This window comes from Sorangium sp. So ce1335 (assembly GCF_051521615.1).
In the GTDB taxonomy this organism is placed as follows: domain Bacteria; phylum Myxococcota_A; class Polyangia; order Polyangiales; family Polyangiaceae; genus Sorangium.
The window spans coordinates 3,597,843-3,828,528 of record NZ_CP150363.1 but is presented as its reverse complement, the minus strand read 5'-3'; the positions used below and the strand labels follow the sequence as shown (position 1 = coordinate 3,828,528).

The 230,686-nt window shown below is 72.8% G+C and carries 158 protein-coding genes, 2 tRNA genes and 1 pseudogene (2 of these 161 only partly in view); 73 read left to right on the top strand and 88 right to left on the bottom strand.

Features of this window, described 5'->3' with window-relative positions; all coding sequences use genetic code 11:
- Positions 1–230, bottom strand: the 5' portion of a protein-coding gene (groL, locus tag WMF24_RS14255; RefSeq protein WP_437736940.1) for a chaperonin GroEL. 1,459 nt of this gene lie to the left of the window's left edge; the window shows 230 of its 1,689 coding nt (coding positions 1–230); the start codon lies at positions 228–230; its stop codon lies off the left edge, out of view.
- A 66-nt stretch (positions 231–296) separates the two neighbouring features.
- Positions 297–590 carry a co-chaperone GroES gene (gene groES, locus WMF24_RS14250; protein ID WP_436610686.1) on the bottom strand — a complete coding sequence of 98 codons (294 nt, stop codon included), beginning with the start codon at positions 588–590 and terminating at the stop codon, positions 297–299.
- A gap of 554 nt (positions 591–1,144) precedes the next feature.
- Between groES and WMF24_RS14245 the strand changes: the two genes are divergently transcribed.
- The 3 genes from WMF24_RS14245 to WMF24_RS14235 all read left to right on the top strand — a co-directional run bounded on the left by WMF24_RS14245 (position 1,145) and on the right by WMF24_RS14235 (position 2,473).
- A tRNA-Gln gene (locus tag WMF24_RS14245) sits at positions 1,145–1,218 on the top strand.
- A gap of 40 nt (positions 1,219–1,258) precedes the next feature.
- A tRNA-Glu gene (locus WMF24_RS14240) sits at positions 1,259–1,333 on the top strand.
- Positions 1,334–1,777: 444 nt separating this feature from the next.
- Positions 1,778–2,473: an NUDIX hydrolase gene (locus tag WMF24_RS14235; RefSeq protein ID WP_437736939.1), complete on the top strand. Its 696-nt coding sequence runs from the start codon at positions 1,778–1,780 to the stop codon at positions 2,471–2,473.
- 112 nt (positions 2,474–2,585) lie between these two features.
- On the opposite strand, the gene WMF24_RS14230 is transcribed toward WMF24_RS14235, so the two are convergent.
- Positions 2,586–3,554, bottom strand: a complete 969-nt coding sequence (locus WMF24_RS14230; RefSeq protein WP_437736938.1) for a hypothetical protein — start codon at positions 3,552–3,554, stop codon at positions 2,586–2,588.
- Positions 3,555–4,118: 564 nt separating this feature from the next.
- Here WMF24_RS14230 and WMF24_RS14225 point away from each other — a divergent pair.
- Complete coding sequence (locus tag WMF24_RS14225) at positions 4,119–5,006, top strand: DNA adenine methylase (RefSeq protein ID WP_437736937.1); 888 nt, start codon at positions 4,119–4,121, stop codon at positions 5,004–5,006.
- 33 nt (positions 5,007–5,039) lie between these two features.
- On the opposite strand, the gene WMF24_RS14220 is transcribed toward WMF24_RS14225, so the two are convergent.
- Positions 5,040–5,306, bottom strand: coding sequence for a hypothetical protein (locus WMF24_RS14220; RefSeq protein ID WP_437736936.1), 267 nt, complete (start codon positions 5,304–5,306; stop codon positions 5,040–5,042).
- Between the two features lie 293 nt (positions 5,307–5,599).
- On the opposite strand from WMF24_RS14220, the gene WMF24_RS14215 reads away from it, so the two are divergent.
- The 3 genes from WMF24_RS14215 (at position 5,600) to WMF24_RS14205 (ending at position 13,028) form a co-directional block, all read left to right on the top strand.
- Entirely contained in the window at positions 5,600–10,312 is a 4,713-nt protein-coding gene (locus WMF24_RS14215; protein ID WP_437736935.1) for a DUF2339 domain-containing protein, read from the top strand.
- Positions 10,313–10,399: 87 nt separating this feature from the next.
- On the top strand, positions 10,400–11,293 hold the full coding sequence (locus tag WMF24_RS14210; protein ID WP_437736934.1) for a LysR family transcriptional regulator: 894 nt from the start codon (positions 10,400–10,402) through the stop codon (positions 11,291–11,293).
- 43 nt (positions 11,294–11,336) lie between these two features.
- The gene (locus WMF24_RS14205) at positions 11,337–13,028 is read left to right on the top strand and encodes a right-handed parallel beta-helix repeat-containing protein (protein ID WP_437736933.1); all 1,692 of its coding nucleotides are present in this window, start codon (positions 11,337–11,339) and stop codon (positions 13,026–13,028) included.
- 3 nt (positions 13,029–13,031) lie between these two features.
- Here WMF24_RS14205 and WMF24_RS14200 read toward each other — a convergent pair whose 3' ends face one another.
- From WMF24_RS14200 to WMF24_RS14190, 3 genes are all read right to left on the bottom strand, one after another.
- On the bottom strand, positions 13,032–13,709 hold the full coding sequence (locus WMF24_RS14200; RefSeq protein ID WP_437736932.1) for a type II toxin-antitoxin system RatA family toxin: 678 nt from the start codon (positions 13,707–13,709) through the stop codon (positions 13,032–13,034).
- A gap of 477 nt (positions 13,710–14,186) precedes the next feature.
- A complete protein-coding gene (locus tag WMF24_RS14195) occupies positions 14,187–15,731 on the bottom strand; it encodes an aminopeptidase (protein ID WP_437736931.1) in 1,545 nt (514 codons plus the stop codon).
- Between the two features lie 228 nt (positions 15,732–15,959).
- The gene (locus WMF24_RS14190; RefSeq protein WP_437736930.1) at positions 15,960–17,072 is read right to left on the bottom strand and encodes an S-(hydroxymethyl)glutathione dehydrogenase/class III alcohol dehydrogenase; all 1,113 of its coding nucleotides are present in this window, start codon (positions 17,070–17,072) and stop codon (positions 15,960–15,962) included.
- A 419-nt stretch (positions 17,073–17,491) separates the two neighbouring features.
- Here WMF24_RS14190 and WMF24_RS14185 point away from each other — a divergent pair, with 419 nt between their 5' ends.
- On the top strand, positions 17,492–18,736 hold the full coding sequence (locus WMF24_RS14185; RefSeq protein ID WP_437736929.1) for a hypothetical protein: 1,245 nt from the start codon (positions 17,492–17,494) through the stop codon (positions 18,734–18,736).
- A 34-nt stretch (positions 18,737–18,770) separates the two neighbouring features.
- On the opposite strand, the gene WMF24_RS14180 is transcribed toward WMF24_RS14185, so the two are convergent.
- From WMF24_RS14180 to WMF24_RS14170, 3 genes are all read right to left on the bottom strand, one after another.
- The gene (locus WMF24_RS14180) at positions 18,771–19,907 is read right to left on the bottom strand and encodes a serine/threonine-protein kinase (RefSeq protein WP_437736928.1); all 1,137 of its coding nucleotides are present in this window, start codon (positions 19,905–19,907) and stop codon (positions 18,771–18,773) included.
- A 399-nt stretch (positions 19,908–20,306) separates the two neighbouring features.
- Positions 20,307–21,230 carry a diacylglycerol/lipid kinase family protein gene (locus WMF24_RS14175; protein ID WP_437736927.1) on the bottom strand — a complete coding sequence of 308 codons (924 nt, stop codon included), beginning with the start codon at positions 21,228–21,230 and terminating at the stop codon, positions 20,307–20,309.
- A gap of 132 nt (positions 21,231–21,362) precedes the next feature.
- The gene (locus WMF24_RS14170) at positions 21,363–21,785 is read right to left on the bottom strand and encodes a TerB family tellurite resistance protein (RefSeq protein ID WP_437736926.1); all 423 of its coding nucleotides are present in this window, start codon (positions 21,783–21,785) and stop codon (positions 21,363–21,365) included.
- Between the two features lie 309 nt (positions 21,786–22,094).
- On the opposite strand from WMF24_RS14170, the gene WMF24_RS14165 reads away from it, so the two are divergent.
- Positions 22,095–23,138 carry a serine/threonine protein kinase gene (locus WMF24_RS14165; RefSeq protein WP_437736925.1) on the top strand — a complete coding sequence of 348 codons (1,044 nt, stop codon included), beginning with the start codon at positions 22,095–22,097 and terminating at the stop codon, positions 23,136–23,138.
- A gap of 98 nt (positions 23,139–23,236) precedes the next feature.
- Here the strand turns inward: WMF24_RS14165 and WMF24_RS14160 are convergent, their stop codons facing one another.
- From WMF24_RS14160 to WMF24_RS14110, 11 genes are all read right to left on the bottom strand, one after another.
- The gene (locus tag WMF24_RS14160; RefSeq protein WP_437736924.1) at positions 23,237–24,628 is read right to left on the bottom strand and encodes a GNAT family N-acetyltransferase; all 1,392 of its coding nucleotides are present in this window, start codon (positions 24,626–24,628) and stop codon (positions 23,237–23,239) included.
- Positions 24,625–25,764: a D-alanine--D-alanine ligase family protein gene (locus WMF24_RS14155; RefSeq protein WP_437736923.1), complete on the bottom strand. Its 1,140-nt coding sequence runs from the start codon at positions 25,762–25,764 to the stop codon at positions 24,625–24,627. Before WMF24_RS14155 ends, WMF24_RS14160 begins: the two co-directional genes overlap by 4 nt.
- Positions 25,765–26,288: 524 nt before the next feature.
- Complete coding sequence (gene ftsH / locus WMF24_RS14150; protein ID WP_437736922.1) at positions 26,289–28,016, bottom strand: ATP-dependent zinc metalloprotease FtsH; 1,728 nt, start codon at positions 28,014–28,016, stop codon at positions 26,289–26,291.
- Between the two features lie 403 nt (positions 28,017–28,419).
- The gene (locus WMF24_RS14145; protein WP_437738804.1) at positions 28,420–30,846 is read right to left on the bottom strand and encodes a PAS domain-containing sensor histidine kinase; all 2,427 of its coding nucleotides are present in this window, start codon (positions 30,844–30,846) and stop codon (positions 28,420–28,422) included.
- Positions 30,847–31,026: 180 nt separating this feature from the next.
- Positions 31,027–31,452: a DoxX family protein gene (locus WMF24_RS14140; protein WP_437736921.1), complete on the bottom strand. Its 426-nt coding sequence runs from the start codon at positions 31,450–31,452 to the stop codon at positions 31,027–31,029.
- A 148-nt stretch (positions 31,453–31,600) separates the two neighbouring features.
- The gene (locus WMF24_RS14135) at positions 31,601–32,455 is read right to left on the bottom strand and encodes an ABC transporter ATP-binding protein (RefSeq protein ID WP_437736920.1); all 855 of its coding nucleotides are present in this window, start codon (positions 32,453–32,455) and stop codon (positions 31,601–31,603) included.
- Positions 32,452–33,354, bottom strand: coding sequence for an ABC transporter permease (locus WMF24_RS14130; protein WP_437738803.1), 903 nt, complete (start codon positions 33,352–33,354; stop codon positions 32,452–32,454). The genes WMF24_RS14135 and WMF24_RS14130 overlap by 4 nt, the downstream gene beginning before the upstream one ends.
- A gap of 2 nt (positions 33,355–33,356) precedes the next feature.
- The gene (locus tag WMF24_RS14125) at positions 33,357–34,787 is read right to left on the bottom strand and encodes an ABC transporter substrate-binding protein (RefSeq protein ID WP_437736919.1); all 1,431 of its coding nucleotides are present in this window, start codon (positions 34,785–34,787) and stop codon (positions 33,357–33,359) included.
- A gap of 4 nt (positions 34,788–34,791) precedes the next feature.
- Positions 34,792–35,775: a HEAT repeat domain-containing protein gene (locus WMF24_RS14120; RefSeq protein WP_437736918.1), complete on the bottom strand. Its 984-nt coding sequence runs from the start codon at positions 35,773–35,775 to the stop codon at positions 34,792–34,794.
- Between the two features lie 20 nt (positions 35,776–35,795).
- A complete protein-coding gene (locus tag WMF24_RS14115) occupies positions 35,796–36,080 on the bottom strand; it encodes a 4Fe-4S dicluster domain-containing protein (RefSeq protein WP_437736917.1) in 285 nt (94 codons plus the stop codon).
- A 22-nt stretch (positions 36,081–36,102) separates the two neighbouring features.
- The gene (locus WMF24_RS14110; RefSeq protein WP_437736916.1) at positions 36,103–37,836 is read right to left on the bottom strand and encodes a fumarate reductase/succinate dehydrogenase flavoprotein subunit; all 1,734 of its coding nucleotides are present in this window, start codon (positions 37,834–37,836) and stop codon (positions 36,103–36,105) included.
- Positions 37,837–38,487: 651 nt separating this feature from the next.
- On the opposite strand from WMF24_RS14110, the gene WMF24_RS14105 reads away from it, so the two are divergent.
- From WMF24_RS14105 to WMF24_RS14095, 3 genes are all read left to right on the top strand, one after another.
- Positions 38,488–42,951, top strand: coding sequence for a serine/threonine-protein kinase (locus tag WMF24_RS14105; protein WP_437736915.1), 4,464 nt, complete (start codon positions 38,488–38,490; stop codon positions 42,949–42,951).
- The gene (locus WMF24_RS14100; RefSeq protein WP_437736914.1) at positions 42,948–44,234 is read left to right on the top strand and encodes a patatin-like phospholipase family protein; all 1,287 of its coding nucleotides are present in this window, start codon (positions 42,948–42,950) and stop codon (positions 44,232–44,234) included. Before WMF24_RS14105 ends, WMF24_RS14100 begins: the two co-directional genes overlap by 4 nt.
- Positions 44,235–44,457: 223 nt before the next feature.
- The gene (locus tag WMF24_RS14095; protein WP_437736913.1) at positions 44,458–45,852 is read left to right on the top strand and encodes a PAS domain-containing protein; all 1,395 of its coding nucleotides are present in this window, start codon (positions 44,458–44,460) and stop codon (positions 45,850–45,852) included.
- A gap of 36 nt (positions 45,853–45,888) precedes the next feature.
- On the opposite strand, the gene WMF24_RS14090 is transcribed toward WMF24_RS14095, so the two are convergent.
- The 3 genes from WMF24_RS14090 to WMF24_RS14080 form a co-directional block, all read right to left on the bottom strand.
- Positions 45,889–47,247, bottom strand: coding sequence for a hypothetical protein (locus WMF24_RS14090; protein WP_437736912.1), 1,359 nt, complete (start codon positions 47,245–47,247; stop codon positions 45,889–45,891).
- Positions 47,248–47,249: 2 nt separating this feature from the next.
- Positions 47,250–48,266: a hypothetical protein gene (locus WMF24_RS14085; protein ID WP_437736911.1), complete on the bottom strand. Its 1,017-nt coding sequence runs from the start codon at positions 48,264–48,266 to the stop codon at positions 47,250–47,252.
- Positions 48,267–48,935: 669 nt separating this feature from the next.
- Positions 48,936–51,107, bottom strand: coding sequence for a PilZ domain-containing protein (locus tag WMF24_RS14080; protein WP_437736910.1), 2,172 nt, complete (start codon positions 51,105–51,107; stop codon positions 48,936–48,938).
- A 409-nt stretch (positions 51,108–51,516) separates the two neighbouring features.
- Between WMF24_RS14080 and WMF24_RS14075 the strand changes: the two genes are divergently transcribed.
- Positions 51,517–51,879, top strand: a complete 363-nt coding sequence (locus WMF24_RS14075) for a hypothetical protein (RefSeq protein ID WP_437736909.1) — start codon at positions 51,517–51,519, stop codon at positions 51,877–51,879.
- Between the two features lie 71 nt (positions 51,880–51,950).
- On the opposite strand, the gene WMF24_RS14070 is transcribed toward WMF24_RS14075, so the two are convergent.
- On the bottom strand, positions 51,951–57,095 hold the full coding sequence (locus WMF24_RS14070) for an AAA family ATPase (protein ID WP_437736908.1): 5,145 nt from the start codon (positions 57,093–57,095) through the stop codon (positions 51,951–51,953).
- A 188-nt stretch (positions 57,096–57,283) separates the two neighbouring features.
- Here WMF24_RS14070 and WMF24_RS14065 point away from each other — a divergent pair, with 188 nt between their 5' ends.
- From WMF24_RS14065 to WMF24_RS14055, 3 genes are all read left to right on the top strand, one after another.
- Positions 57,284–57,994, top strand: a complete 711-nt coding sequence (locus tag WMF24_RS14065; protein ID WP_437736907.1) for an RNA polymerase sigma factor — start codon at positions 57,284–57,286, stop codon at positions 57,992–57,994.
- The gene (locus WMF24_RS14060; RefSeq protein WP_437736906.1) at positions 57,987–59,450 is read left to right on the top strand and encodes a FecR domain-containing protein; all 1,464 of its coding nucleotides are present in this window, start codon (positions 57,987–57,989) and stop codon (positions 59,448–59,450) included. Before WMF24_RS14065 ends, WMF24_RS14060 begins: the two co-directional genes overlap by 8 nt.
- A gap of 411 nt (positions 59,451–59,861) precedes the next feature.
- On the top strand, positions 59,862–60,446 hold the full coding sequence (locus WMF24_RS14055) for a hypothetical protein (protein ID WP_437736905.1): 585 nt from the start codon (positions 59,862–59,864) through the stop codon (positions 60,444–60,446).
- Between the two features lie 194 nt (positions 60,447–60,640).
- Here WMF24_RS14055 and WMF24_RS14050 read toward each other — a convergent pair whose 3' ends face one another.
- The 3 genes from WMF24_RS14050 to WMF24_RS14040 form a co-directional block, all read right to left on the bottom strand.
- Positions 60,641–62,032 carry a serpin family protein gene (locus tag WMF24_RS14050; protein WP_437736904.1) on the bottom strand — a complete coding sequence of 464 codons (1,392 nt, stop codon included), beginning with the start codon at positions 62,030–62,032 and terminating at the stop codon, positions 60,641–60,643.
- A 172-nt stretch (positions 62,033–62,204) separates the two neighbouring features.
- Positions 62,205–63,986 carry a hypothetical protein gene (locus WMF24_RS14045; RefSeq protein ID WP_437736903.1) on the bottom strand — a complete coding sequence of 594 codons (1,782 nt, stop codon included), beginning with the start codon at positions 63,984–63,986 and terminating at the stop codon, positions 62,205–62,207.
- A gap of 296 nt (positions 63,987–64,282) precedes the next feature.
- Positions 64,283–66,199, bottom strand: coding sequence for a hypothetical protein (locus tag WMF24_RS14040; RefSeq protein ID WP_437736902.1), 1,917 nt, complete (start codon positions 66,197–66,199; stop codon positions 64,283–64,285).
- Between the two features lie 582 nt (positions 66,200–66,781).
- On the opposite strand from WMF24_RS14040, the gene WMF24_RS14035 reads away from it, so the two are divergent.
- Both WMF24_RS14035 and WMF24_RS14030 read left to right on the top strand, forming a co-directional pair.
- Entirely contained in the window at positions 66,782–67,444 is a 663-nt protein-coding gene (locus tag WMF24_RS14035; protein ID WP_437736901.1) for a glutathione S-transferase family protein, read from the top strand.
- 177 nt (positions 67,445–67,621) lie between these two features.
- On the top strand, positions 67,622–69,247 hold the full coding sequence (locus WMF24_RS14030) for an alpha-amylase family glycosyl hydrolase (RefSeq protein WP_437736900.1): 1,626 nt from the start codon (positions 67,622–67,624) through the stop codon (positions 69,245–69,247).
- 119 nt (positions 69,248–69,366) lie between these two features.
- Here the strand turns inward: WMF24_RS14030 and WMF24_RS14025 are convergent, their stop codons facing one another.
- Positions 69,367–69,756 (bottom strand): VOC family protein, encoded by a 390-nt coding sequence (locus tag WMF24_RS14025; protein WP_437736899.1) that lies wholly within the window; start codon positions 69,754–69,756, stop codon positions 69,367–69,369.
- 157 nt (positions 69,757–69,913) lie between these two features.
- On the opposite strand from WMF24_RS14025, the gene WMF24_RS14020 reads away from it, so the two are divergent.
- From WMF24_RS14020 to WMF24_RS14010, 3 genes are all read left to right on the top strand, one after another.
- Positions 69,914–70,414 carry a cellulase family glycosylhydrolase gene (locus WMF24_RS14020; protein WP_437736898.1) on the top strand — a complete coding sequence of 167 codons (501 nt, stop codon included), beginning with the start codon at positions 69,914–69,916 and terminating at the stop codon, positions 70,412–70,414.
- Between the two features lie 177 nt (positions 70,415–70,591).
- Positions 70,592–71,824, top strand: a complete 1,233-nt coding sequence (locus tag WMF24_RS14015) for a hypothetical protein (RefSeq protein ID WP_437736897.1) — start codon at positions 70,592–70,594, stop codon at positions 71,822–71,824.
- A 231-nt stretch (positions 71,825–72,055) separates the two neighbouring features.
- Positions 72,056–73,549: a hypothetical protein gene (locus tag WMF24_RS14010; RefSeq protein WP_437736896.1), complete on the top strand. Its 1,494-nt coding sequence runs from the start codon at positions 72,056–72,058 to the stop codon at positions 73,547–73,549.
- 317 nt (positions 73,550–73,866) lie between these two features.
- Here the strand turns inward: WMF24_RS14010 and WMF24_RS14005 are convergent, their stop codons facing one another.
- Both WMF24_RS14005 and WMF24_RS14000 read right to left on the bottom strand, forming a co-directional pair.
- Positions 73,867–74,154: a hypothetical protein gene (locus WMF24_RS14005; RefSeq protein ID WP_437736895.1), complete on the bottom strand. Its 288-nt coding sequence runs from the start codon at positions 74,152–74,154 to the stop codon at positions 73,867–73,869.
- Between the two features lie 165 nt (positions 74,155–74,319).
- Positions 74,320–75,597 (bottom strand): expansin EXLX1 family cellulose-binding protein, encoded by a 1,278-nt coding sequence (locus WMF24_RS14000; protein WP_437736894.1) that lies wholly within the window; start codon positions 75,595–75,597, stop codon positions 74,320–74,322.
- Positions 75,598–76,247: 650 nt separating this feature from the next.
- Here WMF24_RS14000 and WMF24_RS13995 point away from each other — a divergent pair.
- The 3 genes from WMF24_RS13995 (at position 76,248) to WMF24_RS13985 (ending at position 80,979) form a co-directional block, all read left to right on the top strand.
- On the top strand, positions 76,248–77,780 hold the full coding sequence (locus tag WMF24_RS13995; RefSeq protein WP_437736893.1) for a 3' terminal RNA ribose 2'-O-methyltransferase Hen1: 1,533 nt from the start codon (positions 76,248–76,250) through the stop codon (positions 77,778–77,780).
- Between the two features lie 17 nt (positions 77,781–77,797).
- Positions 77,798–80,365, top strand: a complete 2,568-nt coding sequence (locus WMF24_RS13990; protein ID WP_437736892.1) for a polynucleotide kinase-phosphatase — start codon at positions 77,798–77,800, stop codon at positions 80,363–80,365.
- Between the two features lie 80 nt (positions 80,366–80,445).
- Complete coding sequence (locus tag WMF24_RS13985; protein WP_437736891.1) at positions 80,446–80,979, top strand: hypothetical protein; 534 nt, start codon at positions 80,446–80,448, stop codon at positions 80,977–80,979.
- 141 nt (positions 80,980–81,120) lie between these two features.
- Here WMF24_RS13985 and WMF24_RS13980 read toward each other — a convergent pair whose 3' ends face one another.
- The 14 genes from WMF24_RS13980 to WMF24_RS13915 form a co-directional block, all read right to left on the bottom strand.
- Positions 81,121–81,750, bottom strand: a complete 630-nt coding sequence (locus WMF24_RS13980) for a hypothetical protein (protein ID WP_437736890.1) — start codon at positions 81,748–81,750, stop codon at positions 81,121–81,123.
- 104 nt (positions 81,751–81,854) lie between these two features.
- Positions 81,855–82,868 (bottom strand): phosphotransferase family protein, encoded by a 1,014-nt coding sequence (locus WMF24_RS13975; RefSeq protein ID WP_437736889.1) that lies wholly within the window; start codon positions 82,866–82,868, stop codon positions 81,855–81,857.
- A 91-nt stretch (positions 82,869–82,959) separates the two neighbouring features.
- Positions 82,960–84,810 (bottom strand): cellulose binding domain-containing protein, encoded by a 1,851-nt coding sequence (locus WMF24_RS13970; RefSeq protein WP_437736888.1) that lies wholly within the window; start codon positions 84,808–84,810, stop codon positions 82,960–82,962.
- Positions 84,811–85,210: 400 nt separating this feature from the next.
- Positions 85,211–86,599 (bottom strand): MFS transporter, encoded by a 1,389-nt coding sequence (locus WMF24_RS13965; RefSeq protein ID WP_437736887.1) that lies wholly within the window; start codon positions 86,597–86,599, stop codon positions 85,211–85,213.
- 260 nt (positions 86,600–86,859) lie between these two features.
- Entirely contained in the window at positions 86,860–88,278 is a 1,419-nt protein-coding gene (locus tag WMF24_RS13960) for a sigma-54-dependent transcriptional regulator (RefSeq protein ID WP_437736886.1), read from the bottom strand.
- The gene (locus WMF24_RS13955) at positions 88,275–91,310 is read right to left on the bottom strand and encodes an ATP-binding protein (RefSeq protein WP_437736885.1); all 3,036 of its coding nucleotides are present in this window, start codon (positions 91,308–91,310) and stop codon (positions 88,275–88,277) included. The genes WMF24_RS13960 and WMF24_RS13955 overlap by 4 nt, the downstream gene beginning before the upstream one ends.
- Positions 91,307–91,648: a hypothetical protein gene (locus WMF24_RS13950; RefSeq protein ID WP_437736884.1), complete on the bottom strand. Its 342-nt coding sequence runs from the start codon at positions 91,646–91,648 to the stop codon at positions 91,307–91,309. The genes WMF24_RS13955 and WMF24_RS13950 overlap by 4 nt, the downstream gene beginning before the upstream one ends.
- Before the next feature lie 136 nt (positions 91,649–91,784).
- On the bottom strand, positions 91,785–92,738 hold the full coding sequence (locus tag WMF24_RS13945) for a TolB family protein (RefSeq protein WP_437736883.1): 954 nt from the start codon (positions 92,736–92,738) through the stop codon (positions 91,785–91,787).
- 181 nt (positions 92,739–92,919) lie between these two features.
- Positions 92,920–93,906 (bottom strand): macrolide 2'-phosphotransferase, encoded by a 987-nt coding sequence (locus WMF24_RS13940; protein WP_437736882.1) that lies wholly within the window; start codon positions 93,904–93,906, stop codon positions 92,920–92,922.
- Positions 93,907–94,281: 375 nt separating this feature from the next.
- Positions 94,282–94,635: a hypothetical protein gene (locus WMF24_RS13935; protein WP_437736881.1), complete on the bottom strand. Its 354-nt coding sequence runs from the start codon at positions 94,633–94,635 to the stop codon at positions 94,282–94,284.
- The gene (locus WMF24_RS13930; protein WP_437736880.1) at positions 94,626–95,690 is read right to left on the bottom strand and encodes a hypothetical protein; all 1,065 of its coding nucleotides are present in this window, start codon (positions 95,688–95,690) and stop codon (positions 94,626–94,628) included. Before WMF24_RS13930 ends, WMF24_RS13935 begins: the two co-directional genes overlap by 10 nt.
- Positions 95,691–95,709: 19 nt before the next feature.
- Positions 95,710–95,934, bottom strand: coding sequence for a hypothetical protein (locus tag WMF24_RS13925; RefSeq protein WP_437736879.1), 225 nt, complete (start codon positions 95,932–95,934; stop codon positions 95,710–95,712).
- A gap of 363 nt (positions 95,935–96,297) precedes the next feature.
- Positions 96,298–97,467: a DTW domain-containing protein gene (locus tag WMF24_RS13920; RefSeq protein WP_437736878.1), complete on the bottom strand. Its 1,170-nt coding sequence runs from the start codon at positions 97,465–97,467 to the stop codon at positions 96,298–96,300.
- 516 nt (positions 97,468–97,983) lie between these two features.
- Positions 97,984–98,937 carry a hypothetical protein gene (locus WMF24_RS13915; protein WP_437736877.1) on the bottom strand — a complete coding sequence of 318 codons (954 nt, stop codon included), beginning with the start codon at positions 98,935–98,937 and terminating at the stop codon, positions 97,984–97,986.
- A 466-nt stretch (positions 98,938–99,403) separates the two neighbouring features.
- Between WMF24_RS13915 and WMF24_RS13910 the strand changes: the two genes are divergently transcribed.
- The 6 genes from WMF24_RS13910 to WMF24_RS13885 are packed head-to-tail and all read left to right on the top strand — an operon-like array spanning position 99,404 to position 110,711.
- The gene (locus tag WMF24_RS13910) at positions 99,404–102,328 is read left to right on the top strand and encodes a type VI secretion system Vgr family protein (protein WP_437736876.1); all 2,925 of its coding nucleotides are present in this window, start codon (positions 99,404–99,406) and stop codon (positions 102,326–102,328) included.
- 22 nt (positions 102,329–102,350) lie between these two features.
- On the top strand, positions 102,351–103,598 hold the full coding sequence (locus WMF24_RS13905; protein WP_437736875.1) for a hypothetical protein: 1,248 nt from the start codon (positions 102,351–102,353) through the stop codon (positions 103,596–103,598).
- A gap of 20 nt (positions 103,599–103,618) precedes the next feature.
- Positions 103,619–104,605 carry a PAAR domain-containing protein gene (locus WMF24_RS13900; protein ID WP_437738802.1) on the top strand — a complete coding sequence of 329 codons (987 nt, stop codon included), beginning with the start codon at positions 103,619–103,621 and terminating at the stop codon, positions 104,603–104,605.
- An 8-nt stretch (positions 104,606–104,613) separates the two neighbouring features.
- Complete coding sequence (locus WMF24_RS13895; RefSeq protein ID WP_437736874.1) at positions 104,614–108,501, top strand: RHS repeat-associated core domain-containing protein; 3,888 nt, start codon at positions 104,614–104,616, stop codon at positions 108,499–108,501.
- Positions 108,488–109,198: a hypothetical protein gene (locus tag WMF24_RS13890; RefSeq protein WP_437736873.1), complete on the top strand. Its 711-nt coding sequence runs from the start codon at positions 108,488–108,490 to the stop codon at positions 109,196–109,198. The genes WMF24_RS13895 and WMF24_RS13890 overlap by 14 nt, the downstream gene beginning before the upstream one ends.
- A 52-nt stretch (positions 109,199–109,250) precedes the next feature.
- Positions 109,251–110,711: a methyltransferase regulatory domain-containing protein gene (locus WMF24_RS13885; protein WP_437736872.1), complete on the top strand. Its 1,461-nt coding sequence runs from the start codon at positions 109,251–109,253 to the stop codon at positions 110,709–110,711.
- Between the two features lie 4 nt (positions 110,712–110,715).
- Here the strand turns inward: WMF24_RS13885 and WMF24_RS13880 are convergent, their stop codons facing one another.
- The 5 genes from WMF24_RS13880 to WMF24_RS13860 form a co-directional block, all read right to left on the bottom strand.
- Positions 110,716–112,476 (bottom strand): DUF2169 family type VI secretion system accessory protein, encoded by a 1,761-nt coding sequence (locus tag WMF24_RS13880; protein WP_437736871.1) that lies wholly within the window; start codon positions 112,474–112,476, stop codon positions 110,716–110,718.
- A gap of 442 nt (positions 112,477–112,918) precedes the next feature.
- Positions 112,919–113,935: a methylmalonyl Co-A mutase-associated GTPase MeaB gene (gene meaB / locus WMF24_RS13875; RefSeq protein WP_437736870.1), complete on the bottom strand. Its 1,017-nt coding sequence runs from the start codon at positions 113,933–113,935 to the stop codon at positions 112,919–112,921.
- The gene (gene scpA / locus WMF24_RS13870; protein WP_437736869.1) at positions 113,932–116,601 is read right to left on the bottom strand and encodes a methylmalonyl-CoA mutase; all 2,670 of its coding nucleotides are present in this window, start codon (positions 116,599–116,601) and stop codon (positions 113,932–113,934) included. Before scpA ends, meaB begins: the two co-directional genes overlap by 4 nt.
- Positions 116,594–117,046 carry a VOC family protein gene (locus tag WMF24_RS13865; RefSeq protein ID WP_437736868.1) on the bottom strand — a complete coding sequence of 151 codons (453 nt, stop codon included), beginning with the start codon at positions 117,044–117,046 and terminating at the stop codon, positions 116,594–116,596. Before WMF24_RS13865 ends, scpA begins: the two co-directional genes overlap by 8 nt.
- Positions 117,047–117,122: 76 nt before the next feature.
- Positions 117,123–118,625: a M14 family metallopeptidase gene (locus WMF24_RS13860; protein ID WP_437736867.1), complete on the bottom strand. Its 1,503-nt coding sequence runs from the start codon at positions 118,623–118,625 to the stop codon at positions 117,123–117,125.
- Positions 118,626–118,891: 266 nt separating this feature from the next.
- Between WMF24_RS13860 and WMF24_RS13855 the strand changes: the two genes are divergently transcribed.
- From WMF24_RS13855 to WMF24_RS13840, 4 genes are all read left to right on the top strand, one after another.
- Positions 118,892–119,530 (top strand): rhomboid family intramembrane serine protease, encoded by a 639-nt coding sequence (locus WMF24_RS13855; RefSeq protein WP_437736866.1) that lies wholly within the window; start codon positions 118,892–118,894, stop codon positions 119,528–119,530.
- 86 nt (positions 119,531–119,616) lie between these two features.
- Positions 119,617–120,261 carry a uracil-DNA glycosylase family protein gene (locus WMF24_RS13850; RefSeq protein WP_437736865.1) on the top strand — a complete coding sequence of 215 codons (645 nt, stop codon included), beginning with the start codon at positions 119,617–119,619 and terminating at the stop codon, positions 120,259–120,261.
- Between the two features lie 281 nt (positions 120,262–120,542).
- Positions 120,543–120,866, top strand: a complete 324-nt coding sequence (locus WMF24_RS13845; RefSeq protein ID WP_437736864.1) for a hypothetical protein — start codon at positions 120,543–120,545, stop codon at positions 120,864–120,866.
- A 708-nt stretch (positions 120,867–121,574) separates the two neighbouring features.
- Positions 121,575–121,931, top strand: coding sequence for a hypothetical protein (locus WMF24_RS13840; RefSeq protein ID WP_437736863.1), 357 nt, complete (start codon positions 121,575–121,577; stop codon positions 121,929–121,931).
- Between the two features lie 126 nt (positions 121,932–122,057).
- On the opposite strand, the gene WMF24_RS13835 is transcribed toward WMF24_RS13840, so the two are convergent.
- A complete protein-coding gene (locus WMF24_RS13835; protein WP_437736862.1) occupies positions 122,058–123,152 on the bottom strand; it encodes an NADH:flavin oxidoreductase in 1,095 nt (364 codons plus the stop codon).
- A 397-nt stretch (positions 123,153–123,549) separates the two neighbouring features.
- Here WMF24_RS13835 and WMF24_RS13830 point away from each other — a divergent pair, with 397 nt between their 5' ends.
- Positions 123,550–124,962, top strand: coding sequence for an RICIN domain-containing protein (locus tag WMF24_RS13830; protein ID WP_437736861.1), 1,413 nt, complete (start codon positions 123,550–123,552; stop codon positions 124,960–124,962).
- A 17-nt stretch (positions 124,963–124,979) separates the two neighbouring features.
- Here the strand turns inward: WMF24_RS13830 and WMF24_RS13825 are convergent, their stop codons facing one another.
- From WMF24_RS13825 to WMF24_RS13815, 3 genes are read right to left on the bottom strand one after another with little or no spacing between them, the layout of a single operon-like run.
- Positions 124,980–125,663 carry a glycine-rich domain-containing protein gene (locus WMF24_RS13825; RefSeq protein WP_437736860.1) on the bottom strand — a complete coding sequence of 228 codons (684 nt, stop codon included), beginning with the start codon at positions 125,661–125,663 and terminating at the stop codon, positions 124,980–124,982.
- Positions 125,664–125,666: 3 nt separating this feature from the next.
- Entirely contained in the window at positions 125,667–126,692 is a 1,026-nt protein-coding gene (locus WMF24_RS13820; RefSeq protein WP_437736859.1) for a hypothetical protein, read from the bottom strand.
- Positions 126,689–127,333: a hypothetical protein gene (locus tag WMF24_RS13815; RefSeq protein WP_437736858.1), complete on the bottom strand. Its 645-nt coding sequence runs from the start codon at positions 127,331–127,333 to the stop codon at positions 126,689–126,691. Before WMF24_RS13815 ends, WMF24_RS13820 begins: the two co-directional genes overlap by 4 nt.
- A 290-nt stretch (positions 127,334–127,623) precedes the next feature.
- Here WMF24_RS13815 and WMF24_RS13810 point away from each other — a divergent pair, with 290 nt between their 5' ends.
- Positions 127,624–127,779 carry a hypothetical protein gene (locus tag WMF24_RS13810; RefSeq protein WP_437736857.1) on the top strand — a complete coding sequence of 52 codons (156 nt, stop codon included), beginning with the start codon at positions 127,624–127,626 and terminating at the stop codon, positions 127,777–127,779.
- A gap of 351 nt (positions 127,780–128,130) precedes the next feature.
- Here the strand turns inward: WMF24_RS13810 and WMF24_RS13805 are convergent, their stop codons facing one another.
- The 7 genes from WMF24_RS13805 to WMF24_RS13775 form a co-directional block, all read right to left on the bottom strand.
- Positions 128,131–130,245 (bottom strand): ATP-binding cassette domain-containing protein, encoded by a 2,115-nt coding sequence (locus WMF24_RS13805; RefSeq protein ID WP_437736856.1) that lies wholly within the window; start codon positions 130,243–130,245, stop codon positions 128,131–128,133.
- Positions 130,242–133,010: an ATP-binding cassette domain-containing protein gene (locus tag WMF24_RS13800; RefSeq protein WP_437736855.1), complete on the bottom strand. Its 2,769-nt coding sequence runs from the start codon at positions 133,008–133,010 to the stop codon at positions 130,242–130,244. Before WMF24_RS13800 ends, WMF24_RS13805 begins: the two co-directional genes overlap by 4 nt.
- Complete coding sequence (locus tag WMF24_RS13795) at positions 133,007–134,158, bottom strand: HlyD family secretion protein (RefSeq protein WP_437736854.1); 1,152 nt, start codon at positions 134,156–134,158, stop codon at positions 133,007–133,009. The genes WMF24_RS13800 and WMF24_RS13795 overlap by 4 nt, the downstream gene beginning before the upstream one ends.
- A gap of 1 nt (position 134,159) precedes the next feature.
- On the bottom strand, positions 134,160–135,125 hold the full coding sequence (locus WMF24_RS13790; RefSeq protein ID WP_437736853.1) for a sigma-54 interaction domain-containing protein: 966 nt from the start codon (positions 135,123–135,125) through the stop codon (positions 134,160–134,162).
- A gap of 771 nt (positions 135,126–135,896) precedes the next feature.
- Complete coding sequence (locus WMF24_RS13785) at positions 135,897–136,430, bottom strand: LEA type 2 family protein (RefSeq protein ID WP_437736852.1); 534 nt, start codon at positions 136,428–136,430, stop codon at positions 135,897–135,899.
- Between the two features lie 387 nt (positions 136,431–136,817).
- Positions 136,818–137,375 (bottom strand): dihydrofolate reductase family protein, encoded by a 558-nt coding sequence (locus WMF24_RS13780; RefSeq protein ID WP_437736851.1) that lies wholly within the window; start codon positions 137,373–137,375, stop codon positions 136,818–136,820.
- A 306-nt stretch (positions 137,376–137,681) separates the two neighbouring features.
- The gene (locus tag WMF24_RS13775) at positions 137,682–137,822 is read right to left on the bottom strand and encodes a hypothetical protein (RefSeq protein ID WP_437736850.1); all 141 of its coding nucleotides are present in this window, start codon (positions 137,820–137,822) and stop codon (positions 137,682–137,684) included.
- A 534-nt stretch (positions 137,823–138,356) separates the two neighbouring features.
- Here WMF24_RS13775 and WMF24_RS13770 point away from each other — a divergent pair.
- The 3 genes from WMF24_RS13770 (at position 138,357) to WMF24_RS13760 (ending at position 148,267) form a co-directional block, all read left to right on the top strand.
- Positions 138,357–139,070: a hypothetical protein gene (locus tag WMF24_RS13770; protein ID WP_437736849.1), complete on the top strand. Its 714-nt coding sequence runs from the start codon at positions 138,357–138,359 to the stop codon at positions 139,068–139,070.
- An 84-nt stretch (positions 139,071–139,154) separates the two neighbouring features.
- Positions 139,155–146,312 carry a pentapeptide repeat-containing protein gene (locus tag WMF24_RS13765; protein ID WP_437736848.1) on the top strand — a complete coding sequence of 2,386 codons (7,158 nt, stop codon included), beginning with the start codon at positions 139,155–139,157 and terminating at the stop codon, positions 146,310–146,312.
- A complete protein-coding gene (locus tag WMF24_RS13760) occupies positions 146,309–148,267 on the top strand; it encodes a metallophosphoesterase family protein (protein ID WP_437736847.1) in 1,959 nt (652 codons plus the stop codon). Before WMF24_RS13765 ends, WMF24_RS13760 begins: the two co-directional genes overlap by 4 nt.
- Positions 148,268–148,410: 143 nt before the next feature.
- Here WMF24_RS13760 and WMF24_RS13755 read toward each other — a convergent pair whose 3' ends face one another.
- Both WMF24_RS13755 and WMF24_RS13750 read right to left on the bottom strand, forming a co-directional pair.
- A complete protein-coding gene (locus tag WMF24_RS13755) occupies positions 148,411–149,283 on the bottom strand; it encodes a hypothetical protein (RefSeq protein ID WP_437736846.1) in 873 nt (290 codons plus the stop codon).
- 201 nt (positions 149,284–149,484) lie between these two features.
- Positions 149,485–149,682 (bottom strand): annotated as a pseudogene (locus WMF24_RS13750) (IS1 family transposase); the annotation flags it as partial.
- Between the two features lie 114 nt (positions 149,683–149,796).
- Between WMF24_RS13750 and WMF24_RS13745 the strand changes: the two are divergent.
- The 7 genes from WMF24_RS13745 (at position 149,797) to WMF24_RS13715 (ending at position 155,520) form a co-directional block, all read left to right on the top strand.
- A complete protein-coding gene (locus WMF24_RS13745; RefSeq protein WP_437736845.1) occupies positions 149,797–150,105 on the top strand; it encodes a phosphatase domain-containing putative toxin in 309 nt (102 codons plus the stop codon).
- Positions 150,106–150,277: 172 nt separating this feature from the next.
- A complete protein-coding gene (locus WMF24_RS13740) occupies positions 150,278–150,937 on the top strand; it encodes a histidine phosphatase family protein (RefSeq protein ID WP_437736844.1) in 660 nt (219 codons plus the stop codon).
- 11 nt (positions 150,938–150,948) lie between these two features.
- Positions 150,949–151,077 (top strand): hypothetical protein, encoded by a 129-nt coding sequence (locus tag WMF24_RS13735; RefSeq protein ID WP_437736843.1) that lies wholly within the window; start codon positions 150,949–150,951, stop codon positions 151,075–151,077.
- Positions 151,074–151,214, top strand: a complete 141-nt coding sequence (locus tag WMF24_RS13730; protein WP_437736842.1) for a hypothetical protein — start codon at positions 151,074–151,076, stop codon at positions 151,212–151,214. Before WMF24_RS13735 ends, WMF24_RS13730 begins: the two co-directional genes overlap by 4 nt.
- 396 nt (positions 151,215–151,610) lie before the next feature.
- A complete protein-coding gene (locus WMF24_RS13725; protein ID WP_437736841.1) occupies positions 151,611–152,519 on the top strand; it encodes a hypothetical protein in 909 nt (302 codons plus the stop codon).
- An 858-nt stretch (positions 152,520–153,377) separates the two neighbouring features.
- Complete coding sequence (locus WMF24_RS13720; protein ID WP_437736840.1) at positions 153,378–154,151, top strand: S1 family peptidase; 774 nt, start codon at positions 153,378–153,380, stop codon at positions 154,149–154,151.
- Between the two features lie 142 nt (positions 154,152–154,293).
- The gene (locus tag WMF24_RS13715; RefSeq protein WP_437736839.1) at positions 154,294–155,520 is read left to right on the top strand and encodes an IS701 family transposase; all 1,227 of its coding nucleotides are present in this window, start codon (positions 154,294–154,296) and stop codon (positions 155,518–155,520) included.
- A gap of 362 nt (positions 155,521–155,882) precedes the next feature.
- Here the strand turns inward: WMF24_RS13715 and WMF24_RS13710 are convergent, their stop codons facing one another.
- Together WMF24_RS13710 and WMF24_RS13705 are read right to left on the bottom strand one after the other, a co-directional pair.
- A complete protein-coding gene (locus tag WMF24_RS13710; RefSeq protein ID WP_437736838.1) occupies positions 155,883–156,242 on the bottom strand; it encodes a hypothetical protein in 360 nt (119 codons plus the stop codon).
- Between the two features lie 217 nt (positions 156,243–156,459).
- The gene (locus WMF24_RS13705) at positions 156,460–158,598 is read right to left on the bottom strand and encodes a hypothetical protein (protein ID WP_437736837.1); all 2,139 of its coding nucleotides are present in this window, start codon (positions 158,596–158,598) and stop codon (positions 156,460–156,462) included.
- 294 nt (positions 158,599–158,892) lie between these two features.
- On the opposite strand from WMF24_RS13705, the gene WMF24_RS13700 reads away from it, so the two are divergent.
- The 4 genes from WMF24_RS13700 (at position 158,893) to WMF24_RS13685 (ending at position 161,140) form a co-directional block, all read left to right on the top strand.
- A complete protein-coding gene (locus tag WMF24_RS13700; protein WP_437736836.1) occupies positions 158,893–159,018 on the top strand; it encodes a hypothetical protein in 126 nt (41 codons plus the stop codon).
- A gap of 204 nt (positions 159,019–159,222) precedes the next feature.
- A complete protein-coding gene (locus tag WMF24_RS13695) occupies positions 159,223–159,582 on the top strand; it encodes a hypothetical protein (RefSeq protein WP_437736835.1) in 360 nt (119 codons plus the stop codon).
- Between the two features lie 50 nt (positions 159,583–159,632).
- Complete coding sequence (locus tag WMF24_RS13690) at positions 159,633–160,505, top strand: hypothetical protein (protein WP_437736834.1); 873 nt, start codon at positions 159,633–159,635, stop codon at positions 160,503–160,505.
- Between the two features lie 194 nt (positions 160,506–160,699).
- Complete coding sequence (locus WMF24_RS13685) at positions 160,700–161,140, top strand: NADAR family protein (RefSeq protein WP_437736833.1); 441 nt, start codon at positions 160,700–160,702, stop codon at positions 161,138–161,140.
- A gap of 21 nt (positions 161,141–161,161) precedes the next feature.
- Here the strand turns inward: WMF24_RS13685 and WMF24_RS13680 are convergent, their stop codons facing one another.
- The 4 genes from WMF24_RS13680 to WMF24_RS13665 all read right to left on the bottom strand — a co-directional run bounded on the left by WMF24_RS13680 (position 161,162) and on the right by WMF24_RS13665 (position 166,888).
- A complete protein-coding gene (locus WMF24_RS13680) occupies positions 161,162–161,899 on the bottom strand; it encodes a hypothetical protein (protein WP_437736832.1) in 738 nt (245 codons plus the stop codon).
- A gap of 307 nt (positions 161,900–162,206) precedes the next feature.
- Entirely contained in the window at positions 162,207–163,637 is a 1,431-nt protein-coding gene (locus WMF24_RS13675) for a sigma-54-dependent transcriptional regulator (protein WP_437736831.1), read from the bottom strand.
- Between the two features lie 262 nt (positions 163,638–163,899).
- Positions 163,900–165,309, bottom strand: coding sequence for an SGNH/GDSL hydrolase family protein (locus WMF24_RS13670; protein WP_437736830.1), 1,410 nt, complete (start codon positions 165,307–165,309; stop codon positions 163,900–163,902).
- Positions 165,310–165,988: 679 nt separating this feature from the next.
- The gene (locus WMF24_RS13665; protein ID WP_437736829.1) at positions 165,989–166,888 is read right to left on the bottom strand and encodes a LysR family transcriptional regulator; all 900 of its coding nucleotides are present in this window, start codon (positions 166,886–166,888) and stop codon (positions 165,989–165,991) included.
- 141 nt (positions 166,889–167,029) lie between these two features.
- On the opposite strand from WMF24_RS13665, the gene WMF24_RS13660 reads away from it, so the two are divergent.
- A complete protein-coding gene (locus WMF24_RS13660; RefSeq protein WP_437736828.1) occupies positions 167,030–168,277 on the top strand; it encodes an Acg family FMN-binding oxidoreductase in 1,248 nt (415 codons plus the stop codon).
- 132 nt (positions 168,278–168,409) lie between these two features.
- On the opposite strand, the gene WMF24_RS13655 is transcribed toward WMF24_RS13660, so the two are convergent.
- The 3 genes from WMF24_RS13655 to WMF24_RS13645 all read right to left on the bottom strand — a co-directional run bounded on the left by WMF24_RS13655 (position 168,410) and on the right by WMF24_RS13645 (position 171,892).
- Complete coding sequence (locus WMF24_RS13655; RefSeq protein ID WP_437736827.1) at positions 168,410–169,567, bottom strand: MFS transporter; 1,158 nt, start codon at positions 169,565–169,567, stop codon at positions 168,410–168,412.
- 344 nt (positions 169,568–169,911) lie between these two features.
- The gene (locus WMF24_RS13650) at positions 169,912–171,030 is read right to left on the bottom strand and encodes a Kazal-type serine protease inhibitor family protein (RefSeq protein WP_437736826.1); all 1,119 of its coding nucleotides are present in this window, start codon (positions 171,028–171,030) and stop codon (positions 169,912–169,914) included.
- A gap of 139 nt (positions 171,031–171,169) precedes the next feature.
- Positions 171,170–171,892 carry a hypothetical protein gene (locus WMF24_RS13645; RefSeq protein ID WP_437736825.1) on the bottom strand — a complete coding sequence of 241 codons (723 nt, stop codon included), beginning with the start codon at positions 171,890–171,892 and terminating at the stop codon, positions 171,170–171,172.
- A 125-nt stretch (positions 171,893–172,017) separates the two neighbouring features.
- On the opposite strand from WMF24_RS13645, the gene WMF24_RS13640 reads away from it, so the two are divergent.
- From WMF24_RS13640 to WMF24_RS13630, 3 genes are all read left to right on the top strand, one after another.
- Positions 172,018–177,294: a sigma 54-interacting transcriptional regulator gene (locus tag WMF24_RS13640; protein WP_437736824.1), complete on the top strand. Its 5,277-nt coding sequence runs from the start codon at positions 172,018–172,020 to the stop codon at positions 177,292–177,294.
- 253 nt (positions 177,295–177,547) lie between these two features.
- Positions 177,548–178,057, top strand: coding sequence for a BON domain-containing protein (locus tag WMF24_RS13635; protein ID WP_437736823.1), 510 nt, complete (start codon positions 177,548–177,550; stop codon positions 178,055–178,057).
- A gap of 35 nt (positions 178,058–178,092) precedes the next feature.
- On the top strand, positions 178,093–178,638 hold the full coding sequence (locus tag WMF24_RS13630) for a DUF3341 domain-containing protein (protein WP_437736822.1): 546 nt from the start codon (positions 178,093–178,095) through the stop codon (positions 178,636–178,638).
- A gap of 62 nt (positions 178,639–178,700) precedes the next feature.
- Here the strand turns inward: WMF24_RS13630 and WMF24_RS13625 are convergent, their stop codons facing one another.
- The gene (locus WMF24_RS13625; protein ID WP_437736821.1) at positions 178,701–179,300 is read right to left on the bottom strand and encodes a cysteine hydrolase family protein; all 600 of its coding nucleotides are present in this window, start codon (positions 179,298–179,300) and stop codon (positions 178,701–178,703) included.
- A 224-nt stretch (positions 179,301–179,524) separates the two neighbouring features.
- On the opposite strand from WMF24_RS13625, the gene WMF24_RS13620 reads away from it, so the two are divergent.
- Together WMF24_RS13620 and WMF24_RS13615 are read left to right on the top strand one after the other, a co-directional pair.
- Positions 179,525–180,478: a Ku protein gene (locus WMF24_RS13620; protein ID WP_437736820.1), complete on the top strand. Its 954-nt coding sequence runs from the start codon at positions 179,525–179,527 to the stop codon at positions 180,476–180,478.
- Between the two features lie 71 nt (positions 180,479–180,549).
- Positions 180,550–181,746, top strand: coding sequence for a putative sensor domain DACNV-containing protein (locus tag WMF24_RS13615; RefSeq protein ID WP_437736819.1), 1,197 nt, complete (start codon positions 180,550–180,552; stop codon positions 181,744–181,746).
- A gap of 28 nt (positions 181,747–181,774) precedes the next feature.
- On the opposite strand, the gene cheB is transcribed toward WMF24_RS13615, so the two are convergent.
- Genes cheB through WMF24_RS13580 form a run of 7 tightly spaced genes read right to left on the bottom strand, consistent with a single transcriptional unit; the run spans position 181,775 to position 191,486 of the window.
- Positions 181,775–182,812, bottom strand: coding sequence for a chemotaxis-specific protein-glutamate methyltransferase CheB (cheB, locus tag WMF24_RS13610; protein ID WP_437736818.1), 1,038 nt, complete (start codon positions 182,810–182,812; stop codon positions 181,775–181,777).
- Complete coding sequence (locus tag WMF24_RS13605; RefSeq protein WP_437736817.1) at positions 182,809–183,639, bottom strand: CheR family methyltransferase; 831 nt, start codon at positions 183,637–183,639, stop codon at positions 182,809–182,811. The genes cheB and WMF24_RS13605 overlap by 4 nt, the downstream gene beginning before the upstream one ends.
- A 10-nt stretch (positions 183,640–183,649) precedes the next feature.
- The gene (locus WMF24_RS13600; RefSeq protein ID WP_437736816.1) at positions 183,650–186,007 is read right to left on the bottom strand and encodes a HEAT repeat domain-containing protein; all 2,358 of its coding nucleotides are present in this window, start codon (positions 186,005–186,007) and stop codon (positions 183,650–183,652) included.
- Positions 186,004–188,544, bottom strand: a complete 2,541-nt coding sequence (locus WMF24_RS13595; protein WP_437736815.1) for a methyl-accepting chemotaxis protein — start codon at positions 188,542–188,544, stop codon at positions 186,004–186,006. Before WMF24_RS13595 ends, WMF24_RS13600 begins: the two co-directional genes overlap by 4 nt.
- Positions 188,534–188,971, bottom strand: coding sequence for a chemotaxis protein CheW (locus tag WMF24_RS13590; protein ID WP_437736814.1), 438 nt, complete (start codon positions 188,969–188,971; stop codon positions 188,534–188,536). The genes WMF24_RS13595 and WMF24_RS13590 overlap by 11 nt, the downstream gene beginning before the upstream one ends.
- Positions 188,968–191,106 carry a chemotaxis protein CheA gene (locus WMF24_RS13585; protein ID WP_437736813.1) on the bottom strand — a complete coding sequence of 713 codons (2,139 nt, stop codon included), beginning with the start codon at positions 191,104–191,106 and terminating at the stop codon, positions 188,968–188,970. The genes WMF24_RS13590 and WMF24_RS13585 overlap by 4 nt, the downstream gene beginning before the upstream one ends.
- On the bottom strand, positions 191,103–191,486 hold the full coding sequence (locus tag WMF24_RS13580; protein WP_437736812.1) for a response regulator: 384 nt from the start codon (positions 191,484–191,486) through the stop codon (positions 191,103–191,105). Before WMF24_RS13580 ends, WMF24_RS13585 begins: the two co-directional genes overlap by 4 nt.
- Before the next feature lie 348 nt (positions 191,487–191,834).
- Here WMF24_RS13580 and WMF24_RS13575 point away from each other — a divergent pair, with 348 nt between their 5' ends.
- Positions 191,835–194,375, top strand: coding sequence for a hybrid sensor histidine kinase/response regulator (locus WMF24_RS13575; RefSeq protein WP_437736811.1), 2,541 nt, complete (start codon positions 191,835–191,837; stop codon positions 194,373–194,375).
- Positions 194,376–194,677: 302 nt separating this feature from the next.
- The gene (locus tag WMF24_RS13570) at positions 194,678–195,082 is read left to right on the top strand and encodes a hypothetical protein (protein ID WP_437736810.1); all 405 of its coding nucleotides are present in this window, start codon (positions 194,678–194,680) and stop codon (positions 195,080–195,082) included.
- Between the two features lie 189 nt (positions 195,083–195,271).
- Here WMF24_RS13570 and WMF24_RS13565 read toward each other — a convergent pair whose 3' ends face one another.
- The 4 genes from WMF24_RS13565 to WMF24_RS13550 all read right to left on the bottom strand — a co-directional run bounded on the left by WMF24_RS13565 (position 195,272) and on the right by WMF24_RS13550 (position 201,978).
- A complete protein-coding gene (locus WMF24_RS13565; RefSeq protein WP_437736809.1) occupies positions 195,272–196,300 on the bottom strand; it encodes a hypothetical protein in 1,029 nt (342 codons plus the stop codon).
- 541 nt (positions 196,301–196,841) lie between these two features.
- Complete coding sequence (locus tag WMF24_RS13560) at positions 196,842–197,375, bottom strand: hypothetical protein (RefSeq protein ID WP_437736808.1); 534 nt, start codon at positions 197,373–197,375, stop codon at positions 196,842–196,844.
- Positions 197,376–197,707: 332 nt separating this feature from the next.
- Positions 197,708–200,884 carry an ATP-binding protein gene (locus WMF24_RS13555; protein WP_437736807.1) on the bottom strand — a complete coding sequence of 1,059 codons (3,177 nt, stop codon included), beginning with the start codon at positions 200,882–200,884 and terminating at the stop codon, positions 197,708–197,710.
- 527 nt (positions 200,885–201,411) lie between these two features.
- Positions 201,412–201,978: a hypothetical protein gene (locus WMF24_RS13550; RefSeq protein ID WP_437736806.1), complete on the bottom strand. Its 567-nt coding sequence runs from the start codon at positions 201,976–201,978 to the stop codon at positions 201,412–201,414.
- A gap of 297 nt (positions 201,979–202,275) precedes the next feature.
- Between WMF24_RS13550 and WMF24_RS13545 the strand changes: the two genes are divergently transcribed.
- The 5 genes from WMF24_RS13545 (at position 202,276) to WMF24_RS13525 (ending at position 208,590) form a co-directional block, all read left to right on the top strand.
- Positions 202,276–203,406, top strand: coding sequence for a hypothetical protein (locus tag WMF24_RS13545; protein WP_437736805.1), 1,131 nt, complete (start codon positions 202,276–202,278; stop codon positions 203,404–203,406).
- Positions 203,407–203,781: 375 nt separating this feature from the next.
- A complete protein-coding gene (locus tag WMF24_RS13540) occupies positions 203,782–204,444 on the top strand; it encodes a hypothetical protein (RefSeq protein ID WP_437736804.1) in 663 nt (220 codons plus the stop codon).
- 204 nt (positions 204,445–204,648) lie between these two features.
- Positions 204,649–206,271 (top strand): FAD-dependent oxidoreductase, encoded by a 1,623-nt coding sequence (locus WMF24_RS13535; RefSeq protein ID WP_437736803.1) that lies wholly within the window; start codon positions 204,649–204,651, stop codon positions 206,269–206,271.
- Positions 206,268–206,603: a 4Fe-4S binding protein gene (locus WMF24_RS13530; protein WP_437736802.1), complete on the top strand. Its 336-nt coding sequence runs from the start codon at positions 206,268–206,270 to the stop codon at positions 206,601–206,603. Before WMF24_RS13535 ends, WMF24_RS13530 begins: the two co-directional genes overlap by 4 nt.
- A gap of 220 nt (positions 206,604–206,823) precedes the next feature.
- Positions 206,824–208,590, top strand: coding sequence for an ABC transporter ATP-binding protein (locus WMF24_RS13525; RefSeq protein WP_437738801.1), 1,767 nt, complete (start codon positions 206,824–206,826; stop codon positions 208,588–208,590).
- Here the strand turns inward: WMF24_RS13525 and WMF24_RS13520 are convergent.
- Entirely contained in the window at positions 208,546–209,571 is a 1,026-nt protein-coding gene (locus WMF24_RS13520; protein WP_437736801.1) for a phosphatase PAP2 family protein, read from the bottom strand. The two genes, WMF24_RS13525 and WMF24_RS13520, sit on opposite strands and share 45 nt — an antisense overlap.
- 1,183 nt (positions 209,572–210,754) lie before the next feature.
- Here WMF24_RS13520 and WMF24_RS13515 point away from each other — a divergent pair.
- Positions 210,755–211,138: a KGG domain-containing protein gene (locus WMF24_RS13515; protein WP_437736800.1), complete on the top strand. Its 384-nt coding sequence runs from the start codon at positions 210,755–210,757 to the stop codon at positions 211,136–211,138.
- A 239-nt stretch (positions 211,139–211,377) separates the two neighbouring features.
- On the opposite strand, the gene WMF24_RS13510 is transcribed toward WMF24_RS13515, so the two are convergent.
- A complete protein-coding gene (locus WMF24_RS13510; protein WP_437736799.1) occupies positions 211,378–213,324 on the bottom strand; it encodes a PE-PGRS family protein in 1,947 nt (648 codons plus the stop codon).
- 502 nt (positions 213,325–213,826) lie between these two features.
- On the opposite strand from WMF24_RS13510, the gene WMF24_RS13505 reads away from it, so the two are divergent.
- The 7 genes from WMF24_RS13505 (at position 213,827) to WMF24_RS13475 (ending at position 224,228) form a co-directional block, all read left to right on the top strand.
- Positions 213,827–215,107 carry an endonuclease/exonuclease/phosphatase family protein gene (locus tag WMF24_RS13505; RefSeq protein WP_437736798.1) on the top strand — a complete coding sequence of 427 codons (1,281 nt, stop codon included), beginning with the start codon at positions 213,827–213,829 and terminating at the stop codon, positions 215,105–215,107.
- A gap of 161 nt (positions 215,108–215,268) precedes the next feature.
- A complete protein-coding gene (locus tag WMF24_RS13500; protein ID WP_437736797.1) occupies positions 215,269–216,921 on the top strand; it encodes an FAD-dependent oxidoreductase in 1,653 nt (550 codons plus the stop codon).
- Between the two features lie 83 nt (positions 216,922–217,004).
- A complete protein-coding gene (locus WMF24_RS13495) occupies positions 217,005–218,042 on the top strand; it encodes a hypothetical protein (RefSeq protein ID WP_437736796.1) in 1,038 nt (345 codons plus the stop codon).
- Positions 218,042–219,553 carry a hypothetical protein gene (locus WMF24_RS13490; RefSeq protein WP_437736795.1) on the top strand — a complete coding sequence of 504 codons (1,512 nt, stop codon included), beginning with the start codon at positions 218,042–218,044 and terminating at the stop codon, positions 219,551–219,553. The genes WMF24_RS13495 and WMF24_RS13490 overlap by 1 nt, the downstream gene beginning before the upstream one ends.
- A gap of 14 nt (positions 219,554–219,567) precedes the next feature.
- Entirely contained in the window at positions 219,568–221,127 is a 1,560-nt protein-coding gene (locus WMF24_RS13485) for a thrombospondin type 3 repeat-containing protein (RefSeq protein ID WP_437736794.1), read from the top strand.
- A gap of 397 nt (positions 221,128–221,524) precedes the next feature.
- On the top strand, positions 221,525–222,640 hold the full coding sequence (locus WMF24_RS13480) for a hypothetical protein (RefSeq protein ID WP_437736793.1): 1,116 nt from the start codon (positions 221,525–221,527) through the stop codon (positions 222,638–222,640).
- 226 nt (positions 222,641–222,866) lie between these two features.
- The gene (locus WMF24_RS13475) at positions 222,867–224,228 is read left to right on the top strand and encodes a hypothetical protein (RefSeq protein WP_437736792.1); all 1,362 of its coding nucleotides are present in this window, start codon (positions 222,867–222,869) and stop codon (positions 224,226–224,228) included.
- An 86-nt stretch (positions 224,229–224,314) separates the two neighbouring features.
- Here the strand turns inward: WMF24_RS13475 and WMF24_RS13470 are convergent, their stop codons facing one another.
- On the bottom strand, positions 224,315–228,592 hold the full coding sequence (locus WMF24_RS13470) for a CARDB domain-containing protein (protein ID WP_437736791.1): 4,278 nt from the start codon (positions 228,590–228,592) through the stop codon (positions 224,315–224,317).
- Between the two features lie 319 nt (positions 228,593–228,911).
- On the bottom strand, positions 228,912–229,538 hold the full coding sequence (locus WMF24_RS13465) for a TetR/AcrR family transcriptional regulator (RefSeq protein WP_437736790.1): 627 nt from the start codon (positions 229,536–229,538) through the stop codon (positions 228,912–228,914).
- 70 nt (positions 229,539–229,608) lie between these two features.
- Here WMF24_RS13465 and WMF24_RS13460 point away from each other — a divergent pair, with 70 nt between their 5' ends.
- Together WMF24_RS13460 and WMF24_RS13455 are read left to right on the top strand one after the other, a co-directional pair.
- Positions 229,609–230,136, top strand: coding sequence for a hypothetical protein (locus WMF24_RS13460; RefSeq protein ID WP_437736789.1), 528 nt, complete (start codon positions 229,609–229,611; stop codon positions 230,134–230,136).
- Positions 230,136–230,686: the 5' portion of a hypothetical protein gene (locus tag WMF24_RS13455; RefSeq protein WP_437736788.1), read on the top strand. 55 nt of this gene lie beyond the right edge of the window; 551 of the gene's 606 nt are visible here — the first part of the coding sequence; its start codon is at positions 230,136–230,138; the stop codon falls past the right edge of the window. Before WMF24_RS13460 ends, WMF24_RS13455 begins: the two co-directional genes overlap by 1 nt.

The following is a 230,686-nucleotide window of genomic DNA, read 5'->3' as shown; positions in this document are numbered from 1 at the left end:
ACCTCGCGCACCATCTGGGCGCCCATGTTCTCGAGCTTCCCGGCGAGCTCGACCTCCTTGGCCACCGTCACGCCGTCCTTCGTGACGACCGGCGCGCCCCAGCTCTTCTCGATGACGACGTTCCGCCCCTTGGGGCCGAGGGTCACCTTGACCGCATCGGCGAGCGTGTTGACGCCCTTCAGGATCGCGGCACGCGCGCCGCGGCTAAAAACGATCTGCTTCGCAGCCATCTCTCAATCCCTTCGCGGCCGCGCGGCCGCATCTGCAACGCTTGCGTTCGGTTGCCCGGATCCGGATCAGGCGGACTCGGTCACGGCGAGCACGTCGTCCTCGCGGATGAGCACGTGCTCCTCGCCGTCGAGCTTCACCTCGGTGCCGCTGTACTTGCCGAACAGCACCTTGTCGCCGACCTTCACCTCGAGCGGGCGGACCTTGCCGTCCTTCAGGACCTTGCCGTTGCCCACGGCGACGACGCGGCCCTCGATCGGCTTCTCCTTCGCGGTGTCGGGGATGATGATGCCCCCCTTGGTCTTCGTCTCGCTCTCGACGCGCTTGACGACAATCCGATCCTGCAGCGGCCTGATTTTCATGGTGGCTCCTCGTCCTCGGCTGGGTTGACTGACCATCGGCTCACCGGAGGTCGCGCTCGCCCCCCACCGCTGGGGCCTTCCGCCCACGCGGCGAGAGCTAAGTGCCCGGGATCACAGTTGCTTGGCACTCTCCTAGGCCGGTGGCTAAAACCGCGCCGAAAGTAAATCAGGCTCCCGGCGCGTCAAGGGTGCGCGGCAGACGGTCACGACTTTTCGGCCGACACGGCACCCGGGGCGGGAAAACGGCATTTCGTGGAGGATCCCGGAGCTCGCGGGAACGACGTCGCGATCCGGGCGGCCGGCCGAGCGCGACGTCGGTGGCCAGCCGGGAGGATCCGCCGGGGGGATCCCCGGGACGGAACGCGCCGGGGCGGGCCGGCGCAAACCACAACGGGGTGGACGGCGCGGCGGTCGGTCGACGAAGGAGCGCAAAAATCTGCGGATTTTCGGCCCCCGAGAGCTTTCTTCGCCGCGTCCGATTTTGATCGCTTGACATGCCGGGCAGCCCGAGTAGATTCCGCGGCCCGTGGCGCTGATGCAGAGCGCTCACCCCTTGGGGGATCGTCTAACGGCAGGACGCAAGATTCTGGCTCTTGCTATCAAGGTTCGAATCCTTGTCCCCCAGCCAGGCCAATCAGCTATGCTGTAGGCCGTTCTCGACAGAACAAGGTCCCATCGTCTAGCGGTTAGGACATCGGCCTCTCACGCCGGTAACGCGGGTTCGATTCCCGCTGGGATCGCCACTCTTCTCTCCTCACCAGCCCTCCACCGTGCCGGTCGAACGAGGTTCGTCGGATCGAAAGATCCGATGAGCTCGGTCGGTTCGTCGGCGTCCCAGGCTGGTTCCATCGGCATCGCGGCGCGCCGTGTCGCCCCTTCGCGACAACCAGCGCCGCTGCCTCGTCCGACCAGCCGATCGCCAGTGCGGCGCGCCGAGCGCCGTGGGCGCATGGCGCCGGGCGCTTCAACGACGAGGCGAGCTCGCCGAGGAGGCGCGGCGCGCCCCGGAGCCGCGGCGGACCTGGCGGTGCTGACGAAGGGCGCGCGCGGCCCCGCGGCGCGGGCCGTCGTCGCACGGCACGTGCTCTTCCTGATGAAGTACGGCTTCGTCGAGGAGCGGACGGGATAGCCGGCATCGTTGGAGCCGCAAAGGCGCCGCTTTGCGGGAGCTGCGTTACCCTCGGCGCATGGCGGCGCAGGACGGGGACGAGCCCTTCGATGTCTTCGATCGCAATGGCAAGCCGCTCGGCTTCCGCAAGGCGCGCAGGCTCGTCCACCGCGACGGCGACTGGCACCGGAGCGTCCACGTGTGGGTGCTCCTCGAGCGGGAGGCCGACGCGCGGCGGGGCGACGCGGAGCCGTGGGTGCTCTTCCAGCAGCGCAGCCCGGAGAAGGACACGTGGCCCGGGGCCTTCGAGGTCGCCGTGTCGGGGCACTACCGCGCCGGCGAGGACCTCGCGGAGGCGCTGCGCGAGGCGGAGGAGGAGATCGGGCTGCCGCTCGCGCCGGGCGACGTGATCCGGCTCGGCATGCGCCGCAGCGTGGACGACCACGCGCCGGGCATCGTCGATCGCGAGCTGCAGGACGTGCTGCTCGCGACGACCCGCCGCACGCTCGCGGCGTTCCGTCCCCATCCGGAGGAGGTCACCGCGCTGCTGTCGCTCCCGCTCGGCGCGGCGCTGCGCCTCGTCCGGGGCGAGGCAGCGAGCGTGACCGGCCTCTTGCGGGACGCGCCGGACGCCGCGGGCGCGGTGAAGATCGCGCCGCGCGACGTGCGGCTCGACGAGTTCGTTGCCGCGCGCGACGGCTATCACGAGCGCGCGCTCGAGAGCATCCGCCGGCGCCTCGCGGGCGAGGCGCCGGCGCTGTGGTCGATCGGCTAGCGCCGCGGATCGGGCCTCCGCGACCGGATCGCCGGCGCGCGGAGCCGGGACATCGCTCGGCGGGCCGGCCGCCGATTCCGCGGAGCTCGGCAGGCGCCTCGCGCCCGTGCTGTCAGCCTGAGCCGCGGCGCGCCTCGGCGTGCCGCCGCGGCCGCTCCGGAGGGCCCGCCGTGGCGAGGAGGAACCCCTCGGCCCGGTGCGGGGCGAGGCCGCAGCGCGCGTTCATGCGCTTCGCGATCTCGTCGCCGGCCCTGACGAGCGCGTAGAACCACCGGATCCCGAAGCGCTCGTGCCCCTCCCGGAGCGCCGCGGCCTGGAGCGGCGCCCCGAGCCCGCGGCCGCGGAGGTCCTCGCGCAGGCAGGTGCAGATCGGCATGCCCGTCCACGAGGGCGCCTCGCCGACGTCGGAGATCCAGAGCGGCGGGGCGCCGAGCAGCCCGAGCTGCGAGAGCGCGTCGCGCCCGCCCTCGGCGGCGTCGGGCCGCGTCAGGACGAGCAGCGTCGTGCAGCCGACCAGCGCGCCCTGGCCGTCGCGCAGCGCCAGGGTCAACGAGCGCCCCTCGCCGCCGCGCAAGGTCCAGCCCGGGAGGGGCGCGTGGCCGCTCTCGGCCTGGAGCTCCTGGATCGCGCGGATCGCGTCGTCGTCCTCGTCCGGCGTCACCCGGGACAGGCGGAGGCCCGCCGGGAACGAGCGGAAGCGGCCGAGGCCCTGGACGGCGGCGCGCACCTCGCCGGCCGGGGCGCCCATCACCGAGAGCCCCTCGTCGACGGAGAGCCCCGCCTGGCGGAGCGCCGCGGCGAGCGCCGGGAGCTCCGGCCGCGGGGCGTGGAGGAGCACGCGCTCGAAGCAGCGCACGAGCGCCTCGCGCCGGTCCGGGGGCGTCCGCTGGGCGTGCAGCAAGAGGAGCGACCGACCGTCGGTCGTCATGCCGTCCTGCTCCGCGATCCAGCCGCGCGCGGCGTAGAGGATCCGCTGGGCCCGGTAATCCGCAGCCTCGCCGAAGCAGCCCGGTCCGTCCGCCGGAGCGGGGCTGCGCTGCTGCGGGGCGTCGTCGCGATCGAGGTCGAAGGCAAGCATCATGGCGGCATTCCTCCTGTCGAGAGGGAACGGCGGCTTCGACAAAAGCCACCACCCGGCGCGGGGCGCCCGCGCGCTGCGCCCGGGCGAACCCCTGCCGCGCCGCCCAGGGCCGCCGGCGAGACGGCCCGAGGCGGCGGTGCGTGAATGCGGGAGAGCTCCGCTCAGCAAGCGGCTGCTCGGCCCGCGTGACGAGACTTCAACTTATCCCTGCTCCGCTGCCGCGCAAGCGACGACATGCGATGATCCGGGCGGTGGACAGACGGTGGCAGCCGCGCTCACGCCTGCTTATAACTATCGATAATTATTATAAAATTTGACCAACACCCACCCTCGACGACAAGACACATCGCCGCGTGTCGGGGCCGGGATGTGGACATAGAACGTCCTAGCCTGGAGCGATGCGTGGAGCGACGCGTGGCCGCCCGGGGGTCGCGCGCGCCGGGGGCGGACCGGCGAGGCGCTCTGGACGGTGAGCTCCCTCGCGGTGAGCCTCGGCGGCTGCGGCGAGCCTCGGCGGTTGAGGACGATCGCGCGCCCTGGTAGGTTGGCGTCCAGTATTGCGCGATGACCACCGCACTTGTCACCGAACCCGACAGCGCCGCGCCCCCCACGCCACGGCCGTTCCTGAAGTGGGCCGGCGGCAAGGGCCAGCTCCTCCGGCAGTTCCAGCCGCTCCTGCCCACCTCGTTCGGGCGCTACTTCGAGCCGTTCGTGGGGGGAGCCGCGCTGTTCTTCTGCCTCCAGCCGAAGCGCGCGACGCTGACGGACGTCAACGCCGAGCTCATCGACTGCTACCGGGCGGTGCGCGACAGGGTCGAGGACGTCATCGCCGCGCTGGGCAGCCACGCCTATGACGAGGCGCACTATTACAGGGTTCGCGATCTCGACCCGAGAGCGCTCTCGCTGCCGGAGCGCGCGGCGCGGACCATCTTCTTGAACCGGACCGGCTTCAACGGGCTCTACCGCGTGAACAGCGCCGGCCGCTTCAACGTGCCTTTCGGCCGCTACGTGAACCCGTCGATCTGCAACCCGCCCCAGCTCCGGGCCTGCTCGGCGGCGCTGCAGGGCGTCGAGCTCGAGGTCCGCGACTTCGAGCGCGTGCTCGACCACGCCGAGGAGGGCGACTTCGTCTACCTGGACCCGCCGTACTCGCCCGTCTCGTCGACGGCGAACTTCACGTCCTACAGCGCGGGCGGCTTCAGCTTCCGCGACCAGGAGCGCCTCGCGGCGCTGTTCGCGGCGCTCGACGAGCGCGGCGTCAAGGTGATGCTCTCGAACTCCGATGTTCCCGAGATCCCGCCGCTCTACAAGCGGTTCAAGATCGACCGCGTCGCGGCGCTCCGGAGCATCAACGCGAAGAGCGACGCCAGGGGCCGCGTGGGAGAGATCGTGATCCGGAATTACGGGACCAGGCGGGGCCGCAGGGCCGCGCAGGCGGACAAGGCGGGCTGAGGCCCGCGCGCCCTCGGCAGCGGAGCGCGCCGCTCAGTCGACCGTCTTCGACTCGTGCTTCTCGGGATCGGGGGCCACGCACTCCTCGGCGTGGGCCATCGCGACCTCGATCTCCTCGTGGCTCTCGCGCGAGGTGAGCTTCTTTCCCGACGGATCGACGGCCTCCCACACGAAGCCGCGTTGCTCGCCGGGACGCTCCGGTATCCAGCGCACGCGCAGGGTCCAGCCGCGCATTTCGGCCTTGTAGCCGCCTTCCTCGTGATCTCGCTCCCATGCGGAGACGGTCGGGTGCTTCAGCATCGCGAGGTCTCCTGATCGGCGGGTCGCGAGGACAAAAGAACTGTTCCCGAATGGCCGCGCTCCCCCCCCGAGCAACGCCGCCGTCCGGGAACACGGGGAAGATAGCAGGCGCCTGGCGCGGGGCGATCAGGCAGGCGTGTGTTCCTCATGAGGATGCACCTTACTCCAGTCCCAGCGCGCGCCGAAAGGTCCTCGCCGCTCCGCTGGGCCGTCGGTGAGAGCGGCATGAACAGCGCTGGCGTCATCGCGGACGGGCGGCGCCGTCGGCGTGGGCCCTATGCTACGAAGTCCGCATGGGGGCAGGGATCCTCGTCTTTTTCGGGCTCGCGCTCGTCGCCTATCTCCTGGTCGCCCCCCTCGTGGCGTTCGTGTTCGCCGTCCGGGCCAACCGGCGCAATGAGGATCTCCTGCTCCGGATCCACGCCCTCGAGCACCGCGTGGCCGAGCTCTCCGGGCAGCGCGGCCGCGCCGGGCTGACCGCGCCGGCGCAGGGCCCGCGCAGCGCGGGCGCTCCGGAGCCGACGCTGGCAGCCAGGGCCGCGGTCACGCCCACAGCGGTCGCGCCCGCGGCGATGGCGCCAGCGGCGATGGCGCCAGCGGCGTTCGCGCCAGCGGCGTTCGCGCCTCCCCCGGCCGCCGTCGAGGCAGCCGTCGCGAGGCCCGCGAGCGCCGGCGACGCGCCGGGCGCGACCCCCATGCGGACCGCCAGCGTTGCGGACGCGCCGCCGGAGATCGCGCCCCCCGCGGCCGCCGGCGTCGCCGTTGCGCCGATGACGGTCCCGCCGACGGCGTCTGGGGCCGGCGAGACAGGCGCGCCTCCAGCCGCAGCGCCGGCCGCGTTCGCAGCCGGCGAGGGCGGCGTGCCCGCGGCGATCGCGCCGGCGGTGCTCTCCGCCCCGACGGGACCTCTCCCGGCGGGGGCGCTTCGCGAGGGCGCCCCCGGCGCCGGCGCCCCCGCGCGCCACGGCGCCCCGGAGAGCCCCTCCATCGAGGAGAGGCTCGGCCTCACGTGGCTCACGCGCGCGGGCGCGGCCACCTTCCTGCTCGGCGCGCTCTTCTTCTTCAAGTACGCCTCGGACAACGCCTGGATCGGCCCCACCGGGCGCGTCGCGATCGGCGCGGCGACGGGCGTCGCGCTCCTCGCGATCGCCGAGGCGATCCGCGGGCGAACGCAGCGCCGCTTCGTCCACGCGCTCCTCGGCCTCGGGCTCGCCGTGCTCGTCGCGTCGGTGTGGGCGAGCGCGGTGCTGTACGAGCTCATCCCGTTCTCGGCAGCGTTCGCGGCGGAGACGGTGCTGCTCCTTCTCGGCGCCGCGCTCGCGCTCCGCCACCGCGGCGAGGCGATCCTCACCCTGTCCCTGGTCGCGGGCTTCCTCAACCCCGTCGTGCTGTCGACCGGGCAGGACCGGCCGCTGCTGCTGTTCGGCTACCTCTTGCTCACGACGAGCGTCGTCCACGCGGTGGCGGCGAAGCTCGGCTTCCGCGTCGCGCCCTGGGTCGCGCTCGCGGGCCACGCGGCGCTGTTCTCGGGCTGGTACGACCGGTACTTCGACGCGAGCGCCGCCCCGGCCCTCGGCGGCGACGCGGGCGCGGCGCCCTGGCCCGACCCGCCGGCCGAGGCGCTGTCGGGCCCGTACTATCCGCTCGCCGCGCGCGCGGTGCCGCTCGCGTTCGTCGCGCTCGCCGCGTCGCAGGGCGTCCTGCGCGCGCTGTGGGCGCGCCGCGCGCTCGCCCGCAGCGCGGGCGCTGCCTCACCAGGCGGCGCCCGTGCTGCGGGCGCTGCCCCGCCCGGGGGCGCGGCGCCCGCAGGCGCCGCGACGGTCGGCAGCACCCCCGGCGCCGCGCCAGCGGACGCCGCCGCGCTCGGCGTCGCCGCGCTCGTGCTCGCGCACGCGGGCGCGGGCGCGCTGCTCCTCGACGCCCCGCGCGCGCTCGCCGCCGCCGCGATCGCGCTCGCCGTCGCGGCGACCGCCGCGCTGCGCGCGCTCGGCGCCGCCGCCTGGCTCCTCGGGCCGATGGGCGCCGGCTTCCTCGCCTTCGCCGCGGCGTTCGCGGACGCGCAGGCGCCGCACCGGACGACGCTGGTCGCCCTCGTCGCGGTCTGGACGATCGTCTACCTCGCGGGCTGGCTGCGCGGCGCCGGGCTCGAGCGCCGCCTCGACCGGAGGACGGCCGTCGAGTGCTCCGCGGGCGCGGCGCTCTTCACCTGCGCCGCGGGCATGCTGCTGGTCGGGGCCGAGCCGGCGCTCTTCGCGCTCGCCGTGGCAGGCGCCGCCGCCTTCGTGGCGTGGATGGCCGCGCGCGCCGAGCTCCCCGCCCTGCTCCTCGCCGGGGCGCTCGTCTCGGCCGGCGCGCTCGCGGCCGCGGCGCCCGGCGCGCTCGGGCCGGCCGAGGCGGACGCGGCGACAGCGGCGGCCGCGACGGCGACCGTGGACGCCGGCTTTCTCGGCGCCTCCGCGCTCGTCATGCTGGTGTTCCTCGGCGCCGCTGGCGCCTCGGCGCGGCGCCAGCTCGAGCCCGGCGCGCCGGCGCGCTTCTCCTGGTCTGCCGCGCTCGCCGCGAGCGTGGCGACGCTCGGGTTCGTCGCGGCCGCGCTCGCCGCGACGCCGGAGGACATGCCGACCCTCCGCGCGCTGCTCACCGCGACGGCCGGCGCCCTCGATCTCGCGCTCGGCGCGGCGCTCCTGCGCGCCGGCGCCGCGCCCGCCCGCGCCGGAGCGCCCCCCGCGGATCGCATCGCCCTGCTCCTCGGGCAGGCGCTCGCCCTCTTCGCCGCGGCCGTCGCCTTCGGGCTCGGCGGGGCGACGGTCACCGTGGTCTGGGGCATCCTCGCGGCGGTCGCGGCCGCGATCGCGGCGCGCACCGGCGAGCGCGCCTGGCTCGCCGTCACCCTGCTGCTCTTCCTCGCCGCCCTCACGCGGGCGTTCGCCGTCGATCGGGCCGCGACCGCGGCGCTCGTGACGACCTGGTTCGAGACGCGCGGGCGCGACGGCGCCATGGCCGCCCCCGTCCTGCTCAACGCGAGGACCTGGGCCTTCGCGGGCGTGAGCGCGGCCCTGCTCGCCGCGGGGCGGATGCTGTCGCGCGCGGCGCCCTCGCCCCGCGCGGCGACCGCGGGCGCGGCGCCCCAGGGGCCCGCGCTGCGCGCCGCGGGGCTCGCTGCGCTCGGCGCCGGCCATGCCCTGCTCCTCGCGACCGCGATCGTCGAGGTGCGGGGCGCGATCATCGAGCTCCCCCCCGCCCCCCCCGTCCCGCTCGACGAGGCGGAGTTCACCGAGCTCGTCGTGCAGCACCGCGCCGCCCTCGAGGCGCAGCAGGGCAGCCTCGCGATGGCGACGACCCTCGTGCTCGCCCTCGCGGCGATCGCGCTGCTCACGGCGGGGTTCGCCGCGCGCGACGCCTTCCACCGCTACGCCGGCCTCGCCCTGTTCGCCGTCACGATCGCGAAGCTCGTGGCCTGGGACGTCTGGCACGTCGAGCGCATCTACCAGATCGCGCTCTTCACCGGCGTGGGCGCGCTGCTCGTCGGCGGGGGCTTCCTCTACGCCCGCTTCGGCCGGCGGCTCGTGACGCTGCTGCGCGCCGGCCCGAGGGGCGCGGCCGGGCTGCTCGCGCTGCTCGCGGCGACGGGCCTCGCCCAGACCGCCGCGGCGCTGCCGCCCGCCGCCGCGCAGACCGCCCCGACGCCGCCGCCCGCCGCCGCGCAGACCGCCCCGGCGCTGCCGATCGAGGAGCTCGCGCTCGTCCGGCCCATCGAGGGCGTCGACGCCGCCGGCGACCACCGCGTCGACGTCGATCTCGATCTCTACCGCGAGAGCCGCGCCGAGGAGCTGCTCGCCGACGTCCGCATCGCCGGGCCCGACGGCGCCGAGGTGCCGTACGTGATCCGCGAGGCTGGCGCCGCGCCGTCCTCCGGGCGGATCGCCGCCACGATGCTCGACCCGGGCGTCGACGCCGCCGGCGTGGCGCACGCGACCTGGGCCCTCGACGCGCCCGGAACGCGCCACTGCCGGCTCGAGCTCAGCGTGCTCGGCAGCAGCTTCCTCCGCGAGGCGCGGGTCGACACCGGCGCGGACACGAGATCGCTCACCGAGGTGGCGCGCGGCGCCCACGTGTACCGGATCCCGCAGGGGTCGGAGACCGTCGAGCACCTCGCGGTCGCCTACCCCCTCTCCCGCGCCGCCCTGGTCCGCGTGCGCCTCGTCCCCGAGGGCGCCCCGGCGCGCGGCGCGGCCGGGGACGTCCGGATCACGGGCGGCGCCGTCTCGTGCGATCCGCCGGACAGCGCCGCGAGGACGGCGCTCGTGCCGCTCGCGATCGTCGAGACGCTGCGGGACAGCGACGCGAAGATCAGCCTCGTCACCCTCGACGCGGGCGCCGACGGCGCGCCGCTGGAGGCCGTGCTCCTCGACGTCGCCACGCCGGAGTTCAGCCGCCGGATCGAGGTCGCCTCCACCACCTACCGCGCGGTCTGGCCCACCGTGGGCAGCGGCCTCGTCTATCGCATCCGTCCCCGGGGCGAGGCCGGGGTGGCGCTCGCGCGGACGACGATCCCGCTGAGCCCCACCCGCAAGCGGTTCCTCCGCCTCACGATCCGCGACGGCGACTCGGCGCCGCTCTCCCTCTCGGGCGCGCAAGGCGAAGTGCGGGCCCGCGAGATCGTGTTCCGCGCCGCCCAGCCGGGTCCGCACCGGCTCTACGTCGGCGACGCGCTCGGCGCGCGCCCCCGCTACGACCTCTCGGACATCCTCGAGCGCGGCGAGCGCGAGCACCCCCCGACCCCTGCGCGGCTCGGCGCCGCGCAGGCAAACCCCGCGTTCGGCGCCGCCCGGGGCGCGCGCGACCTGCCGTTCACCGAGCGGCACCGCGCGCCCATCGGGGCCGCGCTGGCCGTCGGGCTGGTGGCGCTCTCGCTGTGGGCCGCGCGGCTCCTGCGGGGCGCGGCGCCGCCCGACGGATCTGCGCCGCCGCCGGGGGGACCGACAGGCACGGCGCCGCGCGCCTGATCGCCCCGCGGCGACGCCCGCGACTCCGGTGCTCACGATTCCGGATTTCATGGCAAGGAGTGTATTGCCGCACGATACAATGCGGCCATGCTGCTCCCTTCCCTGGAGAACCTCGCCTGCTTCGAGGCCGCGGCGCGGACGCTGAACTTCCGGACGGCGGCGCGCGCCGTCGCGCTCAGCCCCGCGGCGTTCGGCCAGCGGATCAAGCAGATCGAGGAGCAGGTGGGCGCGCCGCTGTTCGAGCGAACGACCCGCCGGGTGCAGCTCACGCCGCTCGGGCTCGCCATGCTGCCGCGCGCCCGGCAGTGCCTGGCGATGGCCGAGGACTGCCTCCGCAGCGCGATGAGCCCGGCGCCCGCGCCCGTCGAGCTGACGCTCGGCACGCGCTTCGAGCTCGGGATGTCCTGGCTCGTCCCGCAGCTCGGCAAGCTGACGCGGCGGCGCCCGGAGGTGACGCTCCACCTCTACTTCGGCGCCTCGGACGATCTGCTGCGGCGCCTCCACGACCGCAGCGTCGATTGCGTCGTCACGAGCGCCCGCTGGAGCGCGGCGAGCCTCGCCGCGGAGACGCTGCACGAGGAGCGCTACGCGTTCGTGGCCTCCCCGAAGCTGCTCCAGCGCGAGGAGTTCTCCCGCCCGGAGCACGCCGCGCGGCACTGCCTGCTCGACATCGACGCGACGATGCCGCTGTTCCGGTACCTCGCCGACCCGATGGGCGGCGTCGGCCGCTTCGCGTTCGCCCGCCACCGCTGGGTGGGGCTCGGCGCCGCCATGAAGACGCTTGTGCTCGCCGGGGAGGGGGTGGCCGTGCTGCCGCTCCACATGGTCGCGGCCGACCTCCGCAGCGGCAAGCTGAAGCGGCTGCTCCGGTCCGCGGTCCTCGCGCGCGACAGCTTCCGCCTCGTCTACCGGCGCGACGACCCGCGGGGCGCGCTCTACGCGAAGCTCGCCGAGTCGCTGCGCGCCGCGCCGATCCAGTGACGCGCGCCGGGCTTCGCGTGGCGTAGACTCGCGGCGAGGACCCATGAGCGAGCTCCCCCACGGCGACGCGTGCTGCCGCAGGACGCCGATCACGGCGCAGGACATCAACGGCGGAGCGGACCCGGGCCGCCGCGCTCCGTTCGTCATCACGGCGCCCGGCCAGTACGCCCTCGTGGAGGACGTCGACTGGGTGGCGAGCGACGCGGACGCGCGGGCGATCACGATCGCGAGCGACGACGTGACGCTCGACCTGTGCGGGAGGACGCTGCGGCAGGTCAACCACCCGGCGCCGAGGACCGTGGCCGCGCCGGGCGCGAGGCCGTGCCGGGGCGAGGTCGTCTCCGGGAACGTCGGCGTCTACGCCGAGGGGCGGCGGCGGATCGCCATCAAGAACGGCAGCGTGCTCGGGATCCAGGGGGTCGGGATCGTCGCCAGGGACTGCCGCCAGGTGGACCTGCGCGATCTCTCGGTGATGCGGTGCGGCGGCGACGGGGTGATCGACACGAGCTTCCTGTGCCGCAACGGCGGGATCTTCGTGATGGGCACGCAGGACGCGAGCAACAACGTCGCGTTCGCGTCCGACATCCGGATGACCAACTGCGTGTGCTCGGAGAACACGAGCCAGCTCGACGCGGTGGTGACGCTGGGGGCGCTCGTCCTGTTCTGCGACAACGTGGAGGTGAAGCGCTGCGTGTTCAACCACAACGCGAACACGAGCGCCCAGCCGAGCGGCGTGCAGTTCAACGTCGTCGGCGTCGACTTCGTCATCTGCCGCAACGTGCTCGTCGAGGACTGCGAGGCGCACGACAACACGTCGGGCGGGGAGCCGGCCGGCTTCTTCGCGTGGGGGGAGAACTACAAGTTCCTGCGCTGCCGGGCGAACCGGAATTACACGCTCACGGGCAACCGCGCGTGCGGATTCAACATCTCGACGACGAACAACCTCGAGATGATCGCGTGCGAGGCGGACGGGAACTACAACGCGAACCCGGCCGCTTCCGCCGATGGGGTCAGGGATTTCTCCGCGCTCGGGTTCCGCGTCGGTCGGGCGGTCGTTCGGGCCGTGATCGAGGACTGCCGCGCGATCGGCAACCACAGCGTGGGCGCGAACGCGCCGGCCGGCGGCTTCGCGCTGCACTCGACCCGCCAGGTGGTGCTGCGGCGGTGCGCGGCGGTCGGGAACAGGAACGCGAGCGGGACCGCCGAGGACGACGGGCTCGCGGCCGGCTTCGTCGCGTCGGCGCCGCTCGCGGATCCGGAGGGCGGCGCGGTGGGGGGCGAGGAAAACGCGTTCATCGAGTGCATCGCCGACGGCAACACGGTCCACCGGGCCCCCCTGTTCGTGCAGCCGCCGGCCCCGTCGGTCGACGCCGGCCCGTCGCGCGGCGATCCGCGCAAGGGCGCGGGGTTCTTGCTCGATGGCCAGAGGGACGCGCGGATCATCGGGTGCCAGGCCGCGAACAACGACGGAAAAGGCATCTGGCTGAGGGGCTGCGCGCGCGCGCTCGTCGAGGGCAACACGCTGTCGAGGAACACGCTGTACGGCGTCCAGAACGAGGCCCCCGCCGGGCTGAGCGCCTTCGTGGGGAACCGGGCGCACCTGAACGGCACGCGCCACCGCCACAACTACGTCGGCCTGCCGCCCGGGACGCCGGTGCGCAAGTGGACGCTGGGCGCCCGTCCCCTCCGCGGCTCGTCGGAGGGGATCGACAACCTCAGCATCCGGCTGCCCTGACCGTCAGCGGCCGCTGTCCTGTCCCTGCTCGATGCGCGCCCGGACGGCGACGATGGCGCGCGCCGAGCCGTCGAGGTTCTCCGCGTTGAGCAGGCTCTTCGGCAGCGGCAGCTTCGGCCGGAGGAAGATGTCGAGCGACAGGCGCGTCGTGTCGTCGTCGATCTTCTCCAGCCGCCAGGTGGCCTGGAGGTCCTGCACGTTGCCGGAGACGAAGCGGGACGAGTAGGTCTCCACGCCGTCCGCCGCCGCTGCCGCCTTCTGGATCTCGAGGCGCGCCCACAGGGTGACCGCGCCGTGCAGGGCCGAGACTTCCATGTACACGTCCCACCCGCCCGACGGCGTACGCCCGAGCACGCGGCACTTCTTGTAGTGCGGCATGAACTCCGGATAGCGCTCGAACGAGAGCACCGTGGCGCGCACGCGCTCGATGGGGGCCTTGACGACGGCCGTCGACCGCCCGCGCGAGAAGCCGGTGCTGCCGATCGGGACTGCCACGCTCGTGACCCCTGCCCTGTCGGCCGCCGGCTGCGCGCGCTCGGCCCCGAGGTCGTCGCCCGCCGCGGCCAGGACGACATCCTGGCCATCGCGCTGCGGCGCCGCGAGGCGCGGTGAGTCCAGGTGGTTCCCCCATTCCCCCGCGCTGCACCCGAGGCCCGCGACAGCGAGCCATCCGGAGATCACGGGCCGAATCAGGGTGCGAGGAGCGATTGCGGTCGAGCGAGGTGTCCCCATGGCCGCCGAGCTTGCCAGCAACGTGCCGGCCGCAACCGCGCCCCCCTGATCCCGCGCAACACATCCCCGCTCAGGCCGCGCCCCACCCCATCACCGCGGACGGATCAACCGCCCCGCGCATACGCACACACCCGAGCGATGACCCATGAACTCCAGGGCCCCTGTGTTCCCCCGGTCCGTCGACCCGTCCCCCGATTCTCCCCTCTTCTCGCGCCCATCTCCCGATTCCGGCCAACCCCCGCCGGGGCGCACCCGTATCCGAAGCGGGTGAGCCCCTGAAACACCGATCACGTTGAGCGAGCGAGGAATGAACCGCCAAGACGCCAAGGACGCCAAGAAGAAGAGAGAGATGATTTCTTGGCGTCCTTGGCGCCTTGGCGGTTCGAAATTCTGCTCGTTTCGGGCGGGTTCAACCCGTTGATGGCTCTAAGAGGGCTCTCCGGAGAGATAGGCTGTCAGGCTGGGGATCGGGACGCCCGTGGGGCGGCCGAACTGCCAGTCCACCGACTCGACCCCGACGCCGCCGATGTCGAGGTGGATGAACGGCAGCGTGCCCCCCTTGAGCCCCGAGGCGATGTCCAGGAACGCGAAGGGGAACTGGTGGCCGCGCGGCGTGTTCACCGAGGCGAGGCGGTTCGAGGAGACAACATCCTCGGCGCACGATCGGGGCGCGACGAACGCGTAGTCCTCGCGCCGCGGCCGCACGCGCTCCATCGGCTCGCCCCAGCGCTCCGCCAGGACGTCGAGCCGGTCGAGCTCGGGCCGGGCGGCGGCGTTGCAGATCGCGCCCGTGTAGGGCCCGTGGGCGCGGTAGACGTGCCCCGTCAGCGTCGCGACCGAGAACAGGATCGGATCGGCGGCGCCGCTCATCGCGAGCTCCCGCGCGAGCGCGAGCAGGTCGGCCTGGATGAGGCGCCCCTCGGCGTCGGTGTTGCCGATCCGCACGCGCACGCCGGCGCGGCTGCGGATGATCTCGTCGCTCACGTACGACTCCTCGCCGATGCTGTTGCGCACGAGGCCGAGCAGCCCGACGATGCGCACGCCCTCCAGGCCGAGCGCCGCGGCCGCGCGCACGAGCCCGGCGACCGCGCCGGCGCCGCCCTTGTCGCGCGACATCCCGGCCATGTTGCCGTCCGTCTTCAGATCGACGCCGCCGGTGTCGTACGTGACGCCCTTGCCCGCGAGCAGCACCGTGCGCCGGATCTCCCCGCGAGGCCGGTAGTCGAGCCGCACGACGCACGGCCGGTGGCGCTCGACGACCCGCGACGCCCGCGAGACCGCGCTGATGAGCGGGTAGTCGTCGACGTTGCGCTCGATCTTCACGAGCACGCCCGTCCTGGCGAACGCCGCCTCGCACATCTCGGCGACGCGGCGGGGCGCCATCCGCTCCGGCTCGGTGCCCGTGATGTCGCGGCAGAGCGCGCGGCCGACCTCGATGGCCGCGAGCTCGCGGGCGCGCGCCTCCGGCAGCCCGAGCACCGCGACCGACTCGGCCGTGCGCGGCGCCATCTCCGCCTCGCGCGCCTCGAGCGGCGTCCACTGGCTCCCGAGCGCAGCGAGCGCCCCCACCTCGATCGCCCGCGCGAACCGCGGCCCCGACGGCGCGCGCACGACGAGCAGCGGCCGGCTCGCCCCCGCCTCCACCGCCCGCGCGAAGCCGGCCGAGGCCGCCTCCGCCACGGAGCGGACGTCATCGACGTCCTCCGAGAGCGCCCCCATCGGCGCGAGCACGAGCCGCCCGCCGGGCACCCCGGGCGCCGGCAGGACGAGGGGAGCGCACCTGCCCTCCAGCGCGCAGTCCGCCCGCACGGCCGCCTCGACGAGCGAGCCCACCGCGGGCCCGAGCCCGCCCGCGTGCTTCGCGATCGGCGAGGGCGCGACGAGGACGACAGCATCGCAGGCCGCGGTCGCCGAGTTCGCCTCGGCCAGGGCGTTGGCGGGCAGCCCCGCCAGGGAGGTGACATGGACCATGGCAGCGGATGATGTCACAGGGGGCCGCATTTTTGCAGCATCCGTCGCCGCGGCCGCCGCACCGACATCTCCCCCGGTGAGCGGCCCGGCGGCGCCGCCGGACGCCGCGCGCCGCCTCGCACGATGCGACGAGGGCCGCGCCCGCGCGCGTCCGCCCCGGCGGTCACCGCGCCGCGCGCGGGCGAGCTGGGCGGCGCGGGCGGCGCGGCGATCGAGAAAGAGGGCGCCTCAGGAGAACAGCACGACGCTGCGGATCGACTCGCCCGCGTGCATGAGGTCGAGGGAACGGTTGATGTCGTCGAGCGGCATCGTGTGGGTGATGAGCTCGTCGATCTTGATCTTCCCCTCCATGTACCAGTCGACGATCCTGGGGACGTCCGTGCGCCCGCGGGCGCCGCCGAACGCGGTGCCCTTCCAGACGCGCCCGGTGACGAGCTGGAAGGGGCGCGTGGAGATCTCCTCGCCCGCCCCGGCGACGCCGATGATGATGCTCGTCCCCCAGCCCTTGTGGCAGCACTCGAGCGCCTGGCGCATCACCTTGACGCTGCCGATGCACTCGAAGCTGAAGTCGGCGCCGCCGCGGGTGAGATCGACGAGGTAAGGCACGAGATCCCCCTCCACCTCGTTCGGATTGACGAAGTGGGTCATCCCGAATTTCTCGGCCAGCTCGCGGCGCTTCGGGTTGATGTCGACGCCGACGATGAGATCGGCGCCCGCCATCCGCGCGCCCTGGATCACGTTCAGCCCGATGCCGCCGAGGCCGAAGACAACCACGTTGTCCCCCGGCCTCACCTGCGCGGTGTTGATCACCGCGCCGATACCCGTCGTCACGCCGCAGCCGATATAGCAGACCTTGTCGAACGGCGCGTCCTCGCGGATCTTCGCGACGGCGATCTCGGGCAGGACGGTGAAGCTCGAGAACGTCGAGGTGCCCATGTAATGGTGAATTCGCTCCTTGCCGATCGAGAAGCGGCTCGTTCCGTCCGGCATGAGCCCGCGCCCCTGCGTGGTGCGGATCGCCTGGCAGAGGTTTGTCTTTCCGCTCGTGCAGTAAGAGCACTGCCGGCACTCGGGCGTGTAGAGGGGGATGACGTGATCGCCTTTCTTGAGGCTCCTCACGGACGGACCGACATCGACGACGACGCCGGCGCCCTCGTGCCCGAGGATCGCGGGGAACAGGCCCTCCGGGTCCTTGCCCGAGAGGGTGTAAGCGTCGGTGTGACAGACGCCGGTGGCCTTGATCTCGATGAGCACCTCGCCTTCGCGAGGGCCCTCCACCTCGACGTCCTCGACCGTGAGCTTCTCGCCGGCCTTGTGGGCCACGGCTGCGCGCGCTTTCATGATCGGTGGTTCTCCTCCCGCGAGCGGGCGTTCGGGGGCCTGAGCGGCCCGAGCACCTCCCATAGCCGGCCGGGGAAGCAGGTTTCAAGGGGAACACGGGCAGCGCCGGCGCGCGCGTGGCGCGGTCAGCCCGGGCCGCCCGCGCGGCGACGCCACGCTCCGACGGCGCCCGCCCGGCGGCCGCTGGCGGCCGCCCCGGCTGCGCCGTGCGCGGGTCGCTCCCACTCCACCACACAGACAGCGTGCGCTCGTCGTGGGGCAGATAACCTGTATTGCGCAATGCCATTGCGATCGGCCCGCGCGCGGGGCGCCACGCCGCGAGCGGCGCGCCACGTCGCAAAAGGTGCTCCCGGTCAGCGCGGTAATGAATCCGGATGGCGCCCGTGAACGGGCGCGCGTACCATCGCACCATTCTCATCATGAACACGCCTCGACATGCACGCGCGCTCGGTCGCAGCCTTCTCCTCACAGCAGCCTTCCTGGCGCTCGGCGCCTGCCGCGTGACCGGCTCGATCGACGGCGCGGCGGCCGGCGATCAGGGCGGCGGCGGAGGCGGCGCGTCGCCAAAGGACGAGCACGGAGTCCAGGGCAGCGATGAAGGCGACCAGGCCGGCCAGGGCGGCGGCGATGAGGAGGCCGGCACCGTCGCGTGTGTCGATGAGTGCCCCGCGAACGGCGGGGGCATCACGGTCGGCTGCAAGAAGCGCTTCCTCTTCGGAATGAACTATGCGTGGCACAACTTCGCCGGTGATTTCGGCGGCATCGCGGCGTGGGACAAGCGCGGCGTCACGGCCGAGGCGGACACGCACGCGAGGAACCTCGCCGACATGCGGGCGCACGGCGCGAGCGTCGCGCGGTGGTGGATGCTGCCGGAGATCCGGGGCGAGAGCGTCGTCTTCGACGCGAACGGCGACCCGGCGGGCCTCGGCGAGACGACGCGGAGCGACGTCCAGAAGGCCCTCGAGCTCGCCGATCAGGCGGACATCAACCTCATGTTCTGCCTCTTCTCGTTCGACAACTTCCACCCGGGCCGGGTCGACGGGGACGTGAAGACCGTGGGCCTCACCCCCCTCGTGACGGACGCGGCGCGGCGCGCCGCGCTGATAGAGAACGTCGTCAGGCCGATCGCCCAGGCGGTCGAGCAGAGCCCGTACCGGCACCGGATGGTCGCCTGGGACGTGATCAACGAGCCCGAGCTGGCCATCACCGGCCAGAGCCCGTACGGAGACCCCGAGTACACGCCGGACCCCTCCGTGGAGCCGATCGCGCACGAGCAGATGGAGGCCTTCCTCCGCGACACGATCCAGGCGCTGCGCGCGGAGAGCCAGGCGCTCATCACGATCGGCTCGGCCTCGATGAAGTGGAAGAAGGCGTGGTCGACCACGGACATCGATTTTTACACGTTCCACATGAACGACCGGGTCAACCGGTACTGGCCTTACAACCAGTCGCCCAGGGACTACGGCATCACCGACAAGCCGGTCGTCATGAGCGATTTTCCCACCGCCGGCCTGGCGACGGCCGATGTCTCGAAGCTCCTGGAGAGCTGGTACAGCCAGGGATACGCCGGCGCGATCAGCTGGGCCTACACGGACGCGGTGCCGGGCGAGCTCGCGTCGATGAAGGCCTTCGTCGACGGGAAGGGCTGCGACGTGCGCTACTGATCCGCCGGCCGCCGGCGGGCCACGGCACGACCGCTCAGGGCAGCCAGTAGTCGACGAGCGACGCGCCGGTCACGTCGTGGGAGACGCCGCTCGCGATCGCCCACTGCGCCAGGGCGCGGCCGAGCGCCGCCATCGTGGGGAATCGATCCTCGGGGGCCTTCGACAGGCCCCGCGCCACGATCTCCCAGAGCCGCGGGTGCGCCTCGAAGGCGTCCGGGCGCGGCGGATCTGCGCGCAGCACGTCGTGCACGATGGAGATGCTGCCCGGCCCGCCGAACGGGCGCCGGCCGCTCACGAGCTCGTAGAGCACCACGCAGACGCTCCACACGTCGGAGCGCGCGCCTTCCTCCTGCCCGCCGCGCACCTGCTCGGGCGCCATGTAGGCCGGGCTCCCCACGAGCGCCTCCCGCCCGCCGCCCACCGCGCGCGTCGCCGTGAAGGCGATGCCGAAGTCGATCAGCTTGGGGACGGTCCTGCGGCCGTCGCGCACGAGCACGATGTTCGCCGGCTTCACGTCCCGGTGGACGACCCCCGCGGTGTGCGCGGCGCTGAGCGCGCCGATCACGGGCAGGAGCATCTGGACGCTGGAGATGGGCGACATCGGCCCCGCCTCGGCGAGCACCTGCGCGAGCGACCGGCCGTGGAGGAGCTCCATCACCACGAACGGCTCGCCCTCCTCCGTGGCGCTGAGGTCATAGATCCGCACCGCGGCGCGGTGCGACACCCGCGCCGTGGCCTGCGCCTCCCGGAGCAGCCGCGCGGCGGCCTCCGGGACAGGGCAGTCGCGACGGATGAGCTTCAGCGCGACGTCGAGGTCGAGGGCGAGATTCCGGGCCTTCCACACGGCGCCCATGCTCCCCTCTCCAATGAGCTCCATGAGGCGATAGCGCCCCGCCAGCACGTCGCCTGGGGCGTAGCGCCGCAGCGCAACGCTCGCCTCGTCCGCCACAGGAGGCGGCGCGTCGACGGCGGCCGGAAAGGCCGCGACCTGCGACAGGCCGGCCAGGCCGGCGCGCAGCGTGGCCGGCGGCGCGCTCGCCGGGGTCGGCAGGGTGTCCGCCGCCTCGAGGGGCGCGACATCGGCGCCATGACACCAGACCGAGCCAGACGGCCTCGACAGCTTGCCGGAAGTCCGGATGTCGACTGGCTCGAACGGAGGACGGTGCGCCACCGACAAGCGCGGAGACCGCGGTGAGCGGTACGCGCGCGGTGAAGCTCTGCCCCCACTTGCGGGGCGGGATCGATTCGACGCGGGTTCCATCGATGCGCCACGTGGCGTCGTGGAGCTGTCAGTTCGTCGGCTGTCCATGACCTTGTGCAGAAGGTATTAGCAAGGAACAGGCCGACAGAAACCGTCGCAAAACCGCCTCTTTCGCGCCCGCCGGGGCGCCGGGTGCGGGCTGGAGACCTCAGATCCCGCGCCGTTGACGGCTCTCCCCCTCAGATCAGCGGCGCGCCGCCCCGCGGGAGCGGCCCAGGACGTCGCGCCGCGGGCTCCGCAGGCGCAACGAGTCGACAGCGGCGCATTCCCTGCGCGCTGGCACACGGGCGGGCACAGCGGCGCCCGGTGTCAGCTCCCCTCGCCCCCGGCGGCGTACCCGGGGCCGGCCAGCACGCGAAGGGCGCGGTGCTCGACCGAGAACGAGATGGGCGCATTGCTCAGGAGCTCACCATCCACATTGAACCACATGCCCGGCTTCGCGGCGATCCGCACGCGGGAGGCGCGCCGGTGCATCACCTCGTCGCTCTCGAGGTAGTCGCCCGTGAGGAGGCGCGCCGCCACCGCGGCGAGATCGAGCAGCGAGGCATACCGGACGATCACCACGTCGAGCAGCCCGTCCTCCATGCTCGCCCCGGAGGCCACCTTGATCCCGCCCGCGCACGTTCTGCCGTTGGCGACGATCACGTTGAGCGCCTCGACGCGCTCGAACTCCTGATCATCCCAGGCGATCGTCGTCTCGTAGCCGGTGAGATCCGGCAGCACCTTCATGGCGCCGCGCACGTACGCGAGGGGCCCCCACGCGGACTTCATCTCGTCGGTCAGCGCCTCGTCCACCTGGCCGCTGAAGCCGCCGGCCGCGACGTTGAGGCAATACCGCGTCTGCCCCGCGCTCTCGACGTGGACGAGGTCCACCGCGCGCGTGAGCGCCTCGACGCGGCCCTCGTCGAGCAGCGCGAAGGCCTCGACCGGGTCGAACGGGACGCCGAGCGTGCGCGCCAGATCGTTGCCCGTGCCGAGCGGCACGAGGCCGAGCCGCGCGCGGTCGCGGTACGGGCCGAGCCCCTGGACGACCTCGTTGATCGTGCCGTCGCCCCCCGCCGCGACGACGATGTCCGCGCCCTCCTCGACAGCGGCCCCGGCGAGCTCGCGGGCGTGGCCCGGGCCCTCGGTCTGGATCAGCCGGACGTCGGGGCGCGCGGCGACGAGCTCGCGGAGCCGCGCCGACTGGGCGGCGTTGCCGGCGGCCGGATTGACGATGATCGAGGTGCGCACGATACTGCGATGCTAGCGCCCGGGACGCAGGCTGTCCCGCGCCAACGTCGTGGCCGCGCGGCCGCTTGTCGCCCGGGCCGCGGCCTCGCGGCCGCTTGTCGCCCGGGCCGCGGCCTGCGGCCGCTTCGGTCCTCAGCGGGCTGAGCCGGACGCGACGCGCCCCTTGAACGCGATCGGCACCTCGAGCGCCTCGGCCGCCTCGACGAGCAGGGCGTGCTCGCTCTCGTGGATCACGCCGTCGGCGGCGACGAGCCGCACCGCGAGCTCGATCGCGGCCTCGCGCATGCGCACGTCCGGCAGCTGGGCGCGGAGCGCCTCGAAGCGGCCGCGCCTGCCCTCCTCGCGCACCGAGCGCTCGATGACCGTGATGAGCGACTCGACGAAGTCCGCCCCGACGCGGCCCGCGCTCATCGCCGTCGCGTGCGCCGCGAGCTCCGCGCGCTCAGCCTCGTTGATGGATCCGTCGGCGTACGCGGCGAGAAACATGATCTCGACCATCGCGTGGAGCTTGCTGATCTCGAGGTGAGGGAAGGAAAGCTGCGTCTCGTCCATCATGAGATCCCGAGGCTAGCGTATCCCGGCCCCGCCGGACACGGCGCCCATGCCCGGCCGCTCGCTGGACCTGCTGGACGCGTGGGACGCGCTGGACGCGCGGCGCGCGTCGGACGCCAGATTGCACGGACCCGGCATCGGGCCGGCGCCCTGCCCGGCTTGCCCGCCTCGACGCGCTGCGCCCGCGAGCGCGCGGCGAAACTTCTCATCGAGCGCGGCGCCGGTTGGTGCTCAACTCCTCCCCGGGTCGATCCCTCCACCTCCGTCCTTCCACCCGAACCTCGGCCCTCCCCCCACCTCGACGCCCCGACCATGAGCTCCACCACCCCGACCGACCTCTTCCTCTCGCTGACCCCGCACAAGGTGATCGAGGCCGTCGAGGCCGCAGGCCTCTTCTGCAATCGCGTCTGCTATCCGCTGAACTCGTTCGAGAACCGCGTCTACGAGGTCGAGCTCGAGGACCGCACCCGCATCATCGCGAAGTTCTACAGGCCGGGGCGCTGGACGCGCGGCCAGATCCTGGAAGAGCACCGGTTCCTCGCCGAGCTCGCGGACGCCGAGATCCCCGTCTGCCCGACGCGCCCCTTCCCCGACGGCGAGACGCTGAAGCAGATCGATCACATCCAGTACTGCCTCTTCGAGCGCATGGGCGGCCGCGCCCCCGACGAGCTCGACGACGACCTGTTCACGCGCCTCGGCCGGCTCGCCGCCCGCATCCACAACGTGGGCGCGCAGAGGACCGCCGAGCACCGCGTCCGGCTCTCCGCCGACTCGTACGCGCGCGAGGACATCGGCTGGCTCGCCGAGCGAAAGGTCATCCCCGCCGCCGTCGCGCCGCGGTACCTTGCGGCCGCGCGCGCCGTCGCCGACGCGGCCGAGGAGCGCCTGCGCGGCGTCGACGTGCACCGCATCCACGGCGACCTCCACCCGGGCAACCTGCTGCTGCGCGACGGCGCGCTCCGCGTCCTCGACTTCGACGACATGGTCGTCGGCCCCGCCGTGCAGGACCTCTGGCTCCTCCTCCCCGGCCGCGACGCGACCGCCCGGCGGCAGCGCGAGCTCTTCGTCGACGCCTACGAGGAGCTCCGCCGCTTCGATCGCTCGACCCTCGGGCTGATCGAGCCGCTGCGCGGCCTGCGCCTGATCCACTACGCCGCCTGGATCGCACGGCGGTGGCACGACCCCATTTTCCCGAGGACTTTCCCGCACTTCGGGACCGAATCGTACTGGCGCGACGAGGCGAGCGCCCTCGAAGAAGTGATTCAGCTTACAAATTCAGGAGACGGCGGCGGCGCCGAGGGGGGCGCCGACGATCCGCCGCCGAGCGGCGGCAAGTACTTCTGGGACCTGAACTGATCGGCGCGCAGCCCGGGAGCCGCGCCCGGGAGCCGCCCGCGACCCGTGCGCGGCGCGCGGCGGTCGGGCGGCGTGCGCCTCTGAGCGCCCGCGGGCGCTCAGAGGCGCTTCAGCACCAGGATCAGCCGCCACGCGGCGGCGTGCTCGAACGGCACGTCGACGTTGAAGTCGCCGAGCGTCGCGACGAGCGAGAGCTCCGGCACCCGCTCCACGACGAGCCGCCAGCCGGCCAGATCCGGGATGTACCAGGCCGACTCCTGCCGGATCGACGAGAGCTCCCGCGGCGCGCCGCCGTTGCGCCGGGCCGAGCACACGACCTCGAGGCTCACGGGCACGACGCGATCGGGCGTCGCCCGCTCGATGTGGATGCGGAGCCGCGCGTCGATCGACTGCTCGCCGCGCACCTCGGTCCACTCGGTCCGGTTCACGCCCGACGGCGTGAGATCGGCCGGGTGGGTCGCCTCGATGACGTGGACGCCGCCCGGCAACAGCAGCGAGGCCGCGAGCCGGAGGTGGCGCTCGATCGCCGCCGGCGTGGCGAGCTGGTGGATCGCCGAGAGCGGCACGAACGAGAGATCGACCGGCGCGACGTCGGGGCGCTCGTCGAGGTCCGCGCGGCAGAAGCGGATGGCCGCGCCGGCGCCGCAGCCGCCCACGCCGGGCGCGCCGCGGGCGGCCGCCGTGCGCTCGGCGTAGGCGATCATCGCGGCGGAGCCGTCGGCGCCGGCGCAGCCGACGCCGAGCTCCGCGAACGCCCCGAGGTGCCGCGCGGGGCCGCAGGCCCACGAGAGAACGCGCTGCACCGGGCGGGCGCCGAAGCGGCGCGCGCACGCGAGCAGGAAATCGCGCTCCGCGGCGTAGTCGCGGAAGCCGAAGGCCGCGTCGTACAGCGCGGGCTCGCACGGCGCGGGCGCGGCGTCCGGCGACGGCGGCGCGGCCGGCGCTGCGGCGCGCGCCGCGCCGGCGGCCGGGGGCTCGGCCGCGGCGCGCGCCGGGGCGACCCGCCTCGTGTAGATGATGAGATCGTCGCCCGGCGCGTAGAAGTCGGCGATGACCGCCGCCCGCGTGAACTGCACGGCGTCGTAGAAGCGCACCGCCGCGCCGTGGCCCTCCCGGCTGCCCGTCTCCACGCGCACGAGGCCGCCGCCCTCGCGCGCGATCTCGGCCTCCATCGTGGAGACGAGCCCGCGCGCCACGCCCGAGCGCGCGAAATCGGGCGACGTCGCGATCCAGTAGAGGTCGTACGTGGACTGCGTCATCGGCGTGCGGCCGTAGCAGAGGTACCCCGCCAGCCGCGGGGCCTCGCCGCCGCGCGGCGCGCCGTGGAAGCTCAGCACGAAGCGATAACCGTCCGACGAGGGCTGGGCCAGCGTCGCGTCGACGAGCTCCAGCGCCACCGCGCGCTCGTCAGCGGTGAACGCCGGGAGCGCCTCGAGCAGCTCCGCGATGAGCGGCCGGTCTTCGGGGCGGAGTCCGCGCTGCGTGATCACGGCGCCTCGGGCGCGGCGGCGAGGGCGCCGCGGGCAGCGGATCGCACGGCGGCGGCGCGGCCGCGCGCCGGGGCGCGGCCCCGGGCGCGGAGCAGGTCGCCCTGGCGCGGGGCCCTGGCGAGCGCGGCGCGGAGGATCTCGCCGACGACGTCGGTATAGGAGAGGCCGGCGCGGGCCGCCGCGCGCGCGAAGCCGGCGTCCGGGGCGAGATCGCAGTTCGGGTTGACGTCGATGACGTAGGGCGTGCCGCGCTCGTCGAGCCGCACGTCGACGCGGCCGTAGTCGCGCAGCCCGAGGACCTCGAAGGCGCGGCGGCCGGCGGCGACGACCCGGCGCAGCTCGATCGGCCGCAGCACCGCCGCCGTGGAGGGCGTGCCGATCGACGCGGCCGTGTCGGGGCGCCACTTCGACTCGTACGTGACGACGTGCGGGTGCCCCTCGGGCAAGCCCTGGAAGGTGATCTCGCCGAGCGGCAGCACGCGCGGCGCGGGCCACCCGAGCAGCGAGACCGAGATCTCCCGCCCGCGCACGTAGCGCTGCACGACGACCGGCTGGCGGCACCGCGCGACGACAGCGGCGACCTGGTCTCGGAGCGCGGCGCGATCGTGGACGACCGAGCCGCGATCGATCCCGGTCGAGCCGTCCTCGCGCTCGGGCTTGACGATGGCCGGGAACGCGACGTCCGGGATGCGATCCGGGCCGTCGACGAGCACCGTCTCCGGCGTGCGCACGCCGGCGCGCGCGAGGATCCGGTTCGCCTCGGACTTGTGAAGGCAGCTGCGGAGCGCGACGTGGTCGCTGCCCGTGAAGCGGAGATCGAGCCCCGCGAGCAGCCACGCGCACATCACCTCGTGGCGGCTGTCGCCGTCGAGCGCCTCGCACAGGTTGAAGACAACGTCGGGGCGATGATCGCCGACGGCCGCGAGCACCTCGCTCGGCCGGAGCACGGGCCGGTGCGCCACGCGGACGCCGGGGGTCGCGGCGAGCGCCGCGAGGACGCTCTCTGCGACGGCCGCGCTGCCGTCCTCCCGGCCGAGCCGGAGCCGACCGCTCCCCACGCGCTCTGCCAGTGGCGGCTCGTCGAGCGCTTCCTCCGGGTCTCTGTTGGACAGGACAAGTATCCGGGGCTCAGGCACCGCGCGCCTCCGGGCCACAGCGCCGCGCGTCCGCGCGGGGGGAAAGAGCGCTCGACAGCGCCGAGCTCGGGGAGCGAGCCGCGACGCAGCTGTCCGAGCCGGATTGTGGAGAGGGCGCCTCGTCGGGGGACACGCGAAGGCGACGGAATCCGTCCATGCAAGTGGCGTCACTTCACCAGCTTGCCTGGCAATCGCAAGGGAGATTTGCGCTGTACGGGACGGAATTGGCACGACGGTGCGTCGTTGTCGCCACCGCGCCGCGTCGCATCCAGTCCGGCGCGAAATGCCCGCAGGCGAGCTCTTCTGCGCAACGGCGCCCAACGGCGCCCAAAGGAGCTTCCGACAGCGGACATCCGGTGGGCCAGCCGCCAATCCGGGCTTCCGTCGCGAGGGGATAGGCTGATTTGGAGGGGGTAAGGAGGGCGCCCGGCAGGGCGCGGGAGCGATCGTGAGGGGGTGGATCGCTGGAGAGGGCCGGGGCGCCAGAAAGGGCTTTCCTTTCCGGCGCCCTCGAGCCTTCGCGGTCAGGCGGCTTGCTGAGCGGCGCGCGGCCGTCGATCGGCCGGGAAGCAGGCCTCGATCTCGTCGCTGCCGAGCGTCTCCTTCCCGAGGAGCGCCTGGACGAGCGCCTCGATCTCGGCGCGCCGGGACTTCACGATGTCGACGGCGCGCGCGAGCTGCGCCTCGGTGAGCGCCCGCGCCGTCTCGTCGACGCGGTCGAGCAGCGCGGGGCTGCGCGAGGGGTGCCCGTCACCGACGCAGATCGGGCCGAGGTGGCTCATGCCGAGCTCCGCGACCATCTTCCACGCGATCGTCGCGGCGCGCTGGATGTCGTCCGAGGCGCCGGCCGTCATCGTCCCGAGGATGACCATCTCGGCGGCGCGGCCGCCCATCAGCATGCAGATCTGATCTTCGAGGTACTCCTTCCGGTACATCAGCCGATCCTTCTCGGGGAGCGCCTGGGTCACGCCGAGCGCGCGGCCGCGCGGGAGGATCGACACCTTGTGCACCGGATCGCAGTTCTTCGCGAGGAGCCCGACGGCGACGTGCCCGGCCTCGTGAACGGCCGTCGCGTAGCGCTCGTCCTCGTCGACGAGCACGCCCTTGCGCTCCAGGCCCATGAGCACCCGGTCGCGCGCGCGGTCGATGTGCGTCCCGTCGACCGCCTCGGCGCCCTCGCGGGCCGCGAGGATGGCCGCCTCGTTCAGCAGGTTCGCCAGGTCGGCGCCCGAGAAGCCCGGGGTGCTGCGGGCGATGTAGCCGAGGTCGACCTCGCCCTCGAGCGGGATGGGCCCGGCGTGGACGTTGAGGATCTCCTCGCGGCCGCGCACGTCGGGGAGCGGGACGGTGATCTTGCGATCGAACCGGCCCGGCCGGAGCAGCGCCGGATCGAGCATGTCGACGCGGTTCGTCGACGCGATGACGACGATGCCCGTCGCGTGATCGAACCCGTCCATCTCGACGAGGAGCTGGTTCAGCGTCTGGTCGTGCTCCGCGGAGGCGGAGTCGCCTTGCCCCTTGGCGCGGGCGCGGCCCACGGCGTCGATCTCGTCGATGAACACGATGCACGGGGCGGCCTTGCGCGCCTCGGCGAAGAGCGCGCGGACGCGGGAGGCGCCCACGCCGACGAACATCTCCTGGAAGCTCGAGCCCGACGCCGAGAGGAACCGCACGCCGGCCTCGCAGGCGACGGCGCGCGCGAGCAGCGTCTTGCCCGTCCCGGGCTCGCCCGTGAGCAGCACGCCGCGCGGGGGGCGGCCGCCGAGGCGCGCGAAGCGCTCGGGGCTCTTCAGGAACTCGACCGTCTCGGCGAGCTCCTGCTTGACCTCCTGCATGCCAGCGACGTCGGCGAAGCGGATCGGCGACCGCGAGACCCCCGCCTTGGCGTCGGAGAACATCTTCGGGCTGCGGCGCCGGCTCACCGAGTAGAGCGCGAACCCGACGGCGGCGAGGACCACCACCGGGAGCACCGCGGCCGCCGCGCGCGACTTCTCCTCGCGGGAGGCGAAGTCGACCGAGGCGCCGGCGCCCGCGAACCGGGAGACGAGCTCCTGCCTGAGCGTCGGCTCGTCGACGACGGCCGTCACGGCCACGCCGCCCGCCTGGCGCACGTAGAAGCGGTCACCGCTCACCTCGACCGAGGTCGCCTGCCCCGCCTGCGCGATCTGGAGGAGCTCGGTGTACGTGGCCGTTCGCTCCTGGGGGGCTGCGCGGACCGCGAGCCCGATCACCACCGCGAGCACCACCCCCATGATCCCGAGTACCCAAAGCCGGCGCCCTGAGGGCCCCAGCCGCTTACCCACCTGCAACAACCAGGAATTCACTGCTGCGCCACCTCACTACCCCGACGTCGGGCCGGAGCGGATCTCAGGTGTAGCAAGGATACGAACCTCAGGAAGTTCCTTCTGCGATCATTCTGAGCGGCCTGAGCACAGAATACTGCGAAAGGATGGTGGTGCCGCAAAACCGAGGTCGGAACGAAGCCGGAGAATGAGCATCGGTGTAACAAAAGTCGCCGGAACATCGATGAGCTCGCTGCGCCATGGGGCAACTGACGAGCTCGTCCCGTGATTGACGAGCTCGCCAAGCGGGCTGTCGGCCGCACGCGACCTCTCTGCAAACGCGCCGTCGCGGGGGAGCGCCGTCGGGGGACGGCTACGTGCCGGCGGGACGCGCGGCCGGCGCCGCGAGCGGCAGCGTGAAGCGGAATGTCGTCGTGGCCCCGGGGCAGCTCTCGACGGAGATGCTCCCGCCGTGGGCCTCGACGAGGCCCCGCGTGATGTAGAGGCCGAGGCCGACCCCGCGGGCGCGGCCCGGCCCGTTCCCGGGCGCGCGCCAGAAGCGCTTGAACAGGTGCGGGAGCATCGCCTCCGGGATGCCTTCGCCCCAGTTCGTGACGGCGATGTGCGCGCGGTCCGCCTCGGCGTGGACGGCGACGACGATGTCGCGCCCCGGCTCACCGTACCTGGCGGCGTTCGAGAGAAGGTTGGTGACGATCTGCTCGAGCCGCCCCGGGTCCGCCAGGACGGCGGGCACGTCGCCGCGCACCTCCAGGCGCACGCGGTGGCCCTCCGTCGCCGCGGCCGACCGCTCGAGGATCTCCCCGAGCTGCGCGCGGAGATCGACCGGGCGGGGCTCCAGCGTGAGCTGCTGCGCCTCGATGCGCGAGGCGTCGAGGAGGTCGTCGATCATGCGCCGCAGCCGGTCGACCGAGTCGTAGATCCTGCCGAGCTGCTTCTCGCCGTCCCCGGTGGGCAGCGCGCCGAGCCGGCGGCGCAGGAGGTGGCCCGCCGTCGCGATGACCTGGATCGGCTGGCGGAGGTCGTGCGCGACGACGCCGGTCCACTCCTGGCGCTGCCGCTCCAGCTCCTTGAGCGCCGAGATGTCCTGGAAGACGGCGACCGCCCCCTGGATCTCGCCGTCGTCCGAGCGCACCGGCGCGGCGTTGACGAGCACCGGGACGAAGGCGCGCTCGGCCTCGCACCAGAGCTGCCCCTCGACGCCCGTCACGACCTCGCCGCGGCAGAGCGCCCGGGTCATCGGGCGGTCGTGCCAGCCCACGGGCTCTCCCGACGGCGCTCGGTGGTCGAAGAGCGCCGCGTTGCCCCAGGGATCGCGCTCGCCCTCGCGGTGGATCGCGAAGCTCAGCGCGAGCCGGTTGCACGTGACGAGCCGCCCCTCCGCGTCGACGAGGAGCGCCGCCTCGGGCATCTGATCGAGGACCGCCTGGAGCCGCCGGCGCTCGCTCGCCTCGGAGCGGTAGACGGCCTCGATCTGCGCTCGGACCCGCCGCTCCGCCGCGTGGGCGCGCTCGAGCGCGGCCTCCATGGCCTTGCGGCGCCCGATGTCGCGGCAGATCGTGGAGAAGCCGATGACGCGCCCCGCGTCGTCCACGACGGTCGACACCGTGATCTCGACGTCGATGGTCTTCCCGTCCCTCGTCAGGCCCACGGTCTCGAAGTGCTCGAGGCGCTCGCCTCGGCGCAGGCGCTCGAGATTTTCCTCGACCTCGCCGGCGCGCTCGGGCGGGTACAGGACGGACACCTTGCGCCCGATCACCTCCCCGGCGCTGTGGCCGTGGAGGCGCTCGGCGGCCGGGTTCCAGCTCACGATCATCCCGTCGAGGTCGGTGCCGACGACGACGTCCTCCGAGGAGTGCGCGAGGGTCGCGAGGAAGGCGCGCGCCTCCTCGGCCCGGCGCCGCGCCTCGTCGAGGGCGTTCAGGTGCGCCGCGCTGCTCCAGAGCACGCTCGCGAGGAAGAGCGTCGTGGCGGCCGAGGCGAGCGAGAACGACGCGGCGATCGGGTAAGCGCCGAGATCCGCGCCGATCAAGAAGAGGCGGCCGAGGGCGATCGGGACGAGGACGACGAGGGGCAGCAGGCGCCGCAGCAGGACGCCTCCGGGCGCGCTGGCCGTCAGCGTGGCGAACGCGCCGCAGTCCGGCCGCGCCGTTAGGAGCCCGACCGCCAGCGCGAGCAGGGCGATCGCGGCGTGGAGCGGCATGCCGGTGAACGGGAACAGCGGCGGGAGCCCGTAGAAATAGCCGACGCCGAGCAGGTAGCCGGTCAGCACGGTCAGCGCGAGCGCCACGACGGCCAGCGCGCACGCGACCATGCGCCGGCAGGCGCGCGGCGTCTTCACGGGCAGCGAGAGGAGCGCCGCGCCGATCAGGGCGAGGCCGAGCGCCGTGTTCGGCGACGGCCTGCCGGGGAACCTGCTCGGAAAGTCGACCCGCGCGGGGAACAGCAGGAGATCGACGCCGAGATCCCACCCGGAGACGTACTGCACGAGGGGGACGAGGCCGAGCACCGCGACGGCGACGGCGCTCGCGTGCCCGAGCCGGCGGAGCGGCGCCCGGCGCCCCTCGCGGCCGAGCAGCCCGAGCGACAGGCCGGCGAGGACGAGGCCGAGCGCGGTGGTCGGCACCATGCTCGGCCAGCTGCGTGCGATCGAGATGAGCGCGGTCCTCCGCGTCGACCAGCCCAGCAGGCCCGCACCCCCCACGAGGATCGAGCAGGCCGCCCCGACGATGACGCCGAGCGGCGCGCGGCTCGACTGCCCGGTCGGCCCATCGTCCCCCATCACGGCCTCCCCCCTAGATAAGACGTATAGTAGCGAGTCAGGTCCCCTGCTGGTCGCGCGACGAGAAACGGGACCGCGCCGTCGAGCCCGGCCCGCTGCGATGAGAGCGCGATGAGAGGCGCGCTCAGCGGGGCGGCGCCCCGCGCGCCCCTGGCTCGCCGGGCGGGCGCGGGCGGACGTTCAGCCCTTGCGCCCGAAGATGGCCGCGTCGGCGGAGAACCGCCCGGGGCCGACGAGGAGCAGCGTGAGGGCGATGGAGAGGTAGACCGCCGCCGCCTCGTACGAGGCGGCGCCCATCGCGAAGAACGGATCGCCGCGCCCCACGTGCGTGAGGACCGCGACGGCCATGGTGGCGGCGATGCCGAGCGACGCGAGCGGCGTCAGGAGGCCGAGGATCCAGGCGAGGCCGCCGCCGACCTCGGCGAGCGCGGCGAGCGCCTGCAAGAAGCCCGGGACGGGCGCGGTGGGCCCCATCCAGCCGAAGGGGTTCTGGATCTTCCCCCAGCCGTGAAAGATGAACGCGATGCCGGTGACCACGCGAAGCGCGAGCAGCGCGGCCGACGCCGGGGCCGGCAAGTCGGTCACCCGCAGGAATCTCTTGAGCATGGGGATCACTCCTCTCGGCTCGGTAATTAAGGAAATACGTCTGGAGAAGCAATCGGGTACGTGGGAGGCCTCACGCCGGGCCGCGCGGCGCCGCTCCCGTCCCGCCGGGCGGCGCCTGCGCGGGCGCGCCGCCGCGGCGATCCGCGCCTCAGGCGCCGGCCGCCCGATCGTGGCCGCGCGCGGGGGCCGCGGGCATCGCGGGCGTCGCGGAGATCGCGCGCTCGTCGCTCAGGGCCTCGAGGCACCGCCGCTTGATCGCGGCAAACTCGCTCGATCCGACGATCGCGGCGCTCCGCGGCCTCCCGAAGGGCACCGCGATCTCGGCGCCGACGCGGCAGGGGCGGCGGGTCATGAGCGCGATGCGATCGGACAGGAAGATGGCCTCGTCGATGTCGTGGGTGACGAACAGCACGGTGGCGCGGACCTGGCGGAACACGTCGAGCAGCAGCTCGTGCATCGACAGCCTGGTCTGGGCGTCCAGCGCGCTGAACGGCTCGTCCATCAGCACGACCCGCGGCTCGTTGATCAGCACGCGCGCGATCTCGACCCGCTGCTGCATGCCGCCCGAGAGCTGCGCCGGATACGCGTCCTCGAACCCCGAGAGCCCCACGAGCCCGAGCAGGCGCCGGGACGCCTCGGCGCGCTCGCGCGCCCGGACGCCGCGCATCTTCAGGCCGAAGCCTATGTTGTCGAGCACCGTCTTCCAGGGGAGCAGGGAGCACTGCTGGAAGACCATGCCGCGCTCCGGCCCGGGCCCGTCGACCCGCGCGCCGCCGACGACGATGCTGCCGCGCTCCGGCGCCACGTACCCGGCGACGGCGTTCAGGATCGTCGACTTGCCGCACCCGGAGGGGCCGAGCAGGCTCACGAGCTCGCCGCTCCCGACGGTCAGGTCGAGATCCCGCACCGCCTCGACGCGGCGGGGGCCCGCCCCCAGCGCCACGGAGAGCCCGCGGATCTCCACGGTCCCTCCCGGGATGGCCGGGCGATCTGCGGGCGTCATCGGGCGTTCTCCTCGGGCCGGTGCCACGGGGTGAGCCACGCGCCGATCCGCTGGACCAGCGCGCTGCTCAGCATGCCGAGGAGGCCGATGAGCAGCATGCCGAGGACGATGTCCGGGTAGCGCTGCAGGTTGTACGACTCCCAGGTGAAGTAGCCGACGCCGTACTGGCCGCCGATCATCTCGGCGGTCACGAGGCAGAACCAGGACGTGCCCATGCCGATGCTCATGCCGGTGACGATGCTGGGCAGCGCGCCCGGCAGGACGACCTCGAGGAACAGGCGGAACGGGCGCGCGCCGAGGCTGCGGGAGCTCGCGATGAGCCGCGGGTCGACGGCGCCCACGCCGTGGATCGTCGCGAGCAGGATCGGGAACAGCGCGCCGATGGTCGTGATGAAGATCATGCTCAGCTCGGCCGACGGGAACATCAGGATCGCGAGCGGGAGCCAGGCGACGCCGGGGATGGGGCGCAGGACCTCGAGCGGCGGCAGGAGGGTGTCCTCGGCGAGCCGCGATCGGCCGATGACGAGCCCGAGCGCGACGCCGGCGACGCCCGCGGCGACGAAGCCGGCGAGCACGCGGAGCACGCTGCTCCAGAGGTGCATCCAGAGCTTCGGCGAGCCGAGGAGATCGCGCGCCGCGGCGAGGATCTCGGTCGGGGCGGGCACGTTGACGAACGTGACGACGCCGAGATCCGCGCGCGACGCCGACGCCCACTGCCAGAGGGCGACGCACGCGGCCACGGACAGCGCGCGCAGCCAGGGGCGGCGCAGGTGGGGCCGCGGGCGCTTCGCCTGCGCGAGCGCCCCGGCCCGCGCCGGCGCCGCGCTCCCCCGGGCCGGCGCGAGGCCTGGGCGGCCGAGGGGGCCCACCCCGGGCGGCGCGCTGCGCTCGGAGATCATCGTCATGGCGCCACCGCCGTGAGCTTCGCGGCGTCGCCCCGGAGCGTCGCGAAGTCGACGACCGCCGCGGCGTTCTGCGCGGCCCACCGCTCGGCGTCCTCCTTCGCGAGGAACGCGGAGGCGCTCCCGTCCGGGCGCCGCGCGTACCACGCGCGATCGGCCAGGAGCTTCACCCCGGTCTCGCGATCGTGGACGAAGGCGGCGCGGATCTGCTTGCCCTCGGCCTCGATCTGCTTCAGCGCGGCGAGCGCCGAGGCCGGGCTCCGGTACGCGCGCACCTTCGGCTCGCCGGCGACCCAGATCTGCGCGGCGAGCGTCGGCTCGTCGATCGGCGCGCCGGACAGCGCGTCGCCGCCGGAGAGCGGCAGCTTCGCGTGGCTCGCGAGCCGCGCCTCGTAGTCGAGCCCGAGCTCCTCGGCCGCGCGCCGGATGTACCTGTCGTCGACGAACTGGCCCACGTCGAGGGTCGTGTCCGTGCGCTTGAGCAGGGTGAGCGTGTCCACGGCGACCTGGAGGGCGCGGCGGACCTCGGGCTTGATCGTGAAGTCGCGCGTCTGGATGCCGAGCGGGCCGTGGAACATGTAGGCGACCTCGGCGTCCACGCCGGTCACCTTCTCGATGAGCTCGCTGTGCTCCTCGGGCTCCTCTGCGAAGAGGCGGTCCGCCTCGAGCGCCGCCTTGAGGAAGGCGACGACGATCTCCGGGTGCTCCTCGGCGTAGGCCGCGCGCACGAGGACGCCGTGCGCCGTCGGCACCTTGACGCTGGCGCCGTCGTAGATCTTCCGGGCGAAGCCGCGGAACGGGAACAGCTCCGCGAAGGGGACGAAATCGGCGTGCGCGTCGATCTTCCCCGCCTTCAGCGAGGAGCCGCCGACCTCGGGCGACTGCGAGACGAGCGTGACGTCCCTGTCCGGATCCCAGCCGAGATCGCGGATCGCCCGGAGCAGCATGCCGTGGGCGGAGGAGCCGAACGGGACGGAGATCTGCTTGCCCTTGAGGTCCTTCAGGCCCTGCGCCGGCGAGTCGATCGGCACGACGATGCCGTTGCCGCTGCCCAGCGCGCTGCCGGAGAGCGTGGCGATGTAGAGGCTGCGGCTGCCCGCCTTCTGGAACGCGACGCCGTTCAGCACGCCGGGGAAGTCGGCCATCGCGCCGATGTCGAGCTTCTCGGCCACCATCTCGGTCGTCAGCGGCGGGCCCGAGGTGAAGTCCTTCCACTCGATCTCGTAGGTGACGTCCTTGTACTTGCCGTCCCTCGGCAGGTGCTTCTCGAGCAGCTTGAGCTCGCGGATCAGGAGCCCGCCCGTGGCGCAGTTGATCGTCGTGTCCTGCGTCCCGATGGCGATGCGGATCGTCTGCTTCGCGTCCGGCTTGCACGACAGGCCGACGAGGACCGCCGCGAGGAGCAGGAGCGCGCGAATACCTTGAATCATGGACTCAGTCCCTCGCGAAGGTCTCGTGTCGTCCGGCGCCCGCCCGGAGGGCGTCGAGCGCGCGGCTCGCCGCCTTGCGCACCTCGACGTCGGTGTCGCCGAGCAGCCGGTGCAGCGGCGCCTCGGCGACCGCCGCCTTGAGCTCGCCGAGCGCCTGGGCGGCGGCGCGGCGGAGATCCGGGAGGTCGCTCCCGAGCAGCCGGACGAGGTCCGGCACGGCCGGCGCGGCCCGGAGCCGCCCGAGCGCGAGCGCCGCCTCCTTGCGGACCTGCCAGGCGCCGTCGTCGAGCGCGCCCCGGAGGTGCGGCGCGGCGAGCCCGTGCCCGGAGCGGCCGAGGACGATCGCGGCCTCGACGCGGACCCGCCAGTCGGGGTCCGAGAGCAGCGCGATGAAGTCCTGGACGAGCGCGGGGGCGCCGGCCGGGTCGAGCGCCTCGAGCGCGCCGACGGCGACCTGCCGCACCTGCGCGTCGGGGTCGCGCAGCCGCGCGCGGAGCGCGGGCGCCGCCTCGGGCCGCCGCAGGTAGGCCAGGGTGAGGACCGCCTCGCGGCGCACCTCGGGCGCGGGATCCTCGAGCGCGCCCTCGAGCGGCGCGAGCGCCCGCGGATCGCGGAGCTCGCGGAGCGCCACGATGACCGCAGCGCGCACGAACGGCCGACCATGACGCATTGCGTCAATCAGAGGGGTCGCGGCGTCGGTTCCGCGAAACTCACGGAGCGCCGCGGCCGCAGCCTCGCGCACGTGGGCCTCCTCGTCCTCGAGCGCCCCGATGACGGCCGGCACCGCGCTGGGGTCGCCGAGGTCCTCGAGGTGCCCTATCGCGAGCGCCCGCACCGTGGGGTCCTCGTCGCGGACGGCCTCGACGAGCGGGCGGACGATCTCCGGATCCGAGAGGTCGTCGAGCTGGGTCAGCGCGAGCTGGCGCGCGCCGGGGTCGGGATCGCGCAGGACGCTCTCCAGCTCCTGCGCAGGGGACGGGTGTGTCATGTCGTCTCCGCCTCCGGTCCCTAGCGAATGAGAAAGGGGATCTTCACGGTGATGGCCTCTTTGGGGCAATCGATCTCGCACGCGAGGCAATACCAGCACTCGTCGTAGGCCATGTGCGCCTTGCCCGTGTCGGGGCTCACGGCGAGGCAGTCGACAGGGCACGAGTCGATGCAGATGCGGCAGCCCTTGATGCACGACGCCTCGTCGACGACGACCGGCAGATCGAAGCGGGCGACGGCCTCGGCGTGGCCCGCTGTCCTCGCGCGCTGGGCCTTGACGGACTCTCGGTTAAGAAGGTGACCCATGGTTGATTGACCTCGTCGCGCGTCAGAGCGGCGCGCGCTGCTCCTCGGCGGGGATGCGCAGGCGGTGGTATGTCTTGAGCTCGCCGTCGTCGATCGGGAAGAGGTAGGGCTCCACCGGTCGCTTGAAGAGGACCATCTCGCCGCGCTCGTCCTTCTTCAGGTTCACGTGCGCGAACCAGCGGCGGTCGTCCATCTCGGGGTAATCGAGCCGATGATGGTAGAGGCCCCAGCGGCTCTCGGTCCTGAACAGCGACGCGCGCGCGGCCATCTCCGCGCAGTCGCGGATGAAGTGGCACTCCATCACCCGCATGAGCTCGTGGGGGCTCGCCGCGGTGACCTCCTCGAGCTCGTCCTTCGCCCGCAGGAAGTACTCGAGCCCGAGCGCCATCCGGTTGCCCGTCTTGGGCGGCTGGAGGTAATCGTTCACGAGGCGCCGCACCTTGTATTCGTACTGGTGCGGCGCGACCCCGCCCTTGCGCGACAGCGGGGCGAGGATGCGCTCGCGCTCGGCGTCGACGGCGGCCGGCGCAGGCTCGACCGCGGGCGCGCGATCGAGGTAATCGAGCGCGCTCTGCGCGCAGATCTTCCCGTACGTGAGCGCGCCGAGCAGGTAGTTGTGCGGCACGCACGCCATGTCGCCGGCGGCGTAGAGCCCGGGCACGGTGGTCTCGCCCTTCTCGTTGACCCACACCCCCGACGCGCTGTGCCCGCTGCACAGGCCGATCTCCGAGATGTGCATCTCGACGAGATCGTTCGCGTAGCTGTGCCCCCTGCCCTCGTGGAAGCGCCCGCGGCTCGGGCGCTCCGTCTGGTGGAGGACCCGCTCGACCTCGGTGATCGTCTCCGGGGCGAGGTGGGTGAGCTTCAGGTACACAGGGCCGTTCGCGGAGTGGAGCTCCCGGTAGAACTCGAGCATCATCTGCCCGCTCCAGTAATCGCTCTCGATGAAGCGGTGCCCCTTCGCGTTGACCGTGTGCCCGCCGAGCGGGCCTGTCACGTACGCGCACGCCGGACCGTTGTAGTCCTTGATGAGCGGGTTGATCTGGAAGCACTCGATGCCGGTGAGCTCGGCGCCCGCGTGGTACGCCATCGAGTAGCCGTCTCCGGCGTTCGAGGGGTTCTCGTACGTGCCGTGGAGATAGCCGGAGGCCGGCAGCCCGAGCCGCCCGGAGGCGCCGCAGCAGAGGATCACCGCCCTCGCCTTGATCACCTCGATGTGGCCCTCGCGCGTGTCGAAGCCCATCACCCCGGCGACCTGCCCGTCGGACACGAGGATCCGTGTCGCCATGACGCGGTTGACGACGCGCACCCCGGCGCGCTTGACCATGCGCGTGAGGATCTTCTTGAGATCGTAGCCCTCGGGCATCGGGAGCACGTAGCTCCCGTTGTGGTGGACCTTCTTGACGTCGAAATCGCCCGAGCGCGTCTTCTGGAACTTCACGCCCCAGGAGTCGAGCTCCTGGATCATCGCGAAGCTGTTCCGCGCGTATTCGTAGATGGCGCGCTGGTTCACGATGCCGTCGTTGGCCACCGTGATCTCCTTGACGTATTGCTCCGGCGTCGCGTGCCCGGGGATGATCGCGTTGTTCAGGCCGTCCATGCCTATCGCGATCGCCCCGCTCCGCTTGATATGCGCCTTCTCGAGGAGGACGACCCTCCCGCGAGGCAACCGCTGTTGCGCCTCCACCGCTGCAGTGGAGCCTGCGCTGCCGCCGCCGACGACGACGACGTCCGCCTCTGTCACGCGAATGTCCATTGAAAGCCCTCGATATTTCAGGCGCGCACGCAGACGACCCCGCCACCGAAGGTGCCAGTGGACAGGGGTCGGACGCCCGGCGTCTCCCATCACAGACGCGGCATCCGTTTTAACAGACGGCCCCATCCTGGGCAATCGCTTTGTGATTGCCGGGCAGCAGTTGTGTCTCGGGGGCAGCAGCGGCTGGCTCGTGGGCCGCAGCCGTGCCCCTCGGGCAGCACAGCCGTGCCCCTCGGGCAGCAACCGTGCCCCTCAGGCAGCAACCGTGCCCCTCGGAGGGCAGCGCGGGCAGCGCGGGCAGCGCGGGCAGCGCGGGCAGCGCGGGCAGCGCGGGCAGCCGACCAAGGTCAAGCGCAGCGCCGGTGCGCCTTGCAAGCGAAAACGCAGGGCCGGCGGTGGACGGGAGCGCGACCGCGGCGCCGCCGCGCCCAGACAGGCTCACCGCCGGTGCGGATCCCCGACCCGCCCAGAAAGATTCGCCTTTCCACCATGGTTGTCCCCCCGAAGACGCGGGCGGGACGCTACCATGCGGGGCAACCCGCAGTCCTCCCACGGATCGGGGGACCGCGCGCGGTCCTTCATGTCCTCTGTCACCCTGATCCACCGCGCCCGGCGCCCCCCAGCCCCGGCGCCCGCGCGCCGCTTCGCTGCATGGCCAAGCACCCGTCCCAGCTCGCCGACCTAGAGATCCAGCGCCGCCTCGGCGCTGGCGGCATGGCGGAGGTCTTCCTCGCCAAGAAGCGCGGCGCCGAGGGGACGTACAAGCTCCTCGTCGTCAAGCGGATCCTCCCCGCGCACGGGTCGTCGCGGCGCTTCCGCGCGATGTTCGTCGAGGAGGCCCACCTCGCGACCCGCCTCAACCACCCGAACATCGTCCAGGTCTACGAGTTCTCCGACCACGGCGAGGACGGGCTGCTCCTCTCGATGGAGTACGTCGAGGGCTTCGACCTCGGCAAGCTCATGCGCGCCGCCCAGCAGAAGGAGTCGCGCATCCCGCCGCTCGTGTCGGCGTTCATCGTCTCCGAGGCGGCCAAGGGGCTGCACTACGCCCACGAGCGCAAGGACGAGGGCGGCATGCCGCTCGCGATCGTCCACCGCGACGTCTCGCCGCAGAACATCCTGATCTCGTTCGAGGGCGTCGTGAAGATCGCCGACTTCGGCATCGCCAGCGCGAACCTCTTCCGCGAGGAGCCCGGCGTGCTGAAGGGCAAGTTCGGGTACATGTCGCCCGAGCAGGCGCGCGGCGAGCGCGTCGACCGGCGGAGCGACATCTACGCGCTCGGCGTCGTGCTCTACGAGCTGCTCGCCATGCGCTCGCCCTACGGCAAGCTCGACGACGACGCGCTCCTCCAGGCCGTCAAGGAGGGGCTCTTCGAGCCCCCGTCGGCGCACGCGCCCGACATCCCGACCGAGCTCGAGGCGATCGTGATGCGCGCCATGGCGGGCGACCCCGAGGACCGCTTCCAGACCGCGCGCGACCTGGCCGGGGCGATCGCGCGCGTGCTGCTCGCGAAGCAGGAGCTCGTCGACAACGCGTCGGTCGAGCAGACCGTGGCCCACCTGCTCGGCCGCGAGCGCGAGCAGGAGGCGCGCGCGCACGCCGAGGGGGGCGCGAAGCAGGAGGAGCAGGGCGAGAGCTCCGTGGCGCAGCCGCAGACGCTCGCGGCGGTGCCGGCCGCGCGCACGGGCGGCGACGTCGAGGGCACCGGCGCGCCGCGCGTCGTGCGCGAGGTGCGCCACGTGGCCGTCGTGACGCTGCGCATCGAGGGCGTCGACGCGCTGCTCGGGGCGCAGGGGCGGCTCGCGGGCAAGCGCAGCGGGCGCTCCATCCGCACGACGCTCGACGCGATCGCCTTCAAGCACGGGGCGATCTGGTCGTGGGAGTCGCACGCGAGCGCGCGCGCCGTCGTGGGGCTGCTCGCGAACCCGTCGCGCGCCGCCGCCGACGCCGCGTCGCTCGCGGTCGACGTGCACGAGGCGCTCGCCGGCGCGTCGGAGGACCTGCCCGTCGAGCTGCGCGCCGCGATCGGCATCGTCCGCGGCATCGCGTACGGCGAGCGCGACGAGCAGGGGCACCTCATCAACCACGTGCTCAAGGAGCCAGCGAACTACCTCGCCGAGCGCCTCGGCAGCCGCACCCCGTTCGGCAAGACGTGGGTCGCGGGCGGCGTCTACCGCCTCGTCCGGCGCGATTTCCGCTGGGGCGACGCGCCGTCGCTCGATCTCGACGACGCGCGCGGCTACCCCGTCCCGCACCAGATGCGGCTCTACGCGCTGCAGCGCCCGCTCACGCGCGAGGAGCGCATGGCCGAGATCGCGCTGTCGCCGAACGACCTCGTCGGGCGCGACGCCGAGCGGGCCGACCTGCACGCGGCCTACCACCGCGCCGTCTCGCCGCCGGTGAAGGCGGTCGTCGAACCCGCGCAGCCCGCGCAGCCCGCGCCCCGCTTCGGCGAGGGCGAGCCGCCGCAGAGCATGCCGGGCAAGCCGGAGAGCCCGCCGGGCGGCGCGCTGCGCGGCCAGTCGGTGGCGCGCGTCATCGTCGGCGAGATGGGCATCGGCAAGAGCGCGCTCATCTCGACGTTCCTCTCGGAGCTGCCGGGCGAGGCGCGCGTGCTCCACGTCGAGTGCTCGCCGGTGAAGAGCGAGCTGCCGCTCGCCACCGTCTGCGACGTGCTCCGCGACGTGACCGGGATGGGGCTCGACCACGCGATCGACGACGCCGCGCACGTCATCCGCGCGCTGCTCGGGCCGATCGCGCGCTCGCCGCTCGGGTCGCGCATCGTCACGCGCCTCGCCGAGCTCGTCACGGGCAAGCAGGTCGAGCACCCCGAGGACGACGCGGCGGCCTACGGCCGCGACATCGTGGCGCGCGGCGTGAAGTACCTGCTCGGGTCGCTCGCGCGCCACCAGCCGCTCGTCGTCGTCATCGACGGCCTCCAGTGGGCCGATCGCCCGAGCCTCGAGCTCATCTCGGAGCTCCTGAAGCAGCGCTCGGAGCGGCTCCCGATCCTCGTGCTGCTCCTCACCCGCCCCGAGGAGCGCGTGACCCCGTTCATCGAGGGGCTCGTGCGCATCGAGCTCCGCGGGCTGAGCGCCGAGGAGCAGATGCGCCTCGTGGAGGCGCGCCTCGGCGTGCGCGACGGCGTGGCCGCCGTCTGCGGCGAGCTCGTGCCGCGCGTCGCCGGCAACCCGTTCTTCCTCCTCGAGATGGTCGACGCGCTGCTCGAGCGGGGCACGCTCGAGATCGTCGAGCACCCGGGCGGCCGGCACGAGCTCGTCCGCCACGACAGGACCGGCGACCGCGGCGAGCCGCTCCCGTCGACGCTGGAGCAGCTCATCGGCGACCGCCTGCGCGAGCTGCCGCCGGCGGAGCACGACGTCGTGAACTGGCTGGCCGTCGCCGGGGGCCCGCTGCTCAAGGACGACATCCTGAACCTGACGCGGCTCGCGGACGACGAGGCGGTGACGCGCCTCTGCGCGCGCGGCCTGTGCGATCGCCGGGCCGGAGCGGTGGATTTCCGGCACCCGCTCGTGCGCGACGTCGCCTACCTCGCGCTCGACAGCGCGAGCCGCGTGCGCATGCACCGGCGGCTCGGCGAGCACCTGTCGACGACGCCGCTCGCGCAGGGGCTCTCGGCCGCGATCGTGGCGCAGCACCTCGCGCGCGGCGAGGCGCCCGGGCCGGCGGCGGAGCTCTACCTCGACGCGGCGCGGGCCGCGCGCGCCGGCCACCAGGCGCAGCTCTCGCGGCGGTACTACGAGCGCGCCCTGTCGCTGCTGCCGACCGGCGACAGCCGGCGGATGATCGCGCACGAGGCGCTGGAGGCGATCTTCCGCCACCTCGGCCGCCGGCGCGAGCGGCGCAAGCACCTCGCGGCGCTGCGGCAGCTCGCGAAGGAGAGCGGGCAGGCGCGCTGGGCGGCGCTCGCGCTCGTGCGCACCGCGCGGCTCGACCTCGACGAGGGCCACCTCGCCCGGGGCCTGCCGGTGGCCCAGCGCGCCGCCGAGATCGCCCGCATCGCGCGCCGCCCGGCGCTCGAGGTCGAGGCGCTGACGATCCTGTCGGAGGTGCTCCGCGAGCTCGGCGACGTCCAGGGCGCGATCAGCGCGGCCGACAGGGCGCTCCGGGTGACGCACACGGGCGGGCTCACGCCGCGGGCGCGCGCGGAGGTGCTGCGCGCGAAGGGCGTGCTGCTGCGCCGGGTCGGCCGCGTGCAGGAGGCGGTGGAGGCCTACGCCGAGGCGATCGCCGTCTTCCGCGCGGTGGGGGCGCGTCGCAGCGAGGCGCGCGCGAAGAACTCGCTCGCGGTGGCGATGTTCGTGCTGGAGCGCTTCGAGGACGCGATCGCCGTCGGGCTCTCGTCGATCTCCATCGATCTCGCGATCGGGGGGCGTTTCCAGATCGCGAAGACGCTGAGCAACATCGGCCACGCGTACGCCAAGCTCGGCGACATGCCGCGGAGCCTCGCGTACATGAAGCGGGCGCGCGAGGCGCACGAGCGCTATGACGACCAGGATGCGCGCGCCGACACGCTCCTCTGCTCGGCGGGGATCCTGCTCGAGGCGGGCGACGTCGACGCCGCGCACGCGCTCTGCGCCGACGCGAGCGCGCTCATCGCGGTGACCGGCAGCGTCTACGACATGATCCACGAGCGCAACGTGCGCGGCCTCCTCGCGAGGGCGCGGGGGGACATCCAGGGGGCGATCGCGAACGCCTCCGAGGCGCGGCAGCTCGCCGAGTCGCAGGGGCTGATGAGCTACCACGCGTACGCGACGGCGATCGAGGCGGCGTCGCGCGTGGACGCCGGCGAGGTGCACACGGGGGTGCTGCTCGCGCGGACGGCGCTCGGCGCGGTCGAGGCGAGCAGCTCCGAGTACGGCATCGAGGTGCGCGACCTCTGCTGCGCGGCGCTGCAGAAGGGCGCGCCGGCGAGCGCGGCGGACGCCTACCACCGCGCCGCGGCGCACGTCCGGATGGTGGCGGGCTACATCCGCGACGCGCGGCTCAAGGCGCTGTTCCTCGAGCGCACCGTGGTGCGGCGCATCCTCGCCGCGGAGGCCGAGGGTCCGGCGGCGGGGCACGACCCGCTCCGCCGCGGGGAGATGGCATGACGGGTACCGGCGGAAGGACAGGGACGAAGCCGCGGCGCAAGGTCGCCGTGATCCTCTCGGGCGGCGGGGCGCGGGGCGCCTACGAGGTCGGCGTGCTGTCGTACGTGCTCGACGCGTTCGCCCGCCTCCGCGGGGCGCCGCCGCGCATCGACATCCTGTGCGGGACGTCGGTCGGCGCGGTGAACGCGTGCTACCTCGCGGCGCACCTCGACGACGCGACGCTGGGCATCCGGCGGCTCGTCAACCTCTGGACGCAGCTCAGGCTGGAGACGGTGCTCGGCTTCGGGGTGCGGCAGGCGATCTCGCTGCCGAAGCTCCTGTTCGGCGGCGGGTCGCAGGGCGTGGGCCTGTTCGACGTCTCGCCGATGCAGCGGCTCGTGGAGCGCGAGATCCCGTGGCGGGCGATCGCGCGCACGCTGCGCCACGGGTACCTCTCGGCGGTGAGCGTGTCGGCGACGGAGATCGGGACGGGGCGCACGGTGATCTTCATGCAGACGGGGCCGGACGGCGCGCTGCCGACGACGGCGCCGCCGCGCACGATCATCCGCGGCGCGCTGATCGGCCCGCCGCACGCGCTCGCGTCGGCGGCGATCCCGATCCTGTTCCCGCCGGTGCGCATCGGCCGCGATCTGTACATGGACGGCGGCGTGCGGCAGAACACGCCGATCGCGCCGGCGCTGCGGCTGGGGGCGACGCACGTGCTGGCGATCGGGCTGTCGCGGGAGGTGCGCAGCATCGACGCGGGCGACAGCGGCAAGCCGCCCGGGATGGCGCTGGTCCTCGGCAAGGTGCTGAACGCGTTCCTCCTCGACCACATCCAGACCGACTTCGAGGTGCTCACGCGGGTGAACCACATGATCGAGGACGGCGAGCGGGCGTTCGGGCCGGATTTCCTTCCCTCGATCAACGCGGCGGCGGCGCAGCGCGGGGCGCTGCCGTACCGGCGGGTGGAGACGCTCGTGGTGCGGCCGAGCGTGGATCTCGGGCGGCTGGCGGCGGAGCACGTGAGGGCGGGCAAGCTGCAGGGCGGGCCGGCGATGATGCGGCGGCTCCTGTCGCTCGTCGACGTCGGGGCGGAGAACGACGCGGATCTCGCGAGCTACCTGCTGTTCGACGGGTCGTTCACGCGCAAGCTCATCGAGCTCGGGCGGGCGGACGCGGAGGCGCGGCGGCACGACGTGGCGGACTTCTTCGGGAGCGCGGCGGAGGAGGCGGAGCCCACGCTGTCGGACAGCGCGGAGTGGTCCATACCGCCGCCGGTGGGGCCCGGGGGGTCCATCTAGAGCTGCCCCGCCCACCGAGGGGTGTTCGCGGCGCGGGGTTCGCACGATATCGCACGATGCGACAGGGAGACGCACGCCGGAGATGAGGGCAATGACGCCCGCCTGGCTTCGATCTGTTGCCATCCCGTGCCCCGCACGGGCAAGATGCGGTGTGCTGGAGCCCCGGTGACCGCCGGACGTGTCATCGGAGGAGTGGGCAGCTCCAGCCCGAAAAGCAGGAGCCATGACCATGGAACAGGCGCTCGATCCATCTGCCATCTACCCGGACCGATCCCGCTGGGACGACGCGAAGCTGGCGATGATGGCCGAGGTGGCGCCCGTGGCCATGATCGTGTGCGACAGGGAGCGCGTCGTGCGCTTCTGGAACCGACAGGCGTCACGGCTGCTCGGGTGGGCCCAGAGCGAGGTGATCGGCAGAGAGCTGCCCTGCCTCGGCCGCGACGAGGTCGAGCCATGGTGGGTGTCGTCGGGCGCCCCCATGCCGGTGCGAGGCATCCGCAAGGACGGCTCCTCCATCGATCTGGAGATCACGGCGGAGGTCGTGGAGCGCGACGCGTCGGGCGCGGCCGCCGGGGTCGTGGCGATCGTCCGGGAGGCGCGCGACGAGAGGCGCCCGGACGGCGGCGCGACCGCGGCGGCGGAGGCGACCGAGGCGCTCCGCGAGAGCGAGGAGCGCTTCCGCATGGTCACGCTCGCCACCCAGGACGCCATCTACGATTACAACGTCACGACCGGCGCGGTCTGGCGCAGCGACTCCTTCGAGCGGATCTCGGGCGCCCCCAGGGAGCTCTACGCCGACGCGAGCTGGTGGCGCGAGCACATCCACCCGGAGGACGTGAACAACGTCACCGACGCGCTCGGGGGGGCGATGAGCTCCGGCGCCAGCACCTGGACCGCGGAGTACCGCCTGCGCCGCGCGAGCGGCGACTACGCCGTGCTCGTGGATCGCGGCGTCATCCTCCGCGACGCGAGCGGAACGCTGGTCAAGGTCGTCGGCGCGGTCTCGGACGTGACCGAGCAGCGCCGGCTCGAGGCGCAGGTGCAGGAGTCGATGATCCGCCTCAAGGCGGCCGCCGAGGAGCTCGAGGAGCAGAACCGGCGGCTCGAGGGCGAGATCATCGAACGCATGCGCAGCGAGGAGAGCCTGCGCGCCCGGAACGAGGCCATCCGGCTCATGTCCGCGCCCGTGGTGCAGGTCTGGGACAACGTCCTGGCCCTCCCGCTGATCGGGTCCATCGACGACGTCCGCGCGTCGCGCATCACCGAGACGCTCCTCAACGAGGTCGTGCGGACTCAGGCCAGGTTCGCGATCATGGACCTGACGGGCATCGAGAGCGTCGATACGGCGACGACAAAGCACCTGCTCGACATGATGCGGGCGATCAAGCTGCTCGGGACGCGCGGGGTGGTGTCGGGCATCTCGCCGCAGATCGCCGCGACGATGACGGAGCTCGGCGCCGAGACGCAAGGGCTCGTCACCTTCGGCACCCTGAAGGACGCGCTCCGCCACGCGATAGGCGCCGCCACGCGCGCGGCCACGCTCGCCGGCGCCGCGCCCCTGCCCCGCCCGGGCGCGCCCGGCGGGGCGCCGGCCGCCGCCCTGCCGGGCCGGCGGTGACCCGCCCGGGCCGCGCGCGGCGGCCCGGGCGCGACGTCAGAGGACCTTCAGGAACGCGATCAGGTCGGCGCGCTGGCCCGCCGTGAGGCGGATCGGGAACCGCCTGCCGTCCTTCGATTCGTTGTAGAGGTCGCTGTTGAAGTAATCGACGACCTCCTCGATCGACATCGCTGAATTGTCGTGGAAATACGGGGCGTTCCGCGCGAGGCGCCGGAGCTGCGGGACCTTGAAGCGGCCGACGTCCTCGAGCCGGCCGGTCGAGGCGGCGAGCCCGACGTCGATGGTGACCTCGAACGGGACGACGGTGCCGTCCTCGGCGACGAGCGGGAGGATGATCGGCTCGAAGACGCCGCCGCCGGCGTGGTGAGAGAACCTGAGACCGTGCCTGTTCCGCTCGGACACGCCGATGTTGAACGTCCGTGTCACGCTCGGGCCGAAGACGGGGTTCTTGACGTCCGTCTCGCCGTTGCCGAGCGCCTCGACGTTCGAGAGGTTGTTGAACACGTTGGGCACGTTGTGGCATGTCATGCAGGAGCGCTGGAACACCTTCTTTCCGCGCGCCTCCGCCTTCGTCCGGATCGAGACGGTGTAGAACGGGTCGCGCGCGAGCGTGCGGAACATCGGGTCCGACGGGTCGCGGAGCGCGGCGAGGCGCGGATCCGAGAGCTGGGAGAACTGGAACGCCTCGAGGTCGTTGCCGTCCTGGACCGTGAAGAGGTCGTCGAACCGCCTGTCCGACTCCTGCGTGTGGCTGAAGACGGCGCCGCGGTCCGTCTCGAACATGGTGCGCGCGCGCGCCTCGTGGAGGAACCCGTTCGAGAAGGCGAGGTTCACCAGCCGGATCGACTTGCGCCAGAAGAACACGCGGCGGAACGGGTCTTCCTCGGCGCGCTGGAGGTTGAAGCGGTTCGGGCGGTACTTGATGAGGGCCAGCTCGTCGAGGTTGCGCATGCCGTCGGGGTCGCCCTGCGCGTCGGCGTGGAGGCCCGTGAAGAGCGCGTCGTCGAGGGGCACGGACGCGGACAGCGGGGGGGACGGGAGCCCGAGCTCCACGACGAGCCCGCGGTGGCACGTGAAGCACGTGCGCTGGTTGCCGACGACCGTGCCGCCGAAGGCGACGGAGGGCCCCTCGAAGAGCGCCTGGCTCTTGTCCTCGGTGTCGCCGTCCGCGGCGAGGCCGAAGAGCGCGCGGCCCCGCGCGGGATCCGCGCCGGGCTGGATCGGGTTGAACCGCAGCGACTCCTCCAGGTGCAGGTTGTACGTGCCGCTGTTCGTGGCCCGGATCTCCGACCCGGCCTCGCCGAGCAGCTCCAGGTCGTCGCGAGCCGGGCTGCACGCCGGGAGGGACGCCGCGAAAAGGGCGGCGAAGAGCAGGCGCGAAGGTCTGTTCGCCATGGCTACTCCCCCTCCCCGTTGCAGAAATTGAGGCCCTTCGTGTGCACCCCGGTGAAGTAGTCCTCGCACGAGCCGGCGCCGCCGAACGGCCGGATCGGCGGGGCCACGTTGCCGAAGGTCGCGTCGATATCCCAGGCATACCCGCGCGGGATGACGCCGCCGAACTGGGTGCCATTGCTGTAGGTGGAGAACAGGTGGTCGAGCGGCGGGAACGTGTAGTATTCCGGCGGCTCGATCGTGATGCTCAGGAAGAAGCCGTTGCGGAGGTAGTCCGCGAAGCTGACCGCCTCGGACGCGGGCAGCGTCTTCGCGTAGCCCCGGATCGTCGACAGGTCGATCCTGTGCGGGTCGGAGAGGCACAGGTTCGGCGGCGGGAACCCCTCGACGACCTGCGCGTACTCGGGCAGGTCCGCGCGCACGGTCCTGTCGTACGCGAGGGTGAACTCGAGATCGACGTCGCCACGCTTGTTCGGCTGGAAGAACGGCGAGCCGACGGCCCTCACGGTCGGCAGCTCGATCGCGATCGCGCCCGGCGGGGGCGCCTCGAAATCGAGCTCGCTGCCGAGCAGATCCCTCGTCGTCGCGTCGTAGTAGAACTTGAGGAGCCCTGCCTGGCTGATGATCCAGAACTGGTATCGCCCCTTCACGATGTCCTCGATCTCGGGCCAGAAGGGGTTCGGGAAGAAGTTCACCCCAGGGGTCCTGTCGACGCTCGGGTAGGGCACCAGGACCCCCTTGCCGGTGACCTTGACCCGGACCTCGTTGTCCTCCTCGCTCCATCGCAGGGTGGCCTGCATCTCGCGCTCGCAGTTGTTGGGCAGCGCGATGACCGTCGCCTCCGGCGGGACGCCGGCGCCCCGGTAAAGAGGGACCTTCATGAAGCCTTCACGGTGATCACCCCCCGACTGCGCCTTCACAGGCGAGCCGGCGAGGCCCGACGAGCCTGCCGTCATCACGCCGGCGCACAGCGCGATGACGAGCCCGACGTGACGCGGTTTCAGGTGACGTGGTCTGGACATGGAATGGCTCCTATCTGCAGGGCCGCGCCGCGCGGGTTGGCGCTCGCCCTGCGCTCGATGGGCGGACGTGTGGTCGAGACAGGGCAGCGGCTCACCGGCAGCAGCCGAGATCCGGCCGCCGGCAACCGCGCACCCCCATGCGATGACCGATGCGATGACCGATGCGTTGGCGGGCGCGCTGACCGATGCGCCGCACGCGGGGGCGAGCGTCTCCTGCCCGGACGGCGAGGAGTCACGCCCTCAAGGAGCGTTTATATCCAAATTGGACATATTTTCCAGACCCAACCAAGAATTCTTTCTTTGCTGAAGGATAGCCACCCCGGAACGGTCACGTCTCGTCACCGGCCGTCACAACCTGCTGAAGTGGACGACGACGTCTCTCCCCGGCTGCGCGCGGCAGCGGGCGGTTTCGTCGTGGGTGGCGTGGCTGGATCTGCCGGTCGGCGGCGCCGCGGCGCGCGGCGCGCGTGGCGTGCGGGGCGCGGGGGGTGGCGTGCGGGGCGCGGGGCGCGGGGGGGGTGGCGTGCGGGGCGCGGGGGCGCGCGGCGCGGGGGGGCGGGCGGCGTCCGGGGCGCGGGGGGCGACCGCGCGGACATCGCGGAGCAGGACTGCCCGCGCAGGGAGGCGCCGCGGATCACGCGGCGCCTCGGTCTGCGGGGCGGGCGCGCCTCAGCGCTCCTTGTCCTTGCCCTTCTTGTCGCTCCCCTTGTCGCCCTTCTTCTTCTTGTCGTCGTCCTTCTTGGGCTTCGACTTCGCCGCGACCTTCTTCGGCTCGTCGCGGCCGATCGCGATCTCCAGGCGGTCGCCGCGCGCCTTCGCCCTGTAGGCGGGCACGCCGTCCTTGAACTGCAGGGTGATCTCCGCGCCGTGCGGCGTGTTGACGACGCGCACCGACGCCAGGCGCTTGTCCTTGCGGGCGAGGCCGCTGCCCGAGGACAGCGCGCGCCGGTCGGGCAGCGACACGGTGAAGCCCATCGCGCCGGCGGCGCCGTCCAGCTCCTCGATGGGGCCGTCCATCTTCAGCTTCAGCACGACGGGGTTCCTCACGGTCCCCTGGCCCCACTCCTTCGGGCCCTCCTGCTCGTCGTCGTCCTCGTCGTCGTCGTCCTCGTCGCCGGGACCGCCCGGGACCGCCGCGGCCCGCTGCGCGAGCGGGTCGCCGGCCAGCTCGGCCGGCGGCGTCGGCGGCACCGGCTCCGTCGTCGACAGCGGCGTCGCGCCGAACAGCGGGACGTTCGCCGTCAGCACGCCGCCCGGCGGCGCGGCCGCGGCGGCGGCGGCGGCCGGCAGGGCAGGCGCGCCCGCCGACGCCGACAGCGCCGGCGCGCTCTCCGCCGTCCCCGGGGACCCGGCCGACGGCGCGTCGCCGCCGGCCAGGCCGCCGATGAGGCGCGCCGCGCCGAACACGACGAGCACCGCCGCAAGCCCGAGGAAGCTGCCGAGGGCGGCGGCCTTCTTGTTGAAGCGCGGCGGCTCCGATGCCTCGTCTCCCGGCGCCTCGGCCTCCTCGCGCACGACGCGGCGCTTGCCCGCCTTCAGCGCGCCGGCCGGCGGCGGCGCCGTCGTGCGGCGCGGGCCGTCCTTCGACCCGTCCTCCTCGCCCGCCGCGCGCGCCGCGCGCCGCGCCTTGATCCTCGCCACCATGCCGGCCATCGCCGTGGCAGCGCGCGCCCCGGCGCCGGCGAGCGCGGGCGCGATCTTCCCCGCCATCGCCTTGCCCGCCTGCGCCGCCTTCTCGCCGGCGTCGCGCAGCCGGCTCGCCGCCGCGCCGGAAGCAGGCGCCGCGCCGGCCTCCTCCGACGGCTCCGACGCAGCGGCCGGCGCCGCTTCCTGCGCCGACGGCGGCGCCGCGTCCGCCGCGCGCGCCGAGGGCGCCGGCGAGAGGTCGCCGTCGTCATCGACCTCGGCCGCCCCGCCGCCGCCCGCGCTCGCCTGCGCGCCCTCGCCCTTGTCGCGCGACGGCGCAGGCGCCGACGACGCCCGCGCGCCCGCGCCCTCGCCCTTGTCGCGCGACGGCGCAGGCGCCGACGACGCCCGCGCGCCCGCGCCCTCGCCCTGCTCGCGCCCCTGGGGCGCAGGCGCCGACGACGCCCGCGCGGCGGCCTCGAGCGCCGCGGCGGGCTTCGCCGGCGGCAGGCTCTCGGACGACGTCGCCCGCGGCCGCGACGCCCTGGCGGCGCGCGGCGCCTCGTAGCGCAGCGTGACGACGAGTTGCGGGACGCTCGTCGCCGGGTCGACCTCGACCTTCACGTGGTCGATGTAGGCCTCGCGGCGCGTGCCCTGCTCGACCTCCTCCAGGTCGAGGGAGCGGCCCACCTTGAGGAACTCCAGGTTGGAGCCGACCTCGAGGTCGTCCGGGCCGCCCGCGCGCACGCGCGCCTTCATGGGCGAGCCGAGGCCGTCGATGTGGAGCCGCACGCGCGCGCCCCGCTGCGCCGTCTCCGGCGCGGCCGGCGCCGCGGCCGAGGCGGCGAGCGTCGGCGCGGCGCCCGGGGCGCCCACGTCCATCGACGAGCACATCGCGCGCACCGCCTCCTCCGTCTCGGCGTCGAGGCCGGTGAAGCGGAGGCCGAACTCGCCGCCGCGCGCCTGCTCGGCGCGCCAGCAGACCTCGCCCTCGACGGCGAGCTCCCTGCCGAGCCCATCGAACCGGCAGATGAGCGCGTCGCCGACCCGCGGCAGGTACGCCGTCCGCAGGCGCATCCCCTCCGGGGACATGTCGATCGACTCGGCCTCGAAGCCGCCGCCCGACGTCTCGCCGACGGCGACGAGCGCCTCGATGCGGACCCGCTGCCCGGCGCCGCTGCGCCGCTCCGCGCCGCCCTCGCGATCTCTTTCCAAGGATTCCGGCGCCTTGCGAACGCCATCTCCCTCTGCGCCTCGAACGTTCATACGCCCTTTCCTCCGCCTCCGCCGCGACGCCGCGTCCGCGATCGGGGACCTCCGCGGTGCAGAGGGCCCTCTGGCCGGCAGTACGGCCTAACCCCCGCGCTGGCCAAATTTTGGAGGCCGCGTGGGGCGAACGATGCAGGGGGGCGTGGCGAGCGGCGCGGCGCGGCGAGGCGTGCGATTGGGCGCGCGGCGAGCGGCGGGCGAGACGCGGGCGCGCGGCGCGGCGCGGCGTGCGATTGGGCGCGCGGCGAGCGGCGGGCGAGACGCGGGCGCGCGGCCCTTCGGGACGCGCGCGGACCTGGACCGACCGCTCGCTTCGCCTGGCGCGCCAGGGGGCAAACGTGGGAAGCTCCCGGGGATGGGCAAGGACGAGCCGCCGGAGAAGCACGACGAGCCCGCGCCGGCCGCGACGCAGGACGTCGTCTTCATCCACAGCCCCGTCGAGCAGGGTGAAGGCTTCCGGGTGATCCGGAGCCGCGAGGACCGGATCGAGATCGGCGAGCTGCGCCCCACCGAGCACGGGCGCCCCCTGGCCGGGGAGCTCGTGAAGCTGACGCCGCGCTCCGACCACGCCCGGCTCTTCGACGTGGAGGTGCTCCTGCCGGCGCCCCGCGCGGCCGAGCCGCCGCGCTCGGGCCCCGCGCAGGTCGCGACCGACGCCTACCGCGCGAACTGGGAGGCGATCTTCGGCCCGCGCGAGGAAAACAAGCTCGCCAACTGAACCGCCCCCGGCGACGGCCGCCGCGCTGGCGAGCCGCGGCGCGTCGCGCGAGCCCGCCAGCCGGGCCGCGCTCAGCGCGGCTTGTCGCGGGACCGCGCGCTCGTCAGCCGCGGCGCCTCGCCGGTCCTCCGGATCGCGTAGGCGATCCCGCGCTGGAGCGTCCCCTGGACGACGGTCCCGCCGAGATCGATGTCGAGGCCGACGAGCGTCTGCGACACGTGCGGGCCGATCCCGGTGATCACCGCCTCGGCGCCGAGCAGGCGCAGCGCGCTCGCGGTGCGCAGGAGCGTCGCCGCGACGCTGCTGTCCACGCCCCGCACGCCCGTGATGTCCAGGATGACGACCTGGGCCCCCGTCTCCGACACGCCGCGGAGCGCCGCGGCGAGCGCCTCGTCCGCGCGCTGCGCGTCCATGGTCCCGATGAGCGGCATCACCATGACGCGATCGGTGATCGGGATGAGCGGCGTCGACAGCTCCGCGAGCCGCTCGCGCTGCACGCGGATGAGGTCCTCCTGCAGGCCGGCGCGCTCCTGCTCGGCGCGCGCCCGCTCGGCGAGCTCCTCCTCGAGCCGCGCCTTCGCCGAGGAGAGCTCCGCGGTGCGGGCGGCGACGGCCGCCTCGAGCGCGTCGTTGGCGCGGCGGAGCTCGTCGCTCGCCGCCTGGACCCGCGCGTAGAGCAGCGCGTTGTTCACGGCGATGGCGGCCTGCGCGGCGACGAGCTCGAGCACGTCGAGGCGGGCGGGCGAGAACACGTCGGGCGCGGCGTTGTTCTCCAGATAGAGGACGCCCGAGACCTCCCCCTGGCTCACCATGGGCAGCGCGAGCACCGATCGCGGCCTGCGCGCCGCGACGTAGGGATCGCCATCGAGCCGCGCGTCCTGCGCGGCGTCCGCCACGACGACGGCGCCCCCGGTGCTCATCGCGAGCTCGATCACCCGGGCGGCCGCGGCGCCGCTCTCGCGCACGGGCGTGGACGGGCCGACGCGCACCTCGCCCTCGTCCTCGACGACGGCCTCCACGCGCGGCCCGCCCTCGTGGTCCAGGATCAGCGCGCCCCGCTGGGCGCCGACGCTCTCGATGGCGAGCCGGAGCAGCCGCGTCATCACGCGGCCGAGGTCGATCTCGCGCGCCACCGCCTGCGCGGCGCGGATGAGCGCCGCCGCGTCGAGCAGCGCCACGCGCCGCGCGACCATCTCCGTCGTCGACGAGGCGGCCGAGGTCAGGTTCGCCAGGGGCCTCACGGACGCGGGCTGGCCCGCCGCCGCGCGGGGGAGCAGCTCGACGTAGGCCTCCTCCATCTGCCGCAGCTTGGCCGTGGCGCCCCAGCGCGCGTAGGCCTGGTACGCCTCGACGAGGCACGACCGCGCGAGCCACGGCATGCGCCTCGAGGCGAGGAACCTGCCGCAGAGCTCGCTGACGAGGGCGCGGTAGCGCACGTACCCCGCCTGCTCCGCCGCCTCGCTCGCCTCCCTGTACAGCTCGAGGATCGGCTCCAGCGCCTCCCCGGCGACGCGCGCGCGCTCCGCCCGGACGAGCAGCTCCAGGTGCCGGAGCTCGGGGCAATTCCGCGCGAGGACGGCGAGCCTTTCGTGGCTCGACGCGAGCATCTCGGCCAGCGCGCCGCCCTCCTCCTCGCTCGCCCGAGGGCCTAGCGCCAGGATCGTGAGGCAGGTGTAGAGCGGCAGATCGACGATGCCGATGTACTGGCCCGTCAAGGCGCGGGCCCGCTCCTGCGCGCGGCGCGCCATCCGGAGCGCGCCCTCGTGATCGCCGTAGAGGTACGCGAGCGCGAGCTTGTTCGTGTAGTAGAAGCCGGCGACGATCGCGAAGCCCACCGCCTCGAGCTTCGGCACGAAGGCGTCCTCGTCGAAGCCGGCGTCGCTCAGCGTGCCGCGGTCCAGCGTGCGCCCCTCGAGGTTCTGGATCACCTGCCGCGCGACGGTCTGGACCGCCGTCGACAGCGCGTCCCTCGTGCGGCTGGTGAAGCGCAGGAACCCGCCGACGTCCTCGCGCACGCGCCGGAGCTCGCCTTCCAGGCTGAGCATCATCTGGGCGACGAGGTTGGAGGCCGCCGACGCGAACATGAAGTCGCCGGTCTCCATCCCGGCGATCCGCGCCCGCTGGAGGGCCTCGAGCGCCTCGCGCTGCGGCCTCGAGTGGCTCATGACGACGCCGTGGTTGAACTCGATCTTCGCCCTGATGGCGTCGACCCGGTACCTGTCGTTCAGGGCGACGCCCATCCGCACGATCCTGTGGCCCTCGTGCGGCTGGCCCCAGAACGCGGCCAGGTAGAAGCCGTGGTACGCGTACGCCACGCTGGCCATCGGCGAGCTCCCGTGCCGGAGCGACAGGTTCGCCATCCTGACGGCGAGGAGCTGGGCCAGCGGCGGGTTGAGGAAATACGCCGACGGCGAGCCGTAGCCGAGCATCTCCACCACGGCCCTGACGCGCGGATCGGTGAGCTCCGGGCCCGCGCCGACGTCCTCGCCCCGCCGGGCGGCGAAGCCGCGCTCGGCCTCGGCGAGCTCCGCGCCGAGCGCGGCGGCGAGCGCCTCGCCCTCGGTGGGCACCTCCATGCCGAAGAGGCGCAGGCCCTGGAGCGCCACCGCGAGCGTGTCCGCCCAGCGGTGCTGCGCGTTGTAGAGGACCATCCGCATGCGGTACACGCGCGCGCGCTCCACGTCCGAGGCGGCGCGCTCGAGGAGGGCGTCGAAGAGCGCCTCCGCCTCGTCGCAGCGGCCGCTCAGGTGCGCGCACTCGGCCTTGGCGGCATGGATGTCGAAGACGTCGAAGGCGAGGCCCGGCGCGCCGGCCCATGGATCCGGGCCGAGCGCCGACACCGCGGCGCTCAGGTAGCCGAACGCGGCGTCGTACGCGGTCGCCGCCTGCGCGCGCCGCCCCGCGGCCAGGTTGAGCCGCACGAACTCGCCGCGCTCCGCCGCGTCCTCGACGAGGGCCGCCGCGACGTTCAGGTGGCCGACGACGACGAACAGCTCCTCGTCGCTCGGGTCCTCGCCGAGGCGCGCCGCGAGCAGCCGGCCGATGCGGTGGTGCAGCCGCTTCCGCTCCGGCTCGTCGATGAGCGCGTACGCCGCCTGCTGGACGCGATCGTGAAGGAACCGGTACGAGACGCGGAACGAGGGGTCCTCGAGCAGCCTGCCCGCGACCGCCGCGTCGCCGGCGTGGACGAAGCGGTACTCGGGATCGAGGGGCACGACGAGGCCCGCCCGCAGGGCCCCCCAGAGGGCCGCGGCCACCTCGCCCGGGGGCTGCTCGGCGACGAGCGCGAGCGTCCGGAGGTCGAAGCGGTGGCCGACGCAGGCGGCGAGCCGGAGGGCGCGCTGCGCGCCGGGCGCGAGCCGCCGGATCTTCGCGGCCATCAGCTCGACGACGCCCTCGGCGCCCTCCGCGCTCCGGGCGCGCTCGAGGCTCCACGCCCACGCCCCCGCGGCCGGATCGAAGCGCACGATCCCCTCGCCGGCGAGGGCGTGCAGGAGCTGGTGGATGAAGAACGGGTTGCCCGCGGTCCTCTCCAGGATCAGCGCCGCGAAGGCGTCCGTGTCCTCGAGGCGGCAGCGCAGGGCGTCGGCGAGGAGCCGGCGGATGTCCTCGAGCTCGAGCGGCCCGAGCCACACCTCGGAGGCGGGCGCGCCCGCCGCCCGCAGGTCGCGGACGAGCCTCGCCAGCGGGTGGGCGCCGTCGACTTCCTGGTCGCGGTAGGCGCCGATCACGAGCATCCCGCGGCCGTCGGGATCGGTCATCAGGAGCTCGAGGAGCTTCAGCGAGGCCGGGTCGGCCCACTGGAGGTCGTCGATGAAGAGCACGAGGAGGTGCTCCTCCGTGACGGCGCGGACGAAGGTCTGGAACGCCAGGCTGAAGCGGTTCTTCGACTCGTTCGGCCCGAGCGGCTGCACGGGGGGCTGGGGTCCGACGACGCGCTCGAGCTCGGGGATCACGTCGACGACGACCTGCCCGATCGCGCCGAGCGCGGCGCTCAGCCGGGCCTTCCAGCGCGCCGCGGGCTCCTCGCCCTCGGACAGCATGCGCTCGCACAGCTCGCCGAACGCCTGCGCGATGGCCGCGTAGGGGGTGCGCTGCTTGAGCTGGCCGAACTTCCCCGAGACGAAGTACCCGGGCCGCCCCGCGAGCACCTTGTAGACCTCGCGAACGAGGGCGGACTTGCCGACGCCGGCGTGGCCGGAGATGAGGAACAGCTCGACGGCGCCGGCCGCCGCGCGCTCGCACGCGGCCACGACCGCCTGCGTCGCGGCCTCGCGCCCGTAGAGCTTCTCCGGCAGCCAGAGCCGGCCGCCCGCGTCGCGCTCGCCGAGCGGGAAAGGATCGACGCGGCCGTCGGCCTCGTACCTCCGGAGGCACTCCTCGAGGTCGGCGCGCAGCGCCTCGGCGCACGGATACCGATCCTCGGCGGCCTTGGAGAGGAGCTTCATGACGAGATCGGAGACGACGCGCGGGATCTCGGCCGACGCGGCGTGCGGCGGCGTCGGCGTCCTGGCCAGGTGGCAGTGCACGAGCTCCATGGCGCTCGGCGCCGTGAACGGGGGAGCGCCCGTGAGCATCTCGTAGAGGGTGGCGCCCAGGGAGTAGAGGTCCGTCCGGCAGTCGAGGCAGCGGTTCATCCAGCCCGTCTGCTCGGGTGACATGTACGCCAGGGTCCCCTCCGCGGCGCCCGGGTTCTCGGCCCTCGGCGCCTCCTGCGACAGGCGCGTCGCGATCCCGAAGTCGGAGAGCTTGACCACCAGCGGATCGAGGCGGACGAGGATGTTGTGCGGCTTGACGTCCTTGTGAAGGATGCCCGCGTGGTGCAGCGACGCGAGGGCGTCCGCGACGTGGATGCCGATCCGCAGGGTCGTGGCCAGGCTGAGCCTGTTGCTCCGCAGGACGATGTCGAGCGACGCGCCGCCGAAGTCCTCCAGGACGAGCACGGGCCCCCCGTCGCTCTCCTCGACGTCGAGGACGCGGAGGACGCCCGGATGCGCGATCTCGCGCGTGATCACCAGCTCGTGGCGGAGCCTCGCGATCGCGCGCGGCGACGCCCGTCCCGCGAGCGGCCCCTTCAGCACGACGGGCTGCCCGTCCGACGCGCGGCGCGCGCGGCGCACGGTGATCACGGGCCCCTCGTGGAGGATGGCGTCCGCGGCGTAGCCCTGCAGCGGGCTCGGCAATCCGGTGGCATGAACCCCGCCCTGTGTCGTCATGTGTACAGGTTACATCTGATGTCCGTGACGGCGTTCGACGTCGTATCGGGAGCTGCCGCGGCCGAAAGTTGTAGTCTCGCGCACATCCCATCGATGTTCGTCCCCGTTGTTCCCTGTCTCGAGCTCCTCCGGTGCGCGGGCGTGCCGAATCTTGAGCCGCGGCGGCCTCCTGGAGACCACTGCTGGGCGTGATCCGAGCGCGCCGGTCGACCGTCCCTCCCTTGACAGGGCTCGCGTCCGGCGCGCAGAGGGGGAGCGTGCAGGCGCTGCCGCTGTCCGCGACCGACGACGAGACGCTCGCGCGCGCCGCGGCGCAGGGGCACCCCGGCGCGGCGCCTGTCGTCTGGCAGCGGTTCGCGCCGCTCGTGCGCCGCATCCTGAAGCGCACCCTGGGGCCGGGCGACGAGGTGGACGACCACGTGCAGGACACGTTCCTTCGCTTCTTCCGTGTGGCGAAGGACCTTCGCGACCCGTCGCTGCTCTCGAGCTTCATCGTCGGCATCGCGGTGCGCGTTGCGCGCGCCGAGCTGCGGCGCCGGCGCCTGCGCCGCTGGCTCCAGCTCTCGCCGTCGGGCGAGCTGCCGGACGTCGGCGGCGCGCAGCAGGATCCGCAGGGGCGCGCGGCGCTCGGGCGGCTCTATCGCATCCTCGACCAGGTGGACGACAGGTCCCGGACGCTCTTCGTCCTCCGGTTCATCGAGGGCCTGGAGCTCACGGAGATCGCCGCCGCGCTCGGCTGTTCGCTGGCGACGACGAAGCGCCACCTGGCGCGCGCGTCGCACCGGATCCTCACCGCCGCGCAGCGCGATCCCGCGCTCTCGGCCTACCTCGCGAAGGCCCCGCAAGCGCTGGATCAGCCCGGGAGCCTCCTTGCCTGCGGAGGAGAGCACGATGAATGAAGCGGAGAAGTTGAGCCGTCTCGCCGACCTCGCGCGGGAGGGCGTCCCCGTCGACGTCGACGCGGCGCACGACGCCGCCGAGCGGGCCCGCTTCGTCGAGGCCGTGAGCCGCGGGGCCGCGCTGCGCCGCGGCGGCGCCCTGGGCCGCATCGCAGCCCTGAGCCGTGTCGAGGCGTGGCTGGGCGCTGTCGGGCTCTGGCCCGCGCCTTCGGGACGGCCGCGGTGGGGGCTCGCGCTCGCCGGCGCGGTGGCGCTCGCTGTCGCGCTCGTGGCGCTCTGGCCGGCGCGGCGGCTCGACTACGCTGTCGAGGGCGTGGCCGGCGCCGCGGGCGGGTACATCGCCGCGGCGGCGGGCGAGGAGGGTCGGCTCCGCTTCACGGACGGCACGACGGTCGCGCTCGCGCCGGGCAGCGCGCTGCGCGTGGCGGAGGTCGAGGCGACCGGGGCGCGCATGCTGCTCGAGGACGGCCGCGCGTCGCTGCGGGTCGTCCCGCGGCCGAAGGCGCGCTGGTCGGTCGAGGCGGGGCCGTTCGCCGTGCTCGTGACCGGCACGGCGTTCGACGTGGCCTGGACGCGCGGCGACGGCACGCTGCGCGTCGACCTGCACGAGGGGAGCGTGACGGTGCGCGGGCCGCTCGCGCCCGACGGGCTGCCGCTCCGCGCCGGGCAGCGGCTCGTGGCGCGGCTGCGCGAGGGGGCCGTGGAGATCTCGAGCCTCGACGGCGCGAGCGCGGCGGGGCCGGCGGAGCGCGGGGCGTCGTCCGCGCAGGCGGCGGCGCCGGGAGAGGACGGGGCGGCCGGAGCGGGCGACGCTGCGGGAGCCAAGGCGGGCGCGGAAGGGGGAGCGGGAGGGAAAGCGGACGCGGACACGGCGGAAGGCGGCGCCGGGGCCGCGCGGCTGGAGGGCGCGCGGGCCGAGGGGGCGGCGACGGGCGCAGCGGATGGCGCGGGCGCGGCGGCGGCCGACGGCGCGGCGGCGGCCGACGGCGCGGCGGCGCCGAGCTGGGCGAAGCGCGTGGCCGCGGGCGATTTCCGGTCGGTCCTTGCCGAGGCGGAGCAGCGCGGCCTCGGTGGGGTGCTCGAGCGGGGCTCGCTCGACGACCTCGCGGCGCTGGCGGACGCGGCGCGGTACGCGCGGCGCGGCGACGTCGCGCAGCGCGCGCTCACGGCGACGCGCAAGCGGTTCCCCGGGACGAGCCACGGGAAGGCGGCGGCCTTCCTGCTCGGCCGCATGGTCGACGACGGCGGCTCGCCCGGCGCGGCCGTGGCCTGGTACGACACGTATCTTACCGAGTCGCCCGGCGGCCCGTTCGCGGCCGAGGCGCTCGGCCGCAAGATGGTGGCTGTCGAGCGCACGGGCGGCCGGGCCGCGGCGCGGCCGATCGCCGAGCTCTATCTGAAGCGCCACCCGCGCGGCGCGCACGCGCCCGTGGCGCGGGATCTCCTGAAGCCGTGATGCAGGGCGAGCGACGCTGAGCTTACCGCAGACAGCGCCGCAGAGGGTCGAACCGCCAAGACGCCAAGGACGCCAAGGAATCTTGATCATGTGGCGTTCTTGGCGTCTTGGCATCTTTGCGGTTCCCAACGTCCCGCACTTTCGGCCAAGTACCGCACCACCCCCTCTGCAGCCATGGCAGGAGCGCGCCGGGGCGGCTCAGGAGGGGCGCCGGGGCTGCGCAGGAGCGCGCCGGGGCTGCGCAGGAGCGCGCCGGGGCTGCGCAGGACGGGCGCCGGGGCTGCGCAGGACGGGCGCCGGGGCTGCGCAGGCGGGCGGCGGGGCTGCGCAGGAAGGCGACCGGGCGGCAGGGTGCTTCAGACGCGGCGTCCCGCGCGGCGGCTGGCGTCGTGCCGTGCTCTACTGGCCCCGGTGATCGATCGCTCGCGGCCATCATCGAGGCAGCTCCGCGGGGCACGTCGCCTCTGTGTCGCTGTCGCGCTGGCCGCGTCGTCGACGGCCGGGGAGCGCCTCGCGCACGCCGCCGACCCTCCGCTGCGGATGGCCTTCGGCGCCGGCGCGGCCGGGAGGTCGGTCGAGGGGCAATGGCAGCCGGCGCTCCCGATCGAGCTGACGCTGCTGCCGCACCCGGTGCTGATGGCATCGCTCGGCGGGGTGTTCTCGGACGGGACCGTCGCCCACGGTTACCTCGAGCTCGGGGTGTACTTCGGCGTCAGCCTCGGCGCCGGCGCTGGCGTGGGCAGCTACACCACACCCGATGGCCGGGTGTCCTCCGACACGACGTTCCACATCTTCACGGGCCTGCCGATCCCTGTTTATCCCCCCGACTTCCTCAGGGATCCATTGGGTGCCCTCGACGAGCGCTGGTGGGGATACGCCCTGCCGTACTATCGCCCGTCGTGGGGGCCGTGGTCCGGCACGGCCCACGAGGTCGGCGTGATGCTGAAGGCGAGCTATCGCGTGTCGGGCACGTACGGCAAGCTCATCGGAGGCTAGTACCGTGTCGCCTGAGTTCGTCCCTGGTTCCATGTAAAAAAACCGCAGAGACACAGAGGACACAGAGTTTCTTTGTTCTCTCCTCTGTGTCCTCTGTGCCTCTGTGGTTCAAATTCTTCTCCATCACGGAACCCGGGAGGACTTGGGCGACGAGGTACTAGCGACTCGTCGCCCGCCCCGAGGGCCCAGGGCGCTCAGCGCGCCGTCGGGTCGTTGACGCGCCCCGCGAAGAGGAGCGTCCCCGTCGGCACATCGCTGATGAAGAAGAAGAACGGCCGGTCCAGGACGATCGCCGCGGGATCGTGGAACCCGCCCACACCCGACGAGGCGAGGACGACCGCCGTCGCCGCCGCCGCCTCCGTCCCCTCCTCGTCGACGTCGATGAAAGCCTGGTGGATGACGGCCTGGATGTAGATCCCCAGGCCCCCGGTGATCCCCGAGAAATCGGCGCCGGGCGTGAACGCGATCCCCATGCCGAGCTTGCTGAGCGGCGGCTCGAGATCGGGGGACGACCTGAACGAGAACTTCGGCATGGTGATGTCGACAGATCGCTGCTGCATCGAGGCGATGATCTCCTCGAGCGCCGCGCCGTCGAGCGACTCCATGAATGCGTCGGCGGTCCCCTCGGCAGGCAACACCAGGAACATCGAGACGGGGGTGCCCGCGTAAGGGATCTCCACGGCTTCCCAGCCGTCGCCGGCGCCGTAGCGCGTCTCCTGCACGCCGCGCATCATCGGCGCGGTGACGCTCGTTGTGTCGCCGCGCCGGAACGTCCCGGGCTTCGTCGCGTCCTCGTCGAACGGCGTGCGCCACGCGGCATCGAAGTAGATCGCATTGACGAGCACGTACCGCGTCCCGTCCATGGGCGCGCTGGGGAGCAGATCCGGGATCTTGCCCTCCGTGTGATGGCTCACCCACCTGTTGATGAGGTCCGCCCCCTCCTCCGCGGAGTCGAAGTTCGCGAGCCGCACGTGCGCCCCGTAGTGCTCGCCGAGCACCTTCAAGAACGGCGCCTCGATCCCGGCCCCCTGCGACCAGATCGCGTTGACCGTGTGGAGCCGGAAGCCGCCTCCCTCCGTTCCGCTGGAGTCGCTGGCCCGCTTCCGGAGCTCGAGGTCCACCGCGTTGAACGCCGGATGCAGCCGCGCCTGCGGCAGCTCGAACCGCATCGCCTCGGCCATCGCCTGCTCCGTCGTGGTCCGCGCCCCCGCGTAGGTCATCGCGAGCGCCGTCGAGATGCTGAAGGGCGAATAGACGAGGTTACCGTCCGAGCTCTGGAGCGCGCGCCCGAGCTCGAGCGCGAAGCTCGCGTTGCTGCGCGAGAGCGACGCCAGATCCTCCGCCGGGACGTCCGGGTTCTCGACCCGCGTGGCCTCGGAGGGCACAACGCAGCCAGGCTTCGGCTCGAAGCACTCGACCCAGCCTGCGGTCGAGCCGCCGCCTCCCGCGCCGCCGCCGTCCGAGCCGCCCCCTCCCGCGCCGCCGCCGCGGTCCGACCCACCTTCTCCCGCGCCGCCGCCGCGGTCCGAGCCGCACCCGACCAGAACGGCCACGCACATGGCGAGCAAGCCAATCGTCGTTCGCATGACGCCGGGCCAGAGCAAGCTGCGCGCCCGAGGGACGCTGCGCGGGAATCCCGTTGAAAAACGATGTATTTGCCCTGCGCGGTGTGCCACGCGCAGCCGGGGAGTCAGACACAGATTGTGCCACGGTGTACCGCAGCGCAACGTCGACGCCTCGCCAGGAGCCCGTCCACCCTCACCGGGGCTCGTCGCGCTTCCGGAACCACGTGGAGAGGTAGCGCTCCCCGAGGTCGATGAAGGCCTCGCGCATCATGCCCTCGTACACGATGGCCTCGAGGGTCCCAGGGGGCGAGGTGGCGGCCTGCTGCTGGATCAGCTCGACCGGGACCCGCGGCGCGATCTTGTAGCTCGCGAGCAGCGGCGCCGCGTCTCCGGGCAAGATGAACTCCGCCTTGAAGAAGAGCTTGAGCCCCATGATGATGATCTGCGGCTTCTTGCTGCCATAGGCGCTCCCGGACGACTCGACGCGATAGCTCACCACGAGGGACGGGGAGGTCACGGTGAGCTGCTCCTCGACGGGCCCCTCGAAGGGCGGCCCCGGCTCGAAGGTCACGATCTCCGGCTCGAACCCCCGCGCGAGCCCCTCCACCAGCGCCGACGCGGTCCGCTTCTCCTGGGGATCGAGGCGCGTCGCATCCACGTAGCGCGTCGGCAGGGACGTGACGCCGCGGAACATCGGGCTCTTCATCACGAGATCGTCGGCGCGCTTCAGGTCCTGCGACGGAAGCCGCCGGAAGCGGACCTGCACGGCCGGGCCGCGGAGGCCCTGCGGCGTGCTCCTGGGCCCCACGCGCTCCGCGTAGTCGAGGAGCCGCCGCACGAGCTCCGCGTTCTGCTCGCTCCCTTCGGGCATCTCGCGCTTGTACCGATCGAGCGCGCGCACATAGAGCGCGTGCCTCGCGTCGCCATACGCCTTGTCCAGGCCGTGCTTCGGGTAGCGCTCCGCGAAGGCCAGCAGCGCCGCGAGCGTGCCCGCCTCCCGCGCCCGCTCGAGCTCCGCGGCGAGCGCGGCGCGGCGGGCCGCGGCCACCTCGGCCTGGATGCCCGTCCTGGGGTAGGCGCGGATGAAGTCGTCGATCGCCTCCACCGAGCCCTTCGCCACCGCGAGGCGCAGCTCGGCCCGCGGCAGCAGCACCAGCGAGACGACGTTCCCGTGGCCGCGGCCGCGCGCGATGTAGCTCCGGTACGCGGCCACGTCGTCGCGCGCCCGCGCCGCGGCGTACATCCGAGCGTCGCTCATCCGGTTGCGGAGGAAGAAGAGCCCCAGGCCGAGGGCCACGCCGACCGCGGCCGCGAAGAGCCATCCATGGCGTTGCCACCCCGGGACCTCGCGCGAGAGCGGGATCGGCGACGCGAACGGGCTCTCGATGGCAGGCGGCTCGAGCGGATCGAGACGGCGCAGCTCCGCGGGGTCGGGCTTCGCCTTCATGCGGCTCGACGCCGCTTCGATCTCCCGGATCACGTCGCCCGAGCGCGACGGGTCCTCGAGGGGGAACGCGTGCCGCGTGCCGCCGAACGTGAGGACCACGGCGCCCCGACGGTTCGCCGAGACGTGCGAGAGCTCCGCGAGCGAGAAGACCCGGAGCTTGTGGCCGCGCGCGTCGATCAGGTTCGCGGGGAAGACGAACAGGCCGGGCGCGAACGGCAGCGAGATGAGGTAGGCGTTGTAGGCGAGCGCCTGGAGCACGCCGATGGCGGTGATCGCGGCGAGCAGCGCGTACGCGGCGGCCGCCGCCCTCGGGTGGAGCGCGAGGGCGCTGCTCACGTCGCCGAAGCCGGCCGCGCAGAGCGCCGCCAGCAGGAGGCCCGCCGCGGCGCTGACCGCGAGCCAGACCACGATGGTGCGCCGGGTCCCGTAGCGACGGACGATCGGCGCCGGCGCGAACCGCCCGCGGAACGCCTCGATCAGGCCGTCCTGAATGGGACGCGGAAGCTTGTAGAAATCGATCTCGCGCATCGCGCTGCTCCCACCCGGCGCCCGAGCTCGGCGCCGTTCCGCACGTCGACCTGCCGATCGACCCTAATGCATTTCGCCCCGAGCGCCGAGACTGGAGATGGCAACTCGGTGCAGCAGGAGCGTGCAACAACGCGTCGACTTCTGCTCCCCTGGCACTTGTGCAGTGTCGTTGGGCTGCGGCGGCGGCGAGCCCCGGTGTGACGGATCGAGCGCGCCGGGGCTGGCGCCTCCGGCCGCCCCCCTGCCGCGACCTGCGCCGGCGTGGGCTCCGGCGTGCCTGCGACAGGAGCTCGGGGCTATTGAAGCGTCACCGTGTAGGAGCCATGGGCTCGGAGGCCGAGCATCTGGATGACCCGGACGACGTACTGGCCAGGCTGCTCGAAGAGCCACGACACGTCATTGTCACCTTCCAGAAGATACTCCTCGAGGGGGAGCTCTTCGGCCGGGGCACCGAGCCGGCTCACTTCGACGAGGCCAGTGTCCGTGTCCCGCAGCTCGATGTGGAGGTTGGTCGCTTCGCCTGCGGTCAACAAGAACCAGTCCTCGTCCTCTCCCCTGGCCAGCTCCCACTTCCCCTCGACGGCCTCGCCGGGCTCCAGCGTGGTCGCCGTCTCCAGGGACGCCCCGTGATCGTCCGTGTAGAGGGAGATGTAACGATCGATCTGCTCGGGGCTCGCGTGCAGCGGCGACGAGACCAGCTGTTCCCCCAGCGAGGCCAGGAGGTAGTACGTGCCCGTCTGGCTCGGCCTGAACGAGACGGTCCGCCCCGAGGCCGATGCCACGAGGTTCTGCTGGGCATCGAGGAGCTCGAGGGGCACGCGGCCGGTGAGGGAGTAAAGCGTGTCCGCCTGCAGATCGACGGCGAACATGTCCACGTCGCCGGGCGGCTCGATGCGCGCGCTCCATTCGCCGGGATCGACCGCGCTGGCCGAATCGGGGCGGTTGCCGTGGTCGTCTTCCACGTGGCACAGGGGCCGCGACGGGTCGTCCGTGTGCCCCTCGCACGCGCGGAAATCCTGGAGGAGACCCAGGTAAAGCGAGAGCCAGCGGGAGAAGACCGCACGGTTGTCCTCGTTCATGCTCGACTGATCGACGGCGCGTTGCATCTGGTCGGCGCGCGCCAATATCCTATCGATGTGGTCGAACAGCGCGGGGCTCTGGTTGCGCCGCAGCCAGTCCGCGAACGCGTCTCGGTTCTGTTCGAGCGTGCGCCCCTTGTTGGCCACGTAATCTGGCCGGGACACGCCGACCAGGTCGAAGTCGTAAGGAGCGTAAAATATCGCCTTCCGATCGACGTCGACCATGGAGACCAGGTTCTTGCCGTCGATCCCGTCGTACTGAATCACGAAGTCGTGCAGGAGGTTCAACAGCAACAGACCGACCTGGTCCACCTCGAGCTGCGAGGCATCGACCCCGGACAGGTCTTCCCATTCCACCATGCCGCAGCGCTCGGCCATCTCGTCCTCGGGCTCGCGCACGAACGCGAGGTGCGTCTCCTCCTCGCCCGTCGGCGCGTCGTGGTAGGTGAGCCGAACGAGCCGCGTCTTGAGCGAGGGCACCTGCAGCTGATCGAGCACCTGGTACACGGTGTCCTCCATCAGCAGGCGCTGCTCGTAGGTCTCGATGGAGTCCGCCTTGAGCGTGGGAGACAAGCCCTCCCTGTCCCCGCAATGCGTGACGAACTTCACCGACTTCCCGAGGTGCGCGAAGATGTTATCCTTCTGCTTCTCCCCGAACTTGAGCGAGAACGGGCGAGAGCCGCACTTGAAGCGCGAGACTCCCCGGGCGATGATGTTCGCGGTGATCGGCGCCGCGCCGCTCTGGTCGCTCAGCTCGATCACGGCCTGCGAGCCCGATTCCTCCTTTGTGGGCGCGCTGTTCAGCTTCGTGAAATCGGCAGAGATCCGCATGTTCAACACGTCGCGGCTCTGGAACATGGGCGACTTCGAGGCGTTGCAGGTGAACATCTGCCAGCCCGGCGGCGTGTCGGCGGGCGTCTCGTCGCCATCGTCGACGGGCGTCTCGTCGCCATCGTCGGCGGGCGCCTCATCGCCATCGTCGGCGGGCGCCTCGTCGCCATCGTCGGCGGGCGTCTCGTCGGGATCCAGGATGGATTCCTTCGGGCTATCGGACGGCTCACTGGAGCATGCCCCGCTCAGCGCGAGTCCAGGCAAGAGCAGGGCCGCAAGGGTGATCAGGCGCGCTTGGTTCATAGAGCATTCAACCATTGCGAAGGGGTGGTACCGCCAGTGGACGCAGCGACGCTGCGGATGAAATATTCAAACCCTGATAAACGACGACCGCCCGGGTGTGGGCCGCACACCGGGATTGATGCCGCCAGGGGGCGCGAGCCTTCAGATGATTTGCCGTGGTGTCCTCGACTCGCCGGCCTGGACACCTGGAAGGGTGTCGTCGCGTAGTTTTCTATCCATCGAGACGCGACATTTACTCTCGCACCAGAGCCTCCGGGCGCGTTCTGCTGCCGGGGCCGCATTGTCCCGCGGGCGCGCGGCGCGCTCTTGCGGACCATCCATCACCGCCTCCGCCGGGCGACGCTTCCCCGCGGGCCCTGACGGTTACAGCACAGCTGTACGAGACGCGGTTGCGATAGGTCTCACCTGTTGCGCCGCCGCGGGTGGCTCCGGTGTGGCCCAACGGGGCGCCCTGAGCGCGTGTCGACAGCGAGCCGTCTCCTCCAGCACTCGGCGACAGGCCATGAAGAGTTTCAACTTCAACTCACCCCGTGCTATTTCGGAACCAGCGCGTTCACCCGATCATGGGATGAGGTCAGCTTCATGAAAGTGTACGTCTTCAAATCGTTGCCGCCGTTTCTCTGGGGCTACACGCGCGACCTTCGTGCGATGTGGGCGCTGGAAGAGTGTGGGATCCCCTACGAGGCTGTCGGGCTCGATTGCGGGCCGAACGGTCTTCAGGATGAAGTCGAGTTCGGAACGGTATCGCCATTCAAGCAAGTACCGACGATCGACGACGACGGGTATGTCCTGACGGAGTCGGGCGCGATCCTGCTTTATCTCGCGGAGAAATCCGGGAAGTTGATCCCTTCCGATCTGAAGGCGCGCGCGCAGGTCTATCGCTGGATGATCACGTCCTTGAACAACATCGAGCCTTTCTCGCTGCCGATCCTGTTCGCCGATCTCCAGGGCGACTCGAATCCGCATTTGCAGGCCCTGCGCCCCTGGCATGTCGAGATACTCGATCGCTTCCTGCCGACGATCGACCGGATGCTGCAGGCTCAACCGTTCATCACGGGGGCTGACTTCACGGTCGCCGACATCACCCTCACGTGCGTGCTGCGCGAGCTTCGCAAGACGGAGATCCTCGCCAGGTACCCGAACGTCGAGAGCTACCGCCGTCGCTGCGAAGAGCGGCCTGCGTTCGTGAAGGTCCTGGACGCCTACGAAGACCGCCTCGGCATTCCCCGCGGAAGCGCGCGCTGAGCGCCCCGCCGGCGCCGAAGCGCGCCGCGCGCCGCGCGGCGCTCCGAGGACGCGACGAGCGGCCAGCCCGGCACGGGCGCACCGGATGACTGCCCGGTAAAGTGCCCCGCGGGCGTGTTTCTCTCCGGCGCGCCTCGGCGGAAGAGCTCCGCCAGGATCTCTGGTAAGCTCTGCGTCATGGCATGGTGGAGACATGACGTCGTGTACCAGGTTTACCCCCGCAGCTTCCGCGACAGCAGCGGCGACGGGGTGGGCGACCTCCCGGGCATCCTTGAAAAGCTCGACTACCTCGCCGACGTGCTGGGCGTCGGCGCTGTGTGGCTCTCGCCGTTCTTCCGATCGCCCATGGCCGATTTCGGCTACGACGTCTCGGACTACTGCGATGTCGATCCGCTCTTTGGCACCCTCGCCGACTTCGACCGGCTCGTGCGGGAGGCCCACGCGCGCGGGCTCAAGGTCATCGTCGACTACGTGCCCAACCACACCTCGGATCAGCACCCCTGGTTCGTCGGGGCGCGCGCGTCGCGGGAGGCTCCCCGGCGCGACTTCTATGTGTGGAGGGACCCGAAGCCGGATGGCTCGCCGCCGAACAACTGGCTCAGCATCTTCGGCGGACCGGCCTGGGAGCTCGACGAGGCGACGGGCCAGTATTACCTGCACACGTTCCTCAAGGAGCAGCCGGATCTCGACTGGCGAAACCCCGCGGTGCGCGCGGCGATGCTCGACGTCCTGCGCTTCTGGCTGGCGCGCGGCGTCGACGGCTTCCGCATCGACGCCTTCCACTTCGTCATGAAAGACCCCGAGCTCCGCGACAACCCGCCGAACGCCGCGGCGAGCGCCGCGTTCCACAGAGGGCTGGGCGCCTACGACCTCCAGCTCCACGTGCACGACGTGGCGCACCCTGATCTTCACGGCGTGCTCCGCGACATACGCCGGGTCCTGGACGGCGCCAGCGCCGAGGGGCGCGAGCGGGTCGCGATCGGCGAGGCGCATATCTACGATCCCCGGCGCCTCTGCACCTACTACGGCGAGGCGCTCGACGAGCTGCACCTCCCCTTCAATTTCGGGCTGCTGAGCACGGCGTGGCAGGCGCGCGCGGTGCGCGCCGCCGTCGATGCCTACGAGGCGGCGCTGCCGCCCGGCGCCTGGCCGAACTACGTCCTCGGCAATCACGACGAGCCGCGCATCGCGTCGCGCATCGGCCAGGACCAGGCGCGGGTCGCGATGATGCTGCTCTTGACCCTGCGCGGCACGCCGACACTCTATTACGGCGACGAGCTCGGCATGCAGGACGTGCCCGTGCCGCCGGATCAGGCCCGGGACCCGTGGGGCAAGAACGTCCAGGGCCTCGGCCTCGGGCGCGACCCGGAGCGCACGCCGATGCGGTGGGACGCCGGCCCGAACGCGGGCTTCTGCCGCCCGGACGCCGTCCCATGGCTGCCTGTCGGCGGGGACGTGGACCGGATCAACGTGGCGGCGCAGCGCGACGACCCGCGATCGATGCTGACCCTGACGCGGCGGCTGCTCGCGCTGCGGCGGGCGCGGGAGGCGCTCTTCGCCGGCGCGTATGCGTCGGTGAATCACCCGGGTATCCCGGAGACGTGTTACGTGTTCATCCGGGAAGCCGGCGGCGAGCGCTTGCTCGTCGCGCTCAATTTCTCGAACGGCGGGTGCACGGTGCGCTTGCCCGGGGTGCGCCTCGGCGAGCTGCTCGTGTCCACGCACCTCGACCGCGAGGGGGAGCTCGGAGAGGGCGGCATCGAGCTCCGCCCGGCCGAGGGGTGTGTCGTGACGCTGCGATAGCCCTCGGGTCGGAAGTCCTGCGAGGGCTCTGCCTCGCTCGCGGGCGGAGAGAGATCTCAACGCAAAGGCGCAAAGACGCAAAAATGCATGAATTTGATTTTTTTTGCGAATTTGAGCTGTCAGCCCGCAGCGAGCGCGCTCACCATGACGTAATACCCATCAGGGTCGCGGAGCGCGAACTCTCGGGTGCCGGTGCTCGGGTTCACGTGCGGCTCCTCCTCCAGCCCGGAGACGAGGGCGCGGGCCCGAAGCAGCGTCTCGTCGAAGTCATCCACGCGGAAGAACAAGAGCAGCCCATTGCCCGGCTGAGCGTGGTCGGGGCTGATCAAGGGCGGATGTCCGTGGGCCTCCCACTGGTGGAGGCAGAGCAAGACCGTCCCGTCCTCGTCCAGGATCTGCCCGAAGTGATCGTGGGCGGGAGGCGTCTCCCGTTGCCCGAACAGCGACTGATACCATCGGAAGCTGCGAGCAACATCGGCGACACCAAGGATTGTCCATGTTCGCTTCATCGGTTCCTCCTGCGGCGCAACGACCTGCCGAGCTGCCACCGCGACGCCAACCGAGGCCGCCGGGCCAGGTCTGTCCAGCTCGTCGCCATCGTCGCCTCTCACGCGGAAAGTCTCATACATCGGCTCGGCACGGCAAGGCCCAGAGCTGTCCAGCGCCATGGGGACGCCGGACTACGACGCCCTGAACGAGATGAACCAGATCTTCGTCACCACCGTGCGCGAGCAGGGCGGCTACAACGCGAGCCGCGCCCTGCTCATCGCCGGCTTCGTGACGGACATCGACAGGACCTGTGTGAGCGATTTCAAGGTGCCGACCGATCCGGCCGGCGCGAAGAGCCTCTTCCTGTCGATCCACGACTACACGCCCTACACGTTCTGCGGCCTCGACAAGGTGGAGTCCTGGGGCTCTCCCAAGACGACGTGGGGCACGGACGCCGAGAAGGCGGAGCTGGAGCGCCTGTTCGACAAGCTGGGGGCGTTCAGCGCGCAGCGGAGCATCCCGGTCATCCTCGGCGAGTTCGGCGTCACTCAAGCACACCGACGGCTCGTTCTCGGCGCCGTGGCAGACCGTCATGGACGCCGTCGACCCTCAGTGTCCTCCACGCTCTCGGCGAGATCGATCCAGAGCTGCGATCGGTCGTCATGGCACATGACCTGAGCGGGATCCCGATGGTCCAGCTCGCCGAAAGGGCAAACCAGCCTCTCTCCACGCGCTGCCGACGACGCGCCGAGGTCACCGGCGCATGGGCGATCTCCGCTGTCGCCGGGTGGCCCGGCCTCCTGCGCCCGTCCCGAGCCCTCCGCCCGCGCCCGCGATCTGATAAAGCCCTGGCGCGTGCGCTCCTTCGCCCTTCTGACCTGCTTTCTGCTCGCGCCCGCGCTCGCCCCGGCGCGGGCCGCGGCCGCGCCCCCTGCGCCCCCGCGGGAGGCCCCGGCGGCTGCCTCGCGGGTCGCCATCGTCGAGGCCGACGCGGACGACCCGCTCGTCCGCGAGGCGGCCACGCGGCTCAAGGCCGAGCTCGGCGCGGCGGGGTTCGAGGTGGTCGTCGTACCGCGGGCAGGCGGGGGCGACGTGCGCGCCGCGCTGGAGCGGGCCGCGCAGGACGAGGGCGCGTTCGCGGCCGCGGCGATCTTCCGCTCCCGGGCGGGCGCCGCGGCGGACCTCTGGATCGTCGACCGGGTGACGCAGAAGACGGTGGTGCGCACGGTGGAGGTGGCCGGCGCGGCGGCGCCCTCGGTGATGGCGGTGCGCGCGGTCGAGCTCCTGCAGGCGAGCCTCCTCGAGGCGAACCTGCTCGCGTCGCGCGCGCGGCCCGACGGCGGGGCGGACGGCGGCGGCGCCGCGGTCCCCGACGACGTGCGGCGCTGGATGGCGCCCGTGCGGCGGCAGGCCGCGGCGGACCCGGCGGCGGCGCGGCCCGGGATGTTCGCGGGCCTCGGCGTCGAGGCCGGGCTCGTGGCGCTCCTGAGCGCGGGGGGCATCGGTCCGGCGCTGGGGCCTGCGCTGCGGCTGTCGTACGGCACCGCCGCGGACGGCGGCAGCGCCGCGGACGGCGGCGCCGGCGCGGACGGCGGCACCGGCGCGGACGGCGCCGGCGCGGACGGCGCCGGCGCGGGCGGCACCGGCGCGGGCGGCACCGGCGGCGTGCTGCCCGCGGGCCTCGCGGCGCGGCTGACGTTCGCGGGGCCGGCGCTGGCGCCGGCGCTGGAGGGCGCGCTCGGCACGGTGTCGGTCCGGCAGGAGATGGCGTTCCTGGAGGCCGTGTGGGCCCCGGAGACGGGCGGCGCGGTGTCCCCTGTGCTCTCGGCGGGCGTCGGCGGCTTTCACCTGTTCATCAGCGGCGACCCCCTGCCCCCGCTGCGGAGCGCGACCGGCGAGGTCTGGTCGGTGGCCGCGACCCTCGGCGCGGGCGCCGGGCTGCGCCTCACCGACCGCGCCGCGCTCCTGCTGGACGTGCACGCGATCGTCGCCGAGCCGCGCGCCGTCGTGACGCTCGGCGGTGAGCGGCTCGGCACCGCGGGGCGGCCGACCTTCGCGGGGTTCCTGGGGCTGCTCGTGCGGCCCTGAGGCCGGGCCCCTCCCGGGCGGCACGCGCGGGTGGCCGACCTTCGCGGGGTTCCCGGGGCAGCTCGTGCAGCCCTGAGGCCGGGCCCCTCCCGGGCGGCTGGCGCGGGCGCCCGACGGGCTCTTCATCAGGTCGAGGTCGCTTGCCCCCCTGGAGCGGCGCCGATTCCGATACGTTGCAGAGAACAGCGCGCGCCCGACGTGGGCGGAGCTCCTGGCTCGGGAGAGACTTCGATGAGCATTCGACGATTTCCGGCGACCTTGCTCGCCGCGTTCACCTTCTCGACAGCGTTCCTCGGTTGCTCCGACGACCCGAGCGACGACCCCGGAGGCAGCTCGACGGGCTCTGTCTCCGGGAGCGCCGGCGCGGGCGGCGACGGCTCCGGCGCTGCGGGCGACGGCGGCTCCGGCGCTGCGGGCGACGGCGGCTCCGGCGCTGCGGGCGACGGCGGCTCCGGCGCTGCGGGCGACGGCGGCGCCGGCGCTGCGGGCGACGGCGGCTCCGACGCCACAGGAGGCGGCCCCGACGGCGTGTTACGTCTCGCGGCCCGGTGCGAGACCGACGCGGACTGCGGCGCATCCGGCGTGTGCATCCCGGAGTCGTACTCCGAGTTCTTCAACGGAGGCCCCCCGGGCGGGTACTGCACGGCGGAGTGCGACGTGGACAGCGACTGTGCCGGCGAGGGCAGCGTGTGCATCGGCGGCGCGTGCCTCCTCGGCTGCGCGATGGGACAGCCGCCGCTCGAGAGCCTGGTGACGGAGCTCGATCCCGGGAAGTGCCTGGGCCGCGAGGATCTGCGCTGCGATGAGATCGAGGGCGGCGCGATCTGCTTGCCGAGCTGCGGCTCGGACAGCCAGTGCACAGGCGGCCGCGTGTGCGACCCCCGGTGGAACACCTGCGTCGACGAGCCGACGACAGGGCTCCCCGACGGGTCGCCGTGCGAGCTCGGCCCGAACGACGAGGATCCCTGCGCGTCCTGGTGCCTCGGTTTCGGGGGCGAGACCAGTTACTGCGCCGGGTTCTGCGCGCTCGGCGGCGACATCGCCAACGACGACTGCGGGGGGCTGGAGAGGGGGCTGTGCCTGTACAGCCTCACGGATGACCCCGGCGCTGGCGACATCGGCGCCTGCGCCGAGGCGTGCACGCGTCACAGCGACTGCCCGTTGCCGGACGCCTCCTGCGTGGACGTCGGGATCGACACGAACGGATTCTGCCTCTTCGGCGTGACGCCGTGTCCGAGGGGCCAGAGGCAGTGCGCACGAGGGGAGGTGTGCACCGTGACGACGGAAGGCCGGTTGTGCCTCGACGAGACGTACCCGCTGGACGACTCCGGGGCAGGAGGAGCGGGCGGCGAGGGCGGCGCCAGCGGTACGACCACCACGACCACCACGGGCACCGGCGGCGACGGCGGCGCTGGTGGCACGGCCACCACGGGCACCGGCGGCGACGGCGGCGCTGGTGGCACGGCCACCACGGGCACCGGCGGCGACGGCGGCGCTGGCGGCACGGCCACCACGGGCACCGGTGGCGACGGCGGCGCTGGCGGCACGGTCACCGCGGGCACCGGCGGCGACGGCGGCGCGGGCGGCACGGTCACCGCGGGCACCGGCGGCGACGGCGGCGCGGGCGGCTCGGCCACCGCGGGCACCGGCAGCGCGGGCGGTGCCGGCGGCGAGGGCGGTGCCGGCGGCACGGCTGGCACCGGCGGTGGAGGCGGCGGCACCTGACGCCGCTGGCGCCGGCGGCGCGGCTGGTACCGGCCGTGGGGGCGGCGCAGCCGGCGCCAGCGGTCTCGCCGGCGGGTCGCGGGGGAATTCGCTCACCCAGCCGGGATGATGGAACCGCCAAGGCGCCATCAGACGCCAAGATTTTCGAGACCGTCGGCGGCCGGCCGACGCTCACGGCGATCGCGCGAGACGAGGACCGCATCGCCCTGCCGCCGTTCGACGGCGAGATCAGCGTGGGCTCGTGGTGGCTGCCCGGTCCGGAGGAGTAGCCCGGGCCGCGCCCCCCCGACGCAGCCGAGGGGGCCCCGGGGTTCCCCCTACTTCAGCGGCTCGCAGTACTGCTGCGTGCACGCGCCGCCTTTGGGCGCGCAGATCCCGCAGCTCGAGTTGCAGCAGTAGGTCCCTGGCCCACAGACGTTGTCACCGCACTTCCCGCCCCCGATCCTGATCGCGTCGCTGCCCTCACCGGCGCTCTCCTCGCCGGCGGCGCTCTCGGTGGCCGACTCGCCCGCAGGGTCCGACCCACCGCCGGGGTCGGCCGCCACCATGCAGCCGATACCGAGCGAGAGCATGAGCGAAGAAAGAACGATGTGTACGAGCTTCATGGCACCATCTCCTGCGGGGAGACAGCGCCTCCCCGCCGGCCTGGCTTACCGCAACTCACGCCGCTGGCAATGATTGAACACCACGTCACGCCGGCGTCCCGCGAGCGCGGAGCACCGGCATCGACGGCTCACGAAGGTCCTTGACGAATCCGCTGCTCGGCCGGATCACTCGCACGTCGAGAACTGGTCTGACGCGGACTGCTCGGCCGTGGTCACCTGGACCGTGGTCTCGATCGTCTCGCCGAGGACGTCGGTCACGCGCACGCGCCACGGCCCCGCCGGCATGCTGCCGTCGCCGACGCGCCAGTAATTGTAGGTTTGCCGCGTCGCCTCACGCCACGCCCCGTTGATCTGGACCGCGAGCTTCGCGATCGGGGTGCGGTGGCCCTGCACGCGGAACTCGTTCCACCAGCTGTTCTGCTCCTTCAGCGAGATGGAGAGGTCGCCCTCGACCGGACAGGGGACGAACTTCCACGAGATCCTGCCCTTCGCCCCGCCGTTGCCGGTGCCGAGATACCCCTCCTCGATCGACCCGATCTGCTTGAATGCCTCCTGGCTCAGATCGATGTGCCCGGGCGTGCACTTCGGGTTGCCGGCCGACGGGCACTGATCGACGACCGTCGCCACCACCTTGCGCCCGTCGTCGCGGCTCACCTCGACGCACGCCCCGCACGCGGCCGCCGTGTCGTAGTCCGCCGTGTTCAAGGCCGCGAAATACCGCCCGCCGCCGGTCGCCACGTGCGCGATCCTGTCCGGGCTCGTCCCGAGGACGGGGAAGCTGCAGTTCACGACCCCGCCGGAGCCCTGGCCGAGCGTGTACCACGTCACCGATCCGTCGCCGTCCTCGTAGCTCGGCAGCGGGATCGAGCAGGTTTCGCCGCTCCCGCCGCCGCTCGTGGTCGTGGTGCCCTGGCCCCCGGAGCTGCCGGTGCCGCTCGTCGCGCCCCCGCCGCTCCCCCCTGCCCCGCCGGAGCCGCCCGTCCCGCCGGAGCCGCCCGTCCCGCCGGAGCCGCCCGTCCCGCCGGCGCCGGTCGATCCGCTCTGGGTCATCGACACGAGCACCGGCTGGTAGTCGCCCCCGGTCGCGCCCGCGCAGAACCCGAAGCTGCTCGGGATCGGCAGCTGGTTGGCCGGCGGGGTCACCGTCAAGATCGAGCCGCTCTGGGTGTACTCGGCCTGCCAGAGGCTGATCACGGTGGACTGCCTCAGATCGATCACCACGGTCCACGGCGCCGGCGACGAGCCGGCCTGGCTCGGGACGCTCACCTCGGCGCAGTAGCCGCTGCCCCAGTCGACCGACCTCGTCAGCGCCGCGACCCCGAGCCCGTCGGTCGTGATCACGGCGCTGGTGAGGTCGCCCGCGGTGTCCTCGCCCTGCACCGGAGCGGTGCACGCGGCGAGCAGGCCAAAGAGAGGTAGCACGACGGCGGATCGATAAGCCATGGATCGCATCAAATTCTCCACAGTGTGGGCGCGCCGAGAGGGCGCAGCCGATGACGTCTTCAATAATGCAGATTGAAGAGCTCGCCATCACTCGAAGTCACGGAAGATCATTTTGAGAGACAACATCTCTGGAATGATCCCTCCTGAACGAAGAACGCCCGCGGATACGTCGAACATTTCACCTCGGGCAAACGCACCTGCGCCGGCGCCCATTGCCTACATCGAGCCCCACGAGCGCCCACGCCACCACCGTCGCCCCTCGAACACGTGGTCTCGCGCGAAACAAGCTTGTTTTCGCGGCGCGCGCGGGCCGGTAGACGGGATCGTCGCGAGGCGCCCCGCTCCCGGATCATCGCGAGTTCGCCCCCGCTTTCGGATCGTCGCGAGGCGCCCCGCCCCCGGATCATCGCGAGTTCACACCGCATTCGGATCGCCGCGAGGCGCCCCGCCCCCGGATCGTCGCGAGTCACCCCGCTCCCCGATTGCCGCGGTTCGCCCCGCTCCCCGATCGCCGCGAGTCACCCCGCTCCCCGATTGCCGCGGTTCGCCCCGCTCCCCGATCGCCGCGAGTCACCACGCTCCGGATTGCCGCAAGTCACCACGCTCCGGATTGCCGCGAGTCACCACGCTCCCGTAGACTGCGGCCCTCCATGCTCCTCACGCTCACGACCACGCACCGGCCGGCGACCGACCTCGGCTACCTGCTCGTCAAGAACCCGGCGCACACGCAGTCGTTCTCGCTCTCGTTCGGCAAGGCGCACGTGTTCTATCCCGAGGCCACCGAGCAGCGGTGCACCGCGGCGCTCCTGCTCGACGTCGACCCCGTGGACCTCGTGCGCGGCCGCGGCGCGGGCGAGCCGGGCACGCTCGCGCAGTACGTCAACGACCGGCCCTACGTCGCGTCGTCGTTCCTCTCGGTGGCGATCGCGCAGGTCTTCGGCTCGGCGCTCGGCGGCAAGTGCCGCGACCGCCCGGAGCTCGCCGACGCACCGCTCCCCCTCTCGGCCACGATCGAGGCGCTGCCGTGCCGCGGCGGCGAGGCGCTGCTCCGGCGGCTGTTCGAGCCGCTCGGCTACGAGGTCACGGCCGAGCGCCTCCCGCTCGACGAGGCGTTCCCGGAGTGGGGGCAGAGCAGCTACCTGCGCGTCTCGCTCTCGAGGACGTGCCGGCTCCGGGAGCTGCTCGCGCACCTCTACGTGCTCGTGCCCGTGCTCGACGACAAGAAGCACTACTACGTCGGCGACGCCGAGGTCGAGAACCTCCTCGCCAAGGGCGAGGGCTGGCTCGCGGAGCACCCCGAGCGCGAGGCGATCGCGCTGCGGTACCTCAAGCACAGCCGCCCGCTCTTCCGCGCGGCGCTCGCGCGGCTCGTCGCCGACGAGGACGCGAGCCCCGAGGAGACCGAGGACGAGAAGGCCGCCCCCGAGGACACGGCCGAGGCGCGGATCAGCCTGGACGAGGCGCGCCGCGCGGCCGTCGTCGCGGCGCTGCGCCGGGCCGAGGCGCGGAGCGTGCTCGACCTCGGCTGCGGCGAGGGCAAGCTGCTGAAGCGCCTCGTCGATGAGCGCGTCTTCGAGCGCGTCGCCGGGGCCGACGTCTCCGTGCGCAGCCTCGAGGTCGCGAAGCGAAGGCTCCGTCTCGACGACCTCCCCGACAAGCAGCGGCGGCGCATCCAGCTCTTCCAGGCGTCGGTCACGTACAGGGACGCGCGCTTCTCGGGCTACGACGCCGTGACCCTCGTCGAGGTGATCGAGCACGTGGACCCCTCGCGCCTCGGCGCGCTGACGCGCAGCGTCTTCGAGCACGCCCGGCCGCGCGTCGTCGTCCTGACGACGCCGAACGCCGAGTACAACGAGCGCTTCGAGGGGCTGCCGCGCGGCGCCTTCCGCCACGGCGACCACCGCTTCGAGTGGACGCGCGCCGAGTTCCACGCCTTCTGCGAGGAGGTCGCGGCCGCGCACGGCTACTCGGTCGAGCACCTGCCCATCGGCCCGATGGACGCCGCGCTCGGCGCGCCCACGCAGATGGCGGTCTTCCTGCGCGCAGGCGGCGCGGACGGCGGGGGCGACGGGGGCGACGGGGGCGGAAGGAGCGGCGCCGACGGCGCGGGAGACGCCGGGGGCGCGAGCGGCGCCGACGGCGCGGGAGACACCGGCGCCGCGCGCGCGGAGGTGTCGTCGTGAGCGAGCAAGGTGTCGCCGTGAGCGAACAGAAGCCCCTCATCGTCCCCACCCTCTCGCTCGTCGTGCTCGTCGGCGCGTCCGGCTCCGGCAAGAGCACGTTCGCCCGGGCGCACTTCAAGCCGACGGAGATCCTCTCGTCCGACCACTACCGCGGCGTCGTCTCCGACGACGAGAACGACCAGGCCGCCAGCGCGGACGCGTTCGAGGTGCTGCGCTTCATCGCGGGCAAGCGGCTCGCGGCAGGGCGGCTCACCGTCATCGACGCGACGAACGTGCAGCCGGACGCGCGCAGGCCGCTCGTCGCGCTCGCGCGCGAGCACCACGTGCTGCCCGTGGCCATCGTGCTCGACATGCCCGAGAAGCTCTGCCACGCGCGCAACGCCGGCCGGCCCGACCGGCAGTTCGGCCCGCACGTCGTGCGCGGCCAGAGCCGCGAGCTGCGCCGCTCGCTCCGGGACCTGCGGCGCGAGGGCTTCCGCTACGTGCACGTGCTGTCGTCGCCCGAGGAGGCGGCGGCCGCCACGATCGAGCGGCAGCGCCTCTGGACCGACCGCCGCGACGACCACGGGCCGTTCGACATCATCGGCGACGTCCACGGCTGCTTCGACGAGCTCGTCGAGCTGCTCGAGGCGCTCGGCTACCGCCTGGAGGGGCTGCCGGACGCGCCGCGCGCGTCGCACCCCGAGGGCCGCCGCGCGCTCTTCCTCGGCGACCTCGTGGACCGCGGGCCGCGCTCGCCCGACGTGCTGCGCCTCGCGATGGCCATGGTCGAGTCGGGCGCGGCGCTGTGCGTGCCGGGCAACCACGACGTCAAGCTGCTCAAGAAGCTGCGCGGCCGCGACGTGAAGCTGACCCACGGCCTCGAGCTGACGGTCGCGCAGCTCGAGGTCGAGACCGACGAGTTCAAGGCGAAGGCGGCGGACTTCATCGACGGGCTCGTCAGCCACTACGTGCTCGACGACGGCAACCTCGCCGTCGCGCACGCGGGGGTGAAGGAGGCGTTCCAGGGCCGCGGCTCGGGGGCGGTGCGCGAGTTCTGCCTGTACGGCGAGACCACCGGCGAGACCGACGAGTACGGCCTGCCCGTGCGGTACAACTGGGCCTCGGAGTATCGCGGCAAGGCGATGGTCGTCTATGGCCATACGCCGACGACCGTGGCCGAGTGGGAGAACCGCACGATCTGCATCGACACAGGGTGCGTGTTCGGCGGCGCGCTCACGGCGCTTCGCTACCCGGAGCGCGAGCTCGTCGAGGTCAAGGCGCGCCGCGTGTACTACGAGCCGAAGAAGCCGCTCGCGCCGCTCGCGGGCGACGCGAGGGCCGCGTCGCGCGGGCAGGACGCCGACGTGCTCGACATCGACGACGTGAGGGGCCGGCGCGCGATCCGCACGCGCGTCCACGGCATGGTGACGATCCGCGAGGAGAACGCGGCGGCGGCGCTCGAGGCGATGAGCCGCTTCGCCGTGGATCCGCGGTGGCTCATCTACCTGCCGCCGACGATGTCCCCGACCGAGACGGCGAAGGACGGCGGGGTGCTCGAGCACCCGCGCGAGGCGTTCGCGTACTTCCGGCAGAACGGCGTGGGCCGCGTCGTGTGCGAGGAGAAGCACATGGGCTCGCGCGCGGTGCTCGTCGTGTGCCGCGACGAGGCCGCGCGAAAGCGCCGGTTCCGCGTCGACGAGGGGCCGCTCGGCGTGTGCACGACGCGCACGGGCAGGCCGTTCTTCGCGGACGAGGCGCGCAGCCGCGAGCTCATTGACCGGGTGCGCGCGGCGATGGACAGCGCGGACCTGTGGAGCGAGCTCCGCTCCGACTGGGTCTGCCTCGACGCGGAGCTGTTGCCCTGGTCGGCGAAGGCGCAGGACCTGCTGCGCGGGCAGTACGCGGCCGTGGGGTCGTCCGGCCGCGCGTCGCTCGGCGCGGCGGTCCGGGCGCTGGAGATGGCGGCGGCGCGGGACGAGAGCGCGCGGCCGCTGCTCGAGCGGCACGTGGCGCGGAGGGCGGCGATGGACGGGTACGTGGCGGCCTACCGGCGCTACTGCTGGCCTGTGCGCTCGCTGGCCGACATCCGGCTCGCGCCGTTCCACTTGCTGGCGAGCGAGGGCGCTGTGCACGCGGCGCGGGATCACGGGGTTCACCTGCGGCAGCTCGGGCGGCTCTGCGAGGTCGATCCGGCGCTCTTCGTGCCGACGCCGCACTGCGTGGTCGACCTGTCGGATCCGCAGAGCGAGGCCGCGGCGGTGGCCTTCTGGACGGAGATGGTCGAGCGCGGCGGCGAGGGGATGGTCGTCAAGTCGTGGGAGTGGGTCGTGCGCGGCCCGCGCGGGCTCGTCCAGCCGGCGATCAAGTGCCGCGGGCCGGAGTACCTGCGCATCATCTACGGGCCGGAGTACCTGATGCCGCAGCACCTCGCGCGGCTGCGGCACCGCAGCGTCTCGTCGAAGCGGGCGCTCGCGCTCCGCGAGTACGCGCTCGGGCTGGAGGCGCTCCACCGCTTCGTCGAGGGGGAGCCGCTGTATCGCGTGCACGAGTGCGTGTTCGGGGTGCTGGCGCTGGAGAGCGAGCCGGTCGATCCGCGGTTGTGACGGGATTGCCGGCAGGGTTCGGCCACGAGTAGCCTCCGGCTGCTCGACAGGAGGGGCGACGCTGTGGCAGCGTGATGCACATGGCCATCAAACCTGCGTCGCGTGAGCAGATGGATGCCATGCAGTGGCCCGAGCGCATCGATCCCGCGCTCGTTGGCCCCGCGCTCGCTGGCCAGCCACGCATACGGCTCGCGTATCATTCATCGCTCTCGTTTCATGGGTATGCTTGGGTCATCGTTGCTGGGCGGGATACCCGCCGTCCACCAGGCGCACCGGCGATAGCGCGGGAGATCCGCGTCACGCTACCGCAAGGACATGGGGACGCGCTGCGCGTTCGCGACGCCGAGATCGACCCTGTGATGGTAGACGCGTGGTGCCGCGAGGCGGCCAGCATGCGGATCCCGGTCGTGGACATCTCGACGCCGCCCTGCGCCGATGGCGCCGTGTACACGCTCTCCAGCGGGGTAGGCGCCACGGCGAATGTGATCTGGTATGGGGACGGGCCCCGCGAGTGGAGCGAGCTCACCACGTGGGCGCGCAGCGTCATGAAGCGCCTGCACGACTGTACGTCGCCTGGAGAGCCTCTGAATCTCGAGGGAGCTGACCGCGGCTAGAACAACGATGACGTTGAGAGAGCGAGAAGTGAACCGCCAAGACGCCAAGGACGCCAAGAAGAAGACAATGTCTCGGCGTCCTTGGCGTCTTGGCGGTTCGAAGTTCTGCTCGTTTCAGGCGGGTTCAACCCGCTTGTTGCTCTAGCCGACGCTGCCCGCGTGGCTCGCCCACGCGACCAGCGCGAGCGTGACCAAGAAGAAGCCATAGGTGACGGCGTTCGCCCTCTTGGCCCAGCGGCGCGCGTCGGTCGCCGGCACGCGGCGTGCAGCGCTTCGCGCTTCGATCCACACGGAGGCGAAGAAGAAGGGCACACAGAGAAAGGCCCCGGCAGCGAACACGATCCAGCGCTCCCCGACGGAGGGTAGCCACGGAGCAGAGAACGGTATCAAGAGCAATGTGGCGGCCGTTTCGAGCTCACGGCCAATCATCGGCAGCATGGACCAAGCGAGCATCTCGAGGCACGTCAGGAGAGCCCACGTGATCGGAATCCCTGCGAGCGTGGACCATGCGTTCGCGGCCAGAGAAAGCTTGAGCGCCTCTCGCGTCGGCAGGGCCAGGACCCGCCGAGCCACCGCAGCCTCGACGAGCACGACGGGAACAAAGGCGATCCATGATGCGGGCCACGCGAGGACGATCATCGGGATGCCGGCATTCGCGAGGGCGTCCTTCGGCCAGAGCACGATCGCGGCGCCAGCCGAGATCGCGAGGGCAGCAGCGAGCCGGCGGCATGCGTCCTCTGGCCTGAGCATCGGGTGCCAGCGTATCGTCATGACAGGATTCCTCGTCAATGTGGTCGGGCGTTCAGCCGTGCCAGGGCGCGGCGCAGGAGAAACAGGCGGCCCTCGAACGAGCGCCGTCTCCCCGGAGCGCCCCGCTAGGGTCGCAGCCGCGGCAGCGCCTCCGCCGCCTCGCGCAGCGCGCGCTTGCCCCGGTGCACAAGGTCGTCGTCGCCGTACCGCGCGCCCCAGGGCAGCGCGAAACCGGCGTTCATCGCCTCGTAGACCACCGCCCGGAAGGCGCTCGCGCGCGTCGGCTCCGGCCGGCCGTACGCCTGCCAGAAGCGATCGTGGAGAGGCTGCGTCTCCGGCGACGCGGACATCGACAGCGCGAACATCGTCCAGTCGGCCATCGGGTCGCCCCAGAAAGCCCGATCGGCGTCGATGACCCCGGCGATCGACGCCCCTCCCGGACCGCGCTCGATCAGGACGTTATACAGCCAGAGATCGCCGTGCATCAGCCGCGGCTCCCGGATCTCGTCGAGCACGGCCGTGTGCGCCCGGATGACGGCCAGCGCCGTCGCCATCTCGCTCCCATCGAGCCCCAGCCCGGATATCGTCTCCAGCGAACGCGCCAGGCGATGGAGCACCGCCTGGCTCCAGCGCGGGAACTCGGGCGCCGGATGCGGACCGCCGAACACGGATCCGACCGTGTCGTGGATGGTCCTCGTGACGAGGCCGAGCTGCTCCCAGAGGGCGCCCGCCTCCCCGGGCGACAGCGCGTCGGCCACGTGGTCCCAGCGCTCGCCAGGGAGGAAGGTCTGGAACACGTAGTCGCGGTCGATGAGCTGATGCGTGAAGTCCGCCGCGAGGGTCCGCGGCATCCGCGCCGCGAGCGCGGCGAAGAAGGGCTGGATGTGGATCTCGCGGCGCATGAGCGCCACCTCGTCCCACGACAGGGCGGCCCCCGGCGGCGGGGCGACGCGCAGGACGACCTGCTGATCGGCGAGCGCGACGAGGTACGTCGTGTTGAACGTGCCGCCCCCCAGCTCCCGGGCCGACGTGACGACGACGCGCTCTCCGAACGCGCGCCGGCAGAGGGCGAGGATCTGGTCGGCGGTCAGCGAGCGCGCCGCGGAGGCCGGCCCCTGCTCGAGGGTGATGAGCTCCATGCCGTGGTGTACCGCGCGTACACCACGGCATGCCCTCGCATCAAGCCGCCCGCCCGCCTGCCCGCCCGCGCCGCGCCGCGCCCGGCGAGGCTCAGGGCACCGGCATCTCGAACGCCACCGCGTAGTTCGGCTGCGCGACGCGCGTCATCGAGCCGACGAACGGATCCGAGTCGCGGAGCTGGCCCGAGCGCCACGTCCGGCCGGGGAACGCCGCGCCGTCGCTCGTCATCGCGTAGCCGACGTAGACGCCCGTCGCCGGCAGATCGCTGCCGACCGTGATGCGCACCGAGCTGCCCGAGATCTCGACGGAGCTGATCCGGATGCGGGAATTCGCCGTGCGCACCTCGAAGCCCTTCCCCTGCGACCACTCGGTGAGCGCGCTCTGGTGCGGCGCGGGCAGCGTATTGTCCCAGGCGAGCGGCGGCACGGGCACGTGGAAGTGCACCGTGATCACGCGGCCGCTTCGCTCGACGCGGGTCGGCTCCAGCGGCCGCCAGTCGCGGCCCTGCACCACCACCTCGTTGTAGATCTGCCCGAGCTTCTCGCCGAGCCGCTCGTAGCCCTCCGTCGTCATGTGGATGTTGTCGGTCGAGTACGGATACTGGTACTTCGGCCCGGAGCAGATGATGTCGCCCGGGCGGTCGACGCCGACCTGCCACTGCGCGAGCGTCGAGGCCGACCGCTGGTTCGAGCCGGTCGGATAGGCGTGCTGCTGCGACACGAACATCGGGATCGACTCGGTCTGCCCCGTCAGCGGCTTGATATCGCTGTTGTAGTCGGTCCAGAGCCGGATGAGATCGTTCCTGTAGCTCGAGCTGCCGGCGTCGGACTCACCGTGGGTGATCACGATCGCGCCGACACCGTACTTCTTCCCCTGCGCGCTCGCGAGCCGGGCGATCGCGGCGGTCTCGAACAGCGACGCCGCGTAGGCCCGCCCCGTGGAGCCCGTGTCGCTGGCCCCCTTCCGGATGACCGACATGGCCTGTCCGCTCTCGCCGACGACCGTGTGCACGCTGATGTAATCGCGGCCCGTCGCGCCCTGCACAAGCGTCGTGATCTGGTCGCCCATCGCCGTGTGCGGCGACTCGCCGTAGATGTTGCGCGGATACGCGCTCGGATACCCCGTGGCGAGCGGGCGGATGGGCTCGACGAGCGGCACCATCGAGAGCCCGCTGGCGTTCGGGTTGAACGGCGGCACGCTGACGTTGCCCAGCGAGAGCTTGAGGTTGTGGTAGCGCTGGGTCGTCGCCCTGACGGGCGTCGCCTGCGCCCCGACCGACAGGCTCTGCCCGGTGCCGATGATCCCGGCCCAGTCCCAGCCGGGGCCCGTGGTCCCGCCGCCCCCGCCACCCGAGCCGCCCGCTCCGCCGGCGCCGCCCGCCCCGCCAGCGCCACCCGCGCCGCCAGCGCCGCCCGCTCCGCCAGCCCCGCCCGTTCCGGAGCTCGCCGAGCTGCTGCTGGAGCTGCTGGAGCTGCTCGACGCGCTGCTGCTGGAGCTCGACGACGTCGAGCCGCCGTTCCCGCTGCCGCGGACCGACGCGACGGTCGGCGTTCCGCTGCCGCTCCCGCAGAAGCCCCACTCCGTCGAGGCTCCCGCGCCCAGCGTGGCGTTCCAGCCGATGGGGACGGCGGTGAACTGGCCGCCCGACGAGGTCGTCGTCACGTTCCACGAATTGACGAAGCTGGACCCGTTGAGCGCGACGACAACCCCCCAGGAGGAGATCGCGTTGCGGCTCTCGTTCTTCACGGTCACGCTCGCGCAGTACCCTCCCTGCCACTGCGACTGCATCCTGATATCCGCCGAGACCGTCTCGTCCGCGCTGAGCACGACGCCGCCCTCCTGGGACGCGATCTCCTCGTCATCGGTCGGCACGCCGATGCAGGCGGCAAGGAAGCACGCGATCGAGGCCGAGCAGAGGCCCAGCAAGCTAGCAAGGCGCATGAAGTTTTCTCCTTGAAGTGTTCAAGCAAGCTGCGAATCGTTTCATCGAGATGCACCGCGCAAGCGCGGCGCGCGCAAAGCGTGTGACGCGGCGCGCTCAGGCGGAATTCCCGAACGACGCCTGTCTGATCACGACACGTCACAGATCGAGCCTGGCTGTTATTTCTCAGCCTGATAACGAGTCGAGATCGGCTGTCGTGAGGTGCGATGAACCCACAAAACGCGAGCGGCTCACACAAGGTGAGCCGCTCGCGTTCATCGAAGCCGAGTGTCTCGGTGGGAGCGCGCCCTCATCCGGCCGGGGGGGCCGGGTCCGCCGCGGGCTGGCGGCGGCGATGGCGCGCGGCGGTGCTCCGGTGGGCGGCGGCGCTCTGGCGGCAGAGGCCGCCGCCTGCCGCCCTCAGGCCTCGCGCTCGCGCTCGAGCTCGTCCCAGAGGCGCACGTCGCTGCGCTCCTTCAGGTACACGCCGCCGACGACGACGGTGATGAGCGCGATCGCGATCGGGTAGAGGAGGCCCGCGTAGATGTTGCCGGTCGCGACCGTCACCGACGAGGCGATGAGCGGCAGGAGCCCGCCGAACACGCCGTTGCCGAGGTGGTACGGGATGGAGAGCGACGTGTAACGCACCTTGGCGGGGAACGCCTCGACCAGGTAGGCCGCGATCGGGCCGTAGACCATCGTGACGAAGATCACGAGCACGAACACGAGCGCGGTGAGCACGACCGGGCTGTCCGCGTTCTGCTTCATCGCCCAGAACACCGGGAAGAACCCGATCGCGCCGAACAGGTTGCCCGCGAGCATGATCTTCTTCCGGCCGATGCGATCGGACAGCGCGCCGAAGAACACGAAGAACGGCATGCCGAGCGCGAGCGCGACGGCGACGATGATCGTGGCCGTGATGAACGGGACCTTCAGCGTGTTCTGGAGGAAGTAGAGGGCATAGAACTGGCCCGTGTACCAGACGACGCCCTGGCCGGCCGTCGCGCCGAAGAGGGCGATCAGGATGACCTTCCAGTTGCGCTTGTTGCCGAGGCTGTCCTTGATCGGGGCGGCCGACGTCTTCCCCTGGGCCTTCAGCTTGGAGAAGATGGGCGACTCCTTGAGGCGGGTACGCACGTAGAAGGAGACGCCGACGAGGATGACCGAGAGGAGGAACGGGACGCGCCAGCCCCAGTCCTTGAAGGCCTCCTCGCCGAGCGCGATGCGCGTCCCGAGGATCACCGCCAGGGAGACGAACAGGCCGAGCGTCGCCGTGATCTGGATGAACGATGTGTAGAAGCCGCGCTTCTCGTCGGGCGCGTGCTCCGCGACGTACACCGCCGCGCCGCCGTACTCGCCGCCGAGCGCGAGGCCCTGCACGAGGCGGATCAGCACGAGCGCGAGCGGGGCGACGAGCCCGATCTTCTCGTACGTCGGCAGGACACCGATGACCGCCGTCGCGCCGCCCATGAGCAGCAGCGTCACGAGGAACGCGTACTTCCGGCCGACGATGTCGCCGATGCGCCCGAACACGAGCGCGCCGAACGGGCGGACGACGAAGCCGGTGGCGAAGGTGCCCAGCGTCAGCAGGAAGCCCGCCGTCGGGTTGTCCTTCGGGAAGAAGTGGGTGGAGATGATCGCGGCAAGGCTCCCGAAGATGTAGAAGTCGTACCATTCGATCATCGTGCCGCCGGCGGAGGCGAAGATGACCTTCCAGAGCGTTGCGCTGTCGACGACCTCGCGCTCGCCCCCACCCTCGCGGGCGAGGCTCGGGGTCACTGGGAGGGTTTGGGGAGACGTCTGTGCCATGGGAGCGGTTCCTCGTAAGGAGTTCCAGCGCTTATCGATAGGGCTTGATCCGGATATCACGCACTGCGCCCAGGGAATACCCGTTCCGCCATGGGGAGATCACGTGGGTGGTCTCACCCGGCGACGCCCCGTTACGATCGGTAACACCGCGCGACGACGCGCGGCGGCGCGCGACGGCGACGGATGGATACAGCAAATCGTTCTGCCGTCTCGGTCCGTGCGCGCGCCGCGGCGCGCGCGGGTGCGAAGCGCGCGCCGGATCAGGTGCGCGGCCGCGGGATCCCGAGACGCTGTCGCCGCTCCCAGAGCGCCTTGCGGCTGATGCCGAGTCGACGGGCGATCTCGGTCTCGGTCAGCTCGTGCTGGTGCTCGAGGACGAAGCGGCGGAAGTAGTCCTCGAGCGAGTCGGACGGGGGCTCTCCGTCGCGCTGGGCCGCGCGCGCGGCGGGCGCCGGCGGCCGCGGCGGGGCGTCGAGCCCGAGGTGGCCGAGCTCGATCGCGCCGCGCTCGGCGAGGACGACGGCGCGGTGGACCGCGTTCTCCAGCTCGCGGACGTTGCCAGGCCACGGGGCCGCCGCGACGGCGGCGCGCGCCTCCGGCGACAGCGCGAGCGGCGCCCGGCCCGTCGTCCGCGCGAGCCGCGCGAGCAGCGACTCCGCGATGCGCACCGCGTCCCCCGGCCGCTCGCGCAGCGGCGGCAGGCGGATCTCGTGGAGCCGCAGCCGGATATACAGGTCGCTCCGGAACGACCCGCCGCGCGCCATCTCCGCGAGATCCCGGTGGGTCGCGGCGATGACGCGCACGTCGACGCGCCGGGCGCGGCTCGCGCCGACGCGCCGCACCTCGCCCGTCTGGAGGAAGCGAAGGAGCCGCGCCTGGACCTTCACCGGCAGATCGCCGATCTCGTCGAGGAGCAGCGTCCCGCCCTCCGCGGCCTCGCAGAGCCCCGCGCGCGCCGCGAGGGCGCCGGGGAAGGCGCCGCGCTCGACCCCGAAGAGCTCGCCCTCGATGAGCCCCTCGGGGATCGCCGCGCAGCGGACCGGGACGAACGGGAGGTGCCGCCGCGGGCTCAGCCGGTGCACGACGCGGGCGAGCGTCTCCTTGCCGGTGCCGCTCTCGCCGAGGAGGAGCAGCGTCGCCTCGCTCGGCGCGACCCGGCGCACCTGCGCGAACACCTCCCGCATCGCCGCCGAGCCGCCGACGAGCCCCTCGAGCTCGTCGTCGTCGCACGCCGGCGGCCCGGACGGCGCGGACGGCGCGGGCACCGACACGGGCGGCGCGGGCGGCGTGGCGCCCGGCGCGCTCTCCGCGGCCGCGCGCGGCCCGGGGCGCGCGACGGCGAGGTGGTGCGCGACGAGGGTGAGGAGCTCGTCGTGGTCGAACGGCTTCGAGAGGTAATCCGCGGCGCCGCGCTTCACGGCCTCGACCGCCGCCTTCACCGTGGCGTAGCTCGTCATGAGCACGACAGGCGCGCCGCCGCACCGGCCCACGAGCTCGGTGCCCGGCGCGCCGGGCAGGCGCACGTCGGCCAGCACCAGGTCGAACGCGCCGAGGTCGCCGTCCGCCTCGGCCTCCGCGATCGACCCCGCCTCGATCACCTCGTGCCCGTGGCGGGCGAGCAGCCGCCGGAGCTCCGTCCGGATCACGACCTCGTCCTCCACGAGCAGGATCCGGCTCATGCCTCCGCCTCCGGCCCGCGCCGCGCCCCGGCCGCGCCCGCGAGCGGAAGCCGGACGACGACGGTCGTCCCCTGCCCCACCGCGCTCCGCAGCGCGAGCGTCCCGCCGTGATCCTGGACGATCGAGCGCGAGAGCGGCAGGCCGAGCCCCGTGCCGCTCGGGTCGCGCTTCGTCGTCACGAACGGCTCGAGCACCTCGCCGAGCAGCTCCTCGGGGATGCCGCTGCCGTGGTCCTCGACCTCGACGACGATCTCGCCGGCCTCGATCCGCCCGCGCACCGCGACGGTCGCGCCGGGCTCGGAGGCGTCGCGGGCGTTCGCGAGCAGGTTGACGAACACCTGCACGAGCTCGCGCCGGTCGCCGATGACGACGAGCGACTCCGGGCAGGCCTGCTCCACGTGGACGCGCGGCGCCGCGCGGTCGAGCCGGATCAGCCGCTCGGCCTCGGCGACCACCTCGGCGAGCGCCACGCGCCCGACCCGCGCGCGCCGGATCTCGCCCGGCGACTGCACGGCGCCGGTGCGCGCGTGATCGAGCAGCGATCGCAGGATCGCCTCGATGCGCGCCGCCTCGCCGAGGATGAGGCCCGCCCGCGCGCGGATCTCGTCGCTGTCGGCCTCGGCCCGGAGGTTCTGCGCCAGGCAGGCGATGCCGGTGAGCGGGTTGCCGACCTCGTGGGCGACGCCCGCGGCGAGGCGGCCGAGCTGGGCGAGGCGATCGCGGTGGGCGAGCTGCGCCTCGAGGGCGCGCTGCTCGGTGCGATCCTCGACGAGCAGGACGACGCCCCCGGAGGCCGAGCGCCCGTCGAGCGGGTCGAGCGCGGCGCGGTGGACGCGCAGCGCGCGCGCCCGCCCGGCGACGCGCACCTCGACCTCGTCGGCGCCCGCGCCGGCCTCGCCCGCGGAGGCCGCGCGCGCGGCGCGGGCGAACAGCTCCGCGAACGGGGCCGGCAGCCTGTCGAGCGTCGCCCCGACGAGGTCGCGCTCCTCGGCGCCGACGAGCGCCTCGAGGCGGCGGTTCACGAGGCTTATCGCGCCGTCGGAGCCCACGGCGCACACGCCGAGCGGGAGCTGCGCGAGCAGCGAGCGGAGCCACCGCCGCAGGAGGTCGAGCTCCTTCGCCGCGCCGACGAGCCGCGTCTCCCCGCGCGCCAGGCGCCGCTCGAGCCACCGGAGCTGCTCTGTCAGCGCGCCGCTCGCCCCGCCGGCGGCGGGCGCGTCCGCCTCCGCGGCCGTCCTGGCGAGCACGGGGCCGACGAGCGGCGACAGGTTGCGGTGGAGGCGCTCCTGCAGCGCGTGGAGCTCGGTGGGCCGCGTCTCGTCGCGCGGGATGTCGAGCTCGATCCGGGCGCGCGTCACCTCGATGCCGGCGGCCTCGCGGCCGAGCAGCCGGGCGAGCCGCTCCTCCAGCGCGCTCACGCTGGCGGGCACCGTCGCGCGCTCCACCGACGGGCCGATCTCGCGCCGCCGGCACAGGCGCGCCGCCTCGCGCTCCTCCTCGCCCGGCGGCCGCAGGAGCGAGACGAGCCCGAGCGTCGCGCCGTTGACGGCGAGCGAGACGAACGTCGGCAGCGACCAGGTGTCGTTCAGCGTTGCGCGCGAGAGGCGCGCCGCGCCCATCTCACGCGCGTGGTCCGCGCCCGAGCGCAGGAGGTCGAGCCACGACGGCTCCATCCCGGTCATCTCGGGGAGGAGCGGCGCGAGGCACGCCGTCGTCCACGTCGCGATGCCGGCGAGGAGCCCGGCGATGAACCCCGCGCGCGTCGCGCGCTCCCAGAAGAGCACGGCGAAGAGCCCCGGAAGGAACTGCGCGAAGGCGACGAACGAGACGATGCCGCTCTCGACGAGCAGCCCGCGGTTCGTCTGCGCGCGGTGGAAGAGCCAGCCGCCGACGAGGATGGCGGTGAGCAGCCCGCGCCGCATCCACAGCACGCGCGCGTAGACGTTGCGGCGCAGCGTCCTCCTGGCGAGCGGCAGCAGCAGGTGCGTCGCGCTGTCGTTCGCGAGGGCGACGGCGGTGACCATGACCATGGCGCTCGCCGCGGAGATGCCGCCGATGAACGCGGCGAGCGCGAGCCAGCGCTGGTCGAGGAGCTGCGGCACGAGCAGCACGTAGCTGTCGGCGGGCTCGGCCGGGGCGAGGCGGGAGCCGGCCCAGAGCACGGGCAAGACGGGCAGGTTGAGCGCGAGGAGGAACAGCGGGAACGCCCAGGCCGCCGTGGCGAGCGCGCGGTCGCCGGCGCCGCTGGCGAAGGCCATGTGCCACTGGCGCGGCAGCAGGAAGGCCGCGGCGAAGCTGATGACGAGCATCGACGTCCACCCGGCGTCGTCGCGCACGGGGCGGGCGAGCGCCGCGACCTGCGCGGCGTTGTCGTCGAGCCAGCCCGCGAGGCCGCCCGCGCCGCCGAACACGCCGAGCACGGCGACGAGGCCGACGGCCGCGAGCACGGCGAGCTTCGCCGCCGACTCGAACGCGACCGCCGCGGCGAGGCCGTCCTCGCGCCCGCGCTCGGCCGGCGGGCGGGCGCCGAAGAACGCCGTGAAGAGCGCGAGCAGCGCGCAGAAGACGGCGCCGACGGCCTCCTCGTGCCCCGGCCCCGAGAGGACGCGGACCGACTGCTCCGTCGCGCGGAACTGCTGCGCCACGTACGGCACGCTGGCGACGAGGGAGAAGGCGGCGGCGATGGCCCCCGCGGCGGGGCTCTGGAAGCGGAACGCGAGGAGGTCGGCGAGCGACGAGAGGCGCTGCTCGCGCGTGATGCGGAGGACGCGCGACCAGAGCAGCGGCGTGGCGATGCACGCGAGCGTCGGGCCCAGGTAGACGGCGAGGAAGACGAGCCCGTGGCGCTGCGCGAAGCCGACGCCGCCGTAGTACGTCCACGACGAGGCGTAGACGCCGAGCGAGAGGGCGAGCACGAGCGGGTGGCGCGCGAGCGCGCGGGGAATGCGCTCGCGCTGGGCGGCGAGGGCGATCGCGGCGAGCACGGCCAGCCACGCGACGGTGGCGAAGAGGAGGACGCCCACGTTGATCACGGCGGCGGCTCTCGATCGTCGCGGACGGCGGCGGCGCGGACGGCGGCGGCGCGGGCGGCATCGGCGCGGGCGGCATCGGCGCGGCCGGCGTCGGCGCGGCCAGCGTCGGCGCGGCCCGCGTCGGCGCGGGCGTCATCGGCGCGGCCGTCGCGGTCGGCGCGCGTCGCGAGCGCGGCGAACGCGATCAGCGCGGCCCACACGGCGAAGACGGCCCCCACCGCGAGCGGGCCGCGGGCCCAGAGCAGGCGCGCCGGCGACAGGAGGAGCAGCGCGCCGAGCAACACGAGCACGAGCGCGCGATCCGCCGCGCCCACCTCCGCGTCGTGTCCTCCGCTCATGATGCAGAGGCTACCCAGGGCTGCCGCGGCTGAATACGCGCCGCAGCACGACGCAACGCATCATCACGGGGCGGTCGAAGCGGCGCGCGCCGTCAGGCCGAGGGGCGCGCCGTCAGGCCGATGTCTCCCCGGCCGATCAGGGCACGACGCGACGCGCCTCGTAGATGTCGGTCCCGCCGCTCCGCTCCGACGAGAAGAACAGGGTGGACCCGTCCGGCGACAGGTACGGATCGTTCTCGCGCGCCGCCGGATCGTTCACCTCGTCGAGCGGCTCCGGCTCGCCGAACGGCTCGTCCGTCGACGGCCGCCGGGCCCAGAACAGGTCGTCGCCCGACCGGAACAGGATCTGCCGGCCGTCGTCGAAGAGGAACGGGGCGAGCTGGTCGCCCTCGTCGTTCAGCTCGGCGATCGGGGCGAAGGCGCCCCATTCGTCCTCCGGGCTCGCGCGGGACGCGATCGCGAGATCCCAGCCCTGGGTATCGGGCCCGTTCAGGCCGACGACGACGCGGAGCTCGGGCAGGTCGACGTGCGCGTTCATCGCCTGCGTGCCGCGCTCGTGACCTGGGTTGAGCGCTTCGACGTAGGAGGGGTCGCCCCACGGGTCGCTCCGGCTCGGGCGCTCGGACATCCAGATGCCCGTCTTCTGCGCGCTGTTGCGGAAGAACCACATCCGGAGCCCGTCGTTCGAGATGGCGGGCGTGTCGTCGTTGTCCGCGCTGTTGAGCTTCTCCGCGAGCTCGACGGTCGGCGTCTCCCAGGGCGAATCGAGGTCCGCGCGCCGCGAGATCCAGATGTCCTGGCTCGCGCCGCGCTCGGACATGAAGTGGATCTCGAGCAGATCGCCCGTGAGCGTCGGGTCCTCGTCCCTCGCGGCGTCGTCGTTGAGCGCGGCCACCCGCTCCGGCGCCGTGAACCGCGGCCGCTCCGGCACGAACACGCCGATCACGACCTGCTGGTCCGCGCACGCCGCCCCGCCGAGCGCCAGCGCCACCCCCCACGACCCCGCGCGCCAGCGGGATCGCCGCGCCCGGAAGGTCCCGTCGAGCAGCGTGGCGGAGGGGACCTTCCGGGTAGATCTCTGTACCGACATGGCCAATCGAGAGCTTCAGGCGCGATGAGCGAGGGACGTTGGCCCGCTCGGCGCGCGCCGGATCTTACCTCCGCCGGTGCCGCGGTCCTATCCGCGTCCGACCGCGCCCACGGCGCGCGCGGCGCGGCGGACGCCGCGCGCGCCGCGGGTCACGCGCGGCGGGCGCCGCGCGCGCCGCGGGTCACGCGCTCTCGGCCACGAGGCCGGGGAGGAAGCTGCGCGCGTGCTCGATGACGCCCTCGTTGCCCGAGTCGACGCCCCACTTCGCCGCCATCGCGGGCCACGCCGCCCAGCGCTCGGCGGCGTGGGCCGCGAGGCCGGGCCACGTGGCGCCGCCGGCCGCCTCGAAGCGCGTGATGAGCGTGTCGAGCACCCCCTTGCCGAAGGCGCCGGCGAAGAGCGCGAAGTCGGTCGAGGGGTCGCCGATGTGGGCCTCGGTCCAGTCGAGGATCCCCGTGAGCCGGCCGCCCTCGTCGAGGAGCATGTGCCCGGGGTGGAGGTCGCCGTGCACGAGCGCCAGGTGGCGCGGCCAGATCGCGTCGTTCGCGAGCCAGCGCTGCCAGCGCGCCCACACGACGTCCGGCGGCGCCAGCACGGCGCGCGTCTCGTCCATGGCGCGCGCGTGGGCCTGGCGCGCGTCGTCGATCGACTTCACGGGGACGCCCGCCGCCTCGATCTCCGCCGCGCCGATGCGCTGGAGCGCCGCGAGCGCCGCGGCCATCGACGCGATGAACGCGTCGGAGGGCGCCGCCGGATCGAGGCGGTGCCAGCGCACGCCCGCCTCGGGATCGATGGATATCGCGGGCACGTCGACGAGCCGCGGATAGGCGATCACCTGATCCGTGTGCACGCGCCAGTCGGGCACGGCGACCGGCAGGTGCTTGCGCACGAGGGCGAGCACGCGCGCCTCCACGCGCGCCGACGCGACGACCGCGGGCCGGCGCGGCGTGCGCACGACCCACGGCACGCCGTCCTCGTCGTGGGCGTGCACGACGCGGAAGTCGAGGCCGGTCTGGTCGAAGTCGGCCTGGCTCGTGACGAGCCGGAGCCCCTCGCGGCGCGCGGCGTCGAGGAGCGCGCCGACGGACTCGATCGGCGCGAAGGCGGAAGAGCCGGTAGAAGAGACGGTGGAAGAAGCGGTGGACTGGGCATCTTGAGGTTCGGTCATGATCGCGGGCCTCTTCGCGCGCCCCTGGCAGGGCGGCGCGCGTGGTGGGGGGAAGACTCGCGGCGCGAGCTCACGACCGATCCGATGCGCGTGGCGTGCTCCATCCAGGCTCCCGGGCGTGAGTCGACGCGCCCCGGTCTTCCACGTTTCGAGCGAGCTCGGAGGAAGACAGGGCACGGACAGGCACCCGCGCGCTCTCCGCGTGCCCGCGGCGGCGCCGGGGCTACGGGAGGACGAGGATGCCGGACTCAGCGAAACCGGATGGCTTGCACGGCCGGAGCATCTCACGCGGCGCCCCGGGCCGCAACGGCGTTCAGCGCGCTCGGCCGACGCCGAGGTCGCTGGTGCCCCGGATCGCCCGTCATCTCCGTCATCTCAAGGCCAGCCGACGCAGCTCCGCAGCGCAAGGCCGAGCCCTACGCTCAGCGCGTTCGCGCAGAGCGCCCAGCGGAGCGCGCGGCGCAGGCCGAAGAGGCCGAGATAGCAGCCTTCGGCCACGACGGCGAACGACTCGGCCGCCGCGAACAGGGTCCAGTAGCCCTGGCGCGACAGGAGGCGCGGGAAGACGAACCAGACGAGCGGGTGCGTGAGCGCGCTCGCGCCGAACGCGGCGCAGAAGCGCGCCGCGCGCCGTGCCTCGAGGCGCTGTCGGCGCATCGCGGCCAGGTACACGGGCACCTCGACGACCTGCGTGAAGGCGAAGGCGACCGCCCAGCGCATCATGCGCACGACGGCGCGAGCGCCATGCGTCGAGGGCTCGGCGAGCCCCGCTGCTGCCCCGGGTCGCCGGCGCCGGCCATCCAGCGCCGCTCGATGAAGAGCCATGTGGCGGCCGCGAGCTCGAGGTGCCCGTGGAACACCGCGAATCGAAGGTAGCCGGCGCGCGCAGCCAGGAGGTCGACGCAGGCCCATGCGATCAACGCGAGCGAGGCGGCCGCCGTGAGCCAGAGGAACGGGCGCCCGAGATCGTCCGCGAGCGCTCTCCAGCTGCTCACGAACCCGCGCGGAGCGGGGCGGGGGCGATCGTCCTCCGGGACGAGCCTCAGCCAGACCGCATAGTGCACCGACTGCGCGAAGGCGTAGAGCAGCACGAGGCGGACGCCGAGGTCGCCCGGCGCGCGCGGCGCGAGGTCGCGGACGTGGGCGTGGATCGGCGCTCCGTGCCCGGGCAGCGCCGCGGCCGCGGCGCGCCAGAGCGGATCGAGGAGGCCTGTCGCGATCGCGACCGACGACCCGAGGAACAGCGCGAGGGGCACGAGGTGCCAGCGTGTCCGCCGCGGCCGCCAGGCGCACCATAGCCCGACGGCGATCGCATTGTGGGCGTGCGCGAACACCAGCTCGGACCAGCCGCGGAAGGCCACGGCGACGGCGACGAGCGGCGCCAGGCAGGCAATCGCGATGGCGCGGCGGCAGCGCGTGCCCCTCGCGACGAAGGCCGCCGCCACCGCCGCCAGGAGCCCGCACGCGAGGCGGCTCGTCACCGCGCCCGCGGCGAGCGGCGCGGCCACGGAGAGCGCCGCGAGCCCGCGCCGATGAAGGCCCGGGCGCGCGACGAGGTAACGGACGTCCGCGAGCACGTGAGGGACGCCGAGCACGATGGGACCGAGCGCCAGCAGCCATGTCGGCGCCAGCAGCGCGCCCGAGAGCGCCGTCACGACGGCGATGGTCCCCAGCACCGACACGCGGACGTCCCGGCGAGCGACCCAGGTGCCCACGTGGCGGCCCAGGAGGCGGAAGCAGGCGCGCCGCAGGCGGTCGAGCGGCGCGAGGAGGACGTCCATCATGACGGGCGCTCACGCTGCTTCACCCGAGGGCGTCGCGATGCCGCCGGCGGCGCGCGAGGGGCACACCCACGAGCCCGGCGATGGCCAGGAAGCTCATCACGTAAGCGGCCACCGGCGTCGCCACGGCGTCGGGACCACCTCCGCCGTTGGCGGGGGGAATGACGTCCGCGTACGCCAGGCTGGCAGCGCCGAGCCATCCGGAGATCACGGCCGCCGCCGCGATGAGACGATGTGCATACTTCATGGTGTTCAGTCCTCCAGCTTCGGGTCGTTGCTTGTCCGGAGCAGTCCGCCATCCGCCGCGGGGCGGGGAGGAATCCATCCTGGCCGCCGAGCTGCCCTGCAGCCTGCCTGCCCGATGTACGGTCTGCCTCTTGTCGGGTCAGCGAGAAAGCACTCCTCATGCCCCGCTGCGCCCCCGGCTTTCGCGTGATGGAAGCTCGCCGGCTCTGGCTCGCTCGAGCAAGACGTTGCGTCAGCAAGCAAAGCCGCGGTGCTCGTGCCGTCCGGGCTCGTCGTCACCCGTGAAGGCCCGGCACCGGAGAAGCCGCGCGCTCTCCGCCGGCGCGCCCGCTGGCTCGCTGCGGCGGGCGCTCATCATCCCTCATCATCCCGGAAGACCGGCGCCGTGGTCCTCTCCCGCGAGGTGGAGCAGGCGCGCGAGGACGACCTCGAGCCAGCCCAGCGTGCGCCCGGCCCGCCCGCTCCCGCGCGGCGGCGGCTCGGCCGGTTCCCCGGCCAGGAGCGCCTGCGCCCCGTTGGCGATGCCGCCGGGCCGCCGCCGCAGGTATCGCGCGCAGAGGTCGCGCACATCGAGGAACGGCGGCCGCCCGAGGCCCTCCTGCGCGAGCAGGTCCAGCGTGAACGAGCCCCAGGCGCTCAGCACGCTGCCGGGGCCGACGAACTCGCGGAACCGGGCCACGGCCGCGCCCGCTTCCTCGCCGTCGAGCAGGCGCCGCTCGGGCAGCTCGAGCTGGTGCGCGACGCTCGGGCCGAGCGGCCACCGCGGGCGGAGGAACGCCTCGAAGCGCTCGCCCGACGCGCGGCAGGCGACGAGGTGGACGAGCTCGGACCTGGGCCCTGCCGCGCCCGCGTCCGCCGGCCACCCGGAGTTGGCCCCGCCGTCGACGAGGACGACCTTCTCCGGCGCCGCGCGGTGCGGGCGCAGCGGATCGAGCGGCGAGGCCGCCTGCGTGCGCCGCCGCCGTCGCGGGCCGTCGCTCCTCGCCTGGTGCTCGATCTGCCGGTCGACCATGAACGCGAAGGCCCGGAGCATCGCGTCGAACCGCGCGGGCTCGCCCTCGAGCGCGCCGAGCGCGCTGGCCACCGCCTCGACGGTGGCGAGGCACTCGGGCCGCGGCTCCCTGCGGATGCGGTAGTTGCCCGGCGCCCGGGGTGTGATGCCGATGCGGCGCACCGAGGCGAGGCGCGGGTTCAGGGCGAGCATCTTCCTCGCCTGCCACCACGTGCCGTCGACGACGAGGAGCGACCGAACGGGCGGCCCGGCCGCCGGATCGGCGTCGCCGCCGGGGAAGAGCACGGCCGTGGTCGGATCGGCGGCGAGGGCCCTGATCCGCGCGTCGTCCTCGAAGACCACCCCCTCGTGCAGCTCGGAGTTGGGCAGCGCCAGGTGGGTCATGCGCGCCGTGCCGATGCCCACCCGCCGCTCGCGCGGGTGCTGGAGGAGCACGACCCGCGTCCTCGTCGGCAAGGACGGCAGGAGCGCGCAGTAGCAGACCGGGCGGGGGCGCCAGCAGCGAAAGCAGACGTCGCGCATGGCGGGCACCGTAGGCCGCGCAGACCGCGAGATCCACGCACCGCGTGGTCGCGGCAGCTCGGCTCGCCAGGGGCTGTGCAGGCGCGCACAGTACAGCATCAGAAGAATTATTCGACGAAGATGGCTACCTGACGCCTCCGGGTTGAATTTCAATTCTCCCGGAGCCTCTCGACAGCCTCCGGGTTGAATTTCAATTCTCCCGGAGCCTCTCGACAGCCTCCGGGTTGAATTTCAATTCTCCCGGAGCCTCTCGACAGCCTCCGGGTTGAATTTCAATTCTCCCGGAGCCTCTCGACAGCCTCCGGGTTGAATTTCAATTCTCCCGGGAGGCTCTCGACAGCCTCCGGGTTGAATTTCAATTCTCCCGGGAGGCTCTCGTCAGGTCGTGGGGCACGTCGGCCGAAGGTGGGGTCTTTTTGAACCGCCAAGGCGCCAAGGACGCCAAGAAAACACAAAGATCTTGGCGTCTTATGGCGCCTTGGCGGTTCCATCATTCCGGGATCCTGCGACCGCGGCTCAGAATTTTCCCCCCAGGGCGACGCGGACCGTCGCCAGCTTGCCCTGATCCAGGCCGAACCCGAGGGGCTCGTCCAGCGCCACGAGCAGCCCGGCCCGGAAGTACAGGCCCGACGTGGGCGGCTCCACCCCGACGAAGGGCTCGGCCGCGAGCTGCAGCATGTCGGTCTGCGTGAGCGGGAACGCGGCCTGGAGCCGCGCGCCGACCCCGAACCCGCCCACGCTGCGCAGCTCCGCCTCGCTGGCGTGCTCGACGAAGATCTCCGTCTCTCCGTCGCCGGTGGGGATGGCGAACATCGCCACGAGATCGCTCCGCACATAGAACGCCTCGATCGGGCGCAGCTCGATGCCGCCGCGGGCCCGCAGCGGGACGTGCTCCAGGAGCGTCCGCTGCGCGTCGAAGTACCCGCGCACGGCCCGCGCCGCGGCTGCGGCCGCCTCCGTGTCATCCGATGGATCCTGCGTGATCGGGATGGAGGCCGAGATCCCGCCGACGAGCATCATCATGGGGAAGATGCTCGCGACGTAGTGGAGCCCTATCGAGGGGTTGCCGAAGAAGAACCCCTCGAGCTCCGGCGCGACGGTCGCCGCGTCGGCCTCCGCCGGGCCGGGCGGGCGCGCCTGGCTGCTCCCATACGCAAAAGGCAGCTCGGCGTCCAGGTGGAGCCCCGCGAAGAGCGGGATCTGGGCGACCACCGCGAAGGACGCCGCGAAGGAGCGCTCCTCCTCCACGCCGCCGCTCGTCCCGTCGCCGCTCGTCCCGCCGCCGCTCGCCGCGTCCCGGCGGGGGAGGTTCGCCTCGATGGTGCGGGCGAGCACGTCCGCCTCCACGCCGAGACGGAAGCCGTGGGACTTCGCCCAGCTCTCTTCCGTGACGGTCTGCTCGGCGAGCACCGGCGCGGTGGCCGTGAGCAGGAGAGAAAGGGCGGCGAGGGACAAGGCAAGCTGGCGCATGCGGACATCTTAGCGAGCTCTCCGGACCGGGGCCCTCCGGCGGCAGCAGATGAGCTCTCTATCGCTTGCGCCTCTGCGCCTCATCCCGTTGCTATCGCGACCCCGAGCTCCTCAAGCGCGGGCTCGACGCCGCGGCCCCTGGTCGACCGCGGAGCGGCCGCGGCGTCGAGGTGGATGCCGGCGAGCTCGGCGCGCCCGCGCAGGTCGAGAGCGATGTCCGGCGCTGATGGGCGCTACCCTCAGGCGACGCGTCGCGACGCGCCTGGGGCTCGCGCCATCGCGAGGCACGGTCAAGCCCGAGATCCCTTATGCGGATGGGCGTACCGCGGCCTGCTCGCACAGTTCCGTCCATCATGGACGACGCGTAGCTTCCACTTCGCCATCGCCTCATCGACGAAGTAGCAGTCCGTGGGGTAGCCGTCCGTGTTAAGGTGGCTTGCTGACGCCGAGTGCTGGAGAAGTGAGAATGTCGTTCGCCAAGACCCCGGAGCAGGATCACACGCAGGAGGTCGCTAAAGCTACCGTCGACGGGTCCGACGACGCTGCGATCGCAGGGATTGCTGGCGAGCTCGAGAAGGTCGTCACGGCTGGCAAGGTGGCTATCGACGCCGCGTCCATGGTCCGGGCGCCGGGCGAAGGGAGGGGCGCAGCGGTCGGCGAGATGGTCGCAGGCGCGGTCGCCGGGCCCATGGCGCAGGCGATCGGCGATAAGGTCGACGGGCTCGCGGGGGACAAGCTCCCGGGCGTCGGCCGCGGGATCACGGAGAGGATTACGGGTGCCGCGAGTGGGATTGCAGGCGGGGAGCTGCCCGGCGGCCCCCGTGCGACGGAGATGCCGGTGGCCGAGAGCAAGCGCATCGCCTCCTCGATCGAACGAAGGGCGGCGGGAGCGATTCCGTCGAAGGCCTTGGGCCTCGGTGATCCAGCAGGGTTCACCGGTCCAGCCCGCGCTGGCATTCGCGAGCTCGGGGGCGGCCGCGGGGCATCGGCCGGCACGGAGATCAGCTTCGCTTGGGAAGGCGCATCTGGGCCGGAGGGACCCTGGAGCCACCTGCGCGTCGTGTCCGTTCGCGGCACGGAGGCGCTCTCGAGCCTTTACCACTACGAGATCACCGCCCTTATCCGCGAGCCCGCGCCTGAGATCGACCCGGATGGGCTCATTCAAGCCCGCGCGACGTTGCGGTTCACCACGACGACCGAGCCCATGTGGCGCGTGGTGCATGGCCTCGTCGTCGAGGCCGAGGAGCTCGGCCCTGTGCCGGGGGGCATGTGCTACCGCATCGTCCTCGCGCCCCCGCTCCTACGCGCGATGCACCGCACGAGGTGCCGCATCTTTCTCGGGAAAACGACGCGGCAGATTGTTGATGCGGTATTGCAGGGGGATCCGGAGCTCTCGCTTTCAGCCGGAGCGACGGTCCAGCCTGATGGCGGGGATGACACGCAGTTTTCGGCCGCAAAGGAGCTTTATACGTGGCGTATCACGGATGTTTCGCGCATCGATGACATTGCCACGCGTGAGTATTGCGTCCAGTACAACGAGAGCGACTTCGCCTTCATCTGCCGTCTCCTCGAGGAGGAGGGGATCTCATGGCATCATGAGAACGGGGACGGGACCTGTCTGCTCGTACTCTCGGACAAGGACTCCGGCCGCGCGCGGCTCGATCCGTTCGACCCGCTGGGCCCTGGCGTCTCGGGCCGTGCGGTGCAGTCGATGAAGCTCGGCGCGCGTATGCGTCCGCGCAAGGTCTCGCTGCTCGATTACAACTGGAAGCAGCCCACGCTCAACATGGCGATCGCCGAGCCGGCGCGTGCCGGAGGCGCGGACCTCGTGTATCACCAGTATCCAGGGCGCTACACGGAGGCGCCTGCGATGGGGAAACCGCTCGCGACGGCGACGTTCGAGCGGCTCGCGGTGGAGGCCAGCTACGCGGTCGGCGAGAGCACATGCCGCGCGCTCGCGGCGGGGAGCATTTTCGCGCTCGAACATCCGCAACCGCGTTACGAGGGGGAATACCTCGTCACGAAGATCGAGGTTCGCGCCGAGCAGGCGGGCGTCTTGCCGCCGGGTGCGGCGGTGGCGATGCCGCTGCCGGACGTGCCGTATGCAGTGACGTTCGAGTGCGCGCGGCGCGGGAAAAATGGAACGGTCGCGGAATCGAGCTTCCGCCCGGCACGCGTGACACCCAGGCCCAGGATCCATGGCTCCCAGACGGCGTTCGTGACGGCAGAGCCGAACATGGAGGGGACCGAGATCCACGTCGGCGGGCCAAAGGGGGCCGAGATCGGCTGCGTGCGTGTCAAGTTCCACTGGGATCAGGACACGGAGCGGCACGCGAAGGAGCCGACGTCGTGCTGGGTGCGCGTGAGCCAGGTGTTCGCTGGGGTCGGGGAGGGAGCCGTGTTCCACCCGCGCGTGGGGGTGGAGGTGATCGTCGATTTCGAGGAGGGCGATCCGGACCGGCCGATCATCGTGGGGCGGGTGTACAATGGCAGGAACCGGCCCCCAAGCGGGGCGAAGACGGTGAGCACCTTCAAGACCATGTCGAGCCCGGCGACGGGGGCGTTCAACGAGCTCACCTTCGATGATACGGCGGGCAAAGAGCAGATCAGGATGCATACGCCGTACAACTGGAGCTCTCACGCGGGCAACGACCGGAGCGAGACAATCGACCAGAACAGCAACTCCAGGGTAGGGACGGACCGCACAGAGAGCACCGGTTCGAATCGGCGCTTCACGGTCGGCAAGAACAACTCCGAGACCGTCGTCGGAAACGAGTCGGTCACCGTGGGAGTGAACCAGACGGTGACGATTGGTGAGAAACAGAAGGTGACGGTGGGGGGGCCACAAGAAGAGGCGGTGCGCAAGGGGCGGAAGACAGAAATCAAGATCACGGACGAGCTCAAGGTAATCGGGAAACAGGACGTAGAGGTGACGGGCCCTCAGTCGACGAAGGTCGGCGAGACGCAGGACGTGGAGGTGACGGGCGTGCAGACCACGAAGTTCCTCGCATCTGCGTCGCTCACCGTGGCCAACAAGTACGAGGTGAGCGCGAACACCAGCACGCTCACGTTCGAGTCCGGCAAGGTGGACCTCGCGGCGGCGAACGAGATCTCGCTGCACAACGCGGCGGGCGACGTGAAGATCACGTCGGGCGCGGGCAAGGTCGTGATCGAGGCGGCCAGCGAGATCACGCTGACGTGCGGGACCGCGAGCGTTCGACTCAAGAACGACGGCACGGTGAGCATCTCGGGCTCGTCATCGGTGGGGCTCGGCTCGGGGAGCGCCGCGGTGAAGCTCGAGCCCGCGGGGGTGACCTCGTCGGGGCCCAAGGTGACCACCAGCGCGGTCGGCATCTGCCAGATCTCCGGCGCGCTCGTGAAGATCAACTGAGCGGGAGCGCGCGGACACGGCGATGCAGCGGCTATTCGATCCCGTCAACGAGAGCCTGAAGAAGTTCGTCGAGCAGCGCGACGACCTGGCCCTCGTGGTCCGCGTGACCCACATCGAGAGCGCGTACGTGCTCAAGATGATCGAGTCGCTCGATGAAGCCGTGCTCCCCGACATCTTCTGGACCTTCGTGCAGAACTTCGAGGCGCCCGCCGCCTATGTCGACGCGGTGCTGGAGGCCTTCCGCGCCAAGTTCGACGGCACCCGCGCGCTCATGAAGAACGAGGGCATGCGGCCCTGGCCCGACCCGCCGGCGGCGCTGTTCGACCGCGCGCGGGCGCCGGTCGCGCGCATGCGTGAGCTGATGGTGTTCGCGCGATCGCTGCTGCCGACGCTGGAGGGCATGAACCTGGTGTGGGTGCTCTTCCCGCTCGAGGTGAAGGCCCCGCTCGAGTGGGCGCGCTTCGTGGCCGAGCTCCTCCGCCACGAGGTGCCTTTCGCGTGGTGTCACCACATGCGCCTCTTGCTCCGCGACGCGAGCGAGGCGCCCGCGCTCAGCCAGCATCTGCGCGGCGCGAAGCGCGTGCAGTGGCTCGCTCCGGACCTGTCCCCCCGCGCGATGGAGAAGGCCATCGAAGAGGACGCGGCCGACGAGTCGATGCCGCTGCCGCAGCGGCTTCAGGCGCTCCTGCAGCTCGGGATGCTGGACTTCTCGCACCGGCGCTACCCCGCGGCGATGGAGAAGTTCACGCTGCTGATGAGGTACTCCGCCGCGACGCGCGACCACACCATGCTCTCGCTGGTGCTCAACCAGATCGGCGAGATCTACGACCGCACCGGGGAGGCGCAGAAGGCACGGCATTACTTCGAGAGCGCGATCACGCCCGCGGCGGAGGGCAACGTGTACCCGGTGCTCTTGAACGTGACGCTCAACCTCGGGAACTGGCACCTCGCGCAGAAGAGCTGGGCCGACGCGGAGTCGTATTATCGCAGCGGCGCGGACCTGGCGCGCGCGATGCGCAATCCGTACCTCGTCGTGCGGTGCCTGGAGAACCTCGGGGTCTGCCGGCACGCCCAGCGGGATCTCGGCGGCGCCTGGGAGCAATGGCACGCGGCGGCGACGCTCGCGCGCGGCGTCGAGGAGCACACGCTGCTCAAAGAGGTCCTCGACCGGCTGCGCGCCATGTTCCGCGAGGCGAACATGCGCAAGGAGTACACCCAGGTGGAGCAGGAGCTCGCGAAGATCGAGGCGCTGCTCCCGAAGGTGACCTGAGGAGGCCCGGCGTGGGACTGATGGACTCCATCTCTAGCGCGGTGAACGAACAGCTGGCGACGCAGCAGCTCGCGCTCTCGCACGTCGTCGAGGCGGACCTCGAGCTGGTGGCCAATCCGGGGCGGACGCCGCACCAGCCCGGCCAGCCGGCGCCGCCGCACAACCCTGCGCGCGTCGTGCAGCAGGTGGTGGGCGGCGCGATGACGCTCTTCAACATGCCGCTGGACCTGGTGAACACAGGGTTCGCGGTCGCCACGAACTTCATCGCCGACAGGGTGCCCCCGATGCCGGCGGCGACACTCGGGATGCTCTACATCGGGTTCCCGCACGGCCACCTCCACCCGCCGAGCTTCACGCCGCCGGTGACGCCCGTGCCCGTGCCGCTCCCGAGCCTCGGGCCTATCACGCTCGGGACGTGCATTCAGGTGCTCATCGGCGGGCTCCCGGCCGCGCGCGCGGGGGACCTGGGCTTCGCGGTGACGTGCTGCGGGATCAACCCGATGTTCGAGGTGTTCCTCGGGTCGTCGAAGGTGTTCATCGGCGGGATGCGCGCCGCGCGTGTGGCGGATATTTGCAAAGCGTGTCTGCCGAGCATGGCGGGGCCCGTGCGCGGCATGGCCATGGCGATGCGCGCGGCCGGGATGGTGGCCGGGGCGGCGGGCGCCGTGGCGGACGCGGTCGATGCTGCGGGCAGCGCCGAGAGCGATCCGGCGCTGGCGGAGGCGCAGGCGCTCTCGGCATCGATGCAAGCCGCGGCGCTGGCGGCCGACGCGCTCACGCTCGCGCTCACGTACACGATGGGCGTCGACATGGCGGTGCCGCCCTCGTTTGGGGCCGTGGCGCTAGGGAACCCGACGGTGCTCATTGGGGGATTTCCGATGATCAATATTCCGAACCCGCTCGAGAAGCTGCTCGAGAAGATCAAGGGCAGGGGCAGGCGCAACCGCGCGGAGAACCCGGAAGAGGGGCATGTCGATCCGCACACGTGTGCGATCGGGGGGAGGTAGCGACCGCCGTGGTGTGCAAGGGGACGTCGCAGGGCTACGGGCCGAATCCGTTCGTAGGCGACCCAGTCAACGTCGTGTCCGGGGCAAACGAGGATGTCGCGGAGGACTTCTACCTGGCGGGGCCGGTGCCGCTGATCTGGACGCGATACTACTCGAGCTCGCGTGCGGGTATCGCTGGCGAGCTAGGGTACGGGCATCGGCACGGGCTCGACCGGGTGCTGCGCTACGATCTCGATGGGATGCTCTACCGCGACGAAGGCGGGAGAACCACGGTGTTCCCGTTCTTGACGGAAGACGGTGCGCAGGTCGCTAAGCAGGGACTCGTGCTTACGCGGATCAATGCGGGGCGGTATCGGCTCAATTCTCGGACCGGGCCCGAGATGGTCTTTGCGTTCAGCGCGTACGAGCAACCGGGCTGGCTGGCGTCGCTCCGTGACGGAGAGGGCACTTTGCGCCTCGAACGCGATGAGGCCGCTCGCATCCGCTGCGTGATCGACGCACTGGGGAGGCGGATTCGTGTTGCCCGGGACGCAGCGGGGCGCATCGGGGAGGTGTCCGTCGAGCAGCCGCCTAGGCTGCTGGTTCGCTATCACTACGACGCGTCCGGGGACCTCGTCGCGAGCGAGGACGGCGACGGGACGTTCTTGCGCTACCAGTACGACGTCGCGCACCGAATGGTGAAGAAGACCGACCGGATCGGCTTCTCGTTCCTGTTCACGTATGACCGCAAGGGGCGCTGCGAGCGGGCCGCGGGCGAGGATGGCGTCGTCGCGGTGGCGCTGCGGTATTTCGACGGGGGCACCAGCGTCACGCAGCCCGGCGGCGGCGAGTGGACGTACCTGTTCGACGCGAACGGGAGCATCACCCAGATCATTGACCCATACGGCGGCACACGGGTATTCGAGTTCGACGACACCGGGAAGCTCGTCACGGAGACTGACCCGGTCGGCGACAAGCTTACGTACGTCTACGACGAGAACGGCGGCATCTCCGGCCGTATCGACGAGGCCGGCCGAGCCGTCCCCGAGGGGCCCATCCGGCCCACGGAGCTGCGCTGGACGCGCTACCCGGCGAACGCGCGCGAATGGGACCTGGGCCAATGGTTGCAAGGCGGATACCTGCTTCCGATTCAGCGGGAGCTGCTGGGCGCGGTGCCCGCTCCGGTCATGGAGGTGCTGGAGGTCCGAGAGCCCAAGGAGCACTCGCCCTGGCACGACTGGGATAAGGGGCTGCACCACTCCGCGTCCGGCGTGCACGACCTGCGTGACGCGCGCGGCTCGCTGCGCGCGCGCCGGTGGCCGGACGGGTCCGTGGAGCATTGGGATCGGGACGCGCAAGGCAACGTCACGCGGTATGTCGACCGCGATGGAGCTACAACCACGTACCGCTACGCGTCATGGTCGCACCGCGTCGCGGTCGTAGATGCGCTCGGCTCGGAGACGCGTACCGAGTGGACCGCGGCCGAGCGGATCAGCGCGTTCACCGACGCGCTCGGGACGCGCTCGGAGTTCCGGTACGACCTCAAGCACCGGCTGACGGAGGTGCGCCGGCACGGTGCCCTTCGTGAGCGGTACGAGTACGACCTCGCCGACCGCCTCAGCGCGAAATACGACACGAACGGGCGGCAGTCGCTCAAGCTGAGCTACGGGCGCGGCGGGGTGCTGCGCGAGCGGGCGTTGGGGTCCGGGGAGGTCCAGTCGTTCGAGTATGACGGCCGGCGGCGTGTCACCAAGGCCGTGTGTCCGGCCGGAGAGGTCGCGCTCGAGTACGGGCTGCGGGGGGAAGTCGTCGGCGACGAGCGCGGCGAGCGCGGCGTGAGGGTCCGGTACAACGGCGTGGTGCGGGAGGTCGTCGCGCTCGGCCGCTTCGCGACGCTGTATGCGGACGGGAACTTCCAGCGCCGCGCGCTGAAACTGCCCAACGGAGAACGAATCGCGTTGCGCTGTATAGCGCCGGGAGTGGTCGTCCGCGAGCTGTGCGGTGACGCGCGGGAGTTCGCGCAGTACGACCCATCCGGGCGCTGCCTCGCCCGCGCGCTCACGCGAGGGCCGGGCGGCCAGGCGTGGTTCCGACGATTCGTGCACTCGAAACAGGGTGACCTGGTCGCAGTGCTCGACAGCGCCACGGGACCGCTGTGGTTCGATCACGATGCTGGGCACCGGATCCTCGAAGCTCGCGCGGCCCGCGGAGCTGCGTTCGCGTTCCGGTACGACCGGGCCGGGAACCTGCTGCAAAAGCCGGGGCTGCACGGCGTGCGAGTACGCGAGGGCAACCGCCTCGACGCCGCGAACGGGGAGGCGTACGTCTACGACGAGCGCAACCACGTGCAGCTTCGGCGGGGCGCCGCGGGCGAGGTGCGTTATCGTTACGACGCGCTCGACCGCCTGGTGGAGGTACGTTGCCCAAAGGGCCTATGGACCGCCGAGTACGATGCGCTTGGCCGCCGAACTGCGAAGTCGTGGTGGGGCGGCCGCCGCGAGTACCACTGGTTGCGCCACCAGCTGATCGCGGAGACTTCCGAGTCCGGCGCCGTCAGGATCTACGTGTACGCCGACGAATTCAGCATCACTCCGCTATCGTTCGTGGACTACGAGCGCGGGGACACGCTGCTGGCGTCTGGGAAGGCCTACCACGTTATTTGCGATCACCGCTCGACACCCGTCGCCGTGCTCGACGCGAACGGGCGCGAAGTCTGGCGCGCCTGGTTCGAGCCGTACGGCGCTGGGCACGTTACCCGCGAGGGCGAGCTCTACCAGCCGCTGCGTTTTCCGGGCCACTACGAGGACGCGGAGCTCGGACTGCACTACAACGGCGAGCGTTACTACGATCCGTCGCTCGGGCGATATCTGCAGTCAGATCCGATCGGATTGGGGGGCGGCGACAACGTTTATGCCTACACACGCAACCCCCTGCGCGAGGTCGACGTAACCGGGCTGTGCGGAGGCAAAGGGAAACACGACGAACCTGAGAATTGCGAGCAAACCCAGCACCGCACGGACGAGGGCGACGAGGCTCCGCGCACGAAGTCCGAATCGACCGAGCGCTCCGCGTTCCCGAACCTGGAGCGCGGCGTCGGACGGACCAACGAGCATGCCGAGCGGGTCGCGCGCACCCTGGATCTGATGTCGACGCAGGAAGGCCGGCGGCAGCTCGCACGGGAAATCGTCGAAGCCCAGGGATTTTCTGCCGAGACAGCGCGGCAGGTGGAAGCGGCTCGCGCGGCCGCCGCGTCCGAGTACGATGCGGAGCCGGGCGGTAACCCGGAGGAGCGGGCGTTCTACATCGACATGAAGGGGCGGGAGGTAGAGGCAACGCGCCAGAAGCAGTTCAAGAGCGAGGTCGAGGACACGCGCAGGCAGTTGGACAGCACGCCCATCGATTCCGACCGATCGGCCACGGTGATCGAGCACTCCGACAACAGCGTGAGTGTGGGGCTTTCGGGAGCGGACACGAAGCAGATCCAACACGCCGACGGCACGGTCGAGACGGTGCCGACGAACGCGCCCCGCGTCGAGGACGGGAGGAACCTGGCCGACGTCATGAACCAGCGCTACCCCGGCGAGAACTACCACGCCACGCAGGACAATGCGGTGAACATTCCGGGTGTCGAGCAGAGGGGCAAGGGGAACCTTCCCAACGCGTGCTCGGAGGCACACGCGACGCAGAGCGCCGGCGAGTACAACGCCGAGAACGATACGGCCGCCACGGGGTACCAAACGTTCTGGGCTGGTGACGACCCGCCGGCGCGCCATGTGCGGGGCGACCCGCCGGAGCGCACCAGCTCCGAAGGGCCGACCACGATGAACCCGTGCGATACCTGCGCGGGCGCGGGCGTCAACGGTGACCAATATGGCACAGTGATCGGGAGGCAGGAAAATGGTGGTGGAACCGACTGACGACATCGCCGAGTTTATCGCGTACTACAGCGTGCTCTTCAGCGGGCACCCGCAGGCGGGAGCACGCGAGGGCGCGACCGAGGACGAGATCGAGGCGTTCGCGCGCGCGGCGGGGCGCCCACTGCCACCGCTGTACCTCGGCTACCTACGGGAGTTCGGCCACCACGACGGGCTGGTGGAGCTCGGCGACGACGCGTCGTGCGACGTGCGCGCCGTCCTACGCTACCTGCAAAAGCGCGCGAAAAATGGGCTTCCCTCCGCCCCGCCCGATTGCGTGCTGATCTCGATCCGCGGCGTTTCGATGTCGCGGGCGTTGCACTTCGCCTCGCCGGACGGCCCCCCCTGCGTCGTCATCAACGACACCGACACGATCATCATGAATATCGCTTCGACGTTCAAACACCACCTCTACCGCCAGGCGTGGGTCCACCGGTGGTTTCAGGGGCTGGCCTCCGTGGTCATGTCGCGTGCGGACTACCGGCTCGTCGCGGACGCCCGGCCGCTCGCCGAGTCGCTGGGCTTCTCGACGCAATGGTTCAGCGACGCGTTCCACTACTACTGCGGTGAGCGGGGCGCAGCGCGCGTGTATTGCTTTCGGGGTATGGACCGTGTCACGCTGAGCTTGCTGTCGCCGGATCCGGGCGAATTGTTGGACCTCAAGACCCACTTCAAAGAGAAGCTGCAATTGACTGGATAGGGGCGTCAGGGACGCGTCGGTCGTCCGGAAGTGCCCCCAACCGGGTGTGCGCATGTCCTCGTTGCCTCTCCCCACCCCCTACGACACCTTCCCCTACGTCTCGCTCCCCTACCGCGCATCGCACCCCGATCGGCTCTCCCTGCTCGCCTACCTCTTCCGCCTCTCGCCCGCGCCGGCCACCTGCTGCCGCGTGCTGGAGCTCGCGTGCTCCGCTGGAGGCAACCTGCTCCCCATGGCGGCGGCCCTCCCGCGCTCCACCTTCGTCGGCGTCGACCTCGCGGCCACGGCGATCGCCAGCGCGCGCGAGTGCGCCGCGGCGCTCTCGCTCACCAACATCGAGTTCCACCATGCGGATCTCGCGGCGCTGCCCGACACGCTCGGTACCTTCGATTACATCATCGCGCACGGCGTGTACTCCTGGGTTCCGCCCGAGACCCAGCGCGCGCTGCTCGACCTCTTCGCCCGCGCGCTCGCCCCGCACGGCGTCGCGTTCGTGAGTCACAACGCGTACCCCGGCTGGTCCACCCGCCAGACGGTGCGCGCGATGATGCTCTACCAGTCCGCGCGCTTCGAGGGCCTCGAGAAGCAGCTGGAGCAGTCGCGCGCGCTCGTCGAGTTCGTCGTCGAGCACGCGCACGCGACGCAGCAGGGGTACCGCCAGCAACTCGCCGGCGAGCTCGCGATCCTGCGCGACAAGCCCGCGTGGTACCTCCGGCACGACCACCTCGGCGAGCACAACAGCGCGGTGTACCTCCACGAGCTCGTGGGTGCGCTCCGCGATCGCGGGCTCGAGTTCCTCGCCGACGCCGACTTCGCCACGATGTTCCCCAACGAGTTCGCGCCCGAGGTGGAAGCCACGCTGCACCGCATCTGCGCCGACGTCACCGCGATGGAGCAGCACCTGGACTTCCTTCGCAACCGTGTCTTCCGTCAGACCCTCGTGTGCCGCGCCGAGGCGCCCGTGGTGCGCGATCTCCGCGGCGAACAGGCCCTTTCCCTCTTCGTCGCCTCGCGCGCGCTCCCGGCCGCCACGCCCGCGGAGATCACCGAGGGCGTGCCCGTGACGTTCCGCCTCCCCGCGGGAGGCCCCACGCTCGGCATCGAGCGCGCTGCGACGAAGACCGCGCTGATCCAGCTGCATTCCGCGTGGCCGCGCGCGCTGCCCTTTACCGACCTCGACCCGCAGGGCGAGCCCGCGCGGCTCGGCACCGACCTGCTGCGCTGCTACGCGAAGGGTCTCGTGGACCTGTCGCTCCGCGCGTCGGACTTCACAACCACGCCGGGCTCCTACCCGCGCAGCCCGCCCCTGGTCCGCTGGCAGGCTACGCGCGGCACCCGCGTCACCAACCTCCGCCATGAGAGCATCGAGCTCGCGGCGCTGCCGCTCCGTACGCTCGCGCTGCTCGACGGCACGAGCGATCGCGACGCCCTCCGGCGCGCGCTGGGCGCGAGCACCGAGGAGATCGCCGAGGCGCTGAGCGTCCTCGCGCGCGAGGCGCTGTTGGTGGATTGAGCACCTACGCTCGCTGCGCCTCCCGCAAAGCGTCCGAAGCCATGTCCCCGAGCTTCGAGTCCTTGGCCACCTTCGTCGTCCACAGTCGAATGATCGGCATCAATGCAGGCCGCTGGATCTTGAGCGCGTCGAGCGCCTCGTCCGTGCGCCCTCGCTCGAGCGCCACGACGATCCGCGCATACTCCTCCACGGTGAGCGCTCCCCGGAACCGCTCCACCCGTGCCACATAAGCCGCGTCGTACGTCGCCTGCAGCGCGTGCGCTCCACGCGCAGCCTGCTCTTCGATCGACGTCCTCCAGCGCCGCTCGTTCTCGCTCCACCCGTACTCACGCAGGCCATGAGTCTCCAGCACCTTTGCCCGGTCTTGTTTGCCCTCCGCGATCTCCGCCGCGATCGAGGCGACCTGCTCGATGGATAGCTCGATCGGCGGAGCCTCCAGCGGGGAAGCCTCTCTGTCATCCACCGCACCCGCCGCGGGCTTCTCAGCCGCCGCGGAGGGGAGCTCGCCAGCGGTCGCTTCAGGAGGAGCAGGTCTTGCCGGCACCGGCAGCGGTCCCATCATGGGCGGCGGAGGTACATGGATAGGCCGCCAGAGATCGACCTCGGCCTCGAGCGCACCTCGGCCCTGGTGGGAGAGCGCTGGTCCGAGCTCGAGCGCCGACAGAGAAGGCAGAGACGCTGCAGGCGCGGACGGCGCAAGAAGCATCTCCTGCGACGAGGGCTGGAACGGCAGGATGTCTCTGCTCAGCCTGTCGTCCAGCAGTACGGTCCCCGTGCCATCGTCCACGGCAGGATTCTCGTACCATTCCCTGGTTTGTGACGCGGCCGAGAGAGGTGATGCTCCGGCGATGAACGGCAGCGCCGGTTTCGTCTCTCCAGTGAGCTTAGCGGCAGGGGCGAGCACCGTCCCTGAGCCGTCCTGCTCCAGGTTGTCTTGGTCCTCAAGTGCATGAGTAGAATTGCTCTCGGTAGCTAATCCCTCCCCTCCCTCGGTGAGGATCACGATACCTGGCTCGGCTGGATGCGACAGCAGCACCACACCGCGGAAGACCAGCGTGGCGATCCCTCTGTCGCCGTCGATGCTCAACGTATCACAACGGAGCCGCACCTCCTGCGCATCTTGGTTCTCTCGCCGCACCGTCGCTCGAGGGACGATCCGCGAGAGGCGCGTCTCAAGCCGCGGGTAGACCGACGATAGGTGCTCCAGCACGATGGTCTCGGCGCCCGTGAGCTCGGGCAGTTGCTGATCCGCTGGCGCTGCATTGAAGAATGCACCGTCCATGTCATCAGGCAGCGGCCGAGTGTTCCACGTCTGTGGATCCCACGTCTTCGCGTATCGCCCTAGCAGCGCCGTACGCGAGGGCGAGGTCGGCGCGACGGGCCCGAAGCCCGCCGTGGAGCTCTCATGCCGCAGACTCGATCCCTTGTCCGCACGGACCTCGATCGACTTGTCGAGCTTGCCGACGATGAGCCGCGCGACGAATGATGGAGTTGGGGGGCCGCTCGGTGTGTATGCACGGCCATGAAAGAGGACGTCCGCACGCCGCTTGAAGGGGCACATATCGCTCGCGGCGATCAGGCTGCCGCGCCCATCGTTGGCATAGGCGTCGACCATCAATGGATCCTCCTGCTCTGCGGCCAGGCGCGACTCCCCTGGCCGCAGAGCAAAGGTCGCCTTGCAGAGGATGGTCAGTGCATGAGCTCCCGCCCGAGGCTGCCACACGAGGCAAGCGGCTTTCAGTCGGCAGCGCGACGCGATTTCCATGCGGGGCAACATACCACGAAGCACTCAGCGATCCACGCGCAGGCGCTCCGATCGAGGTCCCCTTCGCTGGCCAACTTCGCGCGCCTCTTCGCCGCGCGTTGCCGCGTCCTGCTCGATCCGGTTCGCACACCGCTTGCGGCCGCTTCCGTCTAAAGCATAGCTTGCGGCCACGTGGAGTTCCTGCCGAGGCGCTTTCGGATCGCCTGTGCGGAGTACTCCGCTCGACGCGCCACCTCGCCGACCAGGGGAGGACGCTGGACTTGCAGCGTCCGCCTCGATACCTGCGGGACGGTAACCTGCTGCGGAGCGCCTGATGCAAATCTCGCACGGCCTCGCGACCGCTCCGCCCGGCCGCGAACCGGCCTGGTCCAACGAAACCATTGTTCCTTGCGCGGAACGCTCTTCTGCCCCAGGACAGATCCGTCGGATCGCTCGCCCCCCCTCAGCCCTTCCTGGCCGTCTCCCAGGCGTCCAGCAGCTCGCGCGCGGCGCGCAGCGGGCTGAGCGCGCCCGCCTCGACGAGGCCCTCCAGCCCGGGCATCCGCTCGCGTACGGCGGCGCTGCGCAGGAACGCCTCCCGCAGGTGCCCCTCGATCAGCTCGAAGAGCCACCGCCGCGCCTGCGCCGCCCGGCGGCGCCCGAGCCAGCCGCCGGCCTGCATGTGCGCGCGGTGGCGCAGCACGATGTCCCACGCCTCGCGGACGCCGCGGTTCTCCTGCGCCGAGCAGACCCCGACCACCGGCGTCCAGCCGTGCGGCGCCGGCGGGAACAGGTGCAGCGCATTCTCGTAATCGCGCCGCGCCCGCGCCGCCCGGTCGGCATTCCCGCCGTCGGCCTTGTTGATGATCACGAGATCGACAAGCTCCATGATCCCCCGCTTCACGCCCTGGAGCTCGTCGCCGGCCCCCGGGAGCATCAGGAGCAGGAAGCAATCGGTCATGTCGGCGACGGCGACCTCGGACTGGCCGACACCGACGGTCTCGACGAGGATGTTGCGGTATCCGGCCGCCTCGCAGAGCAAGATCGCCTGGCGCGTCGCCCGCGCCACCCCGCCGAGCGAGCCGCCCGACGGCGAGGGGCGGATGAACGCCCGCGGCTCGCTGGCCAGCCGCGGCATGCGGGTCTTGTCGCCGAGGATGCTCCCGCCGCGGACAGGGCTGCTCGGATCGACGGCGAGCACGGCGACCGTCTCCGCCCGCTCGCGCACGAGGTGGACGCCGAGGGCGTCGACGAACGTGCTCTTGCCGACGCCGGGCACGCCGGTGATGCCGAGGCGCACGGCGCCGCCGCCGTGCGGCGACGCGTGCGGTAACACGTGCGGTAAACAGAGCTCCAGGACCTCCTCGGCGAGCTCCTGGTGGCGCGGGAGCGCGCTCTCGGCCAGCGTGATGGCGCGGGCGAGCGCCGCGCGATCGCCCGCGACGAGCCCGTCGACGAGCTGCCTCGGGCTCGGCCTCAACCCTTCTGCGCCTCCTGCGCGCCGAGCCGCTCGATCAGCGCGCGGACGATCCGCGCCGCCGCGTCGGGGATGACCGTCCCCGGCCCGAAGACGCCGGCGACGCCGCGCTCCTCGAGCGCCCGGTAGTCCTGCGGCGGGATCACGCCGCCCGCGACGACGAGGATGTCCCCGCGGCCGGCCTCCCCGAGCGCCTCGATGAGCTGGGGCACGAGCGTCTTGTGCCCGCCCGCGAGCGAGGAGACGCCGACGACGTGGACGTCGTTCTCGACGGCGTGGCGGGCCACCTCGTCCGGGGTCTGGAAGAGAGGGCCGATGTCGACGTCGAACCCGAGATCGGCAAAGGCGGTGGCGATCACCTTCATGCCCCTGTCGTGGCCGTCCTGACCCATCTTGGCGACGAGGATGCGCGGGCGGCGGCCCTCGAGCGCGGCGAACTCCTGGACGAGCGCCTCCACGTCGCGGCCCGCCCCGGCCTCGCGGATCTCCGCGCCGTACACGCCGCTCACCGTGCGCACCGGGGCCTCGTAGCGGCCGAAGACGCGCTCCAGCGCGTCCGAGATCTCCCCGAGCGTCGCGCGGCGGCGCGCGGCATCGACGGCGAGCGAGAGCAGGTTCCCCTCCCCCGTCTCGGCGCAGCGGGTGAGCGCGGCCAGCGCCTCGCCCACCGCGGCCTCCGCGCGGGCGGCCTTCACCTCGCCGAGGCGCGCGATCTGCTTTTCCCGAACCGCCGTGTTGTCGACCTCGCGCAGCTCGAGCGGCGCCTCCTTCTCCAGCCGGTAGGCGTTGACGCCGACGATGACGTCAAGGCCCGCGTCGATGCGGGCCTGCTTGCGGGCCGCCGCCTCCTCGATGCGCATCTTGGGCAGGCCGTCCTCGATGGCCTTGACCATGCCGCCGAGCGACTCGACCTCCTGGATGAACTGCCACGCTGCCCGCGCCAGCCTGTCCGTGAGCCGCTCGACGTGGTGAGAGCCGCCCCACGGGTCGATCACCCGGCAAACGTCGGTCTCGCGCTGCAGGAAGAGCTGCGTGTCGCGCGCGACCTTGGCCGAGAAATCCGAGGGGAGCGCCAGCGCCTCGTCGAGCGCGTTCGTGTGCAGCGACTGGGTGCCGCCGAGCACGGCAGCGAGCGCCTCGATGGCCGTGCGCGTGACGTTGTTGAACGGGTCCTGCTCGGTGAGGCTCCAGCCCGACGTCTGGCAGTGGGTGCGCAGCGCCATCGTCTTCGGGTTCTTCGGGTGAAAGCCCTTCACGATCTTCGCCCACAAAAGCCGCGCGGCCCGCAGCTTGGCGATCTCGGTGAAGTGGTCCATGCCGATGCCGAAGAAGAAAGAGAACCGCCCGGCGAAATCGTCGATGTCCAGGCCGGCCGCGATCCCGGCGCGCAGGTACTCGAGGCCGTCGGCGAGCGTGTAGGCGAGCTCCAGCTCGGCCGTCGCGCCGGCCTCCTGCATGTGATAGCCGCTGATGCTGATCGAGTTGAACCTCGGCATCTTCTCCGCCGTGTAACGGAAGATGTCGGAGACGATCCGCATCGAGGGCGCGGGCGGGTAGATATAGGTGTTCCGGACCATGAACTCCTTGAGGATGTCGTTCTGGATGGTCCCGGAGAGCAGCTCGGACCGCACCCCCTGCTCCTCGGCCGCGACGACGTAGAACGCCATGATCGGCAGCACCGCGCCGTTCATCGTCATCGACACGCTCATCCTGTCGAGCGGGATCTGGTCGAAGAGGATCTTCATGTCCTCCACGGTGTCGATGGCGACGCCGGCCTTCCCCACGTCGCCGACGACGCGCGGGTGGTCCGAGTCGTAGCCGCGGTGGGTCGCGAGGTCGAAGGCGACAGAGAGCCCCGTCTGCCCGGCGGCCAGGTTGCGCCGGTAAAACGCGTTCGACTCCTCGGCGGTCGAATACCCGGCGTACTGGCGGAGGGTCCACGGGCGGACCACGTACATGCTCGTGTACGGCCCGCGCAGGAATGGCGGGATGCCCGCCGAGAAGCCGAGGTGCTCGGGAGGCGCGGCGTCCGCGGGCGCCGCGTCCGCGCGCGGCGCGCCCGGCGCCGGGAGCTCCGCCGCCGGGTCGATCTCCCGGAGGGCCGCGCGCGCGAGGCTCTGCGCGAGCTGCTCGACAGCCCAGCAGCCGGCGGCGGGGTCCTCGGCGGCGTTGAAGCGCGCCTCCTCGCGGAGGATGACGCGCGCGTTGCCGAGCAGGCGCTCGGGCGGCGCGATGACGACCTCGTCCGCGCCGCCGGCGACGGCCGCCATCATCGCGACGATGCCGCGGAGGAGGTTCTTGTGCGGCTCGTCGCCGGGCACGGCCGCCGAGGGGACGACGGCGGTGACCGTCGCGCCCGGCCGCAGGCGCTCGGAGAGCAGGCGCGCGGCGCGCAGGCGGGCTATCTCGAGGAAGTAGCTCGTGCCCATCGTGAAGCGCAGCTCCGCCGCGCCGCCCCGGAGCTCGGCCACCAGCGAGGCCACCAGGGGCCCGCCGGCCGCCGCCGGGAGCGCGGGGCTGTCCGCCGCGAAGATCGGCGGCACGAGGAGCCCCTCGGCGCTCGCCCAGGCGAGGTCGTCCGCCGTCTTCCCCTTGAGATCGCGCTGGAGCGCCTGCTTCCACGCCCCGAGCGCCACGGGCGCGAACTCGGCGAAGAGCGCCTCATTCATGGGACTGCACCACCTCGACGAGGACCCCGAACGGCGCGTCCTCGCGCGACCTCGGGTGCACGAAGAAGATCGTCGTCCCGCGGGAGCCGGGCCGGGGCGCCGCGTCGATGATGCGAAAGCCCTTCGCCTTCAGGTCGTCGAAGGCGGCCTGGACGTCGCGGACCCGGTAGGCGACGTGGGCGAAGCCCCCTCGCCCGCCGTTCTTCTCGATGAGCTTCTGCACGGGGGACGCGGAGGACAAGGGCTCGAGGAGCTGGACGTGGTTGTCGCTGTCGCCGATGCGGAGCATCACCTCGCGGACCTGATCCGTGCCGAGGACCTCCTCGCGGTGCACCTCGCGGAACCCGAGCATCTCGTACGCCTTCACCTGCTCGTCGAGCTGCCCGGCAGGGACGGCCATCGCGATGTGGTCGATGAAGAGAAAACCGGGAATCTGATCCTTCATGCGCTCTCCTGGCTCCGGAGCGGAGCGCCAGCACTGAAAAAGCAGAACGCCCCCGAAAAGCCAAGCTTCCCCGAGCTCACCGGACCCGCCACGCCGGGTGCTCGTCGCCGACAGCGGGCGCCTCCACGAGGCCGTTCTCCACGGCCCCGTCGTCGCTCTCCGGCTCGCACAGGTACACGGCGATCGCGCCGTGCGGCTGGTCCGTGTCGACCCGGGACCACCCCTCCGGCGCCCGCCGGGCCTCCTCGCGCCACGTCACGGCGACCTCGCCGACCCGCGCCGCCTCCAGGATCGCGCGGCCGCCCTCGGCGCCGAGCGACGCCACCCGCGCGACCTCGACGTCGTGGACGCCCTCGGCCGGCGCCACGCGGAGCCCGTGCCGGCGCAGCGCCTCGGCGAGCGCCGGGGGCACCAGGTAGGCCCGCGGCCTGTCGACGACGGTGGTCCCGACGAACCGCGCGTGGTGCGGGATCGTCAGCGTGACGGGCGCGCCGTCGAAGGTCCGGGGGCTGCGCGTGAGGACGTCGATCGGGGCGCCTGTCGGCTCGAGCCGGTACCGGACCGCGACGCGCTCCGGGGGCCGGGCGCTCGCGGCGACCACCTCGCGGATGGCGTCGGCGTGGGCGGCCGCCCACGCGAGCGTCTCGATCTGCCACGCCGAGGCAGTTTGCACCCGCTCCTCGAACGGCAGGTAGCTGTAGCACTCGAGGAGCAGGTCGAGCCGGTTCGTGAGCCCGCGGTAGTTGGAGCCGAACCGCGGGTGGTGTGGGTAGGTCATCCACCCGAGTCCGACGGGCGAGGCCGGGTCGACCTCTCCGTTCGCGTCGAGGACGCGCTCGTCCTCGACGAAGTTGCCGTACCAGCCGCTCTCGAACCCGCGCTTCCGGACCGCGGCGATGACGTCGGGGACGAGGCGATCGCGCACCATCGCGATCGGCTCGGCGCGGCCGGACGCGATGGTGTGCGGCACGTCGACCGTCATGTGGAACCGGTGCACCGAGCCGTTCGTCGCGTGGTTGTCGATCGTGAGATCGGGCGCCCAGGGGACGCACACGCGCTCCTGGAGCAGGCGCATCTCGGGCGCGGCCTGGCGCAGGTAATCGCGGTTCAGGTTGATGCCCTGGCCCTGGGTGCGCGTGCCGACGACCGGCCCCGGCTGGCCCGTGAGCTTCTTCAGGTCGAGCCGGCGGTTCTGCGGATCGAGCGCGTCGTTGCCGTCCGGATTGAACAGCGGCACGACGAGGAGCACGAGCGCATCGAGCCAGTCGTCGGGGTGCCGGCCGTCGAGGAGGTCGCGGACGAGCGCGAGGCTCGCCTCCTTGCCCTCCACCTCGCCGGGGTGGATGCCGTCGAGCATCAGCACCACGGGGCGCCCGGCGCGGCGCGCATCGGCCGGGGAGCGCACGCCGTCCCGCGACAGCACGAGCAGCGGCAGCTCGCGTCCGCCGGGGCTCGTCCCGAAGGTCGTCACGTGGAGGCGCGGGTCGTCGCGGGCCTCGAGCGCGCGCACGAACCGCATCACGTCCGCGTGCAGGGAGGTCTCACGGAAACCGGTGGCTTCGGCGCGGGTGAGCAGCATGAGCCCGACTTCTACCGCGCGGGCCGCAGCGCGGACAGCCACCGGCGCCGGCGGCGCGCCCCGAGCCGCTGTCGAGCTCGGCGGGCGCGGCGGTCGACCGGGCTTTGCACGGCCGCGCGCGCGGCGCGGCGGGCCCGGCGCGCTCGCGCTCCGCGCGCGGGATTCGTGGGAAGAGCACGCGCGCGTGCTCGTTCCACGAGCTAGGGTAAGGGCGTGGGCACCCTCTTTGCGCGCGTCGCGCGTCACGGGGCCCGCGAGGGATCAAGATGAGCACCACAGAAACCAGGTCGATCACCCGTGAGCTGAAGCTCCACGCGACGCTGCTCGGAGGCTTCGTCGCGCTCCTCTGGGCCATCGAGATCCTCGACTTCCTGCTCTTCCGCGGTTCGCTCGACGCGCTCGGGATCCGTCCTCGCACGGCGCCGGGCCTCGTCGGCATCGCGCTCGCGCCGCTGCTCCACGGCGGCTTCGCCCACCTCGCGGCGAACACGGTCCCGTTCCTCGCGCTCGGCTGGCTGATCATGCTCCGCAGGACGAGCGACCTCGTCCTCGTGACGCTCCTCTCGGCCCTCGTGGGCGGGCTCGGCGTCTGGCTCATCGGCTCGCCCTCGTCCGTTCACGTGGGCGCGAGCGGCGTCATCTTCGGCTATTTCGGCTTCCTGCTCCTCCGCGGGTGGTTCGAGCGGAGCGCCGTCTCCATCGCGCTCTCCGTGGTCGTCGGCCTCTTCTACGGCGGGATGATCTGGGGCGTGCTCCCCACGCGGATGGGAATCTCCTGGGAGGGCCACCTGTTCGGCTTCCTCGGCGGCGTCCTCGCGGCGCGCCTGCTCGCGGGCCGCCTGCGCGCGCGGGCCGCGGCCGCCGCGGCGGGGCGCCCGCTCGCGCAGCGCCGGCCGCGCGGATGAGCGCGCCTGCGCCGCCGCGCGCGGGCGCGCATCCCACGCGCGTTCGCGCTCGCTCGACCGCGGTCCCCGCGGTTCGCCTTTCTGTCATGACCCAGGAGGAGCGGCTCGCCGCGGTGCATCGCGACCTCGAGGCGTGCCGCGCCTGCCCGAAGATGATCGGCCCTGCCGTCCACGGTCCGGCCGTTCCGAGCCGCATCCTGCTCATCGGCCAGGCGCCCGGCGCGCGCGAGGGCAGCTTCGGCCGGCCGTTCGCGTGGACGGCGGGCCGCACGCTGTTCCGCTGGTTCGAGGGGGCGCTCGGCGTCGGCGAGGAGGAGCTCCGGCGGCGCGTCTACATGTCGGCCGTCGCGCGCTGCTTCCCGGGGAAGGCAAAGGGCGGCGGCGATCGGAAGCCGGATCCCGAGGAGATCCTGCGCTGCCGGACGCACCTCGCGCGGGAGGTCGAGATCCTGGAGCCGCGGCTGATCCTGCCCGTGGGCGGCCTCGCGGTGGAGCAGGTGCTCGGCCACAGGGGGCCGCTCGCCGGCGTGATCGGCGAGGTGCGCCGCGCGCGCTACCACGGCGTCGACGCCGACGTGATCTGCCTGCCGCACCCGAGCGGCGCGTCGAGCTGGCACAAGACCGAGCCGGGGATCTCGCTGCTCGGCCGCGCGCTCCGCCTGATCGCGGAGCACCCGGAGGCCGTGCGCACGTTCGCCGGCGCCTCGCCCGCGCACGCCCGCGGCGCCTGAGCCCCGCGCTCCACACACCGCCGTCGCTGCGCGCACCGGAGCTGGGAACCCCGCCGCAGAACGGATTGTCATTCTGGCAAGATGAGCCATTCTGCAGGTCGAGGGCGTGTCCACTTTGGCAGAGCGGCACCGGGATCCTCTGCGGTCCCTGCGATCAGACCAGCGGCTTGCTGCTGGCATGACGCTCGCATTGACCGGAGAGGTCACGAGGACGCTCGCGGCGCCGGACATCGCCGGACGCGCGCGGCGAGCGGTCGCTGGACAACGAGGCAGGTAGCACCATGATGAAGACTCTCCGGAAGTTGAACGAAGGCAGCCTCCTCCAGCGCACGCTGCTGCATATCGCCGTGTTCGTCCTCGGCTCGGCGAGCGTCGTCACGCTGGCGAGCGTGCTGCTCGTGTCGACAGCGAAGGCGGTGCTGCCGTCTCACGACACGACGGAGGCCGACGCCGACGCCGACGCCGACAAGGCCGATCAGGAGGAGAAGGGGTCGGACACCGACTCGAGCTCGCCCGAGGCCGCTGCGGGCGCCGCCGGCGCGCAGGGCAAGCCGAGGGCGCTCGCGCGCCTCGGCAGCCGCCGCGAGAGCGCCGTCGCGCGGTGACCGCGGCGCCGCGGCGACGGCGCCAGCGGTCTCCGGTTCGGCGACGGCCCCGAGCGGCGCTCGATGGCCGCCCACCTGGGCGTTGGCGCGCGGTAGCACCGCGTCACGGCCACCGCGGTTCCCCGGATTCGATTCAGCGCGATGCCTGGCGATGGAGCTCTGCGGTCTGACCGGCCCGACTGGCCGAGCATGAATCTCGTGATTCTCCTCATCGCCCACGCCACGATCGCGGTCTCCTTCCAGACATCCTCCCTGCATCGGTACGCCTCCCATCGGAGGTTCACGTGTCGAAGCCGTGGAGCGAGCTTTTCCTCTTCTTCGTGAGAAGCGTGAGGACGAGGGAAAGCCTCGCGTCCGCAGGCATCCGCAAAATCGGCACGCCACACGGACTTCTGTGGTGTGCCCTCGCCGTTCTTCTGCTACCTTTCGGCTTCAACAGCGAAACTGTGGGAGCTACCGCCTGGCCCCGTCGGCCACGAGCGGCAAGCACGGTCGTCGCCGGACGATCAAGGCAACGCTCCGCTCCGATGAGGCGTCTCCGCTTTCGGAGCAGGATGAGGCGTGGGTGGTCGCGGAGGTCGAGGCCGATCTCGGGATCGGCGCTCGCTGTGTTCGGGGTGCGGGCGGACGGCCTCTTTCGCTGGGCTCGCCCTGCTACGGAATCGTGAACCCGTCGTGAAGAGACAAATCGATATGCTGACAACGTCCATGCCTGTAGTCCAGAAGCCTGTCATCTCCGACCTGCTCCTCGGCACCGCTGCCCGCCTCAGCTTCCGCGCGACGTCGCGCGACCGGAGCGGCTCGGCGCTCGGCGTGCTCGTCGATGCGTCCGGCGCGCTTCACCACCTCATGATCGCCGCGGGGAGCGCGGAGGGCACCTGGACGCTCACCAGCGCGCTGCCCGCGGGGATCAAGCCCATCCTGCTGTACGAGAGCGCCGCCAACGTGCTGCGCGGCGGGAAGCTGGGCGAGGACGGGAACATCTCGTATCAAGGAGCGCTGTACACGATCGAGCCGTCGCTCGACGGCAGTACGCGTACAGCGAGGGTGAGCGGCAGCGCCTGATCGGGCAACGCGCTTGTCGCAGCCCAGTGGCCGGCCGCGGTCGTCCTGTCGTGCTCCGAAGCGCGCGTCTCGGCCGAGCTCGTGTTCGACAAAGGGCTCGTGTTCGACGCGCCTCGGTTGCGGTGCTCAGAAGTACTGACCGAGGCTCTCCTTCGTGAAGGGCTGCAGCTCCGAGGTGCGGCCGGTCTTGATCTTCTCCACCCAGGCAGGGTCGTTGAGGAGCGATCGCCCGACGGCGACGAGATCGAAGTCCCCGCGCTCGAAGCGGCCCACGAGCTCACCGAGCCCCCGCGGCGCCGAGCCCTCGCCGGCGAAGGCCGCCATGAAATCGCCGGACAGGCCGACGGAGCCCACGGTGATCGTCGGCTTGCCGGTGATCTTCTTCGCCCACCCGGCGGCGTTGAGATCCGAGCCGGCAAACTCGGGCTCCCAGTAATGTCGCTGCGACATGTGGAACATGTCGGCGCCCGCCTCTGCCAGGGGCAAGAGCCACTCCTCCATCTCCTGCGGCGTCCTCGCGTTCTTGTGATCGTAGGCGCCGATCTTCCACTGCGAGAGGCGGAGGATCACCACCATCTCCGGCCCGACGGCGTCTCGCACCGACTGGAGGACCTCCACGGCGAAGCGATTCCGCGCGCCGATGGTCTTTCCTCCGTACTCGTCCGTTCGCTGGTTCGTCACCTCGTAGAAGAACTGATCGATGAGGTAGCCGTGAGCGCCGTGGAGCTCGACCGCATCGAAGCCGAGGCGCTTCGCGTCGGCCGCCGCCTGGCCGAACGCGCGCACGGTGGCCTGCACGTCGTCGCGGGACATGTTCGCCGGGCCCTCCAGCGCTGCGGGCTGCTCGTTGCCGTTCGGATTCCGGTGCGCGAGGCCGACGTGCCAGAGCTGAGGGGCCATCTTTCCCCCTCCCTCGTGCACGGCGTCGATGACCTGCTTCCAGCCGGCCAGCGCCCGTTCGCCGTAGAAGTGCGGGACGTCGCGGAGATGAAGCTTGCCGGGGCGCTCGACGACCGTCCCTTCCGACAGGATCAGCCCGACGCCGCCGGCAGCGCGCCGCGCGTAGTAGGCGACGTTCGGCTCGCCGGGCACGTTCCCCGGCGAGCGCTGGCGCGTCATGGGCGCCATGACAAACCGGTTCTTCAGCGTCAGCCCCTTGAGCTGGAATGGCCTGAACAGCGCGCTGACGCCCTCGTTCGTCTCCGGATCCTGATCCGTCATCTCTCTGTCCCTTCTCCGGTCCCGTGCCGATCGCCCGCGGGATCGCGCCGCGACCGGCAGCACCTTGGCACGCCGATCGACGCGCTGCAGGTGCCGGCGGCTCGATCCGCGGCGACCGCGCGCCCGTGAGGCAGGCGGGGACAGCCCGGCGACGCAGGGAGCGCTCCACGGGATCGCCCCTCGCGCGGGAGGGGTGATCCCGCCGATCGCCTCCCGCCGGGGAGGGGCGATCCCGCCGATCGCCCCGGGGCCCCCTGGATCTCCGCGAAACATCGCGGAAGCCTCTGCGACCCGGGCGTGCGCGCCGCGCTGCCCGTGTGGAACGCCCCCTGCAATTGCCCCTCGGCGAGCGGGTGCGCCGGGACGCAGGGCGCACCGCAACGACGAGGAGGCGATCATGGCTCGCAAGAACGCGGTGGGTGGTCTGTCGCTGGCGCTCGGGTGGACCCTGCTGGTGGGGGGGTGTCTTGTCGCGGAGGGCGAGATGGCGCCGACCGAGGACAGCGTCGATGACGCGGATGCTGTCGTCGTCTCCAGCATCACCGAGGGGGAGTACGTCATCCGATCGGTCGCCACGAGCAAGTGCCTCGACGTGCCCTCGTCCAGCAAGGCCGACGGGACGCGCATGCAGCAGTGGACCTGCAACGGCACCAACGCGCAGAAATTCCGCATCTCCCCGGCCGGGGACGGCTACTGGAAGATCGTCAACGTCAACAGCGACAAGGCGCTCGACGTGCGCGACGTGAGCACCGCGCCGAACGCGATCATTCAACAGTGGGGTTACAGCGGCGGCGCCAACCAGCAGTGGAAGTTCGTGAGCCGCGGGGGCAACGAGTTCAGCATCCACGCGCGCCACAGCGATCAGGTCGTCGACCTCGCGTGGGGCCGCGCCGCGGACGGGACGGACATCCTCCAGTATCCCTACCAGGGCACCAGCAACCAGCGATGGGTCCTCGACAAGGTGAGCGGCGGGACCTCGCCCGGAGGCGGGCGCACGCTCAAGATCATCAACAACTGCACGGCGCCGATCTGGATTGCCCACTCGAGCAACGTCGCGGGCCCGCAGAACGTCAAGCTCACCCGGGGCGCCGCGTACACGTACGATGTGCCCGAGGCCGGCATCAGCGCGACGCGCTTCTGGCCGAAGACCGGCTGTGACGAGAGCGGCCGCAACTGCACGACGGGCGACAGCGTGGCGCCCTGCCCGGCCGGCGGCTGCCAGCCGCCCTTCGAGTCGAAGTTCGAGGCGACCTTCGCGGCCAGGGGGAGCTCGGCCCAGACCTGGTACAACCTCAGCCAGGTGGACGGATACACCTTGCCGTTCAAGGTGGTGCCGAAGGGCCAGGGCGCCGAGCAGGGGAGCTGTATCACCTCGGATTGCTCCGGGCTGTCGCTGGACCAGTGCCCCGGCGACGAGGATCTCGGCAACGGCCAGTTCCCCGCGTACGCGCACCAGGACCTCCGGGTGCGCGACAGGAACGGCGTCGTCGTCGCCTGCATGGCGCCCTGCAAGAAGTGGAATTACCCGGCGCCGTGGGGCCTGGGCCAGCCGGAGAGCGCCGATCCGGGGCTGCACCTCTGCTGCCCGACGCCGATCGATCCGGCCACGGGCCAGTGCACGGCGGCCAACGGGTGCATGACGTCGGAGGCGTGCCGGAACACCGCGGACCCGCGGAGCGTGGAGCACACGGACTACGTGATGCGGATGCACCGGATGTGCCCCACGGCGTACAGCTATGCTTACGACGACGCCGCCGGACTCCACGCCTGCTCGTCGGAGACGAGCTTCGAGGTCACGTTCTGCCCGTGAGCCGCGCCTGACCGAGGCTACGGCGCGACGCGGAGCGTCCGCGACGCGATGAGCGCCCGGCAGAGGGCGATCCGGTCGTCCAGGTCGAGCCCGGGGAGCTCGCGCACGTAGAAGATGCCGTGCGCTTCGATGAAGCGCAGCGCGGGCTCGCCCCAGGCGTCGACGCGGACGAGCACCGTCTCGCCGTCGACGAGCTCCGCCTTGCCGTCGTTCAGCCGGACCGACACCTCGCGGTCCCGGATCACGCGCCGCGGGCCGCACACGGACGCCGCGTCGTCCCACACCTCGGGCGGCGGCTCGCCGTAAAGGGCGCTGTACGCGGCCGCGAACTCGTCCCACGTCGCCTCGCGGACCGGGTGCGCGGCCGGCGCGTTGCCGGGCGCGTGGTGCAGGAAGCGGCCGAAGAAGCGCTCGCAGAAGTCGGCGTACTCGATCGTGAAGAGGACGAACTGGTGCCAGGCCTCGTCGACGCGCAGCGAGAACATCGGATAGGCGCGGGTGCGGTCGGACTCGACGAGCCACAGGTAGCGCGCGAGCTCGCGGAACAGCGCCTCGGCCTCGCGCTCGGTGGCCACGGTCTTGTTCATGAGCAGCTTGTCGATCACGAAGGGCGCCCGGTAGGCGAAGAGATCGGGCCGCCTGCGCGCGCCCGGCGCGCTCGACGTGCTCGGCGTGGACGATTCCGTCTGCGTGGGTTGCATGGGTCAGTTCTCCTGGGCTTCGAGGGGCTGAAAGGTCCCCCAGTCGACGAGCGCGCGGGCGAGCGCGAGCTGCTCCGCCTCGGCGAGACCGGGGATGTCGCGGGGGCGGAGCTCGACGGCGGACGCGAGGGCGCGGAGCGCTGGCGCGGCCCACGCCTCGACGCGGAGCAGGGGCTGGGCGCGCTCGCCGCAGCGCGCGAGGAGCTCGGCGCGGCCCGCGCTCGACGCGACGTCGAGGTCCACGCCGGGCCACCGGCGCGCGAGGGCCGTGTGCGCGCCGAGGTCCTCGGTCCGGCCGAGCGCGCGGGCGGCGCGCCGCCGCGTGCCGGCGTCGCCGCGGGCGTGGAGGCGCGCGAGGAGCGCGGCGGCCGGCGGGCCCCGCCGCGCGAGGGCGTCGATCTGCGCCCGGCGCACGCACTCCCGCTCGTGCGCGAGGAGCGCCGCCGACAGGGCGTCTTCTGCCTCGGCCTCCGCGGAGGCCCGCGGCGCCGGGGGGCTCAGCCCCTCGATGGGGCCGACTTGCTCCTCGATCACGGGGCCGTCGTGAGGCCCGAACAGGTGCAGCGAGATGGACCACCGCCGGGTCGGGTTCCGCGGGTCGTGGATGCACGGTCCGTGGATGTGGCCGACCCGCCCGGCCTCCGCGGAGAACAGGCGCCTTGGCACGAGCCGCCGCGCGCGCGCCGTCGCGTCCCAGTCGAAGGTCGCGACGTCGAGCGCGTTGTGGAACACCGCGGTGACCGTCCAGTCCGAGTGCTCGTGCGCGCCGGCAGCGCGCCCGGGGCGCCAGTAGGCGAACGCGATGCGGACGCCGAGCTCGGGGACGACGTGGCACGGCGCGAGGTCCGGCGCGCCGTCGCGCCGCGCGATCTCCAGGGCGAGGAGCTCGAGCGGGAGCTCGTCGTCCGAGAGCCCGGCCCGGACCGCGCCCTCGACCGCGCGGACGAGATCGCGCGGCGGCCGCTCGCGGTCCTCGGCGCGCGGGAAGCCGAGCTGCCCGAAGAGGGCGGTGAGCTCGGCGAGCCTCACGGCGCGATCCGGAGCACGTCGCCCTTCACGAGCGGACGGCAGAGCGCCACGCGATCGCTGTCCCCGAGGCCGGGGAGCTCGCGGACGTAGAAGTGATCGCAGTCGACGATGAACTGGAGCGCGTCCTTCGCCCACGCGTCGATGCGCACGAGGGTGCGCGGCGGCTCCAGCGACCACACGAGCTCTGCCCTCCCCTGCTCGACGCGCACGAAGATGGGGCGGCCGAACTTGACGCGGATGAGGCGCGTGTCTGGCGTCACGGCGAGCTCGTCCCGCCACGCGTCCGAGATGGGCCCGAAGAGCGCCTCGTACTCGGCGCGGTACTCGGCGAAGGACAGCTCCGGGCGCGCTCCGAGCTCGCCGCGAGGGGCCGTGTTGGCGGTGTGGTGGACGAACTCGCCGAAGAAGCGGTGGCCGAAGGCCGCGTACTCCTCGGTGAAGAGGACGAACTGGTGCCAGACCTCGTCGATCCTCCTGGAGAACATGGGGACCTGTCGGGTCCGGTCCGCCCGGCAAACGAAGATGTATTTCTTCACCTCGTCGAAGAGCCGCGCCGCCTCCTCGCGGGAAGAGGCCATGCGGTCCTTGACGAGCTTGTCTTCGAGCCACGGCGCGCGGAAGGAGAGCAGCTCGGGGATCATCGACGTATCCATCGGGAACGACCGATTGCGAACTTCGTGCCGCCCGGGAGAGCTCCGCCCGGGGACCCGGCGCGAGCATCGGAGTCGCCCGGGAGGGAAGGCCGATTCCCGAGTCGCTTCCCCACTCGGGAAAGGAGTTGCCCAACGGAGGCCGCCGCAGCGCAGAGGAGTCGCCCCACGGGGGCTGGATCGGCGCAGAAACCGCGGTGGCACGACGGCTGCAATACCCCTCATCGCGCGACGTCGAGTGCGCAACTGGAAATAACCAACCGATCCACGGAGCAATCACCATGAACGAGCAGATCAAGATCGAGGGCGAGGGCGAGATCGAGCAGAAGCAGGAGACGGTCGAGGAGCGCCCTGCGCGTCTGACGGTGGAGGTCCCCACGGATCTCCAGGCCGGCACCAAGATCGTCTGCACCTGTCCGCCCGGCTGCTGCTGCTGACACGCCCGCGAGGGGCGACGGACCGCGGCCCGCGGCGCCCGGCCCCTCGAACCTGACGACACGACCGCGGAGGCCCGCGCTGCCATGAGCAGCGTCGGGCCTTTCGCGTTCTGGTGGCGCGGTACTTACAACAGACAGCGCCGCAGAGGATCAAACCGCCAAGACGCCAAGAACGCCAAGAACACCAAGAATCCCAGATGATTGAGATTTCTTGGCGTCCTTGGCGCCTTGGCGGTTCCCAGAGTCCCGCACGCTCGGCCAAAGCGCCGCACTGCTCGCGTTTTGGCCGCGAGAGCCCCCCGCGCGACGAACACCCTCTCCAGGGGCCGGGCAGCTCGGCAACTCCCCCGCTCAGGGATGCGCGATGACGACGAGCGCCGGCGCCCGCTCGAGCACCGCCCCGACGCACTCGCGGGCCGTGAGCGGATCCAGCGCCCCGAAGCTCTCGTCCAGGATGACGGCATCCGCCCGCTGGAGGAGCGCCCGCGCCAGGAACAGCCGGCTCCGCTCCCCGTGCGAGAGCTGCCACCCCGTCTCGCCCACGACCTGATCGAGCCCCGACGGCATGCGATCCAAGAGCGGCCCGAGCCCCAGCTTGCGGCACACGAGCTCCGCCTCCCGCCGGTCCTCGGGCGACGCCGGCCACGCGCGCCCCATGAGCAGGTTGAACGCCAGCGTCCCCGACAGCACGTGGTTGTCGTGGAACTGCGGCGCGCTCGCGACGCGGCCGCGCCACGCCGCGCCGCCCAGCGTCCGCCGGTCGAGCCCGCGGAGGAGCACGAGCCCCGACGCCGGCGCGTGCAGCCCCGAGAGCACGCCCGCCAGCGTCGACTTGCCGCCGCCCGAGCGCCCCTCGAGCAGCAGCCGGTCGCCCTTCGACAGGACGAGCCCGCAGTCGCGCAGCACCGGCTCGCCGCGCTCCCCCGGGTAGCGGAACGTGACGCCCCGCGCCTCCAGGATCACGTCCGACGTCGCCGGGCGCCCGAGCACGGCCTGCGGGATCCCGGGCGGCTCGCGATCGGCGGCCGCCGCGAAGAGCCGCGCGATCGAGCGCCATGAGACGGCCGCCGAGAGGAGCGCGCCGAGGCTCGTCGCCAGCGCCGCGAACGCCGCCTGCGCCTGGAGGATGCCGCCCGTCGCGACCACCAGCGGGCCGACCCCCACCCCGCCGAGGACCGCGGGGACGAGGCCGAGCAGCCCGAGCGCGAGCCACCCGCGCGCCGGCAGCGACGAGAGGAGATCGCCCACCCGGTCCATCGCGCGCGAGGCCGCGTGGTAACGCTCGAGCACCGCGTCCTCCTCGACGTGGTGCAGGTGCGGGGCCTCCTGCGCGACGCGCGTCCGGTGCCCGACGACGTTCTCCACGAAGCCGCTCGTGATCGCGAACCGCTCGCGCGTCCACGCCGCCCGCTGCCGCGCGAAGCGGCGGGCGAGCAGCCCGACCGCGAGCGCCCACCCGGCGAGCAGCGCGACGTGGAGGCCGCCGCCGGCGCCGGCGGACAGGATCGCCGCGGCGCTCGCGAGCTGCACGAGCCCAACGACCGCCCCGAGCGCGCCGCCGAGCCCCGCCGTCTCGACCGCCTCGGACTCGGAGACCATCGCGAGCAGCTCGCCCGAGCCGCGCGTCCGGATCGCGCCCGGATCCATGCGGAGCGCGCCGCAGAGCAGCCGCTGCTTCAGGAGCGCGGCCACGTCGATCGTGAGCAGCCCCCCCGCCCAGGACGCGAAGAGCTGCACGAAGATGGCCGACAGCGACAGGAGCACCCACGCGAGCAGCCACCCCGGCTCCACCGCCCCGTCGAGCGCGCCCGCGCCGATCAGCCACCACGCGAGCACCCCGAGCGCGATCTGCGCCGCGGCCGCGGCGAGGAAGGCCGCGCCCCGGCGCAGCACGCCGCGCATCGCGAGGAGGCGCCGGAAGCTCGACCCGGGGTCGGGGCGGAGCAGCCACATGCCGCCGATCGGGTTGTCCGCGACGAGCTGCGCGAGGAGCTCGGCGCGCGCCCGCGCCGCGCGCCGCGGCGAGACCCGCGCGGCCGCGAGCCACTTGTCCACGTGCGACGCGGGGCGGTCCTCCAGGTGCGCGGAGAGCGCACGGCGCACGGTCTCCAGCGGGATCCGCGCCGGCGTCAGCGCCGGCGTCAGCACCGAGAGGCCCCGCCGGCCCGCGGACACCACCGCGAGGTAGCCCTGCTCGACGCGCACGATCGCGGGGCCGAGCGACGCGATGGTGCGCGGCAGATCGGCGAAGGTGCTCTCGACCGCCTCCGCCTCGAACCCCATGCAGCCCGCGTACGCCTCGATCCACGCGGTGGGGTCGCCCTCCGGCGGCGCGCCTGGCGACGGCGCCGCGCCGCCCGCGAGCCCGCACGCGGCCGCGAGCGCGCTCATCGCGTGCCCGAGCGCCGACGGCCCCCACGCGACCGCGGCCAGCGCCGCCGCGCGCTCGGCGTCGTCCGTCGTCATACCGCCTCCTCTACGAGCCGCCCGCTCTCCATGGTCGCGCTCCGGAAGCGCCCCTTCGACCAGACGTCATCCCGCGCGCGCGCGTCCGCGTCCGCGAGCGCGCGGTAGCGGCTCCGCGGGTCGTCGAGGAGCTCGCGCGGCGCCCCGTCCTCCACGACCTTGCCCCCCTCGATCACGAGCACGCGATCGAAGCCGACCGTGTCCATCACGTCGTGGCTGACGAAGACGAGCGTCGCCCGCTTCCAGTGCTCGCGGGCGCGGGCGAGGAGCGCCCGGCGCCGCTCGCGCTCCAGCCCGCGGAACGGCTCGTCGAGGAGCACGAGGCGCGCGTCGCCCTTCATCAGCGCCCGCGCGAGGCGCACGCGCTGCCCCTGGCCCCCGGACAGCCGCGCGCCGCCCTCCCCGATCGCCGCCTGGAGCCCCTCGGGCAGGCCCTGGAGCACGTCGGTGAGCTCTGCCTGGCTCATGGCGAGCGGAACGCGCGCGAGCGCGTCGCCGGCGTGGCCGAAGGTGATGTTCTCGAGGAGCGTGCGGTTCCAGAGCTGGACGGCCGGGTCGACCCACGCCGTCCCGCGGCGGAGGCGCGCGAGCGCCGCGTCGTCGAACGGCCGCCCGTCGACGAGGACCTCCCCCCGCGACGCCCGGAGCCACCCGAGCAGCAGCGACAGGAGCGACGATTTCCCCGCGCCCGAGCTCCCCACGACGGCGACGTGCGCCCCGGCCGGGAGGCTCAGCGAGACCTCGGACAGCAGCGTGTGCCCCCCGGCCTGCACGCTGACGCCCAGGAGGTCGATCGACGTCCCGCGCGCGCCGCCCGGCGCGCCGTCGTCGCACGCCGCCGGCGCGCGGGGCAGGTCCACCTCCGGCGCCGCGAGCGGCGCGAACAGGCGCACCGACGCGTTGCGCACGTTCTTCCAGCCGAGGAGCGCGGCGACGAGCTCCTGCGCCACGACGGGCAGGCGCAGCGACCAGAACACGAGCAGCAGCAGCGCCGCGGGCGGGCCGCCCGAGGCGACGTAGCCGCCCACGATCGCGACGGCCACCGCCGTGCTCGCGAGCCCCTGGACGGCCTGCATGGCGGTGGACTGCGCGTGCACGAGCCGGCCGGTCCGCGCCCACTCGACGAGGAGCGCCTCGTGCTCGCGCCGCACCGCCCGCTCCGCGCCGTGGACGCGGATGGGCACCACGCCGAGCAGCGCGTCCAGGTAGAACCGCTCGAGCGACGCCGCGTGCGTGCGCAGGCGCATGAGGCTCTCGACGAGCGGCCGCCGCGCGAGGTACGGCGCCGCGAGGGCGACCGCCGCCGCGACGACCGAGAGCCACGCCCCGCCCGGGTAGAGCCACAGCACGCCGAGGAGCGTCGCCGCGAACGACAGCGCCGCGCGGGCGATGCGCGAGAAGAGCGCCGGCGCCTCACGCATGAGGTGCATCGCGTGGCCGCGCGCGGTCATGTCCGACGTGGGCCGGCTGCGCAGGTAGCGATCTTCGAGCCGCGGCAGCTTCTCCAGGAAGGCCGCGCGGAAGCGCACCTCGAGGGCGCGCCCGAGGCGCGAGACGGCGTGGGCGACGAACAGCTCGAGCAGCACGCCCCCGGCGGCGAAGGCGACGAGCGCGAGCAGCCCGAGCGCGCGCTGGTACTCGACCGTGACGTGCTTCACCGCGTCGAACAGCCCGCGCAGGACCACCACGTCGACGGCGGCGATCGCCGCGCTGGCCGCGAGCGCCACGCCGACGAGCGCGAGCGCGCGGCCCGCGTCGGCGCGCAGCATCCAGAAGAACAGGCGCGAGGGCGACGGCGTCGGCAGCTCGAGCTCGCGGCGGACGGGGGCCGGCAGCACCGGGGTCGCGAGCGCGCGCGGCGCCTGCTCCGCCGGCGCGACGGAGGGCGTCGCGCTGTCGCGGTAGCCCGGCGGGGGCGGCGGCGCCGCGCGCCCTGCCGGCGCCACCGCGCGCGCGGCCTCGCCGGCGGCGGTCGCGCCGGCCTCGCCGCGCGCGGCGAAGTGGACGATGACGGCGCCGTGCACGAGGAGCTTGCCCGGCGCCTTGCCCTCGGTCGCCCAGAAGAACCCCTTCGGGATGGCGCCCGGCTCCCCGGCGAGCGCGCGGCCGAAGGCGCCCTCGAGCACGCGCTGCGCCTCGCCGCCGCGCGAGATCGCGCCGCCGCGGACGAGGCGCGCCGCCATGCGCACGGCCGCGTCGAGCGCCGCGAACGACCGCCACCCCGGGTCGGCGTCGGCCCGCCGGAGGAGCGCCTCCCCCTGCGCCCCCTGCACCCCCAGGGCGCGCAGCTTCGCGCGGAGCGGCCCGAGCGAGTCCTCGGACGACACCCACCGCCGCCACCTGTCGATCGAGATCGGGATGGGGAAGTGCGGCATGTCCTCCATGAAGCGCTCGCAGCGCACCCAGCGCCGCCCGCTGCCCGGGTCGAGGATCTGCACGAGCGGCCCGAGCCTGCGCCAGACGACGACGAAGTGGAGCGCGCCGCCCGTGCCGCGCTTGACCACGATCGCGGGCAGGCAGTCGGCCTCGGGCAGGAGGAAGCTGTCGTGGGGGACCACCATCTCGGCGGTCGCGAGCCCGAGCTCCTGCCCGAGCGCGGCGAGCGCGTCGATCGACGTCCCGTCGACGTCCGTCTGGCAGCGGTCGCGGAGCCACTCGTAGTGAACGTCGATCCCGAACCCCTGGAGCACCGCCTTGAGCGCGGCGGGCCCGCAGTCCATGAGCGACGTCTGGAGCACCTCGGGCACGAGGAGCGCGCGCTTCATCGCGGGCCTCCGGGCGCGACGGCGCGCAGCAGCAGGGTCCACGGCGACACGCGCTCGACCTCGACCTCGGTCGTCCCCGGCATGCCGTGCTGCACCGGGATCGCCGCCGCGCTGTCCGGCCGCACGAGCAGCTCGACGCGGATCGCGCCGTCGACCGGCTCGCTCGCCACGTGGGAGACCTCCCCCTCGAGCATGCCGAACTGCGTCCACGCGAACCCGTCGAGGCGCATGCGCGCCCCCTGGCCGGGGACGATGCGCCCGACGGCGTCGGACGGCGCGAAGAGCGCCACCGCGTGGACGTCCTCGCCCGGGACGACCGTCGCCACGAGGTCGCCGGCCGCGAGGACGTCGCCCACCTGGAGCGCGGCGATGTTGCCCAGCTTGCCCGCGATCGGCGCGCGGATCTTCCGCCGCTCGATCTGCGCGAGCGCCGTGTGCACCGCCGCCTCGGCCGCCTTCTGCTCGGCCAGGAGGTCGCCGAGCGATCGCTCGAGCTCGGCGAGGTGCGCCGCCGCCTGCCGCTCGTCGTGGCGCCGCGCGACCGACAGCCGGTGCAGATCGGCGCGCGCCCCCTCGGCCTTGAGCACCTCGTCCGCGGCGCGAGTCCTTGCCTGGAGGTGATCGGCCGTCGACGCGAGCTGCTCCTTGTGGAGCCTCTCGGAGATGGCGCGGAGCTCCTCGCCGGTCGCGGCCGAGAGGTCGCGCTGGCGCAGGTCGATCCTGGCGCGGGCGATCGACGCCTCGGAGAGCTTCTCCTGCCACGCGCGCACCTCCTCCTCGACCGCGATCTGGCGCCGCAGCGCCTCGAGCTTCGGCGCGAGCACGGCCACGCGGGTGCGCTCCTCCTCGAGCCGCTTCTCCTCGACCGAGGCGTCGAGCTCGACGAGGACCTCGCCCTGCTCGACGTGGCGCCCGAGCGCGACCCGCACGACCGAGACGCGCCCCGGCTCGGCGGCGGCCACGCGGTGGGCCATCCGGCTGACCTCCAGGCGCGCCTTCCCGGTCGTGGCGTAGACGGAGACGCGCGCCGCGTGCATCCAGGCCGCCCAGGCGCCGAGCACGGCGAGGATCACCGCGAGGCGGATCCAGGTCCTCGTCCCGCGCTCGATCTCGAGCGACCGCATGGTGCGGAGGAACGGCGAGGCCATCTCAGCACTCCTCCAGCGCGACCTTCTTGCGGGGTCGCGCGATGCCGTACGCGTTGAGCTTGTTGGTGAGGGTGCGCCGCGACACGCCGAGCAGCTCCGCGGCGCGCGTCTGGTTCTGGCGGGTCCTGTCGAGCGCGGCGAGGATGCGGTCCCGCTCGAACGAGCGCACGTCGCCGCGGATCCCCGCGTCCGCCGGCGCGCGCGGCGCGACGAGCATCAGGTGGTCCGCCTCGATCGGCCCGCCCTTCGACATGACCACCGCGCGCTCGATCACGTGGCGCAGCTCCCGGATGTTGCCCGGCCACGGGTGCGCGAGGAGGGCGGACGTCGCCCCGGGCGTGAGCCGCGGCGCCGGGCGCTCGAGCCTCCGCGACAGGCGCGCGGCGAACAGCTCCGCGAGCGGGAGGATCTCGCACGTGCGGGCCCGGAGCGGCGGGATCCGCAGCGTGACGGCGTTGAGGCGGAAGTAGAGGTCCTGTCGGAACTCCCCCTCGGCCACCATCTGCTCGAGGTCGCGGTGGGTCGCCGCGATCACGCGCACGTCCACGCGCCGCGGGCGCGTGCTCCCCACGCGGACGATCTCGCCGTACTCCAGCGTGCGGAGGAGCTTCGCCTGCGTGCGCGGGGACAGCTCCCCGACCTCGTCGAGGAACAGGGTGCCCTCGTGGGCGGCCTCGAAGAGCCCCTCGCGGGGCGCCACCGCCCCGGTGAACGCGCCGCGCTCGTGCCCGAAGAGCTCGCTCTCGACGAGCGTCTCCGAGAGGCTCGCGCAGTTCACCTTCACGAAGCGGTCGCGCGTGTGCCGCGACATGCCGGCGATCCACTCCGCGACGACCTCTTTTCCCGTCCCCGTCTCGCCGAGGACCAGGACCGGCAGCGGCGTCGGGGCCACGGTCTCGAGGGCGTCGCGCAGGCGCCGCATCTCCGGATCGAGCGCGAGAAAACCGGGTTGACAGTCATCCATCATGAACGCTCTCCATCACGACGAAGGCGTGTGATTCAGGTCATGTTCCGTCGCGGCCAGCGCCGTACGGCCACGGCTCACCAGGGAAGGACGGGACTCTCGGAGCTCGGTCTCTCTTCTCATTCGCTGACAGACCCCGCATGGATTCGACGGAAGCCCCCGGCCTCGGCGGATCGCGCGCAGGCGTGCGCCGTCGCGCGCCGTCCGGGCGACTCCGCGCTTGCCCGGCGGGCGGTGCCGGGCTTCACCCGATGCGTCCGGTGGTGCGACGTGCCTTTGCGGCGGCGCGGCCGGCGCGTTGCGCGTGCCGCGCGCGGCGCTCGGGCCTCGCGACCGTGGCCGAGGGCAGGATCGCTCGGATCGCTCCGAAGCAAGTCGGCGGCCAACGCCTCAGCCCGCCGGCGATCGCGCTGCGCGCCGGGGAGCCCGCCGGCCTGTCGGGGCGGGCCCGCGCGACGGATCATGCAGGACCTGCGCAACCTGTCGCAACGCCGCACAACCCGCGCCGGTCCGGGTGATGTCGCTCCATGGCGCGCCCTCGCCGCCGGCGCGGCGGCGCCCTGCGCTCGCGCCGGCGCTCCGTGGCCGTGGGGTCGCGCCGCGCACCGCCTCCGGGGTGCGCGTGGATCGCGTGGGATGTCCCCGCGGTGGCCGCGCGCCGCCGCCCATCGCGGGACCTGGAGGCGCGGGCCTCCACCTGATGGCGGAAGCCATCACCAAGCGAGGGCGCGGGGCGTCGAGGTCAGGTCGGGCGGCGCTCGCCGCCGTTCGGGCTCATCGCATCACGCCGAGGGCGGTCTCGATCTGGTGGCGGAAGATGACGCCGTGGTCGTCGACGGAGTAGTCGTCGGCTTCGAGCCGGAACGTGCGCGTCGCGGTGACGTCCGCCCGGCCGCTGAAGCGGTACGGGATGACGGGAGAGGTGAACGACTCGCGCAGCAGCTGGAAGCCGAGATCGACGGGGATGCTGACGGGGACGCGGACCTGGGTCGTGCGGTCGGAAGGGAGCCACACCCCCTCGCCGTCGGCGCGGAAGTCGACAGGCATCGTGTAGCGGCCGGCGAGCACGACCTGGCCGCGGACGGCGCGCACCGCGACGTCGTACGAGTTCGGGTTGTGGACGTTGACGACCACGGTCATGAGGACGCCGAGGCTCGGCGGAAAGCCGATGCGGATCCCGGTGATCTCGGCGTGGTCGAGCTGCATCGTCGGCTTGCTGACGCAGGCGGGGCCGGCGATCGCGGTCAGCGCGAGGAGCGCGATCGCGGGCAGGCGGCGCAGGGCGGTGGTCTTCCGGGGGCTCGGCACGGCGAGAGCTTACCCGCGCCCGGCCGCCCCGTCACCTCGCAGCGCCGCGGCGGCGGGCGGCGCGAGCGCGACGGCGGCTCGCGCCGGCGGCGGTTGACGCTCCGTCGACCGGTGGGGAAACTCTCGATCGCAGCGAGGCCGGAGGCCTGCACAACCTGATTGTCCACTCGATCCTCGCCGAGCAGCACGCCGCGTCGTTCGGCTTCACCGAGGCGGAGGTCGCGGCGATCACGGGCGCCGACGCGCAGCCGGAGCGCCTCGAGGAGCTCCGGGCCTGGTACGACGGATACCTGTTCGGCGGCCAGGTGATCTACAACGTGCCGCGCGGCGAGAAGGCTCCCGACGACGCGCTGGCCCGCGAGCTGGGCGCGATGGGGCTGCTCTGAGTCAGCGCGCGCGCCGGTAGTGCATGGCGACCGCGCCGCAGCGGAGCGGCTTCGCCGAGACCAGCTCGAGCCGTCGCGTGCTGGGCAGCCCGCTCTGGTACAGGGTCGGGCCGTGACCGGCGATCCTGGGGTGGACGAGGAACTTGTACTCGTCGATCAGATCCAGTCGGTCCAGCTCGGTCGCGAGCTTGCCGCTACCGAGGAGCACGCCGGCCGGGGTCGCGTCCTTGAGCTTCTGCACGCCCGTGCGCAGGTCGCCGGCGATGTGGTGGCTGTTGGTCCACGGGAAGTCCTTTCGCGTCGACGACACCACGTACTTCGGCTTGGCCTCCAGCTTGACCGCCCAGGCGCGCATCGCCGGCGGCGCCTCCTCGTCGCCGCGGGCGACCGCCGGCCAGTAGCTCTCCATCATCTCGTAGGTGACGCGGCCCCACAGCATCGCCCCGCCCTCGTCCATGAGGCGGGTGAAGAAGGCGTGAGTCTCGTCGTCGGCGATTCCCTCCTGGTGGTCGACGCAGCCGTCCAGGGTGACGTTGATGCTGAAGGTCAAGAGTCCCATGCGGCGAGCCTAACACCCCCGGGGATGGAACGGCAGGCCGTCGCAGAGCTTGTCGCCGAGGATGTGAGCCAGGAGCGATGTCGCGACGACCAGTCGGCTTGCGCTTGCCGCCTGGCGGGCGCGACCGGCCCGTCTCGGTTGGATCCGCCGGCGCGGACGCAGCGGGCTGTCCGATCTGCTGGTTGAGCGCGTCGAGTGCCGCGAGCTTGTGGGCAAACTCGGGCTCGAGATGGGGGGCTATCGGGCGTGTTCCACGTATCCGGATGCCGCGCCCCATGCACGGCGACCTGGCGGTTCAGGCGGCGGTCAGGACGAGCGCCCGGCGACGACGGCGGTGATGGCGTCATGCACCTCCTCGAGTGTCCCGGTGCCGACCAGGAGGTGCCACGCCCGGAGCGTCGGCAGGTCGCGCATGGCCTCCACGGCGGAACGCAGGGTCGACGGCATCGGGCCGAACCGAGCCTCGTACAGCTCGATTCGATCATCGCCTGCGCCATCCCTTGCACCATCCCCTGCTTGCGTCCCTGCTCGATGAACTGCTCGACGAGCTCCGCGCGCTGCGCCTCCCCGGCGACCTCCGCGTCGGTCACGACCTTGCCAGTCGTCGTGAGCCCCTCCTGCGCGACGTCCTTTGCCAGCCGATCGAATCGGTTTCGCACGGCGGCGCAGGCAGGCGCGCAGTGCGGGCGAGATGAAAAAAAAACAGCACGCTTCGATCGCGCGGCGGGCACCGAGATCAGCGATTACCATCACCGTGGTAGATCCGTTTGGAATTCGACGTTGTCCCCGCGACCGCCCTTTTCGCCGCCAGCGCCGCCGCCTCCCATCAGGAGGACGCCCGGGTGTCCGTGGTCAGACGTCTGACCGTCCGTGGTCAGACGTCTGACCACGGCGCCTGCGGCCTTGCTCTCGCTTTCGCTTCCACACGCCGCGCCCGCGCGTTAGCCTCGCGGATCACACGCGCGGACAGGGGAGCACCGGATGGCGGGGAAGAGGGGGAAAGCGTCGGGCATTGCGGGGAAGCGAGCGCCGGCGAGCGCGGAGGCGACGCCCGCCGGCGCCGCGCTCGCGCGGGCCCGGACGGAGGCAGCGCGGGGCGGAGCCGCCGCCGAGAAGCGGGCGCACGCGCTGCTCGAGCTCATCGACCGCCGCAAGGCCCGGATCGCGGAGGACTTCTACGAGATCGGCGAGGCGCTGCGGGAGCTCCAGAGAAAGAAGCTGTATCTCGCGCTGGGGCACGCCTCGTTCGGGGACATGCTCAAGGCGCGCGCCATCATGGGGCTGACCCAGGCCAAGAAGCTCATCGGCATCGTGGCGGCGCTGCCGCGCGACAAGGCCCTGACGCTCGGGCCGGAGAAGGCCTATGCGCTCACGCGGTACACCGCGGCGACCCCCGAGGTCGATACGCCGGCGTGGCTCATCGATCAGGGAGCGACCGTCGCCGGAAAGAGCCTCGACGAGATCTCCGTCCGCGAGCTGACCGCCGAGATCGGCAAGGCGCGCGCGAACGCCGCGGGACCGAAGCGACAAGACCCCGAGGAAAAGCGCGCGCTGGCGGCGGCACGGGCGACCCAGGCGGCGCTGCGGAAGCGCGGGGCCAGGGGGGCGACCGTGGAGGCGCGCCGCGCGAAGGGCGGCTACTGGCTGCGCGTCGAGGTGCCCGTGGAGGCCGCCGCGGCGCTCCTCGGCGAGTAGCGAGCACGGGCGGGCCAGAGCGCGTCAGCGCCAGCGGATTGCGCCAGCGGAGAGCGCCAGCGGAGAGCGAGCGAACGAATGCAGGTGGCGGCAGAGGGTGCGATGTACACGCGGGTCGCCGTCGTGCAGCTCGCCTATTACCCGGCGATCCTCCTCGATCGGCGGTCGCCGCTCGAAGATCCGCTCTTCGATCCGAGGACGGCGACGGACTCGCTGCTCCCGTCGCGGGCCGACGTGCCCGACGCGATAAAGCCGGAGCTCGAGGCGCTCCGGCGGCGCATCCGCGAGGCCTACGACGCGCAGCTCCTCGCGCGGATCCGGGCCGTGCTGTCGGCTTGCCTGGAGTACGGGGCGACGATCGTCGTGTTCCCCGAGTACAGCATCCCGTGGGAGCTCCTCGGCGACGTCGCCGACGCCGCGGGCGACATGGTCGTCGTGGCGGGGACGCACATGGTGGACCGGTCCGCGCGCCGATCCGGCGTGTACGAGCGCCTCGGCGCCGCGGCGCTCCCCGCGCTGGGACAGTCCGTATGCCCGGTGCTGCACCGGGGCCGGCTCCTCGGCCTGCAAGCGAAGCGGAACGCGGCGGCGGTGGAGCGGAGCGCGATGCGCGCGGGCGAGGCGTGGGCGCCCGTGGAGATGCCCGACGGGATCCCCGGCCCCATGGGCGTGCTCGTCTGTCTCGATTTCCTCCTTCGTGACGCCGCGCACGACGGGGCGCCCGACGCGGCGCGGATCGGCGCGTGCCGCTTCCTCGCCGTGCCCAGCGCGACCCCCCACACGACGCTGCCGGCGCCCGCGGGGAAGGTCTGGGAAGAGGCGCGCCGGTACGGGCGGCCCACGCTGTATTGCGACGGCGCCGAGGGCGGCGGCACGTCGATCTACGTCGACGAGGCCCAGCCCCACGAGCTGCGGCGGTTCCCGGATCGGGCGGGGTACCTCGAGCCGGGCGACGAGGGCGTGATCGTCGCGGACGTCGACCTGCGGTACGAGCGGGCCAGCGCGCGCCCCGCGCGCCCCGCGCTCCCCGTCGCAGCGCGGCCGGTCGTGCCCGTGGCCGAGGCGACGCTCGTGTACCGCGGGCACCCGGCGGGAGAGGCCTACGCGCGGTGGCTCGAGGGCGCCCGGGAGCTCCTCGGGCGCGACGACGACGAGGCGCTCGAGGCGCTCGTCGCGCGGATCCAGGAGGCGCGCGACGTGCTGCTGAACGCGGGCGCCCTGTCCGGGGCCGCGGCGCGAGGGAGGCGGCTGCGCCGGCTCTACGGCGAGCTCGACAGGCTGACCCGCGTCGAGGAGATACGGCAGTTCACGCGGGAGATCGTCGTCCCCGCCGAGGTGCTGCCGCTCGAGGCCCTGCGCGCGGCGACGGCGGGGGCGGCCGCCGACGTCGTGTTCGCGTGGATGACCGCGCGGGAGGCGCGCGAGGCCGGGTTCGTGGAGGTCGAGGCGCGGCTGCGCAAGGCGGTGGACGCGAAGCGGGGCAACGGCGAGTGGACGCCCGAAGGGATGGCGGCGCTCGGCGCCGTGGCGCAGGCGGTGCGCGGCGCGCCCGAGGCCCGCGACGGCGAGCGCGAGCGCTCGCTGCCGCCGGAGCTGCGGGTCGAGCTGCCGCGGAGGCTCGACCCGGCGGCGCTTGGGACGCAGCAGCACCGGGGGTGGGTGCTCTCGTTCCAGCGGCATCCGTCCGGCTTCCGCGCCACCATGGACGACGCCGCGCCGCGCGCCGACGCCCCGCCGCGCGCCGACGCCCCGCCGCGCGCCGACGCCCCGCCGCGCGCCGACGCCCTGCCGCGCGCCGACGCCTCGCCGCGCGCCGACGCCTCGCCGCGCGCCTCCGGCGGCCCCGGCGCGGCGCTGGGCCCCGTCGCCGGGCCGGCCAGGGAGGAGCTCGCCCCGCGGTTCTCCGAGCACCAGATCCTCTCGGCGGAGACCGTCTTTCTCCTCGCGCTCGCGGAGGGGCGGGAGCACGTGGCGGCGGTCGGCGTCTGGCCCGAGGGCCGGCCGGCCTGGTGCACGCTCCTCGTCGCGGCCCGCCAGGACGAAGCGTGGACCCTCCTGTGGATCGACGGCCACGAGCGCTGGACAGGGCCCAGGCGGACGTGGGAGAGGCTCCGCGCCGCCGCCGCCCGGTCGGGGCTCGCGAACGCCACGCTCGAGGCGATCCCGCAGGACGCCCTGGCGCAGCGGATCGCGCGCCTCTTGCCTCGCTTCGACGGCGCGCGCGGCGTCGTCGCCGCGCTCCGCGAGCAGCGGCTTCGCGAGGTCGCGGGGCGGTTCGTCGAGCCCGACGCCTGCGTCGACGGGCGCGACGAGCCGGCCCCGCTGCTCGGCGCCCTCGACGCGTGGCTGTCGTCGGGCGAGAAGATCGCGCTGGTGCTCGGCGAGTTCGGCATGGGGAAGTCCACCGCGCTCGCCGCGTGGGCCGAGCGGCGGTGGGCGTCCGCCGAAGGGCCGAGGCCCCTGCTCGTCAACCTCGCGGGCGCCTCTCCCCACCTGAGCCCGGAGCAGCTCCTGCTCCAGGCGGCCGGCGCCCCGGACAGCGCCGCGAACCGCGCCGCCCTGCGCCTGCTCATCCGCCACAGGCTCGTCGTGCCCTGCTTCGACGGCTTCGACGAGATGGCGACGCGCCTGGAGGCCTCCGAGCTCGCAGGGCGGCGCGCCGGCCTGCTGGAGGTCGCGGCCGGCGGCGGCAAGGTGGTCATCTCCTCGCGGGACGACCACTTCCCCGCCGAGGCGCACCTCCAGACGGCCGCCGAGAGCGCGCCCCCCCACGCGGCCGGCACGCCCGCGGGGGTACGGCGGCTCGCGATCCAGCCGTTCACCGAGGCGCAGGTGCGCGAGCTCGTTCGGCAGATCCGCGGAGAGGACGGCGCCGAGGCGGCGCTCGCGCGCATCGGCGCGCTCTACGACCTCAAGGACCTCGTGCGCAGGCCGCTGCTGCTCGGGATGGTGCTCGCCACGCTCGACGACATCGCGTCCGGGGCGAAGGTCGGGCGAGCCGACCTGTACGAGGCGTACCTGAAGCGGTGGCTCGACACCACGCGCAAGGACGCGCCGGAGAGCTCCGACGAGCAGAAGACGGAGTTCGCCGAGGCGCTCGCCGAGCAGCTCTGGCGGTCCGGCCGGCCGGCGTGCACCTGGCAGGAGCTCCAGCAATCGGTCCGCGCCCGGCTCTTCCGCTTCCTGCCCGAGGGCGCGCCGCCGGACGCCGCGTTCCTGGCGCTGCAGGGCGGGTCGTTCCTCGTCCAGGAGGGCGTCGACGGCTACCGCTTCGCGCACAAAGCGTTCCTCGAATACTTCCTTGCCCGCGCGCTCGTGGCGACGCTGGCCGAGCGGCCGATCGAGGCGCTCCGGACAAAGCCGATGACGCGCGAGGTCGCGGCGTTCGTCGGCGAGATCCTGAGGACGTCCGGCGAACCGAGGCGCGCGGCCGCGGTGCGCGCCGTCCAGTCGTTCCTGCAGATGGACAGGCAGCTCGCGCCCTCGACGAGGGAGCCGGCCGAGAACGCCCTCCGGCTCCTGCTCGGCCTCGCGCGGTGGGCCGAGGAGACGGCCGGGTGGATCCCGGATGGGGCGGATCTGCACGGCGTTCACCTCGCCGGCGAGGACCTGCGCGACGCGCCGCTCGCGGCCGCGAACCTGCGGGACGCGAACCTGTCCGGCGCCGACCTGTCCGGCGCCGAGCTGACGGAGGCCGTGCTGAGCGGCGCGACGCTGTCGGGCGCGAAGCTCGACGGCACGATCCTCCGGCGCGCGATCGCGCACCGGACCGACTTCACGCAGGCCGGGGCGCGGGGCGCCGTCGTCGAGCTGGCGCAGCTCGGCGGCGCCGTCCTCCGGCAATCGACGTGGACCGGCTGCCGCTGGAACGGCGCGCAGGCCGAGGGGGCCGACGTGAGCGCCTGCGTGATCGCGGGCCGGGGCGCGCTCCTGGAGCGCGCGCAGCGGCTCGCCGCGACGCCGCCCCTGGCGCGCGTGGACCTCGTTTCAGGACACACGGGCACGATCAACGCGCTCGCGTGGTCGCCGGACGGCCAGCGCCTCGCGACGGCGGGGTACGACCAGACGGTGCGCCTCTGGCACGCGGACACCGGCGAGGAGCTCGCCCGGCTCGAGGGCCATTCCGACTGGATCCTCAGCGTGGCCTGGTGCCCTGACGGCCAGCGCCTGGCCAGCGCGGGACACGACATGACGGTGCGGATCTGGCACGCCGGCACGGGCAAGGAGCTCGCCCGGCTCGAGGGCCACTCCGACTGGCTGAGGGCCGTTGCGTGGCACCCGGACGGCAGGCGCCTGGCCAGCGCCGGCGACGGGACCGCGGTGCGCATCTGGGACGCGAGCACGGGCAAGGAGATCGCCCAGCTCGACGGCCACGAGCGCGGGGTCATGGCCCTTGCCTGGCACCCGGACGGCAGGCGCCTGGCCACCGCGGGCGACGGGACCACGGTGCGCATCTGGGACGCGAGCGCGGGCAAGGAGCTCGCCCGGCTCGAGGGCCACGTGCGCCGCGTGACGGCCGTTGCGTGGCACCCGGACGGCAGGCGCCTGGCCACCGCGGGCGACGGCAACACGGTGCGCATCTGGGACGCCAGCACCGGCCGCGAGATCGCCCGGCTCGAGCGGCGCTCGAGCGGGGTCAGGCTCGTGGCCTGGCGCCCGGACGGCAAGCGCCTGGCCACCGCGGGCAGCGGAAACACGGTGCGCGTCTGGGACGCGAGCACCGGCGGCGAGCTCGCGCGGCTCGAGGGGCACACGAACTGGGTAAGGGCCATGGCGTGGCACCCGGACAACCGGCGCCTCGCGAGCGCGGGCGACGGCAACACGGTGCGCATCTGGGACACCGGCACAGGCAGGGAGCTGACGCGGCTCGTTGGCCACTCCAACTGGGTGCTGGCCCTCGCCTGGCACCCGGACGGCAAGCGCCTCGCCAGCGCGGGGAACGACTCGATGGTGCGGGTCTGGGACACCGGCACCGGCAAGGAGCTGACGCGGCTCGAGGGCCACTCCGACTGGGTGCTGGCCCTCGCCTGGCACCCGGACGGCGAGCGCCTCGCCAGCGCGGGCGACGACCAGACGGTGCGCCTCTGGCATGCGGGCCAGGGGGAGGAGCTCGCGCGGCTCGTTGGCCACCTGAACGGCGTGCTCGCCGTGGCCTGGCACCCGGCCGGCGATCGCCTGGCCAGCGCGGGGAACGACGGCACCGTGCGCATCTGGGACACGACGACGGGCCAGGAGCTCGCGCGGTTCGAGGGCCATTCCAACTGGGTGCTCGCGCTGGCCTGGCACCCGGACGGCGACCGCCTCGCGAGCGCAGGGCACGACGCCACGGTGCGCATCTGGGATCCGGACACCGGCCGGCAGCTCGCGCGGCTCGAGGGCCACACGCTCGACGTGAAGGCCCTTGCCTGGAGCCCTGACGGCGAGCGCCTCGCCAGCGCGGGCGACGACACGACGGTGCGGATCTGGCGCGCCGGGACCGGCGAGGAGCTCGCGCGGCTCGAGGGCCACGCGCGCGGGATCACCGCGGTCGCCTGGTCGCCGCGCGGCGAGCGCCTGGCGAGCGCGGGGCACGACGGCACGGTGCGGCTCTGGGACGCTGGCACCGGCGAGGAGCTGGCGCGGCTCGAGGGCCATGCGCGGCGGGTGATGGCCATGGCCTGGCAGCCGGGCGGCGACCGCCTGGCGAGCGCGGGGCACGACGGCACCGTGCGGATCTGGAGCGCGGAGCAGCGCAGGCTCCTCGCCTGCCTCGAATCGGCCGGCCTGACGACGCTCGCCCGCACGCCCGGGGGCTTCTGCCTCCTCGACGACGCGGAGCCCGAGCGCGCTCGCCTGGCCCTCCGCCGCCCCGACTCGAGCACGACGCTGTACCTCCCGCTGGCCGGCTTCCGCGACGTCCTGCGGCGGCCGGACAAGGTGATGGCGGCCCTCGCCGGCGATCTCGGCGGCGACAGCGTGGACGAGGAGCTCGCGCGGCACGGCTATGCGGGCGGCGTCCCCTGGGACGGCGAGGAGCGCTTCATCTCCGATGCGCCGGGGGCGCTCGTGTCCCGGGCCCTCAGCTCCGTGCCCCCGCGCCCGGCGCCCGCGGCGTCCGACAGGCCCCCTGCGCCCGCGGCGTCCGACAGGCCCCCTGCGCCCGCGGCGTCCGACAGGCCCCCTGCGCCCGCGGCGTCCGACAGGCCCCCTGCGCTCGCGGCGCTCGACAGGCCCCCTGCGCCGGGAGCCTCGCCGCCGGGCGCGCTGACGAACCCCTTCCGCCCCGGCCCCGCCCTCGTCGGCTCCCCTTCCCTCCCGGGCCGCGATCCCGTGCTCGCGGAGCTCTTTGCCCTCATCGAGAGCCGCAGCCCCGCGGTCCTCCGCGGCCCGCGCCGCGCGGGAAAGACCTCGATCCTCCACCACCTCGCGGCGCGGCTCGCGCCCACCCGCGCCGTCCACCACCGCACGCTCGAGGGCCGCGCCTCGAGCCTCCGCACCGCCGACGATCTCGCCGTCTTCCTCGACCCCTCGCTCCGGTCCGACGCCGCCCCCGCGCTCACCCTGCGCAACCGCCTCTCCGCCGCCGGCAATGCCGTCCTGCTCCTCGACGAGGTCGCCAACCTCCACAAGGCCGACGCCACCGTCTTCGCCTGGCTGCGCGCCGTCGGGCAGGAGCAGACGAGCGTCGTCCTGGTCGGCTCGCACTGGGACTGGGTCACGGTCGTCGAGCACGCGTTCGCCGCGGCCCCGGGCTCGTCGTTCGGCAACGACGTCACGCCGGTGAACCTCGGCCCCCTCGCCGAGCCGGACGCGATTCGCTTCCTCGTCGACACGGCGCCTCCCGACGTCCCCGTGGAGGCCGAGCGCACGGCGCGCTGGATCGTGGAGCTCTGCGGGCCGTGGCCGTTCTACCTGCAGGTCATGGGGTATGCGCTCGTCCAGGCGGTGCGCGCCGGCCAGCGGCGCGCCCTCGTCGAGCGCGCCGGCGTGCGCGACCTCTACGAGCAGCGCCTGCTGCTCGACCGCGACGCCGCCTTCTTCAGGGCGCGCTGGGCCGAGCTGCCGGAGCGCGCGCGGGCCGTCCTCGGCGCGCTCCGCGGCGCGCCGGACGCCGCGCTGCCCGAGGTGCGAAGGCTGCCCACCGAGGACGTCGCCGTCCTCTGCGACGCGGGGCTCTGCGATGCGTTCGGCACATGGCTCGTGGATCCGCCGTTCTTCGACTGGCTCCGGCGGGTGGCCAGGGAGCCAGGGAGGGATTCGTGATCGTGACGCGCGTGTTCGACGTGAGGAGAAACTACTCGCCGGAGCGCGACGTGCGCGATCACGGCGAGTTCCTCGATCTCCTGCTGTCGTTGCCCGCGAACGGCGTCGTCTGGCCGCTCGTCGCCGCCCGCAGGGCCGGAAAGACGTGGACCCTCAAGGCGCTCGAGCACCACCTCGGCAGCGCCGGCGGCATGAACGTCCGGTACATGGACCTCCGCCGGGCCGGCCCGGCGCTCCCCGCCGTGCCGCCGGGTACGACGCTCCTGCTCGACGAGCCGCAGCTCGCCGGCGCGGGCGGCACGCCGCGCGACGCGAGCGCCTTCCTGCGGTGGTGCAGCGAGCTTTACGCCGATGGCACGCGCGTGCTCCTGGCCATGAGCCCCGCCGAGTGGGTCGCGCTCGAGCGCGCCGCCGACGGGAACGCCGGCCTCGTCTGCTCGCGCGACATGCGCTTCCTGGATCCCCTGACGCCCGGCCAGGCGCAGCGGCTCGCGCGCACCGACGCGGCGCGCGCGCTCCTCGCCGAGCTGCCGGCGGTCTGGCGCAGGAACCCCTTCCTCCTCGAGTTCGTGTTCCAGATCGCGGAGCACTCGCCCGAGCTGGCGAGGGAGCCGTGGACGCTGCTCTGGACGGCGCGCGTGCGCAGCGAGCTGCGGGAGTTCGCCTACCACAAGGCCGTCTTCGAGGACGGGTTGACCGACGCGCAGCGGGGCGCGCTGCGCGAGATAGCGCGCGGCGCGTCGCGCCACGACGAGAACGTCGATTTGCTGGAGCGCTGCGGCCTCGTGCAGCGGCGCGGCGGGCGCTCGGTGCTCGCCGATCCGATCCTCGAGGCGAACCTGTGCCCGCTGCGGATTCACCACGTCTCGGACATCCATTTCGGCCCGAAGGCCGCCGAGCGCGTCGACGTGAAGGAGCGAGGGAAGCACGGCGACGTGATGGCGCCGGCGCTGGGCGCCCCGCGCGTGTGCGACCATTACGTCGAGCACGTCGCCGAGCTCGCCGCCGCGGGCCGCGCGCCGCACCTGCTCGTCGTCTCGGGCGACATCGCCGAGTGGGCCGACGAGGCCCAGTACGCCGAGGCGCGGGTGTGGATCGAGAAGCTCTGCCGGCACCTCGCGGATCACCCCCGGTTGCCGCCGGACGAGCCCAACGTGCTTTTGGTCGGCGGCAACCACGACGTCGACTGGCGGCTCGCCGCGCGGCCGGAGCAGGCCGCGACGCAGGCGCGCCACGCGCCCTTCGCGCGGGCGTTCGGCGATCACCCGCGGTGCGCGCGGCCGCGGCTCGACGAGCCGCCGGAGACGCGGTCGCTCGCGGTGGCGCGGTACGCGGACCTCGGCGTCGAGTTCGCGCTGCTCGGGTCGGCGGAGTTCGGCGGGCAGCAGGAGGCGGATCCGGTGCGGGACGAGCTCCTGTCGCTGCTCGCCCGCCTGCGCAAGGACGCCATGGAGGAGCAGGACGCGGAGCGGGCGGCGGCCCTTCGCGACCACGTGTCGCGCATCGACCCGGGCCTCGTCCACGACGCGGATCTCCAGCGGGTGCGCAGGGCGCAGTGGCACGCGCCGATCAAGATCGCGGTGCTGCACCACCCGGTGTCCCCGCTCCCGTCGACCGAGCTCGCCCGCTTCGGCGGCCTGATCAACGCCGGCGAGGTGAAGGACGCGCTCGTACACAAGGAGTTCTGCCTCGTGCTCCACGGCCACAGCCACACGGGCTGGTTCGGCAAGGAGCAATGGCCCGAGCGGCACGAGGACTGGACGATCCGGATCGCCGCGGCGCCGTCGCTGTCGAGCCGCGAGGTGCAGGAGCACAACGGCTACAACGAGATCGAGATAGCGCGCGACGGCGCGGGCGGCGACGTCAGCTATCGGATCCACGTCCACCGCGTGGTGCGCGAGGGCGCGACGTGGGCCCGGAGGGCGTCGATGGGGCCGTTCGCGCCGGGGAAGTAGCGCCGTCAGGCGTCTGGCTGTCGGCGGTCAGACGTCTGGCATCGCACGCGGCGCGTCTGCACACGTGAGACGGGACTGCCGGGCGTGGTCAACGGCCCGGATGCTGCGCCCCATGCACGGCGACCTGGCTGTTCAGGCGGCGGTCAGGACGAGCGCCCGGCGACGCCGGCGGTGATGGCATCGTGCACCTCCTCGCGTGTCCCGGTGCCGGCGAGGAGGTGCCACGCCCGGAGCGTCGGCAGATCGCGCATGGCCTCCACGGCGGAGCGCAGCGTCGACGGCATCGGGCCGAACCGAGCCTCGTACAGCTCGATCGTCACCTGCGCCACCTCCTGTTTGCGTCCCTGCTCGATGAACTGCTCGACGAGCTCCTGCGTGGTCATCACGATCTCCTCTTCCTCCGGCGTCGCCGGCCCGACCTCGGCGACCGCCGCCCGGAAGCGTAGCAGAGGCCCGAGCGCGATGGCGCGCTCCGGCGCGTCCTGCGGCAGCCGCCGGAAATCCTCGATCGCCTCTCGCAGCACGCGCCCTCCGCCCATCAGCCGGATCAGCAGGGTCGAGCGCTCGCGCGGCAGCTCGCCGAGCACCACGAGCGCCGTTCGCAGCAGACCGGGCCCTTCGTACACGCCCGCGGGCCAGCCGGCCATCTGCCTCGTGCACAGACCGTCGAGCACGGCCGCCGGGCGGCCCGTCGAGAGCATCCACAGGAACGGAGCTTCCGCCGTGCGATCCCGGGCCACGCGGCCTCGCCACACGGACAGGTGCTTCTCCACGCACGCGCGCGCCTCCTCCGCGCTCGGCGTGTCGCTGTACGCCTCGATGGTGCACGCCGTCTCCGCGAGGCGGCCGAGGAGCCCGAGGCGCTCTCGACCCGACGCGCGCGCCGGGTCCGGCTCGTACCAGACGTCCGCGCGCTGCGCCTCCCCGGCGACCTCCGCGTCGGTCACGACCTTGCCAGTCGTCGTGAGCCCCTCCTGCGCGACGTCCTTTGCCAGCCGATCGAATCGGTTTCGCATGGCGGCGCAGGCTGGCACGCCGTGCGGGCGAGATGAAGAAAACAGCACGCTTCGATCGCGCGGCGGACACCGGGATCAGCGATCACTATCGCCGTGGTAGATCCGTTTGAAATTCGACATGTCGTCAGCCGCCGGGCGCCTCGGTGTGCCGTGGCCTCCAGGCTCCGCATCGCCCGGGAAGCGCTCGCGCTGCGGCTCCGGAGTCACCAGCCAGGCGCGAAGGTCCGCGATGAACGCGTGGGGGCTCTCCTCGTCGCGCTTGCCGACGCGGTAGGCGATCACGAGCTTGGACGCGCTCGCCACGCCGACGGCGACGTACGCCTCGCCGACCTCGGGCGAGTCGCCCGGCTGCACGCGCGCCTGCTTCTTCTGGACGTAGCTCCAGGTCTCGTCGACCTGGACCGTCCGCCGTCGCTGGAGACCGCCGGCAGACGAAGCGCCAGCCTCCTCGTCTCGCTGGTCAGTGATCACGAGCTCGATCTTCTGGGGATCCAGGATCTGGCCGAGCGTGCGATGGAACGGGGCATTGCCGTCCTGCGCTGGCCTTTCGGCGACTTCTCGGCACCGTCCGACATCGCGGCCCTTCGTGCGCCGGTCGATCGGATCCTCGACACGGCCGCGCGAGGGCGCGCCGCGATCATCCACTGTTGGGCCGGCCTGGGCAGGACGCGACTGGTCGCGGCAGCTTGCTTGGTGAAGCCTGGGCTCGCGCCGGTCGACGCGATCGCCGCCGTGAGGCGTTGCCGCCGTGGGGCCATCGAGAACAGCGATCAGGAAGAGGCGATTGCTGATTTCGCGCGCGCTCTCGGTCGGATCACCTGACCCGGCGGGTCCGCTGCTCGCGTGAGACGTCTGGCCGTCCGTGGTCAGACGTCTGGCCGTCCGTGGTCAGACGTCTGGCCGTCCGTGGTCAGACGTCTGACTCTCCGTGGCGGTGCTGCTTGCCCCCGGGCGGTCCCATCGCGCCACGCGCGCCTGCTACAGTGCGGCCATCGTGCACGCCACAACGAAGCTGATGCTCATCCGGCACGGGGAGACGGACGACAACCGCGCGCAGGTCTTCCAGGGACAGGCGGGGCGCGGGCTCAACGCGCGGGGGCGCGAGCAGGCCGCGCGGCTCGCGCAGCGGCTCGTCGGCGCGCGGATCCGGCTCTCGGCGGTCTACTGCTCCGACCTCGAGCGCGCCGCGGAGACGGCGGAGCGCCTTGCCTCGGCGCTGGGCCTCGAGGCCGTCGCGGACGCCGCGCTGCGGGAGGTGGGCCTCGGCGCCTGGCAGGGGCTGAGCCGCGCCGAGGTGCAGGCGCGCTTCCCCGAGGAGTGGGCCGCATGGCGGCGCGGCGTCGATGTCCGGCGCGGGGGCGGCGAGACGTACGCGGAGCTCGGCGACCGCATGATGCGCGCGCTCGACCGGCTCGCGGAGCGCCACGCGGGCGAGGCGGTCGGGGTGGTGTCCCACGGCGCGGCCATCAAGACCGCTGTCGGACGGATGCTCCAGATGGACGCCGGCGGGCTCAAGTCGCTGCAGGTGCCGGCCAACACGGGCGTCTCCCTGATCGAGCACGACCCGAGCCGCGGCTACCGCGTCGTCGTCTGGAACGACGCCGCTCACCTCGGCGACGCGCTGGCCGAGGCGCTCTCCGCGCCGCCGGCGTGAGGCGCGACGCCGTGGTCAGACGTCTGACCACGGACGGCCAGACGTACTGGTGGCGCTGGAAGCTGCGCACTGACGGTCCCGCGCAGCCCTCGCCGCCGCCGTCCACGGAGGTGTCGCGCTTCCTTCCGGTCCACGGGTGACCGAGGCATCGCTGGTCGCACCGCAGCCGATCGAGATCGCGCTGCCCAACGGGCGGGTGGTGCGGGTCCGGCCGGGATTCGACCCGGCCACGCTCGAGCGGTGGTTCTTGCTCGCCGCCGAGGAGACGTCGTGTTGACGCTACCGCCGTCGGTCCGTACCTACATCGCGGCCGTGCCGACCGACTTGAGGAAGAGCTTCGATGGGCTGTCCACCCTGGTCTCTCAGCGCTTCGGCTCCGACCTGTAGACGATCGCGGCAACCCGCATGCTGTCTTGGAGCCTCTGCGCGGCATAGCGATCCGCGCCGGAGGTGTGGATGGACGAGAGCAGACGCACCTGGCGCGACCGGGTGGCGCGCTGGCACAAGAGCGGGCAGGACGCGCGCGTGTTCGCGGAGCAGGAGGGGGTGACTGCAGGCACGCTGTAAGCGGCCGAGGTGTGGCGCCCCGTTCACGCGTCGCGTCTCGCGCCGCGATCTGGGCGGAAAATTCGCGTGGATCGGGGAGGTACGAGCTTTGCTCCCCACCGCCGTCATGAGTCACTACTTTCGTTCGCTGGTCCTCGTGGGGGTTCCTTTCATCTTCGTCGCGGGCTGCGGCGGATCGGACGGCGACACGATCGCCGAGCCCACCGAGGCGCCGGCAACCCCGTCGACTCCGGCGGAGGTAGACACCACCTATGAACAGATCGGGCGCGGCTGCGGCGACAACGGCTCCCTCGTTCGCTCGCTGACGCACGTCTCCGCGCTCACCACCAACAACCTCTGGATCGCCCCAGACAACGACGCCGCCGGCCTGGCCGCGTCCAGGGACGAGAATGGCTGGGGAGCGAGCGTGGGCGTCTACGAGCTCGGGTTCGAGTCGATCGGGGACAGCATGGAGAGCCACTCCGCCGAGCAGGCCGCGCGATGCGACGCGGTCAGCGAGATCTTCGACCCCGCCGCGGACGGCGCGCGGCACCGCTTCCTCAACGTTCTCGTCTACGTCGGCGATCACCCGCACCCCGAGGCGATGCCCGCCGAGGGGCTCCCCGCCGCGGTCGAGGCGCCGGTCCGCCTGAAGGGCTATCTGGACGTGGCCTCGGGCACGCGCGAGGAGATCAACGACGGCGTCGTGTACCGGGACGCGCAGCACCAGTACCTGCCCATCTACGTTCGCTGCGAGAAGCCCATGAAGATCACCTACGAGGAGCGCCTGTTTTCGCGCGAGGAGGTCGAGGCGCTGAAGATCGACACCGGCGTCTGTCGCCCCGTCGCGGAGGACGGCTACGGCTGCCTCTTCGAGCGCCCGCAGCCGATCGAGGGGGCGTGCACGTTCGTGGCGACCGACGCGAAGTACGTGGCGACGAGCGGCGAGGAGCACAACATGTCGCTCGGTGGCCGCATCGAGCGCGGCGAACAACCCAGCTACAAGATCACGGTCGACCGCTTCGCCTTCCGCTGAACGAGGGTCCTCGGTCAGGGAGCGTGACGTCGGAGCGCGTGGGTCAGACGTCTGACCACGGACGGCCAGACGTCTGACCACGGACGGCCAGACGTCTGACCACGGACGGCCAGACGTCTGACCACGGACGGTCAGACGTCCGCGGCCCCTGTGTTGCCCCCGGGGAGAATCCCGAACGAAGCGCGCAGGCGTGCCCTTGCGCGGGAGCTCACGGCACGCCGCGACGGCAACAAAGGTGCTGTGCCGTCAACGCAGCCGCCCGGCCGAGAGCCTGCCCCGGCGTTGGTGCCCCCTCGCCGCCGAGACAGAGAGCCTGCCCCGGCGCTGGTGCCCCCTCGTCGCCGGAGCAGAGAGCCTGCCCCGGCGCTGGTGTCCCCTCGCCGCCAGGGCAGGCGCATCGGGCTACCTGCCCCGAGGGGGACGCCCCTGGCAGGCGGCCCCTGGCGTCGTGTACGCCGCACGTCCCCTCCGCCGCGGTGAGCGGTGACCTGCCGGGCTCGCCTGGCGCCTGTTCGCGTGGATTTCTTTCACGTGACCGCGCTCGCAGCGATGCGCGGTCACGCGCGGAAGAAAAACGCCTCCGGTCGTTCGATTCGCGCGAAGGGTGACCGAGGTCGCCGGCATCCACCGGGTGAGCGTCGAGCAAAGACGCAGGATCCAGCGGCGCCCCGTGAACGAAAGCCGCGCCCGGGAGGCACGCGCGCTCGCGCCGACAGCCGACCCCGCCCCAGCGGAGCAGCCTGTCGCGGAGCTGACCATGTCGGCGCGATCCGGACGCAACACCCCACGGGTGGGCTTCCGTGAGCGCGTCCGCGGGCGTGTGGATCCATGTCTCGATGCAAACCACGGAGCTTCATCATGAGAAAGACAATCCTCTTCTTCACGGCGGCGATCCTCTCAGCGTGCACGGCGGAGGTGGACGACCTGTCCCCGAGCGAGCGCGAGACGGACGCCGCGTCCGCGGGCATCATCGGAGGCACCGTCGACCACGGCGATCCGGCCGTCGTGCAGATCGTGGGGAACCAGAAGGACGAGCCCGCGACCTTCGAGACCTGCACCGCCACGCTCATCGCGCCGAAGGTGCTCCTGACCGCGGCCCACTGCGTGGTGAACTGGATCTACTTCGACTATGAAGTCCAGGCCTTCCTCGGCACCGACCGATGGGTCGAGGACGGGCCCCTGGTGAGCGTGAAGGAGGTTCACATGCACCCCCAGTACGACTACAGCAACGTCACGCTGGGGTACGACATCGCGGTGGCCATCCTCGACGAGCCCCTCGACATCACTCCGGTACCCTACAACCGCACGCCGCTGACCCAGGCCGATGTCGGTGAGCCGGTCCGGCTCATCGGCTTCGGGGACGATGAGACGGGGTGGGGCGACGTGAAGAAGCACGTGTCCACGACGGTCCACACCGTGCAGCCGCTACGGCTCGGCTTCGGCGACGCGAACCACCACACGTGCAAGGGCGACTCGGGCGGGCCCGCGCTGATGGATGTGAACGGCGTCCCCACCATCGTCGGCGTGACGTCGTACGGCGACGCGGTCAACGGCCAGATCTGCACGAGCGGCTGGCACACGCCGGTCGACCGATACGTCGAATTCGTCGACCAGTTCGTCAACGCGCCCTAGCACCACTGCGTCGCAGCCCGCCGAACCCGGCAATGACCGAACGGCGGGAGCTGCATGCTCGGGCGGATATGCCTGTAGAACGAGGAGTCTTCTCGTCGTGCCGGGGTCGACGCGGCGCCGGCGCGACACAGCCTTCAGGGCCATGGAGTACGTGATGGACCCCGCCGCGGAGCAGCGGCTGCAGGCCTACTTGTCCGAGATTGGCGACGTGCTCGGCCATCCGCTGCGGCGCGAGTCCTTCGCGACGTATGCGTTGGGGCTGCTCGGCGAGGCGGAGCGCAAGAGCGTCGAGCCGATCGCGGCGCGCGCCTGCCCCGATCCCGAACGCGTCGAGGTGGCGCATCAACGCCTGCTGCACTTCGTCTCTAACTCGCATTGGGACGACGAGGCCGTGCGCCTTCACGCTGCGCGCTATGCGATCGGAGCGATGACCCAGCAGGCCCCAGTGACCTCGTGGATCCTCGACGATACGGGCTTCTTGAAGAAGGGGACCCACTCCGTCGGCGTTCAGCGGCAATACACCGGCTCCGCCGGTAAGACCACCAATTGCCAGATCGGGATCAGCCTCAGTGTGGCGACCCGCTATCACCATGTCCCCATCGACTTCGAGCTGTACCTGCCGCAAAGCTGGGCGGACGATCCAGCACGACGACGTGAGGCGCGCATCCCCGACCAGGTCGTCTACAAGACCAAGATCGACCTGGCGCTCGAGATGATCGAGCGCGCCGTTCATCATGGCATCCCCGGGGATATCGTGCTGGCTGACGCCGCCTACGGCAATTCCAACGCGTTCCGAGAGACGGTGCGGTTACTGGGCTTCGACTACGCCGTCGGTATCGAATCGCCCACAAAGGTCCTCCCGCTGCGACGTCGTGGCGCTGCCGACCCAAGCCTGGCCGTCAGCGCCGCCGACTTTGCGCAACGCCTCGGGCGCGGGGCGTTTCGTCGCCTGTGCTGGCGGGAAGGCACGTGTCGAACGTTGTCCTCGCGCTTCGCGCTTCGGCGCGTCCAGGTGGCGCACGAGGACGGGATCCCGATCGAGCAGCACCCGCCCGTTTGGCTCCTGATGGAGTGGCCCGACGAAGAGCCGAAGCCGACCAAGTTCGCGCTCACGACACTTCCGGCGCGGATGTCGAACAAGGAAATCGTTCGCAGGTTCAAGGAACGCTACCGCACCGAAAAGGTCTACGAAGAGTTGAAGGGGGAGCTGGGCCTCGACCACTTTGAGGGCCGCCGGTTTCGCGGCTGGCATCATCACGTCACGGTCGCGCTGAGCTGCTATGCCTTCGTGGTCGCGGAACGCACGCGGCCTTTTCCCCCCTCGGCTGCCCGGCCGCGTCGTCCCCGTGCGCTCGCGCTCGCGGCCTGAGCGCCACTTCCCGGACTCCTTCCCCACGGTTCGACTCGCCATCGCTCGCGTGCTGACCCGCTGGTTGCCCCGATGCCCAAGCTGCCACGCGTCGCAGTCCAGGGGCGATCCGCTTCAGCTCGCTGGGCCGTGACGCAGTGGTGCTAGCGCGACAAACGGGTTAAACCCGCCTGAAACGAGCAGAACTTCGAACCGCCAAGACGCCAAGAGCGCCAAGACATCGTCTTCTTCTTGGCGTCCTTGGCGTCTTGGCGGTTCAATTCTCGCTCGCTCAACTTGATCGTTGTTCCAGGCGAGGGCGCCGAACAGGTCCCGGCTCGTCCAGATTCAACAGGTACCCGCGCGCCCCTCCAGCGACCGGATCAGGGGCGCAGCCAGCCGGGGTAGCCGGAGCAGTACCGAACGACGTGGTGCGAAAAGACACGGCTGCAGTAGCGATAGCCGTGCCGGCGAAGGCACCCGTGGTAACGCCGACACTCCCACGGCTGAGGGTAATGAGGGTAGTACTGCTCGGCCGAGCTCTCGGCGGCGTCCTCGTGCTCCTCGCTCGTGCAGGCCTCGCGCGAGAGGTCCTCCGTGACGCCGGGGCTCGCCGCGGCGACCCCGCTCGTCGCCTCGGCGGCTGCGTCGTCGGACTCCACCGCCTCCGCGACGCAGCCGGCGGCCAGCGAGAACGAGGCCGCGAGCGACAGATAGGCCGCGATCTTCGGGATGTTTTTCATGACTCACCATCTCTTCCGTGGCGCATGGACGCGCGAGCGCCTCGAGATCCGCGGCCGGTGTGGCCCTCGGCTCGGCGCCTCGCGGAGCTCCAGCTGTCATGTGCATGGAGCGCTGCGCGGGCGCCGTCCACTGCCCCATTCAGGACACGTCAGACACGCTGGATGATTCGAGCACGCCCATGGCGATGGTCGGGCGGTCTCGCGACGTGCGCTCGCCCTACCGCCCTGCGGGGCCGAACCGGCGCTCGTCGGCCGGCGGCGTCCCCGGGCGCGGCGCCTCCGGGACGAGCGCGCCGCCGTGGGTCAGCACGTGCCAGCCCTCGTCCCGCGGCCCGGTCGACGGGCGCCTGCGCTGGCCCGGGAGACCGAGCGCGGGCTCCGGGCGCACGAAGAAGCGCACGCGACCTTCCTCCACCTCGATCTCCGTCAGGTCGTGGGAGACCTCGATGCCGCGCGCCAGGGCGAGCAGCGGCTGACCCGGGCGATCCAGCGACACGTCGAGGCGCGCGCCCGCCGAGGCCGCGGGCGCGCTCGCGAGGAGCGCGGCGCCGCCGGGGGCCGGCAGCGCCGCGACGCCGTCTTTCACCACGACGCGGCGCCACGCCTGCGGCGCGCCGAGCGGCAGCGGGCTGCGCACGAGCGCCTGGAGCGGCGCGCGCTGCGGGGCGCTCGGGGACGGCGTGTCCTCGAGCAGGAGCAGCGTGCCGTCGGGCGCCGCGACGATCCGCTCGATCGCGTCGGCCGGGACCGCGTGGGAGCCCTCGGCGCGCCACGGGCCCTCCGCGCCCCGCACGAAGAGCGCCGCGCCGCCGCCGGCGCGGCAGACGAGCACGCCGACGCCGGCCGCGTTGCGCAGGGCGACCGGCTGCACGCACCCCTCCGGCGCGACGACGGGCGCCACGGCGCCCGCGCGCTGGTCGACGACAGCGAACGTCGGCGGCCGCACGAGGTGCGCGGCGCAGGCGCCGCCCGGCGGGACGCGCGCCGGATCGCAGCGGCCGTCGCCGAAGGCCGCGATCCACGTGCGCGTCGGCGGCGGCCGCGGCGGGACGTCCGCGAGCAGGCAAAGCGCCCCCTCGCAGGCGGCGCCGTACCCGCCCATGATGCCGCCGAGGAGGCCGCCGTCGTCGTCGGCCTTGCACGGCGGCTCCCGGCCGACCGCCGCGGCGCTGCTCAGGGGCGGCACGGGCGCCTGCGGGACGAGGGCCGAGCGGAGGACGCCGGGCTCGCGGGCGCGGATCGCGGTGGAGAGGTACAGCGCGGCGCCGAAGGTCGGCCGGTCGTACAGCAGGTCGGCCGTGGCGGCCCGGGTCCACGTCCGGCCGTCGCGGCTCAGCACGGCGGGGCAGATCGGATCGCCGTTCCAGATCCAGGAGCCCGCGCGCTCGACGGTGCGCGGCTGGAACGTGGAGCGCGCCCAGGTCTTGCCGCCATCCGACGAGACGAACGTGTCCTGCGCCGCCGGGCGCGCCGGGGGCGCAGGACGCCCCGGCGGCGCAGGGCGCCCCGGGGCCGCCGGAGCCGCCGGAGCCGGGCGCCCGCGCGAAGGCGCCTCGGCGGCGCCCGAGGGCGCCTCGGCGGCGCCCGCGCCCGCGACGAGCGCGCCGTCGGGCCGCACGAACACCGCGCGCACCCTCTTGCCCGGCGCGACGACGGCCGACGTGAAGGTGCGGCCCTCGTCCGCGGAGACGCTGACGCGGTCCCCCGCGGCGGCCGCGATGAGGCCGCCGGAGGCGTCCCATGCCGTCGCGCCGGGGACGCTGCCGCGCTGCTCGAAGCCGTCTGGCCGGAGCGCGGCGCGGACGTCGGCGGCGCGGTGGAGGGCGCCGTCGGGCGTCGCAACATAGACGGCGTCGTCCCGCTCGCCGGCGACGCCGACCCAGGTGAGGCGCGCGGGCAGCTGCAGGGGGCCGAGGACGCCGAGATCCGCGTGGACAGCGAAGGGGCCGGGGGCGCCCGGGGTGCCTGCTGCGCCCGGGGCGGCTCCAGTTGCGGCGGCTCCAGCTGCGGCGACTCCGCCTGCGGCGGCTCCGCCGGCCGCGCCGGCGTCGTCGCCGGGCGCGGCGAAGATCGCGACGCGGGCGCCGAGGGCGACCTCGCGGTGGTCGCTGAACAGGTTCTGCTCGGCCCGCGCGCGCTCCTGCGCTCCGAGGGGCGGCTCGATCCAGGGCGCCGGCGGCATCGCGGCGGCCGGGAGCGTCAGCGGGGCCGACGGATCGACCGGAGGGCCAGCCGGGTCCCCCTCGGCGCGCGCCGGCGCCTCCGGCGGTGCGGGAGGGAGGACGACCGACGCCGGCGCGAGCGCCGCCGGGGCCGGCCCGGCGGCAGGACCACACGAGATCGCGAGCAGCGCCAAGGGGAAGGGCGAGAGCCGCCGAGGGGTCTTCAGGGAGGGCCTCCTGCTCCCCTTCTATCAGGCATCCTTGACCGGATCACCAGGCCGCGCAGCGCGCGGGACATGCGGTGACGTACGGTGGACGGCGCGGTGACCGGGCGCGCTGCGCACCTGCCGACGCCGGCGCGGAGCACGCGGCTGCCCGCAAACAGATCATCCTGCCTCGAGGGTCGGCATGGATGAGAGCCGCCACAGACGCACACACCAACATGGGATGGCGCCGGAATCGCGCGCGCGACAGCGGCGACCTTCTTCGTGGTACGGAGGGCCTTCGGCGGGCTCGAGCGAAATCTGGAGCGCTTCGGGATCGTGCACCTGTTCGCGCTGCTGCTGGTTGCCTTCGCCCACGCGGCGACGCTGGTGGCGAAGCACCCGCAGTGAGCCCATGCGCCACCGCCGTCATCTGGCGAGATGCGGCGCGTGATGCGCTTCCCTCGAAAATGAAGCGCGGCCAGACGTCTGGCTCTCCGTGGTCAGACGTCTGGCTTTCCGTGGTCAGACGTCTGAGCGTTCGTGCCAGCCCGGCGCTGCTTTCCGAGGCGAAGGCCATGGGGAGCCTGCTCGACGCCACATGGCCCCCAGACCATGATCGTCCGTGTAGATCTGCTGGCCACGAACACGCGCGTAACAGGTGAAGCAATGGGCACGCCGGTGAACGCAAGAAAATTGGTGGGCCATGGCCCCCCGTCCGAAGAGGGAAGAAATCTATCCAGTGCGCTGCTGGCGACGGCGGGCATCTCGTGGGCTGATCTCGAGATAGACGCGCGCGGCCTGCCCCCGGGTCTCCTGATTTCGGCGTTCTTCAGCGGTTTCCTGGAGAGCGTCCACGAGAACAGGCCAGCGCTCCTCAGGAAGGCGAAGAGGGTGAAGTGGCACCTCTCCTTCCAGTTTCAAGAAGAGAACGTGGCCAGGTGGACGCATGATTTCAGGCCATTGGACGGCTAAAAAAAAAAAAAAAAAAAAAAAAACAAGGCGCACAAGCCAGGAGCTGAGCGATGACGGTTCATGTTGCGATGTCCTCTGCGGCTGGCGGTATCATGTTCTCTGACAGTCAGGTCTCGGCGGGTGACGACGAAGAGTTTTCCGGATTCGAGAAGCAGTTCTGTGGGTCCGACTTTCTCGTCGGGGTCGCCGGCCTTGCCGAGGTCGCCGACGCGATGTTCGACCACCTGAGCCTTCTCGTGTCGCACGCGGGGGTACATCTGAGCTCGTCGAATATCGAATCCGTGATCTGGAGCTATCTGGAGACCGAGGTCCAGCCGGAAGCTGCGCGAGCGATGCAGCTCTTGGTCGTCACCCCAAACCCTGGTCACAAGATGATCAGTCGATACACACCCTATCTGTTCAGGCGATTTGAGCAACGGAGCGTTTTTGGGGTCATTGGCAGTGGCGAGCCGTTCTTGTCCCGCGCGCGCATGAGAGACGTTGCAATTGGAATTGAGCCCCAGGTAGGGACGCTGGAGGACTTGCTCGTGACGGTCCATGGTTACGCGGAGGCGTCCAGCCAGAGCCGTACGGTGAACGATCAGTTCTTCGTGGGTTACCTGGTCGGCAACAGGACGTACTGTATGGGCCACAGGAAGATCGACCCGGAGCATGCCCCTCGCGCGCTGCGAGGTGCATGGCCGGAGGCGTCTGGACGCTTCGATGAGATCCTGGGGCTGGTGCGGACGATCCAGGGGGAGCTCCAGAACGCGCGGCGCGCGTTCTCTTCGATCGCAGCGGGCGAGCTGGATGCGAGGGCGCGGCGGCAGATCAACGACAGCAAAGCGTCCATTCAAAAGAACCGCGCGAGGTTGCGCAAGGCGCTGCGGGACTATTTTCAGTGGTATGACCGCTTGTTGAAGCGGGCTGCGATCGCCGCGTGAGACTCCCTCCATCCGCTCGCGTCGCCCCCTCCGACATGCCCGGCGGCTCACGCTCCGGGACGGCAGCTCGCCTTGCAGGAGGAGGCTCCCAGGTGTATGGCTCGTGCCATGTTCACGGCGGACCTGCGCCCCGGGAGCTCATCCGTCGAGAGAGCGTGAGACCCGGGCAGCGGCTCGGCGCGAGAGGAGCCACCATGGCCATCGGGTTCCACGTTCCACAGGACGAGTACGGCTGCTTCTCGAACTTCTCTCGCCACGGGTTCGAGGCCGATGGCCGGTACTGGCCCACCGCCGAGCACTACTTCCAGGCCCAGAAGTTCGCCGGCACCGAGCACGAGGAGCGCATTCGACGCGCAGCGACACCCGCGCTCGCGAAGGAGATGGGCCGGGATTGGCGCCTCCCGCTCCGCTCGGACTGGGACAGCGTCAAGGACGACGTGATGAGGCGCGCCGTCCTGCGCAAGTTCGAGACCCACGCGGACATCCGGGAGATCTTGCTGGCGACCGGCGACGAGGAGATCGTCGAGCGCTCCCCCTCGGACTACTACTGGGGGTGCGGCGCCGAGGGCGTCGGCAGGAACATGCTCGGGAAGATCTTGATGGAGACGCGAGCGCTCCTGCGGAGCCGCGGGTGAGGTGAAGCGACCGCGGGCGCCTCAGGGCACCGGCAGCTCGAACGCCACGGCGTAGTTCGGCTGCGCAGCCTTCGTGACCCAGCCGACGAACGGATCGGAGTCGCGGAGCTGGCCCCAGGCGTAGAACCCGTTCGTCGGGGCCGCTGCGTGGGTGGTCATCGCGTAACCGACGGTGACGTCGCTCGCGGGCAGGTCGCCGCTGCACGTGATCTTCACCGCGTCGCCGTCGATCTCGACGGAGCTGATCGCGATCTTCGTGTCCCCCTGGCGGACCTCGAAGCCTCGACCGTTCGCCCAGACCGTCGGCGCAGGCAGCGCGTCGTCCCACCGGAGCGGCGGCACCGGCACGTGGAAGCGCACCGTGATCACGCGGCCGCTGCGCTCGACGCCCGTCGGCTGCAGCGGCTGCCAGTCGCGGCCCATCACGATCCGCTCGAAGTAGATCTGCCCGTACTTCTCGCCCATCATCTGGCCGCCGACCGACGAGAGGTGGACGCCGTCGCCCCGGCCCGGGAGGTGATACTTCGGGCCGGTACACACGATGTCGCCGGGGTGCTCGACCCCGAGCCGCCACTGCGTCAAGGTCGAGAGCGCCCGCCGGTCCCCGACCGGGGGGAAGCCGTGCTGCTGCGAGATGAACAGCGGGATCTCCTCGGTCTGACCGGTGATCTGCTGGAGATCGGCGTTGTAGTCGTTCCAGAGCTTGACGAGCTCGTCTCCGTACGCCTCGTTCGCGAAGTCCGTCTCGCCGTGCGTCATGAAGATCGCGCCGACGCCGTACGTCTTGCCCGCTGCCTGCGCGAGGCGGGTGATGGCCTGGACCTCGAACAGCGTCGCCGCATAGGCCCGTCGACATGATCGGCTCCGAGCCGGCGGACAGGCTCTGGCCGGTGCCGATGATGCCGGCCCAGTCCCACGGGACCCGGGGCTCGCTGGCGGCCGAGCCGCCCCCGCCCGCCCCGTTCGCATGAAGCGCTCCGCAATTGAGTTGGACTCAAATGGTCGTGACGCCGGTCACGCGACCTGCGCGGCGCGGTCGTCACACACCCCGCGATGGACCGGCAGCTCAGGAGCGCGGCCGCGGTATTCCGAGCCGCTGCCGGCGCTCCCACAGGGTCTTTCGGCTGATGCCGAGCCGGCGGGCGATCTCGGTCTCCGTCAGCGCGGCCTGGTGCTCCAGGACGAAGCGGCGGAAATAGCTCTCGAGCGAGTCGGAAGGGGGCTCCGCCTCGGGCGCGTCCGCCGGGGGAACGGGCGCCGGCGCGGGGGCGTCGAGCCCGAGGTGCCCGAGCTCGATCTGGCTGCGATCGGCGAGGACGATGGCGCGGTGTACGGCGTTCTCGAGCTCGCGGACGTTGCCAGGCCAGGGGGCCGCCGCGACGGCGGCGCGCGCCTCCGGCGACAGCGCGAGCGGCGCCTGCGCCACCGACCACGCGCGGCGCCGGAGCAGCGACTCCGCGATGCGCACCGCGTCGCCCGGCCGCTCGCGAAGCGGCGGGAGGCGGATCTCGAGGACCCGCAGCCGGAAATAGAGGTCGCTGAGGAACGAGCCGTCGCGCACCCGCTGCACGAGGTCCCTGTGCGTCGCGGCGATGAGGCGCACGTCGACGCGCCGGGCGCGGCTCGCCCCGACGCGCCGCACCTCGCCCGTCTGGAGGAAGCGAAGGAGGCGCGCCTGGACCCTCGCCGGCAGCTCGTCGACGTCGTCGAGCAGGAGCGTCCCGCCCTCGGCCGCCTCGCAGAGCCCCGCGCGCGCTGTGTGCGCGCCGGGGACGGCGCCGCGCTCGACCCCGAAGAGCTCGGCCTCGATCTGCGCCTCGGGGATGGCCGCGCAGTAGACAGGGACGAACGGGAGCTGCCGCCGCGGGCTCAGCCGGTGCACGGCCCGGGCGAGCGTCTCCTTGCCGGTGCCGCTCTCGCCGAGGAGGAGCAGCGTCGCCTCGCTCGGCGCGACCCTTCGCGCCTGCGCGAACACCTCCCGCATCGCCGCCGAGCCGCCGACCATGCCCTCGAGCTCGTCGTCGGCCGGCGTGGGCGGCGCCGACGGGACAGAGGGCGCCGGCGGGACAGAAGGCGCAGGAGGCGCGGGCGGCGCGACGCTCGACGGGACGCCCGGCGCGACCTCGGCGGGCGCGCTCGGCCCGGAGCGCGCGACGGCGAGGTGGCGCGCGACGAGGGCGAGGAGCTCGTCGTGGTCGAACGGCTTCGAGAGGTAATCCGCGGCGCCGCGCTTCACCGCCTCGACAGCCGCCTTCACCGTGGCGTAGCTCGTCATGAGAACGACAGGCGCATCGCCGCATCGGCCGACGAGCTCCGTGCCCGGCGCGCCGGGCAAGCGCACGTCGGCCAGCACAAGGTCGAACGCGCGCAGGTCGTTGCCCGCGTCGGCCTCCGCGATCGATCCCGCCTCGACCACCTCGTGCCCGTGACGGGCGAGCAGCCTCCGGAGCTCCGTCCGGATCACGACCTCGTCCTCCACAAGCAGGATCCGGCTCATGCCTCCGCCTCCGGCCAAGGCTACTCAGGCCCGAACCATCTGAAAGCGTGGGAATACACAGGGACGCGCGACGCAACGCATGAACGTGAAGCAGCTCGGGCGTCCCATCATCGTTCGCGGCGCCGGGGGCCGGTCGTCACCGCGCTGAGCGCAGCGCGATTGTCGGGGTGACCCGCCCGCTCCCCGCCGGGGGAGCGGGCGGTCGTCGCCCGCGCGGCCGGGCTTCACGCGCCCGCCCGCGCCCCCGGAGCCCCACCCGACGTCACTTGGTGAACAGCGAGAGGTCGACGGCGTCCGCCATCGTCTCGTAGCCAGTCGGGTTCAGGTGCAGCCAATCGTTGTCATCGAGGCTGTCTTGCAGCTTCGAAGGATCGCTCGGGTCGCGGACCACCGCGTCCAGATCGATGACCGCGTCGAACTCGCCGCTCGTGCGGATCCACTCGTTGACCTCCTGACGGGCGGCCTCGCGCTCGGTGGAGTAGTAGTTGTGGCCGTTGAACGGCAGGATGGGGATGCCGTAGACGAGCATCCCCTTCTCGTGGGCCTTGTCGATGAACTCGCCGAAGGCATCGATAAGGCCGTCCGCGACCGTCGGGCCGGAGCCGGCGGCGGCGTTGCCGATGTCGTTGACGCCCTCGTAGATGATCAGGTAGCGCGCCCCGCGCTGGTCCAGGACGTCGCGCTGGAAGCGGGCCTTGGCCGTCGGCCCGAGCCCGCCGGACAGCACGGTGTTTCCGCCGATGCCCAGGTTCAACACGGCGACCTGGGCGGTCTCGGGGTTGGCGCGCAGGCGCCGGCTGAGGAAGTCCGGCCAGCGGTTGTTGCCGTTCGTCGTCGAGCCACGACCGTCGGTGATCGAGTCGCCGAGCACGACGAGCGCCGAGGCCTCGGGGCCGGCCATGACGTCGAGGCCCGTGATGTAGTACCAGTGATCGGTGGTCACGGGCGAGGTCAGCGTCGCCGCCGAGACCCCATCGCCGGCCTGGATATAGGAGGTCGTGCGCGAGCCCGGGTGCCCGGTGATGCCGGCCGGCACGCTGCCGAACCGGATGGTCACCGCCAGCTTGCTGATGGGCTTGAGGTCGTAGTCGACCGGGTCGGAGAAGACCGCCTGCCCCACCGGGATGGTCACCGAGGGAGAGCCATCGAAGGTCAGCGCCGTGTCGGTGCCCGCGGCGATGCCGTCCGCGGTCGTCGAGTCCGCCACGTGGACCGACTGCATCGTCACGGGCCCGTCGCCGAACTCGTTGGAGAGCAGCAGCCGCACGGAGCTGCCCCCGATCGAGGTATAGATGACCTGGCGCAGCGTGTTGTTGGCCAGGCCCGGCTCGGCCGGCGGGTTGTTGTGCGGCTCGGTGAGCTGCGGGCCCGTGGACCAGGTGCCGACCCAGCGCGCGTCGCCGGGGGTGCCGCCGCCGCCACCCTCGCCCGGCGACCCGCCGGTGCCGGTCGCGCCGCCCGCGCCGCCCGTGCCGGCCCCGCCACCGCCTTCCGCGGCGCCGCCGCCGCCGTCCCCGGCGCCGCCCGAGCCGCTCGTGGCGCTCGAGGTCGTCGACGCGCCGCCCGAGCCCGAGCCCGAGCCCGAGCCGGTCGTCGCGTCGCCAGGTCCGGTTGAGTCATCGCCGCAGGCGGCGACCGATAGAAACAGAAGAGCCCAGAGAATTTTCCGCATGGTCATCAACCCTCGAAAGGTTGCTTCGTTCGTGATCGCCCGGGGTCCCCCGCGACGCAGCGCCCCAGCCCTCTGCCCCTTCAGCCCATCCGGCGCGAGGTCGGCAGATCCAGACGGATCTCCGCCCTGCGTGATGCGGCAACCGGGCCGGTCAAAGAGTTCAATCAGATGGCAGCGTTGCCCGCCGTCGGTCCCGAGCGGCGCGCGCGAGAGCGCGAGTCGATGCCATTGCTCCTCACACGCGCGCTCTGCTGTACCACACGAGGATTCGAGGGCATACACGTTTCACGGTCGCGGGACGCGCGGATGGCCTCGTCCGGCACCGCCACGTTACGATAGGTAACACCTCGGCCGAATGCGGTGCGGCCGGCAACACGGTTCACGGCCGGGGGATGCGCGGGCGGCTTGGTCCGGCGGCGCCACGTTACGATCGGTAACACCTCGGCGGAGCGCGGTGCGGCTCGCCGCCCGACGGAGACCGCGCCGGAGCACGTCGAGATTGCGCTCCGCGTCTTCGGTTGAGGAGCGCGAGCGGCTCGAGGACACGTTGCGAATCAGCCCATGGCGGCTGGTACGCAAGATGCGGAGGTGGACGTCCACAGATCACAGGGAGATCGTCGCATGCGTCCTGCCCAATCCCGCGCGCTTGCCCTCGGGCTGACCGACGTCCTGGAGGCGTTCAGGCCCTGATGGCCTCGACCAGCCGAGCGCGCAGCCAGCGATGGCCGGGATCGTCGTGCACGCGCTCGTGCCAGACAGCAGAGGCGCGGTCCAGCCCGAGCTCGACGGGGGGCCGGACCGCGCGGAGACCGAAGGGCGCCGCGAGCACCGCGACCGTCGCGGGGCACGTCACCACGAGATCGGACGCCGCGAGGAGGAAAGGCACCGTCACGAAGTGCTGGACCTGCGCGACGACCCGCCGGCGCCGCCCGATCGCCTCGAGCGCGCGATCGACAAGGCTGCCGGGCATGCCGTGCGGCGCGATCAGCACGTGTCCGAGCTCCAGGTAGCGCGCCAGCGTGAGCCGCCGCGACGCCGCAGGGTGCCCTTCGCGCATCAAGGTGATGAAGCGCTCGTCCGGCAAGCGGAGCTGCCGCAACGACGGGGGCGCGAGGAACTCGGGGACGAACGCCAGGTCGGCCGTGCCCCGCTCGAGCCGCCTCACGAAATCCGCGTCGGCCCGGTCCACCTGCACCGCGACGCGCGGGGCCTCGCGCGCGAAGATCGGCAAGAGCCGCGGCAGGGCGGCGGCCTCGAGCAGGTCGTTGCCGAGCAGCACGAACCGGCGCTCGGACGTCGGCGGATCGAACGGCGCTCCGGCCTGGACCGCCGCCCGCAGGCTCGCCAGCGCCTGCGCCAGCGGGTCGGCCAGCGCCTGAGCGCGCGGGGTGAGGGCGAGCGTCGGCCGCCCCGGAGCGAGCAGCGCATCGCCGAAGAACTCGCGGAGCCGCCCGAGCCGCTGGCTCGCGGCCGACTGCGTGATTCCCAGCCGCTTCGCCGCGCGCGTCACGTGCCGCTCGCGCAGCAGCACGTCGAGGGCCAGCAGGAGGTTCAGGTCGTCGGGGAGCTCGTCGGCCATTAGCGGTCCTAATAGCATCCATTCGCAGCATTTCCTGTCCTGATGCGCCGCTGCGCCTCATGGTGTGCGCGTGGCCGCGGCGCGTGGAGCCCGGCCGGACATCTGCTGAGGAATGGAGGGATCATGGAGCGAGTCAGGGAAATGAGATCCGGGATCTCCCGGCGGCGCCTCCTCTGGGGCGTCGCGACGCTCGCCGTCGCCGGCGGCACGGGCTGGTACGCGGCCGGCCGGGGCGTGTTCGACGATCGGCGGGGAGCCCCGTTCGCGCCGTGGACGGCGCTCCGCGGGCGCGGCGGCGGAGGACCGATGGAGCTCGTGCGCGCGGCGGTGCTCGCCGCGAGCCCGCACAACACGCAACCCTGGCTGTTCGAGGTCAACGAGGACCGGATCGACGTGTTCTCGGATCCGTCTCGATCGCTCGGCAACATGGACCCGTTCGGGCGGGAGATGCACATCGGGCTCGGCTGCGCGATCGAGAACCTGGCGCTCGCGGCGGGCGCGCTGGGGTGGACCCCTCGAGTGGAGCTCGGCGCCGGACGGCTGCCGCTCCTCGACATCGTCGAGACAGGAGAGGCCCGCGGCCCGGCGCCGCGGCCGACCCGGGTGGCGACCGTCCAGCTCGACCCGGGCGGGGCGGAGTCCCCGCTCGCGCAGGCCATCGCGGAGCGGCACACGAACCGCGGCCCCTACCGCGCGCAGCGCGTGCCTGCCTCGGCGCTCCGGGACCTGTCGAGCTTGAACGAGGATCGATCGACGCTGGCGATCGTCTGGCTCGAGCACCCGGAACAGCGCGAGCGCTTCGCCGCGCACACGGTGCGAGCCACCGAGATCATCGCCCACGACGCGGCGATGGTCGAGGACAGCGACGCGTGGTTCCGGCTCACGCCCGAGGCGATACGGAGCCACCGGGACGGGGTGACCCTCGACGCGATGGGGCTCGGCTCGGTGCTCACGGCCGCGAGCAAGCTGCTGCCCAGGCCGTCTCCGGAGCGGATGCACGAGGACTGGATCCGGGTCACGCGCGAGGTCCACCTCGCGGACGACCCCATGACCGGCGTCATCGCGGTCCGCGATCGGCACGACCTCGGCGCGACGCTCGGCGCAGGGCGCCTGTGGCAACGAATGCAGCTCTGGGCAGCCGCGCGCGGGATCGCAATGCACCCGCTCAGCCAGGTGCCGGAGGTCATCGACCGCGAGCGCCAGCTCGGACGAGCGCCGGCCGTCGAGCGCTCGTTCGACGAGGCGCTGCGGCTCGGCGGCTGGCAGCCGACGATGGCGTTCCGGCTGGGTTACGCCGTGCGCGAGGGCGTGGCCGGCCCGCGCCGCGCCGCGGAGGACGTGCTCCACGTGGAGCGCGCCGCCGGCCCCCCGTTCGGGGCGCGCCGCTGAGCGGCGCCCGGCGGCTGCGCCGCGGCGAGCAGGTGCGGCTGGCGAGCGCGCTTCGCCACGGCGAGCTCCCGGACGGCCCTGGCTTCCGTGCTGCTCATGGCGACGCGGTGCAGGCCACCACGCTCCCCGTCCTCAGCCTCCGCCGGCCCCGCCCCGCCCGCGCGCCTCCCGCGCCGCGCCGGCCCACAGCACGGCGAGCGCCGCCGCCGCCATGCCGCCGCCCGCGGCGCAGACGCCGGGCCACCCCCAGCGCGCCCAGGCCGCGGTGCCGAGCCACGCGCCGGCCGCGCCGCCGGCGAAGTACGTCGTCATGTAGATCGTGTTCATCCGGCTGCGCGCCTCGGGGCGCAGCGAGTACACGCGCGCTTGATTCGAGATCTGATTGGCCTGCGCCCCCAGATCGAGCAGCACGACGCCGAGCGCGATTCCCCACAAGGAGCCTCCGACGAGCCACAGCACACCGAAGGACGCGAGCAGCACCGCGATCGCGAGCGCGTTGATCCGCCGGTCGCCGCGCACGTCCGCGTAGCGGCCCACGAGCGGCGCCGCGGCGGCGCCGGCGACGCCGACGAGGCCGAAGAGGCCGGCCGTCTGGGGGCCGTGGCGCTCGGGCAGGCTCTGGAGATACAGCGCGAGCGTCGCCCAGAAGGCGCTGAACGCGCCGAACGTGAGGGCGCCGAGCGCCGAGTGCAGCCGGAGCACCGGCTCGCCGCGGGAGAGGCGCCCGAGCGAGCGCAGGAGATCGGCGTACGACATCGGCGTGACCGGCGGCTGCGACGGCAAGGCGAGGCGCAGCACCGGGCCGAGCGCGAGCATCAGCCCCGCGGCGAGCCAGAACACCGCGCGCCAGCCGAGCTGCGTGCCGACGAAGCCGGCCACGGTGCGCGACACGAGAATGCCGATGAGCAGGCCGCTCATCACCATCCCCACGACACGGCCGCGCTGCGCGTCGGGCGCGAGCTGCGCCGCGAACGGCAAGAGGAGCTGCGGGACGACGCTCGTGATGCCCACAGCGAAGCTCGCCCCGACGAGCCACGAGATCCCCGGCGCGAGCGCGGCGCCGAGCAGGGAGAGGCTCGCCAGCGCGGACATCAGCACGATGAGCCGCCGCCGCTCGTGGCTGTCGCCGAGCGGCACGATCAGCAGCATGCCTGCCGCATACCCCACCTGCGTCATCGTGGGCACGAGCCCGAGCAGGCCGCCCGCGCCGCCGAGCTCCCGGCCGATGTCGCCGAGCAGCGGCTGGTTGTAATAGAGGTTGGCCACGGTGACCCCCGCGGCCGCCGCCATCAGCCAGACAAGCCCGGGGCGCAGCGACCCAGGCGACGGCGCGTCAGGCGACGGCGCGTCAGGCGAGGAGCTGGCAGACGAGGACGGGGCGGGCGAGGACGCGGACGAGACCTGCATGGGACGACGCGAAAAGGAGGGCAGCGCAGGCATACGCCGCGTGCCCTCCCGCATCAATCGCACATGCGCGTCCGGCTCCTCCCGATCAGGGCCAAGCAGGGCGGGTCAGAAGAAATCAGAAAGGGAGCTGCAAGGAGCCAGAAAGGAACGCGCAAGGAAGAGAGCGGCGGGAGCCGTCGAGTCGACGTCGCGAGGGACGCGGCCCGGCCGGCTCCCGCAGCGCCGTCTCACAGCCGGCACTCGCCGCGGTACGCCACCGAGATGCCCGCCGCGTTCGCGGCGCACGCGTTGCCGTACGTCCGGTCGTCGCAGCCGCAGACCGGGTTGTACTCCTCGGTGCAGGCCTCCGGGATGGGATCGCAGACGCCCGTCATGTCGGCCGCGCCGCACGTCGCCTCGAGGCTGTAGTTGCAGAAGAACCCGGGGTCGCACGCGAAGCCGGCGATGCCGCCGCAGAACTTCTCCGGAGCGGGAGCGCACTCGCCGGACGACGCGACCGACACGCCCGCCGCGTTCGCGGCGCACGCGTTGCCGTACGTCTTGCCGTCGCAGCCGCAGACGGGGTTGTACTCGAACGTGCACGCCTCGGGGATCGGCGCGCAGGCGCCCGGCAGGTCGAACGAGCCGCAGTCGGCCCTCTCCGGGAAGTCGCAGAAGAACCCGGGGGCGCACTCGGCGGCGCCGCGGGTGCCGCACACCTCACCGCCGCCCGAGGCAGGCTCACACGCGCCGCGCGACGCGACCGACACGCCCGCCGCGTTCGCCATGCACGCGTTGCTGTAGGTGTTGTCGTCGCAGCCGCAGACCGGGTCGTACTCCTTCGTGCACCCCTCCGGCGTGGGCACGCAGGTGCCCGTCTGATCGGCCGCGCCGCACATCGCGTCGGGCGCGAAGTCGCAGAAGAACCCCTCGTCGCACGCGAGGCCGAGGAGCCCGCCGCAGTCCTGCTGCGGAGGCGGGGCGCACTCGCCGAGCGACGACACCGAGACGCCGGCCGCGTTCGCCTCGCACTCGTTGCCGTACGTCTTGCCGTCACAGCCACAGACGGGGTTGTACTCGCGCGTGCACACCCGGGGGGTGCGCTCGCAGGTGCCCGTCTGGTCGAACGCGCCGCACATGGCCTCGAGCTCGTAGTCGCAGAAGTAGCCGGGCCGACAGGTGAGGCCCAGCAGCCCGCCGCATGCGCGCCCGCCGCCCTTCACCTCCTCGGCGTCGGAGTCGATGCTGCTGCTGCTGCCGTCGCTCACCTCCACCTGACAGCCCACCGTGAACGGCGCCATCGAGAGCGCGAGCCAGAGAACGGAGCCGAGACGGGAGTTCTTGAGACGATTCTGGACGTTCATCATGTTCCTCCAACAGGGCCCCGCCGCTTTCGGCGAGGCGATAGACGTGAGAGAGCCCCTCCCCTCCCGAGGAGGGGCCCAGCACGCCGCGCAGCGGCGCGGCGCGTGATCCGTTGCTGTCTTCCGACCGCTCCTCGACCTCTCAGTCGGGGAGCGTGAGCGTCAGCGCGCGCCGCCCGGGCTCGGGCGACGTGACGTCGAGGAAGAGCACGTCCTCGCGCTCCACCCCGCCGCCGTCCGCGCGCACCGTGACAAGGCCCGTGCCGCCCGCCGGCACGACGAACGCCGCCGCCGGGCTGACGCTGAAGGGCGCGGCGCCCCGGCGGAGGCGCGGCGCCTCGATGGCGACGTCCTCGTCGCACGTGTTGCGGACGAGCACGTCGCGGGCGCCGGCGCCGCCCTCGAACGAGACCCACGTGTCGATCTCGAGGCACGGCAGGTGGTCGAGCGTCCGGTGGGTGCCGCTGATGGGCGACCCCGCGAGCAGGAGATCCGTCGGCGCCGAGCGGCGCTCGCCCTGCTTCACCTGCATCCGCAGGACCTGCTGCTCGGAGGCCGTCACGGTGACGAGGAAGCTGCCGTCAGCGCCCACCTCCGCGAGCACCGGGGCGTCGAGGCTGTCGAGGTTCGTCACGACGACGACGCCCCCGGCCGGCTCGACCGCTCCCGGCTCTCCATAGAGGGAGATCTGGTCCTGGAACACCTTGATGGTCTCGGGCACGACGATGAGCCCGGCGTCCAGGATCGGGTCGTGGACCGGCGGGCTCGGTTGCGGGCTCACGACGCAGCCGCCGAGGAGCACCGCGAGCAGCGCCACGACCGCGCCCCGCCGGTCTCCGTGTCTGGCTGTGGTCCGCATCGCCATGCCCAGCCCTGGAGCAAGCGCGATGCCGAACGAAAACGAACGGAAAACGGCGCGAAAACTCAGGCACAAGTGTCTCATAAGATGTCTCACTGTCTCACGTGGCACACGGATGATACAGTGGGCGCGTGATCCCGGCCGAGGGAACCCTTGTCGCCCGCCGCTACCGCCTGATCCGTCCCCTGGGGCGCGGGGGCCTCGCGACGGCGTGGCTCGCGCGGGACGAGGCGCTCGGGCGCGACATCTGTCTCAAGCTGCTCGGGCGCGCGCGCACGGCGGAGCGGGCGGCGTTCCGCGGCGAGTTCAGGATGCTGGCGGGCCTGTTCCACCCCCACCTCGTCCGGGTGCACGACTTCGGGGTGCTCCGGGAGGCGGGAGCCGGCGAGCCGCGGTTCTACTTCACGTCGGAGGCGGTGCTCGGCGCGCCGCTCGACGCGTACGCGACAGGCCGGCGCTTCGAGGAGGTGCGGGCCGCGATCGTGGACGTGCTCGACGCGCTGCGCTTCCTGCACCGGGCGCGCATCCGGCACGGCGACGTGAAGCCGGCCAACATCCTGGTCGGCGCATCGGGGCGCGCGGTCCTCATCGATCTGTCGTGCGCGGCGCGCCTCGGGGCGCGGTGCGACGACGGCGTCTCGGGGACCCAGGGCTACCTGGCGCCGGAGGTGATCCGCGGCGAGCCGGCCGACGGCCGCGCGGACCTGTTCTCGCTCGGGCGCACCCTCGCCGCCGTGGCCCCGCTGCTGGCGGAGCCGCTGCCGGAGGCGGTGGGCGCGCTCGTCGAGCGCCTCGTCCGGCCCGAGCCGCGCGACAGGCCGGCCGACGCGGGCGAGGTGCTCGACTGGGTCGGCGCGTCGCCGCGCGCGCTGGCGCCGCCGCCGCCGGAGCCGCCGCACCTCGTCGGCCGCGAGGAGGAGGTGCGCGCGCTCGCCGGGGCGCTCGCGGCGCTCGGGCGCGGGGAGCGCGGGCCGCGGCTGTGCGTGCTCGCCGGGGAGCCGGGGTGCGGGAAGAGCCGCGTGCTGCGCGAGGCGAAGTGGAACGCGGAGCTCGGGATGGAGGCCGTGGAGGGGTTCGCGCGGACGGCGGCGCCGGTCGCGTCGATGCTCCGCCGGGCGACCGGCGAGGAGGCGCTGCCGGCGGGGGCGCTCGGCGCCCTGCGCGCGCACGAGCGGCTGACGCGGGGGCGGTCGGGGGCGGCGGAGCCGCTCGTGCTCGTGCTCGACGACGCCGACGAGGTGAGCGGGGCGGACCGGGAGATGCTCGAGGCGCTGGTCCGGCTGCTCGGGCCCGAGGATCCGGTGCTGCTGCTCGCGGCCGAGCGCACCCCGCACGGGGGCGGGCGGGCGCCGCTCGCCGCGGTGGCGGCGGAGGCGGGGCGGAGCGCGCTCGAGGTGGCGCTGCCGCCGCTCGGGCGCGAGGCGGTGCAGCGCTGGATGGACGACATCGGCCTCGGCGACGCGGCCGAGGCGGTGCTGCGCGCGGGCGCGGGGTGGCCCGCGGACCTCGTTGTGACCGCGGGGCGGCTCGCGGAGAGCGGGGACATCGCGGGGCTCGAGGCGACAACGCCGGGGGCGAGCGCGCGGTACGCGCTGCGGCTGCGGGGGCTGCGGGGGCCGCTGCGCGACGCGGTGGCGACGCTGGCCGTGCAGGGCGGCGCCGTCGCGGACGAGGAGCTGCCGGCGCTCGGGCTGCCCGTCGCGCACCTGGCCGAGCTGGCGGCGCGGGGCGTCGCGGCGCGGGCCGCGGGGGGGTGGACGCTGACGCGCGCCGGGCCGATCGCGGCGCTGCTGGAGGCGCTCGGGGGCAAGGCGGTGCGGGCGGCGCACGCGCGCGTGGCCGGGGCGTACCCGGAGCGGGCGGAGCGGCAGGCGCTGCACCTCGCGCTGTCGGGCGACGCGGGGGCCGCCGAGCGGCTGTTCCTCGCGCGGCGGGCGGAGCGGGAGGCGGATCCGCGGGCCTGGGCGGCGGCGGCGGAGGCGCTCCTCGAGGCGGCGACGGCGGCGGAGACGCGGCTCGAGATCGCGTCGACCCTGCAGCGGGGCGGGCGCGCGGGGCGGGCGCGCGAGGTGCTGGAGCAGCTCGTCGACGGGGAGCCGGCGGCGGCGCTCGGGGGGCGGCGGGGGCAGGCGCTCGCGCGGCTGGGGGCGTGCCTGCTCGAGCTGGGGGACCCGACGGCGGCGCTGGCGCGGCTGGAGGAGGCCGAGAGGGCCGGCGGCGGGGGGGACGGCGCGGGGGACGGCGGCGGGGGGGACGGCGCGTTCGCGCCGCGTGAGCGGGCGGCGATCGCGGACCTGGCGAGCCGGGCGCTGCTGCGGCTCGGATCGCACGCGGAGGCGCGGGCGCGCGCGGAGCCGGCGCTCGCCTCGTGCGACGACCCGGAGGTGCTCGCGAGCCTCCACGAGGACGTGGGCGTGGCGGCGAGCTACCTCGGCGAGCGGCGGATGGCGGGGCTCCACCTGGGGCTCGCGGCCGGGCTGCACCGCGACCGGCGCGCGCCGCGGGCGCTCGTGCGGGCGCTGTCGTATCAGGCGATCGACGCGTTCCGCGCCGGCGAGGTGGAGGCCGCGCTCGTGGGATACCGGCAGGCGCTCGCCACGGCGGAGGAGCACGGGCTGGGGGACCTCGTCGCGCGGTGCAGCCTGAACGTGGGGACGGCGTGCCACCAGTCGGGCGAGCTCGGGGAAGCGCTGGCGGCCTACGAGCGCGGCGCGCGGCTCGCGTCCGCCCTGGGGCAGGCCGACCTGGTGCTGGTGCTCGACTTCGACCTGGCGAAGCTCTGGGCGGACGTGGGGGCGTTCGAGCGCGCCGCGCGCGTGGCGTCGCGCGTGGAGGCGGAGGCGGCGCGGCGGGGGGCGCCGTTCTTCGCGGCGGCGGCGGCGTCGGTCCTCGGGGACTGCGCGCTCGCGGCCGGGGACGCCGCGGAAGCGGCGCGGTGCTTCGAGCGGTCGCGGGGCGGCTTCGAGGCGCAGGGGGCGCGGCGCGAGGTGGTCGAGGAGGAGCTGGAGCTCTGCAGGGCGCACATGGCGCGCGGGGCGCTGGACGAGGCGCGCGCCGCGCTCGGGCGGGCGCGCGCGCACGGGGCCGTCCGGGACGCGCCGGACCTCGGCGCGCGCGCCGCGCTGCTCGAAGGGCGGCTCGCGCTGCTCGCCGGCCAGCTCAACCTCGGTCAGGCCGGCAACCTCGGTCAGGCCGGCAACCTCGGTCAGCCCGGCAACCTCGGTCGGCCCGGCAACCTCGGTCGGCCCAACCTCGGTCAGGCCGGCAACCCCGGTCAGCCCAACCTCGGTCAGCCCGGCAACCCCGGTCAGCCCAACCCCGGTCAGCCCAACCTCGGTCAGCCCGGCAACCTCGGTCAGCCCGGCAACCTCGGTCAGCCCGGCAACTTCGGTCAGCCCAACCTCGGTCAGGCCGGCAACCTCGGTCAGCCCAACCTCGGTCAGGCCGGCAACCTCGGTCAGTCCAACCTCGGTCAGCCCAACCCCGGTCGGCCCGACCTCGCCGCCGCCCGGGAGCTCCTCGAGCAGGCCCTCGCGCTCGCCGAGCGCGCGGCGCAGCCCGACCTCGTCGCGGACGTGCGCCTCGCCCTCGCCGAGGCCGCGGAGCTCGCCGGCGACCCCGACGCCGCCGCCGCGCAGCGGGGGCGCGCGGCCACCGCCTGGGCGGCGATGGCGCGCACGCTCCCGGAAGCGCTCCAGCACGCCTTCTGGATGCACCCCCGCCGCCGCGCCGTCCGCCCCCCGCCGCCGGCCGAGGCGGCACCGCCCCCCGGGGCCGCCGGCGCGCCCCCCGGGGCCGCCGGCGCGCCGCCCGCGCCGGAGCGCGCGGCCAAGCTCGAGCGCCTCCTCGAGGTGTTCCGCAAGCTCAACTCCTCCGTCGAGATCGTCGACATCCTCGCCATGGCCATGGACGCCGCGATCGACCTCACCGCCGCCGAGCGCGGGTTCCTGCTCCTCGAGCAGCCCGGCGGCGAGCTCCGCGTGGCCGTCGCCCGCAACGTCGACCGGGAGAAGGTCGGCCGGAGCCACCTCAAGTTCAGCTACAGCATCGCCGAGCGCGCCATCGCCGCGCAGGAGCCCGTGGTCACCGTGGACGCCCAGGAGGACGAGCGCTTCCGCGAGCACGCGTCGGTCCACGCGATGCGCCTCCGGTCCGTCATCGCCGTGCCGATCCGCTCGCCCGACGGCGTGCTCGGCGCCCTCTACCTCGACAACCGCTTCCGGCGCGCCCGCTTCGCCCCCGAGGACGTCGACCTGCTCCTCGCCTTCGCCGACCAGGTCGCGCTCGCGCTGCGCAACGCGCGCCTCGTCGACGACCTGCGCCGCCGCACCGCGGAGCTCGAGGCCGAGCGGCGCCGCGTCGAGGAGCTCCTGCGCGGCCAGGCCGCCGAGATAGACCGCCTCCAGGAAGAGGTCCTCGTCCGCCAGCAGGCGCTCGAGCACCGCTACGACTACGGCGCCATCGTGGGGCGCGGCCCCGCCCTCCGCGCCGTGTTCGCGACGCTCGACCGCGTGGTGGACACGCCGGTCAGCGTGCTCGTCACCGGCGAGAGCGGCACCGGCAAGGAGCTCGTCGCGCGCGCCATCCACTTCGCCGGGCCGCGCAAGGCCGGCCCGTTCATGGGGATCAACTGCGCCGCGCTCCCCGCCGCCCTCCTCGAGTCCGAGCTCTTCGGGCACGTGCGCGGCGCGTTCACCGGGGCCGACAGGGACCGCACGGGCCTCGTCGTCGCGGCGCGCGGCGGGACGCTGTTCCTCGACGAGCTCGGCGAGATGCCGCTCGAGGTGCAGGCGAAGCTGCTCCGCGTGCTCCAGGAGCGCGAGGTGCGCCCCGTGGGCAGCGCCGAGGCCGTGCGCGTCGACTTCCGCCTCGTCTGCGCCACGAACCGCGATCTGCTCGCCGAGACCGCGCGCGGGCGCTTCCGCGAGGACCTCTACTACCGCGTCGCGGTGGTCCAGATCCGGCTCCCGCCGCTGCGCGACAGGCTCGAGGATCTGCCGGAGCTCGCGCTCCACTTCGTGCGCCGCGCCGCCGAGCAGCTCGGCCGCCCTGCGCCGCAGCTCTCGCGCGAGGCGCTGCGGCGGCTCGGCCAGCACCGCTGGCCCGGCAACGTGCGCGAGCTGGAGAACGTGATCACGAAGGCGGTGGTGCTCTGCGACGGCCGCAAGATCGGCGCGGACGACATCGACCTGCCCCGGCCGCGGGACGGCGGCGGCCGCGGCGCGCGCGGCGGAGCCGAGCCGCCGCGCGACGAGCGCGACGAGCGCGCCGCGCTGCTCGGCGCGCTCGAGCGGACCGGCTGGAATGCGCTGCAGGCCGCGCGCGAGGCGGGAATGTCCAGGGCGACGTTCTACCGGAAGCTGCGGCGGCTCGGGATAGAGCGCCCGGCGAGCGCCCGCAAGGATTGACCTTCACCGCTCCGTCACAGGCACACAACCGCTCGACACATTTCGTCCGGGATGGCCGATTATCCCTGTTCTGCCATCCCCTGCACGGGGCACTTCGCCTCACCTGAGGCGCTCCGCCATGAAACGGCGCATGAGCCCGTTACCGCTGTGCGTCGCGTCCGGACGCGAGGATCGGCCTCTCATGATGCGGCGCGGAACAAGGCATCTCATCAGCCCGGCGCGAGAGCCTCCGCGCTCCGCCCCGACCCCAGCCGTGCTGCGCAAGCGCTCTCTGCAATGGAGGATGGCCCGCGCCTTGCGACAGGGTCCGGGCATGAACACAGCGAAACTCTTTTTCGTGATGTCTCTCTCGATCGGGGCCGCAGTCGGCTGCGATCGAGCAGAAGGCACGCCTCGTGGGGACGGCAAGGACACCGCGGCGGTGCAGGGCGAGATCGCCCAGCGGGCGAACAACCCCACGCCGACGCCGGCCGACAACACGGACAAGAACGATCGCGACCGCGACCCCGCCGCGCTGACGCCCGGCGACCAGGGCGAGAACGAGGCCGATCGTACCATCACGCAGAAGATCCGGCAGGCGGTCGTCGCGAACGACACGCTGTCGATGAACGCGAAGAACGTCAAGATCATCACGAACGGGCAGGTCGTCACGCTGCGCGGCCCGGTGAAGAGCGACAAGGAAAAGGCTGACATCGCCGCGATCGCACAAGGGATCCCGGGCGTGCAGCGGGTCGACAACCAGCTCGAAGTGGACGCGGACTGAACCGGTCCGAAGAACCAGTCTGAAAGGGAGACACCATGGCAACGAAGAAGGCGGTCCTGGGCCTCGTGAGCACGCTCGCTCAGGCAGACATCATCGTCGGCGAGCTACAGCGCGCCGGCTTCCTGACCAGCGACATCTCGGCGCTGTTCCCGGACAAGCACGGGACGCGGGACTTCGCGCACGAGAAGAACACGAAGGCGCCCGAGGGCGCGACGGCCGGCGCGAGCGCGGGCGGCGCCATCGGCGGGACCATCGGCCTGCTCGCCGGCATCGGCGCGCTCGCCATCCCGGGGCTCGGGCCGTTCATCGCGGCCGGGCCCATCATGGCCGCGCTGAGCGGCGCGGCGGCCGGCGCCGCCGTCGGCGGCGTGACCGGCGCCCTGATCGGGCTCGGCATCCCCGAGGTGGAGGCCAAGCAGTACGAGGGCAAGATCAAGGGCGGCAACATCCTGATCTCGGTCCACGTGGAGAACAGCGAGGAGCGCTCGCTGGCCAAGCAGATCCTCGAGCGCGGCGGCGCGACCGACATCGCGGTCCTCAGCGAAGAGGGCATCTCGAGGAAGGACAGGGCGGTCGCCTGACCTGACCCGCACGACTTGACCGAGAGCGACTGCCCGCCTGGCGCCCGGCCCCCTTCGCGGCGTCAGGCGGGCAGCCGCTCGAGGTCGACCTCGTCCGAGGGCCTCACATCGGCCTTGAGGAAGCGCTCCATCTGGCGGAGCGCGTAGACGTTGTCTTCCTCGCTCTCCGATGCGACGCAGTCCGAGGGGACGACCAACCGGTAATCTCGCATGTACGCGTCGTTCGCGGTGAACAGGACGCAGATGTTCCCCGCCATGCCGGTGAGGATGAGCGTCTGCGCGCCGAGCGACTCGAGGAGGATCTCGAGCGTGGTGCCGTAGAAGCCCGAGTGCTTGGGCTTGAGGACGAAGTAGTCGTCCTCCTCGGGCCGCAGCAGCGCCGCGATCTCCCGGCCGCGGACGCCCTCTTCAAGGCAGTGCTCGATCTGCCGGTGGAAGTTCGACTGCCAGCGGCCGAAGTTGTCGTTCACGTAGACCGCGGGGATGCCAGCGTCGCGGCACCGCTGCTTCAGCGCCCGGATGCGGTGCGCCATCGGGAGCGCGTGGGCGAGCAGCCGGTCTCCCGTCGGAAAGTCCAGGTCGTTGATGACGTCGATCAGGAGCAGCGCGGTCCGGCTGTTGTCCGGCGCAGCTCCGTGCAGGTCGTGGGTCCGCCGCGGCATGACGTCTGTTCGTATACAACGAACACAGACGAGCGGGGCAGCAATCGCCACGCCGCCCGGTGCGCCGGGGCGAAATGCGACGTCACGCAAGGCCGCAACGCCCGAACGGCCGGTTCGAGCCGTCGGCCGCCGGCTTGCATTGCTCTCCTGGTACACACCTCGAACGGACCTCTGGGCGGGCCCAGGGTGGAACCACGGCGGAGACCACGCCGGAAGGAGAGCGCATGCCGCGCAGCATCTGGAAAGGGAGTATCAGCTTCGGGCTCGTGCAGATCCCGGTGGCCCTCTTCCCCGCGGAGGAGCCCAACGAGCTCCACTTCAAGCAGCTCGACAAGCGGAACATGACGCCGATCCGCTACGAGCGCGTGAACCGGGAGACGGGCGAACCGGTGAGCTGGGACGATATCGTCCGCGGCTATCCGTACGAGAAGGACGAGTACGTCGTGATCTCCGACGAGGACCTGCGCCGCGCGAACGTCGAGGCGACGCAGACCGTGGACATCCTCGATTTCGTGGATGAAGCCGACATCGACCCGATGTACTACGACAAGCCGTATTACCTCGCCCCGGCGTCGCAGAACACGAAGAAGAAATCACCCGTGACGGCGTACGTGCTCCTGCGCGAGGCGCTGCGGAAGACGGGGAAGGTCGGGATCGCGAAGGTGGTGATCCGGACGCGCGAGCACCTCGCGGCGGTGAGGCCGCGCGGCCGCGCGCTCGTGCTGAACCTGCTCCGGTTCGCGCACGAGCTCCGCTCCGACGAGGAGCTCGACCTGCCGGAGATGGACGCCGAGGGGAAGGGCCTCGGCAAGCGGGAGCTCGAGATGGCGGAGCGGCTCGTGGCCGAGATGTCGACCGCGTGGAAGCCGGAGAAATACAAGGACGAGTACCGCGATGACGTGATGAAGCTCATCGAGAAGAAGGTGAAGTCCGGCGACACGACGACCCCGGCGGAGGCCCCGGAGGAGGAGGACCGCGCCCGCGACACGGGCACGGTCGACCTCATCGCGCTGCTCAAGAAGAGCCTCGGCGCGAAGGGCGGAAAGGCCGCGAACGACGACAAGGAGTCGAGCGCGGCCAGCCCGAAGGTGCGCAAGGCGGACAAGGCGGACAAGACAGACAAGGCAGACAAGGCGGACACCCCCAAGCGAAAGAGCGGCTCGCGCCGGGCCGCGTAGCGCGCTGCGCCACGGGTCAGCGCGGCGGGCCGCCGAGCTGACCCGTGGCGCCCCTGTGATATACCGAGCTCATGCGCCCCAAGTATCCCTCGGACGTCACGGCCGCGTTCCTCGAGCTGGAGGCGCAGTCCCAGCTCGCGGCGCAGCGGATGGCCGTGAGTCCCACGGGCGCTCCCGGCGCGCCGTCCGTCTCCGCGGACGTCCTGACACAGCTCATCGAGACGATGTTCTTCGCGTCCATGGCGACCGAGGAGGGGCGCCTGAACCCGGTCGGGATCGTCTTCACCGGGAGCCCCGCCGACTTCGAGGCCGAGGGGCCCGCGTGGGACCTCGTGAGGTTCGGGTCCACCATGGCGTTCGACGTGGAGCACGTGGCCAACCTGGCCTCGGCGTGCGCGTGGCCACGCTCCTTCCTCTCCGTGGTTCCGCAGGAAGGGTCGCTCGTGATCGCCGGCTTCGCGACGCCGCACAGCCGCCAGTCGGTCGATATCGATCGTCTCGTGCGCGTCGTCGTCCCGAAGCCGGGCGTCGTGGCCGTGTACCGCGGCGAGTGGGAGGTCGTCCGCTACGAGCGCGGCGCCCTTCGCACGTGGATGCCCAAGCACCGGCCTCAGCTCGACTCCATCGAGCGGACCGTCTTCGGCGAGCACGCGAGGCCGCTCGCCCGCCAGGTGCGCAATTACCTCCTGCGCATCGTCGAGGCGATGGTCGAGCTCGGGCGCGGAGGGCTCCTCGCCGTCCTGGGGCCGGGAGAGGGCCTGCCGCAGCTCTTCGGCGAGGAGGGCAATCCGTTCGACACCGAGGTGAAGCGGCTGGATCCAGCGCTGTGCCTCGGCTCAGCCATCCTGGACATCGCCGCCGCGCACAGGGCCTCTCTGCCGGACGCGCCGCAGCAGGCGCCCGGGAAGGCGCACGCGTGCGCCCCGGACCGGTCAGCGACGGGCCACGACCGCGTGAGTCGCCTCCTCGACCTGATCGTCCGGCTGACGACCGTCGACGGGGCGGTGGTGATGAGCCACACCCTCGACGTGCTCGCGTTCGGCGCGAAGCTGCCCCCGGGCAAGCAGATCATCTCCGAGATCTTCGCCGCCACCCCGGACCAGCGGATGGACGCGAACTGGTCGCTCGACGCGCGGGGCACCCGCCACCGCGCGGCAGCGGCGTTCGTGGCGGGGTACCCGGAGCGGATCGCCTTCATCGTCTCCCAGGACGGGCTCGCGGCCACGTTCCAGGAGATCGAGGGGAAGGTCGTTTACTGGCCGCTGTGACGGGGCGCCAGGGCGGGATGGGGGCCGCTCAGAGGTGGCGCACGATCAGCGCCGCCATCTCGTCGATGGGCGCCTCGGCCGCGGCGAGCCCGGCCTCCTGCACGCGGCGGGGCATGCCGTAGACGACGCAGGACGACTCGGCCTCTGCGAGGACCCTCCCGCCCGCCTTGTGGATCGCGCGGGAGCCCTCCAGGCCGTCGTCGCCCATGCCCGTCAGCACGACCCCGAGGACGCCCGATCCGAGCTCGGCCGCCGCGCTCGCGAAGAGCAGATCGACCGAGGGGCAATACAGCGACGTGCTGGACGCCTGCGCGAAACGCACGCTGGCGCGCTCCAGGTGCCGCTTCACCTCGAGGTGCCGGCCCCCGCGCGCGATGACCGCCAGCCCGGGCCGGAGCTCGAGATCCTCCGACGCCTCGACGATCGAGACGGCGCTCGCCTCGTCCAGGCGGCGCGCCAGCGACTCGGTGTAGCCGGCGGGGATGTGCAGCGCGACGACGACGGGAACCGGGAACCCGCGGGGCAGCGCCGTGAGCAGCCGCGTCAGCGCCTGAGGGCCGCCGGTCGACGCGCCGACGACGACGAGCCGCGTGCGCGCCGGCACCGGGAGCGCCGCGGGCACGACCGACGAAGGCCGCGGGCGCGGCTCGGCGACGGGCCGCCTCGCCACGGCCGCGGCGAGGACCTTGCGGACCAGCTCGTCCGAGAGCTCGAACAGGCGATCTGTCGCGAGCGACGTCGGCTTCTCGACGATGTCGACCGCGCCCTGCTGGAGCGCCCGGACGCCGAGCTCGCTGTCCGCCTCGGCGTTGCTGACGACGACGACCCGCGGCGCGCCGTCGCGCGGCAGCGACCCGAGCACGCCGATGCCGTCGAGGTTCGGCATCACGAGATCCAGCGTGACGACATCCGGCTTGCAGCGCGCGATCTTCTCCAGCGCGTCCAGGCCGTCCATCGCCGTATCGACCACCTCGATCGAGGGGCTCGCGCTGAGGACCTGCCGCAGCACCTTGCGCACGAACGCAGAGTCGTCGACAACGAGCACGCGGACAGGAGGGGTCTTCATCGCTCGGCCTTCCGGTAAACGAACACGCCGCCCCGCTCCTCGCATGCGAGCGCGGTGCCGAGCCGCAGGAGCGACTCGGAGACCCCGACGAGGAGGACCCCGCCCTCGACGAGCGCCCCCGAGAGGTTGCCGACCACCCACCGCGCCGTGTTGTCGTGGAAATAGATGAGCACGTTGCGGCAGACGATCACGTCGAACCGCCCGAGCGACGCGATCTCGTCCGCGTCGAGCAGGTTGATGCGCCGCCAGTCGATCGCCCGCTGGAGCTCGGCGCTCACGGTGACGCGGTCGGGCGCCACCTGGAGCCAGCGGGCGGCGAACGGGGGCGGCGGGGCGTTGGTCCGGATCGAGCGCGGCCCGAACACGCCGGACCGGGCCCGCGCGAGCGCCCGCGCGCTGACGTCGCTCGCGACGAGCTCGACCTTGTCGAGGAGGCCCCGCTCGGCCAGCAGCATCGCGATCGTCAGCGGCTCCTCGCCGGTCGCGCAGGCCGCCGACCAGATCCGCGGCCGCGCCCCCGCCGCCGCCCGCGGCGCGACGAACTCGGCGATCGCGACCTCGAGCTGCGGGAGCTCGCGGAAGAAGTACGTCTCGTTCACGACGAGCGCGTCGATCAGCGCGTCGAGCTCGGCCGCGCCCGCCGGGTCGTAGCGGAGGAAGTAGTAGTAGTCGAGCAGCGAGTCGAACCCGGCCTCGATGGCGCGCACCGACAGCTTGTCGCCGAGCAGCTCGCGATCCCCCGCGTCGTAGTGGATCCCGATCTTCTCGGCGATGAGCGCGCTGAAGATCGCGAAGACCTGCGGCGAGATGGGGAGGCGGCTCGTCATGACCACGGCCTCACGCCCACTGCGAGAGGACGGACGCGGAGACGCGCCGCACCTCGGGATCCGGATCGGTCCGCGACGCGAGCTCGACCGCGGCGAACGCCTCGCGCGTGGCCACCGCGCCGAGCGTCGTGGCCGCCGCCTTGCGCGCCGGGGCGCGCGGCAGCCGGAGCGCCTCGACGAGCGCGGCGTGCGCCTCGGGCACCCGCATCCGCGCGAGCGCCGCGGTGAGCAGGGGCGAGAGCTCGTCGTCCGCCGTCGCGAGCGCCTCGAGGATCCCCTCGACCCGCCCGGGCACGGGCGTGGACAGCGCGGCGAGCAGCGGGGCCGGCGCCGTCGAGGCGACGAGCAGCGCGACGAGGCTCCTCGTCGCCTGGACCCCGGGCCGCCCCGCGATGAAGCTCGTCGCCGCGGCGCGCACGCTCTCGTCGGGGTCGCCCGCGGCGCGCACGAGCGCGGGCAGCACCTCGGGCGACGGGAAGCCCGAGATCGCCGAGACCCCGACCAGCCGGGTCGCCACGTCCGGCGACGAGAGCGCGCCGAGCAGCGTCGGCAGCGACTCCTCCCGGCCGGCGATGCCGAGGCCGATCAGCGCCGAGCGCCGCATGTCCGTGTCGCTCTCGCGGGCGGCCTCCTCGAGCGCGGCGAGCGCCAGCTCGCCCTTGATGCCCGACAGCGCCTCGACCGCCGCCACGCGCACCTGGCCGCTCTCGTCGCGGAGCCGCTCGGCGATCGCCCCGGCCGCCGCCTCCCAGCCGAGCTTCCCGAGCGACTGGCAAGCGTAGTAGCGGACCCAGGCGTCCTCGTCGCGGAGGCCGCGGAGCAGCGCCTCGACGACGCGCGCGTCGCGCTGCGATTGCCCGAGCGCCCGCATCGCCACCGCGCGCACGCGCTCCGAGGGGTCGGCCGCCACGGCGACGAGCGCCTCGATCGCCGCGGGGTCCGCGAAGCACGCCAGGCCGTGGATCGCCCGCTCCCGCAGCCGCAGATCGGGGTCGCGGAGGCCCTCGACGAAGATCGGCAGCGCCGACGGGGGCGCGAAGTAGGCGAGGATCCGGAGCGCCGCCCGCCGCGCGGCGGGCGACCCCTCGCGCGCCGCCGCGAGCGCGAGCGCCTCGACCTCCGCCCCGCCGACGCACTGGATCGCCGTCATCGCGGCGTGGGCCACGCGGGGGTTCGGGTCGTCGAGGAGCTGGAACAGCGCGGCCGCCGCGCGGGGATCCGCGATGCGCCCGAGCGCGTCGCACGCCGCCGCGCGGACCTCCGGGTCCGGATCGGCGAGGCAGCGGAGGACGTCGTCCGTGGCCGCGGCGCCGCGGACGAGCGGCAGCAAGAGGAGCCGGCGCGCGCTGTCGCCGTCGCGCAGCGCCGCGAGCACCCGGGCGTCCGCGCTGCGGGACAGCCGGCAGAGCGCGTCGGCCGCGGCGCTCGCCACGGGGGGCTCGGCGTCGAGCAGGCGGGTCAGGTCGAGGAGGACGTCCTCGCCGCCGATCGCGCCGAGCACGCCGCAGATCATCGCCTGCTCGCCCGCGTCCGCCCCCGCGAGGCTGTGCGAGAGCCGCCGCGCCGCGCCCGGCGCCGGCACCTCGCTCCGGAGCGCCTCGTCGATCGGCTCCACCGTGCCGTAGCGGTCGCGGTACCGCTCGCGCAGCTCGGCGAGCGCCACCGCGGCGACGCGCGCGACAGCGTCGCTCGGGCGCGCGAGCAGGCGCATCAGCGGCGACACGGCGCTCCGGCTGCCGGTGCGGCCGAGCGCCCGCGCCGCCTCGAGGACGTACCGCGGATCGTCGAGGAGGGCCGACAGCGGCTCGATCGCGCGCGGATCGCCGCTCCGGCCCAGCACGTCGATCGCGGGGAAGACGCGGAAGAAATTTCCGCTGGTGACGGCATCCACGAGCGAGTCGACGGCGGCCCTGCCGCCGACGCGGCCGAGCGCCTCGATCGCGGCGACGGCGACGTTGTCGTCCTCGTGCGACGTGAGCTCCGCGAGCCGGGGGACGGCCTTGGCGCTGGCGCGGCGGCCGAGGATCTGCGCCGCGTCGGCGACGACGGCGGGGCGCGGATCGCGGGTCAGCTCGAGCACGGGCCCGTCGACGTCGCCGAGGGAGGCGACGAGCGCGTCGACCGCGGCGGCGATGCGCGCCTCGCTGTCGCGCCGCGCGCTGAGGCACGCGCAGAGCGGTCGCACCGCCGCGTCGCCGAGCGCGGCGAGCGACGCGACGACGGCCCGCCGCACGGTCCAGCTCGGGTCCGCGAGCATCTCGACGAGCGCGGGCACCCCGGGGCCGCCGGAGGCGGTGAGCCGATCGACCTGCTCGACGCGCTGCCGCTCCGGCTCCGAGACGGCGAGCGGGGGCCGCCGCGCGGTCACGGGGTCTCCGGCGGCGGCGCGTGGGGCTGCTTCCCGTTCGCCCTGAGCTGCGCGATCGCGGCGGAGACGCCCGCGATCGCGTCGACGTGCTCGCTGTTCGCGTGCCGGATGCGGCCGACCTGCTCCAGCACGTAGCCGGCGTCGGTTGCGACCGCCCCGGAGTCCCGCGCGTGCTTGACCACCGCGGCGAGCAGCTCGCGCAGCGGGTCGCGCAGCCGCGCGAGCGAGGCGGCGTGCTGCTCGCTCCGGGTCGCCTGCTCCGACGCCGCCCTGGCGATGTCCCGGAGCGCCGACGCGTGGCGGCCCGCGCCCGAGGCGAGCGCGGCCACGGACTCGACCTGCTCGGTCACCGCGCGCGCCGTCTGCCGGGCGATGCGGCGCACCGCCTCCCCCTCCTTCGCGAGCGCCGACGTCGCCTTGCTCTGGTCCGCCGCGGCGGCGGTCACCGACGCCGCGAGCCGCGCGACCTGGCGGGCCGACGCCTCGAGCTGCTTCGCGGCCCGCGCCTGGTCGCCGAACCCCTTCGCGGACTGGGCCGACAGCTTGCGGATGTCGTCCATCGTGCGCGCCACCTCGGCCGCGCCGCCCGCCTGCTCCGCGAGCCCCGCGACCATCCGCTGCGCCGCGCTGGAGGCGTCCTGCGTGAGCGCCGAGATGCTCGCCAGCGCGCGCGTCTGCTCGGCCATGGCGCTGTTCGTCTGGCTCGTGAGCGCGCGCATCTGCGCCGCGACCTTCGCGAGCTGGCCCGCCCCCGTCGCCTGCTCTTCCATGGCCCGCGACACCCGCTCGGCGCTCTGGGTGAGCTGCGCGTTGACCTTCACGGCGTCGCGCAGCGCGTGCGCCTGCTCGGCGGTCGCCTCCTTCGTTTGCCGGGCCATGCGGCGCATCTCGGTGCTGCCCTGCGCGAGCGCCTGGATCGCCTTCGTCTGCTCGGCCGCGGAGCGCGCGATCGCCTTGCCCTCGTCGCTCATGCGCGCGGCGGTCTGGGCCAGCGAGCCCACCGCCTGCACCTGGTCGGCGTTCGCCCGGTCGATGTCGCGGATCGAGCGGCCGAGCTCCTCGACCCCCTGCAGGATGGTCGCGAGCGCGCGCTCGGCGTCGCCCGCGAGCCGGGTGCCCTCGTCCGCGACCTTCACGCCCTCGGTCGACGCGGAGACCGCCTCGCGCGCGCTCGCCTGCAGCGCGCGGACGATCTTGGCGATCTCGGCGCTCGAGACGGCGGCCCGGTCCGCCAGGTTGCGGATCTCCTCGGCGACGACGGCGAAGCCGCGGCCGTGCTCCCCCGCGCGGGCGGCCTCGATGCTGGCGTTCAGCGACAGGAGGTTCGTGCGGTCGGCGATCAGGTTGATCGTCTGGACGATGTCGCCGATCTCCTCGGCGCGCTTGCCCATCTCCTTCATGACCGACGCGGAGTCGACCATCGCCTGCCGGATGCTGCCGAGGCCGGCGATCGACCTGCCCACCGTCGAGGCGCCCTGGCGGGCGGTCGCGACGCCCTGCTCGGCGGTCGTGCGCGCGGTCTCGACGATGCCGACGATCCGCCGCGTGGCGGTCTCGACCTGCGACGAGGCCGCGGCGTTGCTGGCGGCGAGCCCGTTTATCTGCTCGGCGCTCTGCGCGACCTGCTGCGCGGTGCGCGCGAGCTCCTCGGCGGCGACGGCGTTCGCCTCGATGGTCGCCGCGTTCTTCTCGGCCGTGGCCGCGACCTCCTCGACCGAGCTCGCGATCTCCGTGATCGTGCTCGCGGTCGTCGAGGCGCTCGCGTCGAGGGCCCGCGCGCTCTCCGCCACCCCGCGGATCGACCGCGCCATCTGCTCGGCGGTCGCGGCGGTCTCCTCGACCGCGCTCGCCATCTCGGTGGTGTCCCGCGCGACGCGCTCGAGGGAGCCGGTCACGCCCGTGGCGGCGCCGGCGATCGTCGCGATCTGCGCGCCGACGTCCCTGGCGTCGGTCGAGAGGCGGCCGATGCCCTTCGACATCTCCTCGATGGTGGCCGCGATCTCCTCGAGCGCCGAGGCGCTGCTCGCGCCGCGGCTCGCGGCCTCGTCGGAGGCCCCGCTCGTGACGGAGACCGAGGCGAGGAGCTCCTCGCTGGACGACGCGAGCTCCTCGGCGTTGGCGCTCACCGCCTTCACCGAGCGGGCGATCTCCTCGAGCGCCGCCGCGGTGGTCTCCGCGGACTCGGCGAGCGTGTCGGCGTCGCCCTTCACGCCGGAGAGCGCGGGGGAGAGCGCGCCGAGCCCGGTCGCGGTCGCCTCGAGGCCGTGGACGGCGTCGCCCACGGCGCCGCTGATCCGCTGGCCCGACCGGGCGAGCGCCTGCGCCGCCGCCCCTGCCTCCTCGAGCTCGCCCGCGAGCGCGCCGGCCGCGGCCCCCTGCTCCTTGCCGGCGGCGGCGTGCTCGGCGCCCAGCGCGGCGATGCGCGCGGCGGCTTGCTCGACGCCGGCCGCCGTCGTCGCCGCCTGGCGCAGCGAGCGCTCGGCCTGCTCCACCTTCGCGAGCGCCCCGTCGATGTCCGCGATTGCCTCAGCTGCCATGATCTTGCTCCTCACCGATGACCCTGCCGACGTCGACGAGCATGACGAGCCGCTTCCCGAGCTTCGCGACCGCCCTCACGAACCCGGCGCTCTCCTCCGCCATCACCTCCGGGGGCGGGCGGAGCTCGTCGGCGGCGATGTTGACGACCTCGCGCGCGCTGTCGACGAGCAGGCCCACGGTGCGACCTCCGCTCTGGACGACGATCACGCGCGAGTCCAGCGTGGGCTCGATGGTCGGCAGCCCGAAGCGCGCGCGCAGATCGACGACGGGCACGACGCGGCCCCGGATCTGGATGAGGCCGCCGACGTAGGGGCGCGTCCCCGGCACGCGCGTCGCCCCGGTGAACGACTCCATGTGGAGCACGTCCGCCGCGGAGATGGCGTACTCGGTGTCGGCCACCTTGAGGACCACGTGGAGGTCGCTCACGAGCCCACCCGCGCCAGGGCCGCCTGGCCGCCCTGTCCCGACGAGAGCCGGCCGCTGAGCGTCACGAGGTCGAGGACGAGCGTGGGGCGGCCGTCGCCGAGATCGGTCGAGCCGCTCACGCCCGGCACCTTGACGAGCGGGTCCTCGAGCGGCCGCACGACGACCTCCTGCTGGCCGAGCACGCGGGTGACGCCGAACGCGAACGGCGCGCCGTTGCGCCGCACGACGAGCGCCCTGCCGGCGCCGAGGGGGCCGAGGTCGAAGAGGGCGCCGAGGTCGACGAGCGGCACGACCTCGCCGCGGCGCTCGATCAACTCGACGCCGCCCCGGGCGCGGCCCGGGGCTGGCAACGCTGCACCTCCCCGGGCGCGGCCCGGGGCTGACAACTCTGCACCTCCCCGGGCGCGGCCGGAGGCTGGCAGCTCTGCGCCGCCCCGGCCGCGGCCCGGGGCCGGGCCGCGGATGATGCGGGCCGGATCGATCTCCATGACCTCCTCCACGCCCGCGACGGGCGTCACGAACGGCTGGTCACCGCACAGAAACGAGAAGGCGTCGACGATGGTCAGCGTGAGCGGGATCCTCAGGGTGAAGGTGGTGCCGGCGCCGCGCGCCGTGCTCACGGAGAGCTCGCCGCCGAGCTGCTCGACGGCGATGCGCCGGACGATGTCCATCCCGAGCCCGCGGCCGCTCGTCTTCGTCGCCTTGTCGAGCGTCGACAGCCCGGGGAGCGTGAGGAGGTCGAGCAGCGCCGCCTCGGTGTCGGGCGCGGGGCGGCCGGCCCGCCGCGCCACGAGGGCGCGGTCGATGCCGCGGCCGTCGTCGGCGACGCTCAGCTCGAGCTGGTTGTTGGAGCGCTCGAAGCAGGAGACCCGGATCACGCCCTCCTCGGGCTTGCCGAGCCGGCGCCGGTCGGCCGGCGGCTCGATCGCGTGATCGACCGCGTTGCGGAGCAGGTGCACGATCGCCGGGAAGATGCGCTCGGCCACGGCCTTGTCGAGCTCGGCCTTGCCCGCGTCGATCTCGATCCGGACCTCCTTGCCCGTGGCGCGGCCGAGCCCGCGCACGACGAGCGGCACGCGCTCGAGGAGCTCGGTCACGGAGATCATGCGCGCGCGCATGATGGCGCCGCGCAGGTCGCGGAGCTGGCGGTCGTGCTCGCGGAGGATCTCCGCGAGATCGCGGACGTCCACCCCGCGGGCGCGCAGATCCGCGGCCGCGCGGGCGAGCCGGAAGCGCGTGACGACGAGCGCCGACAGCTTGTCGAGGGCGTCGTCGAGGCGCGCCACCTCGACGCGCACGACGCCGCGGAGCCGGGGCTCCCGCTCCGCCGGCTCGTCGAGCTCCTGATCGATCGGCTCGGGGACGGCCAGCGGGGCCGGGGCCGCCACGGCGAGCGGGCGGACGACCTCCGCGGCCGCCGCGCCCGCGAGCTCCTCGTCCGAGGCGCTCGTGAGCACGAGCAGCGCGAACGCGATGCCGCCCGGCGCCCTGTCGCTCGCCGGGACGGAGAGCGGGACGACCTTGACGATCTCGGCGATCTTGCCGACGCGCTCGCGGACGCTCGTGATGTTGAGCCCCTCGGCCGTGCGCGCCGGCGACGGGACGAAGTCGACCCGCAGCGCGCGCCGCCCGCCCGCCACGCCCTGCGCGAGCTGCATTCGCTCGCTCGGCCCGAGCTTGGCGAGGATCTCGGGCTCGACGCTGATCTCCGGCGGGGGCGGCGGCGGAGAGGAGGCGACGTCGAGCGCGGAGAGGGCGTCGAGGAGCGCGGGCGCGGCGGGCGGCACCGGCTGCTTGTTGGCGAGCGCCCGGGTCCGCTCCTCGATGGCCCTGAGCCCGCGGACCAGCACCTCGATCGACGGGGCGGAGAGCCGCCCTGCCGCCCGGTCCGCCGCCCGGAGCACGGCCTCCATGCCGTGGGCGATGTCGACGATCGGCTCCACGCCGACCATGGCGGAGAGGCCCTTGATCGTGTGGAGAGAGCGGAACAGCTCCCGGATCGCCTTCGGGTTCGAGTCGCCTGTGCGGAGGGCTGCCTCGGCGGCGAGCAGGTTCGCGGTCGACGCGGAGAGGTGTTCTTCCACCTCGACGAGGTAGCCGGCAACGAACTCGTTGACGTCGAGCGCGTCGCTCATCCCGTGTTCGCGGCGCGGCTCCCCAGCAGCGACCGCACGCTCGCCAGGATGGCGTCGGGCGTGAACGGCTTCGTCATGAACTCGGACGCCCCGGCGCCGAGCGCCCGCGCGCGGGACTCCTCATCACCGCGGGTGGTCACCACGAGGATCGGCAGGCTCCGCAGCTTGTCCTGGCCCCGGATGAACTCGATGACCTCGATTCCCCCGATATCGGGCATATTCAGGTCGAGGACGACGAGATCGAACGGCCTGAGCGAGAGCGTCTCAATCGCCTCGAGCCCGCTCGCCGCGTGCGCGAACGTGTACTGATCGGCCCGCAAGCAGGCCACCACCATCTCGCGCATCACTCTGCTGTCGTCGACGACGAGGATCTCTGCCACAGCGGTGCTCGACCGACGCAATAACCGGCCGGCGCGCGAGGTGTCAATCGAAGGCCGGAAAGTATTTCAAAGAATCAGGGATCTCCCGTCGGATGCGTCCCGAAAACCGCGCTCGCTGCGCGGCGCCGGCCCGGCTGCGCTCGCCCCGACGCGCTGCGCGGCTGCGCGGCGCGCGCTTGTCGGCGAGTTCGGCGGGCGTCGGGCTTGCATCACTGTGGGGGCTCGATCAGATGAGACTGGGCGGCAACGACTCGCGACGAACCAGCGGCTCTATGGGCCTCGGTCCCTCGTGGAGAGCGGCCCCTCCGGGGGGAGGAGTCTCACGGTCCCCGCTGCTCCTGGAGAACCATGAATCGGCCCACAACGATGGATTTCCTGATCGCCGACGCGCTGCGGGAGGCGGGCGCCGCGCGGCGCCCCGCGAGCGCGGCGGGGCGAAGCGCCTTTCGCGAGGGCTCGGAGCCTCCGCCGAGCGAGCGCGCGGCGCGCGCGGTCGTCTGGATCGTGGACGACTCGCCGCTGGAGGCCGAGATGGCGTCGCGCGGCCTCTCCGCGCGGTACGACGTCGAGGTCTTCACGGACGGCGCGGTGATGCTCGAGCGCATGACGGCGGGCGAGCCCCCGGATGTGATCGTGCTCGACCAGGTGATGCCGGGCATGTCCGGCACCGAGATCTGCGCGCTCCTCCGGTCGTGCGCCGCCACGATCGGGCTCCCGATCCTCATCCTCACCGTGGCCGGGCAGGAGCAGGACCTCGTCGAGGGGCTCGCCGCGGGCGCCGACGATTACGTCGTGAAGCCGTGCCCCGCGGCCGCCCTCTCGGCGCGCGTCGGGGCGCTCCTGCGCTCGAAGCGGCTCCGCGAGCGCGCCGAGCGGGCCGAGCGGATCGCTGCGGTGGAGCGCGATCTCCTGCGCGCGCTCATCGAGCAGAGCGGCGACGGCATCATGGCGATGGACGAGCGCGGGGTGATCCGCATCTGCAACCAGGAGGCGCAGCGGCAGCACGGCGTGGCCGAGCGCGAGGCCGTCATCGGCGTGGAGTCGGAGATGCCGTACGAGCTGCTGGCGCTCGACGGCCGGCCGCTGCCGCTCGAGGACCGCCCGCTGCGCCGCGCGCTCCGGGGCGAGAAGGTCGAGAACGCGCGCTGGCTCGTCGTGCGCCCGGACGGCTCGATCCGCGCGCTCGCCGGCACGGCGTCGCCGCTGCGGCACCCCGACGGATCGGCGGCGGGCGCCGTGCTGATCTCGCGCGACGAGACGGACGCGCTCGAGGCGGAGCGGGCGCTCCGGGCCAGCGAGGAGCGCCACCGCGGGATCATCAGCGCGCTCGAGGAGGGCATCACGCTCCAGGACGCGCGCGGCGTCATCCGCACCGCGAACGCGAGCGCCGAGCGGATCCTCGGCCGGCCCGCGGCCGAGATCGTCGGGTCGAAGACGCTGGCCGACGCGTCCAGCGCGGTCCGCGAGGACGGCACGCCGATCCCCGTCGACATGTACCCGTCGGAGGTCGCGCTCCGGACCGGCGAGCCGCAGTCGGGCGTCGTGCTCGGCATCGAGCGGCCGGGCGGCGCGGTCCAGTGGCTCTCGGTGAACGCGCAGCCGCTCCGCGACCCGGACGGGTCGATCGCTGGTGTCGTCTCGTCGTTCTTCGACATCACGGCGCAGAAGCGGGCGGAGGAGGAGCGGAGGGCGCTGCTCGCGGCCGCGCAGGCGGCCCGCCGCCAGGCCGAGACGGCGAGCCACCTGAAGGACGAGTTCCTTGCGACGATGAGCCACGAGCTGCGCACGCCGCTGACGGCCATCCTCGGCTGGGTGCGGATGCTGCGCACGGGCAAGCTCGCGGAGGACCGTCGCGAGCGGGCGCTGGAGACGGTGGAGCGCAACGCGCAGGCGCAGGCGCAGCTCGTCGACGATCTGCTCGACATCTCGCGCATCATGGCGGGCAAGCTCCGGCTCGACGTGCAGCCGGTCGAGCTCGTGGCCGTGATCGACGCCGCGCTGGAGGTGGTGCGGCCGGCCGCCGACGCCAAGGGGGTGCGGCTGGAGCCGATCCTCGACCCTGGCGTCGGCCCGGTGGCGGGCGACGCGGGGCGGCTGCAGCAGGTCGTGTGGAACCTGCTGAGCAACGCGGTGAAGTTCACGTCGCGGGGCGGGCTCGTGTGCATACGGCTCGAGCGCGCCGAGGGGTCGGCGGAGATCGTCGTGTCCGACACCGGTCAGGGGATCGACGCGTCGTTCTTGCCGTACGTCTTCGAGCAGTTCCGGCAGGCCGAGAGCGGCACGACGCGCAAGCACGGGGGGCTCGGCCTCGGGCTGACGATCGTGAAGAGCCTCGTGGAGATGCACGGCGGCACGGCGCAGGCGATGAGCGACGGGGAGGGTCAGGGCGCGACGTTCATCGTGCGGCTGCCGCTCGCGGCGCAGCCGGAGCGCGCGGGCGACCGCCGGAGGGCGGGGCTGGGCGGGCCGCCCGGCGAGAGCGATCGTCCTCCGGAGCTCCGGGATCTGAACGTGCTCGTCGTGGACGACGAGGAGGACACGCGCGAGCTGCTCGTCACGATGCTCGAGCAGTGCGGCGCGCACGTGACGGCCGTGGGGTCGACGGCCGAGGCGCTGCTCGCGCTGAAGGCGCTGCAGCCCGACGTGCTCGTGTCGGACATCGCGATGCCTGGGGAGGACGGGTATGCGCTCATCCGGAAGATCCGGGCGCTGCCGGTGAGGAGCGGCGGGCGGACGCCGGCGGTGGCGCTCACGGCGTATGCGCGCACGGAGGACCGGACGCGAGCGCTCAGGGCGGGGTTCAACACGCATGTTCCCAAGCCCATCGAGCAGGCGGAGCTGCTCGCGGTGCTCGCGAACCTCTCCGGGGCCAAGGACGGGGGGTCATAGGCTGCCCGGCCGCCAGCGAGGGTGTTCGTCGCCCGGTGTGGGGCCCCGCCGAACTCGCCATGGGGCTCAGAAAGATCAGCGACTGATCCCGCCCGACCGTAGACGAGACCCCGCCCGACCGTAGACAAGACCCCGCCGGATTGTCGTCGCGGCGCTCCGGGTCGCAGCCCCGAGCCCGCACGGGGCCCCCTGGAGGCGAGGCACGCGTCGGCAGCGCTCGATGAGGATTATTGTGTGTAATCGCAATGATCCACGGCAACCGATGCGCGGAGAGTCAGGGCGCATTCGCGCGCTCGCTCCCGGTGGCGCGCCCCGGGCCGAACCCCTGGATCATCGGCACCGGCGCGGCCGCCTCGGTGGCCCTGCTCGTCGCCGGCGTCATGCCCGGCCACGAGAGAAAGTGGGAGTTCCCCCTCTACAACGACACGCGCACGTGCAGCCCGTGCTCCTGTGGGGAGCCGAGCCGCGGCGATTGCCGCGTGCAGACCACGTTACACCGGCAGATAGACTGCTCGGAAGATCTCGGAACCGTTCTCATCTCCGCGCTGGATGAGCCGCTCTGCACAGACACGATCCAGGGGCGGATCGGCGCGGTGCGGTCGATCTTCACGAAGGACGAGCCTACCTGCGCCCCCTCGACCGACTCCACGGTGGTGAGCGGGGAGATCGTGCCCGGTGACACGCACGTGCTCTGCTGCAATCGTTGAGACGAGCAGGGCCCCGCCCTCCGGGCGCGCGCCTCGACCGCGGCGCGGCCGCGCTCGCGGTCCTGGGTCACAGCCCCACGAATCGAGCCGGTGCGTCCGCCGCCGCGCCCGGTCGCACGGCGGCAGCCGGCTCTTCGAGCGGCGCGGCGGGAGGCTCCGCCCGTCCGGGCCGACGCGCCCCTCGACGCATCAGCCCTTCTGTGCGGCGCCCTCTCCGAGGCGCTGAAGGCGCTGCCCCGAGGGCTCGTCGACCACGACCCAGGGGACCGCCGGGTCGTACGCCGCGACCCCCCACACCGGCAGCGGCGCTCCTTGAGCGATTTCGGCAAGCCCGTGTCGCTTTATTTCATCGCCGACAGCCGTCAACCTATAGCGAGCTTCTAGCATAGGTGCTCTGTCCGGCCTGTACGGCGTGCTCTCCAGCGCGGCCTCGGCCCCACGGTGCCCGGCCCACTGCCGCATCCGCATGGCAAGAAAGATGTCGCCGGTGAGCGTCGTCCACCTGTTGCGCAGCTCGTCGCCAGCCGATGAACGGTGTACGAACACGTCCACGGGTGTCATCCAGTCTTTGTCGAGGCAGGAGAACAAGAGCTCGTCAAACCGCGACAGGGTGAGCGCGCGCCCCTCCGCCCGAGGAAAGTATCCTGCTTGATAGGTGCCCAACTCCGCGAGATCCTTTCGCGCTCGACCGGCGCGCCCAGGCGCGGCGGACAGGACCGGCGTCCGACCGGATACCTTTCGCCAGGAGCGCCCCATCTCCCGAGCCCGGGTCAGGGAGAGAGGACGCGCGTGGTCCAGGCTGCGACGAACGTCGGCGGGAGTTACACGGATGAGCCCACCGCCGACTCCGGTCGCGTCGTCTGCCTCTGCCGGGCCGCCCAGCACGACGAGCTCGAGGTTCGGCCGGTCGGGCCACCGCAGCAGCCTCCAGGCACAAAGCGCCCAGAACGCCACGGTATCGCTCCCGCGTCGGGACATCCAGAGCACGATGCGCCGGCGCGAATCGACGGCTTTCATCATGTCGTGGAACGACCCGAGGAACCGCGTTCGTTCCCGTCCCTTGAGCGCCCAGTAGTCGCACCGCGCTCGAGCGTGCTCCTCGGGATCCGAGGAACAGGGGCCCACCAGCCAGTTGTCGGGGACGAAGCACACAGAGTCACGAAGCCCGCGGCGAACCACCGTTCCGAGGTCCACGGATGTGGCGATGTGGATGGTCATGAGGATCCTCAAAACTTGCAGGCGCGGCACCGCGCTGACGGAGGGTCACCGGCCCTGCATCGCTCCCAGCAACGGTAGCAGAGCGACTGCCCTCCTACTTTCTCCAGGCAGGACAATGGGCCGCTGTTCTGGCAATCCTGATACTTGTCGTCACAATCCGTGCTCTCCGTCCGCTCACAGCTTTCCCTACAGCTACGATAATTAGTGTAAGCGCTGTCGCCGCATGCCCTCCGCTGCGCATCGCCCTCGACCTTGCCACATGCGACGGAATCAGCCTGGTAATTCGCCTCGCACTTCTCGTTGCATGGGCTCTGGGCCGCGATGTTGCAGACGGGAGGAGGGGGATCGATGCCCTGCGGCTCCAGCGGCGGTGCAGGCCCGAAGCCTCCGGTTCCTGTCGGGCCGAACCCGTAGCCTCCAACCCCACTCGCGGTGATGATGATGCCGCCGGCACCGCCCTGCCCCTCACCCCGAAGGTAACAATCTCCGACATCGAAGTTGCAGCCCGCGAGACCGAGACATAGAGCAACAAGCAGCTTGTTCATTTCGCCTCCCCACCGAATCTCCAGACAGGCCAGGCAGCAACCATCACGACCCAGCTATCAGGAATAAATCGGCTGCTCCCGCCAGCCCAATCCACGTTGGCGCTCACAGACGCGCCCAGACGCCCAGCAAAGAACCAGTCGGACTGTGCGCGCACCCCCGGAGCAAGACCCACCACGCTGTCACAGAACACGACACCGCAGACGGGGATCGCGTAGATGACCATGGAGGGACCAAGGCTGACGTTGCCCGTCTCCGTGACGTATCCAAGCGTGACGGCCGTCCGATCGTAGATCCCCACGCGCGCCCCTGGAACGATGCTGAGCATGTTGTGGACCTCGATCCGGAAGTCCCTCTCCTTGCGCCAGACCCAGCCGACGAAAGGGCTCAACGCGAGCCTGGGCTCGGTCCCGACCTGGATCCCGCCCACGGCCACGCCGCCGCTGACCTCGAGTGCCTGTGCCGGCGCAGAACAAACGACGAGCGCACAGGCGCAGAGCAGACAGGCCTCCCCGTGCGAGCGCATGGACATCGCGTAAGCCCTGGCCGGATCGCGACCGTAGGGTGACGACGCAAACGATGGTTCATGACAGGCCGGTGGGCGTCAACAGAAAACCCGGCCAGTCGGCGCCAGATCCGTTCTCGACCGTTCCGGGCGTGCCAGACGCGCAAGCGCTCACGTGGCGGGCCGCTCGTTCATTCTGAATTTCTCGAACACCCCCCAAGGAATGCGCAGCGCCACGCGACGGCTTTGCGCATCGACGGTCCGGACACGCCTGGATTCGACGGCTTGGCGGCCTCGCGCTCAGAGGCCGAGACGGCAATGGCCAGCTGGCGCGATGGCGCCCCGCCGCGCCCGGGGGCTCAGGCCGACAGGCGGCGCAGGGCGGCCGGGCCGGCGAGCGGCAGGGTGACCTTGAACGTCGAGCCCTCGCCGAGGACAGAGCTCACCTCGATCGAGCCGTCCAGCGCCTCGACCACCTGCCGGGATATGTAGAGTCCCATGCCAAGACCACCATAGTTCCGCGCCGACACCGCGCGCTCGAACCGGCCGAAGATCCGATCGATGTGCTCCGGCGCGATCCCGATGCCGTGGTCCGCGATCGTCAGCGTGGCCGTCGACGACGTGGAGGTGACCGCGATGTGGATGGGGCTCCCCTGGCCATACTTGAGCGCGTTCGACACGAGGTTGTCGATGACCTGCTCCAGCCGCATCCGATCCCAGCTCCCGAAAGCGCCGTCGTCGTCCGCGCTCACCGTGATCCGGGAGGCCGACTCCGCGAGATCGCCCCCCTCATGAAAGCGGGAGACCACCTGCCGGGCGATGTCCGACAGCCGCACAGGCTCCAGATCGAGGGCCAGACGCCCCGCCGCGATGCGGGAGACGTCGAGCAGGTTGTCGACGAGCCGCCGCAGCCGCTCGCTCTGGCGGCGGACGAGCCCGAGCCGGCTCATGAGCCACGCGAGGTGCTCCCGGTCACAGCAGAGCTCCGGCGCGCGGCGCATCAGGATCTGGATCTGAAGCGATAGCGGGGTGAGCGGCGTCTTCAGCTCGTGGGAGGCGATCGACAGGAACTCGTCCCGGATCGCGATCGCGCGCTGGGCGTCGTTGTACAGCCGGGCGTTGTCCACCGCGAGCGCGCAGCGGCGCGCCAGCTCCTCGGCGGCCGCGAGATCGGCCTGCGTGTAACGGCGCCCGGACCGCGCGGCGATGAAGGTGAGCGTCCCGAAGACACGCTCCCGCGTCGCGAGCGGGACGCACATGAACGAGCGCCCCCCCATCTCCCGCATCACCCGGAGGTGCTCCTCGCCCTGCGCTATCGCGCGCCGGTGCTCCTCGGTGAACGGATCGATGAGCACCGACCTCCGCTCGAGGAGCACCCTGGACTGCGCGTTGTCGCACGAGCCGTCGAGCACCGGCGCGAAGCCCCTCGCCTCCTCGGCCAGGGCCGCCTGCGAGGGGTCCGAGCAGCCCACGCCCACCCGCCGGAAGCCGCCGCCCTCCTCGTCGTCCTGCTTCAGATCGACCAGGCAGAAGTCGGCGAGGACGGTCACCGCGAGCTGCGCCACGCGCGCGAGCGTCGTCGGATAATCCAGGGAATCGGCGAGCATCACGCTCGCCGCGTCGAGCAGGCGAGGCAGCTCCTGCGCGCGCTCCCGCTCCGCGGCCTCGACCGCCTCCCGCCGCATCCGCGAGAGCTCGAGCTGCGTCCGGACGCGGGCCAGGAGCTCGCGCGCCGAGAAGGGCTTCGTGAGGTAATCGTCCGCCCCCGCCTCGATCGCCTCGACGACCGCCTCCTCCCCCGTGCGCGCGGACAGGAGCACCACGGGGATCATCCTCGTCCGCGGGTCCGCCCGGAGCTCCCGCAAGAGCGAGACGCCGTCGAGCGCTGGCATCATCACGTCGCTCACCACGAGGTCCGGCGGGCGCGCGAGCGCGGCCTCGATCGCCGAGCGCCCGTCGGCGGCCGCCTCCACGCTCCAGCGCCGCGAGAGGAGGTGCACGAGGTACTCGCGCAGATCCGCGTTGTCGTCGGCGACGAGGATCCGGCCCTCGCCCTCCCGCGGGCACGCCCCGGGCTCGTCCCCTCGGCGCGCCGCCGGATCGCCCCCGGCGCGCGCGTCCAGGCCGTCCTGCGCCCCATCGCCGCGCCCGCGCGGCGGCCATCGGGACGACTCGAGCGCGCACAGGCGCGCTCGCCCGCCGACGCGCGCGCGCTCGACCGCCGGCGCGCGCTCTCCCGGCGCGGCGACGCGCTCCGGCGGCAGGTGCGCGCGGCCCCTCGGGATCGACACGGTGAACGTGCTCCCCTGCCCCGGCTCGCTGGCGGCCCGCAGCGAGCCTCCGTGCACCTTGACGAGCTCCTGGACAAGGGCGAGCCCGATCCCGGTGCCCTCGATGCTCCGGCCGCGCGCGCCCTGCACCCGGTGGAACCGCTCGAAGATGCGCGGCAGCTCGTCCGCCGGGATCCCGGCGCCGGTGTCGCGCACGGACAGCTCGACGCGATCGCCGTGCGCGCGCAGCGAGACGGCGATCTGCCCCTCGATCGTGAACTTGAACGCGTTCGACAGCAGGTTCGAGACGATCTTCTCCCACTGCTCCCTGTCGACATAGACGGGCTCCGGGAGCGGCGGGCAGTCCACGACGAGCGACAGGCCCGCGGCCTCGATCAGCGAGCGGAACGAGCTCGCGAGCTCCGCGGTCAGCCGCGCGAGATCGGTCGGCTCGAACGAGGTGTCGAGGCGCCCCGCCTCGATGCGGGAGAAGTCGAGCAGCGAGTTCACGAGCCGGAGGAGCCGCACGGCGCTCCGCTGCACGGCCGCGAGGCCCTCGCCGTCGAGCGACCTCGCCGGGCGGGACAGCGCGTCCTCGACGTGCCCGAGGATGAGGGTGAGCGGGGTGCGGAACTCGTGGCTCACGTTGGCCACGAACTCCGTCTTGAGCCGGTCGAGCGTCGCGAGCTCGTCCCGGTGCCGCGCGACCTCCCGCTCGAGCCGCCGCTGCTCGGTGACGTCTCGCCCCTCGGCGATCATGAAGACGACGTTGCCCTGCCGGTCCTTGACGGGGTTGATGTTGAAATCGATCGTGATGCTCTCCTTGCCCTCCTTGCCCCCGATGATCTCGGCGTCGTACCGGACGAACTCGCCGCGCGCGGCGCGCCGCACGGCGTCCTTCAGCCGCTCCTGGGCCTCCGGCGAGCCCTGCCACCAGGGGCAGTCCCAGAAGGGCACTCCGTGGACGTCCCTCCGCGACACGCCCGCGCCGTGGACCGACGGATAGTTCGACTCCCAGTTCGTGCCGTGCGCGTCGAGCAGGCCCCAGAACTGGAATGCGCTGTTCATCGCGACACGCGCCGCGAGCTGCCGCATCAGCCCGGATTCGCGGCCGGGGCTCGCGCGCGCGATCTCCTGTTTCAGGAGCTCCGTGTCCTGGAGGAGGTGGTCCTCGGAGTCGTCCACCGGGCCCACGCGGGTGAGGTCTTCCAGGCCCTGGATGAAGTCGCGCCCTTCTGACCGTTCCTCGCTCGACCGATGTTTCATCCGTCCGCTCATCACGCCTGCGGCCCCGCGCGACGCGGGGGACAGCTCATCCCGAGCGCTTAGTGAAGATCGCTGTCCGCGCAAGGTGCGATCGGCCCGCCCCGCGCGAGCAGGGCCCTTGTGGAGAGCGCCGAAGGCGGCGACGCTGCGCGAGCGCGGACGGGCTGGACTGGCCCCGGCGCTGCCGACGCTGGATGCCGACGTCGCCCGCGTCCCGGCTGGCCGGCGGCCTCCCGGGCAGGCCGGCGGCCCTGCGAGCCGCGGCCATGCCGCCCTCGGCCGGCGGGAGGAGGCTCAGGTCCTCGGCAGGAGGCCGGCGGGGGCGCGCCTGATGTCACATAGTGTCACTTCGGAGGCCTTCCTGTAAACGGCGGGTCACACATAGTGTCACTTCGGGGGCCTTCCCGTGAACGGCCGGGCACACGTGGTGTCACTTCGGGGGCCTTCCCGTGAACGGCCGGGCACACGTGGTGTCATCCCGTGGCGCAGCGGCTCCCTGGCCTGCGGCTGCGGATCGCGGCGGGTTCTCAGCTCCAGTGCGCGGTCAACTCGAGGTGTTCGTCGTCGTCCCCGCCGCCCGCGAGGATGCGCAGGCGGACGTGGTGGGCGCCGCCGATCTCGAGGAGCTGTTCGCAGGACCCGATGACCTCTGTCCACATGTTCTCGTCGAAGCCGCGGCAGCCGCTCCAGCGAGCGCGGGTGAAGCCGCGGCGGGATTCGAGGACCTGGACGCCGCCGACAGCGTAGTAGCTGGAGAAGACGCGCTGACCGAGGGAGAAGAGGCTGGAAGGGGAGATGAGCGCCGCGATGACCTTGTAGATGCCGCTCATGTCGTCGCGGGTGCACTGGCGGCCAATCTGGTGGATGAGGTCCTTGCCCTCGCCGCTGGCGCGCCGGATGGCCTGGAAGAGGTCCCTGTACCAGGCGATCGGGTACCAGCCGGTGGAGACGATGCTGCCGTAGCGGATGCCGTGGCGCAGCGGCTCGCACATCGCGTCGAGGCTGCGCTTCTGGAGGGGCTCTCCGCGCAGCTTGCCGAGGCTCGCGTACACCGAGCGAAACGCCACGCCCTTGACCCTGGGTTCGTCGGTCATCCAGTCGCGCCAGCGCCCTCGGCCACGAGGGTACCGCGCCCCTCGCGCGCAGGCCAGAGAGGAGCCGTCCGCCCACGCGTGGCCAGAGCCCTTGGGCGGGCAGCGACGTGCCCGGCCGGGCGCGTTGACCGCAGGGCCGCCAGGCGGCGCAGCGCGCCCTCCGTCCTGATCCGGGCGCTCGGGCGTGGCTCGGGTGTTCAGGTGGTGATGGGTGACCGAGGACGATGGCCGGGCGCCGTCATCGCGCGTTCGCCGAGTGTGCTTTTCATACGCGAGCGTCTCTGATACGAAGTCATCATGAGACACTTGCGACGATTCTTCGTGTGCTCGATGCTGGCGGCCCTCACGATCCCGGTCGGCTGTGGAGCGGAGGCGCCGGAGAGCGCCGAGCAGGCGCCCGATGTCGGCTCGATCAGCCTCTCCCTCGTCGGGACGAGCGCCACGGGCGAGACGTACCGCCTGTCCCGCGCGTGGTTCGAGCTCCACGGGCCGACGAGCCGGATCGTCCATGGAGACGGCGACATGACGGCGCTCACGGAGGTGCTGCCGGTCGGCCGGTATGACGTGTACCTGCAGCCCGGCTGGATCCTCGAGCGGTGGACGGGCTCCGGGTACCAGTACCTTCCGGCGACCCTGACGTCGGCGAACCCGACGCCGGTCTTCATCAATGAGGGCGCGACGTCGACGGTCATGTTCCTGTTCCGGGCGGACGGCGATGTCGTCTCCGTCGGCCAGGGGACGCTCGACATCCTCATCGGGGTCGACGACACGGCGCTGCGCGAGGACAACGACGTGGCCTGCAGCAACGGCCGCGATGACGACGGCGACGGCTACGCGGATTGCAGCGATCCGGAGTGCCAGTGGCAGCCCTTCTGCGCACCGTGGACCGAGGACAACGACGTTGCGTGCAGCAACGGCCGCGATGACGACGGCGACGGCTACACGGATTGCAGCGATCCGGAGTGCCAGTGGCAGCCCTTCTGCGCACCGTGGCCCGAGAACGACGACGTGGCGTGCAGCAACGGCTACGATGACGACGGCGACGGCTACGCGGATTGCAGCGATCCGGAGTGCCAGTGGCAGCCCTACTGCGTACGGTGGCCCGAGGACAACGACGGGGCGTGCAGCAACGGCTACGACGACGACGGCGACGGGCTCGCCGATTGCAGCGATCCGGACTGCCAGTGGCAGCCCTTCTGCGCATGGTGGCCGCCCGAGGACAGCGACGTGGCCTGCAGCAACGGCTACGATGACGACGGCGACGGCTACACGGATTGCGGCGATCCGGACTGCCAGTGGCAGCCCTTCTGCGCGTGGTGGCCCGAGGACAACGACGTGGCCTGCAGCAACGGCTACGATGACGACGGCGACGGGCTCGCCGATTGCAGCGATCCGGACTGCCAGTGGCAGCCCTTCTGCGCGACGTAGGGCGTCCTCATCGAGGGGTTCGGGGGCGGCGAGTTCTTCGCCCACCCCGGCGAGGTGCTCTGAGGTCGGCCGCCCGGCCAGCGCGCAGCCGGCCGAGCCGACGCGACCGGCGGCCTCAGGCGTCCACGCGCAGCACGAAGAAGTCCTGCATCGTCGCCGCGGCCACGTGCGCGCCGTCGGGCGCGAACGCCAGCGCCGCGCGCGAGGTCCCAGACCGCCACGTGATAGGCGTCGCGGCCGGAGCCGGGCCGCCCGGTGCGACTCTGGCGCATTTTGCGGTTCAGCCAAAGCATAATAGATCATCGTGACAGGCAACTCCTCGCGCTCGATGCCACGGGAATTGCCAGCGGCAACGAGGTCGCCTATGCGTGGCGCATGTCCTTTATCCGAAATACTCGGTTCCGTTTCCTCACGACCGCCGGCGCGCTGCTCCTCGCGGTCGCGGCGTGCGGCGACGACGACTCGAACGCAAGCTCGGCGAACACGAGCACGAGCACCAGCACCAGCACCAGCACGAGCACCAGCGGCACGGGCACGGGCGGCGGTGACGGCGGCGCGGGCGTCGGCGACGGCGGCGCCGGCGGCGGTGACGGCGGCGCGGGCGCCACGGGCGGCGGCGACGGCGGCGCGGGCGGCGGTGACGGCGGCGGTGACGGCGGCGCGGGCAGCGGTGAAGGCGGCGGCAGCGGCGGCGCCGGCGGCGCGCCTGCGGACGCCGCGGCGTGGGCGGACGTGGAGCCCATCCTCATGGCGCGCTGCGCGCCCTGCCACACAACCCCTGCGATGCCCGCCGGCGGTTTCAGCATCAGCTACGACTCCTCGCAGCAAGACGCAGAGTTCGCGGCGTGCAAGCGACAGGGGCTCTCGAGGGGCGCGTGTTCCCTCGTGCGCGTCCTCGACGGCTCCATGCCGGGCGTGTCGGCGGGCATGGCCAGGTGCACCGGCGACCCGGCGCGGGACGCCGGCAACGCCAAGTGCCTGACCGCCGACGAGCAGGCGACGCTCAAGAGCTGGGTCGACGGCGGCGAGCTCCCTTGACCGGCCGAGGCGCGGCCTCTCCCCGCGCGGCGGCGGCGGCCCGCATCGCTGGACGGCGCCCGCCTCCCTCCCCTTCCTGCGCGCGCCGCAGCAGGCGATCACCACCCGGCTGCTGCTGAGGCAGCAGCCGAGCTCCTCACCGCGCGTCCACGCGGACAACCCCCCTGGCCCGATTGGTGCTTGGGCCCGCCGCGGCGGATCCCGATGAGCACCCCTGCAACACCGTCTGTTCCCCTCGCCTCCGAGATCGACGACCTCGCCGACGTGCTGGTGATCGGCGGCGGCCCCGCCGGCGCGTGGGCGGCGCTCGGGGCCGCCGCGAGCGGGGCGCGCAGCGTGGTGCTCGTCGACAAGGGGTATTGCGGCACCTCGGGCGCCACGGCCCCCGCGAACACCGGCGCCTGGTACGTGACGCCGGAGGGCGCCGCGCGCGAGCGCGCCATCGAGAGCCGGTATGCGCGGAGCGGCGGGCTCGCCCACCGCGAGTGGATGGCGCGCGTCCTCGACGAGACATGGACGCAGATCAACCAGCTCGCGGCGTGGGGCTATCCCTTCCCGGTCGACGACAGCGGCCTCCAGTACCGCGCCAACCTGCGGGGCCCCGATTACATGTACTTCCTGCGCCGGCAGCTCCGGCGCGCCGGCGTCCGCATCCTCGACCACGCGCCCGCCCTCGAGCTGCTCGTCAGCGACGGCGTCGTCGCCGGCGCGCAGGGCTACTCGCGCCAGGCGGACGCCCCGTGGCGCGTCCGCGCCGGGGCCGTGGTGCTCGCCAGCGGCGGCTGCGCGTTCCTCAGCAAGGCGCTCGGCTGCGACGTCAACACGGGAGACGGCTACCTGATGGCCACCGAGGTGGGCGCAGAGCTCTCCGGCATGGAGTTCTCGGCCCAGTACGGCATCAGCCCGGCGTACGCCTCGGTCACCAAGGGGCTCCCCTACTTCTGGGCGACGTTCACCGCCGAGTCCGGCGAGGAGATCGACACCCGCGGCAACCGCATGCTCGCGGTGGCCAGGGCGCTCGGCCGCGGGCCGGTCTACGCGGTGCTCGACCGCGCCGGCCCCGAGATCCAGCGCTGGCTGCGCGACGGGCAGCCGAACTGCTTCTTGCCGCACGACCGGCTCGGCATCGACCCGTTCCAGCAGCGGTTCCCTGTCACGCTGCGCTCCGAGGGCACCGTGCGCGGCAGCGGCGGGATCCGCGTCGTCGACGAGGCGTGCGCGACGAGCGTCCCGGGGCTCTACGCCGCGGGCGACGCGGCCTCGCGCGAGCTCATCGTCGGCGCCTCGAGCGGCGGCGGCAGCCCCAACGCGGCCTGGGCCATCTCGAGCGGCACCTGGGCGGGCCACGCCGCGGCGCGCTTCGCGGAGCGCCTCGGCGAGCGCGCCGCGGAGAGGCCCGCGCGCGCCGCCGGGACCGTCGGCCTCCGGCCCGGCGCCGCGGCGGGCGGGCTCGACGCCCGGGAGATCATCGACCTCGTCCAGCAGGAGGTGCTGCCGCTCGACAAGAACCTCTTCCGCCGCGGCGACCGGCTCGAGGCCTCGCTCGATCGGCTCGACGGCGCCTTTCGCGAGGCGAGCGCGCACCTCCACGCCGCCGGCGTCGCCCGGATCCGGGCGCGCGAGGCGGCCGCGCTGCTCGCCACAGCGCGGCTCTGCTACCGCAGCGCGCTCGCGCGCGCCGAGTCCCGCGGGCTGCACCAACGCACCGACCTGCCGGGCACCGATCCCGGCCAGGCGCATTGCCTCATCAGCGGCGGGCTCTCGTCCATCTGGGTCGAGCCGCGCCGGCCCCCTCACCCGCAGCCCCATGGAGGAGATCTCGCGTGATCGAGCTCTTGAGCGACGCCCGCTGCATCGACTGCAACCTCTGCGTCAAGGTCTGCCCGACGAACGTCTTCGAGGCGCGGCCCGGCGCGGCGCCCTTCATCGCGCGCCAGGACGACTGCCAGACCTGCTTCATGTGCGAGCTCTACTGCCCGACCGACGCGCTGTACGTGAGCCCGCTCGCGGAGCTCCGCGAGCCCGTCGCGGAGGAGCGGCTCGAGCGGGACGGCCGGCTGGGCAGCTACGCGCACCACCTCGGGTGGCGCGCCGCGAGGCCGGGCGGCACGGACCGCGACCCCACGTTCCGGTTCCGCGCCGTGACGGCCGGGCAGTGAACACAGCGTGAGGCTCCCGCGCGGCGCCCTCCCCTGCAAGGGGGCGAGCGCCGCCGGAGGGCGACGACCCGTCGGCTCATGAGGGCGCGCTCGGCGCCCAGGGGATACGGTGGAAATCAAGACCTCTCTGCAGCGCGCCCCGGGCGCGCCGTCGCTCCCGGACACGCCGCTCCGGTTCATCCTCCACTTCGTCGCCCGTTACCGCCCCTGGTATCTGGCGATGTTCGTCCTGGAGTCGGCCCACGCCACGTCCGGGATCATGATCCCGTACGCCGTCGGCCAGGTCATCAAGGGCGTGACGCAGGAGTCGAGCGCCGGCCGCGCCGCGCTGACAGGCGAGGTCCGCGGCGCGCTGACGCTGTTCGTCGTGCTCATCGCGTGTGAGTTCCTGTTCAGCCGCGCCGCCGGGCTGTGCCAGATCCTCGTCGGGCCGTGGCAGCGCCAGAACGTGACGCGCAACCTCTACGCGTACCTCCAGCACCACTCCCACCGTTACCTCAGCAACAACTTCGCCGGGGCGCTCGCCCACCGCATCAGCGAGACGTCGATGGGCGTCTCGCAGACGCTGTGGGCCATCCTCTTCGACTTCTGGCCCATCGCCATCGTCTTCTCCGTCTCGATCGGCCTGCTCTACCGCGCCCACCCGGAGCTCGCGGCGTTCGTCTCGGCCTGGGCCGTGCTGTTCGTCGGCGTCTCGTACTGGCTCGCGACCCGCTGTCAGCCGCACGCGGTGCGCGCCGCGGCCGCGCGGAGCGAGACGACGGGCAAGCTCGTCGACTCGGTCACGAACCTCACGAGCGCGCGGCTCTTCGCCCGGTTCGGCTTCGAGCGCGAGTACCTGGACGAGCAGCTCGCCCGGGAGCTCCGGGCCGTGCGCCGGTCGAACTGGTACTCCGAGCGCGTGCGGTGGTTCCAGTTCGCGTCGGCCGCGCTCCTCAAGGTGGGCACGCTCTACCAGGCGCTCCGGCTCTGGCAGCGCGGCGACATCGGCGTCGCCGAGTTCGTCATGGCGACGAGCCTGTCGCTCCTCATCATCAACGAGGCGCGCAACCTCAGCCGCCGCTTCCTCGAGTTCTTCGAGTTCGTCGGCAACGTCGCGAACGGGGTGAACACCATCGTCCGCTCCCACGAGCTCGTCGACAGGCCCGCCGCCGTCGCGCCGCGGATCGAGCGCGGCCACGTCGAGCTCCGGGACGTCTCCTTCGGCTACACGCCCGACCGCCCGATCTTCGAGGGGCTCAACCTCACGATCCCGCGCGGCCAGCGCGTCGGCCTCGTCGGCTTCTCCGGCTCCGGCAAATCGACCTTCGTCAGCCTCCTGCTCCGCCTTTACGATATCGACGCTGGCCAGATCCTGATCGACGGCGTGGACATCCGCGACATGACGCAGGACGCGCTGCACGAGCAGATCAGCCTGATCCCGCAGGATCCGAGCCTGTTCCACCGGACGCTGCTCGAGAACATCCGCTACGGCCGCCTCGACGCGGCCGATGAGGAGGTCGTCGACGCCGCGCGCAAGGCGCACGCGCACGAGTTCATCGCGCAGATGAAGGACGGCTATCGCTCGATGGTCGGCGAGCGCGGCGTCAAGCTCTCCGGCGGCCAGCGCCAGCGCATCGCCATCGCGCGCGTCATCCTGAAGGACGCGCCGATCCTGCTCCTCGACGAGGCGACGTCGAGCCTCGACTCGATCACCGAGAAGGCCATCCAGGACACGCTCGATGGGGTCATGAAGGGCAAGACGGTGCTCGTCGTGGCCCACCGCCTCTCGACGGTCGTCCACCTCGACCGCATCCTCGTGTTCGACGGCGGCCGGATCATCGAGGACGGCACCCACGCCGAGCTGCTCGCCCGGGGCGGGGCGTACCAGCGGCTCTGGAGCAAGCAGTCCGACGGCTTCCTCACGGAGAGCGCCGCCGAGGAGCCGGGACGGCGGGCGAGCCTACTTGAAGCTCCACGGCTGCGGCTGGTCCATCCGGGCGCGTAGGCCTTCTTCCCAGCGGACGAGCCGCGGCGTGACCCACGCCGCGCCCGCGGCCAGCGCGACGCCGGCGACCACGTCCACCGCGTAGTGCCAGCGGAGGAGCATCGTCGAGATGATGATGTTGAACGAGAAGAACGCGGCCACCACGGCGAGCCAGAAGAGCCGCCGGTCGGTGCGGGCGCGGTGGAACGCGTACAGGGCGAACCAGAGCGGCGCGGCGGTGTGCAGCGAGGGAAAGACGTCCTTCATCGCGCCGCCGGCCTGCACGACGCTGCTCACGGCGCCCCAGAAGAAGCCGCCGTCGAGCGGCCCCTGATAGAGGTGCTCCATCGCCTTGATGGGGCCATAGGCGGGGACCGCCATGTAGACGAGCTGGCCAACGCAGTAGACGATCGAGGTGCCGACCGCGTACTCGCTCGTGCCGCGGCCGGGGCGCGCCACCCACACGGCCAGGAGCATCGAGAGGAAGCAGATGAAGAAGTAGCTGAAGTAGAAGAACGAGAACCACTCCACGATGGGGCGCGTATTGAAGCGCTCCATCCAGAGCGCCGGCTCCACGCGGAAGAGGAGGATATCGAGCTGGAGGAGCTCCGCGTCGAGGTTGTCGCTCCGGACCGTCGGCAGGATGGTCCGGAGCGACAGGTAGTTGAGGAGGAAGGCGCCGACGAGCGATAGCCGGTAAACGATGCTCCGGAGCAGCGGCGCCACGAACGTGGCGCGCCGCACGAACACGCAGAGGGACACCATGGCGGCGATGCCGGCCAGATTGCGGTGGATGCACTGGGCTTGCACCTCGCTCGGCGGCGCGAAGAGCAGGCAGATCGTCGTCACGACGAGATAGCCGATGAGGATCACGTCGTGGAGGGAGAACACGCCGACCAGGGCGCGCAGCGCGTCCCTCCCGAGCGCGCCGGCGCGCTCGACGTCGACCAGCCCGCGGGAGCCGGCCACCTTACCACAGTCCGTTGTAAGCCTCTCGTGCATGGGGGAATGTTCCAGGGATGGTGTGGTGCGCGCGTTGGCAGCGGGAGCCCCGCCGCTCTGTACCACGTGTGGCGTGCCCGTGACATCACAGCAACCCGGGGGCCACGCGCACGTCGAGTTTTCGACGGGCTTCTGCGCGATGTGTGACAGCAGCGGGCGGCGCCCGCACGCGGGATCGGCCTCCCCGGGACGGCTCGGCCCGGCCATGCCGGGCGCCGGCGCGCGGCGAGCGCGCGCGGCGCGGCCTCGCGCCTGCGAACGCGGCGACGCAGCGGCGCAGATGGTACGCGTCGCCCGCCAACCCTGCGCGTCCCGATGCGCGCTGCCGGGGCTCCCGGACGCGCAGAATCTGCGCGGACGCGCTCCCTGCACTCCCTGCGTGCTCGACGCGCCGACCGCGCGAGTCTGCCGACGAGAAGTCACGAGCGGGCGGCCTACCGCGCCAGTCTGCCGACGAGGGTCTGCCGCCGAGAAGTCAAGAGCGGAGGTGGACCGCGTCAACCTGTCGCCGAGGGTCTACGCCGACGGGTCGAGCGCGGACGGCGTGTCGTCACGGGTGCTCCGCCTGAGCCGCGCGTGGGCCTCGCTCTCATGGATCGCGCGACGGCGCGCCGGTGCGCGGCGCCGCGCGGATGGTCCAGCCCGTCAAGGGACTTGACACGACAAGCGCGCGAGCCGCCGCGTCACGTCGGCGACGTCGCGAGCGCTGGACGTCACGCCGAGGAGCGCTGATGTCCTGAGCTCCATCGCGTCCGCTCGCCGCGGATCACCGCTGCTCCCGCGCTGACGGGGCGTGATGGCCCGTGCGCTCATCCGCGGTGGGGCAGTCTGCCGCGCGGCGGATCCGGGCCTGGAAAATCTGTATCGGCCAGGCTGGGCAGCGCGCTCCCGCGGCGCCGCGGCCCCCTCCGCTGCCGCGAGGCAGCCCGGCGCGCGCCGGGAGTTCTTGCGGATCGACGCGGCTTTTGCGCGTCCCGGACGACCCCGGGCCGCGCGGAGCTCCGGGAGGGTCGCGCCGGATCAGCCGGGAAATACGCCTGTATCCATGGCTCCTTGTCCATGGCATCCACGTTGCAGTCACCCGATACGAACGACATCGTTCAGCGGAGATTCGCGGGGTGCTGCGCCTGGCTTGCCCTGGGAGCGTGCTGAACGATGCGACCAGACACCAAGGAGACAAGTCATGGCACAGCAGCAGAATCAGAGCAGCAGTCGTGGGTTCGCGGCGATGGATCAGAAGCAGCAGCGCGCCATCGCGAGCATGGGCGGCAAGGCCGCGCACCAGAAGGGTACGGCCCACGAGTTCAGCTCCGAGGAGGCCCGCGCTGCCGGCCGCAAGGGCGGCGCGACGGTGAGCCAGAACCGCGAGCACATGGCCGCCATCGGCCGCAAGGGCGGCGCGGCGGTGAGCCAGAACCGCAGCCACATGGCCCAGATCGGGCGCAAGGGCGGCGAGGCGCGGGGCGACAGCGCGACCAACGCGCAGAACCAGGCGCGCGAGCAGGAGCAAGAGGAGCGCGGCGGCAGCCACGAGGAGCACGCCGGCGCGGGCCAGCAGAGCCACTGAGCCGCGGGGTCGGCGCTGAGGACAGCGCCCCTCACCTGAGGCGCCGGAGACGCAGGGGAATCGCCCCCTGCGCGCTCCTGGCGCCTCTGGCGCTTCCGGGGTGGCCTTCGCGAGTCTGGATCGTCGTCCCGGCGCGGCCGAGCGCCGCGCGGGCCTGGCGCGGCCGAGCGCCGCGCGGGCCTGGCGCGGCCGAGCGCCGCGCGGGCCCGGCGTGGCCGAGCGCCGCGCGGGCCGGTGCGTCACGGGGACAGGGTGACGACGAAGAGGTCGCCGTTGTCGCGGTTCCGTGCGGGCGCGCTGTGCTCGAGGGCGGGCAGGCCGCCGCCGAGCTCGAGCCGCTCGCCGAAGAAGAGGCCGGCCGCCACGGTGTTGCCGCTGGCGGTCACCGCCTGGGCCGTGATGAACGAGTAGAACCCGTCCGGGTAGACGTCGGTCCAGAGCGCCTCGGAGAAGTCCGGGCTGAGCTTGGCGATGAACGCGTCGCCCGACGCGGGCGCCCCGACGGCGATGGGCTCGCCGCCGAGCGAGAGCGACCGGGTGAAGTAGCCGCTCAGCACGTGGTTGCCCCAGGGATCCTGGGAGAGACCCCACACGAACTCGTCGCCCGCGGACGGGAACCCGCGCGCCGCGAGCGGCTCGCCCGCCACCGCATCGAACTGGGCGATGTAGAGGTCGTATTCCCCCGGCGCGGAGAGCTCGATGTCCGTGGCCCCGACGCGGAACGCCGCCCCGTAATTGCCGAGCACGACGGGGTTGCCGTCGATCCCGAGGCTCACGAGCTTGGCGAACTGCTCGCCGGCGCCGCCCAGCTCGGTGGCCCAGACGAGCTCGCCCGAGGCGAGGTCGAGCCGGAGGAGCAGCCCGTCGATGCCATAGATCGGCTCGCCGCCGCCCCCGGAGCCGCCCGCGCCGGAGGTCTCGCGATCGATCGAGCTCTCCAGGATGCCGCCGTCGATCTCGAGGATGCCGCCGAACGCGCCGGTCGCATAGACGGCCGACCCGCCGACAGCGATGCTGCGGAATCGCTGCCAGCTGTTCGTGGATCCGAAGCGCTTGCTCCAGAGGTGACCGCCGCCGGCGTCGAGCTTGGCGATGACGGCGTTGTCGACGCCGGTGCCCCTGAGCGCGCCGGTGGCGTGCTCGCTGAAGTTGATGCTGCCGTTCGCGACGCCGAGGACCACGATCTCGTCCTCCGCGGTGACGGCGACGGCCGTGGCGTACTGGTCGAGCGCGTCGCCGAAGCGCTTGCTGAAGAGGTGATTTCCCTCGGCGTCGAGCTTGGCGAGGAAGAGATCCCGCCCGCCGGCGCTCACGAGCTCCGTGCTCGGGTCGTCGCCGAAGTTGACGGTCCCCGCGAACTCGCCGGCGATGACGATGTTGCCGCTCGAGTCGGTCGCCACGGCGAGCGGGTACTGCTCGGCTCCATCGCCGAAGCGCCTGCTCCAGAGGTGGCCGCCGGCCGCGTCGAGCTTGACGACGAAGATGTCGTGACCGCCCGCGCTCACCAGCCCATCGGCCTCTCCACCGAAGTTGACCGCCGTCTCGAAGCCGCCGACGAGGACGATGTTCTCGTCCTGATCCGCCGCGATCGCCTCGACGCGATCGTTGTCGCGATCGCCGGCGCTGATCCCCCAGAGGGCCTCCCCGAGGAACGCCGGCGGCTCGCCGCCGCCGCTGCCCCCGGCGCCGCCGCTGCCCCCGGCGCCGCCTTCACCGCTGCCCCCGGCGCCGCCTTCACCGCTGCCCCCGACGCCCCCGACGCCGCTGCCCGCGGCGCCCCCGACGCCGCCTTGCCCGCCCGCGCCGCCAGCGCCGCCTGCGCCGCTGCCCCCGACGCCGCCTTCCCCGCCGGCTCCACCTTGCCCGCCAGCGCCCCCGGCTCCGCCTTCCCCGCCGGCTCCACCTTGCCCGCCAGCGCCTCCGACGCCGCCTTCCCCGCCGGCTCCGCCTTGCCCGCCAGCGCCTCCGGCTCCGCCTTCCCCGCCGGCGCCTCCGATGCCGCCTTCCCCGCCGGCGCCTCCGGCCCCGCCTTGGCCGCCGCTGCCGCCTTCGCCGCCTTCGCCGCCCTGCCCCCCCGCGCTGCTCGAGGATGCCGTGGTGCCGCCCCCAGGGTCCGAGTCGCAGCCGTCGCAGCCCAGGGGCAGCCCCATGCTCGTCAGCAGAGCGATCTGGGCCACTTTCGTCACGAAGTGCTCTTTCATTCTTCCTCCATGCATCGACGAAGTTCCCCCGCCGCCGGGGTTCGGTGGAGCCCAAGGAGGGTCCGCTGACCGCCGTTGTGGGTCATCGAACGTCCTCATCCGCCGTGCCGTGAAGCTCGAGTACGCGGGTGCGCCGATCGAATCAAGCAGGTGCCCGGACCAAATGTGAGCGACATCCTGCTACCCCTCGCCCGCCCCGGCGGCGCGCCGCGGCCGCGGCGATCGCCTTCACCATGGGCGGTTCGCTCCAGCCTCGCGCGAGCCGCCCGCGGTGCGCGTTTCCGCTCCGGCGCGCCCCTGCGCTCCGGCCTCGCGCGCTGCGCGCAGTACCGGTTCGCCTCAACGTGGCGGAATGCCTCACCCGATTTCGCGGCAGCGCGGCGACTTTCAGCCGAATGCGCGGCTCCTGACGTCTCTCGGACGTCGATTGGACATCCATCGGAAGTCAACCGCCCACGGTACGCGGCCTGCATGGTCGAGCAGCCTGATGCGGAAGGCCTGGCTCCGGAGCGCAACGATCCTCTGCGCGCTCGCGCTTCTCGCCTGCAGCGCCGACAAGGGCCGCGCGCGGGAGAGCGCCGGCGCGCCGGAGGGCGGGGTCGCGCCGCAGGCCGCGGCGCCGGAGGACGCGGCGCGCGAGGACGCCGGGCCGAGGCCAGCGACGCCATTTCGCGTGGCCACCTACAACGGCGGGCTCGCGATGGGCGTGATGAAGTACGTCGACGAGCGCGCGGAGCCCCTGATCCGCGCGCTCGCCGAGCAGCCGGTCGACCTGCTCTGCGTGCAGGAGTTCTGGCTCGAGGAGCACTGGCAGAGCCTCGTCGCCGCAACGTCCAGCACCCTGCGGAGCACGTTCCGGCTCCCCCCTGGCCACGAGGACGGAGGGTGCTCGAAGCAGGAGACGGATCCGCTCGTGGCGTGCGCGGCCGAGCGCTGCGCCAGACTGAAGCAGCACGCGCTCCTCCCCTGTCTCCTCCAGAGCTGTCCGACGAGGCTCACCGGCCTGTCGCCGGATTGCTTCAACTGCCTCTCCGCGAACCCGCGGAAGGGGCCTGACGAGCTTGCGCAGGCGTGCCTTCGCGCGCAGCCGAAGAGCGCCGCCGGCGCGCGTCCCCCCGCGCGCGCCGGCGGCGCGAGGGCCCCGGAGGCCTACTCCGGCGCCTCCGGCACGGCCATCCTCACGAACGCCGAGATCCTCGAGCGCGACGCGCTGGTGCTCCCGTCCGCGATCGACCGCCGCGCCGTGCTCTATACGCGGGTCTCACCCCCCTCGATCGGCGAGCTCCACGTCTTTTGCACCCACCTCACGGCGAGCATGGAGGGCGTCCCGCACCCCCGCAACACGACGTGGCAGAAGGACCAGTCGGCGCAGATCGACGCGCTCCTCGCCTACGTGGACCGGAAGACGGGCGGCCGCGGCGCGACGCTCCTGCTCGGCGATCTGAACACCGGCCCCGCCATCGCGCCGTCGATCTCGGCGCGCCTGCCCGCCCATTACGACCGGCTGCTCGCGCGCGGTTTCGTGAACCCGTACGCGTCCCAGGAGGACGCGAGATGCACGTATTGCTTCGACAACCCCCTCGACGGCGGCAAGGGCACCCGCGGCGTGCTGATCGATCACGTCCTCTTGCGCGGCTTCGAGGGCGACGCCACCGGGACCCAGATCATGCGCTCGAGCCTCACGATCGACGCCGGCAAGCGGAAGGTGAAGAGCGGCTTCTCCGACCATTACGGGCTCCTCGTCACCCTGTCGAGGCGCGACACGTGACGCGCCGGGCGCCTCGCGTGGGTTCGCTCCTGCTTCACAAGGCCTCTCCGGAGGTGATGGCCACGATCGCGACGACCGACACGACCGAGACGACGGACACGTTCGATCAACGATGACCCGGCGCCGGGGCGCAGCCCCCGGCGCCCACCCGTGGAGACGTTATGACGGAGCGAGCTTACGACAAGAACACCGTCTGGACCCACGCAGTACTCCCTCCGATGGCCCCCCTCGCGGCAGATCACACGGCGGACGTGTGCGTTGTGGGCGCCGGGATCGCCGGGCTGACGACGGCGTATCTCCTCGCGAAGGCGGGCAAGCGCGTCGTCGTCCTCGACAACGGCGCGGTCGGCGGGGGCGAGTCGGGGTTCACCACCGCGCACATCACCCACGCGCTCGACCGGCGCTGGGCGTCGCTCACGAAGCTGCACAGCGCGGGCGATCTGCGCCGCGCCGCGCGCGCCCACACCGTGGCGATCGACACGATCGAGCGGATCGTGAAGGAAGAGGAGATCGACTGCGATTTCCGGCGCGTGCACGGCTATCTCTACGCGGCCCCGGGGTCGCCGCCGAGCACGCTCCGCGACGAGATCGAGGCCGCGCACCGCGCCGGGCTCGGCTCGGTCCATTACGTCGACCGGGCGCCCCTGCTCGATTTCGACACCGGGCCCGCGGTCTGCTTCCCCGATCAGGCGCAGTTCCACATCCGCCGCTACCTCGCGGGGCTCTCGCGGGCGATAGAGCGCGACGGCGGCAAGCTCTACACGCTGGCGCACGTGACCGACGTCGACGAGGGCGCGATGCCTCAGCAGGTCGTCGTCGAGACGGCCCGGGGGCACAAGATCGTGGCGAGCGAGGCCGTGCTCGCCACGAGCTCTCCGTTCATCCCGCGCATCAGCGTGCACATGAAGCAGGCCGGCTACCGCACCTACGTCATCGGCCTGCGCATGCCGCGGGGCGCCGTCCCGCCGGGCCTCTACTGGGACACGGCCGATCCGTTCCATTACGTGCGCCTCGCCAACGTCGACGGCGCGGACGGCCCCGACGAGGTGCTCATCGTGGGCGGCGAGGACCACAAGACGGGCCAGGCCGGCGACGCGGACCAGCGCCACGCGCGGCTCGAGGCGTGGGCGAGGGAGCGCTTCACGCAGGCGGGCGAGGTGCTCCACCGCTGGTCCGGCGAGGTGATGGAGACGGTCGACGGGCTCGCCTACATCGGCCGGGTCAAGGGCGGCTCGCGCATCCTCATCGCGACGGGCGACTGCGGCAACGGGATGACCCACGGCACGATCGCCGGGCTCGTGATCTCGGATCTCGTCCAGGGCCGCGACAACCCGCTGGCGTCGGTCTTCGATCCGACGCGCGTCAACCTGAGCCTGGCCGCCGTCTCCGAGTATGTGAAGGAGAACGTCAACGTGGCGTGCCAGTACGCCTCGTGGCTCGGCAAGGGCGATGTCGACGACACGTCGCGAATCGCCCCCGGCGCGGGCGCGGTGGTGCGCAGGGGCCTGAAGAAGCTCGCCGTCTACCGCGATCCGCAGGGGCAGATCCATGCGATGTCGGCGATGTGCTCTCACCTCGGCGGCATCGTGTCGTGGAATCCCTCGGAGAAGAGCTGGGACTGCCGCTGTCACGGGGCGCGGTACGACGCGATGGGCCGGGTCATCCGCGGCCCGGCGACGGCGGATCTCGCCCCGGCGGCGCCGATCGAGGCGCCCGCTGGCGCCGGAGAGTCCGTGACGCCGCCGAGGACGCCGGAGGTCGTCCCCGTCCCGGTGACGGCCGTGTCCGTGCCCCAGAGTCGCCCCGCCGGCTGACCTGCGGGCACGTTGACCCCCGCGCGAGCGGCGTGCGAGCATGACCGGGTGGTCCGGGAAGGTCCCGGCAGCTTGGTGATGACATGAGTTTGCTGCGCCTTCGTGCCTCGCGCGCCGCAGGCATCGCCCTGGCCGTCCTCTCGATGGCCGGGGCGCTCCCGGCGCGGGCCGAGCCCACGGCGGCCGATCGTCAGACAGCGCGGACGCTCCTCATCGAGGGGCGCAAGAAGCGCGACGCCGGGGACGTCACGGGCGCCCGGGCCGATTTCCAGGCGGCCCACGCGCTCGTGCGCGCCCCCACGACGGGGCTCGACCTGGCGCGCGCCGACGAGGCGCTCGGCCGGCTGATCGAGGCCCGGGAGACGGCCTACGAGGTCGTCCACCTGCCCCTCGGCAAGGAGGAGCCCCCCGCGTTCACCCACGCGCGGGCGGCGGCCGCGGCCATGGTCGAGCAGCTCGACGCGCGCATCCCGTCGCTCCTCCTGCGCGTCGAGGGCGCGCCGCTCGACGCGGTCGAGGCGCGGGTGGACGGCCAGCCGATCCCGCGCGCGGCGCTCCCCTACCCGCGCAAGCTCAACCCGGGTCGGCACGAGGTGGTGGTGACGGCGCCCGGGTTCCGGACCGAGCGGCGCGACGTCGCGCTGAAGGAGGCGGAGCGCGCGCCGGTGGAGGTCCGCATCGCCCTCGTCCCGGGGGAGTCGACGCCGCCGGCGACCGGCGGCGGAGGGCAGCCCCCGCCCGTGGACGCGCCGCCGGCGGAGCCCCGCGCGCCGGTTCCGCTGTGGGCGTGGGCTGCGGGCGGGGTCGGGCTCGCGGCGCTCGGGGGGAGCGTTGCGTTCGCTGTCGATCACGCGGCCGCGCGCGACCGGGTGGAGAAGGACTGCCCCGGGTCCGTGTGCGACCGCCGCCTCCACGACTTCGAGAGCATGGAGGCGCTCCGGGCGCGCTGGAACCGGAGCCTGGGCCTGTCGCTGACCCTCGGCGCCGTGGGGCTCGCCGGCGTGGGCGCGGCCGTGGGCGGCATCCTCCTGCGGCCCAGGGCGGGCACCGAGCGCGCCGCGCCGCTCGTGCCGCTCGTCACCCCCACCGCGCGCGGCGTCGTGTGGCAGGGAGTTTTCTGATGAGAACGCAAAGATCCCGCCCGGTTGCAGCGCGCGCGAGGTCGGGCAGTGCGGCGCTCGGCAGGGCGGCGCTCGGCACGGCGGCGCTCGCTTCGGCGGCGCTCGGCCGGGCGGCGCTCGCCTCGGCGGCGCTCGCCTCGGCGGCGCTCGGCTGCGCGCCGGAGCTCAGCTTGCCGGCGCCGGAGGGCTCCGGCGGCGCGGGGGGTGGCGCGTCGCCGTCGGGCGGCGAGGTGCAGTGGGCGCGCGCGCTCGGGGGCGACGGGGAGCGGGCCGGGGCGAGCGTCGCGGTGGCCGACGACAGCACCGCGGCGCTGCTCGGCAGGCTCACCGAGGACGAGAGCGTGGCGCTCGACGACCGGAGCGTGGCCCCCATCGGCGCCGAGAACGTCTTCTGGGCGCGGCTCGCGGCGAACGACGGGTCGGGGCTCGATCTGAAGCGCTTCGGGGCGTTCGACCCGCAGATCGTGAACGCTGTCGCGACGGACGACGACGAGAGCCTCCTCGTCGCGGGGGAGTTCTCCGGGACGCTGGCGTTCGGCGGCGCGCCGCGGACGAGCGCCGGCGGGCGGGACGGCTACGTCGCGCGGCTCGACGCCGAGGGGCGGGAGCTGTGGGTCCAGACGCTCGGCGGCCGGGGCTTCCAGGCGGCGACGGGCGTGGCGGCGAGCGCGACGGGGCGCATCGTCGTGGCCGGGCGCTTCACGGGCGCGCTGACGATCGGCGGGGACAGGCTCGAGAGCGCCGGCGGCAGCGACGTGTTCGTGGCGAGCTTCGACGCCGACGGGACGCCGCTCTGGAGCCGGCGGTTCGGCGACGGCTTCGATCAGCAGGCGCGCGCCGTGGCGATGGACGAGGACGGCAACGCGGTCGTCGTGGGCGATTTCGGCGGCACGCTCGACCTCGGCGGCGAGCCGCTGGAGAGCGCCGGCGATCTCGACGTGTTCGTCGCGAGCCTCGACGCGCTCGGCGACCACCGCTGGAGCAAGCGCTTCGGCGACGCGGGGCTCCAGCGGGCCCGTGCCGTGGCGGTGGACGGGGCGGGCGACGTGATCCTCGGCGGCGAGTTCGGCGGGACGATCGATCTCGGCGGGGGCCCACGGACGGCCGACGCGCGGGAGGCGGTGTTCGTGGCCAAGCTCGACGCGCGGGGCGAGCACCGTTACAGCCGGGTCATCGGCGAGCGGGGCGCGTCGCTGGGGCAGCTCCTTGTGGACGGGACGGGCGACGTGATCGTCGTCGGCGGGTTCCTCGGGGAGGCCTCGCTCGCGGGCGAGCCGGTGGAGAGCGCGGGGGGCGACGACGTGTTCGTCGCCAAGCTCGATCCGGAGGGCGGCACGCGGTGGAGCCACCGCTTCGGCGGATCGGGCGCGGACCGGGCGACCGGCGTGGCGGTCGACCGCGAGCGGCAGGTGTTCGTGACCGGCGCGTTCACCGGCAAGGTGCGGTTCGGGACGGAGCAGCTCGAGGGCGGCGAGGGCACGGACGTGTTCGTGACGAAGCTGTCGCCATGAAGGACGGAGGCGCGATGAAGCGTGCGGGAACCGATGCGGGAGCCGAGAGGCGTACGGTGACGGCGGGCGTTCGGTCGCGCGGGCGACGGTGGACGGCGGGGCTCACGGCGAGCCTGGCATTGCTGCTCATGCCGGCGGCGGCGTGGGCGGAGGACGACAGCGATCTCGACGGGATCGCCGATCCGAACGACAACTGTCCTGCCGTCGCCAATCCGGATCAGCGGGACTCGGATGAAGACGCGGTCGGCGACCGCTGCGACAACTGTCCTGTCGCGGTGAACCCGGACCAGCAGGACGCGGAGGGGGACGGCGCCGGCGACACCTGCGACGACGATGACGACGACGACGGGGTCATCGACGCCGACGACAACTGTCCTGTCGCGTGGAACGACGACCAGGCGGACGCCGACGGCGACGGCGCAGGAGATGTCTGCGACGACGACACCGACGCGGACGGTGACGGCGACGGGGTCCCCGACGAGATCGACAACTGCGCCAGCGTGGCGAACCCGCTCCAGGAGGACCGGGACGACGACAAGTACGGGGACGCCTGCGACAACTGCCCCGCGACGCGCAATCCGAACCAGGAGGACCGCGACGGCGACGGCACCGGCGACTTCTGCGAGCCGGACATCGACGCCGACGGCGACGGGCTGCTCAACGCAGAGGACAACTGCCCGGCGGATCCGAACCCGGACCAGGAGGACACGGACGGCGACGGCATCGGGACCGCCTGCGATCCGGACAGCGACGACGACGGCGTCGTCGACTGGGAGGACAACTGCGCGCTCGCGCCCAACCTCTTCCAGGAGAACACGGACGGCGACGAGCTCGGCGACGCGTGCGACGACGACGACGACGGCGACGGCGTGCCGGACGGCGACGACAACTGCCCGCACGTGCAGAACCAGGACCAGGCGGACGGCGACGACGACGGCCGCGGCGACGCGTGCGACCTCCCTGCCGACGTCGATCGCGACGGCGACGGCATCGCGGACGAGAGCGACAATTGCCCGGATGCGCCGAACCCCGATCAGACGGACGCCGACGACGACGGCGCGGGCAATGCCTGCGACGACGCGGACGGCGACGGGCTGACCGACGCGGCGGACAACTGCGACGAGGAGCCCAACCCCGATCAGGGCGACGGCGACGGCGACGGGCAGGGCGACGCGTGCGACGTCGACGACGACGGCGACGGCGTGCTCGACGCAGCGGACAACTGCGCCGCGGTCCCGAACCCCGATCAGGCCGACGGCGACGACGACGACGAGGGCGACGCGTGCGACGTCGACGACGAGGACGACGACGACGACGGCGTGTCGGACGGCGACGACAACTGCCCGCGCGTGGCCAACGCGGATCAGGCAGACGCCGACGCCGACGGGACCGGCGACGCGTGCGACGGCAGCGGCGCGGGCGGCGCCGAGGCCACGGCGCCGGAGGTCTCGTCCGGCCTGGTCTGCGCGATCCAGCGCGGCGCGGGCGGCGGCGCGCCCGTCGGCCTCGCGGCGCTCCTCGCGGCCGCGCTGGGCCTCGTCCGGCGCTCGGGATCGGCGCGGCGGCGACGATGAACCGAGCTGCCAGGCCGCCACGAGAGCGTGGTGAGCGCCTGGCCTGCCGCTCGGCGTCCACCTGCTGTTCGACGCCCGGAAGAAGACCATGGAGCCGCCAAGACACCGAGGCTGCCGGGAGAGAAGCAAGATAGAGAGCGCCTGACCTCGGGCGCCTCCTCGGTGTCTCCGCGGAAACACAAGGTGGGTTGTTGCCCCGGAAACACAAGGTGGGTCGTTGCCGCATGCCGGATGCGGGCGGGCTCTGCCGGCCTGCGCTGTCCGGGCATTTCGCGGGGCGTGCATTTTCGTGAGCCGTGGACTTCCGCTGGTGTAACTGCTCTGGCTGAACGCGCCGGAACGCCGCTCCGCAGCCCGGGCTGGGGATAGGAGCGCAGGCGCCACCTCTGGAGACACCATGCGCCCTGTGCTGCCGCTCTCTCTCTCGCTGCTGATCCCCGTGTTCGGACTCACCCTCGGAGCCGGCTGTAGCGACAGCGCCGTTGACGGCGCCGCCCCGTCCGGCGGCGCGGGCGCCAGCGACAGCGGCACGGGCGCCGGCGACAGCGGCGGCGGCAGCGCGACCGGCGGCGGCAGCGCGACCGGCGGCGGCAGCGCGACCGGCGGCAACGGCGGCGGAGGGGCTGGAGCGGGCACCGGCACCACGGGCGCCGGAGGGAGCCCGGTCCCGACGACCATCGTCATGTGCCAGGGCAAGACGTACGCGTGCGGCGATCTCATCGACAACGACGGCGACGGGCTCCTCGACTCTCAGGATCCGGACTGCCTCGGCGCGTGCGACAACACCGAGGACAGCTACTACGGCGGGATCCCCGGCCAGGCCGGGCCGGCGTGCACGGTCGACTGCTACTTCGACCAGGACTCCGGATCCGGCAACGACGACTGCCACTGGAACCACCAGTGCGATCCGAACGAGGTCGCGCCCGGGTATCACCCCGAATCCAGCAACGGGACGATGTGCGCCTACAACCCGGAGGCCTCGACGCCCGGGGCCCAGGGCAGGAGCTGCAGCGATCTCAACAGCGAGCAGTCCGCTCTCTGCCACGACACCTGCGGTCCGCTCACGCCGAACGGCTGCGACTGCTTTGGCTGCTGCGAGCTGCCCGCGGGCAGCGGCCTCTATGTCTGGCTCGGCTCCGACGCCGACGGCACCGGCGAGGGCTCCTGCTCGCGCGACGGCATCTCGGACCCGAGCCGCTGCGAGCCCTGCACCCCCGTCGACGCCTGCCTCAACGACTGCGGCCGCTGCGAGCTGTGCCTCGGCAAGGAGACGCTCCCCGCCGACTGCTTCGAGACCGGCACCGGCGGCGGCGACGCGGGCGGCGGCGGTCCCGCCGGCGGCACCGGCGGCAGCGGCGCCGGCGGCGCCCCGGGGACCGGCGGCAGCGGGACCGGCGGCGACTCCGGAGGCCAGTGCGCGCCGGGGGTCCAGCCGTGCGGGCTCGCCGGCCAGGATCCCTGTGCCGCGGACCACTACTGTATCACCGGCTGCTGCCAGCCCGTCGTGAACTAGCGCTTCGTTTGCTCGTGTTCTCCCTGGAATCGAAGACGGGGAGTGAATCACGAAGACGCAGAGGAGGCCGAGGCGCTGTGAGCACGCGCCTCCGTGCCGCTGTGTGCCTGTGGTTTATTGCGCCCACGCGAGCCGGGGGATGAGCCCATGGGCGCGGCGCGGATCGCCCGCGCGCCGAGGAGCTGTACCTGCGGCGATGAGAGAGGGTTTGAAAGGAGACCAGTCCATGGTGATGCGCTCGATGGCTGCTGGGGTGCTTTGCGCCTTGATCGGGGTGGGGTGTGGCGGAGACGACGACGATCAGCCGAAGAGCTGCTCGGTGGCCGAGCAGACGGGGTGCGCCGCGCCGCAGGTCTGCGAGGAGGTCGAGGGCGCCGAGCCCGCCTGCTTCGCCCCGGTGACGCTGAAGGGCCGGGTCTACGACTCGCTCGACGACAAGGCGATCGCGGGCGCGCGGGTGCTCGCCCGCGACGCGAACGACGCCGTGATCTCCCGGGTGGCGGTCACCAGGGAGGACGGGACGTACGAGCTCGCCGTGCCGGCCCGGCGGGACGCGAACGGCGTCCCTGTCAAGGCCGATATCACGCTGCGCGCCGACGCGCTCGCGTACGAGACCTTCCCGAAGGCGCCCCGGGTCGCGCTGCCGATCGACGTCTCGACGGCGGCGGGCACGCCGCTCACCCTCGCGTCGGCGGCCACCGAGATCGCGCTGCTGCCGCTCGCGGACAGCGAGGGGCTCGGCTCCGTGTCGGGCGTCGTCCACGCCGACGCGCCGGGCGGGACGCTGCTCGTCGCGGGCGGCGCCACGGGGGCGGCCGATCTCGACGGCAGCTACACCATCTTCAATGTGCCTGCGGGCGAGGTCACGGTGAAGGGCTATGGCGCCCGGCTCGCGCTCGACACGGCGAGCGCCGCCGTGAGCGCGGGCAAGGAGACGAAGGGCGTGGACCTGCACGCGACCGGGGAGGCCACGGCGGTCGTGAGCGGCAAGGTGGAGATCGTGAATGCGTCGGGCGGGAGCGCGACCTCGGTCATCCTTGTCGTGGCCGACACGTTCGACGAGGCCACCGCGCGCGGCGAGACGCCGCGAGGGCTCCGGCAAGGCGATGTCAGCGGGGATTTCTCGATCGCCGGGGTGCCGGACGGCGAGTACGTGGTCCTGGCCGCGTTCGAGAACGACGCGCTCGTGCGGGATCCGGACACGTCGATCGGCGGGACCGAGATCGTGCGCATCACGGTGGCCGGCAGCGATCTGCCTGTCCAGGCGTCGTTCAAGGTGACGGGCGCGCTCGCTGTCGTCTCGCCCGGCGCGAGCACGATGGACGAGGTGAGCGGGACACCGACGTTCGTGTTCGAGGACGACTCGAGCGAGGACATGTACGAGGTGAGCCTGTTCGACGCGCTCGGGGAGAAGATCTGGGAGAACCTGGAGGTGCCCAGGGTGTCCGGGAGCGAGAACGTGACGGTCGCGTATGACGGTCCGGAGCTCGTGCCGGGGATGATCTACCAGTTCCGCGCCACCTCGAAGAAGGACGGCACGCCCATCTCGCAGACCGAGGACCTGAAGGGGGTTTTCCTCTACAAGTGATCCCCGGGCAGGGCGCGCGCGACGCGGGGATGGCGCCGTCAGCGGCGACGGCGACACGCGCGGCGCGCGGCGCGGGGACGCCGCCGTCAGCGGCGACGGCGACGGCGGCGCGCGCGGCCGAGCGCGAGGAGGAGGCCCATCAGCGCGAGCGCGCGGGGTGTGCCCGACGCGGGCGCGGTCTGGTCGCCGATCGCGGCGTACGTGCAGCCAACGCAGAAGCAGCAGCACGGCTCGGGCGGCGCTCCTCCCGCGGCGTGACCCCCTTCCCCTCCGCCACCGGCCGCGTCTCGGCCACCGCCGGTATCTCCGCCGCCGGAGCCGCTGGCCGCGGCGCCCCCCGCACCCCCGGCGCCCTGGGGCGATCCTCCCGCACCGGAGGGCGTTCCTCCCGCACCGGAGGGCGTTCCTCCCGCACCGGAGGGCGTTCCTCCCGCACCGGAGGGCGTTCCTCCCGCACCGGAGGGCGTTCCTCCCGCGCCAGAGGGCGTTCCTCCTGAACCGGAGGGGGAGCCTCCCGCACCGGAAGGCGCCCCTCCCGTACCAGAGGGCGACCCCCCCGCGCCGCCGCCGCCCGTGTCCCGGCCGCCACCCGCATCGCCGCCTGCGCCGTCTCCCCCGGCGCCGCCGTCGCCCATGTCGCGGCCGCCTCCCACGCCGCCGCCATCGCCGTTCGGACCTCCGCCAAGGCCGGTGCCCGCGCTGCCCCCGGCCCCTTCCACGGGGAGGGCCGGCGTGCTGTGACACCCGAACAGCGGGTGGCACGCGTCCGCGGTCGTCGGATCCCGATCATCGCAGTCGAGGGGGATGCCGCTGATGCAATTGCCCTCGAAGCAAAGCTCGATTCCATTGCAGAGGTCGCTGTCGTCGCAGCGGGCGCCGTCCGGCAGCCTCACGTCGTCCGGGCAGCGCCCCGCGCCGTCGCAGTACTCTCCGGGATCGCACAGCGAGCCCGAAGGGCGGCAGAGCACCGTCGGCGGCTCGATGGCGCACAGCGCCGAGCAGCAATCGCCGTTCAGCACGTTGCCGTCGTCGCACGCCTCGCCTCGCCCGAGCACGCCGTCCCCGCAGATCGCGGGCAACACCGTGAACACCGTCGGATCGGCCGCGCCGGCGAACAGCGCATCATCCGTGGATGCGCTCGACTCGTTGACGCCGTCCGAGTCCGCGTCGAAGAAAATGGTGCCCTGGTTCCGCACGACCAGCCCCTCGGTGAGCGGCCTGATCCGCGTGTCGATCGTGAGGACCACCCACTCCCCGGGTTCGACCGTCCCGCTCCATCCGACCGTGTTGGCGAAAGGGTCGGCCGAGACGGCCCCCTTCTCCGCGAAAGCACCGTTCAGCGAGAGCTCCGGCGGGAGCACGTCGATGAACTCGAACCCCGCGTTGTCCGGCTGCGCGCGCCCGCCCGTGTTGTGGATGAGCACGGAATATATCGCGTTGTCCCTGGCCTCGCGGTCGGTGAGGACGGTCATGTACCCGATCAGGCGGACAGGAATCGAGACGGCGGTCTCCTCCTTGGCCTCGTTGTCCGCCGGGTCGGAATCGTGCTCGCGCGCGGTGACCTTGGCCGCGGTCTCGATCTCGGCGGCGACCACGGTCGGCGCGAGCGCGGGCGCAACCACGGTCACCGCGATCGACGCGCTCGCCCCGGAAGCGAGCGAGGCGCGCCGGCACACGAGCCCCTCCTCCTCACCCAGGTTGCACGTCCAGTCGACCCCCGTGGCCCCGACGAAGGTCGCCCCGACAGGCAGGACGGACGTGACCTCAACGTCGGTCGCGTCGCCGGGCCCCTCGTTCGCGACGGTGATCGTCGTGGTGAGCTGCGCGCCGGGCGCCACCGGGTCCGGCGCGTCCGTCAGGGTGACGGCCAGGTCCGCCCCGCAGGCCCCGGGCGCGACCGGCACCGCCGCGAGCACGACGTTGTCGATCGCGACGCCGCACGGCCCGGAGCGACCGATGTCCGTGCAGATCTGGCTGTCGTCCTGCGTGTAGTCGAAGCGGAGCTGGACGGTCCGCCCGCGCATCCCCTCGCCGGGGAACCGGATCGACACCCGCTTGGTCCCGCCGGAGCTGCCGGACCAGACCGACTGATCCGAGAGGTAATCCGGGTCGTCCCGGGCCGGCAGGTGCTTCGGGAAGTGGTGGACCGCGCCGGTCACGATCTGCTCGGCGAACGCCTCGGCGAGGACCGCCCGCGGCGTGGCGCCGGCCGTGAGGTCCTCGATGCGCAACGTCAGTCCGTCGAACGCCTGGACCAGCTTTTGCGGGTCGTCCTCCAGCTCGTAGGTGAGATCGAAGTCGAGCATCACGAGGGAATTTTCTGTTCCCTCTGGAATCGTCACGGCGGGTGAGACGAGGGAGACGTGCGCCGCGGTTGGGTCCTCGTCGTGGAAGGCCGCGTTGTTCCCGGGGGTCAGCGTCTGCGAAACGACCCAGGTTGAGGTGGAGGCCGGTCCGCCGGCGCGCTCCGACCGCCAGTCGGAGGGCAGCGCGGGGGCGCCGGCGGCGTCGAAATCCTCGCGGAGGAGGACGTCCGGGGTCCCCGGGCCGCCGGTCTCGAGGCGGATGGGCAGCTCGATCGTGCCCTGATCGGAGCTCACTGTGAGCGTCAGATCGATCGGCGCGCCGGGGGTGAACGCCCGGTCCGTGCGGAGGAGGAACGGCGCGTCGCTCGCGACGGTGCGGAGCGGCTCGATGTCGGGGTAGGTCGCGCTCGGCCTCGCGACGGTCACGGAGGGCGTCTCCGTGGCGAGCGTGGCCGTGATCCCGGAGACGGTCGTCCGGCCGGAGACCGGGTTGAGGAGGTGGTTCTCGAGGTAGACGCCGACCTCGACGAGCTCCCCGGGATCGACGCGCTCGTTCGCGAGCGCGCCGCACGCCGGATCGGCAACCCGGGTGCCGGCGGCGCGCAGCGGGGGAACGCGCGCGAATTCGTCGAGGACATCCAGATGGACGTTCGGCGCGATCATGTGAGCCGATGCCGGCTGCCCCTCATCGAACCTGGGTGCGCCGGCACCGGCGCCCGCCATGCTGAAGACGCTGTAGAGCTCGCCGGCGAGCGCGACGCCGCCGATGCGCTCACCCAGGTTGAGGCGGGACGCGTCGTTTCCGTGCCCCGCGTGGAAGGGGCGGTCCGTGATCGGCGCGGGCGGGCTCCAGGTGGCGCCTCGATCGATCGACGCGGTATGCACAACCTCGGTCAGATCGCCCGACCTCGCGACACCCTGGTCGTAATAAACGACGTGCGCGGTACCGGTCGATCTGTCGACGGCGACGAACGGGAAGAACTGGGCCCGATCGTGCCCCGGATCGCTGTTGAGGAGGACGGCCGCGCCGGTGGCGCACGGGCCCGTGAAGGCGCGCAGCGCGATGTCCCCGGTCCCCCCGTCGCCGCTGCGCTGGTAAACGACGTAGACCTGCCCGGTGGCGAGATCGACGTCGATCGACGGGGAGCTCCTGGCGTGGTCCACGCCGGGGACCTGATCTTCCGGGGGGTAGCCGGCGTCGTCGAGGAGGACGGGCGGTTCCCACGTGGCGCCCCCGTCGGTCGACCGGCGACATCCGATGTTGCGCAGCGAGGCTCCGGGCTCGATGGAGCGCCAGACGGCGTAGACGATCGAGTCGCCGTCGGTCGTCCCCGGGAGGACGCGCGCGCTCGGCCCGTCGAGATCGCCGCCGGCCGGCGCCTGCGCGAGCACCGCCGCGGCCGACCAGGTCTGGCCGAGATCGTCGGAGTGGCTGTACAGGATGCGCGGCGACGCGCCGCCGCGCTGGACCCAGGTGACGGAGAGCCGCCCGGTCGCCGCGTTGACGTCGAGGGAGGCCTGCTCGGCGCTCTCCCCCGCGACGAACGAGGGGGTCACCTCCGCAGGCGCGGACCACGACGTGCCCGCTGCGCTGCCGGAGCCTGATCCGTGAACGCAGATGCCCTGCACGCCATCGCTGGAGCGGACGAACGTGGAGGAGACGACGAACACGTCCCGGCGTGGATCGTGGGCGACGCGGGGCTCGCCGAGCACCTCGGCGCCGGACGCCGAGGGCAACGTGGGTTCGCCGTTCGGGCCGAGCACCTCGGCGAAGGTCCGTCCTCCGTCGGCGGAGCGCGCGATGCCCGACAGGCTGATCGGGCTGGCGAGCGCGCCGCGAGGATCGGTGTAGACGGCGACGAGGATGCTCGCGTCGGCGGTGGCGGCGATGGCCGCGTCGCGCTGCGCTCCGAGGGCCTCCGGCGCGTGCACCGCGAGGTCCGCGCTCCCGACGACGGCGAGCCGCGCCGCGCGGAGCTCCTCTGGTTCGTCACCGCCACACCCCGCGGCGAGCAGCCCGCCGATGAGCGACCAAGCGACGCTGCGTCGAGCGCGCATAAGCACCTCCGAACAGAGATCGATGCCGCAGGGTCGCAAGCGGTGACGACTTCCCCCACATCGTTCCGGCCGGGCCGGCGGCGGCGCGCGGTGTGCTCCGGTCGTCGCCGGGCTGGCGTTGAGGCGCGCTGCGCTCCGGTCGCCGCCGGTCGCCGCCGGCGCGGGACATGCGCCCGGCGTGGAGGCCCTGTTCGACGAGCTTTCCCGCTCTTCCACGCCGGCGGGCCGCAGCGGCCCTGGGCGGCGCGCGCGGACGGCCGCGCGAGGCGGGGCGGCGGCCGCGCGAGGCGGGGCGCCAGCGGCGGCCGCGCGAGGCGGGTCAGCGGCTGCGCCGCAAGGCGGGATCCGCGCTGGCCTGCGGACCGAGCGGGTCGGCGGGGCGCGCCGGGAGCACGAGATCCGCGAGGCGGCGGGCCGCGGCGAAGGCGACCTGCGCGTCCGCTCCGGGGGCCTCACCGACGTTCGCGCGCCCGCTCAGCGTGAGCGCCGCGATCCCGTGGAGGCCCGCGAAGAGCACGTGGGTGTCCTCGGCCGGGCGCGCGCTGCCGTGCCGGCGCACGAGCTCCACGAAGGCGCCCCACAGGGGGCGCGCGAGCCGCAGGCGCCCCTCGTCGCGCAGGCGGGCGCGGTCGAAGCGGCGCTCGGCCATGAGCCAGTAAAGATCCGGGTGCCGGAGCGCGAACTCGACGTAGGACACGGCGAGGGCGCGCGCGTCGTCGCCAGCGCGCGCCCTCGCCTCGAGCAGCTCCGCCAGCCTCCGCCACCCCGCGCCGTCGACACGGATGAGGAAACCATCGAGCGAGCCGAAATGGTGGTACAGCACCATCGTCGTCTGGCCCAGGAACGCGGCGATCTTGCGGGCGGTGAGATCGTCGCGCGTGAGCCGACCCTCGCAGAGCGCCCTGAACACGCGATCGACCGGCTCGTCGACGTCCATCACACCCATGCCCCCGATCCTGCCACACCGCGCGTCCCGGGTTGACGCCCTGAACATAACACTGTTATGTCGTGATGACATGGGAACATCTGACGACGGCAGCGACCGCGACGACGGCGACGAGAGGGCGTCCTCCGGGGCGCAGCGGCGGGGCCGGCTCCGGACGCTCGCGGCGGGCGCGCTCGCGGCGGGTGCGCTCGCGGCGGGCGCGCTCGCCGGGGCGTGCACGTCGCGCCCGCAGCCGGCGGCGGACGACGCGCCCGCGGGGCCGTACGAGGTGGTGGACGGGTGGCCGCGCATCCCCGAGGGGATGACGTTCGGCCCGGCGCTCGACGTCGCGGTCGACGGGCGAGGGCGCGTGCTGGTCAGCCATGCGGCCGGGCGCACGTCGGGGAACGACGCGCCGATCGGCGAGGCGACCATCCTGGTCTTCGATCCGGAGACAGGGGAGCTGCTCGACGCGTGGGGAGAGGGTTTGTTCGTCTATCCGCACGGGATCGAGGTCGACCCGAACGGCTTCGTGTGGGTGACGGACTCCGAGCAGGACCGGGTGTTCAAGCTGACCCCGGAGGGAGATGTGGTCATGACGCTCGGCGTGGTGCCGTGATGCGCGCGAGGACATGGCTGCTCGCGGCGCTCGTCGCGCTCGCGGCGCTCGGGTGCGCGGTGAGCCCGGAGCAGCTCGATCGGCCCACGAACGTGGCCTTCGGCCTGGACGGTGACGTCTATGTGGCGGACGGCTACAACCACGCTCGCGTCGCGCGCTTCTCCGGAGACGGGGAGTTCCTGATGGAGTGGGGAGAGAAAGGCTTCGGACGGGGGCAGTTCGACACGCCCCACGGCATCGCGACGGATGACGCGGGGCGGGTCTACGTGGCGGACCGGGAGAACGCGCGCGTGCAGATCTTCAGCGCCGACGGCGACTACATGACGCAATGGAAGAGCGCCGCGCTGGGGCGCCCCTGGGCGATCGCGTTCGGACCGGATCGCCACATGTACGTGGTCGACGGGGGCGACCAGGATCCGGAGCGACCGCGGGGGCATGTGCTGCGAGTCGACCTCGACGGGACGATCGTGGACCGGTGGGGCACCGCGGGGGACGGCCCCGGTCAGCTCGACTGGGGGCACGGCATCGCGGTCGCGCGGGACGGCAGCGT

Excerpts from the sequence above, each read along its gene's own strand:
- groES (WP_436610686.1), bottom strand. The coding sequence starts at position 590 with ATGAAAATCAGGCCGCTGCAGGATCGGATTGTCGTCAAGCGCGTCGAG.
- WMF24_RS14235 (WP_437736939.1), top strand. The coding sequence starts at position 1,778 with ATGGCGGCGCAGGACGGGGACGAGCCCTTCGATGTCTTCGATCGCAAT.
- WMF24_RS14230 (WP_437736938.1), bottom strand. The coding sequence starts at position 3,554 with ATGATGCTTGCCTTCGACCTCGATCGCGACGACGCCCCGCAGCAGCGC.
- WMF24_RS14225 (WP_437736937.1), top strand. The coding sequence starts at position 4,119 with ATGACCACCGCACTTGTCACCGAACCCGACAGCGCCGCGCCCCCCACG.
- WMF24_RS14220 (WP_437736936.1), bottom strand. The coding sequence starts at position 5,306 with ATGCTGAAGCACCCGACCGTCTCCGCATGGGAGCGAGATCACGAGGAA.
- WMF24_RS14215 (WP_437736935.1), top strand. The coding sequence starts at position 5,600 with ATGGGGGCAGGGATCCTCGTCTTTTTCGGGCTCGCGCTCGTCGCCTAT.
- WMF24_RS14210 (WP_437736934.1), top strand. The coding sequence starts at position 10,400 with ATGCTGCTCCCTTCCCTGGAGAACCTCGCCTGCTTCGAGGCCGCGGCG.
- WMF24_RS14205 (WP_437736933.1), top strand. The coding sequence starts at position 11,337 with ATGAGCGAGCTCCCCCACGGCGACGCGTGCTGCCGCAGGACGCCGATC.
- WMF24_RS14195 (WP_437736931.1), bottom strand. The coding sequence starts at position 15,731 with ATGGTCCATGTCACCTCCCTGGCGGGGCTGCCCGCCAACGCCCTGGCC.
- WMF24_RS14190 (WP_437736930.1), bottom strand. The coding sequence starts at position 17,072 with ATGAAAGCGCGCGCAGCCGTGGCCCACAAGGCCGGCGAGAAGCTCACG.
- WMF24_RS14185 (WP_437736929.1), top strand. The coding sequence starts at position 17,492 with ATGAACACGCCTCGACATGCACGCGCGCTCGGTCGCAGCCTTCTCCTC.
- WMF24_RS14170 (WP_437736926.1), bottom strand. The coding sequence starts at position 21,785 with ATGATGGACGAGACGCAGCTTTCCTTCCCTCACCTCGAGATCAGCAAG.
- WMF24_RS14165 (WP_437736925.1), top strand. The coding sequence starts at position 22,095 with ATGAGCTCCACCACCCCGACCGACCTCTTCCTCTCGCTGACCCCGCAC.
- ftsH (WP_437736922.1), bottom strand. The coding sequence starts at position 28,016 with ATGGGGGTGGTGCTCGCGGTGGTGATCGGGCTCGCGGTCCGCGCAGCC.
- WMF24_RS14145 (WP_437738804.1), bottom strand. The coding sequence starts at position 30,846 with ATGGGGGACGATGGGCCGACCGGGCAGTCGAGCCGCGCGCCGCTCGGC.
- WMF24_RS14140 (WP_437736921.1), bottom strand. The coding sequence starts at position 31,452 with ATGCTCAAGAGATTCCTGCGGGTGACCGACTTGCCGGCCCCGGCGTCG.
- WMF24_RS14135 (WP_437736920.1), bottom strand. The coding sequence starts at position 32,455 with ATGACGCCCGCAGATCGCCCGGCCATCCCGGGAGGGACCGTGGAGATC.
- WMF24_RS14130 (WP_437738803.1), bottom strand. The coding sequence starts at position 33,354 with ATGATCTCCGAGCGCAGCGCGCCGCCCGGGGTGGGCCCCCTCGGCCGC.
- WMF24_RS14125 (WP_437736919.1), bottom strand. The coding sequence starts at position 34,787 with ATGATTCAAGGTATTCGCGCGCTCCTGCTCCTCGCGGCGGTCCTCGTC.
- WMF24_RS14120 (WP_437736918.1), bottom strand. The coding sequence starts at position 35,775 with ATGACACACCCGTCCCCTGCGCAGGAGCTGGAGAGCGTCCTGCGCGAT.
- WMF24_RS14115 (WP_437736917.1), bottom strand. The coding sequence starts at position 36,080 with ATGGGTCACCTTCTTAACCGAGAGTCCGTCAAGGCCCAGCGCGCGAGG.
- WMF24_RS14110 (WP_437736916.1), bottom strand. The coding sequence starts at position 37,836 with ATGGACATTCGCGTGACAGAGGCGGACGTCGTCGTCGTCGGCGGCGGC.
- WMF24_RS14105 (WP_437736915.1), top strand. The coding sequence starts at position 38,488 with ATGGCCAAGCACCCGTCCCAGCTCGCCGACCTAGAGATCCAGCGCCGC.
- WMF24_RS14100 (WP_437736914.1), top strand. The coding sequence starts at position 42,948 with ATGACGGGTACCGGCGGAAGGACAGGGACGAAGCCGCGGCGCAAGGTC.
- WMF24_RS14095 (WP_437736913.1), top strand. The coding sequence starts at position 44,458 with ATGACCATGGAACAGGCGCTCGATCCATCTGCCATCTACCCGGACCGA.
- WMF24_RS14090 (WP_437736912.1), bottom strand. The coding sequence starts at position 47,247 with ATGGCGAACAGACCTTCGCGCCTGCTCTTCGCCGCCCTTTTCGCGGCG.
- WMF24_RS14085 (WP_437736911.1), bottom strand. The coding sequence starts at position 48,266 with ATGTCCAGACCACGTCACCTGAAACCGCGTCACGTCGGGCTCGTCATC.
- WMF24_RS14075 (WP_437736909.1), top strand. The coding sequence starts at position 51,517 with ATGGGCAAGGACGAGCCGCCGGAGAAGCACGACGAGCCCGCGCCGGCC.
- WMF24_RS14070 (WP_437736908.1), bottom strand. The coding sequence starts at position 57,095 with ATGACGACACAGGGCGGGGTTCATGCCACCGGATTGCCGAGCCCGCTG.
- WMF24_RS14060 (WP_437736906.1), top strand. The coding sequence starts at position 57,987 with ATGAATGAAGCGGAGAAGTTGAGCCGTCTCGCCGACCTCGCGCGGGAG.
- WMF24_RS14050 (WP_437736904.1), bottom strand. The coding sequence starts at position 62,032 with ATGCGAACGACGATTGGCTTGCTCGCCATGTGCGTGGCCGTTCTGGTC.
- WMF24_RS14045 (WP_437736903.1), bottom strand. The coding sequence starts at position 63,986 with ATGCGCGAGATCGATTTCTACAAGCTTCCGCGTCCCATTCAGGACGGC.
- WMF24_RS14040 (WP_437736902.1), bottom strand. The coding sequence starts at position 66,199 with ATGAACCAAGCGCGCCTGATCACCCTTGCGGCCCTGCTCTTGCCTGGA.
- WMF24_RS14035 (WP_437736901.1), top strand. The coding sequence starts at position 66,782 with ATGAAAGTGTACGTCTTCAAATCGTTGCCGCCGTTTCTCTGGGGCTAC.
- WMF24_RS14030 (WP_437736900.1), top strand. The coding sequence starts at position 67,622 with ATGGCATGGTGGAGACATGACGTCGTGTACCAGGTTTACCCCCGCAGC.
- WMF24_RS14025 (WP_437736899.1), bottom strand. The coding sequence starts at position 69,756 with ATGAAGCGAACATGGACAATCCTTGGTGTCGCCGATGTTGCTCGCAGC.
- WMF24_RS14020 (WP_437736898.1), top strand. The coding sequence starts at position 69,914 with ATGGGGACGCCGGACTACGACGCCCTGAACGAGATGAACCAGATCTTC.
- WMF24_RS14010 (WP_437736896.1), top strand. The coding sequence starts at position 72,056 with ATGAGCATTCGACGATTTCCGGCGACCTTGCTCGCCGCGTTCACCTTC.
- WMF24_RS14005 (WP_437736895.1), bottom strand. The coding sequence starts at position 74,154 with ATGAAGCTCGTACACATCGTTCTTTCTTCGCTCATGCTCTCGCTCGGT.
- WMF24_RS14000 (WP_437736894.1), bottom strand. The coding sequence starts at position 75,597 with ATGGCTTATCGATCCGCCGTCGTGCTACCTCTCTTTGGCCTGCTCGCC.
- WMF24_RS13995 (WP_437736893.1), top strand. The coding sequence starts at position 76,248 with ATGCTCCTCACGCTCACGACCACGCACCGGCCGGCGACCGACCTCGGC.
- WMF24_RS13985 (WP_437736891.1), top strand. The coding sequence starts at position 80,446 with ATGGCCATCAAACCTGCGTCGCGTGAGCAGATGGATGCCATGCAGTGG.
- WMF24_RS13980 (WP_437736890.1), bottom strand. The coding sequence starts at position 81,750 with ATGACGATACGCTGGCACCCGATGCTCAGGCCAGAGGACGCATGCCGC.
- WMF24_RS13975 (WP_437736889.1), bottom strand. The coding sequence starts at position 82,868 with ATGGAGCTCATCACCCTCGAGCAGGGGCCGGCCTCCGCGGCGCGCTCG.
- WMF24_RS13970 (WP_437736888.1), bottom strand. The coding sequence starts at position 84,810 with ATGCGCCTTGCTAGCTTGCTGGGCCTCTGCTCGGCCTCGATCGCGTGC.
- WMF24_RS13965 (WP_437736887.1), bottom strand. The coding sequence starts at position 86,599 with ATGGCACAGACGTCTCCCCAAACCCTCCCAGTGACCCCGAGCCTCGCC.
- WMF24_RS13960 (WP_437736886.1), bottom strand. The coding sequence starts at position 88,278 with ATGAGCCGGATCCTGCTCGTGGAGGACGAGGTCGTGATCCGGACGGAG.
- WMF24_RS13950 (WP_437736884.1), bottom strand. The coding sequence starts at position 91,648 with ATGAGCGGAGGACACGACGCGGAGGTGGGCGCGGCGGATCGCGCGCTC.
- WMF24_RS13945 (WP_437736883.1), bottom strand. The coding sequence starts at position 92,738 with ATGTCGGTACAGAGATCTACCCGGAAGGTCCCCTCCGCCACGCTGCTC.
- WMF24_RS13940 (WP_437736882.1), bottom strand. The coding sequence starts at position 93,906 with ATGACCGAACCTCAAGATGCCCAGTCCACCGCTTCTTCCACCGTCTCT.
- WMF24_RS13930 (WP_437736880.1), bottom strand. The coding sequence starts at position 95,690 with ATGATGGACGTCCTCCTCGCGCCGCTCGACCGCCTGCGGCGCGCCTGC.
- WMF24_RS13925 (WP_437736879.1), bottom strand. The coding sequence starts at position 95,934 with ATGAAGTATGCACATCGTCTCATCGCGGCGGCGGCCGTGATCTCCGGA.
- WMF24_RS13920 (WP_437736878.1), bottom strand. The coding sequence starts at position 97,467 with ATGCGCGACGTCTGCTTTCGCTGCTGGCGCCCCCGCCCGGTCTGCTAC.
- WMF24_RS13915 (WP_437736877.1), bottom strand. The coding sequence starts at position 98,937 with ATGCGCCAGCTTGCCTTGTCCCTCGCCGCCCTTTCTCTCCTGCTCACG.
- WMF24_RS13910 (WP_437736876.1), top strand. The coding sequence starts at position 99,404 with ATGTCGTTCGCCAAGACCCCGGAGCAGGATCACACGCAGGAGGTCGCT.
- WMF24_RS13905 (WP_437736875.1), top strand. The coding sequence starts at position 102,351 with ATGCAGCGGCTATTCGATCCCGTCAACGAGAGCCTGAAGAAGTTCGTC.
- WMF24_RS13900 (WP_437738802.1), top strand. The coding sequence starts at position 103,619 with ATGGACTCCATCTCTAGCGCGGTGAACGAACAGCTGGCGACGCAGCAG.
- WMF24_RS13885 (WP_437736872.1), top strand. The coding sequence starts at position 109,251 with ATGTCCTCGTTGCCTCTCCCCACCCCCTACGACACCTTCCCCTACGTC.
- WMF24_RS13880 (WP_437736871.1), bottom strand. The coding sequence starts at position 112,476 with ATGGAAATCGCGTCGCGCTGCCGACTGAAAGCCGCTTGCCTCGTGTGG.
- scpA (WP_437736869.1), bottom strand. The coding sequence starts at position 116,601 with ATGAATGAGGCGCTCTTCGCCGAGTTCGCGCCCGTGGCGCTCGGGGCG.
- WMF24_RS13865 (WP_437736868.1), bottom strand. The coding sequence starts at position 117,046 with ATGAAGGATCAGATTCCCGGTTTTCTCTTCATCGACCACATCGCGATG.
- WMF24_RS13860 (WP_437736867.1), bottom strand. The coding sequence starts at position 118,625 with ATGCTGCTCACCCGCGCCGAAGCCACCGGTTTCCGTGAGACCTCCCTG.
- WMF24_RS13855 (WP_437736866.1), top strand. The coding sequence starts at position 118,892 with ATGAGCACCACAGAAACCAGGTCGATCACCCGTGAGCTGAAGCTCCAC.
- WMF24_RS13850 (WP_437736865.1), top strand. The coding sequence starts at position 119,617 with ATGACCCAGGAGGAGCGGCTCGCCGCGGTGCATCGCGACCTCGAGGCG.
- WMF24_RS13845 (WP_437736864.1), top strand. The coding sequence starts at position 120,543 with ATGATGAAGACTCTCCGGAAGTTGAACGAAGGCAGCCTCCTCCAGCGC.
- WMF24_RS13840 (WP_437736863.1), top strand. The coding sequence starts at position 121,575 with ATGCCTGTAGTCCAGAAGCCTGTCATCTCCGACCTGCTCCTCGGCACC.
- WMF24_RS13835 (WP_437736862.1), bottom strand. The coding sequence starts at position 123,152 with ATGACGGATCAGGATCCGGAGACGAACGAGGGCGTCAGCGCGCTGTTC.
- WMF24_RS13830 (WP_437736861.1), top strand. The coding sequence starts at position 123,550 with ATGGCTCGCAAGAACGCGGTGGGTGGTCTGTCGCTGGCGCTCGGGTGG.
- WMF24_RS13825 (WP_437736860.1), bottom strand. The coding sequence starts at position 125,663 with ATGCAACCCACGCAGACGGAATCGTCCACGCCGAGCACGTCGAGCGCG.
- WMF24_RS13815 (WP_437736858.1), bottom strand. The coding sequence starts at position 127,333 with ATGATCCCCGAGCTGCTCTCCTTCCGCGCGCCGTGGCTCGAAGACAAG.
- WMF24_RS13810 (WP_437736857.1), top strand. The coding sequence starts at position 127,624 with ATGAACGAGCAGATCAAGATCGAGGGCGAGGGCGAGATCGAGCAGAAG.
- WMF24_RS13805 (WP_437736856.1), bottom strand. The coding sequence starts at position 130,245 with ATGACGACGGACGACGCCGAGCGCGCGGCGGCGCTGGCCGCGGTCGCG.
- WMF24_RS13800 (WP_437736855.1), bottom strand. The coding sequence starts at position 133,010 with ATGAAGCGCGCGCTCCTCGTGCCCGAGGTGCTCCAGACGTCGCTCATG.
- WMF24_RS13795 (WP_437736854.1), bottom strand. The coding sequence starts at position 134,158 with ATGGCCTCGCCGTTCCTCCGCACCATGCGGTCGCTCGAGATCGAGCGC.
- WMF24_RS13790 (WP_437736853.1), bottom strand. The coding sequence starts at position 135,125 with ATGATGGATGACTGTCAACCCGGTTTTCTCGCGCTCGATCCGGAGATG.
- WMF24_RS13780 (WP_437736851.1), bottom strand. The coding sequence starts at position 137,375 with ATGGGACTCTTGACCTTCAGCATCAACGTCACCCTGGACGGCTGCGTC.
- WMF24_RS13775 (WP_437736850.1), bottom strand. The coding sequence starts at position 137,822 with ATGCCGTCGACCCTGCGTTCCGCCGTGGAGGCCATGCGCGACCTGCCG.
- WMF24_RS13770 (WP_437736849.1), top strand. The coding sequence starts at position 138,357 with ATGGCGGGGAAGAGGGGGAAAGCGTCGGGCATTGCGGGGAAGCGAGCG.
- WMF24_RS13755 (WP_437736846.1), bottom strand. The coding sequence starts at position 149,283 with ATGCGAAACCGATTCGATCGGCTGGCAAAGGACGTCGCGCAGGAGGGG.
- WMF24_RS13745 (WP_437736845.1), top strand. The coding sequence starts at position 149,797 with ATGGAACGGGGCATTGCCGTCCTGCGCTGGCCTTTCGGCGACTTCTCG.
- WMF24_RS13725 (WP_437736841.1), top strand. The coding sequence starts at position 151,611 with ATGAGTCACTACTTTCGTTCGCTGGTCCTCGTGGGGGTTCCTTTCATC.
- WMF24_RS13720 (WP_437736840.1), top strand. The coding sequence starts at position 153,378 with ATGAGAAAGACAATCCTCTTCTTCACGGCGGCGATCCTCTCAGCGTGC.
- WMF24_RS13715 (WP_437736839.1), top strand. The coding sequence starts at position 154,294 with ATGGAGTACGTGATGGACCCCGCCGCGGAGCAGCGGCTGCAGGCCTAC.
- WMF24_RS13710 (WP_437736838.1), bottom strand. The coding sequence starts at position 156,242 with ATGAAAAACATCCCGAAGATCGCGGCCTATCTGTCGCTCGCGGCCTCG.
- WMF24_RS13695 (WP_437736835.1), top strand. The coding sequence starts at position 159,223 with ATGATCGTCCGTGTAGATCTGCTGGCCACGAACACGCGCGTAACAGGT.
- WMF24_RS13690 (WP_437736834.1), top strand. The coding sequence starts at position 159,633 with ATGACGGTTCATGTTGCGATGTCCTCTGCGGCTGGCGGTATCATGTTC.
- WMF24_RS13685 (WP_437736833.1), top strand. The coding sequence starts at position 160,700 with ATGGCCATCGGGTTCCACGTTCCACAGGACGAGTACGGCTGCTTCTCG.
- WMF24_RS13680 (WP_437736832.1), bottom strand. The coding sequence starts at position 161,899 with ATGACGCACGGCGAGACGGACTTCGCGAACGAGGCGTACGGAGACGAG.
- WMF24_RS13675 (WP_437736831.1), bottom strand. The coding sequence starts at position 163,637 with ATGAGCCGGATCCTGCTTGTGGAGGACGAGGTCGTGATCCGGACGGAG.
- WMF24_RS13670 (WP_437736830.1), bottom strand. The coding sequence starts at position 165,309 with ATGCGGAAAATTCTCTGGGCTCTTCTGTTTCTATCGGTCGCCGCCTGC.
- WMF24_RS13665 (WP_437736829.1), bottom strand. The coding sequence starts at position 166,888 with ATGGCCGACGAGCTCCCCGACGACCTGAACCTCCTGCTGGCCCTCGAC.
- WMF24_RS13660 (WP_437736828.1), top strand. The coding sequence starts at position 167,030 with ATGAGATCCGGGATCTCCCGGCGGCGCCTCCTCTGGGGCGTCGCGACG.
- WMF24_RS13655 (WP_437736827.1), bottom strand. The coding sequence starts at position 169,567 with ATGGCGGCGGCCGCGGGGGTCACCGTGGCCAACCTCTATTACAACCAG.
- WMF24_RS13650 (WP_437736826.1), bottom strand. The coding sequence starts at position 171,030 with ATGATGAACGTCCAGAATCGTCTCAAGAACTCCCGTCTCGGCTCCGTT.
- WMF24_RS13645 (WP_437736825.1), bottom strand. The coding sequence starts at position 171,892 with ATGGCGATGCGGACCACAGCCAGACACGGAGACCGGCGGGGCGCGGTC.
- WMF24_RS13630 (WP_437736822.1), top strand. The coding sequence starts at position 178,093 with ATGGCAACGAAGAAGGCGGTCCTGGGCCTCGTGAGCACGCTCGCTCAG.
- WMF24_RS13625 (WP_437736821.1), bottom strand. The coding sequence starts at position 179,300 with ATGCCGCGGCGGACCCACGACCTGCACGGAGCTGCGCCGGACAACAGC.
- WMF24_RS13620 (WP_437736820.1), top strand. The coding sequence starts at position 179,525 with ATGCCGCGCAGCATCTGGAAAGGGAGTATCAGCTTCGGGCTCGTGCAG.
- WMF24_RS13615 (WP_437736819.1), top strand. The coding sequence starts at position 180,550 with ATGCGCCCCAAGTATCCCTCGGACGTCACGGCCGCGTTCCTCGAGCTG.
- cheB (WP_437736818.1), bottom strand. The coding sequence starts at position 182,812 with ATGAAGACCCCTCCTGTCCGCGTGCTCGTTGTCGACGACTCTGCGTTC.
- WMF24_RS13605 (WP_437736817.1), bottom strand. The coding sequence starts at position 183,639 with ATGACGAGCCGCCTCCCCATCTCGCCGCAGGTCTTCGCGATCTTCAGC.
- WMF24_RS13595 (WP_437736815.1), bottom strand. The coding sequence starts at position 188,544 with ATGGCAGCTGAGGCAATCGCGGACATCGACGGGGCGCTCGCGAAGGTG.
- WMF24_RS13585 (WP_437736813.1), bottom strand. The coding sequence starts at position 191,106 with ATGAGCGACGCGCTCGACGTCAACGAGTTCGTTGCCGGCTACCTCGTC.
- WMF24_RS13575 (WP_437736811.1), top strand. The coding sequence starts at position 191,835 with ATGAATCGGCCCACAACGATGGATTTCCTGATCGCCGACGCGCTGCGG.
- WMF24_RS13565 (WP_437736809.1), bottom strand. The coding sequence starts at position 196,300 with ATGACCATCCACATCGCCACATCCGTGGACCTCGGAACGGTGGTTCGC.
- WMF24_RS13560 (WP_437736808.1), bottom strand. The coding sequence starts at position 197,375 with ATGTCCATGCGCTCGCACGGGGAGGCCTGTCTGCTCTGCGCCTGTGCG.
- WMF24_RS13555 (WP_437736807.1), bottom strand. The coding sequence starts at position 200,884 with ATGAAACATCGGTCGAGCGAGGAACGGTCAGAAGGGCGCGACTTCATC.
- WMF24_RS13550 (WP_437736806.1), bottom strand. The coding sequence starts at position 201,978 with ATGACCGACGAACCCAGGGTCAAGGGCGTGGCGTTTCGCTCGGTGTAC.
- WMF24_RS13545 (WP_437736805.1), top strand. The coding sequence starts at position 202,276 with ATGAGACACTTGCGACGATTCTTCGTGTGCTCGATGCTGGCGGCCCTC.
- WMF24_RS13540 (WP_437736804.1), top strand. The coding sequence starts at position 203,782 with ATGTCCTTTATCCGAAATACTCGGTTCCGTTTCCTCACGACCGCCGGC.
- WMF24_RS13535 (WP_437736803.1), top strand. The coding sequence starts at position 204,649 with ATGAGCACCCCTGCAACACCGTCTGTTCCCCTCGCCTCCGAGATCGAC.
- WMF24_RS13525 (WP_437738801.1), top strand. The coding sequence starts at position 206,824 with ATGTTCGTCCTGGAGTCGGCCCACGCCACGTCCGGGATCATGATCCCG.
- WMF24_RS13520 (WP_437736801.1), bottom strand. The coding sequence starts at position 209,571 with ATGCACGAGAGGCTTACAACGGACTGTGGTAAGGTGGCCGGCTCCCGC.
- WMF24_RS13515 (WP_437736800.1), top strand. The coding sequence starts at position 210,755 with ATGGCACAGCAGCAGAATCAGAGCAGCAGTCGTGGGTTCGCGGCGATG.
- WMF24_RS13505 (WP_437736798.1), top strand. The coding sequence starts at position 213,827 with ATGCGGAAGGCCTGGCTCCGGAGCGCAACGATCCTCTGCGCGCTCGCG.
- WMF24_RS13500 (WP_437736797.1), top strand. The coding sequence starts at position 215,269 with ATGACGGAGCGAGCTTACGACAAGAACACCGTCTGGACCCACGCAGTA.
- WMF24_RS13495 (WP_437736796.1), top strand. The coding sequence starts at position 217,005 with ATGAGTTTGCTGCGCCTTCGTGCCTCGCGCGCCGCAGGCATCGCCCTG.
- WMF24_RS13490 (WP_437736795.1), top strand. The coding sequence starts at position 218,042 with ATGAGAACGCAAAGATCCCGCCCGGTTGCAGCGCGCGCGAGGTCGGGC.
- WMF24_RS13485 (WP_437736794.1), top strand. The coding sequence starts at position 219,568 with ATGAAGCGTGCGGGAACCGATGCGGGAGCCGAGAGGCGTACGGTGACG.
- WMF24_RS13480 (WP_437736793.1), top strand. The coding sequence starts at position 221,525 with ATGCGCCCTGTGCTGCCGCTCTCTCTCTCGCTGCTGATCCCCGTGTTC.
- WMF24_RS13475 (WP_437736792.1), top strand. The coding sequence starts at position 222,867 with ATGGTGATGCGCTCGATGGCTGCTGGGGTGCTTTGCGCCTTGATCGGG.
- WMF24_RS13470 (WP_437736791.1), bottom strand. The coding sequence starts at position 228,592 with ATGCGCGCTCGACGCAGCGTCGCTTGGTCGCTCATCGGCGGGCTGCTC.
- WMF24_RS13465 (WP_437736790.1), bottom strand. The coding sequence starts at position 229,538 with ATGGGTGTGATGGACGTCGACGAGCCGGTCGATCGCGTGTTCAGGGCG.
- WMF24_RS13460 (WP_437736789.1), top strand. The coding sequence starts at position 229,609 with ATGGGAACATCTGACGACGGCAGCGACCGCGACGACGGCGACGAGAGG.